The organism is Bradyrhizobium sp. WBAH42 (genome assembly GCF_024585265.1).
Taxonomy (GTDB): domain Bacteria; phylum Pseudomonadota; class Alphaproteobacteria; order Rhizobiales; family Xanthobacteraceae; genus Bradyrhizobium.
This window is the reverse complement of the sequence record NZ_CP036533.1, coordinates 112267-336180: the sequence shown is the minus strand read 5'-3', so window position 1 is coordinate 336180 and position 223914 is coordinate 112267. Positions and strand designations below refer to the sequence as shown.

The 223914-nt window shown below is 64.7% G+C and carries 209 protein-coding genes, 4 tRNA genes and 5 pseudogenes (1 of these 218 only partly in view); 124 read left to right on the top strand and 94 right to left on the bottom strand.

Translation table 11 applies throughout. The features are described from left to right. Positions 1–98: 98 nt before the first annotated feature. From DCG74_RS01650 to DCG74_RS01640, 3 genes and pseudogenes are all read left to right on the top strand, one after another. Positions 99–442: pseudogene (locus DCG74_RS01650) on the top strand (IS701 family transposase); the annotation flags it as partial. A gap of 1327 nt (positions 443–1769) precedes the next feature. Then, positions 1770–2546 carry an acetoacetate decarboxylase family protein gene (locus DCG74_RS01645; RefSeq protein ID WP_172788214.1) on the top strand — a complete coding sequence of 259 codons (777 nt, stop codon included), beginning with the start codon at positions 1770–1772 and terminating at the stop codon, positions 2544–2546. A 541-nt stretch (positions 2547–3087) separates the two neighbouring features. Next, positions 3088–3414 (top strand): hypothetical protein, encoded by a 327-nt coding sequence (locus tag DCG74_RS01640; RefSeq protein WP_175421740.1) that lies wholly within the window; start codon positions 3088–3090, stop codon positions 3412–3414. Positions 3415–3457: 43 nt separating this feature from the next. Here DCG74_RS01640 and DCG74_RS01635 read toward each other — a convergent pair whose 3' ends face one another. Together DCG74_RS01635 and DCG74_RS01630 are read right to left on the bottom strand one after the other, a co-directional pair. Continuing rightward, positions 3458–4162, bottom strand: coding sequence for a cytochrome P450 (locus tag DCG74_RS01635; RefSeq protein WP_246708957.1), 705 nt, complete (start codon positions 4160–4162; stop codon positions 3458–3460). Beyond that, the gene (locus tag DCG74_RS01630) at positions 4143–4448 is read right to left on the bottom strand and encodes a cytochrome P450 (protein ID WP_257187540.1); all 306 of its coding nucleotides are present in this window, start codon (positions 4446–4448) and stop codon (positions 4143–4145) included. The genes DCG74_RS01635 and DCG74_RS01630 overlap by 20 nt, the downstream gene beginning before the upstream one ends. A 681-nt stretch (positions 4449–5129) precedes the next feature. On the opposite strand from DCG74_RS01630, the gene DCG74_RS01625 reads away from it, so the two are divergent. The 3 genes from DCG74_RS01625 (at position 5130) to DCG74_RS01615 (ending at position 7579) form a co-directional block, all read left to right on the top strand. Then, entirely contained in the window at positions 5130–5798 is a 669-nt protein-coding gene (locus DCG74_RS01625) for an AAA family ATPase (protein ID WP_172788212.1), read from the top strand. Beyond that, the gene (locus DCG74_RS01620) at positions 5761–6798 is read left to right on the top strand and encodes a hypothetical protein (protein ID WP_172788211.1); all 1038 of its coding nucleotides are present in this window, start codon (positions 5761–5763) and stop codon (positions 6796–6798) included. Before DCG74_RS01625 ends, DCG74_RS01620 begins: the two co-directional genes overlap by 38 nt. Positions 6799–7141: 343 nt before the next feature. Then, a complete protein-coding gene (locus DCG74_RS01615; protein ID WP_246708955.1) occupies positions 7142–7579 on the top strand; it encodes a hypothetical protein in 438 nt (145 codons plus the stop codon). Positions 7580–8936: 1357 nt separating this feature from the next. Here DCG74_RS01615 and DCG74_RS38950 read toward each other — a convergent pair. Continuing rightward, positions 8937–9164, bottom strand: a pseudogene (locus DCG74_RS38950) (IS701 family transposase); the annotation flags it as partial. A 213-nt stretch (positions 9165–9377) separates the two neighbouring features. On the opposite strand from DCG74_RS38950, the gene DCG74_RS01605 reads away from it, so the two are divergent. The 3 genes from DCG74_RS01605 to ychF are packed head-to-tail and all read left to right on the top strand — an operon-like array spanning position 9378 to position 11864. Continuing rightward, positions 9378–10097: a 50S ribosomal protein L25/general stress protein Ctc gene (locus DCG74_RS01605; RefSeq protein ID WP_172788747.1), complete on the top strand. Its 720-nt coding sequence runs from the start codon at positions 9378–9380 to the stop codon at positions 10095–10097. A gap of 58 nt (positions 10098–10155) precedes the next feature. Further along, positions 10156–10761, top strand: coding sequence for an aminoacyl-tRNA hydrolase (gene pth, locus DCG74_RS01600; protein ID WP_172788746.1), 606 nt, complete (start codon positions 10156–10158; stop codon positions 10759–10761). A 5-nt stretch (positions 10762–10766) separates the two neighbouring features. After that, the gene (gene ychF, locus DCG74_RS01595; RefSeq protein ID WP_172788745.1) at positions 10767–11864 is read left to right on the top strand and encodes a redox-regulated ATPase YchF; all 1098 of its coding nucleotides are present in this window, start codon (positions 10767–10769) and stop codon (positions 11862–11864) included. A 148-nt stretch (positions 11865–12012) separates the two neighbouring features. Here ychF and DCG74_RS01590 read toward each other — a convergent pair whose 3' ends face one another. Beyond that, positions 12013–12309 carry a DUF4282 domain-containing protein gene (locus DCG74_RS01590; RefSeq protein ID WP_018648333.1) on the bottom strand — a complete coding sequence of 99 codons (297 nt, stop codon included), beginning with the start codon at positions 12307–12309 and terminating at the stop codon, positions 12013–12015. A gap of 166 nt (positions 12310–12475) precedes the next feature. Here DCG74_RS01590 and DCG74_RS01585 point away from each other — a divergent pair, with 166 nt between their 5' ends. The 3 genes from DCG74_RS01585 to DCG74_RS01575 all read left to right on the top strand — a co-directional run bounded on the left by DCG74_RS01585 (position 12476) and on the right by DCG74_RS01575 (position 13832). Beyond that, on the top strand, positions 12476–12928 hold the full coding sequence (locus DCG74_RS01585; RefSeq protein WP_172788744.1) for a MaoC family dehydratase: 453 nt from the start codon (positions 12476–12478) through the stop codon (positions 12926–12928). After that, positions 12928–13407 (top strand): MaoC family dehydratase, encoded by a 480-nt coding sequence (locus tag DCG74_RS01580; protein WP_172788743.1) that lies wholly within the window; start codon positions 12928–12930, stop codon positions 13405–13407. The genes DCG74_RS01585 and DCG74_RS01580 overlap by 1 nt, the downstream gene beginning before the upstream one ends. Before the next feature lie 278 nt (positions 13408–13685). Continuing rightward, positions 13686–13832 (top strand): hypothetical protein, encoded by a 147-nt coding sequence (locus DCG74_RS01575; RefSeq protein ID WP_027545961.1) that lies wholly within the window; start codon positions 13686–13688, stop codon positions 13830–13832. Positions 13833–13870: 38 nt separating this feature from the next. Here the strand turns inward: DCG74_RS01575 and DCG74_RS01570 are convergent, their stop codons facing one another. The 5 genes from DCG74_RS01570 to DCG74_RS01550 all read right to left on the bottom strand — a co-directional run bounded on the left by DCG74_RS01570 (position 13871) and on the right by DCG74_RS01550 (position 17329). Then, positions 13871–14008 carry a hypothetical protein gene (locus DCG74_RS01570; RefSeq protein ID WP_007614812.1) on the bottom strand — a complete coding sequence of 46 codons (138 nt, stop codon included), beginning with the start codon at positions 14006–14008 and terminating at the stop codon, positions 13871–13873. 356 nt (positions 14009–14364) lie between these two features. Continuing rightward, positions 14365–14787, bottom strand: a complete 423-nt coding sequence (locus DCG74_RS01565) for a hypothetical protein (RefSeq protein ID WP_172788742.1) — start codon at positions 14785–14787, stop codon at positions 14365–14367. 247 nt (positions 14788–15034) lie between these two features. After that, positions 15035–15943 (bottom strand): hypothetical protein, encoded by a 909-nt coding sequence (locus DCG74_RS01560; RefSeq protein ID WP_172788741.1) that lies wholly within the window; start codon positions 15941–15943, stop codon positions 15035–15037. Positions 15944–16252: 309 nt separating this feature from the next. After that, positions 16253–16693, bottom strand: coding sequence for a nuclear transport factor 2 family protein (locus tag DCG74_RS01555; RefSeq protein WP_172788740.1), 441 nt, complete (start codon positions 16691–16693; stop codon positions 16253–16255). 198 nt (positions 16694–16891) lie between these two features. Further along, positions 16892–17329, bottom strand: a complete 438-nt coding sequence (locus DCG74_RS01550; protein WP_172788739.1) for a nuclear transport factor 2 family protein — start codon at positions 17327–17329, stop codon at positions 16892–16894. A gap of 650 nt (positions 17330–17979) precedes the next feature. Here DCG74_RS01550 and DCG74_RS01545 point away from each other — a divergent pair. Continuing rightward, a complete protein-coding gene (locus DCG74_RS01545; protein ID WP_172788738.1) occupies positions 17980–18366 on the top strand; it encodes a hypothetical protein in 387 nt (128 codons plus the stop codon). A gap of 105 nt (positions 18367–18471) precedes the next feature. Here the strand turns inward: DCG74_RS01545 and uvrB are convergent, their stop codons facing one another. The 4 genes from uvrB to DCG74_RS01525 form a co-directional block, all read right to left on the bottom strand. Continuing rightward, positions 18472–21432, bottom strand: a complete 2961-nt coding sequence (gene uvrB / locus DCG74_RS01540) for an excinuclease ABC subunit UvrB (RefSeq protein ID WP_172788737.1) — start codon at positions 21430–21432, stop codon at positions 18472–18474. Positions 21433–21524: 92 nt separating this feature from the next. Beyond that, entirely contained in the window at positions 21525–21752 is a 228-nt protein-coding gene (locus DCG74_RS01535; RefSeq protein WP_172788736.1) for a hypothetical protein, read from the bottom strand. A 48-nt stretch (positions 21753–21800) separates the two neighbouring features. Next, positions 21801–22025 carry a hypothetical protein gene (locus DCG74_RS01530; protein ID WP_172788735.1) on the bottom strand — a complete coding sequence of 75 codons (225 nt, stop codon included), beginning with the start codon at positions 22023–22025 and terminating at the stop codon, positions 21801–21803. A 100-nt stretch (positions 22026–22125) separates the two neighbouring features. Next, a complete protein-coding gene (locus DCG74_RS01525; protein ID WP_172788734.1) occupies positions 22126–23040 on the bottom strand; it encodes a LysR substrate-binding domain-containing protein in 915 nt (304 codons plus the stop codon). A gap of 262 nt (positions 23041–23302) precedes the next feature. Here DCG74_RS01525 and DCG74_RS01520 point away from each other — a divergent pair, with 262 nt between their 5' ends. The 3 genes from DCG74_RS01520 (at position 23303) to DCG74_RS01510 (ending at position 25120) form a co-directional block, all read left to right on the top strand. After that, positions 23303–24082 carry a sulfite exporter TauE/SafE family protein gene (locus DCG74_RS01520; RefSeq protein ID WP_172788733.1) on the top strand — a complete coding sequence of 260 codons (780 nt, stop codon included), beginning with the start codon at positions 23303–23305 and terminating at the stop codon, positions 24080–24082. Next, on the top strand, positions 24079–24309 hold the full coding sequence (locus DCG74_RS01515) for a hypothetical protein (protein WP_172788732.1): 231 nt from the start codon (positions 24079–24081) through the stop codon (positions 24307–24309). The genes DCG74_RS01520 and DCG74_RS01515 overlap by 4 nt, the downstream gene beginning before the upstream one ends. 115 nt (positions 24310–24424) lie before the next feature. Next, positions 24425–25120, top strand: a complete 696-nt coding sequence (locus DCG74_RS01510) for a glutathione S-transferase family protein (protein WP_172788731.1) — start codon at positions 24425–24427, stop codon at positions 25118–25120. Between the two features lie 105 nt (positions 25121–25225). Here the strand turns inward: DCG74_RS01510 and DCG74_RS01505 are convergent, their stop codons facing one another. Then, positions 25226–25429 carry a cysteine-rich CWC family protein gene (locus tag DCG74_RS01505; RefSeq protein WP_172788730.1) on the bottom strand — a complete coding sequence of 68 codons (204 nt, stop codon included), beginning with the start codon at positions 25427–25429 and terminating at the stop codon, positions 25226–25228. A 116-nt stretch (positions 25430–25545) separates the two neighbouring features. Here DCG74_RS01505 and DCG74_RS01500 point away from each other — a divergent pair, with 116 nt between their 5' ends. The 3 genes and pseudogenes from DCG74_RS01500 (at position 25546) to DCG74_RS01490 (ending at position 28817) form a co-directional block, all read left to right on the top strand. After that, positions 25546–27102 (top strand): DUF1800 domain-containing protein, encoded by a 1557-nt coding sequence (locus tag DCG74_RS01500; protein ID WP_172788729.1) that lies wholly within the window; start codon positions 25546–25548, stop codon positions 27100–27102. Between the two features lie 2 nt (positions 27103–27104). Next, positions 27105–28320: pseudogene (locus DCG74_RS01495) on the top strand (DUF1501 domain-containing protein). Positions 28321–28493: 173 nt separating this feature from the next. Next, positions 28494–28817, top strand: a complete 324-nt coding sequence (locus DCG74_RS01490; protein WP_172788728.1) for an antibiotic biosynthesis monooxygenase — start codon at positions 28494–28496, stop codon at positions 28815–28817. Between the two features lie 31 nt (positions 28818–28848). On the opposite strand, the gene DCG74_RS01485 is transcribed toward DCG74_RS01490, so the two are convergent. The 6 genes from DCG74_RS01485 to DCG74_RS01460 all read right to left on the bottom strand — a co-directional run bounded on the left by DCG74_RS01485 (position 28849) and on the right by DCG74_RS01460 (position 32732). Continuing rightward, the gene (locus DCG74_RS01485; protein WP_172788727.1) at positions 28849–29790 is read right to left on the bottom strand and encodes an aldo/keto reductase; all 942 of its coding nucleotides are present in this window, start codon (positions 29788–29790) and stop codon (positions 28849–28851) included. Between the two features lie 245 nt (positions 29791–30035). Further along, positions 30036–30491: a GNAT family N-acetyltransferase gene (locus tag DCG74_RS01480; protein WP_172788726.1), complete on the bottom strand. Its 456-nt coding sequence runs from the start codon at positions 30489–30491 to the stop codon at positions 30036–30038. Between the two features lie 86 nt (positions 30492–30577). Continuing rightward, a complete protein-coding gene (locus DCG74_RS01475; protein ID WP_172788725.1) occupies positions 30578–31390 on the bottom strand; it encodes a PAS-domain containing protein in 813 nt (270 codons plus the stop codon). A gap of 128 nt (positions 31391–31518) precedes the next feature. Next, the gene (locus tag DCG74_RS01470) at positions 31519–31665 is read right to left on the bottom strand and encodes a hypothetical protein (RefSeq protein ID WP_172788706.1); all 147 of its coding nucleotides are present in this window, start codon (positions 31663–31665) and stop codon (positions 31519–31521) included. Positions 31666–31750: 85 nt separating this feature from the next. After that, positions 31751–31927: a hypothetical protein gene (locus DCG74_RS01465; RefSeq protein ID WP_172788724.1), complete on the bottom strand. Its 177-nt coding sequence runs from the start codon at positions 31925–31927 to the stop codon at positions 31751–31753. A 154-nt stretch (positions 31928–32081) separates the two neighbouring features. Continuing rightward, positions 32082–32732 carry a glutathione S-transferase family protein gene (locus tag DCG74_RS01460; RefSeq protein ID WP_172788723.1) on the bottom strand — a complete coding sequence of 217 codons (651 nt, stop codon included), beginning with the start codon at positions 32730–32732 and terminating at the stop codon, positions 32082–32084. A 577-nt stretch (positions 32733–33309) separates the two neighbouring features. Between DCG74_RS01460 and DCG74_RS01455 the strand changes: the two genes are divergently transcribed. From DCG74_RS01455 to DCG74_RS01425, 7 genes are all read left to right on the top strand, one after another. Further along, a complete protein-coding gene (locus tag DCG74_RS01455; RefSeq protein ID WP_172788722.1) occupies positions 33310–34512 on the top strand; it encodes a pyridoxal phosphate-dependent aminotransferase in 1203 nt (400 codons plus the stop codon). A 314-nt stretch (positions 34513–34826) separates the two neighbouring features. Then, entirely contained in the window at positions 34827–35306 is a 480-nt protein-coding gene (locus DCG74_RS01450) for a DUF992 domain-containing protein (RefSeq protein WP_172788721.1), read from the top strand. A 154-nt stretch (positions 35307–35460) separates the two neighbouring features. Continuing rightward, a complete protein-coding gene (locus DCG74_RS01445; protein WP_172788720.1) occupies positions 35461–37509 on the top strand; it encodes an elongation factor G in 2049 nt (682 codons plus the stop codon). Positions 37510–37773: 264 nt separating this feature from the next. Continuing rightward, positions 37774–38046 (top strand): helix-turn-helix domain-containing protein, encoded by a 273-nt coding sequence (locus DCG74_RS01440; protein ID WP_008566993.1) that lies wholly within the window; start codon positions 37774–37776, stop codon positions 38044–38046. 105 nt (positions 38047–38151) lie between these two features. After that, on the top strand, positions 38152–39894 hold the full coding sequence (locus tag DCG74_RS01435) for a SulP family inorganic anion transporter (RefSeq protein ID WP_172788719.1): 1743 nt from the start codon (positions 38152–38154) through the stop codon (positions 39892–39894). Between the two features lie 64 nt (positions 39895–39958). Beyond that, on the top strand, positions 39959–40798 hold the full coding sequence (locus tag DCG74_RS01430; RefSeq protein ID WP_172788718.1) for a shikimate dehydrogenase: 840 nt from the start codon (positions 39959–39961) through the stop codon (positions 40796–40798). Between the two features lie 57 nt (positions 40799–40855). Beyond that, positions 40856–41482: a hypothetical protein gene (locus tag DCG74_RS01425; protein ID WP_172788717.1), complete on the top strand. Its 627-nt coding sequence runs from the start codon at positions 40856–40858 to the stop codon at positions 41480–41482. A gap of 129 nt (positions 41483–41611) precedes the next feature. On the opposite strand, the gene DCG74_RS01420 is transcribed toward DCG74_RS01425, so the two are convergent. Continuing rightward, complete coding sequence (locus DCG74_RS01420; protein WP_172788716.1) at positions 41612–42748, bottom strand: alpha-hydroxy acid oxidase; 1137 nt, start codon at positions 42746–42748, stop codon at positions 41612–41614. 128 nt (positions 42749–42876) lie between these two features. On the opposite strand from DCG74_RS01420, the gene DCG74_RS01415 reads away from it, so the two are divergent. The 11 genes and pseudogenes from DCG74_RS01415 to DCG74_RS01365 all read left to right on the top strand — a co-directional run bounded on the left by DCG74_RS01415 (position 42877) and on the right by DCG74_RS01365 (position 54218). After that, positions 42877–43044 (top strand): hypothetical protein, encoded by a 168-nt coding sequence (locus tag DCG74_RS01415; RefSeq protein ID WP_172788715.1) that lies wholly within the window; start codon positions 42877–42879, stop codon positions 43042–43044. Positions 43045–43263: 219 nt separating this feature from the next. Next, on the top strand, positions 43264–44607 hold the full coding sequence (glmM, locus tag DCG74_RS01410; RefSeq protein ID WP_172788714.1) for a phosphoglucosamine mutase: 1344 nt from the start codon (positions 43264–43266) through the stop codon (positions 44605–44607). Positions 44608–44856: 249 nt separating this feature from the next. Continuing rightward, positions 44857–46107, top strand: coding sequence for an MFS transporter (locus DCG74_RS01405; protein ID WP_172788713.1), 1251 nt, complete (start codon positions 44857–44859; stop codon positions 46105–46107). 238 nt (positions 46108–46345) lie between these two features. Next, entirely contained in the window at positions 46346–47179 is an 834-nt protein-coding gene (locus tag DCG74_RS01400) for an outer membrane protein (RefSeq protein ID WP_172788712.1), read from the top strand. Positions 47180–47346: 167 nt separating this feature from the next. Beyond that, on the top strand, positions 47347–48234 hold the full coding sequence (locus DCG74_RS01395) for an outer membrane protein (RefSeq protein ID WP_172788711.1): 888 nt from the start codon (positions 47347–47349) through the stop codon (positions 48232–48234). Positions 48235–48304: 70 nt separating this feature from the next. Beyond that, complete coding sequence (locus DCG74_RS01390; protein ID WP_172788710.1) at positions 48305–48895, top strand: glutathione S-transferase family protein; 591 nt, start codon at positions 48305–48307, stop codon at positions 48893–48895. A gap of 17 nt (positions 48896–48912) precedes the next feature. Continuing rightward, positions 48913–49377 (top strand): GNAT family N-acetyltransferase, encoded by a 465-nt coding sequence (locus DCG74_RS01385; RefSeq protein WP_172788709.1) that lies wholly within the window; start codon positions 48913–48915, stop codon positions 49375–49377. Positions 49378–49534: 157 nt separating this feature from the next. Beyond that, complete coding sequence (locus tag DCG74_RS01380) at positions 49535–49741, top strand: hypothetical protein (protein ID WP_172788708.1); 207 nt, start codon at positions 49535–49537, stop codon at positions 49739–49741. Between the two features lie 79 nt (positions 49742–49820). After that, positions 49821–50987: pseudogene (locus tag DCG74_RS01375) on the top strand (phosphoserine transaminase); the annotation flags it as partial. A 142-nt stretch (positions 50988–51129) separates the two neighbouring features. Continuing rightward, positions 51130–52719: a phosphoglycerate dehydrogenase gene (gene serA, locus DCG74_RS01370; protein WP_172788975.1), complete on the top strand. Its 1590-nt coding sequence runs from the start codon at positions 51130–51132 to the stop codon at positions 52717–52719. Positions 52720–53045: 326 nt separating this feature from the next. Next, entirely contained in the window at positions 53046–54218 is a 1173-nt protein-coding gene (locus DCG74_RS01365; RefSeq protein WP_172788976.1) for a thiolase family protein, read from the top strand. Positions 54219–54355: 137 nt separating this feature from the next. On the opposite strand, the gene DCG74_RS01360 is transcribed toward DCG74_RS01365, so the two are convergent. Then, on the bottom strand, positions 54356–57706 hold the full coding sequence (locus DCG74_RS01360; protein WP_172788977.1) for a PAS domain S-box protein: 3351 nt from the start codon (positions 57704–57706) through the stop codon (positions 54356–54358). A 682-nt stretch (positions 57707–58388) separates the two neighbouring features. Here DCG74_RS01360 and DCG74_RS01355 point away from each other — a divergent pair. From DCG74_RS01355 to DCG74_RS01340, 4 genes are all read left to right on the top strand, one after another. After that, entirely contained in the window at positions 58389–58823 is a 435-nt protein-coding gene (locus DCG74_RS01355; protein ID WP_172788978.1) for a phasin, read from the top strand. A gap of 279 nt (positions 58824–59102) precedes the next feature. After that, positions 59103–59179 (top strand) — tRNA-His (locus DCG74_RS01350). 161 nt (positions 59180–59340) lie between these two features. Further along, positions 59341–60534 (top strand): ImmA/IrrE family metallo-endopeptidase, encoded by a 1194-nt coding sequence (locus DCG74_RS01345; protein ID WP_172788979.1) that lies wholly within the window; start codon positions 59341–59343, stop codon positions 60532–60534. Next, positions 60534–61043 carry a DUF4411 family protein gene (locus DCG74_RS01340; protein WP_257187539.1) on the top strand — a complete coding sequence of 170 codons (510 nt, stop codon included), beginning with the start codon at positions 60534–60536 and terminating at the stop codon, positions 61041–61043. The genes DCG74_RS01345 and DCG74_RS01340 overlap by 1 nt, the downstream gene beginning before the upstream one ends. Positions 61044–61149: 106 nt before the next feature. Here the strand turns inward: DCG74_RS01340 and DCG74_RS01335 are convergent, their stop codons facing one another. Further along, entirely contained in the window at positions 61150–62706 is a 1557-nt protein-coding gene (locus DCG74_RS01335; protein ID WP_172788981.1) for an IS630 family transposase, read from the bottom strand. A gap of 143 nt (positions 62707–62849) precedes the next feature. After that, positions 62850–63254: a nuclear transport factor 2 family protein gene (locus DCG74_RS01330; RefSeq protein WP_172788982.1), complete on the bottom strand. Its 405-nt coding sequence runs from the start codon at positions 63252–63254 to the stop codon at positions 62850–62852. A gap of 636 nt (positions 63255–63890) precedes the next feature. Here DCG74_RS01330 and DCG74_RS01325 point away from each other — a divergent pair. Beyond that, positions 63891–65141, top strand: coding sequence for a vanadium-dependent haloperoxidase (locus DCG74_RS01325; RefSeq protein ID WP_246709013.1), 1251 nt, complete (start codon positions 63891–63893; stop codon positions 65139–65141). 141 nt (positions 65142–65282) lie between these two features. Here the strand turns inward: DCG74_RS01325 and DCG74_RS01320 are convergent, their stop codons facing one another. Both DCG74_RS01320 and DCG74_RS01315 read right to left on the bottom strand, forming a co-directional pair. Next, a complete protein-coding gene (locus DCG74_RS01320) occupies positions 65283–66206 on the bottom strand; it encodes a CoA ester lyase (protein ID WP_172788984.1) in 924 nt (307 codons plus the stop codon). A gap of 2 nt (positions 66207–66208) precedes the next feature. Then, entirely contained in the window at positions 66209–67375 is a 1167-nt protein-coding gene (locus DCG74_RS01315; RefSeq protein ID WP_172788985.1) for a CaiB/BaiF CoA-transferase family protein, read from the bottom strand. A 365-nt stretch (positions 67376–67740) separates the two neighbouring features. On the opposite strand from DCG74_RS01315, the gene DCG74_RS01310 reads away from it, so the two are divergent. After that, the gene (locus DCG74_RS01310) at positions 67741–68091 is read left to right on the top strand and encodes a hypothetical protein (protein WP_172788986.1); all 351 of its coding nucleotides are present in this window, start codon (positions 67741–67743) and stop codon (positions 68089–68091) included. A 345-nt stretch (positions 68092–68436) separates the two neighbouring features. Next, a complete protein-coding gene (locus tag DCG74_RS01305) occupies positions 68437–69114 on the top strand; it encodes a ParA family protein (protein WP_025032179.1) in 678 nt (225 codons plus the stop codon). A gap of 73 nt (positions 69115–69187) precedes the next feature. Here the strand turns inward: DCG74_RS01305 and DCG74_RS01300 are convergent, their stop codons facing one another. The 5 genes from DCG74_RS01300 to trxB form a co-directional block, all read right to left on the bottom strand. Beyond that, a complete protein-coding gene (locus tag DCG74_RS01300; RefSeq protein ID WP_210268521.1) occupies positions 69188–69367 on the bottom strand; it encodes a hypothetical protein in 180 nt (59 codons plus the stop codon). 95 nt (positions 69368–69462) lie between these two features. Then, the gene (locus tag DCG74_RS01295; protein WP_172788974.1) at positions 69463–69618 is read right to left on the bottom strand and encodes a hypothetical protein; all 156 of its coding nucleotides are present in this window, start codon (positions 69616–69618) and stop codon (positions 69463–69465) included. 290 nt (positions 69619–69908) lie between these two features. Further along, positions 69909–70817 carry a 4-hydroxy-tetrahydrodipicolinate synthase gene (locus DCG74_RS01290; protein ID WP_172788987.1) on the bottom strand — a complete coding sequence of 303 codons (909 nt, stop codon included), beginning with the start codon at positions 70815–70817 and terminating at the stop codon, positions 69909–69911. A 460-nt stretch (positions 70818–71277) separates the two neighbouring features. Next, positions 71278–72201, bottom strand: a complete 924-nt coding sequence (locus DCG74_RS01285) for a LysR family transcriptional regulator (protein WP_025032176.1) — start codon at positions 72199–72201, stop codon at positions 71278–71280. A gap of 4 nt (positions 72202–72205) precedes the next feature. After that, on the bottom strand, positions 72206–73171 hold the full coding sequence (gene trxB / locus DCG74_RS01280) for a thioredoxin-disulfide reductase (RefSeq protein ID WP_172788988.1): 966 nt from the start codon (positions 73169–73171) through the stop codon (positions 72206–72208). Positions 73172–73437: 266 nt separating this feature from the next. Here trxB and DCG74_RS01275 point away from each other — a divergent pair, with 266 nt between their 5' ends. Further along, complete coding sequence (locus DCG74_RS01275) at positions 73438–73917, top strand: Lrp/AsnC family transcriptional regulator (protein ID WP_172788989.1); 480 nt, start codon at positions 73438–73440, stop codon at positions 73915–73917. Between the two features lie 100 nt (positions 73918–74017). Here DCG74_RS01275 and greA (DCG74_RS01270) read toward each other — a convergent pair whose 3' ends face one another. The 3 genes from greA (DCG74_RS01270) to DCG74_RS01260 form a co-directional block, all read right to left on the bottom strand. Continuing rightward, on the bottom strand, positions 74018–74491 hold the full coding sequence (gene greA / locus DCG74_RS01270; protein WP_036009537.1) for a transcription elongation factor GreA: 474 nt from the start codon (positions 74489–74491) through the stop codon (positions 74018–74020). Positions 74492–74703: 212 nt separating this feature from the next. Then, complete coding sequence (carB, locus tag DCG74_RS01265; protein ID WP_172788990.1) at positions 74704–78168, bottom strand: carbamoyl-phosphate synthase large subunit; 3465 nt, start codon at positions 78166–78168, stop codon at positions 74704–74706. Between the two features lie 142 nt (positions 78169–78310). Then, complete coding sequence (locus tag DCG74_RS01260; RefSeq protein WP_172788991.1) at positions 78311–79480, bottom strand: MFS transporter; 1170 nt, start codon at positions 79478–79480, stop codon at positions 78311–78313. A gap of 113 nt (positions 79481–79593) precedes the next feature. On the opposite strand from DCG74_RS01260, the gene DCG74_RS01255 reads away from it, so the two are divergent. Beyond that, the gene (locus DCG74_RS01255) at positions 79594–79971 is read left to right on the top strand and encodes a helix-turn-helix transcriptional regulator (RefSeq protein ID WP_172788992.1); all 378 of its coding nucleotides are present in this window, start codon (positions 79594–79596) and stop codon (positions 79969–79971) included. A gap of 82 nt (positions 79972–80053) precedes the next feature. Here DCG74_RS01255 and DCG74_RS01250 read toward each other — a convergent pair. Continuing rightward, positions 80054–80129, bottom strand: a tRNA-OTHER gene (locus tag DCG74_RS01250). A 54-nt stretch (positions 80130–80183) separates the two neighbouring features. After that, entirely contained in the window at positions 80184–80885 is a 702-nt protein-coding gene (locus DCG74_RS01245) for a class I SAM-dependent methyltransferase (RefSeq protein ID WP_172788993.1), read from the bottom strand. Between the two features lie 114 nt (positions 80886–80999). Between DCG74_RS01245 and DCG74_RS01240 the strand changes: the two genes are divergently transcribed. After that, positions 81000–81524: a Dps family protein gene (locus DCG74_RS01240; RefSeq protein WP_172788994.1), complete on the top strand. Its 525-nt coding sequence runs from the start codon at positions 81000–81002 to the stop codon at positions 81522–81524. Between the two features lie 128 nt (positions 81525–81652). On the opposite strand, the gene DCG74_RS01235 is transcribed toward DCG74_RS01240, so the two are convergent. Next, entirely contained in the window at positions 81653–82174 is a 522-nt protein-coding gene (locus DCG74_RS01235; RefSeq protein WP_172788995.1) for a cupin domain-containing protein, read from the bottom strand. A gap of 212 nt (positions 82175–82386) precedes the next feature. Further along, the gene (gene carA / locus DCG74_RS01230) at positions 82387–83577 is read right to left on the bottom strand and encodes a glutamine-hydrolyzing carbamoyl-phosphate synthase small subunit (protein ID WP_172788996.1); all 1191 of its coding nucleotides are present in this window, start codon (positions 83575–83577) and stop codon (positions 82387–82389) included. Positions 83578–83723: 146 nt separating this feature from the next. Here carA and DCG74_RS01225 point away from each other — a divergent pair, with 146 nt between their 5' ends. Beyond that, a complete protein-coding gene (locus tag DCG74_RS01225) occupies positions 83724–84425 on the top strand; it encodes an alpha/beta fold hydrolase (RefSeq protein ID WP_172788997.1) in 702 nt (233 codons plus the stop codon). Positions 84426–84429: 4 nt separating this feature from the next. On the opposite strand, the gene DCG74_RS01220 is transcribed toward DCG74_RS01225, so the two are convergent. Then, positions 84430–84798, bottom strand: coding sequence for a hypothetical protein (locus DCG74_RS01220; protein ID WP_172788998.1), 369 nt, complete (start codon positions 84796–84798; stop codon positions 84430–84432). Between the two features lie 75 nt (positions 84799–84873). Between DCG74_RS01220 and DCG74_RS01215 the strand changes: the two genes are divergently transcribed. The 6 genes from DCG74_RS01215 to DCG74_RS01190 all read left to right on the top strand — a co-directional run bounded on the left by DCG74_RS01215 (position 84874) and on the right by DCG74_RS01190 (position 89783). After that, positions 84874–85329: a GatB/YqeY domain-containing protein gene (locus tag DCG74_RS01215; RefSeq protein ID WP_172788999.1), complete on the top strand. Its 456-nt coding sequence runs from the start codon at positions 84874–84876 to the stop codon at positions 85327–85329. Between the two features lie 131 nt (positions 85330–85460). Beyond that, complete coding sequence (locus DCG74_RS01210) at positions 85461–86597, top strand: epoxide hydrolase family protein (protein ID WP_172789000.1); 1137 nt, start codon at positions 85461–85463, stop codon at positions 86595–86597. Positions 86598–86780: 183 nt separating this feature from the next. After that, on the top strand, positions 86781–88391 hold the full coding sequence (locus DCG74_RS01205) for an acyl-CoA synthetase (protein ID WP_172789001.1): 1611 nt from the start codon (positions 86781–86783) through the stop codon (positions 88389–88391). 26 nt (positions 88392–88417) lie between these two features. Beyond that, on the top strand, positions 88418–88885 hold the full coding sequence (locus DCG74_RS01200) for a MarR family winged helix-turn-helix transcriptional regulator (RefSeq protein WP_172789002.1): 468 nt from the start codon (positions 88418–88420) through the stop codon (positions 88883–88885). Positions 88886–88983: 98 nt separating this feature from the next. After that, a complete protein-coding gene (locus DCG74_RS01195) occupies positions 88984–89337 on the top strand; it encodes a nuclear transport factor 2 family protein (RefSeq protein WP_172789031.1) in 354 nt (117 codons plus the stop codon). A gap of 2 nt (positions 89338–89339) precedes the next feature. Then, the gene (locus DCG74_RS01190) at positions 89340–89783 is read left to right on the top strand and encodes a hypothetical protein (protein ID WP_036030342.1); all 444 of its coding nucleotides are present in this window, start codon (positions 89340–89342) and stop codon (positions 89781–89783) included. Between the two features lies 1 nt (position 89784). Here the strand turns inward: DCG74_RS01190 and DCG74_RS01185 are convergent, their stop codons facing one another. Next, positions 89785–92013 (bottom strand): ATP-binding protein, encoded by a 2229-nt coding sequence (locus tag DCG74_RS01185; RefSeq protein WP_172789003.1) that lies wholly within the window; start codon positions 92011–92013, stop codon positions 89785–89787. 242 nt (positions 92014–92255) lie between these two features. Here DCG74_RS01185 and DCG74_RS01180 point away from each other — a divergent pair, with 242 nt between their 5' ends. Further along, the gene (locus tag DCG74_RS01180; RefSeq protein ID WP_172789004.1) at positions 92256–93029 is read left to right on the top strand and encodes a DUF2189 domain-containing protein; all 774 of its coding nucleotides are present in this window, start codon (positions 92256–92258) and stop codon (positions 93027–93029) included. Positions 93030–93212: 183 nt separating this feature from the next. Here the strand turns inward: DCG74_RS01180 and DCG74_RS01175 are convergent, their stop codons facing one another. Genes DCG74_RS01175 through DCG74_RS01165 form a run of 3 tightly spaced genes read right to left on the bottom strand, consistent with a single transcriptional unit; the run spans position 93213 to position 94499 of the window. Beyond that, positions 93213–93725, bottom strand: a complete 513-nt coding sequence (locus tag DCG74_RS01175) for an SRPBCC family protein (RefSeq protein ID WP_172789005.1) — start codon at positions 93723–93725, stop codon at positions 93213–93215. Continuing rightward, positions 93722–94192, bottom strand: a complete 471-nt coding sequence (locus DCG74_RS01170; RefSeq protein ID WP_172789006.1) for an SRPBCC family protein — start codon at positions 94190–94192, stop codon at positions 93722–93724. Before DCG74_RS01170 ends, DCG74_RS01175 begins: the two co-directional genes overlap by 4 nt. Then, complete coding sequence (locus DCG74_RS01165) at positions 94185–94499, bottom strand: helix-turn-helix transcriptional regulator (protein WP_172789007.1); 315 nt, start codon at positions 94497–94499, stop codon at positions 94185–94187. Before DCG74_RS01165 ends, DCG74_RS01170 begins: the two co-directional genes overlap by 8 nt. Positions 94500–94622: 123 nt before the next feature. Between DCG74_RS01165 and DCG74_RS01160 the strand changes: the two genes are divergently transcribed. Next, on the top strand, positions 94623–95243 hold the full coding sequence (locus tag DCG74_RS01160) for a LysE family translocator (RefSeq protein ID WP_246709014.1): 621 nt from the start codon (positions 94623–94625) through the stop codon (positions 95241–95243). Between the two features lie 4 nt (positions 95244–95247). On the opposite strand, the gene DCG74_RS01155 is transcribed toward DCG74_RS01160, so the two are convergent. Beyond that, the gene (locus DCG74_RS01155) at positions 95248–96051 is read right to left on the bottom strand and encodes an N-formylglutamate amidohydrolase (protein ID WP_172789008.1); all 804 of its coding nucleotides are present in this window, start codon (positions 96049–96051) and stop codon (positions 95248–95250) included. A 76-nt stretch (positions 96052–96127) separates the two neighbouring features. Between DCG74_RS01155 and DCG74_RS01150 the strand changes: the two genes are divergently transcribed. Beyond that, positions 96128–96526 (top strand): gamma-glutamylcyclotransferase, encoded by a 399-nt coding sequence (locus tag DCG74_RS01150; RefSeq protein WP_172789009.1) that lies wholly within the window; start codon positions 96128–96130, stop codon positions 96524–96526. Positions 96527–96579: 53 nt separating this feature from the next. Here the strand turns inward: DCG74_RS01150 and DCG74_RS01145 are convergent, their stop codons facing one another. Then, a complete protein-coding gene (locus DCG74_RS01145; protein WP_172789010.1) occupies positions 96580–97143 on the bottom strand; it encodes a chlorite dismutase family protein in 564 nt (187 codons plus the stop codon). A gap of 196 nt (positions 97144–97339) precedes the next feature. On the opposite strand from DCG74_RS01145, the gene dnaG reads away from it, so the two are divergent. The 6 genes and pseudogenes from dnaG (at position 97340) to DCG74_RS01115 (ending at position 105404) form a co-directional block, all read left to right on the top strand. Next, positions 97340–99340, top strand: coding sequence for a DNA primase (gene dnaG, locus DCG74_RS01140; RefSeq protein WP_172789011.1), 2001 nt, complete (start codon positions 97340–97342; stop codon positions 99338–99340). Between the two features lie 377 nt (positions 99341–99717). Beyond that, positions 99718–101859 carry an RNA polymerase sigma factor RpoD gene (gene rpoD, locus DCG74_RS01135; protein WP_172789012.1) on the top strand — a complete coding sequence of 714 codons (2142 nt, stop codon included), beginning with the start codon at positions 99718–99720 and terminating at the stop codon, positions 101857–101859. Between the two features lie 245 nt (positions 101860–102104). After that, positions 102105–102917 (top strand): ABC-three component system protein, encoded by an 813-nt coding sequence (locus tag DCG74_RS01130; protein WP_172789013.1) that lies wholly within the window; start codon positions 102105–102107, stop codon positions 102915–102917. A gap of 4 nt (positions 102918–102921) precedes the next feature. After that, positions 102922–103155: an ABC-three component system middle component 6 gene (locus DCG74_RS01125; RefSeq protein ID WP_172789014.1), complete on the top strand. Its 234-nt coding sequence runs from the start codon at positions 102922–102924 to the stop codon at positions 103153–103155. A gap of 62 nt (positions 103156–103217) precedes the next feature. After that, the gene (locus tag DCG74_RS01120) at positions 103218–104927 is read left to right on the top strand and encodes a DUF2326 domain-containing protein (RefSeq protein ID WP_172789015.1); all 1710 of its coding nucleotides are present in this window, start codon (positions 103218–103220) and stop codon (positions 104925–104927) included. A 109-nt stretch (positions 104928–105036) separates the two neighbouring features. Beyond that, a pseudogene (locus DCG74_RS01115) lies at positions 105037–105404 on the top strand (DUF393 domain-containing protein). A gap of 18 nt (positions 105405–105422) precedes the next feature. Here the strand turns inward: DCG74_RS01115 and DCG74_RS01110 are convergent. Continuing rightward, the gene (locus DCG74_RS01110; RefSeq protein ID WP_157285020.1) at positions 105423–105659 is read right to left on the bottom strand and encodes a hypothetical protein; all 237 of its coding nucleotides are present in this window, start codon (positions 105657–105659) and stop codon (positions 105423–105425) included. Between the two features lie 665 nt (positions 105660–106324). On the opposite strand from DCG74_RS01110, the gene DCG74_RS01105 reads away from it, so the two are divergent. Further along, a complete protein-coding gene (locus tag DCG74_RS01105; RefSeq protein ID WP_172789016.1) occupies positions 106325–107131 on the top strand; it encodes a lytic transglycosylase domain-containing protein in 807 nt (268 codons plus the stop codon). A 129-nt stretch (positions 107132–107260) separates the two neighbouring features. Here the strand turns inward: DCG74_RS01105 and DCG74_RS01100 are convergent, their stop codons facing one another. Continuing rightward, positions 107261–108091, bottom strand: a complete 831-nt coding sequence (locus DCG74_RS01100) for an SDR family oxidoreductase (protein ID WP_172789017.1) — start codon at positions 108089–108091, stop codon at positions 107261–107263. Between the two features lie 123 nt (positions 108092–108214). Here DCG74_RS01100 and DCG74_RS01095 point away from each other — a divergent pair, with 123 nt between their 5' ends. From DCG74_RS01095 to DCG74_RS01080, 4 genes are all read left to right on the top strand, one after another. Next, positions 108215–108589 carry a response regulator gene (locus DCG74_RS01095; protein ID WP_172789018.1) on the top strand — a complete coding sequence of 125 codons (375 nt, stop codon included), beginning with the start codon at positions 108215–108217 and terminating at the stop codon, positions 108587–108589. 44 nt (positions 108590–108633) lie between these two features. Then, positions 108634–109245: a LysE family translocator gene (locus DCG74_RS01090; RefSeq protein ID WP_172789019.1), complete on the top strand. Its 612-nt coding sequence runs from the start codon at positions 108634–108636 to the stop codon at positions 109243–109245. Positions 109246–109983: 738 nt separating this feature from the next. Then, positions 109984–111183 (top strand): GGDEF domain-containing protein, encoded by a 1200-nt coding sequence (locus DCG74_RS01085; protein ID WP_172789020.1) that lies wholly within the window; start codon positions 109984–109986, stop codon positions 111181–111183. A 34-nt stretch (positions 111184–111217) separates the two neighbouring features. Then, the gene (locus DCG74_RS01080; protein WP_172789021.1) at positions 111218–111844 is read left to right on the top strand and encodes an N-acetylmuramoyl-L-alanine amidase; all 627 of its coding nucleotides are present in this window, start codon (positions 111218–111220) and stop codon (positions 111842–111844) included. Between the two features lie 121 nt (positions 111845–111965). Here the strand turns inward: DCG74_RS01080 and rpoH are convergent, their stop codons facing one another. After that, a complete protein-coding gene (gene rpoH, locus DCG74_RS01075; RefSeq protein ID WP_172789022.1) occupies positions 111966–112865 on the bottom strand; it encodes an RNA polymerase sigma factor RpoH in 900 nt (299 codons plus the stop codon). 218 nt (positions 112866–113083) lie between these two features. After that, positions 113084–114091, bottom strand: coding sequence for an RluA family pseudouridine synthase (locus DCG74_RS01070; protein WP_172789023.1), 1008 nt, complete (start codon positions 114089–114091; stop codon positions 113084–113086). Between DCG74_RS01070 and DCG74_RS01065 the strand changes: the two genes are divergently transcribed. Together DCG74_RS01065 and DCG74_RS01060 are read left to right on the top strand one after the other, a co-directional pair. Beyond that, positions 114090–114434 carry a hypothetical protein gene (locus DCG74_RS01065; RefSeq protein WP_172789024.1) on the top strand — a complete coding sequence of 115 codons (345 nt, stop codon included), beginning with the start codon at positions 114090–114092 and terminating at the stop codon, positions 114432–114434. The two genes, DCG74_RS01070 and DCG74_RS01065, sit on opposite strands and share 2 nt — an antisense overlap. A 57-nt stretch (positions 114435–114491) precedes the next feature. Beyond that, a tRNA-Glu gene (locus DCG74_RS01060) sits at positions 114492–114566 on the top strand. A gap of 160 nt (positions 114567–114726) precedes the next feature. On the opposite strand, the gene DCG74_RS01055 is transcribed toward DCG74_RS01060, so the two are convergent. Both DCG74_RS01055 and DCG74_RS01050 read right to left on the bottom strand, forming a co-directional pair. After that, positions 114727–115146: a CBS domain-containing protein gene (locus DCG74_RS01055; protein ID WP_025032135.1), complete on the bottom strand. Its 420-nt coding sequence runs from the start codon at positions 115144–115146 to the stop codon at positions 114727–114729. 187 nt (positions 115147–115333) lie between these two features. Continuing rightward, positions 115334–115804, bottom strand: a complete 471-nt coding sequence (locus DCG74_RS01050; RefSeq protein WP_172789025.1) for an aminoacyl-tRNA deacylase — start codon at positions 115802–115804, stop codon at positions 115334–115336. Positions 115805–116245: 441 nt separating this feature from the next. Between DCG74_RS01050 and DCG74_RS01045 the strand changes: the two genes are divergently transcribed. After that, positions 116246–118063, top strand: a complete 1818-nt coding sequence (locus tag DCG74_RS01045; RefSeq protein WP_172789026.1) for a DEAD/DEAH box helicase — start codon at positions 116246–116248, stop codon at positions 118061–118063. A gap of 22 nt (positions 118064–118085) precedes the next feature. On the opposite strand, the gene DCG74_RS01040 is transcribed toward DCG74_RS01045, so the two are convergent. Further along, positions 118086–119039, bottom strand: coding sequence for an alpha/beta hydrolase (locus DCG74_RS01040; RefSeq protein WP_246709015.1), 954 nt, complete (start codon positions 119037–119039; stop codon positions 118086–118088). Positions 119040–119225: 186 nt separating this feature from the next. Next, positions 119226–119660 carry a hypothetical protein gene (locus DCG74_RS01035; RefSeq protein ID WP_172789028.1) on the bottom strand — a complete coding sequence of 145 codons (435 nt, stop codon included), beginning with the start codon at positions 119658–119660 and terminating at the stop codon, positions 119226–119228. Positions 119661–119993: 333 nt separating this feature from the next. Here DCG74_RS01035 and DCG74_RS01030 point away from each other — a divergent pair, with 333 nt between their 5' ends. The 3 genes from DCG74_RS01030 to DCG74_RS01020 all read left to right on the top strand — a co-directional run bounded on the left by DCG74_RS01030 (position 119994) and on the right by DCG74_RS01020 (position 123318). Continuing rightward, positions 119994–121484: an amidohydrolase family protein gene (locus tag DCG74_RS01030; protein ID WP_246709016.1), complete on the top strand. Its 1491-nt coding sequence runs from the start codon at positions 119994–119996 to the stop codon at positions 121482–121484. Positions 121485–121487: 3 nt separating this feature from the next. Then, positions 121488–122423 (top strand): GTP-binding protein, encoded by a 936-nt coding sequence (locus tag DCG74_RS01025; RefSeq protein WP_172789030.1) that lies wholly within the window; start codon positions 121488–121490, stop codon positions 122421–122423. Between the two features lie 124 nt (positions 122424–122547). Further along, entirely contained in the window at positions 122548–123318 is a 771-nt protein-coding gene (locus tag DCG74_RS01020) for an urea carboxylase-associated family protein (RefSeq protein ID WP_373569510.1), read from the top strand. A 37-nt stretch (positions 123319–123355) separates the two neighbouring features. On the opposite strand, the gene DCG74_RS01015 is transcribed toward DCG74_RS01020, so the two are convergent. After that, positions 123356–123733 carry a tautomerase family protein gene (locus DCG74_RS01015; protein WP_172788463.1) on the bottom strand — a complete coding sequence of 126 codons (378 nt, stop codon included), beginning with the start codon at positions 123731–123733 and terminating at the stop codon, positions 123356–123358. A 155-nt stretch (positions 123734–123888) separates the two neighbouring features. Here DCG74_RS01015 and DCG74_RS01010 point away from each other — a divergent pair, with 155 nt between their 5' ends. Beyond that, a complete protein-coding gene (locus DCG74_RS01010; protein ID WP_172788462.1) occupies positions 123889–124485 on the top strand; it encodes a TetR/AcrR family transcriptional regulator in 597 nt (198 codons plus the stop codon). 3 nt (positions 124486–124488) lie between these two features. Here the strand turns inward: DCG74_RS01010 and DCG74_RS01005 are convergent, their stop codons facing one another. Both DCG74_RS01005 and DCG74_RS01000 read right to left on the bottom strand, forming a co-directional pair. Then, positions 124489–124965: a hypothetical protein gene (locus DCG74_RS01005; protein WP_172788461.1), complete on the bottom strand. Its 477-nt coding sequence runs from the start codon at positions 124963–124965 to the stop codon at positions 124489–124491. 14 nt (positions 124966–124979) lie between these two features. Continuing rightward, positions 124980–125480: a hypothetical protein gene (locus DCG74_RS01000; protein WP_172788460.1), complete on the bottom strand. Its 501-nt coding sequence runs from the start codon at positions 125478–125480 to the stop codon at positions 124980–124982. A gap of 287 nt (positions 125481–125767) precedes the next feature. Between DCG74_RS01000 and DCG74_RS00995 the strand changes: the two genes are divergently transcribed. From DCG74_RS00995 to DCG74_RS00980, 4 genes are all read left to right on the top strand, one after another. Next, positions 125768–127450, top strand: coding sequence for a methyl-accepting chemotaxis protein (locus tag DCG74_RS00995; protein ID WP_172788459.1), 1683 nt, complete (start codon positions 125768–125770; stop codon positions 127448–127450). Between the two features lie 159 nt (positions 127451–127609). Next, positions 127610–129331: an AMP-binding protein gene (locus DCG74_RS00990; protein WP_172788458.1), complete on the top strand. Its 1722-nt coding sequence runs from the start codon at positions 127610–127612 to the stop codon at positions 129329–129331. Positions 129332–129339: 8 nt separating this feature from the next. After that, positions 129340–132645, top strand: a complete 3306-nt coding sequence (locus DCG74_RS00985) for a carboxyl transferase domain-containing protein (RefSeq protein WP_172788457.1) — start codon at positions 129340–129342, stop codon at positions 132643–132645. 267 nt (positions 132646–132912) lie between these two features. Next, positions 132913–134766: a sigma-54-dependent Fis family transcriptional regulator gene (locus tag DCG74_RS00980; protein WP_172788456.1), complete on the top strand. Its 1854-nt coding sequence runs from the start codon at positions 132913–132915 to the stop codon at positions 134764–134766. Between the two features lie 147 nt (positions 134767–134913). Here DCG74_RS00980 and DCG74_RS00975 read toward each other — a convergent pair whose 3' ends face one another. After that, positions 134914–135435 (bottom strand): flavin reductase family protein, encoded by a 522-nt coding sequence (locus DCG74_RS00975; protein WP_210268486.1) that lies wholly within the window; start codon positions 135433–135435, stop codon positions 134914–134916. A 121-nt stretch (positions 135436–135556) separates the two neighbouring features. Beyond that, positions 135557–136654 (bottom strand): LLM class flavin-dependent oxidoreductase, encoded by a 1098-nt coding sequence (locus DCG74_RS00970; protein ID WP_172788468.1) that lies wholly within the window; start codon positions 136652–136654, stop codon positions 135557–135559. 234 nt (positions 136655–136888) lie between these two features. Between DCG74_RS00970 and DCG74_RS00965 the strand changes: the two genes are divergently transcribed. The 3 genes from DCG74_RS00965 (at position 136889) to poxB (ending at position 140296) form a co-directional block, all read left to right on the top strand. Continuing rightward, positions 136889–137803, top strand: coding sequence for a 2-dehydro-3-deoxygalactonokinase (locus DCG74_RS00965; RefSeq protein ID WP_172788454.1), 915 nt, complete (start codon positions 136889–136891; stop codon positions 137801–137803). A gap of 14 nt (positions 137804–137817) precedes the next feature. Next, positions 137818–138450: a 2-dehydro-3-deoxy-6-phosphogalactonate aldolase gene (locus DCG74_RS00960; RefSeq protein ID WP_172788453.1), complete on the top strand. Its 633-nt coding sequence runs from the start codon at positions 137818–137820 to the stop codon at positions 138448–138450. 109 nt (positions 138451–138559) lie between these two features. Next, positions 138560–140296, top strand: a complete 1737-nt coding sequence (poxB, locus tag DCG74_RS00955) for a ubiquinone-dependent pyruvate dehydrogenase (RefSeq protein WP_172788452.1) — start codon at positions 138560–138562, stop codon at positions 140294–140296. A gap of 76 nt (positions 140297–140372) precedes the next feature. Here the strand turns inward: poxB and DCG74_RS00950 are convergent, their stop codons facing one another. Together DCG74_RS00950 and DCG74_RS00945 are read right to left on the bottom strand one after the other, a co-directional pair. Beyond that, on the bottom strand, positions 140373–140765 hold the full coding sequence (locus DCG74_RS00950) for a hypothetical protein (protein WP_246571973.1): 393 nt from the start codon (positions 140763–140765) through the stop codon (positions 140373–140375). Positions 140766–140832: 67 nt separating this feature from the next. Further along, positions 140833–141741: a PaaI family thioesterase gene (locus DCG74_RS00945; protein ID WP_172788451.1), complete on the bottom strand. Its 909-nt coding sequence runs from the start codon at positions 141739–141741 to the stop codon at positions 140833–140835. 134 nt (positions 141742–141875) lie between these two features. On the opposite strand from DCG74_RS00945, the gene DCG74_RS00940 reads away from it, so the two are divergent. Next, positions 141876–142196: a hypothetical protein gene (locus DCG74_RS00940; protein ID WP_172788450.1), complete on the top strand. Its 321-nt coding sequence runs from the start codon at positions 141876–141878 to the stop codon at positions 142194–142196. A gap of 182 nt (positions 142197–142378) precedes the next feature. After that, on the top strand, positions 142379–143605 hold the full coding sequence (locus DCG74_RS00935) for an LON peptidase substrate-binding domain-containing protein (protein WP_172788449.1): 1227 nt from the start codon (positions 142379–142381) through the stop codon (positions 143603–143605). 1 nt (position 143606) lies between these two features. Here DCG74_RS00935 and DCG74_RS00930 read toward each other — a convergent pair whose 3' ends face one another. Both DCG74_RS00930 and DCG74_RS00925 read right to left on the bottom strand, forming a co-directional pair. Beyond that, positions 143607–145082: an amidase gene (locus DCG74_RS00930; protein WP_172788448.1), complete on the bottom strand. Its 1476-nt coding sequence runs from the start codon at positions 145080–145082 to the stop codon at positions 143607–143609. A 119-nt stretch (positions 145083–145201) separates the two neighbouring features. Next, positions 145202–146305 (bottom strand): ring-opening amidohydrolase, encoded by a 1104-nt coding sequence (locus tag DCG74_RS00925; RefSeq protein ID WP_172788447.1) that lies wholly within the window; start codon positions 146303–146305, stop codon positions 145202–145204. A 1279-nt stretch (positions 146306–147584) separates the two neighbouring features. Here DCG74_RS00925 and DCG74_RS00920 point away from each other — a divergent pair. From DCG74_RS00920 to DCG74_RS00905, 4 genes are all read left to right on the top strand, one after another. After that, complete coding sequence (locus tag DCG74_RS00920) at positions 147585–149921, top strand: Tex family protein (RefSeq protein WP_172788446.1); 2337 nt, start codon at positions 147585–147587, stop codon at positions 149919–149921. A 301-nt stretch (positions 149922–150222) separates the two neighbouring features. Next, complete coding sequence (locus tag DCG74_RS00915) at positions 150223–150660, top strand: hypothetical protein (protein ID WP_172788445.1); 438 nt, start codon at positions 150223–150225, stop codon at positions 150658–150660. A gap of 97 nt (positions 150661–150757) precedes the next feature. Then, a complete protein-coding gene (locus DCG74_RS00910) occupies positions 150758–151450 on the top strand; it encodes a response regulator transcription factor (protein ID WP_172788444.1) in 693 nt (230 codons plus the stop codon). Beyond that, on the top strand, positions 151437–152513 hold the full coding sequence (locus DCG74_RS00905; RefSeq protein WP_172788443.1) for a HAMP domain-containing sensor histidine kinase: 1077 nt from the start codon (positions 151437–151439) through the stop codon (positions 152511–152513). The genes DCG74_RS00910 and DCG74_RS00905 overlap by 14 nt, the downstream gene beginning before the upstream one ends. A gap of 11 nt (positions 152514–152524) precedes the next feature. On the opposite strand, the gene DCG74_RS00900 is transcribed toward DCG74_RS00905, so the two are convergent. Together DCG74_RS00900 and DCG74_RS00895 are read right to left on the bottom strand one after the other, a co-directional pair. Next, positions 152525–152896 carry a response regulator transcription factor gene (locus tag DCG74_RS00900; protein WP_172788442.1) on the bottom strand — a complete coding sequence of 124 codons (372 nt, stop codon included), beginning with the start codon at positions 152894–152896 and terminating at the stop codon, positions 152525–152527. Next, entirely contained in the window at positions 152893–153759 is an 867-nt protein-coding gene (locus tag DCG74_RS00895; protein WP_172788441.1) for a S1C family serine protease, read from the bottom strand. The genes DCG74_RS00900 and DCG74_RS00895 overlap by 4 nt, the downstream gene beginning before the upstream one ends. A gap of 210 nt (positions 153760–153969) precedes the next feature. On the opposite strand from DCG74_RS00895, the gene DCG74_RS00890 reads away from it, so the two are divergent. From DCG74_RS00890 to DCG74_RS00875, 4 genes are all read left to right on the top strand, one after another. Further along, positions 153970–154935: a VOC family protein gene (locus DCG74_RS00890; RefSeq protein WP_172788440.1), complete on the top strand. Its 966-nt coding sequence runs from the start codon at positions 153970–153972 to the stop codon at positions 154933–154935. A gap of 65 nt (positions 154936–155000) precedes the next feature. After that, positions 155001–155876, top strand: coding sequence for a dihydrodipicolinate synthase family protein (locus DCG74_RS00885; protein WP_172788439.1), 876 nt, complete (start codon positions 155001–155003; stop codon positions 155874–155876). Positions 155877–156047: 171 nt separating this feature from the next. Further along, positions 156048–157154, top strand: coding sequence for a S1C family serine protease (locus DCG74_RS00880; RefSeq protein ID WP_172788438.1), 1107 nt, complete (start codon positions 156048–156050; stop codon positions 157152–157154). A 222-nt stretch (positions 157155–157376) separates the two neighbouring features. After that, complete coding sequence (locus tag DCG74_RS00875) at positions 157377–159698, top strand: xanthine dehydrogenase family protein molybdopterin-binding subunit (protein ID WP_172788437.1); 2322 nt, start codon at positions 157377–157379, stop codon at positions 159696–159698. A 120-nt stretch (positions 159699–159818) separates the two neighbouring features. On the opposite strand, the gene DCG74_RS00870 is transcribed toward DCG74_RS00875, so the two are convergent. From DCG74_RS00870 to DCG74_RS00860, 3 genes are read right to left on the bottom strand one after another with little or no spacing between them, the layout of a single operon-like run. Next, entirely contained in the window at positions 159819–161015 is a 1197-nt protein-coding gene (locus tag DCG74_RS00870; RefSeq protein WP_172788436.1) for an acyl-CoA dehydrogenase family protein, read from the bottom strand. A 13-nt stretch (positions 161016–161028) separates the two neighbouring features. After that, on the bottom strand, positions 161029–162177 hold the full coding sequence (locus DCG74_RS00865; RefSeq protein WP_172788435.1) for an acyl-CoA dehydrogenase family protein: 1149 nt from the start codon (positions 162175–162177) through the stop codon (positions 161029–161031). A 5-nt stretch (positions 162178–162182) separates the two neighbouring features. Next, positions 162183–163037, bottom strand: coding sequence for an enoyl-CoA hydratase (locus DCG74_RS00860; RefSeq protein ID WP_172788434.1), 855 nt, complete (start codon positions 163035–163037; stop codon positions 162183–162185). A gap of 142 nt (positions 163038–163179) precedes the next feature. Here DCG74_RS00860 and DCG74_RS00855 point away from each other — a divergent pair, with 142 nt between their 5' ends. The 6 genes from DCG74_RS00855 (at position 163180) to DCG74_RS00830 (ending at position 168612) form a co-directional block, all read left to right on the top strand. Then, positions 163180–163788 (top strand): LemA family protein, encoded by a 609-nt coding sequence (locus DCG74_RS00855; RefSeq protein WP_172788433.1) that lies wholly within the window; start codon positions 163180–163182, stop codon positions 163786–163788. 132 nt (positions 163789–163920) lie between these two features. Continuing rightward, positions 163921–164820: a YgcG family protein gene (locus tag DCG74_RS00850; RefSeq protein ID WP_172788432.1), complete on the top strand. Its 900-nt coding sequence runs from the start codon at positions 163921–163923 to the stop codon at positions 164818–164820. Between the two features lie 3 nt (positions 164821–164823). Further along, positions 164824–165321, top strand: coding sequence for a TPM domain-containing protein (locus tag DCG74_RS00845; RefSeq protein WP_172788431.1), 498 nt, complete (start codon positions 164824–164826; stop codon positions 165319–165321). A 397-nt stretch (positions 165322–165718) separates the two neighbouring features. After that, entirely contained in the window at positions 165719–166720 is a 1002-nt protein-coding gene (locus DCG74_RS00840) for a hypothetical protein (protein ID WP_172788467.1), read from the top strand. Between the two features lie 93 nt (positions 166721–166813). Continuing rightward, the gene (locus tag DCG74_RS00835; RefSeq protein ID WP_172788430.1) at positions 166814–168352 is read left to right on the top strand and encodes a hypothetical protein; all 1539 of its coding nucleotides are present in this window, start codon (positions 166814–166816) and stop codon (positions 168350–168352) included. Positions 168353–168447: 95 nt separating this feature from the next. Beyond that, positions 168448–168612, top strand: coding sequence for a hypothetical protein (locus DCG74_RS00830; protein WP_172788429.1), 165 nt, complete (start codon positions 168448–168450; stop codon positions 168610–168612). A 9-nt stretch (positions 168613–168621) separates the two neighbouring features. Here the strand turns inward: DCG74_RS00830 and DCG74_RS00825 are convergent, their stop codons facing one another. The 3 genes from DCG74_RS00825 to putA all read right to left on the bottom strand — a co-directional run bounded on the left by DCG74_RS00825 (position 168622) and on the right by putA (position 173744). Further along, entirely contained in the window at positions 168622–169269 is a 648-nt protein-coding gene (locus DCG74_RS00825) for a glutathione S-transferase family protein (RefSeq protein WP_172788428.1), read from the bottom strand. A 154-nt stretch (positions 169270–169423) separates the two neighbouring features. Next, positions 169424–170629 carry a CaiB/BaiF CoA-transferase family protein gene (locus DCG74_RS00820; protein ID WP_172788427.1) on the bottom strand — a complete coding sequence of 402 codons (1206 nt, stop codon included), beginning with the start codon at positions 170627–170629 and terminating at the stop codon, positions 169424–169426. Between the two features lie 115 nt (positions 170630–170744). Further along, positions 170745–173744, bottom strand: coding sequence for a bifunctional proline dehydrogenase/L-glutamate gamma-semialdehyde dehydrogenase PutA (gene putA, locus DCG74_RS00815; protein WP_172788426.1), 3000 nt, complete (start codon positions 173742–173744; stop codon positions 170745–170747). A gap of 114 nt (positions 173745–173858) precedes the next feature. Here putA and DCG74_RS00810 point away from each other — a divergent pair, with 114 nt between their 5' ends. After that, a complete protein-coding gene (locus DCG74_RS00810) occupies positions 173859–174320 on the top strand; it encodes an Lrp/AsnC ligand binding domain-containing protein (protein ID WP_036009699.1) in 462 nt (153 codons plus the stop codon). Positions 174321–174490: 170 nt separating this feature from the next. Here DCG74_RS00810 and DCG74_RS00805 read toward each other — a convergent pair whose 3' ends face one another. From DCG74_RS00805 to DCG74_RS00790, 4 genes are all read right to left on the bottom strand, one after another. After that, entirely contained in the window at positions 174491–174691 is a 201-nt protein-coding gene (locus DCG74_RS00805) for a cold-shock protein (RefSeq protein ID WP_008563500.1), read from the bottom strand. Positions 174692–174899: 208 nt separating this feature from the next. After that, entirely contained in the window at positions 174900–175208 is a 309-nt protein-coding gene (locus DCG74_RS00800) for a cytochrome c (protein WP_172788425.1), read from the bottom strand. Positions 175209–175220: 12 nt separating this feature from the next. Then, positions 175221–176420: a molybdopterin-dependent oxidoreductase gene (locus DCG74_RS00795; protein ID WP_172788424.1), complete on the bottom strand. Its 1200-nt coding sequence runs from the start codon at positions 176418–176420 to the stop codon at positions 175221–175223. Between the two features lie 213 nt (positions 176421–176633). After that, entirely contained in the window at positions 176634–178364 is a 1731-nt protein-coding gene (locus DCG74_RS00790) for an adenylate/guanylate cyclase domain-containing protein (protein WP_172788423.1), read from the bottom strand. Positions 178365–178753: 389 nt separating this feature from the next. Between DCG74_RS00790 and DCG74_RS00785 the strand changes: the two genes are divergently transcribed. After that, complete coding sequence (locus DCG74_RS00785; RefSeq protein ID WP_172788466.1) at positions 178754–180259, top strand: glycosyltransferase family 39 protein; 1506 nt, start codon at positions 178754–178756, stop codon at positions 180257–180259. A 184-nt stretch (positions 180260–180443) separates the two neighbouring features. Here DCG74_RS00785 and DCG74_RS00780 read toward each other — a convergent pair whose 3' ends face one another. Together DCG74_RS00780 and DCG74_RS00775 are read right to left on the bottom strand one after the other, a co-directional pair. Continuing rightward, positions 180444–181472: a YcjF family protein gene (locus DCG74_RS00780; protein ID WP_172788422.1), complete on the bottom strand. Its 1029-nt coding sequence runs from the start codon at positions 181470–181472 to the stop codon at positions 180444–180446. After that, on the bottom strand, positions 181469–182938 hold the full coding sequence (locus DCG74_RS00775; RefSeq protein ID WP_172788421.1) for a YcjX family protein: 1470 nt from the start codon (positions 182936–182938) through the stop codon (positions 181469–181471). The genes DCG74_RS00780 and DCG74_RS00775 overlap by 4 nt, the downstream gene beginning before the upstream one ends. Positions 182939–183120: 182 nt before the next feature. Here DCG74_RS00775 and DCG74_RS00770 point away from each other — a divergent pair, with 182 nt between their 5' ends. After that, the gene (locus tag DCG74_RS00770; protein WP_172788420.1) at positions 183121–183816 is read left to right on the top strand and encodes a hemolysin III family protein; all 696 of its coding nucleotides are present in this window, start codon (positions 183121–183123) and stop codon (positions 183814–183816) included. Positions 183817–183875: 59 nt separating this feature from the next. Next, a complete protein-coding gene (locus DCG74_RS00765; protein ID WP_172788419.1) occupies positions 183876–184670 on the top strand; it encodes an SDR family oxidoreductase in 795 nt (264 codons plus the stop codon). 150 nt (positions 184671–184820) lie between these two features. Here the strand turns inward: DCG74_RS00765 and DCG74_RS00760 are convergent, their stop codons facing one another. After that, on the bottom strand, positions 184821–185273 hold the full coding sequence (locus DCG74_RS00760) for a MarR family winged helix-turn-helix transcriptional regulator (RefSeq protein ID WP_172788418.1): 453 nt from the start codon (positions 185271–185273) through the stop codon (positions 184821–184823). Positions 185274–185350: 77 nt separating this feature from the next. Between DCG74_RS00760 and DCG74_RS00755 the strand changes: the two genes are divergently transcribed. Further along, positions 185351–186127, top strand: coding sequence for an SDR family NAD(P)-dependent oxidoreductase (locus DCG74_RS00755; protein ID WP_172788417.1), 777 nt, complete (start codon positions 185351–185353; stop codon positions 186125–186127). 24 nt (positions 186128–186151) lie between these two features. Here DCG74_RS00755 and mdlC read toward each other — a convergent pair whose 3' ends face one another. The 4 genes from mdlC to DCG74_RS00735 all read right to left on the bottom strand — a co-directional run bounded on the left by mdlC (position 186152) and on the right by DCG74_RS00735 (position 191058). Beyond that, positions 186152–187774, bottom strand: a complete 1623-nt coding sequence (mdlC, locus tag DCG74_RS00750; protein WP_172788416.1) for a benzoylformate decarboxylase — start codon at positions 187772–187774, stop codon at positions 186152–186154. Positions 187775–187911: 137 nt separating this feature from the next. After that, positions 187912–188763: a MaoC family dehydratase N-terminal domain-containing protein gene (locus tag DCG74_RS00745; RefSeq protein WP_172788415.1), complete on the bottom strand. Its 852-nt coding sequence runs from the start codon at positions 188761–188763 to the stop codon at positions 187912–187914. Positions 188764–188778: 15 nt separating this feature from the next. Then, positions 188779–189879, bottom strand: a complete 1101-nt coding sequence (locus tag DCG74_RS00740) for a CaiB/BaiF CoA-transferase family protein (RefSeq protein WP_172788414.1) — start codon at positions 189877–189879, stop codon at positions 188779–188781. A 9-nt stretch (positions 189880–189888) separates the two neighbouring features. Next, on the bottom strand, positions 189889–191058 hold the full coding sequence (locus DCG74_RS00735) for an acyl-CoA dehydrogenase family protein (RefSeq protein WP_057027777.1): 1170 nt from the start codon (positions 191056–191058) through the stop codon (positions 189889–189891). 125 nt (positions 191059–191183) lie between these two features. Between DCG74_RS00735 and DCG74_RS00730 the strand changes: the two genes are divergently transcribed. Further along, on the top strand, positions 191184–192104 hold the full coding sequence (locus DCG74_RS00730) for a LysR substrate-binding domain-containing protein (RefSeq protein WP_172788413.1): 921 nt from the start codon (positions 191184–191186) through the stop codon (positions 192102–192104). Between the two features lie 281 nt (positions 192105–192385). On the opposite strand, the gene DCG74_RS00725 is transcribed toward DCG74_RS00730, so the two are convergent. Continuing rightward, the gene (locus DCG74_RS00725) at positions 192386–193660 is read right to left on the bottom strand and encodes a cytochrome P450 (RefSeq protein WP_172788412.1); all 1275 of its coding nucleotides are present in this window, start codon (positions 193658–193660) and stop codon (positions 192386–192388) included. A gap of 25 nt (positions 193661–193685) precedes the next feature. Further along, positions 193686–194951 carry a cytochrome P450 gene (locus tag DCG74_RS00720; RefSeq protein ID WP_172788411.1) on the bottom strand — a complete coding sequence of 422 codons (1266 nt, stop codon included), beginning with the start codon at positions 194949–194951 and terminating at the stop codon, positions 193686–193688. A 393-nt stretch (positions 194952–195344) separates the two neighbouring features. Here DCG74_RS00720 and DCG74_RS00715 point away from each other — a divergent pair, with 393 nt between their 5' ends. Together DCG74_RS00715 and DCG74_RS00710 are read left to right on the top strand one after the other, a co-directional pair. Next, positions 195345–196490: a YjgN family protein gene (locus DCG74_RS00715; protein WP_172788465.1), complete on the top strand. Its 1146-nt coding sequence runs from the start codon at positions 195345–195347 to the stop codon at positions 196488–196490. Positions 196491–196493: 3 nt separating this feature from the next. After that, the gene (locus DCG74_RS00710; protein ID WP_172788410.1) at positions 196494–197603 is read left to right on the top strand and encodes a M48 family metallopeptidase; all 1110 of its coding nucleotides are present in this window, start codon (positions 196494–196496) and stop codon (positions 197601–197603) included. A gap of 18 nt (positions 197604–197621) precedes the next feature. Here the strand turns inward: DCG74_RS00710 and DCG74_RS00705 are convergent, their stop codons facing one another. The 4 genes from DCG74_RS00705 to DCG74_RS00690 all read right to left on the bottom strand — a co-directional run bounded on the left by DCG74_RS00705 (position 197622) and on the right by DCG74_RS00690 (position 201169). Next, positions 197622–197834 carry a hypothetical protein gene (locus tag DCG74_RS00705; RefSeq protein ID WP_172788409.1) on the bottom strand — a complete coding sequence of 71 codons (213 nt, stop codon included), beginning with the start codon at positions 197832–197834 and terminating at the stop codon, positions 197622–197624. 67 nt (positions 197835–197901) lie between these two features. After that, positions 197902–198531: a uracil phosphoribosyltransferase gene (upp, locus tag DCG74_RS00700; protein ID WP_172788408.1), complete on the bottom strand. Its 630-nt coding sequence runs from the start codon at positions 198529–198531 to the stop codon at positions 197902–197904. A 137-nt stretch (positions 198532–198668) separates the two neighbouring features. After that, entirely contained in the window at positions 198669–199907 is a 1239-nt protein-coding gene (locus tag DCG74_RS00695) for a URC4/urg3 family protein (protein WP_172788407.1), read from the bottom strand. 5 nt (positions 199908–199912) lie between these two features. Further along, a complete protein-coding gene (locus DCG74_RS00690; RefSeq protein ID WP_172788406.1) occupies positions 199913–201169 on the bottom strand; it encodes a GTP cyclohydrolase II in 1257 nt (418 codons plus the stop codon). 347 nt (positions 201170–201516) lie between these two features. Here DCG74_RS00690 and DCG74_RS00685 point away from each other — a divergent pair, with 347 nt between their 5' ends. Beyond that, the gene (locus DCG74_RS00685) at positions 201517–202644 is read left to right on the top strand and encodes a threonine synthase (RefSeq protein ID WP_172788405.1); all 1128 of its coding nucleotides are present in this window, start codon (positions 201517–201519) and stop codon (positions 202642–202644) included. Between the two features lie 93 nt (positions 202645–202737). After that, a complete protein-coding gene (locus DCG74_RS00680) occupies positions 202738–203544 on the top strand; it encodes a class I SAM-dependent methyltransferase (RefSeq protein ID WP_172788404.1) in 807 nt (268 codons plus the stop codon). A 190-nt stretch (positions 203545–203734) separates the two neighbouring features. On the opposite strand, the gene DCG74_RS00675 is transcribed toward DCG74_RS00680, so the two are convergent. Beyond that, on the bottom strand, positions 203735–204550 hold the full coding sequence (locus tag DCG74_RS00675) for a DUF2927 domain-containing protein (RefSeq protein ID WP_172788403.1): 816 nt from the start codon (positions 204548–204550) through the stop codon (positions 203735–203737). Positions 204551–204771: 221 nt separating this feature from the next. After that, entirely contained in the window at positions 204772–205347 is a 576-nt protein-coding gene (locus tag DCG74_RS00670) for a L,D-transpeptidase (RefSeq protein WP_172788402.1), read from the bottom strand. Here DCG74_RS00670 and DCG74_RS00665 point away from each other — a divergent pair. The 7 genes from DCG74_RS00665 (at position 205256) to DCG74_RS00635 (ending at position 210211) form a co-directional block, all read left to right on the top strand. Further along, on the top strand, positions 205256–205564 hold the full coding sequence (locus tag DCG74_RS00665) for a hypothetical protein (protein WP_175421735.1): 309 nt from the start codon (positions 205256–205258) through the stop codon (positions 205562–205564). The two genes, DCG74_RS00670 and DCG74_RS00665, sit on opposite strands and share 92 nt — an antisense overlap. 46 nt (positions 205565–205610) lie before the next feature. Then, positions 205611–207158, top strand: coding sequence for an acetolactate synthase large subunit (locus DCG74_RS00660; protein ID WP_172788401.1), 1548 nt, complete (start codon positions 205611–205613; stop codon positions 207156–207158). Positions 207159–207196: 38 nt separating this feature from the next. Next, positions 207197–207715 carry a hypothetical protein gene (locus tag DCG74_RS00655; RefSeq protein ID WP_172788464.1) on the top strand — a complete coding sequence of 173 codons (519 nt, stop codon included), beginning with the start codon at positions 207197–207199 and terminating at the stop codon, positions 207713–207715. Positions 207716–207889: 174 nt separating this feature from the next. Next, on the top strand, positions 207890–208228 hold the full coding sequence (locus DCG74_RS00650; RefSeq protein ID WP_172788400.1) for a hypothetical protein: 339 nt from the start codon (positions 207890–207892) through the stop codon (positions 208226–208228). A 65-nt stretch (positions 208229–208293) separates the two neighbouring features. Continuing rightward, positions 208294–208770, top strand: a complete 477-nt coding sequence (locus DCG74_RS00645; RefSeq protein WP_172788399.1) for a hypothetical protein — start codon at positions 208294–208296, stop codon at positions 208768–208770. Between the two features lie 58 nt (positions 208771–208828). After that, complete coding sequence (greA, locus tag DCG74_RS00640) at positions 208829–209311, top strand: transcription elongation factor GreA (RefSeq protein WP_172788398.1); 483 nt, start codon at positions 208829–208831, stop codon at positions 209309–209311. 222 nt (positions 209312–209533) lie between these two features. Then, positions 209534–210211, top strand: a complete 678-nt coding sequence (locus tag DCG74_RS00635; RefSeq protein WP_172788397.1) for a hypothetical protein — start codon at positions 209534–209536, stop codon at positions 210209–210211. 118 nt (positions 210212–210329) lie between these two features. Here DCG74_RS00635 and DCG74_RS00630 read toward each other — a convergent pair whose 3' ends face one another. Then, a complete protein-coding gene (locus DCG74_RS00630) occupies positions 210330–211103 on the bottom strand; it encodes an SDR family NAD(P)-dependent oxidoreductase (RefSeq protein ID WP_172788396.1) in 774 nt (257 codons plus the stop codon). 280 nt (positions 211104–211383) lie between these two features. On the opposite strand from DCG74_RS00630, the gene DCG74_RS00625 reads away from it, so the two are divergent. From DCG74_RS00625 to DCG74_RS00610, 4 genes are all read left to right on the top strand, one after another. After that, positions 211384–214962 (top strand): GAF domain-containing protein, encoded by a 3579-nt coding sequence (locus tag DCG74_RS00625; RefSeq protein ID WP_246708988.1) that lies wholly within the window; start codon positions 211384–211386, stop codon positions 214960–214962. Then, positions 214959–215348: a response regulator gene (locus DCG74_RS00620; protein WP_172788394.1), complete on the top strand. Its 390-nt coding sequence runs from the start codon at positions 214959–214961 to the stop codon at positions 215346–215348. The genes DCG74_RS00625 and DCG74_RS00620 overlap by 4 nt, the downstream gene beginning before the upstream one ends. Positions 215349–215461: 113 nt before the next feature. Further along, positions 215462–216301: a universal stress protein gene (locus tag DCG74_RS00615; protein WP_172788393.1), complete on the top strand. Its 840-nt coding sequence runs from the start codon at positions 215462–215464 to the stop codon at positions 216299–216301. A gap of 65 nt (positions 216302–216366) precedes the next feature. Further along, positions 216367–216909 (top strand): 2'-5' RNA ligase family protein, encoded by a 543-nt coding sequence (locus tag DCG74_RS00610; RefSeq protein WP_172788392.1) that lies wholly within the window; start codon positions 216367–216369, stop codon positions 216907–216909. 290 nt (positions 216910–217199) lie between these two features. Here the strand turns inward: DCG74_RS00610 and DCG74_RS00605 are convergent. From DCG74_RS00605 to DCG74_RS00595, 3 genes are all read right to left on the bottom strand, one after another. Further along, positions 217200–217274: transfer RNA gene (locus tag DCG74_RS00605), tRNA-Val, on the bottom strand. 159 nt (positions 217275–217433) lie between these two features. Continuing rightward, a complete protein-coding gene (locus tag DCG74_RS00600; RefSeq protein ID WP_172788391.1) occupies positions 217434–218732 on the bottom strand; it encodes a hypothetical protein in 1299 nt (432 codons plus the stop codon). A 120-nt stretch (positions 218733–218852) separates the two neighbouring features. Then, entirely contained in the window at positions 218853–219458 is a 606-nt protein-coding gene (locus tag DCG74_RS00595; protein ID WP_172788390.1) for a DUF1134 domain-containing protein, read from the bottom strand. Between the two features lie 139 nt (positions 219459–219597). Here DCG74_RS00595 and DCG74_RS00590 point away from each other — a divergent pair, with 139 nt between their 5' ends. Beyond that, positions 219598–220083, top strand: a complete 486-nt coding sequence (locus tag DCG74_RS00590; RefSeq protein WP_172788389.1) for a YHS domain-containing (seleno)protein — start codon at positions 219598–219600, stop codon at positions 220081–220083. 10 nt (positions 220084–220093) lie between these two features. Here the strand turns inward: DCG74_RS00590 and DCG74_RS00585 are convergent, their stop codons facing one another. After that, positions 220094–220924, bottom strand: a complete 831-nt coding sequence (locus DCG74_RS00585; RefSeq protein ID WP_172788388.1) for a 3'(2'),5'-bisphosphate nucleotidase CysQ — start codon at positions 220922–220924, stop codon at positions 220094–220096. Positions 220925–221122: 198 nt separating this feature from the next. Here DCG74_RS00585 and chpT point away from each other — a divergent pair, with 198 nt between their 5' ends. The 4 genes from chpT to DCG74_RS00565 form a co-directional block, all read left to right on the top strand. After that, positions 221123–221776 carry a histidine phosphotransferase ChpT gene (gene chpT, locus DCG74_RS00580; protein ID WP_172788387.1) on the top strand — a complete coding sequence of 218 codons (654 nt, stop codon included), beginning with the start codon at positions 221123–221125 and terminating at the stop codon, positions 221774–221776. 337 nt (positions 221777–222113) lie between these two features. After that, the gene (locus DCG74_RS00575; RefSeq protein WP_175424013.1) at positions 222114–222530 is read left to right on the top strand and encodes a chemotaxis protein CheW; all 417 of its coding nucleotides are present in this window, start codon (positions 222114–222116) and stop codon (positions 222528–222530) included. Positions 222531–222601: 71 nt separating this feature from the next. Further along, complete coding sequence (locus DCG74_RS00570; protein WP_007600538.1) at positions 222602–222967, top strand: PleD family two-component system response regulator; 366 nt, start codon at positions 222602–222604, stop codon at positions 222965–222967. 75 nt (positions 222968–223042) lie between these two features. Beyond that, positions 223043–223914 carry the 5' portion of a chemotaxis response regulator protein-glutamate methylesterase gene (locus tag DCG74_RS00565; RefSeq protein WP_172789632.1) on the top strand. 325 nt of this gene lie beyond the right edge of the window, so the window shows 872 of its 1197 coding nt (coding positions 1–872); the start codon lies at positions 223043–223045; its stop codon lies beyond the right edge, outside the window.

Sequence of the window (223914 nt, the reverse complement as noted above, 5' to 3'; positions counted from 1 at the left end):
ACGCTTGAATCCTAAAGTAGCTCCAGCAGAGCGGCAAGGCTCACACGGTCAAACGGTCGCGTGACCGCGGGAGAGATGCCCGTTTCGCCCGCACACGAGAATACTATCTCGCCAATCTTCCGGCGGCGACGGATCTGCGCACGCTGGCCGCAACTATCAAGGGCACGGTGGATTTGTGAGCAGGCGCATCAGCAGAAGGAGGCGCTTGGACTTGATCACTTTGAAGGGCGATCATGGTAGGGGACTTCATCGCCACGCCCCTGAAGACAATGATCGCCTACGCCTCCTGCAACTCGTCGCCTCGCACACGCGGGGCGGAAACAACAGAATCACCCGGCCTCCGCCTCAACCAACCATGCCCACCGCACGTCACGCCATCATCGATCTCTCCCTTTCGGCCACCCTCTTAGCAGTGTCCATATTGCCGAAAGTAAACCCTTGAAAAACAGTGGCGAAAACAGTTTCTGCCAACGTAGCGCTAGACCGAGTTGATGAACGACGGCATCTAGCTCGCCGCGCGCCGCGCAACAGTGCCCCTTCGGCGACGCGCTGACGCTTTGACGTTCGCAAAGAACAGGGTCGCAGCGGAAGCGGCCCGCGAACCCCAGGATCTCTATGATCCGCCGCGCGTCTCGGATGCCGGCGCACTGCTGTCGCTGATGCTTAGCTTTCTGGATTTCCACTTCTGTAGTATCGCGACTCATACTCTCGTTTTGATGAGACGGTCCCTCAGCTGATAGTCAGAAGATGTTTTCAGGGGCCTGACACGTGCGGGACGCCGATCGTCAGACCGCCCATCGACAACGAATTTTCAGAGCCGGCAAGGTAAGAGGACTCGTGCGCTGACAGGACCAAGAAATGCTTGTGACACTTCCGGCGCGGTTCCTCGGTCACTGGCGGGCAAGGTCTTCCCGCATCACGCATGAGACTCATGCTGACGATCCTGAGGTCGCGGACATGCGCTCGCCGCTCAGGCACGACTAATCGTCGGCTGGGTTGCCTCCAATAATGTCGTATCCCAATGGGCAGATGGTTAGCGAGCTCTTTGTGAGCGGTAGCGCGAGGAGCTGGAATATAACGATGCATGTTCTCCGAATGTGCGAACTGGAGTATCCATTCTGTGCAAGCGCCGCGCCAGACACTGACAAGAACGCAAACTCACCAGAATTTATACGGTTCTGGAGCTCTACCGACGTGCCTCGCGGGACGTCGGTATCCGCGAGGATGTATTTCGGCCATGCACCGAGATAGCTGTCGCGGCCGATCTAGTTTAGTCAAGCTAGCCACGAATTCGACCGCTTTGCGAACCTCCTCATCGTTGCCTCCGCGTTTAGTCATGTCGGACTTTTAACATTCTGTGCCATCAAACAAACAAGCGCGGAAGGCAACAAGACAAGAAGCGAAGTTGTCGGTGGGCTCTCGTACTCCAGTTCGTCATCTGCAGCCGAGCAATCCGTCTAGCCCCCCATAACGAGACGATGGCATTGACGTTGCATAACCATAAATTGCGAGTCGCATTGACTCAATGTCATCCCCAGTACGCTTCTCCGGAATGTATGCACAACGTCAAGCCCATTCAGCAATACAAAACTAAGGTGCAAGGCGGCCTCGTAAGGACAATTCCGATCTTCACTATAAGCCGACGGACGCGTAAGCCGCATACGAGGGCGCACATTACACTCTCTTCATCATGCTTCCACAACCAGAAAGTCTTGACATGAGTCAGTTGGCTCTCCGATTGTAAACCCTCAAGAGCGAGGAGGGATGCCATGCCCGACGTTAAAGGTATTCCGTTTGATGCGCCCCTCTACCATGGGAGCAAAGACCTTGGCAGCACATTCCTCCGCTGCCGAGCCTTAAACCATATATTCAGCGTGGGGAACGAGGTTCGCCATCTATTGCCGAAGGGGTTAGTACCGTCTGCAAACCCAGCAATCGCCATTGTTGGCGTCGCGAGCTATCCCTCAAGCACAGTGGGGTCATACTTGGAGTGCTATTCAGGAATTCAAGTTCGTGATTCGGGCGGTGAGATTGGCTTTTACATTCCTTACATTTACGTGACAACAAACGATGCCGCGCTCGCCTCGGGACGAGAGGTTCTTGGTGCTCCAAAAAAGCTGGCGCACATTACTCTGATTAGAGAGGGCGGTCTATTTCAGGGAACGCTCGAGCGTCCGGCCGGCAAGCGCCTACTGACCCTCACCGCGCAACCAGACCAGCGCAAGAGTTCGGACTCCCAGCAGACGCACTCTGCGCGAACGTATTTCTATTCGGTTCGACATCTTCCGCCCATCAATGAGAGCGGAAAAGGAGCAGTAACGCAACTCATCAAGTGGTGCACCGCCAGAACGTTGCGACGCGACGAGTTTGGTGAGGAAGTTCACTTTACCGGACCCACCTCCCTAACCTACGACTCCCCCTCAATAGTGGACCCCGTGCACAATTTGTCAGTTGGACAAGCCGTGCTCGGCTCATACGAGGAGTATGACGCCAGGCTCAAGGTGATTGACATCCTATCGGAAGACACAAATCCAGGTAAACAGTGAGCGATGGGCTTGTGGTCTCGTTCAATTCTGAGGTATGCTCAGATAAGCTGCTACCAGCTTTGCTGGATACTGAGATTGGGTGTTCAAGAAGACGGAATTGAGCGACCAAGAGACGGAAGTTCAGTCAGGAGTTCGTTTAGGGCGCGCCTGAACCGGCATATTGATCGTCTTGGCCGCTTCAATAGGGAAAGACCGGGAGCGAGCGACTCTTGAGGCTCCACTGCAGACATCGTGGCGGCCGAGACATCGCGCGACCGTGGACCGAGCAGCATCTGCTTGTCGAGACAGAACAGAGGCCCCGACAGTACCGGACCAAATGCTGCTGCCGTGAGAGGTCCCCCGTGAGAGGTCCCCGAAGCAAGCTCCTGTATCAATGTTGACGCGATTGGCTTGAACGTCCGGGGTACGCGTTGCTTGTCGGCGTATAGCCGTGCACCACGAGTGCACCGTGCCACAGCCTTGAGGATAGGAACGGTTCACGTATCCACAACATATCACCCTTGGATTGAGCCTCCAAGTCAACGCCTGGTCTTACTTCGGCATGAACAAACAACCTGTGCTCGTCGCGAAATTGAAGTGGCAGCGCCCTCATCCACGCGAGGTGCTCCGCCGGAAGATCGGAGGGGCCATCTATGCCGTAAGCATCCAGCGTTTCTTCGCCGCCGTTCGCCCACCGGCGAGGCGGCGATCTCCCCGCGACGTCGACCTCATGCTGATGGACGGGTCGACCCTCGGCCGTCTTGCCGACGACGCGACGTTTCCGTCCGAGGAGGACCTCGAGGAGACATTCGCCAAGCGCTTCGAGCAGACCGAAGGCTTCGCCTGGTCGCCTGCGCGCCCAGAACATCGCGCCAGCGATCTAGGTTAGTGGGGCACTGGGCGACTATGCTCGTTGTTGGGAAGTCTGCCCTTCAGGCGGCTGTGTCGTAGGTGATCGGATAACGCTCTGGAAACGGCCCTCCTGCGTAGTCAATCTCCGCGGCGGGACGCACCCCGCGGATTTGCAGGATCCGGCGAACGATTTCCGGAACCTGGATGCGGCTGATCTCGTCGCCGAGGCAGGTGTGCATCCCGTAGCCCAAATGCATATAGACCGACTGCTGCCGGTCGATGGCGAAGCTGGACGGCGCCGGCAATTTCAAGCCGTCCCGCATCGCCGACCGGGTCGAGATCAGCAGCGTGCTGCCGGCCTTCATTGTTGCCGCGCGCAACGAGCCCTTGGCTATCCGGTAATCGGTCCGGGACTGGCGCACCACGAACGGATTGATTGAGTTGAAGCGCAGCGCTTCCCAGCAATAGCGATACATCAGATGATCGTCGTTGCTGTAGGCGGCGTCGATCGGCTCCTTCAGGATCTTCGGACGTTTGAACAACTGCTCGTGGAGCTGTACGATTGCCGCCGAAGTCGTCTCGATTCCGCCGACCAGCGTGCCCATCATGTTGGTAATAATGCGTTCGTCAGCGAAGCCGATCGAATCGTCAAAATGACTTTTCAGCAAACGGCTGAACACGTCGTCGAGCGGCGCGCCGGTGTTCAGCTGCTCGCGCCGTTGTGCTAGCAGCTGTGTCAGGTAGGCGCGCATCTCCTGCCCAGCGTCAGTGTTGTCCTGGTGCAACTGGCGCGCGACCAGCGGAACACGACGCCAGATCTGGGCCGGGAAAGCCGAAATATTCTCCGGTCAGCTGAATGGGCACCAGGCGCGACAACGTGCTGACCACGTCGATCTGGTTCTGGGTATTAGAGCTGCTTTCGACGGACGCGTTGGCGAGGCTGCGCACTTTCTGGCGAATTGCCGGCAGATCCTCCATGCGCATGAAGGCGCGCATGAAACCCTTGTCGCGCTGGTAAATTTCGGTGCAGTCGCGGCCGAGCATGAAGGGGCCGACGAAAGGGTCCATCATCGGCGCATAGGTTGCGTTGAAGATGTCAGCGCTTCCTGCACGTCGGGGAAGCGGGTGATGAACACCGGCCCGCGACGCCGAACGCCAAGTTGGGCCTGACGCGCTGGATTAGTGCGAACAACGCATCCGGATGTTTGGCGATCATCCATTTCAGGAACTTCGCCGCCAGCCAGGCGGCTCGAGAGCTTCGATTGTCGCACCAAGCTGGGGGCTGGTCAGGACCGCGATCAAAGCAGTGACCGCGATGATCACCAGAAGAGCAAGAAAGCTTCGGCACCAAAGGCGCCGAATTGCGCTGGCAACTGTCGACATGGCTTCCCCGGTGTCAGCGACAGGCTTCAGGAGAGAGCCTTGTAAACAGCAGTACTACAACTACATGATCTTGTAGGCTTACTCCGGCTGTTGAGCCGCGATTACTATCCTCTGCGTCTTTGAAGTGGGCGAACTTGGTCGCAGAATAAGGATATCTCGACAGCGTCGGAGGCCGATCGATTTTATGAGGTACGAGCGGACGTTGCACCATCTCGCGGTATACCGTTGGTGGTGGGCTTGATTTGGCTGTGAGTTCCACGCTCGCTCTTGATGCGATTCACGATGGGGAATGGTAGGTCACCGATCCGTAGGCTAAGTGTTTTCGACGACTCGTGCGTTTCATGTCGTTGTTGTCTGGAGGCGCAGGCAATGTATGTCCTTGCTCTGGTCACCCAAAAAGGCGGAAGCGGCAAGAGCACGCTGGCGGTCGGAATTGCAGTCGCAGCGGCGGGGAACGGGGAGCGCGTCGCAATTGTCGACGCGGATCTACAAGGCACGATTTCAAAATGGGTAGAGCGGCGCGGCCATCCTCATCCGCGGGTCGTTCGGGTCGCCGATCCCGCCGAAATAGAAGGGGCGCTCGTCAGCCTTGAAGCTGAGGGGATCTGGCTTACGGTCATCGATACCGCCGCCACAAACAATGCACTGGCCATGCGCGCCATCGCGAAGACCGATCTTTGCCTGATCCCGGTGCGTCCGAGTCCAGCCGACATCGAAGCTGCGATACCGACGGTGAGTGCTATTCTTAGGCTCAACCGCCGATTTGCTTTCGTCCTCAATCAGACGCCACCGCGGGGCTGTCGCCTGAGCGAAGCTGCAACGTCGCTCAATTCGCTCGGGGTGCTTGCGCTTCCCTATGTCGGACAGCGCAATGACCACCAGGACGCACTTGGGGCAGGATTAGGCGTGACCGAGTTTGCACAACAGGGAAGAGCCTCGGAGGAAGTTCGTGAGCTGTGGCGCTGGGTCTTAAAAAAGCTTGTCGAGGGGTCGTCAGATCATGAGCCATATGCAAGAAACGAAAAAGCGGCGCGCTAGGCAGACGCGATGCGTGCGGCGCTCGCTGGTGGATCTTACCGCGGCGGCGAGCCGAGCCGTTGACGATGGCCTGTTTGTATTGTCCGGCGAGATTGCTGCTTCCAATCCGCGATCGGAGCACACAGGCGCGAATACGTCTGATCAAACGATCCTAGCAAAGCAAGCGACGGCTCCGAGCCCCTTTGCGGAGCTTGAATCTCGGAATGCGGCGGCGCCACTTAAGGACGAACTCATAGAATCCGACAGTACCGCGGAGATGATGGTAAAGGCTGTCGAGGACTCTCAAGAAAGAGCTTCTGAAAACCTCAAAGCCAGCCTGAACGTTGCGTTGGACCACGCAAAGAATCTTGTGGAGACACGGGTGGGAGGCGACGCGGCGTCGAAAGACGTCGGCGATTCCTGCGTTGAAAGCGATTTTTTGCCCGTTCTCAAAGATGCCGCAACGGAGTTCCGCGCGGATGCGGTCGAATTGATTGTACAGGAGGAACCAAACGACGACGCAAAGCAGCCCCAACCGCGATACATGCGGCGGCTCACTGACGAGGCGGTCAGATTACTGGACGATCTTCGGAGCGGAAAGCTGGAGAATGAGGCGAACTTCATCCTGAGCGAATGCTTCAGAGAAGCCGCCAGCGCGTTCTCTATCATCAATCAGCAGCTCAAGCGCGACGGCTATGCCGCGAGCATTGATCCATCAATTTTCATCTGGCTTGCCAATATCACCGAACCGCAGACGCGTGACGCTGGGACCATGCGACTTGAGATCGTACCCAACCACCAAGGTCGTCCGAGCACATACGCACGCCAGGTCGCTCAATTCATCTGGCACCTTGTGGAGGGGCAGGGCTGCCGGCGACAGGCCGCATATCGGGGCGCGCTCACGAAGTTCACCGTAACCGAGAGTTTCGTCGAGGACGCCTATGCCTTTTGGGAGCCGATCTTCAAACGGGCGGGACCGCACGTGAGAATGCTGACCCGCATTTCAGATCCAGAAGTGTAAAGCTAAGCAGCGCGGGCATGCGTCCGATTTGAGTGAGGCCGAGGCCCGCCCGGCAACTTCGTCCGCGTTTTGGAGGAAGAGGAGGCTGACGTCGGGGCCGCTCCTGCATGGCTTAAGATGGTCCTGCTAAGGGTGCCGGTGCGAAGCCGGCTGATCTGCCCGTGCAGACGCCGACCAAGTACGAGCTGAGGGCCAATTTTGAGTGGGCGCGGGGGTCCGACGCCGATCGGCGGCCCAGGGAGACCAGCGCCTTGTGAGCGTGGACCCATGACACCGCGCCAGCTAAGTATTGCTGGCAGGGCAGTGGCTGCGCGGCTGTCGGTATTGACACAATGTCAGCAACTTGACGCCGCACGCCGCGACGAAGTGCCTGCAGAGCCCGCGAATTCCCTACGGCACGCGACTTGCTCTCTTTGCGGCGGCGGCGGCTAACGGCCGCACCTCCCTCAGCAATCCTACGGTTCGTCAATCCATGGCGATGTCGTCGATACCCCAGTGTTCCTCGCCGGTGGCCAGATCGGCTACAATTGGCGGAAGAACGGCTGAGTGGTGTGTCGAACTCGAGGCCAGCGGTGCCGTCTCCGACGGCACCAATACCTGCCTCGCGGCGTGCGGCTTTGTCGTGAGCGCAAAGTGCAAGGCAGGCCGCAACGTCTTTGCCACCGGGACCGGCCGCATCGGCTACGCGTTTGGCGCGCTGGGCCACACGCCGGCCTATCTCGAGGGAGGCGCGTCGCTTGGCAAAACAATCGAGGCGACGTCTTCAATAACCACAACTTGATTGGCCACAGGAGAAAACCCATGTTGACTATGGTCGCTTCAGTGCCCCCATGGGGCTGGGCGTCGAGCAAGCGCTTACGCCTGCATGGTCGGTGAAAGCTGAGCATAACTATCTGCATTCGGGGCACCGAGCGTCGCAACGCCTCCCACGGTGCAGAATCCAGCCGTTCGCAGTTCTTCCGGCGAACACAACCAGGCTGTCCAGCAACTATCACATCGGAAAGATCGGGTTGAACTACCATTTTGGCGCCGACCCGCGGATGGCGCAATGGTCCGATGCGCCGCTGTACGCGAAAGCACCCGCCGGCGCACCGATTGCTTACACGGCTGGTTGGTCGTTCGGAGGCGGATCACCGCTCTGGCTCAGCGGGTCGATTCCAATTGAACAATAGCGCAGTGCCGGATGGCAGCATCCGCCGAGCGATGCCCTTCCACCGGTGCTGTGCATTGAGCCATGTGACGCCTCTGTGTTGAACCAAGAAATTGATCGTCGAGACGACCTCGTCCGATGCCCGCGACTCGCTAGATGCGAATATATAACATGAAAAGCGTGTGATGATCGTCGTCAGAGGTGCCTGCGTTGTGGATGGCTGGGGAAACGCAGCGTGCCAAGAACTGCGCATTTACCCGGCCGCTCCTACGAGCTTCGAAGGTTAGGTGGAAGGTTTTGGTCGCTTGGGAATGTGAAGCCGCAAACGCGATTGCGGAGATACTTCAAGCTCCGACCTGATCGCGGCGATGTGAACGCGACGATTCGCTTACAAGCACCCTCTCACGTTGGAAAAACCTGGGAGGCTTCAAAAAAGCCCGTAAAATGGTGAGCGCACAAGGGATCGAACCTTGGACCTCTCCTGTGTGAAGGCCAGCCGTCATTCTTGAATTTAGCGGCAGGGTGAAATTCCCCGTTTTCCCCGGATCAATTGGCCGCGATGATGCCCCTCCGTATCTGCCACATCTTCTTGGGAGGGAGCTCTGGGCGAGGGGGTTCTGTGCAGTCGGGCGGCGCTGGCGGTTAGCCCGCGAGCCGCCGCGCGGTGCCTTCGGCAGCTGGAAAAGGAGCCTGCAACGGCAAGGCGAGCGGAAGGGAAGCGCGCTGCTCCGGAGCGGCCAGCTGAATAACCGCGAAAAGGCCGCCTTTGGGGTGAGCATCCGGTGAGGCTTTCAATTACCCATAACTTTGACCACTCGGCCTGGTTTGCTGATCGGCGAAATCTTGAGTCGAAAGAATCACTTGTGATTCCTTGCTGAGCACCTGATTCGCGAGGGGTGCTCTATGGGCTGACATTAAGGGCTCGATCGGCAAGAGGCCGGTTGCGATCCTTGGAGGGTGAATGTTGGAGTTGATCGAGAGACTAGCATTACAGTTGCCTTTTTTTCTTGAGATGCGCTTTGCGCGCGTTGGCCTGATGAGCCCTGCGCCAGGACGACCACGCGAGGATGTGAGCGTGCGGGATACGTCGCCAGGAGCGAGTTTCGTTGTGGTCAAGACCGAGCTCGTTCTTGGCGGTTTCGAAGCTGTCCTCGATGGCCCAGCGATGGCCTTCCACCGACACCAGCTTCTGGATGGACGTGCCTTTGGGGCACCACGCTTCGCGCGATCGACCCTCCCCCTCCAGGGGAGCGTAAGAAGCAAGGGTGCAACCCCCCGGGCTGCCAGCCCATTCTCCTTGTCATTTCCGCGTCTTCCGGGTAAAAGCCCGCCACGTCCGCGGCCCCCGCACCCCTGGAGGCTTGCTGTGGACCATGCCATGGGCCGCCTTGCGGCCCATTAACTTTTGCAAAAACAAGGACTTAACGACATGGCGACGACCGTCAAGGAATTGAAGGCGACCGCACGTCCGAAGAGCGGCAAGGGGGCCGCCCGGGCTGAGCGTCGCGCCGGGCGAGTGCCCGGAGTGATCTACGGCAACAACCAGCCCCCGCTGACGATATCGATCGAAGATCGTGAACTGCGCCAGCGCATCCTCGCCGGCCGGTTCCTGACCACGCTGGTCGACATCGACCTCGAGGGCAAGAAGCACCGCGTCATTCCGCGCGACTACCACCTCGATCCGGTCAAGGACTTCCCGATCCATGTCGACTTCATGCGGCTGGGCGAAGGCGCCACCATCCGCATCAGCGTTCCCCTGCACGTCGTGAAGGCGGAAGGCTCCCCGGGCGTGAAGCGCGGCGGCACCGTCAACATCGTCGCCCACGCGATCGAGCTCGAATGCGGCGTCGAGAGCATCCCGCAATACATCGAAGCCGATGTCGGCGCGCTCGAGATCGGTCACTCCCTGCATCTGGCCGACATCAAGCTGCCGGCCGGCGTGAAGGCGCTGACCCGCGAGGACGCGACCCTCGTCACCATCGTGCCGCCGTCCGGTTACGCCGAAGAGCAGAAGGCCGCTGCTGCGGCTGCCGCTGCTGGTGCTGCCCCGGGCGCTGCGGCCGCTCCGGCCGCTGGTGCCGCGGCTCCGGCCGCTGCTGCTCCTGCCGCTGCCGCCAAGGCTCCCGCCGGCGGCGACAAGAAGAAGTAATCTCTCGAAGCTGGCGCGCGGTCCTTGACCGCGCGCCGAGCGGGGGGCGCGCCGCGTCATGCGACTCTTTGTTGGGCTCGGCAATCCCGGCGCGAAATACGCACGTAACCGGCACAATATCGGCTTCATGGCCGTCGACGAGATCGCGCGGCGTCATGGCTTTGCGCCATGGCGCCGCCGCTTTCAGGGCGAGACCTCGGAAGGTGCGCTCGGCACTGAGCGCGTGATCCTGCTCAAGCCCACGACCTACATGAACGAGTCCGGCCGCAGCGTTCAGGAAGCGGCGAGCTTCTTCAAGATCGCGCCAGGGGACACCACCGTGTTCCACGACGAGCTCGAGCTGCCGCCGGGCAAGGTGCGGGTGAAGATCGGCGGCGGCATCGCCGGCCATAATGGCCTGCGCTCGATCTCGGCGCATATCGGCAACGATTATCGCCGCGTGCGGCTCGGCATCGGTCATCCCGGCGTCAAGGAGATGGTGCACGGCCATGTGCTGTCGGACTTCGTCAAGGCCGACAACGAATGGGTGGCGACGCTCTGCGACGCGGTCGCCGAGCACGCCGCACTGCTCGCCAAGGGCACGGACGCGACCTTTGCCAACAGGGTGCATCTTGCGATGCAGGCGAAGGGATTTTTGACCAAGGACGTGAACGGCAAGGAATAACGCTCGTGGGATTTAAATGCGGGATCGTCGGATTGCCCAATGTCGGCAAGTCGACCTTGTTCAATGCGCTGACCGAGACGGCCGCGGCGCAGGCCGCGAACTATCCGTTCTGCACCATCGAGCCGAATGTCGGCGAGGTCGCCGTGCCTGATCCCAGGCTCGACAAGCTCGCGGCGATCGCCAAGTCGGGCCAGATCATCCCGACCCGGCTGACCTTCGTCGACATCGCCGGCCTCGTGCGCGGCGCCTCCAAGGGCGAAGGGCTCGGCAACCAGTTCCTGGCCAATATCCGCGAGGTCGACGCCATCGCGCATGTGGTGCGCTGCTTCGAAGACTCCGACATCACCCATGTCGAAGGCAAGATCGCCCCGCTGGCCGACATCGAGACCATCGAGACCGAGCTGATGCTCGCCGATCTCGATAGCCTCGAAAAGCGCGTCGACAACCTCACCAAGAAGGCCAAGGGCAACGACAAGGACGCCAAGGAGCAGCTCGATCTCGTCAACCGCACCCTGGTGCTGCTGCGCGACGGCAAGCCCGCGCGCCTCGTCGAGCGCAAGGCGGAGGAGGAGCGGGCGTTCTCCATGCTCGGCCTGTTGTCGTCAAAGCCCGTGCTCTATGTCTGCAACGTCGAGGAAGGCTCGGCCGCCACCGGCAATGCCTTCTCCAAGGCGGTCGAGGAGCAGGCGGCGAAGGAGGGCGCGGTTGCCGTCGTCATCTCCGCTAAGATCGAATCCGAGATCGCGACCATCTCGCGTGACGAGCGCGCGGACTTCCTGGAGACCTTGGGCCTCGAAGAAGCCGGCCTCGATCGCCTGATCCGCGCCGGCTACTCGCTGCTTCATCTCATCACCTACTTCACCGTGGGTCCGAAGGAAGCGCGCGCCTGGACCATCCATCGCGGCACCAAGGCGCCCGGCGCGGCCGGCGTGATCCACACCGATTTCGAGAAGGGTTTTATCCGCGCCGAGACCATCGCGTACGAGGATTACGTCGCGCTCGGCGGCGAAGCCGGTGCCCGCGATGCCGGCAAGCTTCGCCTCGAAGGCAAGGACTACGTCGTCGCCGACGGCGACGTGATGCATTTCAGGTTTAATACGTAGGCACCATCATCGGTGCCGTAGGGTGGGTTAGACGAGCATATGCGCGAAGCGCATCTGCTCGGCGTAACCCACCACTGTCTCGGTCCGCAGAGACAGAAGAGGTGGGTTACGGCTTCGCCTAACCCACCCTACGGCACTTGCGCCGACCTCACCGCATCCCGCCGCCCTGGTCCCGGATCGCGCCGAGATGCTCGTTGATGCGGAAGACGATCAGGATCAGCTCGGCGACGATGCGCGAGAACACGATGCCGACCACGACGCTGGCGATCGATGACAGCAGCACCAGGAAGCCGCCGAACGGGCTGATCGCCATCGCAGCCAGCCCTGAGAAGATGCCGGAGAGGCCGAACAGACAGATCAGCGCGATCACCAGCCAGTAGAAGGTCTTGATGATCGTCGGCGTGATGAAGCGGTCCCATTGGAACAGGTCGCTGAATGAAAACATTGCTCTCCCCAAGGCAAATCGGGACTTCAAACGGGCTTCTGTCGTCGATCGATCCGACTCAAATCAACGGCGATCCCAAGTATGTAGCACGAGCCATGCGGGCTGGCGGGTTGAGATTGCCGCAAAGTGCGGCCACAATCTGTCATTCCCGCAAAGCTTTCCCGAGATGACCCTGACCTTCGAAGATTTCCCGCCCGGCCGGTTCGGAACGTTCGGCCCGCGCCATGTCACCCGCGACGAGATCCTGGCCTTTGCCGCCGAGTTCGATCCGCAGCCGATGCACCTTGACGAGGCGGCCGCGGCCAAAAGCATGCTCCGCGGCCTGTCCGGTTCGGGCTGGCATCTGTGCTCGCTGATGATGCGGATGATGGCCGACGGCTTCATCACCCGCGCCGCGTCACTGGGATCTCCCGGCGTCGACGAGGTGCGCTGGCTCTCGCCGCTGCGGCCCGGCGACGATCTCACGCTCGATGTCGACGTCCTGGAGGCGCGGGTCTCGAAGAGCCGTCCTGAGCTCGGCATCGTCAAGTTCAAATGCACCGCGCGCAATGCGGCGGGGCAGGCGCTCGCCGAGATGACCTCGCCGATCCTGATCAAGCGGCGCGAGGGAGCGGCCTGATGCGGTACTTCGAAGACATCGCGATCGGACAGCGCCGCGAGATCGGCGCGTACACGTTCACGGCGGAATCCATCAAGACATTCGCCGCCAAGTTCGATCCGCAGCGCTTTCACCTCGACGAGGAGGAGGGCAAGAATTCGCTGTTCGGCGGGCTCGCGGCCTCGGGTTGGCATGTCGGCTCGGCCTGCATGAGCCTGCTTGTCGCCGACGGCCAGCGTCTGGCGCGCGAGGCCGCCTCGCGCGGCGAAGAGGTTGCGGTATGGGGCCCGTCGCCGGGCTTTCGCGATCTGCGCTGGATCAGGCCGGTGCTCGCCGGCGACATAGTTTCTTACGTCAATGAAGTCATCGACAAGCGCACCTCCGCCTCGCGTCCCGGCTGGGGCATTTTGACGGCCCGCACCACCGGCACCAACCAGCGCGGCGAGGAGGTCTATTCCATCACCGCCTCCGCCTTCGTGCCGCTGCGCAAGGGCGCGTGATTTAGAATTGATCGAGCGGTCGCGGTTCCTTCACCTCTCCCCGCTTGCGGGGAGAGGTCGAATTCTCACCCCAACCCTCTCCCCGTAAGAACGGGGAGAGGGGGAGAGAAACCGAGCGAGTGTTGCTCGCGCGCTATGGACGCGATTCCGGGTGGCTGCCATAAGCCTGCGCAACATGGTGACCGCGAAGCTTTTGGCGGAACCAGTGAGTTGCTAACTAATTATGAACCTGTCGCTGTCTATTTGAAACGAATTGGCAGAGACAGGGGACGAGGACCATGGCTGACCGCGGCGCACTCAAATTTGTTGGATTCATCTTCGCGACTGCGACGCTGGCCGTGATGCTGGTCGCCGGCATGGTGGTGAAGGGCTATGCCGATGGCGCCTACACGCTGGAAGCCTCGACCGTCGAAGCGGCCCGGTAAGAATTCGTTAATGATCGCGGCCGGCATCCGGCCGCAGCTCAGCGGCTGTAGACGAACGCCAGGATGGCGATCGCAACCGCCAGCAACCCGACAAAGCGCAGCATGATCGTGCCGAACTGATTCGGCGCGGGCCGCAACGGGATCGGGTCCGTGGTGTCGGGCCGAATGCTTTCCATGACATGTCCCCCGAGCCCGGCCGCGACGGCACGGGCGCTTGGCGTTTGTCGCCGGGAAGGGGCGGTGGGTTCAAAAGGCAGGTTCGTGTCCCGGACGCGCTGCAGCGTGCAACGCTGCTGCGCAGCGCCGGACCCAGAAGGCCACTCTGTCTACCCTCCGCTGTCATGCCCCGCGAAGGCGGGGCATCCAGTACGCCGCGGCTGCTCGGCTCCAGCCTCGCTGTCTCGGAGTACTGGATCACCCGCCTTCGCGGGTGATGACACCTGCGTCGGAGAAACGGCAGCGTGACCCAACCCAAATCAAAACCGCCGCGTCCCTTCCGGAACGCGGCGGCCAATGATGCGGTGCTGACCGATCAGCTGTTGCGCAGGCCGTCGGCGGCGCGCTTCCACTGCGCGACGTTGTCGGCGATCATGCGGGTCGACTTCATCGCGGCTTGGCTGAGCTGGGCGTAGCCGGAGATCTCGCGCTGGACGCGCTGGCCTTCGGCGTGGAGCAGGTCGCGCAGGCTCTCGAGCTCGGAGATCAAATTCTCGATCTCGGCGAGCGAGGTGCCAGCGACGCGCTGGATCAGCGAGTTGACGTTGTTGACGGTGGCTTCCGCGCTCGGATCGAGCGGCGGGGCGTCGGTGGTGGTCGCGGCCGGACGGCGCAGATAGGCGATGTCGTTGCGGACGAAATCGCGGATGCCGGCTTCGACCTCGGTCACGGCGGCAAGGTTGGTGTCGACCGTCTCGGTCTCGGTGGCTTCGACCTTTTCAGGACGCATGGCGTTCATCGTTGTTCCCCTGTTCGCGTTGAGCGCAGCGCGAGTGTCCCCCGCACGACGACGTCTGTGAGGCAGGCCGCATCAGGGCGTCCGATTTTGACCGCAAATGGGCCGAGATGCGGCAAGGACGGACCATTCGGGGGTTTTGCCGTGGCGTATGGTTAGGGAAGTGTGAATCGGCGGCTGCGGCGAGGTTAGGGCGCAACTCGGCCGGTGCTTCACTCCCTCTCCCCGCAGGCGGGGAGCGGCGAAGGGCTCACCAGCTCTTCTTGAAGCCCGCGGTCACGCTCTTGTTCAGCGTGCCTTGCGAGGTTTCACCGACCGAGCCGGAAACGGTGACGTTGTCGAACAGCTTCTGCTCCGCGCCGACCTTGCGCAGCCATTTGTCCTCGGTGGTCGACAGCGTCTGGCCGGCAATGACGCTGGTGCCGGTGTCGGTCACGGTGACCTTGGCGCTCTGGTCGGTCTCGTAATTGCGCGTGACGTGGCCGCCGATGCCGGGGACCGCACTGCTGCCCTGCTGGTTGACGCTGTACCCGTTCTGCAGCGTCAGCGAGGTGTCGCCCGACAGCGGCACCGATTTGGTCAGTGACGCCCCGATCTTGCTGTGCTCGGCGCCGGGATCGACCCTGGCTTCCACCGCGGTCTTGTCCCAGATCGCGCCCGCGCCCGGCGCGGTTGCCGTCGCCCAGGCGCTGCCCGAGGATTGCGGCAGGTTGCCGCCGTTGCTGGCCTTCTGCGCCAGCAGCTCGGACATCGTCTTGGGCTCGCTCGCCACCGTCATGTCGGCGCCGATCCGCGTATCCCAGAACGAGAACACCGATTGCTTGACGGTCACCGCGGAGGAGCCGTTGGCATTGGGGTTCGACGACCAGTCGAGGCCTTCCCTGGCGGCGGCCTGGGCGCGCTTCTTGGCGGCCATCGGGTCGATGCCGGTCCCCGCATCGACCGCGAGCTGGCTCCAGTCGAGCTTGTCGACGTCGATGCCCTTCATGATGTCGGGATCATTGACCTCGGGAGCTTCGGCCGCCTCGGCCTGGTCGTCGGATGGCGGCGGAGAGAAGGGCGGAATGATCTGCGCCTGTAACGTCAGCGCCGAGCCCAAAATGAATGCGGCTGCCAGCAACGGCAGCCTGGTCCAGCCAAACCCTGTCGAGAATTCCATCGTCCTGCCCACGAACCCCAGCGCATGCTGTCCGCCGCACTATAGCGGCCGCAATGACCATGCGCCATTCCGGCGCTGAAGGTGCCGATTTATCGTTGCGGAATTGTGGCGGTTCGCAAGGGGACGCGAACCAACGGGCCGCGCGAAAGGCGCGCGCCCGATGACGAGCTCGTGATGCGACGGCATCCGGCGGGGCTGGAGGCCAGGACGTCGCGATCGCCTGTCATCGGTCCCGAACAGCGGGGCCCGTTGGCGTCCCCCCTAAAGCGCGATGATCTTCATCGTGCTTCAGGTTGTTGTTTCGCTACGTTAGCCGACGCTGGTCATCTTCGGCAGATGAATGGCGCGGCCGAGTGCCTGCTCGACCAGATCGAAGGTGTCGATCAGCACCCGCATGCTGATCAGCTTGCCGGCCTTGAACTGGGCGAACTGCGCCACGCGCAAGCTGATCGGCTTGTTGGAATCCAGGGCCGTCAGCGAATAGCGCAGCATCGAGGCGGCGGAATCGACGCCCAGCATGATGCTCTCGCGGTCGAAGCGGCGGACCTGGAAATTGTCGGCGAGCTGGCGGATGACGTCGAGCACGGCATTCTTGCCCTGGCGCGCGCCGAGAAACGGAAACATGTCGATCGGGCCGTAGAGCGCCCATTCGACGTCCTCGTCGATCAAGCTCTCGATATCCTCGAAATGCCGGTCGTTGATCGCGCGGTGCAACGCGCGCGAGAAACGCCAGAGGCTGTGCTCTGTCATTTGGGGCAGTCCTGAAGCTGGCTTTACGGAAAAACGGAAAACAACCCCACGCGCAGTCAGGCGCCGGGGCTCAACTCATTTGTATACGAATGAAATAGCAGATTTCGGCCAAAACGCAATTCACGTTTTTGCAATGCACACTTGATCGCTCTTTGTGAGATTTACAATAGGATCCCGTAATTGTCCGGGTCTCGACGCTCACCGCCCCGTGATCAGCGGCCCGATCTCCCGTTCCAGCACCTGCTGCACCAGGTCGTAGGAATCGATGATCTCGCGGATCTGCGCCACTAGCCCGCCGCGGAACGTGTAGAACACCGCGATGTCGAACTGCACGATGCGGTCGTTGCTGCGCTTCTTGAAAAATGCGTGCATGTAGGTCGCGACCGCCTCGCCCTCAGCGACGATGTGCGGCATCTTGTAGCGAATCTCCGAATAGCGCGACCAGACCGTCTGCCAGAGGTCGCGCAGCTCCTGCTTGCCATGGCGAGGCACCATGTGCGGCAGCACGTCGATCGGCGCGTGGGTGAGGAAATAGACGTCGTCGGTGCAACAGGCCAGCGCCGTCTCGATATCGCCGCGCGCGAAGGCATCGAGCAGATGCACGACGCGTTGGCGATTCAGCTGCTCCACCGTCATTCCTGCCCGTCCTCGTTTGGCCCCGTGACGTCGCGCAACGCTAACGCGCGGTGTCGCGCACCGGCAATCCGCGAAATCACAGGGATGTTGCAGACGTTTTGACGCATGAGCGCAATGCCCGGTTCATGGTGTGCAACTGTGAGTTGAGTTGTGGGATGGGCTGCACGAATTCGCGCCGAGTTCGGTTGCCTGGCGCGCAACGCGCATGGAGCCGTGCGCAACGTCATCACGACGCACACGTACGGAACCGCGAGGTCTCCGCCACGCCCGCGGGCTACTCCCTCGCCGCTCTGATCCGCCGAAGCCTTGGCGAATGCGGATGCTGCCGCGACGAGCTTCGCTCGCGCTGGAAGGGTTGGGGAGGCTTCGCGAGTCCGATGAGATCGGGAGCAGCGCTCCTTCAACACGTCATTGCGAGCGCAGCGAAGCAATCCAGAATCCCGTCCACGGATAGACTCTGGATTGCTTCGCTGCGCTCGCAATGACGACGTTGAGAGCAGCTGCGGGCTCAACCCGGACTTTGGCTTCCGGCCTGTCCCCCGCATGCCGGGAAGAGGCGAAGCCCCGTACCGCTCCCCGCGTGACCCATCTCACATCGCCCCACCGGCGCGGCGACTACCGTCATCGGCATGTCATCAGGGAGACGTGCCATGGCCGCCATCGCCACCGCCAGAAAGTCCCGCCTGCACAACGCGCTCGAAGGCCTCGCGCTGACCGCGACCCTGCAGAGCTTCCCGACCTTCGCCACCGCGGCCTTCCTGCTCAAGCTCGTGGGCAACCACGACCTCGTCGGCGACCCCGGCGTCGCCATCTTCGTCGCCTTCGCCTCGCTCGCCCACGCGATGCTGGCCGTGACCTTGGGTCCGAGCTTCCCGCACCTCTTCAAGACCGTCTACGAGCCGAAATTCTTCGAGGCCCATCTGTCGCTCTCCGACAAGATCACGGCCTGGCGCACCCAGCCCGTCGCCTCGTTGCAACTGGTGACGATCATGCTGCTGCTGTCGGTGATGGCCGTGGTGACGGCGAGCGTGGGGTGAGGGGGAATCTCTCCGCGTGTCATTCCGCAGAGCGGCGAGCTATGATGCGCGATTGCGCATCTGAGAATCCATAACCACGAACGTCGCCGATAAACCTGCGCCGCCCTACCTCTTCTTCCACCCCCCACGTCGTCCCGGCGCCCCACCCGTCGACTTCGGCGCGGGCCCGAATTCCGGTCCCGACTGCCTTGAATCCGTCGGCTGGATGATCCGGCTGGTGCTGCCGAACGGCTTTGAGGGCAGCGCGCGGCTCTCGCGGTAGGGCAGCGATTCCGGGCCGTGCATCTCGTCGAGATGCGGCTTGTGCACGCGGGAGCCCTTGCCGCCGCCGGCCTTGAGCGCGGTTGCGGCGCTCTTGTTCTTCATGGCGCTGACGGGCAGGTTGGCGGCGTCGCCATATTTCCTGGTGCCGGCATAAGCGCCGGCCTTGCCCGCGACCACGCGCTGTTTCGCGGTGGGGTCGTCGACCACGGCGAGCTCGGTCGCGCGCAGGCGCTTGACCTCGTCGCGCAGGCGCGCGGCTTCCTCGAAGTTCAGATCGGCGGCGGCCTCGCGCATCCGCGTTTCGAGATCGGCGAGCACGGCCTCGAAATTGTGGCCGATCGAGATGACGTCGTCGGTCATGTCGTGGCCGCCGACCTCGACCAGCACGTGGTCGCGCTCGTAGACCGAGTTGAGGATGTCGCCGATCTGCTTCTTCACGCTCTCCGGCGTGATGCCGTTGGCGTTGTTGTACTCGACCTGCTTCTCGCGGCGGCGGTTGGTCTCGGCGATGGCGCGCTCCATCGAGCCGGTCATCTGGTCGGCATAGAGGATCACCTTGCCGTCGACGTTGCGCGCGGCGCGGCCGATGGTCTGGATCAACGAGGTCTCGCTGCGCAAAAAGCCTTCCTTGTCGGCATCGAGGATCGCGACCAGCGCGCATTCGGGAATGTCGAGGCCTTCGCGCAAGAGGTTGATGCCGACCAGCGCATCGAACGCACCCAAGCGCAGATCGCGGATGATCTCGATGCGCTCGATCGTGTCGATGTCGCTGTGCATGTAGCGGACGCGGATGCCCTGCTCATGCAGATATTCGGTGAGGTCCTCCGCCATGCGTTTTGTGAGGACCGTGATCAGCGAGCGATAGCCCGCTTGCGCGGTGGCGCGCACTTCCCCGACGAGATCGTCCACTTGCGTGCGCGCCGGGCGGATGTCGACCGGCGGATCGATCAGTCCGGTCGGGCGAATGACCTGCTCGACGAACACGCCGCCGCTCTCGTTCAGCTCCCAGCTGCCCGGGGTCGCGGACACCGCGACGGTCTGCGGCCGCATCATGTCCCATTCCTCGAAGCGGAGCGGGCGGTTGTCCATGCAGGAAGGCAGGCGGAAGCCGTATTCCGCCAGCGTCGCCTTGCGGCGGAAGTCGCCGCGGAACATGGCGCCGATCTGCGGGATGGTGACGTGGCTTTCGTCAGCGAAGATCAGCGCGTTGTCGGGCACGTATTCGAACAGCGTCGGCGGCGGCTCGCCGGGGCGACGCCCGGTGAGATAGCGCGAATAGTTCTCGATGCCGGCGCAGCTGCCCGTCGCCTCCATCATCTCGAGGTCGAAGGTGGTGCGCTGCTCCAGCCGCTGCGCTTCCAGGAGACGCCCTTGGTTGTTGAGCTGGTCGAGCCGCTGCTTCAATTCGAACTTGATCGACTTGATCGCCTGCACCAGCGTCGGGCGCGGCGTCACGTAGTGCGAGTTGGCGTACATCTTGATGAATTCGAGCTCGTCCTGCTTGTGGCCGGTGAGCGGATCGAACTCCTCGATATTCTCGATGGTGTCGCCGAACAGGTTCACGCGCCAGGCGCGGTCTTCATAGTGCGCCGGGAAGATGTCGATGACGTCGCCGCGCACGCGAAACGTGCCGCGGGTGAAATCGGCCTGGGTGCGCTTGTACTGCAGCGCGACGAGGTCGGCGATCAGCTGGCGCTGGTCGATGCGCTCGCCCTTCTTCAGCGCGAAGGTCATCGCGGTGTAGGTCTCGACCGAGCCGATACCATAGATGCAGGACACCGAGGCGACGATGATGACGTCGTCGCGCTCGAGCAGCGCGCGCGTCGCCGAGTGGCGCATGCGGTCGATCTGCTCGTTGATCGACGAATCCTTTTCGATGTACGTGTCCGTGCGGGGCACATACGCTTCCGGCTGGTAGTAGTCGTAATAGCTGACGAAATACTCGACCGCGTTGTCGGGAAAAAAGTTCTTGAACTCGCCATAGAGCTGCGCGGCGAGCGTCTTGTTCGGCGCCAGGATCAGGGCCGGGCGCTGCGTCGCCTCGATCACCTTGGCCATGGTGTAGGTCTTGCCCGAGCCGGTGACCCCGAGCAGCACCTGCGAACGGTCGTTGCGGTCGATGCCCTCGACCAGTTCGGCGATCGCCGTCGGCTGGTCGCCCTTGGGCTCGTAGGACGACTTGATCTCGAAGCGCACGCCGCCTTCGGACTTTTCCGGCCGCGGCGGCCGGTGCGGCGTCCACACCTTCATGGAGCCGTCGTTCTTGCGGAACTCCGGCCGGCCCTCGCGGATCAGCGATTCCAGCGCATCCGCGGTGGCCTTGACGCCCAGTGCCTCCATCTTGGAACGCGGCGGACGCGCCAGCGCTTCGGCATCGTCCTCCTCGGTGGGCAGGCCGAGCTGTCGCGCCAGTTCCGGATCGAGCGTCGGAATCGTGGCCGCGGTTCCGTAATTGGCTTGCGGCGCCTCCTCCAGCCCAGCAAGCTCACTGGACTGACGAGCGCCCGGCGGCTGCGGATTGGGCCGCAGTGGCATCGGCCGCGCCGCATCTTGCGGAAATTCCTTCGGCGTCGAAGCCCGCGCGCGATGCGCGGCGGCTTCGCCCCCGGCGCGGCGGTCGCGCGAATTGTCCGGCGGCGGCTGCAGGCCTGTGCCTGATCCCAAGCCCGCATCGCCGCGATTGATCGCGGGATTGAGCAATTCGGCGAGCGCCGGCCCGATCGGCTGCACATCGGGGCGATGCGCCTTCGAGTTCGGAGCCTTGGTTTTGGGGGATTTGGGGGGAGCAGGTTTCTTCGCCATGAGGCGAATATGGGACGAGTCCGCCCCGCAATAAAGGGTGAAGGCCCGTGGCCATGCAGGCCGCTGACAGCAGGTTGGCAGCAGCCTTCCGTTCACGCCGCCGGCAGCGGCCCGTCGTCGTTCCCGGCGGCGACATTCGGCTCGAGGATGTCGAGATGAATGCCGCCGCAATCGGTGCAGCGCATGGTCCAGTACTCGCATCCGGCGCGGCCGCCGATCACGCGGAGCACTGTGAGATCGCCGTCGCATTCCGGGCAATTGGACAGCACTGAGCGGGCGTAGATTCGCGGCCGAGCTGCATCGGTTTCGATGATGGACATGACCGGTTTGCCCCCTTTTTTCGCCGCCCTGGTCCGCCTGCGGACCGCCTATTCGTCGTCGCTGTCGGCCCGCAGGCGGAAACGATCGATGTGGTGCTTGGCATCGGCAATCGCGGCATCGCGATCGGGCCAGGCGAAGCCGACTTCCATGGCCGGAAACAGCACGCCGTCGATGGCCACCGGGCTGAGATCGGCACGGCGGATCCGCGCGTGCCACAGCCCCTTGCCAGCTTCGAAGGATTCGATGTCAAAGCCGTCGTAGAGGGTCGTCATGAGTGTAGGTCCCACGTTTCTTTTCGGAGGGTCAGGGGACCACATTTGCGGATTTTGGGATGTGAAGCCGTTCACAAGCAGGCGGCTTTTTTGCCCGCCTTCAGTTCCGCGCTGCAGCGCGGCCGATCTTGCGCGGGCGGGCAGCGGGTTCCGATGCCGCCCGCATGATCCAGCGGCGGAACGCGGCAAAGTCGCGCTGCTCGGTCTGGAAGCTGCGATAGAGCAGGTACCAGCGCATGCCCTTGGGCACCGAGAGGTCGAATGGCGCCACCAGCCGGCCGGCCGCGAGATCGTCGTCGATATAGGGGCGGATGCCCATGGCGATGCCGAGCCCGTCGGCCGCGGCCTGCAGCGCCTGGCCGTAGAACTGGAACTCGGGCCCGCGCGCGTTGATCCTCGCCGTGCCCGCCGCCTTCAGCCAGATCGGCCAGTCCTCGGGTGAGTGCGCGACGCGGATCAGGCTCGGTCCCTTCAGGTCGGCCGGACGCTTCAATCCGCCGGCGAGGCGCGGCACGCAGACGGGGGTGAGGTCGCCCGCGAACAGCGGCTCGGCGACGAGGCCGGGCCAGTCGCCGGTGCCGAGCTTGATGCCGCAGCTCCAGTCCTCGCCGAACGGCACCGCGGCGCCGCCGGTGGTGAAGCGCACCTCGATGTCGGGCTCCTCGCTGCGAAACTCCGACAGGCGCGGGATCAGCCAGCGCATCGCAAAGGTGTGGCCGACGCCGATGGTGAGCACGCGCACGCTGGCGGGCGCCGTCACCTGTGCCGTGAGGCTCGCCAGCGCATCGAAGATCGGGGTCAGCCCGCCTTGATAGGCGCGGCCCGCCTGCGTCAGCACCAGGCGATTGGCCTTGCGCTCGAACAGGGCGACGCCGAGCCGTTCTTCGAGCAGGTGCACCATGCGGCTGACGGCGGCCGCCGATACGCTCAGCTCCAGCCCGGCCGCAGCAAAGCTGCCGGTCCGCGCCGCCGCCTCGAACGCCTTGATGCCGTTGAGAAACAGCAGCCGCCGCAAATGACCCACCCTCAGGAAAGCTGATGCCAGGGCAAGATAACTCAGTTTGCGCGAGAGCGGCAAGCAAGGCACGTTCCTCTTCGCCTCTCCCCGCTTGCGGGGAGAGGCCGACGCGCGAAGCGCGGCGGGTGAGGGGGACTCTCCGCGAATCCGACTGTTACGGTGATCGCGGATATAGCCCCTCACCCCACCCTCTCCCCGTAAGAACGGGGAGAGGGAGCAGACAGCCTTGCGTCCCTTGCTCGCTACCCCGGAGACCCTCGTGACGCCCATCATGATCGCTGCCCTCGGATTGCTGATGGTGGCCACCGCGTTCCTGTCGGGGCTGTTCGGCATGGCGGGCGGGCTGATCTTGATCGGCGTGCTGCTGGCCTTGATGCCGCTGCCGACCGCGATGGTGCTGCATGCGATCACGCAGATGGCCTCGAACGGCTGGCGGGCGTTCCTGTGGCGGGCGCATATCCGCTGGCGGCCGGTTGCGAACTACATGGTCGGCGCGACAGTGGCGCTCGCCGCCTGGTCGCTGACCCGCTACGTGCCGGACAAGCCGACGGCGCTGCTGCTGCTCGGCGCCACGCCGTTCATGGCGCGGCTCCTGCCCGCGAACATCAAGCCGGATCCTGACAGGCTCTGGCAGGGCACGGTCTACGGCACGATCTGCATGGGCCTGATGCTGATGACCGGCGTCTCCGGCCCGCTGCTCGACACCTTCTTCCTCGGCGGCGATTTCGGCCGGCGCGAGAAGGTGGCGACGAAAGCGATGTGCCAGCTCATCAGCCATTTCACCAAGCTGATTTATTTCGGCGGCATCATCGACCAGGCCGCGAGCCTCGATCCCGTGCTCGCTGCGGTCGCGATCGCAGCCTCGATGCTCGGCACCACGCTGGCGCGGCGCATCCTCGAAGCCATGACTGACCAGCAGTTCATCGCCTGGTCCAACAAGCTGATCACCACCATCGCCTGCTACTACATCGCCTATGGCGGCTGGCTGTTGCTGCGTGCGCCGGTGCTGGCCGCCTTCGACAAGGGAGGTTTGCAATGAGCGAGACGGCCGATCCGCTGGTGCTGGACTTCGTCGAATGGGTGGCGCGCGAGCCGCGCGCCTACGCCGAGGTGCTCGCGACCTGGAAGACCTCGTGCCCGCGCCTTACCATCTGGGAAGACGCCGCCGAGCGCGGCTACGTCGCGCGCGAGACGATTGCCGGAATCGGGCTGGTGATCGCGGTGACGGAAGGCGGCGAGAGGCTGCTGCGCGCCAACGGGCGGTGAGACCCACTTCTGCCTCCACAAACGTCATTGCGAGCGCCAGCGAAGCAATCCAGAATGTTTCTGCGGCGGCAGTCTGGATTGCTTCGCTGCGCTCGCAATGACGGAGCACCAGCCAATGTCACTCAAGCTCTACGAACTCGTCGGCACCGATCCCACGCGCCCCTTCAGCCCGTATTGCTGGCGCACGCGGATGGCGCTGGCGCACAAGGGCCTTGCGGCGGAGACGCTGCCCTGGCGCTTCACCGAGAAGAGCGCCATCGCGCCGCACGGCTCGGAGAGGGTCCCGGTGCTGCTGCATCTCGACAAGCCGGTGGTCGATTCCTGGACCATCGCGAACTATCTCGAGGATAAATTTCCGGATCGCCCGTCGCTGTTCGGCGGCGAGGGCGGCCGCGCCATGGCGCGCATGATCAATGCGTGGGGCGACATCGCGATCGTCGGCGGTCTCTCTCCGCTTGTTATCGCCGACATCCCGAAGAATCTGAATGAGGTCGATGCCGCCTATTTCCGCAAGTCGCGCGAGGCGCGGTTCGGCAAGAGCCTGGAAGAGGTCCAGGCGAGCCGCGATGCCGGCGTCATCGCGTTCCGCAAATCGCTTGAGATCATGCGTCAGACCTTCAAGATGCAGCCTTTTCTCGGCGGGCAGGCACCGAACTACGCCGACTACATCGTGTTCGGCGGATTCCAATGGGCGCGCGTGGTCAGCCCGTTCAAGCTGCTCGAAGCGGATGATCCGGTCTATGCCTGGCGCGAAAAGCTGCTGGATGCGTTCGACGGCATGGCGCGCAAGTCGCCGGGATTTGCGGTGTAACGCACGTAGTTTCGTAGGGTGGGCAAAGGCGCAAAGCGCCGTGCCCACCATCTCTCTCGATCGCCAAGAATGGTGGGCACGCTTCGCTTTGCCCACCCTACGATACTACGAGACTGCCTCCGCCGCCGCTTTCCTTAAACACTCCCGGCACAGGCAGTCCTCGCCCTCGAGCGGCATCGGCAGCCGTGCCGTCTCCTCCGCGCACCAGCAATTGCCGGAGAGATCGCAGCCGAATTCGCTGCCGCAGCGGGAACAGGTGAGACGGCGCGCAAGTGCCGGCGCTGACGGCATTTCTTTCGGATTTGTCATGATTTACGTCGAAGCTTCGCCGTCATTTTCATGTCGGGTTCATCTGTCGCTGCGGTATATTACGCGCCGCCCGCGTCGCAGGAAAGCACCTCCCAACGCGCGAAGGACAATCATCGATGGCCCGCGATTCGCAAGCCGCCCTCGTCGCGCTCAACCGCTTCGGCTTCGGCGCCCGCGGCGGTGCATCGGGCGATCTCATCAATGCAAGCTCCGACCCGCGCGGCTTCGTGAAGGCGGAGCTTTCGCGTCCCAATGGCGTGCTGCTGGAAGCGCCGGGTCTGCAGTCGACGCCGCAACTCGGTCAGGCCGTGTTTGCCTATCAGGACGAGGTCAAGCAGGCGCGTGAGGCGGCGAAGGCCGCCGCGCCCGTCGAGACGCCGGCCCAAGCGCCTGCCGATCAGAAGCCGCCCTTGCGCCGCAATCTCTCGCTGAATGCCGCGGCGGAGATCACCGGCCAAATGGCCGATGCGCAGCCCGCCGACGGCGCACCGAAGCCTGAGACCATGCAGCCGAGCGCACCCGCGCCGCAGCCCGCCGCCAAGCCCGCGCCCCAGCCGCTCAATGTGATCCAGAAAACCTTTCGCGCCGAGGCGCTGGCGCGGTTGCAGCGCGCAACGCTCGTCGAGTGCGGCTTCACCGAGCGCCTCGTCGCGTTCTGGTCCAATCATTTCTGCATCTCCGCCAGCAAGGGCGAGCTGGCGCGGATCTGGGCCGGCGCGTTCGAGCGCGAGGCGATCAGGCCGCACGTGCTCGGGCGCTTCGCCGACATGCTGAGGGCGGTCGAGCAGCATCCGGCCATGCTGTTCTTCCTCGACAACCAGCAATCGCTCGGCCCTGACTCGCGCGCTGGCCAAAACCGCAAGCGTGGGCTGAACGAAAATCTCGCGCGCGAGATCATGGAGCTGCATACGCTCGGCGTCGGCGGCGGCTACGCGCAAGGCGACGTCACCTCGCTCGCGCGCATCATCACCGGCTGGACCTTTGCCGGCAGGCAAGGGCAGCTCGGGGTTCCCGGCTCCTTCGTCTTCAACGTCAATGCCCATCAGCCCGGGCCGCAAGTCCTGCTCGGCAAGACCTACGATCAGGCCGGCCTCGCACAGGGCGAAACCGCGCTCGCCGATCTCGCGCGGCATCCCTCGACCGCGAGCTTCATCGCCGCCAAGTTCGTCCGTCACTTCGTCGCGGACGATCCGCCGCCGGCGCTCGTTGCGCGCCTGCGCGACGTCTTCGTCAAGACCGACGGTGATCTCAAGGCGCTGGCGACGGCGCTGGTCGATTCCGATGAAGCCTGGAAGGCGCCGCTCACCAAGATGCGCTCGCCATACGATTTCCTGGTTGCGAGCGGCCGGCTGCTGGCACGCGTGCCCGAGGATCCCGGCGCCTATCTGAACAACCTCAATCTGCTCGGCCAGCCGCTGTGGTCGCCGCCGGGCCCCAACGGCTTTCCTGATACCAATGCCGCCTGGGCCGCGCCTGAAGGCATCAAGCTCAGGCTCGACATCGCGGCGCAGATCGGCGCGCGGCTCGGCAACAACATCGATCCGCTCGATCTCCTGGAGTTTGCCGCCGCCGATGCCGCCTCGGCCGAGACGCGGCGGACCATCGAGCGCGCGGAGTCGCGGCAGCAGGCGCTGGCGCTGCTGTTGATGTCGCCGGAAATGCAGAGGAGATGATGATGACCGACTGCGTCGAGAACCGGCTCCTCACGTCCCGCCGTGGTCTGCTGCTCGGCGGCGCCTCGTTTGCAGCCTGGGCCTACCTGCCGAAATTCGCCCGCGCGGCCGACGGGCGCGATCCGCGGTTGGTCGTGGTGATCTTGCGCGGCGCGCTGGACGGGCTCTCGACCGTCGCGCCGATCGGCGACCCCGATTATGCCGGCCTGCACGGATCGATTGCGCTTGCGGCCGATGGTGCGCATCCCGCGATCATGCTGGACTCGTTCTTCGGCCTGCATCCGGCGATGCCGGAATTCGCGCGCATGTATCGCGACAAGCACGGCGGTGATCCATGCGATCGCGACGCCCTATCGCGACCGCTCGCATTTCGACGGCCAGGACGTGCTCGAAAGCGGCTATGCCGGCCCGGGCCGCGTGCAGTCCGGCTGGCTCAATCGCGCGCTCGAAGCGCTGCCGCGCGGCGAGCGCGTGTCGAGCGGGCTTGCGGTCGGTCCCACTACGCCGCTGGTGCTGCGCGGCAGCGCGCCGACCGTGGGCTGGGCGCCGGTCGCGCTGCCGCAGGCCGATGACGACACCGCGATGCGCCTCGTCGAGCTCTACCGTCACCGCGATCCCGCCTTGGCCTCCGCGTTGTCGCAAGGCCTCCAGCTCGACAAGGCGGCGAGCGGCGACGATATGAAAGCGACACGCGGCAACGCCGTCACGCAGATGCGGCAGGTCGCGCGCGGCGCTGCAAAGCTGATGGCGGCCGATGATGGCCCGCGCATCGCCGCGCTCGCCTTCGACGGCTGGGACACGCATGCCAATGAAGGCGGCCCTGTGGGGCGTCTCGCCTTCCTGCTCGGCGGTCTCGACGGCGCGCTCGCCGAGTTCGAGAGCGGCCTCGGGAATCGCTGGCGCGACACTGTCGTGGTCGTCGCCACCGAGTTCGGCCGCACCGCGCGCATCAACGGCACCGAGGGCACCGATCACGGCACCGGCACGATCGCCTTGCTCGCCGGCGGCGCGGTGAAAGGCGGCCGCGTCATTTCGGACTGGCCAGGCCTCAAGCTCGCAAGCCTGTATGAGGGCCGCGACCTCAAGCCGACGACGGATCTGCGCTCGGTGATCAAAGGCGTGCTGCAGGACCAGTTCGGCCTGTCGGACCGTGTGCTGGCAGAGACGGTGTTCCCCGACAGCCCAAGCGCAAGGCCGATGAAGGGGCTAGTTACCTAACCCACAGCCGCTGTCATTCCGGGGCGGGCCTCTTGGCGCGAGCTATGATGCGCAATTGCGCATCTGAGAATCCATTTATCCAGATTTCGCCGCAAAATGGATTCCGGGCCCGCGCCTTGCGGCGCGTCCCGGAATGACGACATGATGAGCCGAACATCAGGAGACACCACCCCATGTACATCGCCATGAACCGCTTCCGCGTCGCCAAAGGCTCCGAATCCGCTTTCGAGCAGGTCTGGCTCACCCGCGACACCCATCTCGACAAGGTGCCGGGCTTCGTCGAGTTTCATCTGCTGCGCGGGCCGGAAGCCGAGGACCACACGCTGTACGCCTCGCACACCGTATGGGCGAATTATGCGGCGTTCGAGGCCTGGACCAAGTCGGAGACGTTTCGCGCCGCGCATCATAGGGCGGGCGACAACAAGCCGCTTTATCTCGGCCATCCCCAGTTCGAAGGTTTCGAGGTGATGCAGACGGTGGGGCGCGGCGCGAAATAGCGCCGCGCCGCAAAGGTCGGTCGTCGCAAAATCAATCCAGCGTGATCCTGTCGATCTCCGCCGTCTCCTCCGCGCTGAGCTTCCAGGCGATCGCCTTGACGTTCTCCTCGATCTGCTCGACGCGGGTCGCGCCCGCGATCACGCTTGAGACCTGCGGGCGCGCAGCGAGCCAGGAGAAGGCGAGCTCCAGCATCGAATGGCCGCGTGCCTTGGCGAAGGCGGCGAGCTTCTCGACGATGTCCTCGTTGCGCGGTGTGACGTAGCGATCGCGCAGCCGCGGCACCTTGCCGAAACGGGTGTCCGCAGGCGCGGCCTCGCCCTTCCGGTATTTGCCGGTCAACAGGCCGCTCGCGAGCGGGAAGAACGGCAACAGGCCGAGCTTGTATTCCGTCGCGGCCGGCAGCAGGTCCTTCTCAATGTCGCGCACCAGCAGGGAATATTCGTCCTGACAGGAGACGAAGCGGCTGACATTCATCGCACGCGCGACGTATTCGGCTTCCGCGATCCGCCAGGCCGGAAAGTTCGAGTTGCCGATGTAGCGGACCTTGCCTTGGCGCACGAGATCGTCGAGCGCGCGCAGGCTCTCCTCGATCGGCGTCAGCGGGTCGTAATCGTGCTGCTGATAGAGGTCGATGTAATCGGTCTTCAGCCTTTTCAGGCTCGCCTCCACGGCCTCCATGATGTAGCGGCGCGAGGCGCCCTGCTTGGTGCCGTCCTCGGCCATTGGCTTGGCGTATTTCGTCGCCAGCACGATGTCCTTGCGGCTATCGCCGAGCACGGTGCCGAGCACGGTCTCCGAGCCGCCCATGTTCGAATAGATGTCGGCGGTGTCGAATAGCGTGATGCCGAGGTCGAGCGCGCGATGGATCACCTTGCGCGAGGTCTCGAGGTCGGTGCGTTGGCCGAAATTGTTGCAGCCGAGCCCGACCGCGGACACGCGAAGGCCGGAGGCGCCGAGATTGCGAATTTCCATGCAAGATCCTGTCGGAGATGAGCGGCGGATATTCTGACCACCACGCGCCGCAGCAGCAAGCGGGCGGCCGCGCTGCTGCCATGCCGGCAGCGCGGACAAAAAAATGCGGCCCCTGTCAGACGCGGCGACTGACGGGGACCGCTTGGGGCGCATGATCGGTGACGGGGGCCTGACCAGACGCAGGGGCAGCCTAGTCTTGCTATGTTACGCGCGGGTGACAGGCGGAGTTATCCACAGGCCGGGGCTCAGAAGATCTTGCGATAGACGATGAAGCCGGAGCGCTCGGCGACCTTGTCGTACAGGCGCTGCGCCGTGAGATTGGTCTCGTGCGTCTGCCAGTAGACACGCGGCGATCCCGCCAGCTTCGCGCGCTCGTAGACGCCATGGATCAGCGCCGAGCCGACGCCCTTGCCGCGCGCGGCCTCGGACGTGAACAGGTCCTGCAAATAGCAGGACGGCTCGATCGCGGTGGTGCTGCGATGGAACAGATAATGCGTCAGGCCGAGCAGGCGGCCGTTGTCCTCGGCGACCAGCCCATGCATCGGCTCATAGGCATCAAAGAAGCGCTGCCACGTCATCCCAGTGATCTCGGGCGCGAGCGCGGTCGGACCGGAGCGGCCGTAAAAGGCGTTGTAGCCGTCCCACAGCGGCAGCCATTGATCGTAGTCCTGCCTGGTGACGGCGCGAATGATGAGCGACATGTGAATTTCCGCGATCTCGGGGGTGCGCGACGAAGGGATGTCCTTCATACGTGATGATCGTATTGCCGATCAATCGCACACTCGCCTCATTCCGCAGCGCGCAAGTACCGGATCAGCTTGCGGCCGGTCGGATCGCGCAGCGAGCGGTGGTAGTCGGCACTTGCCGGCGCATCGGTGTGGCGCACGAGGTCGGTCACGGGCGTGTAGCTCAGCATCCGCCCGCCGTCGGGCAGTGCGGTGCAGACGAAGCGCAGCACCTCGCCGTTGCGCAGCTTGATGTTGATCGGCGGCGCATCGCCGACCCGCACCATCTCCATGCGCTGCGCGATGAAGGTGCCGAGCTCGTCCTCGGGCAGCTCGAACGCGCCGGTGTCGCGGCCGTGATACATCAGCGCGATGAAGGGCGGCTTGGCGTCGGCGATCTCGTCCGGCACCGCAAAATAATCGCGGAATGCGCGGTTGATGAATTCGGCCCGGGTCTCGGCATCGAGCAGCACGATGCCGATATCGACCTTGTCGAGCGCGGCCGACAGCCGCGCGGCAGTGGCGTGGCTGCGGCGCTCGGCGGCGAAGCTGCCGAGCAGCCGCTCGCGCATCAGCCCGGTGATGCCGGCGGTGCCGAAAGCCGTGACGGCCAGGAGGCCGAGCGGCACCAGATCGGCGGCACCATGGCCGGAAACGCCGTGGCGATGGAGGAAGAACAGTGCCGCGCCGATCACCGCGACAATCGCGGTCGTCGCGGCGGAGGCGAGTCCTGCGAGCGCGCCGGCGAGGGCCACGATGCCGACGAACAGCGGGGCGGGCGAGGGCGCGGGGACGAGGCGATCGAGCAGCATCGCCGGCAGCAGGGCCGCTGCCGTCAGCGCCGGACCGGAGATCGCACGCCATCCGAACCGCATGGACCTGTCTCGCTCCTCCCGAACGAGGTAAGGCCGCAACACTGGCTGATCGTTGCGTGACCGCGCTGCGATTTCATGCGGCGTGCTTAAGACGCGCTTGTCTGCAAGCGTAAGGCTTTCGGAAGATTTTAGACCATCTGCGCGTGCTTGACGCGGTGCTGCAGCGTCGGCGCGTTCAGCGTCGACGTGCCTGCGCCCTTGCGCGTGCCGACGATGATCAGCAGCGAGGCCGCGACCAGGATGGCCGCAGTCAGGGTGATTGCAACGACTACCACAGGTGATTTCATCGACGTCCTGTCGCGATGCCGGTCGGCGCGGGCCGCACGGCGCCCTGAAGGCTGGTCCAGGATGAAACGGGAATCAGACCGGCAGGCCCATCGCCATGGTCGCCTTGGTCGACAGCACCGTGAGGGTGACGATCAGGCACAGCGAGAGCGCGGCGACGGCGAGAGAGGCCACGACCGCATGGGTGAGCCGGGAAGACGCGACGGTAGCGGATGGGCTCTGAAAGCCCGCCGTGCCGGACGCCCGCATCATGGTCTAAATCCTTCAACACGCGAGCGAATCACCCGCGACTTTCCAGAATTTCCCAGTTTCAACCGGCAATATTGCGGCGGCGCCCGCGCCGAAAGTGGCGGGATTGCGGCAAAGACGGCCGTTATGCCCGCTATTCGCCGCAGCGGGCGCGCCGTCAGGCGCTCGCGGCGATGCTGGCGGGGTCGTCGATGTCGGCCGGGCGCCAGTCCATCGTCACGAAGCCGGGCGTGGCTTCGACGCGTTTCAGCCAGTCCCGGATCGCCGGGAAGGCCTGGAGGTCGAAGTCGCAGCGTTCGGCGAGGTGGGTGTAGCCGTACAACGCGATGTCCGCGACCGTGAGCTGGCGCGCGGCGAAATAGGGGGTGGTCTTGAGGTGGTTCTCCATCACCTGGAGCGCGCCGTAGCCGCGCTCCATCCAGTCCTCCAGCGAATGGGTCTGCAGGTCGCGACCACCCTTGACCAGCGACAGCCAGAAATAGGCCGCGCCGATATTCGGCTCGAGCGCGTGCTGCTCGAAGAACATCCATTGCAGCGCCTCGGCGCGGTCGATGCGGTTCTCCGGCGCGAGCGGCGTGCCGACGGCAACGTACCAGAGGATGGCATTGGATTCGGCGAGATAGCGGTCCTCGCCGACCTCGAGCAGCGGCACCTGGCCCGACGGGTTCTTGGACAGGAAATCCGGCGTGCGGCTCTCGCCGCGCAGAATGTCCACCTCCACCGCTTCGTAAGGCAGGTTGAGCAGCGCCAGCGCAAGGCGGACCTTGTAGCTGTTGCCCGAGCGTTGCATCGAATAGAGCTTGTACATTCTGGCGTTCGAATCCGAGGACGAGAAGACGCGGCGCTCGTTGCCCCGCGAGGCGGCTAAACAATGATGCCGATGCGAATCCGCCGCAAGAGCCGGCCGATAGAAAAACTCGAAAACCCTACCGCATTGCGATGCCTGGGAAGATCATTTCCGCGACGATGCAATTTAGTTCACGCTTGCGTCAACGCGGAGCGGGGCGCGTCGGATAGTCGTCAAGTCGGGGGACGATCGCGCACGCTCCCGCGTCGTCATGCCCGGGCTTGTCCCGGGCATCCACGTTCTTCGTGCTGCGCGGCCAGACGTGGATGGCCGGGACAAGCCCGGCCATGACGGAGAAGAACCTGACTCGCAACACGCAAAATTGCTCCGAGGACACGCTTTGCCGGATATGAGCAATTCCGGAGGCAAAGTTGCGCAAAATTGCGGGAAATCGCGGCTTGAACCGCTCCAAATCGTAAACTTTTCCGGGATCGGGCCGAAGTTTCTTGCGGCGCAGCGGCACACGTTTTAGGGTGGCCCATTCCCACAATCAGAGTCGTGAGGCGAAGGGCTTCACGACGCTCGCCAGGAGATGATGATGTCCTTCCTTGCCGCTGCGCTCGACCGTGTGAAGCCGTCCGCGACCATCGCGGTCACGGATAAAGCACGTGCGCTGAAAGCGGCGGGCCGCAACGTCATCGGCCTCGGAGCCGGCGAGCCCGACTTCGACACGCCCGCCAACATCAAGCTGGCGGCGATCCGCGCCATCGAGGCCGGCAAGACCAAGTACACCGCGGTCGACGGCATCCCCGAGCTGAAGGAAGCCATCATCGCGAAGTTTCAGCGCGAGAACGGCGTCGCCTACAAGCCGAACCAGATCATCGTCGGCACCGGCGGCAAGCAGGTGCTCTACAACGCGTTGATGGCGACCATCAATCCGGGCGACGAGGTGATCATTCCCGCGCCCTATTGGGTCAGCTATCCCGAGATGGTTGCGCTCGCGGGCGGTGAGCCGGTGCCGGTGGTCTGCACCGCCGCGACCGGCTTCAAGCTCCAGGCCGAGGCGCTCGAGCGCGCGATCACGCCGAAGACCAAATGGGTCATCCTGTGCTCGCCGTCGAACCCGACCGGAGCTGCCTACACGCGCTCGGAACTGAAAGCGCTCACCGACGTGCTGATGAAGCATCCCCACGTCTGGGTGATGACCGACGACATGTACGAGCATCTCGTCTATGACGACTTCCAATTCACCACCGTCGCGCAGGTCGAGCCCGGTCTCTACGACCGCACGCTCACGGTGAATGGCGTCTCCAAGGCCTATTGCATGACCGGCTGGCGTATCGGCTATGCCGGCGGCCCGGCGCAGCTCATCAAGGCGATGTCGACGATCCAGTCGCAATCGACCTCGAACCCGTCGTCGATCGCGCAATGGGCTGCGGTGGAAGCGCTGAACGGGCCGCAGGACTTTATCCCCGCCAACAACAAGGTGTTCAAGGAGCGCCGTGACCTCGTCGTCTCCATGCTCAATCAGGCCAAGGGCATCGAGTGTCCGCGCCCCGAGGGCGCCTTCTATGTCTACCCGTCCTGCGCCGGCACGATCGGCAAGACCGCGCCGTCGGGCAAGGTGATCGACAATGACGAGACGTTCGTCACCGAGCTCCTGGAGACCGAAGGCGTCGCCGTGGTGCAAGGGTCGGCCTTCGGCCTTGGACCGGCGTTCCGCATCTCTTACGCGACCAAGACCTCGGACCTCGAAGACGCCTGCAAGCGCATCCAGCGCTTCTGTGGCAATCTTCGGTAAGACTGTCGCGGCATGCGATGTCCTCTTCCCGCTCTTGTGGGATGGGATTTCTCTCCGCGAGTCTGGAATCGTAGGGTGGGCAAAGGCGCACTCGCGCCGTGCCCACCATCTCTCTCGATCGCAAAGATGCGTGGGCACGCTTCGCTTTGCCCACCCTACGAAATCTGCGAAATGGCCCGCCGCCGGCGGGCCTTTTATTGTTTGCGTGTTCATCCCCGTGCATGATCTGGCACGGCTGCGGCACTTGTGGCATAGACGCGCAACACGGGTGGGGCGCTCTCTCTGCTCGCATCACATCATCGCCGGAGATATTCATGCGCCGTTCGTTCCTCTTCGCCGGACTCACCGCTGCCGGCCTCATTGCTTCCGTCGTGAGCACTGGTGCGCAGCAGCGGATGGCGCGGGTCGGCGTGCTCGAATGCCGCGGCGGCGCCAGCGTCGGCTTCATCGTGGGGTCGGTGACCCATCTCGGCTGCGTGCTGCGCGCCGACGGCTTGCCCGACGATCGCTACGTCGCGACCATCCGCAAGGTCGGTCTCGACATCGGCATCACCCAGGAGACGGCTTTGGCCTGGGGCGTGTTCGCACCGGTCGACCGGCTCGGCCCCGGCGACCTCGCCGGCAATTACGCCGGCGCGCAGGGCAGCGCCTCGATCGGCGTCGGCCTCGGCGGCAACGTGCTGGTCGGCGGCTCCAACAATTCGATCGCGCTCCAGCCGCTCAGCGTGCAGGGCCAGGTCGGCCTCAATATCGCTGCGGGCCTCGAGAGCCTGGAACTCCGTCCGGGCCGGTAACACTTTTGCGTGTGATCGCGCCGCGCGAAGCGGCGCGATTTTACGGACGACGCACCGCAGCGACGTTTGTTGCTTGCCAAATCTCGGGGAGGGGCAGAGCATCGGCGTTTGCCGACCCAATCATGGGCCGAGCTCCACAAGAAGGAGGCGGCGAATGGGACAAGACGTCAGAAGTCCCCGAGGTCCACGGTGCATCGCGCTGGTGGGCCCTTTCCAAAGCGGTAAAACCACACTTCTGGAAGCAATATTGGCGCGAACGGGCGCAATCCCGCGCGCCGGCAGCGTGGACGCCGGAACGTCCGTCGGCGATGCCACGCCGGAGGCCCGTCATCACAAGATGACCGTCGGCCTCACTGCCGCCACCACGAGTTTCATGGGCGACAGCTACACCTTCCTCGATTGTCCCGGTTCCGTCGAGTTTGCCCACGACATGCGCGCCGCGTTGCCTGCGGTCGACGCCGCAATCGTGGTCTGCGAGGCCGACGAGAAGAAGCTGCCGCAGCTTCAGATCATCCTGCGCGAGCTGGAACAGCTGAAGATCCCGCGTTTCCTGTTCCTCAACAAGATCGACCGCGCCAGCGAGCGCATCCGCGAAACCCTCGCGATGCTGCAGCCCGCCTCGTGCGTGCCGCTGGTGCTGCGCCAGATCCCGATCTGGAAGGGCGAGCTGATCGAGGGCTTCGTCGATCTCGCGCTGGAGCGCGCCTTCATCTATCGCGAGCACAAGGCCTCCGAGGTGATCGCGCTCGAAGGCGGCGATCTCGATCGCGAGAAGGAAGCCCGCTTCTCGATGCTGGAGAAGCTCGCCGATCACGACGATGCGCTGATGGAGCAGCTGCTCGAGGACATCCAGCCGCCGCGCGATGCCGTCTTCGACGATCTCGCCCGCGAATTGCGGGAAGGGCTGATCTGCCCGGTGCTGCTTGGCGCCGCCGCGCGCGAGAACGGCGTGTTGCGCCTGATGAAGGCGTTGCGTCACGAGGCGCCCGGTGTTGCGGAGACCGCAAAACGTCTCGGCGTTCCCGAGACCAAGGACGCGCTCGGCTACGTCTTCAAGACGCTGCATTCGCAGCACGGCGGAAAGCTGTCGCTGACGCGGCTGCTTGCCGGCCATCTCGACGACGGCGCCACGCTGCAATCCTCCTCCGGCGGCGCAGGGCGCATCTCCGGCATCCTCGCCGTCAACGGCGCCTACGACACCAAGCGGGCCTCGGCCGAAGCCGGCGACACCGTGGCGCTCGCCAAGCTCGATCCGGTCAAGACCGGTGACACGGTTTCGAACGGCAAGACGGCGCCCGCGGCATTGATCACGATCGAGCCGACGCCGCCGGTGCTCGCGATCTCGGTCGCGGCCACCGACCGCAAGGACGACGTCAAGCTCGGCCAGGCGCTGACGCGCCTGCACGAGGAGGATCCCTCGCTCATGATCGTGCAGAACGCCCAGACCCACGACACCGTGCTGTGGGGCCAGGGCGAGATGCACCTGCGTGTCGCCAGCGAGCGCTTGCGCGACCGCTTCGGCGTCAAGGTCACCTCGCATCCGCCCGCGATCGGCTATCAGGAGACCATCCGCAAGCCGATCACCCAGCGCGGCCGCCACAAGAAGCAGTCCGGCGGCCACGGCCAGTTCGGCGATGTCGTGCTCGACATCAAGCCGCTGCCGCGCGGCGACGGCTTCAAGTTCGCCGAGAAGGTGGTGGGCGGCGCGGTGCCGCGCAATTACATCCCGGCGGTGGAGGAGGGCGTCGTCGATGGCTTGACGCGCGGCCCGCTCGGCTTCCCCGTCACCGACGTGCAGGTGACGCTGACCGACGGCTCCTATCACAGCGTCGATAGCTCCGATCTCGCCTTCCGCACGGCGGCGCGGGTCGGGCTCAACGAAGGCCTGCCGCAATGCCAGCCGGTGCTGCTGGAGCCGATCCACATGGTCGAGATCGTCTGCCCGACCGACGCCACCGCCAAGATCAACGCGATCCTGTCGGCGCGGCGCGGCCAGATCCTCGGCTTCGACACCCGCGATGGCTGGACCGGCTGGGACTGTGTCCGCGCCATGATGCCGGAAGCGGAGATCGGCGAGCTGATCGTGGAGCTGCGCTCGGCCACCGCCGGCGCCGGCAGCTTCACGCGCCAGTTCGACCACATGGCCGAAGTCACCGGCCGCGCCGCCGACCAGATCATCGCCGCACATCAGCACGCGGCGTGAGTCCGTCTCTCGCGCAGTGAGGGACGCACGCTCTCTCACGCCCTCTCCCCGTTCTTACGGGGAGAGGGATGTGCGGCGCTGTCTCTCCACGCGTCATTGCGAGCGCAGCGAAACAATCCAGAGTCTTTCCGCGGAGGGATTCTGGATTGCTTCGCTTCGCTCGCAATGACGGAGGAGACGCTTGCACCAGCCTCATGATGATGTATTTTACATCATTGTATATGTACAGAATATCACATATAAACTCTGATACGTGAGGCCAAGGTGATCACCTCGTTCCAGATGCGGGCAGCCCGCGCGTTGCTCGGCATCGACCAGAAAACCCTGGCCGAGCTCGCCGGCGTGTCGCTGCCGACCATCCAGCGGATGGAGGCTTCGACCGGCAATGTTCGTGGCGTGGTCGAGACCCTGATCAAGGTGGTCGAGGCGTTCGACCGGGCCGGCGTCGAGCTGATCGGCGAGCAGGCCCGAAGCGACAGCGGCGGACGTGGCGTTCGCTTGAAGGAGCCCGGGCCGCCGCGCCGCGTCGGAGCATGATCGCGCGTTGATCGTGCCCGGCATCAAGTTGGGCTAGCGCATCGTCGCACCTTGGGACGCACGATGCTTCGGAGCATCGTGGGGCCAGCGGAGCACTTTGCTGACATGAGCATCACAGGCGATCAGGCAGGCCGGCTGCACCAGCTGCGTCAGCCGACCTTTGCCGAATTGTATCTGCCGAAGCTCGTCACCGTATTTCGTGAAGGCTACGGCCTCGCGGATTTCCGCGCCGACGTCTTCGCCGGCCTGACGGTTGCGATCGTCGCGCTGCCGCTGTCGATGGCGATCGCGATCGCCTCGGGCGTGACGCCGGACCGCGGCCTCTACACCGCCGTCGCCGGCGGCTTCATCGCCTCCATGCTCGGCGGCAGCCGGTTCCAGATCGGCGGCCCGGCAGGTGCGTTCATCGTTCTGGTCGCGGCGACCGCGGAGCGCCACGGCGTCGACGGAGTCATCCTCGCCACCATGATGGCGGGCCTGTTCCTGATCGGCGCGGGGCTGCTCAGGGTCGGCACCTACATCAAGTTCATTCCCTATCCCGTCACGGTCGGCTTCACCGCCGGCATCGCCGTCATCATCCTTGCGAGCCAGCTCCGCGATCTCTTCGGCATCACGCTCGCGGGGAAGGAGCCCAGCGAGTTCGTGCCGAAGCTCGCCGCGCTCGCCGGCGGCCTCAGCACGATCAATCCATCCGCAGTGCTGGTCGCGATCGTCAGCATCGCCATCATCGCATCCTTGCGGGTCTGGCGTCCCTCCTGGCCCGGCATCCTGATCGCGGTCGTCTTCGCCGCATTCGTTTGTGCAATATTCGCGCTGCCGGTGGAAACGATCGGCTCGCGCTTCGGCGGCATCCCGCGCGAATTGCCATCGCCGGCGCTGCCCGCGTTCTCGCTGGAGAAGGCACGGGCCGTGCTGCCGGATGCGATCGCGTTTGCGCTGCTGGCGGCGATCGAATCGCTGCTGTCGGCGGTTGTGGCCGACGGCATGACCGGCCGCCGTCACCGCTCCAATTGCGAGCTGGTGGCGCAGGGCGCGGCCAATATCGGCTCGGCGCTGTTCGGCGGCATCTGCGTCACCGGGCTGATCGCGCGCACGGCGACCAACATCCGCGCCGGCGCGCGCGGGCCGCTCGCGGGCATGCTGCATTCGGTGTTCCTGCTGCTGTTCATGCTGATCGCGGCCCCGCTCGCGAGCTACATTCCGCTGGCCGCGCTCGCCGCGGTGCTGGTCGTGGTGGCCTGGACCATGGCGGAGAAGCACGAATTCGCCACGCTCGTGCGCTCGTCATGGGGCGATGCCGTGGTGCTGCTCGCGACCTTCCTGCTCACGATCTTCCGCGATCTCACCGAGGGCATCCTGGTCGGCTTCGCGCTGGGTGCGGTGCTGTTCATCCATCGCATGGCGGAGATGACGGGCATCGAGGAGCGCTCGCCGCTGGTTGCGGATGATCGTCCCGACGACGGCAACGGCGACCGCGTGCGTTACGATCCCGCGCTTGCGGTCGACCGCGACGTGCTGGTCTATCGCATCACCGGCGCGTTCTTCTTCGGCGCGGCCTCGGCGATCGGCGGCGTGCTCGACGGCATCGCCGACAAGCGCAAGGCCTTCGTGGTCGATTTCGCGGCGGTGCCGTTCCTGGATTCGACCGCGGCCAACGTGCTCGGCCGCGTCGCCGCCAAGGCGCACCGCCAGGGCATCCGGCTGTTCATCACGGGGGCCTCGCCCGCGGTCCGGCGCGCGCTGCTCACCCATGGCGTCACGCCGCCGCGGGCGCGCTACCGCACGAGCCTCGAGCGGGCCATCGCCGACATCAAGGGCCGGGCCGCCGACGAGTCCGCTGCGAGCTGACCGCGCGCTTGACAGAGCGGGCGCGACGCGAAATGGATCGCCTCGGAAACGACCCGAGGGAAAGATGACCGCGTCCAGGATCCCCGCAGCCTGTCTGATCGGATGGCCGGCCGCGCATTCGCGCTCGCCGCTGATCCACCGTCACTGGCTGCGCACGCTCGGCATTGAGGGCGGCTATGTCATCGAGGCGGTGCCGCCGGAGGATCTGCGCGATTTCGTGCTGCGGCTGTCGCTGCGCGGCTTCGTCGGTGCCAACGTCACCATCCCGCACAAGGAAGCCGTGCTGGCGCTGTCGACCCCCGACGCGCGCGCCCGGGCCGTCGGCGCTGCGAACACGCTGTGGTTCGCCGAGGGCGAGCTGCGCTCGACCAACACCGATGTCGAAGGCTTCATCAACAATCTCGACGCCAGCGCGCCCGGCTGGGACATGGCCAAGGAGGCGCTGGTGTTGGGCGCTGGCGGCGCCGCGCGTGCGGTCGTGTTCGGCCTGCTGGAGCGCGGCATCAGCTGCGTTCATGTCGCCAATCGCACCCTTGCACGAGCCGGGACGCTGGCAAGGCAGTTCGGATCGAATGTGCATCCGCTGCCGTGGGATGCGATCGGGGACGTGCTGCCGGGCGCAAGACTTCTCGTGAACACGACCTCGCTCGGCATGCATGGCCAGCCTTCGCTCGATATCGACGTCGCGCGCCTGCCGCAAGACGCCGTCGTCGCCGACCTCGTCTATGTTCCCCTGGTGACCCCCCTGCTCGCCGCGGCCATGGCGCGCGGCCTGAAGACCGCCGACGGGCTCGGCATGCTGCTGCATCAGGCGGTGCGCGGTTTCGAGCTGTGGTTCGGGCGGCGGCCCGAGGTCACGGCCGAGCTGCGCGCGTTAATCGAGGCCGATCTCACGAAGTCTTGAGAGAATAGTGCGGGGTCTTTCGGAGTTCTCTCTTCCTGGGGACAATCGGAGACCGTCATGTCTGTTCAACGTGCAACTTTCACACGTCCGCTGATCGCCGTCGCGATGGTGGCCGTCTCGACCTATTGCGCCTTCGCCCAGAAGGCGCCGGTGCCGACGCGCGTGCGCGGCACCATCGAAAGCGTCAATGGCGACACCATGCAGGTCAAGTCGCGCAGCGGTGAAGAGGTCAAGCTTCGCCTCGCCTCCGACGTGAACGTGTCGGGCGTTACCAAGATCTCGCTCGCCGACATCAAGCCGGGCTCGTTCATCGGCGCGACCACCGTGCCGGGGCCGGACGGCAGCCAGAACGCCGTCGAGGTGCACGTGTTTCCGGAAGCCATGCGCGGCACCGGCGAAGGCTCGCGGCCCTGGGACCTCAAGCCCAATTCCAGCATGACCAATGCGACGGTGGCCGAGAGCGTCGTCGGCAATGACGGTCACACGCTGCTGGTCAAGTACAAGGACGGCGAGAAGAAGGTGTTCGTCGCCGACGACACGCCGGTCGTGACCTTCGTGCCCGGCGACAAATCCGAGCTGAAGGCCGGCGCCAAGGTGATCGCCTTCCTGAAGCAATTGCCGGACGGCTCCTTCGAGACCAGCCGTGTCAGCGTCGGCCGCGACGGCCTGACGCCGCCGATGTGAATGATCGAGCGTTGAATTCGTAGGGTGGGCAAAGGCGCGCTTGCGCCGTGCCCACGCTCTCTCTCGCTCATTCGCGCACCAATGGTGGGCACGCTTCCGCTTTGCCCACCCTACGGCACCGCCGCGCACTCACACTGCAATGACGTGATCGTCGATCTCGTCGATCCGGTTGACGCCGCACAGGCCCATCGTGGTGAGCAGCTCCTTCTGGATGATGTCGATCGCCTTGGCGACGCCGGCCTGGCCGCCGGCACCGAGACCGTAGGCATAGGCGCGGCCGATCATGCAGGACTTCGCGCCGAGCGCGAGCGCGCGCATCACGTCCTGGCCGGAGCGGATGCCGCCGTCGAACATGATCTCCATCCTGTCGCCGACCGCGTCCGCAATCTCCGGTAGGACCTCGATCGAGGACGGCGCGCCGTCGAGCTGGCGGCCACCATGGTTGGAGACGACGAGCGCCTGCGCGCCGGTCTTGGCGGCTTCCTCGGCGTCCTCGACGTCGAGGATGCCCTTGATGATGAGCTTGCCCGGCCAGATGCTGCGGACCCACTCGACGTCCTTCCAGTTCAACGAGGTGTCGAACTGCGAGGCGGTCCACTCGGCGAGGCGGTTGAGATCCTCGGTGTTCTTCACGTGTCCCGCGATGTTGCCGAAGGTACGGCGCTTGCCCTGCAGCACGCCGGAAACCCAGGCCGGCTTGCTGGCGAAGTCGAGCAGCTTCGACAGCGACCATTCGGGCGGCACCGTCATGCCGTTCTTGATGTCGGCGTGGCGCTGGCCGATCACCTGCAGGTCGACCGTGAGCACCAGCGCGCTGCACTTGGCAGCCATCGCGCGCTGGATCAATTCCTTGATGAAGCCGCGGTCCTTCATCACGTAGAGCTGGAACCAGAACGGCTTCTCGACACTGGCGGCGATGTCCTCGATCGAGCAGATCGACATGGTCGATTGCGTGAACGGGATGCCGGCGGCCTGCGCGGCGCGGCAGGCGTGGATCTCGCCGTCGCCGTGCTGCATGCCGAGCAGGCCGACCGGCGCGAGGATCAGCGGCATGGTCGAGGGCTCGCCGAGGATCGTGGTCGAGGTATCGCGCTTGGAGACGTCGACCAGGATGCGCTGGCGGAACTTGATCGCCTGCATGTCCTCGCGGTTGGCGCGCAGCGTCTCCTCGGCATAGGAGCCGCGGTCGCAATAGTCGAAGAACGCCTTCGGCACGCGGCGCTGATGCAGCGTGCGAAGATCGTCGATACAGGTAATATGCTTCATGTCGTTTCCCCGGCCCGTCATGTCCCAACAGTCTTGCATCGGAAGATTTCGGGGTCATCTAGCATGGTTGGATGCACAGCCAAATCGTTTGCAGAACGTTTTGGAAGGAGAGCGCCAAGGAGAGCGTCATGACGAAGCCGCACGCGCCACCTTCGCCGGAAGAGATCAAGGAGAAGCACGATCTCGAGGAGGCGCTGGAAGAGGGACTGGAGGAGACCTTCCCGGGCTCAGATCCAGTCAATGTCACCCAGCCGGCCCCTAGCCGCGCCGACAGCCATGTGAAGCGCTCGGATTAGGCGAGTTCCGCCGCTTTTCGCTGGTCACGCAGGAATTACAATGTTAACAATATGTTATCGGGGCGGTCGCGGCGCCGGTTCCGTAACGATTCATCATATTTTTTGAAGCCAAGTTAGCCGCGATAGCTTTATAAGACCTCGGCAAATCAGGGATGCGGGTCCCGTTGGGGCAGCCCGTGGTTGTAGAGGGGACTCCCTGGTTGTTGCTTGGGGGACGATATGAGCCGCAAATATTTCGGGACGGACGGGATTAGGGGCCGCGCCAACGGACTGATCACGCCGGAGCTCGCGCTCAAGGTCGGCCAGGCCGCGGGCCTTGCGTTTCAGCGCGGCGACCACCGCCACCGGGTCGTGATCGGCAAGGACACCCGCCTGTCCGGCTACATGATCGAATACGCCATGGTCGCAGGCTTCACCTCGGTCGGCATGGACGTGCTGCTGGTCGGCCCGATGCCGACGCCGGCGGTCGCGATGCTGACCAAGTCGATGCGCGCCGATCTCGGCGTCATGATCTCCGCCTCGCACAATCTGTTCGAGGACAACGGCATCAAGCTGTTCGGCCCGCAGGGCTTCAAGCTCTCCGACGATGTCGAGCGGCAGATCGAGCAGCTGCTCGACGAATCCCTCGACAAGCGGCTCGCGCAGAGCGCGAGCTTGGGCCGCGCCCGCCGTATCGACGGCGTGCATGACCGCTACATCGAGTTCGCCAAGCGCACGCTGCCGCGCGACCTTTCGCTCGAGGGCCTGCGCGTCGTGATCGATTGCGCCAACGGGGCCGCCTACAAGGTGGTGCCCGAAGCGCTGTGGGAATTGGGCGCCGACGTGGTGCCGATCGGCGTCGAACCCGACGGTTTCAACATCAACAAGGATTGCGGCTCGACCTCGCCGGAGGCGCTGTCGAAGAAGGTACGCGAGATGCGCGCCGACATCGGCATCGCGCTGGACGGCGACGCCGATCGCGTCATCCTGGTCGACGAGCGCGGCCATGTCGTCGACGGCGACCAGCTGCTCGCGGTGATCGCGCAGAGCTGGAAGGAGGACGGGCGGCTGTCGCGTCCCGGCATCGTCGCCACCGTGATGTCCAATCTCGGCCTCGAGCGCTTCCTCAAAGGGCAGGGGCTCGATCTCGTGCGCACGCCGGTCGGCGACCGCTACGTGCTCGAGCAGATGCTGAACGGCGGCTACAATCTCGGCGGCGAGCAGTCCGGCCACATCATCCTGTCCGATTACGCCACGACGGGCGACGGTTTTGTCGCGGCGTTGCAGGTGCTCGCCGTGGTGCAGAAGCTGCGTCGTCCGGTGTCGGAAGTCTGCCACCGCTTCGATCCGCTGCCGCAGATCCTCAAGAATGTCCGCCACAAGGGCGGCAAGCCGCTCGACGATTCCGACGTCAAGTCGGCGATCTCCGACGGCGAGAAGCGCCTCAACGGCCACGGCCGTCTCTTGATCCGCTCCTCCGGCACCGAGCCCGTGATCCGCGTCATGGGCGAAGGCGAGGACCGTCACCTCGTCGAGGACGTCGTCGACACCATCGTTTCGGCGCTGGGGCAGGCGGCGGCGTAAGGCGCGATCGTAGACCGGATGGAGCGCAGAGCATCGTAGGGTGGGCAAAGCGAAGCGTGCCCACGCGTCTGTCGCCGTATCGGAAAGATCGTGGGCACGGCGCAAGGGCGCCTTTGCCCACCCTACTATATCCGACTCGCGGAGAGGGCCTCGCGCATCCCAGCCATTTGCGATTGACGGTGGTTTCACCGCGGCTTGCATCGTAATGAGCGGTTGCTGCGGTTCGCCGCGCCTGCCGGGATTGCCGCCTTGAACAAGCCTGTCGTCGTCTCAGAGGAAACGCTGACCGAGCCCGTCGTCGTCGCCGACGTGGCGCCGGCTGCCGTCAAGGCGGCGGGGCCGGCTTACCTCGTGCTCGCCGGCATCAGCGTCTCGCACTTCCTCAACGACACCATGCAGTCGCTGATCGCCTCGGTGTATCCGATCCTGAAGGACACCTACGCGCTCGACTTCGCGCAGATCGGCATGATCACGCTGGCGTTCCAGTTCACGGCCTCGCTGCTGCAGCCGGTGGTCGGGCACTACACCGACAAGAAGGCGCAGCCCTATTCGCTGGCGGTCGGCATGGCCTCGACCTTCTTCGGCCTGCTGCTGCTCAGCGTCGCGCACCAATATCTCGTCATTCTCGTTGCCGCCGCGCTGGTCGGACTCGGCTCGGCGGTGTTTCACCCGGAATCGGCGCGCATCGCGCGGCTCGCTTCCGGCGGCCGCTATGGTTTTGCGCAATCGGTGTTTCAGCTCGGCGGCAGTTTCGGTACCTCGATGGGGCCGGTGCTCGCTGCGTTGATCGTGGTGCCGTTCGGGCAGGGCAGCATCGCCTGGTTCTCATCGATCGCGTTTCTCGCGATCCTCATTCTCTGGCGCATCGGGCGCTGGTACGCGCCGCAGATCACGACGAAGCAGGCGGCGGCCGCCGACACCCATCCCGGCGCGCCGAGCTCGCGTCGCGTCGCGCTCGCGCTTCTCGTGCTGGTCGCGCTGTTGTTCTCCAAGCAGCTCTACGTCTCGAGCCTGTCGAGCTATTACATTTTCTACCTGATCGACCGTTTCGGCGTGTCGACGCAGGCGGCCCAGATCTATCTCTTCGTCTTCCTCGCGGCGAACGCGGTCGGTGCGTTTCTCGGCGGTCCCCTGGGCGACCGCTTCGGCCGCAAGATCGTGATCTGGATCTCGATCCTCGGCGCGCTGCCGTTCACCCTGGCGCTGCCCTATGCCGGGCTCGCTGCCAGCGCCGTGCTCAGCGTCGCGATCGGCCTGATCATCTCCTCGACGACGTCGTCGATCATCGTGTTCGCGCAGGAGCTGGTGCCGCATCGCTTCGGCATGATCTCCGGCGTGTTCTTCGGCGTCGCCTTCGGCATCGGGGGCCTGGGTGCGGCCGTGCTCGGCAAGCTCGCCGACCACACCTCGATCGAGTTCGTCTACCAGGTCTGCGCCTGGCTGCCGGCGATCGGGTTGCTCGCGGTATTCCTGCCCAAGCTGCCGCGGCACGTGCGTTAACGCATCCTCTCTTGCCGCGTTGCGACTTCACACATCGCTAGGGAATGCGGCGCCGATGTCGCATTTTGCGCGGCAATTTTGCAACGCTCGCGCGGCGCGCGCGTGTAGGGTCAGAAAAAATCAACCTTAAAAATTAGGGTTAAGTGGCGCTTAAGCATTTGCTGGCATCGTCCTCCCCGTGAGTTTCCAGAACGTGAGGCGCCCGTATTTTGCCTCACCGGCCATAAGGACGAAGCCAATGCGTAGCGTTAAGTCTCTCCTTGCCGCGGGTGCGGCGACCCTGATCTCGTCGATGGCGTTCGCCGCCGACATGCCGATCGCCGCTCCCCCTCCCATGTACGCGCCGCCGGCTCCGCCCGCCGACTTCGGCGGCTGGTATCTGCGCGGCGACATCGGCATGACCAACCAGAGCGCCAAGCGCATCGAGAGCACCCTGCCGGCAGGGTTCACGAAGACGACAGAGGGCCTCGGCTTCGACTCATCCCCGCTGTTCGATCTCGGCGTCGGCTATCGCTTCAACAACTGGTTCCGCGCCGACGTGATCGGCCAGTACCGCGGCAAAGCCAATCTGCACGGCAGCGATAACGTCGTTGGGCCCGGCTTCGTGGGCGTCAACAACTACACCGGCAGCAAGTCCGAGTGGGTCGTGATGGCCAACGCCTATGTCGATCTCGGCACCTGGTGGTGCGTCACGCCGTTCATCGGCGCGGGCGTCGGCGGCTCCTACAACAAGATCAGCGGCTTCCGGGACGACGGCGTGTCCTTCAACCCGTTGCTCAGCAACAGCGTCGCCTACTTCGCCGATAACGGAAAGTGGAACTTCGCCTGGGCCGCTCATGCCGGTCTCGCCTACAAGGTCAATCCCGGGTTCACCGTCGAACTGGCCTACAGCTACATGAATCTCGGCGATGCGGCGCCCGGCAACTTCCGCTTGTTCGACAACAGCGCCTCCGGCCCGACCTCGATCAAGATCAAGGAGCTCACCTCGCACGACGTCAAGCTCGGCGTGCGCTGGGATCTCAACAGCCCGCCGGCCTACGTGCCGCCGCCGCCGCTGGTCACCAAGGGCTGATCGGAAGGCGGATCGGTTAGGACTTCTTAACGGCGCGGGATTATCCCGCGCCGTTTTGCTTTGCGTATTTTTCATGGCGAGCATCGACCAAAGCGCCCGCCGCAACCATTGGTTAAGGTTAACGGGCGATGATCATCGCAACAGTTCGAGTCCGATGGAGCGTGGTGATGCGTAGGCTGGTGTTGGCAGCGGCGATGTTGGGGACGGTATCGGCCGCGCAAGCGGCTGACATGCCGGACCTGCCCGTGCTGCGCGGCGGCTTCACCGACGGTCTGTCGAAGACGACCCGTAATTGGGATGGCCCCTACGCTGGCGGTCACTTCGGTTACACGACCGACTCGACCGATTTCGGCCAGAGCGTGGTCGGCCTGACCAACTACATCTTTCGTGACAGCGTGCTTCAGCAGCCGACCGCGTCATGGTCGCTCCTCAGCAAGAACACGGCACAGAGCACGAATTTCGGTGGGTTCGTTGGCCGCAACTGGCAATGGTACGACGCGGTGCTTGGTCTCGAAGGTACCTACACCTACTTCAACAACCTCAAGACCGCGTCGACCGGCTCCAACGCTCTCGACATCATCAACCCGCCTGGCGACACGGTGCCGCCAGGTGCCTTCAATCATTGGAACGTGACTCTGACCGGGGCCGCCACGGCTCAAGTCAAAGATATGGTCACGTTGCGTGGGCGCATGGGCTGGGATGGTGGTGACTTCATGCCGTATGTCTTCGGCGGCGCTGCCGTCGGCCGTATGGATGTTTCCCGCACGGTATCCAGCAACGTAACCCTGCGTACCGATACGACCACGACAGACCTATTAGGTAACACCATAATCGTGCCAGGAACGACTAATCCCGTTCCAGCTCAGTCGCAAACGCAGGGTCAGCACAAGACCAACGCCTTCGTGGTCGGCTGGACCGCCGGCATCGGACTCGAATATTGCCTGTGGGGTGGCTTGTTCGCGCGAATTGAATATGAGTACGTGCAGTTCTCGCCCGTCATGAACACGTCGGTGACGCTGAACAACGCGCATGTCGGCCTCGGCTACAAGTTTTGAGCCCTTCCTGCCTGGTTGACAAGTTTCTCGCCCCCTGATGCTCTGTCGTTCCGAAAGCGGGGCGGCAGCGATGAAGATCTATGGCGACAGCAATTCCGGAAACTGTCTCAAGGTGAAGTGGGTCTGCGACAAGCTCGCATTGCCCTACCAGTGGATCGAGATCGACACGCGCAAGGGCGAGACGCGCACGCCGCAATTCCTGAAGATGAACGGCGCCGGCCAGGTGCCGACCGTTGCATTCGGCGACGGCCGCACGCTGGCGCAGTCCAACGCCATCATCCGCTATCTCGCCCGCGACAGCGCGCTCGTTCCGCGCGACGCCTTCACGGCGGCCAAGATGGACGAATGGCTGTTCTGGGAGCAGTACAGCCACGAGCCCTACATCGCGGTGTGCCGCTTCCTCATGGTCTATCTCGGCAAGGACGCCTCCGAGCTCGATCCTGAAAAGGTCAAGCGCGGCTATGCGGCGCTCGATCGCATGGAGCAACATCTCTCATCCAGCCGCTTCTTCGCCGGTGACGAGGTGTCGCTCGCCGACGTGTCGCTGCTCGCCTATACCCGCCTCGCGCATGAAGGCGCCTTCGACCTCGGCCGCTATGCGTCCGTCCGCCGCTGGATCGGCGAAGTCGAAGCGTTTCTCGGCCTACCGCCGGCGCGTTGAATCCGGAGCTATCTGACATGAGTGCCGAAACGGTCTCCATCCGTCCCGCGCGCCGCGAGGACGTCGCCGCGATCGTTGCGATGCTCGCCGACGATCATCTCGGCCGCGCGCGCGAGCGCGTGGAGGATCCGTTGCCCGCCGTCTATTACGACGCATTCGCGCGGGTCGAGCGCGATCCGAATCTCACGCTGGTGGTTGCCGAGAGCGAGGGCAGGGTGGTCGGCTGCCTGCAGCTCGCGATCCTGCCGGGCCTGAGCTCGCAAGGCGGATCGCGCGGCCTGCTCGAGGACGTTCGCGTTGCCGCTGATTGTCGCAGCCGCGGCATCGGCGAGCGATTGGTGCAATGGGCCGTGACGGAAGCAAAGGCGCGGGGCTGCAATCTCGTCGAGCTTCTGACGCATCAGACGCGCGTCGATGCGCAGCGCTTCTACGAGCGGCTCGGTTTTGCGGCGAGTCACGTCGGCATGACTGTCCGCTTTTGACGCAGCACCACGCGGCCGTTGCGCAATCAGCGAAATCGGATCGCGCGTTCGTTCATGTTAAGAGCCGGTAAACTACCCAGCCGTCGTTCACGTTGATGAAGGAACGAACGGTGCTACGCAGCGTCAGGCACCGAGCTCGGTCGGTTCGGGGATTTCGATGACAAGCTATTCCATCATCAAGGTCGGCAACGATTACGTCGTGCAGGCCAATGACAAATGCATTTTGAAGGTCGGCAGCCGCCGCAAGGCCGCGCAATTGATCAGCGATGCCACGGACTTGCTGAACGCACTCGCCGTTGTCCAGTCCCCTGATATTGCACCGGAAGCGCCATCAATGGCGCGTGAGGCCCCCGAACTTCCTTGACGGACCTTCCCGATTCCCGTATCAGCCGCGGCGGGACACCTCCCCCCAACGGGAGGCTTACTATCTGGAAGGGTAGATCATGACTGTAGCGAAGCCCGCTTCGCGGCCGAACGTGCCGCATTTCTCCTCCGGCCCCTGCGCCAAGCGCCCCGGCTGGAACGCCCAAAATCTCAAGGACGCAGCCCTCGGCCGCTCGCATCGCGCGAAGATCGGCAAGACCAAGCTCAAGCTCGCCATCGACCTCACCCGCGAAGTGCTCGAGGTCCCCGCCGATTACCGCATCGGCATCGTGCCGGCCTCCGATACCGGCGCGGTCGAGATGGCGCTGTGGTCGCTGCTCGGCGCACGGCCCGTCACCACGCTCGCCTGGGAATCCTTCGGCGAGGGCTGGGTCAGCGATATCGTCAAGGAATTGAAGCTCAAGGACGTCACCAAGCTCAATGCGGCTTACGGTGAGATCCCCGATCTGTCGAAGGTCGATCCCAAGACCGACGTCGTCTTCACCTGGAACGGCACCACCTCCGGCGTGCGCGTGCCTGATGCCAACTGGATCAGCGCGAGCCGCGAAGGCCTGACCATCTGCGATGCGACGTCCGCCGCGTTTGCGCAAGCTCTCGACTGGGCCAAGCTCGACGTCGTCACCTTCTCCTGGCAGAAGGCGCTCGGCGGCGAGGCCGCGCACGGGATGCTGATCCTCTCGCCCCGTGCGGTGGAGCGGCTCGAGACCTACAAGCCGGCCTGGCCGCTGCCGAAGATCTTCCGCATGACCAAGGGCGGCAAGCTCAATGAAGGCATCTTCGTCGGCGAGACCATCAACACGCCGTCGATGCTCTGCGTCGAGGATTATCTCGATGCGCTGAACTGGGCCAAGTCGATCGGCGGTCTCAAGGCGCTGATCGCGCGCGCCGACGCCAACACCAAGGTGCTCGCCGACTGGAAGGCGAAGACGCCCTGGATCGACTTCCTGGCCAAGGACGCCTCGATCCGCTCCAACACCTCGGTGTGCCTGAAGTTCACCGATCCCGCGATCACCTCGCTCTCCGAGGACGCGCAGGCGGAGTTCAGCAAGAAGCTGGTGGCCCTCGTCGAGAAGGAAGGCGCAGGCTACGACTTCGCTTATTACCGCGATGCGCCGGCGGGCCTGCGCATCTGGTGCGGCGCCACGGTGGAAGCAAAGGACGTCGAGCTGCTGACGCAGTGGATCGACTGGGCCTTCGCCGAGACCAAGGCCACGCTAGCCAAGGCGGTCGACGCACCGTCAGGTGCGGCGGGGTGGGGTGATCTCTCCACACGGCGCACCGGCAATTTTCTTTGTTGCAGCTTCACCCCACCCCGGCGCTTCGCGCCGACCCTCCCCCTCCAGGGGAGGGTGTGAAGGACACATCCCCATGACCAAACCCAAAGTTCTCATTTCCGACGCCCTCTCGCCCGCTGCCGTGCAGATCTTCAAGGACCGCGGCGTCGAGGTCGACTTCCAGCCCAATCTCGGCAAGGACAAGGACAAGCTCGCCGAGATCATCGGCAATTACGACGGCCTTGCGATCCGCTCCGCGACCAAGGCGACCGCCAAGATCCTCGAGAAGGCGACGAAGCTGAAGGTGATCGGCCGCGCCGGCATCGGCGTCGACAATGTCGAGATCCCGGCCGCCACGGCCAAGGGCATCATCGTGATGAACACGCCGTTCGGCAATTCGATCACGACCGCCGAGCACGCCATCACGCTGATGCTGGCGCTCGCCCGCGAGATCCCGCAGGCCGACGCCTCGACCCAAGCCGGCAAGTGGGAGAAGAACCGCTTCATGGGCGTCGAGATCACCGGCAAGGTGCTGGGCGTCGTCGGCTGCGGCAATATCGGCTCGATCGTCGCCGACCGCGCGCTTGGCCTGCGCATGAAGGTGATCGCGTTCGACCCGTTCCTGTCGCCGGAGCGCGCCAAGGACATCGGGGTCGAGAAGGTCGAGCTCGACGATCTGCTCAAGCGCGCCGACTTCATCACGCTGCACACGCCGCTGACCGAGAAGACCAGGAACATCATCGATGCGGCCGCGATCGCCAAGATGAAGAAGGGCGTCCGCCTGATCAACTGCGCCCGCGGCGGTCTCGTCGACGAGCAGGCGGTGGTCGAAGCGCTCAACGCCAAGCACATTGCGGGCGCCGCCTTCGACGTCTTCGTCGAGGAGCCCGCGACCAAGAACGTGCTGTTCGGCCATCCCAACGTGATCTGCACGCCGCATCTCGGCGCTTCCACCACGGAAGCCCAGGAGAACGTCGCGCTGCAAGTCGCCGAGCAGATGTCGGATTACCTGCTCACCGGCGCGATCTCGAACGCGGTCAACTTCCCCTCGATCACGGCGGAAGAGGCGCCGAAGCTGAAGCCGTTCATCGCGCTTGCCGAGAAGCTCGGCTCGTTCGCCGGCCAGCTCACCGAGAGCGGCATCCTCAAGGTCGAGATCACCTATGAGGGCCACGTCGCCGAGATGAAGATCAAGGCGATCACCTCCGCCGTGCTGTCGGGTCTGCTGCGCCCGATGCTCGGCGAGGTCAACGTCGTGTCGGCGCCGGTCGTCGCCAAGGAGCGCGGCATGGTGGTGGACGAGATCGTCCGCGCCGCCCAAAGCGACTATGAGAGCCTGATCACCGTCACCGTCGCGACCGAACGCCAGGAGCGCTCGGTCTCCGGTACCGTCTATCACGACGGCAAGCCGCGCCTCGTCGACGTTAAGGGCATCCGGGTCGACGCCGAGTTCGGCAAGTCGATGATCTACGTCACCAACGAGGACAAGCCCGGCTTCATCGGCAAGTTCGCGGGGCTTCTGGGCGACGCCAAGATCAACATCGCGACCTTCCATCTCGGCCGCGTCGCCCCCGGCAGCGATGCCATTGCGCTGGTCGAGGTCGACGGTGTGGTACCGGCCGACGTGCTCGCCAAGGTGCAGGCCCTGCCGCAGGTCAAGCAGGCCAAGGCGCTGACGTTTTGATCTTCACCTCTCCCGAAGGGAGAGGTCGGATCGCATCGCGAGATGCGATCCGGGTGAGGGGTTAGGCTCTCACCGATTGCTGCGGCCCCTCACCCGGATTGCTGGCGCAATCCGACCTCTCCCCGCTGGGGAGAGGTGACACAGCAGGCCAACAGAGTCGAATTCCTTCGCCTTCTACAGACATATTCCGACCCGCGGAACAACGCCGCTTCCTTCGCCGGGAGGCGGCGTTTTATTTTCCCCGCGCCTGCCAAACTGTGTACCAATGGCGCCAGAACGCCTCGTAAATACGCTCCGTTCAAAATCGTTCGACAAGGGAGAAAACAATGCGTGAAGCCGTCATCGTTTCCTATGCGCGCACGGGCCTCGCAAAATCCGGCCGCGGCGGGTTCAACATCACGCCGCCGATGTCGCTTGCGGCGCACGCCATTCACCACGCGGTGGACCGCGCCGGCGTCGAGAAGGACTATGTCGAGGATTGCTATCTCGGCAATTGCGCCCATGGCGCGCCGAACATCGGCCGTCAGGCCGCGCTGCTCGCCGGCCTGCCGAAGACCACCGCCGGCGTGTCGGTGAACCGCTTCTGCTCCTCGGGCCTGCAGACCATCGCGATGGCCGCGAACTCGATCCGCTCCGACGGCGCCGATTGCATCGTCGCCGGCGGCGTCGAGAGCATCTCGATTCCGGGCGGCGGCTCGCCGAAGGAATCGATCGATCCGGAGCTGCTCAAGGTCGCCCCCGACATTTTCATGGCGATGATCGACACCGCCGACATCGTCGCCGAGCGCTACAAGCTCAGCCGTGAATATCAGGACGAGTTCTCGCTGGAATCGCAGCGCCGCATGGCCGCGGCGCAGCAGGCGAACAAGTTCAAGGACGAGATCGTCCCGATGAAGACCAAGATGAAGGTCGTCGACAAGCAGACCAAGGCCGAATCGATCGTCGACTACGTCGTCGATCGCGACGAATGCAATCGCCCCGACACCACGATGGAAGGTCTGGCAAAGCTCGAGCCGGTGAAGGGCCCGGGCAAGTTCGTCACCGCCGGCAATGCCAGCCAGCTCTCCGACGGCGCCGCCGCCGTGGTGCTGATGGAAGCCAAGGACGCCGAGAAGCGCGGCCTCAAGCCGCTCGGCCGCTTCGTCGCCTGGGCGACCGCCGGCTGCGAGCCGGACGAGATGGGCATCGGCCCTGTCTTCGCGATTCCGAAGCTCTTGAAGCGCACCGGGCTCAAGATCGACGACATCGACCTGTGGGAGCTCAACGAGGCCTTTGCCAGCCAGTGCCTGTATTGCCGCGACCAGCTCGGCATCGATCCCGCCAAGTACAACGTCAACGGCGGCTCGATCGCGATCGGCCATCCCTTCGGCATGACCGGCGCCCGTCTCACCGGCCATCTGCTGCAGGAAGGCGCCCGCCGCAAGGCCAAGTGGGGCGTGGTGACGATGTGCATCGGCGGCGGCCAGGGCGGCGCCGGCCTGTTCGAGATCTACAGCTGATCCGAAGCATCGCCTGAATTGCGAAGGGCACGGCGCAAGCCGTGCCCTTCGTCATTGCGAGCGCAGCGAAGCAATCCAGAGTCTTTCCGCGGCGGCAGTCTGGATTGCTTCGCTCCGCTCGCAATGACGGCGGAGCCCTACGCCCCCGCCAGCGCCGGTGCGAGCACCACCTCGATCAGCGTGCCGTGGCCGGCGCTCTTGATGTTGAACCGCGCGCGGTTGGCTTCGACCAGCGCTTTCGTCAGCGACAGGCTCAGTGCCGAGCTGTCGGCGGCGTCGCCCGGCGGCGGGGTGCGGAACGGCTCCATGGCGGCGGCGACCTCGCGCTCGGAAAGGCCATGGCCGGTGTCGCGGATGCGAAGCGCGATCTCGCCGCGGTCGGTCAGCGCGGTCGAGACGATGACCTGGCCGCCGGCGCTGGCAAGCCGGATCGAGTTCGAGATCAGGTTCATGGTGATCTGCCGCATCGCGCGCGCATCCACGCTCACCTGCGGCAGCGCATGGGCGAGCGAGGTGCGGATGATGATGCGCTCGCGGTTGGCCTGCGGCTGCATCACCGTCACGCAGGCTTCGACCAGGTCGTTGAGGTTCAGATTCGAAAAATTCAGGTCGAGCTTGCCGGTCTCGATCCGCGACAGCTCCAGCAAATCGTCGATGATGGCGATGACGCGCTCGCCGGACGCGCGGATGTCCTTCATGTATTCGCCGTAGCGCTCGTTGCCGAGCGTGCCGAAGCGCTCGGAGATCATCACCTCGGCAAAGCCGATGATGGCGTTGAGCGGCGTGCGGATCTCGTGGCTGATCCGCGCCAGCATGTCGGCCTTGGCATTCGCCGCACCGTCGACGAGGCGGCGGGCCTGGGTCAATTCGCTCTCGCCCTTCTTGGCGTGCGAGAGATCGCGGAACACGGCGAAGAAGTTCGGCCCTTCGGGGCGCGTGCGGCCCATGATCATCGCGAGCGGAAGCACGCCGCCCTTCTTCTCGCGGCCCAGCACCTCGCGGCCGTGATCGAGCAGGCTGGAGATGTCCTGGCTCTTCAGGCTTTGCAGATAATCGGCGACGATTTGCTGGCTCTCGGGCGCGAACAGCGTCAGCAGATTCTGCTGCAGCAGCGCCTCGCCGTCATAGCCGAACAGCGCCTCCGCGCTACGATTGCAGGCGTGGATGTTGCCTTCGGCATCGAACATCACGATGCCCTCGGCCGTGGTGTCGAGGATGGCGGCGAGATCCTCGGCCTCGGCTTCGCCGGCCGCTGGCTCCGCGTCAGCTGCGTCAGATTCTGCTGCCACCACGGTGTCCGCAACGGCAGGCGCGGCGATCGGTGCCGCCTCCGGCAGCGCGCAGATCAGCGCATGCGCGCCGTCACCGTCCCAGTCGATGGTGTGCAGATGCGCTTCCGTCGTCGGAAGCGGTGCGTCGCCATTCGCAACCGCCGCGCTGATCGTCACAGGCGTGCCGCCTTGCGAGGTGCTGCTGGCCGCCGACACGCCCGGCTCGACATAGAGCGCATCCAGCCCGCCGGCATGCTCCAGCGCGGTCAGGCTGTCATAGCCCATGCGCGCGAGGAAGGCGGGATTGGCGTAGAGCAGGCGGTCGAGCCGGTAGATCAGGATGCCCGTCGGCAACAGGTCGAGCAGCGTGCGGTCGCGCGCGCTCATCCCGCGGGCTGGCGGTGCGGGCTCGGTCAGCCATTCGGCTGCGGCCTGCGGCGCCTCCGGCTCGGGCGCTTCGGCTGTGATCTCCGCAACCGGCTCGGCCGCGTCGGTGGCGATGCTCTCGCGCTCGCGTTCGAGCCGCTCGGACAATTGCCGCGCGAGCTCGTTGAACGCGCTGTTCTCGACCGGCGTCAGCGTCGGAGACCGCGCATCGCCGTGCGGGCGGAACGGCACGACATTGGGAGGCGTTTCCACGGGCGTGTCCAGTTCGGTTGGGTGTGAAGTCGTCTCGCTTGTGGGCTCTGGCAGGTCGGGCTCGGCTTGAGGCTCGGGCTCGGATGGCGCGATCGGCGGCGGCGCCGCCACTGCTTCGCCCTCAACCTCTGCTTCCGCCGCCGCTTCAGGCTTGGCTTGCGGCTCGGCCTCCGCATCGAGCGCGACGGCCTCAGTGGAGCGATCCTGCGCCGGCGGGTCGACGAGCAGCTCGAAGCGCCTGAGCGCCTCGAGCCGGTTGAGCGCGTCGAGATCGCGGCAGACGCCAAAGCCGCGGAAGCCGGCGAAGTTGCGGTTGCGGTCGTAGACCGGCAGGCCCGCGAGCTCAACCGGAATGTGCTCGTCGCCGTCGGCCGGCCAGTTCACTGTGATGCCGGCCCAGGTGTCCTGGCTGTCGAGCGCCTTGGCCACGCGCCCTTCGGGATCGAGCGAAAACGCCTCGGCGATCTCGCGCCAGGGGCGGCCGAAGCCGGCGGCCGTGTGCGTGCCCATCAGGCGGATGAAGTCATCGGAGCCGAGCGCAAAGCGGCCCTCTTCATCCATCTGCCAGAGGAAGCGCAGCGGATGCTGACGCGGTGCGGCCGGCTCTTGCTGGCCCGAAGAATCATGGCCTGAAGAGTGCTGGCCCGAAGAGTGCTGGCCCGAAGTCGGCTCGACCATGCCCGCATTGATCGGCGCGGGCTGCGGCGACACAATGGCTTGCGGCTGGTTTTCAACCGGAGTTTTGGGCGCCTCGGGGACATCAGGCGCGTTCGTCTCGACCGGTGCCTCGGCCGGCTCGGCGAAAGCATCGAACAGCGCGATCGCAGACGGCGCCTCGTCCGGCAGCGCAGGCTGCGCGTGATCCGGCACTGGGGCCGGCTGTTCGACGGGCGTGACCTCCGGCGCGGCATCGCGCGCCGCTGTGGTGGCGCCCGGCTCGATCAGCGCGACCAGGCCGACATCGGCGCCTTGGCCGACCCGTTGCAGCACCATCTGGCCGATGCCGATCGGCGTCGCGGCCCGACCGGTTGCCAGCGCATCGCTGCGCGCCCGGTCGAGCCCGGCCTCGAACAGATCGCGGAAGCCGAGCAGGGCGTGCGCAGCCTCGCTCGCACCGACGAACAGCCCGTCCGGCGCGAACGCCGCCATCGGCACCTTGGCGCCGGCGACCAGCCGATGCAGCCGCTCGACCAACGGCATCGTGCGCAGCGTCGGGTCCATCGCGATGACGAGCACGGCATGGCCGCCATCGGCAAAGTCGAGCCGCGCGCAAGCACAGGTCATCAGCGCCCCTAACCGGGCGCCGAAGCCGCGCAGCCGCTCGAGCCGCACCGCGCCGTTCGCCGGCAGCTGTCGGGCGAGCCGGACCACCTGGCGGCGATGGCTGTCGGCGGGGCCGAACACCTTGTCCGCAAGGCCGGCGCTGTTGGCCGCGCCGAACAGTTTTGCGCCGACCGGATTGGCCCACAGCACGCGCGCGCCGTCGGTCGACCACAGCCAGGCCGGCAGGGCAGAGGTCGCATGCACGGCCAGCCGCGGATCGCCCACCCCTCGCAACTGGAAATCCGAACGCGTCATCAGGCCGGCTGCATCTCACGCTTCACGTGTGGCGGCTGCCGGGAATGACAGCCTTAAGAAAGGGTTAGTATCGCCCGGAAGGCGCGACCAGGTCCACGGCCCAAAGCCCGCAAGCGCCCCCCAAGCGGCGATAACCTTAATCCCGCCACCCCCGCAAGCCGAGCCGATGTTGCATCCAAGGGATTCGTGGGTTGGGGAGGGGCGCGCGGCATGCGCGCTGCCATCCTCCCCTGGAGGGGGAGGATCGGTTCGCACGCAGCGAAGCGGAGAGCGAACCGAGGTGGGGTGACAGTCTCTCCCCACGGGCGGTCCCCGAGTGGAGAGATCACCCCACCCCGCCCGCGCTTTGCGCGAGCGACCCACGGGCGAGCTACGCTCGTCCCGGACCCTCCAGGGGAGGGTAAGAAAGCCGCTCGCCTCCGTGCCTCTTCACTTCAACCCCCGGTTCCCCACCCCCGGAACCTCATCCTCCCCGAGATTAAATTTCGCACCGCACGTCTCTGCCGCGTTGCGATGCACAATGTTGACATGATAGGCAGTCATAGTGCTTGGCGCTGGGCGAGCCATCTCGATTGTTTCGCGTTTCCAGTCTTCGTTCCCGCTCAATGCGAGGCCCATGATGGGGGCCGGCGGGCGCGCCAGAAGGCTCACTCCATTTTTTCAATTAGCGTGAGGGACCAACATGACAGGTGCGACTGATCCGTTTTCTGCCTCGATCATCCCGTTCGAGGTTCCCGAGCAGATGCGTGCGTTCGCCGAGAAGGGCGCGGCGCAGGCCCGCGAGAACTACGCCAAGTTCAAGGACGCCGCCGAGACCCACAACGGCACCGTCGAGGCCGTCTTCACCTCCGCCTCCAAGGGCGCGAGCGAGTACACCGCCAAGCTGGTCGAGTTCATGAAGGCCAATTCGAGCGCCCAGCTCGACTTCGCCCAGCAGCTGTTCGGCGCCAAGTCGCCGACGGAAGCGATGGAGCTGTGGACCGGCCACGCCCGCAAGCAGCTCGAGACCTACCAGGCCCAGGCCAAGGAGCTGGTCGAGCTCACCCAGCGCGTCGCCGCCGAGACCGCCGAGCCGATCAAGGCCAGCGCCTCGAAGTACTATCCGTCCGCCGCCTGAGCGGTCGGATTGGTGTGAGATAGGAAGCCCGGGCCCGAAAGGCCCGGGTTTTTCTTTTGCAATGGGTTTGCTCCGCTCGCGCCCAGCACTCCGTCCACCTCTCCCGGAGGGAGAGGTGATCCCGCCCGGCCGATCGACCTGGTTTCCTGGTGTTTAAGAGGGGAAATATCGGGTTTTGCGGCCTTGCCAAACCGGGCCGTTGCACCTAGTTTCCGCCCCGTCCAGCCCCCCTCAGGCGTCAGGCCTTTTCAGGCAGCCCAAGGCGCGGCTCGCAAGGATGCAGTTGTAGCTCAGTTGGTTAGAGCGCCTGTCTGTGGAACAGGAGGTCGGTGGTTCGAGCCCACCCAACTGTACCAGCGGGATCAAATCCCTAGCAGAAGTGACCCCAATATCGGGCTAGGGTGAAGAACGCCGCCCTTTGGTTGCGTTCGCGCTGCGGGCGCTTTCTCCGCAACCATGGCGCGAAGCGTTGAAACTCACATCATTCAGTTTACATTTTGCGCTAAGGTGACGCGCAATGGCTATCGCCCAGAAAAAAGAAAGAGCGCCGTTCAATCGCGACGTCCTTCAATGGGCGCGGAAGCGCGTGCGTCTGTCCGTGGAGAGCGCTGCGAAAGGAGCCGGGGTAACGCCCGATCACATACAGCGATGGGAGGCAGGCGCAGACCTCCCAACCGTGAAGCAAGCCCGTAAGCTAGCGAATGTCTACGACGTGCCGTTTATGGAGCTTCTGTCCAAGGAGCAGCCGCAGATAAAGGAGCTGCAACTGGTTCCGGATTTTCGGCTCCATTCAGAAGCCGAGGCTCCAAATGAGCAATACGAACTTCTACTAATCCAGGCAGAGGCCGAACAGACACGCCTCAATGCGCTCGACCTCTACGAAATTCTGGGAATCAAACCGCTCGTCCTTGACAGCTCATTCTACTGGCCCCTTGGGAAAAACCATGAAGCGGCGGCGGCGACTGTTCGCGAAGCGCTGAAGCTACCGATGGATGAGCAGTATTCGCGCAAGGGTAACGATAAGGCCAAGTTCGTCAGCGCATTCCGGGACTACCTAGAACGCGCGGGCATCATAACTATGAAGAATTCGGGTCTAGCGGCCTTCGGCGCGAGAGGCATGTGTCTCTTTGCAAGTCCTCTGCCCGTACTCGTCTTCAGCAAGGAAGCTCCAACCGCACAGGCTTTCACGCTTGCACATGAGCTCGGACACGTGGTCCTTAAGGAGAGTGGGATCAGTGGTCCAATAGGATCAGCGCCAAGCAAGACGCGGGCGCGGTCGGTAGAGGATTGGTGCGACGGCTTTGCGGGCGCATTCCTAATGCCCAAAACCGAAGTCGTTCGGCTACTCCAGCCAGTGCCGCGTCGACCAGAGCGCAGCATAGACGACGGAAAGATTGCAGCCGTGGCTAACGCATTCTGTGTGAGTCGACACGCTGCACTAGTTCGGCTCGTTGAGCTCGGTTACGTCGATCAAGATTTCTACTGGCGCGTAAAGAGACCTCAATTCCTTCAGCAAGAGAAGGAATTCAAGGGCGGCGGTCGTCCCGAATACTATGGTTCAAGATTTCGGTCATCCCGTGGTGATCTTTACACTGGACTTGTCCTTGAGGCGTGGTCCAACGGAATGATCACGAACCACAATGCGGCAGAATTTATGGGCATCAAAAATCTTGCCCACCTCGATGACATCCGAAATCATTTTAGAACCTGATGAAGAGATATTGCCTCGACACATCGGGGTTGAGCAACCCTCTGGAGTTCATGCCAGAGGACATCCATCCAACTATATGGGCGAAAATCGCTGGATTAGTTGTAGACGGGACGTTTGCTGTGACCGTCGAGATATTCGAAGAGCTCGAACACCTTCCCGGTCCGATTGGAGAGTGCATCAAGAATAACGCAATCGCACTTCAGATGGAAATAGAGGAAGAGAGCTGGGACTGGAAGACGTATGTGGCTCACTACGAGGAGATGAAGGTCCGACACGCGGCCGCCATCTCTGAGTACAATGGCAATCGGAAGGGTACTATCGGATTGAACGATCTAACGATCATTGCCCTGGCGAAGACTCTTGGACTTCCTGTTATCAGCAGTGAAAAGAAAACGAACGTAGATCAGGATAGCAGCAAACGACAAAAGATCCCTGATATTTGCGACAAGGAAGGTGTGATCCACCTCAGTTTCAACGACCTACTTCGCGCGGAAGGGATCAAGAACTAGGTGATCGGGTGGCAGTACATAAACCCCGATGCTGCAGAGCGCGTGCTTGGGGCGTTGGTCAAGATCAATTTGGTAGACCGTCATCCTAATTGCGCTTCCGTGCGTATCAACCGAGCTGCGGGTCCTTGCAGTTGTGCGACTGGAAGAATTCTGCAGGGACTCGCTCTTTCCCCCAGATTTTGTTGCCAGCCCTTCGCGGATTCGCGCGGAAATGCTCATTCCTTTCCTCAAAATATCGGTCGATCGCCGCTCTTGCCTCGTCAGGCGAATGGTAGTTGCTATTGTGAATGATGGCGCGTGCCATGCCGCTAAAGACCGATTCAATGACGTTGAGAAACTGCGCCCGAGCGGGCAACGGTGCGATCACTACTGTAGGCCCGACGATCCGGCTGTTGTGATCCTCTACCGCTTGGCTCAGCTCCTTCGAGATGTGCCAAGAGGCGGCGTCCCAAGACAGATAGATGCATCTGCAATTCTCGTATTGATCGAGCAGAATCTTCATCATCCGGATCATTTCGGCCGTGTTCTTCTTCTCGCTATAGAAGTGCGTTACCTGATTGGACGAAAGCTCGATTGCCGCCGTCAGCGTGACCTTTCCCCGAGATTTTTGCCATTGCTGAACGAGCGGCCGTTCGCCGGGACCCGTAAGCGATTTCCCGGGCTGGTGCTTGATGGCAAAGGGCCCAAACTCGTCGATTGAGAAGAATGCTTCGTCGGGGGCAAGGTTGCTTAAGATCGACTTGATGCGATCGAGCTTCTGAGAAAATTCCGGGTCGTTCGAGGTCAGCACGACGCGGGCTTTGCGCCACTTGTAACCCGAAGAGTTTATGATCTTGCGGACCGTATCCTCGCTCACTGGCTGTCCTTGCAGCGTGAGGACACCAGCAAGATCGACAACCCTCCATGTGGTGCGGTTGATCCCGAATCCGCTTGGCGGCCGGTGCAGGGTGTCAAAAAGGGCGTTCTTGAGTTCTTCTCTATCAAATTTTCGCGCAGGACTTCGGCGCCGCGCGAACAATGCATCCGCACCTCCTTCCGTGTAGATGCGAAGACACCGCCGCCAAGTGACAGGACTTAGCCCGATCAGTCCACACAACTTGCTTTGTCGAACACCGAGCCAATGTGTTATTAGCACTATGGCTCGCCTGCGGTCGAGTATCCGTCCGCTCAGCAAATGCTCGCCGACAATGCGGAGATCGAATCTGTCGATAGTGGGAGGCATCTTCGCCTTCCAGCACGCGGGCAGCTCGCCGGCTGGGTCGCCCGCGAGACGGGCGATCGCGGCCATAGCGTCCGCAGAGCTCAGTGCACCTCTTCGTGAGAGGATAGTTGAGATTGTCGATGGAGCCGGGATTCTTGCTCGACCGCTTTTGCGAAGTTCGCCCGCGATCCGCCGGGCGCCCCAGAGCGGATGAAACGCCCGGACCGACAAGACTTCGTCCTCGATTTCTGCTGGCGTTCTCGAAGGATGGTGCCGAGGCCGCCGGGAGCGATCCTGATACCCATCAGACCCCATTGTACGAACACGCGCGAGCAGCTTGTAAGCCGTTTTGGGGCTGACGTTGAACTTGCGACAGAGGGCTCGGATGTTTGCGTGAGGCGAATTGGCTAAAGCGACAAACTCCTGCTTCGCCTCAATGAGCGTTCTGGATGTCCACGGCATGCTCTCCTCCATCGCTTGATGTTAAGAGCCGCAGCTGTTCTGAGTCAGCACAAGCGAGGGTCGCGTACCGATTTACACTGTACGCGGTCGCGCCGGCCACCGCGATCGTCGGCAGACGAGCCTCAATTCAGTCTCATCCCGCCTCACGCAATCACCGCCTTGATCTGCGCCGTATCCGCAAACTCGATCAACTCGGCGATCTTGCCGTCCTGAAATCTGAACAGGTCCAGGATCTCGGTGCTGAAAGTCTTTCCGCCTGGATTATACCGAACGAGAACCCGGGAATGGACTGCGACGCGATCCCCGTCGACGAGTTCAGCCAGGATTTCGTGGCTTTCGAAGCCGAAGGTGTCGGTGAACTGAGTGAAAGCGGCGCGCAGGGTCGGGTGCCCCTCCATGCGCCCCGTCAGTTCGAGCGCGCCCTTGTCGCCCATCAAGGTGAAGTGGCCCTCGGGATGAAAAGCCGTCACCAGGCCTTCGATGTCGCCCTTGCCGCGCGCGGCGTAGGCGGTCCTGATCAATGCGAGGATCTCTTCGCGCTGTGCCATGGGCCCCCTCCCTGCAATGTGTATCGGGGCAGCCTAGCGACCTTTGCGTGCAAAGGCAAAATGATTGGAACCGTGCTGCGCTACCTCACCTCGCCACCACCCACACCACCACCGGCAACGTCACCGCGGCCAGCAGCGTCCCCAGCGTCACTGCGCCCGACACCGGGTTCACCAGCCGCTGATACGGCAAAAATGTACGCATTCGCGCCGGTCGGCATCGCCGCGAACAGCACGATGACGCCGACAGGGTCGAGCAATCTTGCCAGACGAACGCAGCGACTGGCATTGCCGAAAGCTGGAGCGGCATCACCAAAATGCTCAGCCGCTCGCTCTTCACCTCGCGCGAAACGAATAGATGCCGAGCTTGATCAGCGCCGGCGGCGAGTCTGAGTGCGCAAACGGTGTGATGATTGCTCGGAAGACTGCCGAGATTGCAGGTCGTGCATCACGTAAGGCAGTCGATCTTACTCTTTGGGGCGCGGCCTCAAACTCTTTTCGACGAAAGCGAGGACAGGTGTAAACTGTTTCACAGCAGCGGGCTTGCTGCAATCTTAAGATCGTTCTGCACTTCTACGTTCTTGCGCGGCTCATCCGTACAAGATGTCGCTCTCTGTTGAAACAACGAGGAGCATGAAGATGAAGACGTTTCTTGCAACGAGATCTCCATTCCTGATCGTCGCCACTCTCGCAGTCTGCATCGGCACTGCGCGTGCCGATGTCATCATGGACTGGAACGCGAAAGCAGATGCGATTGCCGCCGAAAAGAAGGTGCTGCCTGTGCCACAGGCCCGCACGATGTCGATGCTTCACGTTGCCATGTTCGAGGCCGTCAACGCGATCGACAGGCGATACACTCCATACAAGCTGGATCTCGTAGCAGACCGCTCCACGTCCAAGGAAGCCGCAGCATCGACTGCGGCTTACAACATTCTTCTGACGATCTATCCGGACCAGAAATCTGCCCTTGATGCGGCATTGATTGCATCGCTTTCCGGCATTCCGGACACGGAGGGAAAGGCGAATGGAATCGAGCTTGGAAAGATTGCCGCTTCCGGCGTGATAGCGTTGCGCAGGGATGACGGCAGTGACGTCCAGGAGACTTATCGTCCCTATACAGCCCCGGGGGCCTATGTGCCGACGGTGGTGCCGATCGGCACGACGGCTGGAAGAATGTCCCCTTGGGTCATGACATCGGTCTCACAATTCCGTCCAGCGCCACCACCGGCGCTTGATTCCGAGACCTGGACCAGAGACGTCAATGAAATTCGGGAGCTCGGCGCTCGCAACAGCACCACCCGAACGGCAGAGCAGACCGCGATCGGACGAGTCTGGTTCCTGGTCGGGCCTCCCAGCTTCAATCCAATCGTCCGGCAGGTCGCCTCGGCCAAGCACATGGACGTCGTTGACTGCTCGCGCCTCTTCGCCCTCACCGAGATCGCTGCGAACGACGCAATCGTTGCCGTCCTTGATGCGAAGTATCATTACAACTTCTGGCGGCCTGTAACGGCCATACGCAACGCGGACATCACGCACAACCCGATGACGCCACGCGAACCGTCCTGGTTGCCGCTGGGTGAAACGCCGTTGCATCCCGAATACCCCTGCGCCCACTGCATCGTATCGGCGGCGGTTTCCACAGTTCTCCGGTCCATCGCCGGCGACGAGGTCGGAGAGCTAACGATGACCAGCCCTACTGCGCCAGGGGTGACTCGCAAATGGACCAAGCTCCAGGATTATAGCGATGAGGTCGCAAATGCCCGCATCTATGCCGGTTTCCATTACCGTTTCTCGACGGAGGTCGGAAAGGACATGGGCCGTAAGATCGGTGACTTGACTGTCGGGACACAGCTTCGCGGGCTGGAAGCGCGAGCTGAGCCGAAGCAGTAAGCTGCTTCGCAGCCTCTCAGGATGAGGCTCACCTGCATGGCTGCGCATCGAAACTGTTGCCGCGCATGCCGTCCTCATCCTGAGGGCCCGCGAAGCGGGCGTCTCGAAGGATGCGCCGCAGGGGACTCAGCCTCAACGCCGCTACGACCCCAGCTCGATGATCCGCCGCGCCATCCGCACGTTGGCATAGTCGATCATCTTGCCGTCCAGCGTCACCGCACCCTGTCCCAGCGCTTCGGCCTGCTCCATGGCCTCGACCACCCGCCGCGCCTGGGCCAGCTCCTCGGCCGAGGGCGTGAACGCGCGCAGCGTCGGCTCGATCTGGTCGGGATGGATCACCTGCTTGCCGTCAAAACCCATCGCCGCGGCCTTTTGCGCGCTGGCCTCGGTCAGCCTGGCATCGCGGAACGCGCCGCAGGGGCCGTCGATCGCGCGCAGGCCCCGCGCGCGAGCCGCGACGAGGAGGCGCATCATCGGATAGGCGAACAGGTCGAGCGGCGCGGCGGCGTAGCCGCTCTGCGCGGAGCCGACGTGGCGGTAGCCATCCGGCGAGATGCCGATGTCGGAGGTGCGGGCGCCGAGCGAGGCCGCGAGGTCGCCGACGCCGAGATGCAGCGCCGCGACGCTGTCGTGGCACGCGGCGAGGGCGTCGACATTGACGAGACCGAGCGCGGTCTCGATCAGCAGCTCGAGCGCGAGCGGCGCGGCGCGATCCGGCGCGGCCGCGTGCAACTGGTCGGCAATGGCGACGATGTCGCTCACGCGCTCCGCCTTCGGCACGATCACCGCATCCAGCCGGGGCAGGGCCGCCAGGGTGCGGATCTCCTCGGCGATGAACGAGCTGTCGACCGCGTTGAGCCTGACCGCAACGTGCTTGTTGCCCCAATGAAGCGAGGACAGCGCGCGGGCGGCTTCCTCCAGCGCGAGCGCCTTCTCGTTGGGCGGCACGGCGTCTTCGAGGTCCATGAACACCGCATCCGCCAATGATGCCGCCGCCTTGGCGACGAGACGGGCGCGATGCGCGGGAACGGCGAGATAGGCCCGCGTCGGCCGAAGCGACACCATGCTCACGTTCCCTTGCTGAGGCCGAGTTCGCCGAGGATCGACGCGTTGTGCTCGCCGACATCAGGCACCGGATCCATCCGCGGCGTCACGCCGGGAAGGGTGAGCGCGGGCAGGAAGCTCATCACCGGGCCGCACGGTGATCCCACGCTTCTCACCCGCGCGCGGGCGTGAAGCTGCTCATGCTGCAGGAAAGCCTCGACCGAGTTCAGATGCGCATTGGCAATCGCGGCTTGGTCCAGCAGCCGCAGCACCTCCTCGCTGGTCATGGATGCAAAGCGCCGCTCGATATGGGATTGCAGATCGTCGCGGTTCTGCATGCGCAGCGGATTGGTGCGGAAGCGCAGGTCGTCGGCAAGTGCGGCATCGCCGAGCACGACGCGGCACAGCGACCGCCATTCCCGGTCGTTCTGGATGCCGAAGAAGACGGTCGTTCCGTCGCCGACCCGGAACGGGCCGTAAGGCGCGATCGTCGCGTGCCTGGCGCCGGTGCGCGGCAGCGGCTTGCCGGTACTCTCAGTGTAGAACGCGGGATAGCTCATCCAGTCCGTGATGGAATCGAACAGCGAGGCCTGGAACGCCGTGCCCTTGCCGGTCCGCTCGCGGGCGTACAGCGCCATCAGCACGCCGTTCAGGATGTACATGCCGGTGGCGATATCGACCACCGAAAGCCCGACCTTGGCGGGCTCCGCTTCGGTGCCGTTGATGGCGAGCACGCCGGCCTCGCACTGCACCAGCAGATCATAGGCCTTCTTGTCGCTGTAGGGGCCCCCTAGGCCATAGCCGGAGACGTCGCAGGCGATCAGGCGCGGATATTTGCGCAGCAGCGATGCGGCATCGAGGCCGAGCCGCTCCGCTGCGCCAGGCGCGAGATTCTGGATGAACACGTCCGCCCGCGGCAGCAGGGCGTCGAGCACCTTGCGCCCCTCGGGGCTCTTGATGTCGATGGCGAGGCTTTCCTTGGAACGGTTGGTCCAGACGAACTGGCTCGACATGCCGTTCATCACGTGGTCGTAGTCGCGGCAGAAATCCCCGGTCCCTGGCCGCTCGATCTTGATCACCCGCGCGCCCCAATCGGCGAGGTGCCGGCTCGCCAGCGGCGCGGCGATCGCCTGCTCCAGCGAAACCACCGTCACACCCGACAGCGGCAGCTCCGCCTCATTCCCCGTCATGTGACCGCCTCCACTCCCGCTCGCTTCTGATCAGCGCGGGAGAACGAGCACCATCCACGCGCATTTTGATGGTGACATCTTGCCCCTGTTTTGCCCGACGAGTCAAACCGGTCTTCGAAAAATCCTAAAATTTGGCGACGTGAGTGTTTGCAATGACTTGGCTACTGTGCATGGGGTTGTTTTCGCAGTTTTTTGTTTGAGGCCCCGACGGCGGGGTCGTCGTCGCGTTCCCCCGGAACTGCCGAGGCTCCTGACCCCGCCCTGTTGCCGAGACCGCACACGTGTCGGCTTTCGCAACCCCCTCGGTTGCCAACGAACCGCCGTTCACCCACTATTCGCAACCGACTCGTCATGTGGGGGGATCGATGCCGGCGTTTCGCTTGAAGTCCTTTGCTAAGCCCTCGGCCGTTGCAAGCCTCGCGCTTGCCCTGGCCGTCCTGGCGCTGCCGCGCGCCGGTTTCGCCTACACCCAGGAGGAGCAGCAGGCCTGCACGCCGGATGCGATGCGGCTGTGCGGCGAGTTCGTCCCGAACGTCGATGCCATCACCGCCTGCATGATCAAGAAGAAGGCGCAGCTCTCGCCGCAATGCGCGGTGTTCTTCCGCCGTGGACCGGAGCCTGGCCAGGCCCGTGCCGGCAAGCCGACCAGCATCGCGCCGAAGACCGCCAAGAAGAACAGCAAGCCGGCGACGAAGAAGAAATCCAGCCAAGGCTAAGCGCCTAGCGGCCAAGGCTGAGCGACAGCCGGACTCGTTTTGTTCGCACGACGCCGGCAGGCCTCAGCCGATTGACGCGCGTGGGCGCTTGAAAAGAATCGCTGGCGGGTTTGCGCGGCAAGGTTGCATTTCACTTTCCGCCTCGTTGCTCAAAAAACACACAGACGCCCCCCACGAGCGGCCTTTCGTTGCGGCCCGTGTCTTTATGCTGCGAAGCAGTGTGACTCAAAAGCCAACACGTCTTGTTATTTCGTGGCTGTCGCGCAGCCCCCGACAAATTTTTCTTTCCCGAATCAGCGGCGTGATTCATTTTCGCGGCCTGGGGTCAATCTGGAGGCCGAAGGTATGAACGTCATTGTTTTTGCATCGCGTAAAGGCGGCTCGGGCAAGAGTACCCTAGCTGCACATCTTGCTGCGCAGATCAAGGCAAGCAAGCAGGTCATGCTCGTGGACGCCGATCCGCAGGGCTCGCTCACGCTGTGGCACAAGCTGCGCGGCACCAACGAGCCGCCGATCAAGGCGGCCGTCAACTCCGTCAGCGGCATCGTCTCCGCTGCCAAGCGCGACGGTTATGAATGGGTGTTGATCGACACGCCGCCGAACCTGTCGGCCGTCGTCGACGACGCGATCAAGAACGCCACCATGGTGGTCATCCCGGCGCGTCCCGGCGTGTTCGACGTCAACGCCGTGCAGGAAACCATCCAGATGTGCCGCGCGGCGCGCAAGCCCTACGCGGTCGTCCTCAACGGTGCTCCGGCCAAGCGCGACGAAGCCGAAAGCCCGATCGTCACCATCGCCCGCGAAGCGCTGGCGAAATTCCGCGCTCCGGTGTGGGGCGGCCAGATCACCAATCGTTCGGATTTGCTGATGGCGCTGAGCCACGGCGAAGGCGCGCGCGAGTATCAGGCCGAGAGCCGTGCGGCTCAGGAAATCGCAAGGCTCTGGGCGGCGATCGAGCGTTCGGTGAAGGCTATTCGCGGCACGGCGTCGGCATCCGGCGCGATGCACAAGCAGGCTGCTTGATTTTTCATTGTTTCATTTCGAGCGGCGAAAAACGCGCGGGAAGTCCGCGCGTTTTTCGTTTCCGGGCTTTCCCTCACGCCACCATCAGCATGTAGAACACGATGACCGGCGACAGGGTCAGGATCACCGACCAGATGCCGACGGCCCAGAGAATGTCCTCGGTGGTAAAGCCCTGCTGTTCTGCGTCGAAATGCGACGCCATTTCATTCTGACTATTCACAAACGCCCCCGCGATTTCTTCGCTTATGGGCATCAGTGATAGCAGCGATGTTTTAAGATCCGGATCGCATCGGTCCGTGGATTTTGAACACAGGTGCTACCACGGATTAACCATCCCGCGCGCCGGCCTCAGCCGACCAGCCAGACGCGAAACAGCAATACCGGCATCAGGCCGAGCATCACGGCCCAGAACCCGAACGACGAGACGACGAGAATTCCCCGCAAGAGATCGGCGGGCGCGAACTGGCTCGCGGCCGTAGGCCGGTTGCGATACCCCATGGTCATTCCCCCTTCGGTGACTTTGAAGGGAACGATAGGCGCGGTCACGTAAACGAGACGTGGATGCGGATTGCGGCAGCTGCGAACGTCGTTGGGGCGCGGTTAACCACGCGGGCCTCAACCCTCTCCCCTTGCGGGAGAGGGTGGCTCGCCGCGTAGCGGCGAGACGGGTGAGGGGTCTCTCTCCTCACGAACAGTGTTGCGCGTCGAGAGAACCCCTCATCCGGCGCTTCGCGCCACCTTCTCCCGCAAGGGGAGAAGGAAGAACTCGCGCGTAGAGAGAGAGAGAGAGAGCACTACGCCGCGACCTTCATCCGTCGCTCGATCTCGCGATCGATCGTCGCCGCGAGCTCGCTGCTCACTTCCACCATCGGCAGGCGCACCTCCGGGCTGTCGATCAGGCCTGATCGCCACAGCCAGTACTTCGCCGGCGCGGGGCTCGGCTCGGCGAACAACAGCCGCGTCAGCTCGGCGACCTCGTGCCAGCGCGCCTGCGCCGCATCGTGGTTGCCGCGCTTCGCCTCCGTGTACACGGCTGCGAACGTCGCGGTCTCGACATGGGCCGAGAGCACGATGCCGCCGTCGGCGCCGTCACCGAGCGCCTCGAGATAATTGGCGTCCTCGCCGGTGAGCACGCGAAAACCCTTCGGCCGGTCGCGCAAGAGCGCGATCGATTGCTCGCGGCTCGCGCCGCAATCCTTCAGGCCGATGATGTTCTTGTGCTCGGCAAGCCGCAGCATGGTCTGGTTGGTGATGTTGACCGCGCAGCGATAGGGAATGTTGTAGAGCGCGATCGGCCATGCCGCGTGGTCGGCGAGCGTCTCGAAATGCGCCAGCAGGCCGCGCTGCGACGGCCGCACATAGTAGGGGCTGGCGATCAGGTAACCGTCGATCGGCCAGTCCGCGGTCTTGTCGAGGCGCTCCTGCAGGCGCGAGGTGTCGGCGCCGGACAGACCGAGGCAGATCGGCAGGTTGCCGCCGCCGGCCGCCATCTCCTCGCGCACCACGGCGACGAGGCGTTCGAGCTCGGCCGCGCGCAGCGTCATGCCTTCACCGGAGGTCGCGCCCAGGATGAAGCCGTCGATGCCGTGCGCGCCGTAGTGCCGGGTCAGCCGCCGCAGCGACCTCTCGTCCAGCGCGCCGTCCTGGAGCGGCGTCACCAGCGGCAGCCACAGCCCGTGCAAATGATCTCGAAGTCCGGTCATGTTTCCATCTCCTTCTCGGGAAAAAGCCTGAGACGGAGGGCACATGAAAAAACCCCGTCCAGGCGGCGGGGTTTTCGAAGATTTGCAGCGATGACGAAGTCAGCTAGCGAGCGCAAAGATCCGAGGCCCCGGGATGGGGGCCTTTTTTCGAGACGATGGCCTCGAACGAGATTGCGCACGACTTCGTGATCATTCGGAAATGATGCGGGGGATAGGTGGAACTGTCAATACACGCGGAGCGCGAAGCCACATTTTGACGAAAAAAAGCCGGACCCGAGGGCCCGGCTTAGGTATTGGCCACGTGAGGCCGACACAATCACCTTCCAAGAGGGATTACTGAACTCCCGCGCCACTGGAGGAGGGGGACAAATGCGCAACGCGAAGGCTCAGCGTGCAAACATTATGAGCTTGCCGAGTGCCTTGCAGCAACAGCCGAGGCCGCATGTCAGACATGCGGAAATCAGGACGGCCAGCGTTGCGCCTTGCTCACCACGAAGTCGCGGAACACCTGCACGCGCGCGACCGTCTTCAACTCCTCGGGATAGACGAAGTAGGTGTCGAGCTGGATCGAATCCGACTCGCCGAACAGCTGCACGAGCTTGCTCTGCTCCTCGACCAGGTAATCGGGCAGGGCGGCGATGCCGAGGCCCTGCGCGCAGGCGCGCACGAGACCGAGGATGTTGTTGACCTTGAAATAGGCTTCGCGCGGACCCGAGCCGTTGCGCCCGGCTTCGATCAGCCAGTTGCGGTTCTGCAGGTGCGGCGCGAAGTTGCCGTCCGACAGCGTGATGATGCGGTGGGAGTCGAGCTCCTCCAGCGTGCGCGGCGTGCCGAAGCGCTTGATGTATTCCGGCGAGCAATAGGCGTGGAAGCCCATCGCGAACAGCTTGCGCTGGATCAGATCCGGCTGCGTCGGCTTGCGGGTGCGGATCGCAACGTCCGCCTCGCGCATCGACAGATCGAGCTCCTCGTCGGTGACGATCAACGAGATGCGGATCTCGGGATAGAGCGCGGTGAATTCGCCGAGCCGCGGGATCAGCCAGTTGATGCCGACGCCGGGCGTGGTGGTGATCTTGAGATCGCCGCTCGGCCGCTCGCGGCTGTCGGTCAGCTTGGCGCGCGCCGCCTGCAGCTGCATGAACACGTCATGCGCGGTGCGGAACAACAGGTCGCCCTGCTCGGTGAGGATCAGGCCGCGGGCGTGGCGGTGGAACAGCGAGACCGAGAGCTCCTGCTCCAGCGCCGAGACCTGGCGCGATACCGCCGATTGCGACAGGCCGAGCTGCTCGCCCGCATGCGTGAAGCTGCCCGCTTCCGCCGCGGCGTGAAACACCTTCAGCTTGTCCCAGTCCATATCCGTAAATCCGTCGCGTGTTCGGGGCATGATTCTATTCCGCTGCCGCGCGCTCGCTGGCGCGAAGGGCCAAGAAACGTTCGGCTTCGAGTGCGGCCATGCAGCCGAGGCCGGCGGCCGTCACGGCCTGGCGATAGGTTTCGTCGGCGACGTCGCCGGCGGCGAACAGGCCGGGCACCGAGGTCGCGGTCGAGTTCGGGGCGACCTCGATATAGCCCGAGGGTTTCAGCTTGACCTGATCCTTGACGAGCTCGGTCGCCGGCGCATGGCCGATGGCGATGAAGATGCCGTCGGCCTTCACGTCCGTGAGCGCGCCGGTCTTGACGTTCTTGAGCCGGACATGGGTGACCTTGTTGGGGTTCTCGGTGCCGCAGATCTCGTCGACGGCGGCGTCCCAGATCACCTTGATCTTCGGATGCTTGAACAGACGCTCCTGCAGGATGCGCTCGGCCCGGAAGTGATCGCGACGATGAACGATCGTGACCTGCGAGGCATGGTTGGTGAGGTACAGGGCTTCCTCGACCGCGGTGTTGCCGCCGCCGACCACGATCACCTCCTTGCCGCGGTAGAAGAAGCCGTCGCAGGTGGCGCAGGCCGACACGCCGCCGCCCTGGAACTTGGCTTCCGACGGCAGCCCGAGCCAGCGCGCTTGCGCGCCGGTGGCCAGGATCACGGTCTCGGCGAGATAGACGTCGCCGCTGTCGCAGGTGAGGCGGAACGGCCGCCGCGCCGTCTCCAGCTTGGTGACCAGGTCGGTGACGATCTTGGTGCCGACATGGACCGCCTGCTTCTCCATTTGCTCCATCAGCCAGGGGCCCTGGATCACGTCGGCGAAGCCGGGATAGTTCTCGACGTCGGTGGTGATGGTGAGCTGTCCGCCGGGCTGGATGCCCTGGATCAGGATCGGCTCCAGCATCGCGCGCGCGGCGTAGATCGCGGCGGTATAGCCGGCCGGGCCGGAGCCGATGATGACGACCTTTGCATGAACAGGAGCGGACATTTCGATGGACGCCTTTCACGGGGGATTTGCAGCGCGGGCGCGGAATGTGCCGGGAGGCCTCGCGGAGGCGCTGAAATATCAGAGCTAATCTAAGCCTTCTGGCGAGCCATGCAAGAATTGCATTCCCTCTCGGCGGATTTTTCCAACAGGGAACAAAAGTCGATTGCGCTGCACGCGCAATAAAATTGCGCTAGCTGTGCTGGTTAGGCTATGAGGATTTCGACAAATCACCCAATACCGCCGCAAAGGCCAGGAGTTCCAATCACGTGTCGCGGAACCTAGACGAGATCGACCTCAAAATTCTCGCCGAGATTCAGGCCGACGGTCGAATCACCAATGTCGAGTTGGCCAAGCGCGTCGGCATCTCGCCGCCCCCCTGTCTGCGCCGCGTCCGGGCGCTGGAGGAGGAGGGCTATGTCCACGGCTATCGCGGCCTCCTGGACGCACGCAAGCTGGGCTTCGACGTCACCGTTTTCGCCGCCGTGCACCTGTCCAGTCAGGCCGAGGCGGATTTGCGCGCGTTCGAGGAGTTCGTCCGCGCCGAGCCTTTGGTGCGGGAATGCTGGATGCTGTCCGGCGAGGTCGATTTCATCCTGAAATGCGTCGCCCCCGACATGGCGACCTTCCAGGATTTCGTCACGCACCTAACCGCCGCACCGCATGTGCGCAACGTGCGTACGTCATTGGTGCTGCACAATTCGAAATACGAGGCGGCGGTGCCGCTGGAGGTGAAGGGGCGGCGGTGAGGGTCTTCTCCCTCTCCCGTTCTTACGGGGAGAGGTGAAGAGAAGCAAAAAGGCCGCGCGTCGCGCGGCCTTTTCGAAACGTCAGCGCAGCGGCAAATCCTTACCGCCACTCAACCTTGGTGATCTCGTACGCCTTGGCGCCGCCAGGCGTGTTGACCTCGACCGTGGCGCCCTTCTTCTTGCCGATCAAGGCGCGTGCGAGCGGCGAGGTGATCGAGATGCGGCCCTTCTTGGCGTCCGCCTCGACCTCGCCGACGATCTGCCACACCGTCTTCTTCTCGGTGTCCTCATCGACCAGCGTCACGGTGGCGCCGAACTTGATGGTGTCGCCGGAGAGCTTGGAGATGTCGATGATGTCGGCGCGCGCGAGCTTGTCCTCGAGCTCGGCAATGCGGCCCTCATTGTGCGACTGCTCTTCCTTCGCGGCATGATATTCCGCGTTCTCCGACAGGTCTCCGTGCGAGCGCGCCTCGGCGATATGCTCGATGATCCGCGGACGGTCCACGGACTGGCGCTGCTTCAATTCTTCCCCGAGCGCGACAAAGCCGGCCTGGGTCATCGGAACCTTTTCCATCGTCTCTCTCGTCCTTCGATCGTGCGCCCCAGAATGCGGATGGGCGCCGCAACCTTGATTCGTCAGTCCTCCAGAGCCCAAAGAGGGGCTTCCGGACCTTGACAGATATGGGCTTTAGCGCCGGAACAGAACTGCCACCTGGCCGGACAGTTCCTCCGGCCATTGTGGCTTCATTGCCAATCACTTAGCGGAAGCTTCGCTGCCGCTAGCGATCAGGTTTCCGAAAAGTAGCTCTGCAGGGTACGAACCTCAAGGTCCCCGCCCAGATAGGCGCGGATGCCCTGCGCGGCCGCCACGGCCCCGGAAAGAGTGGTGTAATATGGCACTTTATGCAAGAGGGCCGCGCGCCGCAGCGAGCGGCTGTCGGCCAGTGCCTGCGGGCCTTCGGTGGTGTTGAAGACGAGCTGGACGTCGCCATTGGTGATGGCATCGACGATGTGCGGCCGCCCCTCCAGCACCTTGTTCACCTTCTCGGTCGGGATGCCCTGGTCGGTCAGGAAGCGTGCGGTGCCCGAGGTCGCCAGCACCTTGAAGCCGAGCGAATGCAATTCGCGGACGGCATCCGCAATGCGCGTCTTGTCGCTTTCGCGCACCGAGACGAACACCGTGCCCTTGCGCGGCACCCGCGTTCCGCCGCCGAGCTGACTCTTGGCGAAGGCCACCGCAAACGAGCGGTCGATGCCCATGACCTCGCCGGTCGAGCGCATCTCCGGACCGAGCACGGTGTCGACGCCGGGGAAGCGTGCGAACGGGAAGACCGATTCCTTGACGCCGACGTGCTTGAGCGTCGCCTTCTTCAGCTTGAAATCGGCGAGCTTCTCGCCGGCCATGATGCGCGCGGCGATCTTGGCGACCGGCGTGCCGACCACCTTGGCGACGAACGGCACGGTGCGCGAGGCGCGCGGATTGACCTCGAGCACGTAGATCTCGCCGTCCTTGATGGCGTATTGCACGTTCATCAGGCCGATGACGTCGAGGCCGAGCGCGAGCTCGCGCGTCTGCCGCTCCAGTTCCTCGATCATCTTCGCATCGAGCGAGTGCGGCGGAAGCGAGCAGGCGCTGTCGCCGGAATGGATGCCGGCTTCCTCGATGTGCTCCATGATGCCGACGATGAAGGTGTCCTTGCCGTCGCAGAGGCAGTCGACGTCGATTTCCGTGGCGTCAGACAGATAGCGGTCGAACAGCAGTGGGTTCTTGCCGAGCACGGTGTTGATCTGCCCGGTCTTGTCGTTCGGATAGCGCGCCTTGACGTCGGCCGGCACCAGCTCCGGCAGCGTGCCGAGCAGATAATCGTTGAGCTGGTTCTCCTCGCGGATGATCTGCATCGCGCGGCCGCCGAGCACGTAGGACGGGCGCACCACCAGCGGCAGGCCGAGATCGGCAGAGACGAGGCGAGCCTGCTCGACCGAATAGGCGATGCCGTTCTTCGGCTGCTTGAGGCGAAGCTTGTCGAGCACGCGCTTGAAGCGGTCGCGGTCCTCGGCGAGGTCGATGGCGTCGGGCGAGGTGCCGAGGATCGGCACTTCGGCGGCTTCCAGCGCGCGCGCCAGCTTCAGCGGCGTCTGGCCGCCAAACTGCACGATGACGCCGTGCAGCGTGCCCTTGCTGCGTTCCTTGGCAATGATCTCCAGCACATCCTCGGCGGTGAGCGGCTCGAAATAGAGCCGGTCGGCGGTGTCGTAGTCGGTCGACACCGTCTCGGGATTGCAGTTGACCATGATGGATTCGTAGCCGGCGTCATGCAGCGCGAAGCAGGCGTGACAGCAGCAATAGTCGAACTCGATGCCCTGGCCGATGCGGTTGGGACCGCCGCCGAGAATGATGACCTTCTTCTTGTCGGACGGCGTGCTCTCGTCCGCGGGTAGGCCCGCGAACGGCGCCTCGTAGGTCGAGTACATGTAGGCGGTCGGCGAGGCGAACTCGGCCGCGCAGGTGTCGATGCGCTTGTACACCGGGTGAACGCCGAGCGCGTGGCGCTTCGCCTTGACCTCGGCCTCCGTCGTCTCGGCCAGCACGGCGAGCCGCGCGTCGGAGAAGCCCATGGCCTTCAGGGTGCGCATGCCGAAGGCGTTGCCAGGCAGGCCATTCTTCCTGACCTTCTCCTCCATCTCGACGATGCCGCGCATCTCGGCAAGGAACCACGGATCGATCTTGCAGGAGTTGAAGATGTCTTCGTTCGACCAGCCGAGCCGCATGGCCTGGGCGACCTGGAGAATGCGGTTCGGCGTCGGCGTGCCGAGCGCGGCACGGATCGCGTTCTTGTCGTCGTCGCGGCCGAGGCCCTCGATCTCAATCTCGTCGAGGCCGGTCAATCCGGTCTCGAGCCCGCGCAGGGCCTTTTGCAGGCTTTCCTGGAAGGTGCGGCCGATCGCCATGACTTCGCCGACCGACTTCATCGAGGTGGTCAGCGTGGTCGAGGCGCCCGGGAACTTCTCGAAGGCAAAACGCGGCACCTTGGTGACCACGTAGTCGATGGTCGGCTCGAACGAGGCCGGTGTTGCGCCGCCGGTGATGTCGTTGGCGATCTCGTCGAGCGTGTAGCCGACCGCGAGCTTGGCGGCGACCTTGGCGATCGGAAAGCCGGTGGCTTTCGAGGCCAGCGCGGAGGAGCGCGACACGCGCGGATTCATCTCGATGACGACCATGCGGCCGTCCTCGGGATTGACGCCGAACTGCACGTTGGAGCCGCCGGTCTCGACCCCGATCTCGCGCAGCACCGCCAGCGAGGCGTCGCGCATGATCTGGTATTCCTTGTCCGTCAGCGTCAGCGCCGGCGCCACCGTGATGGAATCGCCGGTGTGCACGCCCATCGGATCGAGGTTCTCGATCGAGCAGACGATGATGCAATTGTCCTTCTTGTCGCGCACCACCTCCATCTCGTACTCTTTCCAGCCGAGCACGGATTCTTCGATCAGCACTTCGTTGGTGGGAGACGCATCGAGGCCGCGCTCGATGATGTCGAGGAACTCTTCCTTGTTGTAGGCGATGCCGCCGCCGGTGCCGCCCATGGTGAAGGAGGGACGGATGATCGCGGGCAGGCCGATCTCGGACAGCGCCATCATCGCTTGGCCCAGCGCATATTCCTGATAGCGCTTGCGGCGGTCGCCTTCGCCGAGGGTCCATTGCCGGTCGAGCTCTTCGAGCGCCGCGCCCGACAGCTTCTCGCGTTCGGCGTGATACTTGTCGCGGAACGACTTCTTCAGCTCCGAGGCGTTGGCAAGCCGCGACTTCGGCGTCTGCAGCCCGATCTTGGTCATGGCGTTGCGGAACAGCTGGCGGTCTTCGGCCTTGTCGATGGCATCGGCGGTGGCGCCGATCATCTCGACGCCGAACTTCTCCAGCGTGCCCTGCCGGCGCAGCGACAGCGCGCAGTTCAGCGCGGTCTGGCCGCCCATGGTCGGCAGCAGCGCGAAACCGCCGGGAATGACGTGACGTTCCTTCTCGATGATCTTGGCGACGATCTCGGGCGTGATCGGCTCGATATAGGTCGCATCCGCCAATTCCGGGTCGGTCATGATGGTGGCCGGGTTGGAATTGACGAGGACGATGCGATAGCCCTCTTCCTTCAGCGTCTTCACCGCCTGCGTGCCCGAATAGTCGAACTCGCAGGCTTGGCCGATCACGATGGGGCCGGCGCCGATGATCAGGATGGTGGTGATGTCTGTACGTTTGGGCATCAACTCTCGCCGAAGTGGAATTTGGGCACAAAAAAAGGGCGCGCTTGCCGCGCGTCCCTTTTGCGAGAGCGCGGGGTCTTCCCTCGCGCGCGGGTGGGTCTTAGACCAGTTTTCGGAGCGGCGAAACCCCGAAAAACGCCCATCAACCGGCAATTTTGACCGGTTTTGGCCGTGCCTGCCAGCCGCGGGCGAGGTGCACCAGAAGCGAGGCCGCAACGCTCGTTCCGCCGATCCAGCCGAGGTCATCAGGCGAGAGGGTGGCCAGCACCGCGCCGCCCAGCGCTCCACCAATGGCGAAGCCGAGATACATCGACGAGGCGTTGAGCGAGAGCGCGATCATCGAGGCCTGCGGCTCGATCCGGATGATGCTGGCGATCTGGGCCGGATAGAACGCCCAGCCCGAGAGTCCCCAGAGGAAGATCGTGCCGAGCACCGCATAATGCGCCTGTGCGGGCATCAGCTTCAGGACCAGCGAATGCAGGATCAGGGCGCCCGCCATGCCGGCGAGCCCGAGGCCTGCGGTCGCGAGCGTGCCGAGCCGGTCGGCCAGGACGCCGCCGAACATGTTCCCGATCGCCGCCGCGCCGCCGAACACCAGCAGAGCAAGGCTGATCTGCGAGGCGTCGAAGCCGAGGCCGCGCAGCGGGACTGCGAAATAAGTGAACACCGTGAAGCCGCCCAGGGCCCACAACATCGTGATCAGCAGCGCGACCACGACGTTGCGATGGCGCGCCACCGCCAGCCTCTCGCCGAGAGAGGCCGTATTGCGCGGCAGGCCGCGCGGCAGCCCGAGCAGCAGGCCGGCGAGCGCAACAGCGCCGATCAGGGCGACCATGGCGAAGGTTGCACGCCAGCCGAACAGGCTGCCGACGAGATTGCCGAAGGGAACGCCGATCACGGTCGCAACCGTGAGGCCGGCGGTGACGAGCGCCACCGCACGGCCGCGCCTTTCGGGCGCGGCGACCGCCACGGACACGGCAAGCGCCGTCGGCATGCACAGCCCCGAGCCCAGCGCCATCAGCATTCGGGAGGCCAGCAGCAGGGCGTAGTTGGATGCGACCATCGCGGCGAGGTTGCCGGCGATGAAGGTCGATAGCGCCAGAGCCAGCACGGTCCGGCGATCGATATTGTTCAGCACGACTGCGAGGATGGGCGACCCCACCGCATAGGTGAGGGCGTAGGCCGTGACCAATTGGCCTGCGGCCGAGACGGAAATCGACAGGTCGGAAGCGATCGCCGGCAAAAGCCCTGCAATGACAAAACCTTCAGTGCCGATCGCAAAGGCCGCCAGGGCCAGCCAGAGCACGCTCATCGGAAACGCTCCTTATGTTCAAGATTCATTGAACTATCGAACGAGGCGATTTCGCTGTCAATTGGTTCAAGAACTATTGAACATTGCCGGCGCATCGTTATGATTCCCGCACCATGAGCCGCACGCCGCACCATCCCACCCGCGAGCAGATCGAACTGCCGATGGTCCTGGATTGCCTGAGCGATCCGATCCGTCTGGCGATCGTCTACCAGCTCGCCCAGCAGGAACGTGTCAGCAGCGAACTCCGCTGCAGCGACTTCAGCGCGCTGAGCGGCAAGTCCAACCTCGCCTATCACTTCGCCAAGCTGCGCGAATGCGGCCTGATGCAGACGCGCATCGCCGGCACCAACCGCTTCATGCGGCTGCGACGAGAGGATCTGGAGGCGCGCTTCCCGGGCCTGCTCGATGCGGTGCTCAGCTCCGCAGCCAAGGATGCCGACCGGCTTCCGCTCGTGTCCGGCTGCGACTTGATCGAGGTCGACCGAAAATGAGACGGTTGCCCCGCCGCCGCTCTGCGAGCTATGGCGCGGCAAGGCTGGCTTGCCGAGCCGAAGCTGCGATGGCAGCGAAGGCTGGAGACCCGGCCTGGATTTGAACCAGGATGTAGAGCGTTGCACCGCCCTCGCGTAGACGCTTCCGCCACCGGGCCGCGGCGATCATTACCGATTGCAGTGCGACAAGCCACAACGGCTAATTGTTATGCTTAACGGATCAGAGGCGGCCTGGCGATGAAGGTCATGCGCCAGCGGTTGTGGCCGATATTGCTGTGGGCGCGCTGGGCCGCGAAGCCCGCCACCTTCAGCTTGGCCGTGACCTCGTCCTCGCTGTAGCGCTGCAGCCCGATCTTCGAGCGCAGCTGGCGATAATCCGACAGCGCGGTGCTTATCAGCCCGATCAGCGCGTCCTTCAGAAAGCCATGGCGCAGGCCGAAGCCGAGCAGCGCCATCACGTCCCTGGCCATGCCGACCTGCGGCTGGAGAATATCGCCGAGCACCAGCTTGCCGGAGGGTTTCAGGATCCGGCGGATGTTCAAGAGCGCCGCATCGAGCTCGTCCGGCGTCATGTATTGCGCGACCGAGTTCATCACGACGAGGTCGATCGATTGGTCCTGCATCTTGCGGACGTCGTCGAGCGAGCGGACGCGGATCTTGGTGTTCGGGGCAAAGCGCGCGATCAGCCGGCCGCGCACGCCGGGCGCGGGCTCGGCCAGGATCAGCTTGCCGCAGGCGGCTGCCACCTGGTTCGCCGACAGCGCTTCCCCGCAGGCATAGTCCAGCACTGTCGCATCGGGCGAGGGGATGTAGCCGATGATGTCCCGCGCAATGATCTGGAAGTGCAAGTCGCGATGCAGCTTGCTGACATAGATCGTATGCGTCGAGTCGTAATAATCGATCCAATCGTCCATGGTATTCGAAGGTCCCGGCCTAACGGTTCCGCTAGCGGAACCGGCGCTGTCCGCCTTGCGTTAGGGGTGCGACGGCGTGCCGTCAATGTCCGCGTCCTAACAGGAAGGTCTCCCGTGAGCAAAACCAACAACAAGGTCTCGCCCGAACTCGATACCCCCACCGATCTGTCGCCCGACGGGGTCAAGAAGGTCTCGGAGGCGCTCAACGTGCTTCTGGCCGACGCCTTCGCGCTTTATCTCAAGACCAAGAATTTCCACTGGCACATCAGCGGGCGCCACTTCCGGGATTACCACCTGCTGCTCGACGAGCAGTCCGACCAGATCTTCGCCACCACCGACCAGCTCGCCGAGCGTGTCCGCAAGATCGGCGGCACCACGCTGAAGTCGATCGGCCAGGTCGCAAAGCTCCAGACCATCAAGGACAACAACGAGGACTACGTCCCGCCGCGCGAGATGCTGCGCGAGCTGATGCAGGACAACAAGCTCGTCGCGGCCGCGATGCGCAAGGCGCACGATGTCTGCGACGAGGCCGGCGACGTCGCCAGCGCCAGCATTTTGGAAAACTTCATCGACGAGACCGAGCGGCGGACCTGGTTCCTGTTCGAAGCGACCCGGCAGGAAGGTGGCAACGAGGCGTAGGACACAGGGCGGTAGGGTGGGCAAAGCGAAGCGTGCCCACCAACTGGATTGTACGGATGGAGTGGTGGGCACGGCGCGCAACGGCGCGCCTTTGCCCACCCTACCGCACCGCTGCGCCGCGCTCGCAGCTACCGCCACAACCGCATCAATGCCCCATCCTTCCCCGTCACGGGATCAGCCGGCGCCAGCGCGACGCGTGGAATCGTCTTCAGCGCTTTGACATGATTCTCCGGCGTTGCCCGCGTGATCTCCATCTTCGCGCCCGGTGGATAGGCGCCGATCACGCAGAAATCATCGCTCGCCTTGATGCATTGATGCCCGGTGCCGGCGGGCAGGATCGCAACGTCGCCGGCCTGGATCTGAAGCTCCTGGCCATGGTCGCCGCCGAAGCGGACGCGGGCGCTGCCGCGCGCGACGCCGAGCACCTCATGCACCGTCGCATGATAATGCAGATAATCGTAGACGCCGTTGCGCCACGTCCCGCCCCAGCCGTTCGCTTCGAACAGAAGTTCGATCGTCTCTTCCGGGCGCTTCGGATCGAGCTTCACCGCGCCCTGGTAGACCAGGAACGGAAGGATGTTGTTCGGCACGAGCCCGTCATCCTCGAACACGATGGCGAGCGGCTCGGCCTTGTCGCGGACGACGGACATGGCTGGGCTCCTGCGTCAGGGTAGCAGGAATCAACGAGAACAGTGAGGCGGCGTTCCTGGTTCTGTCATTCCGGGGCGACGCGCAGCGTCGAGCCCGGAATCCATCGTGCTGCAGAGTCTGTTGGCCGATGGATTCCGGGCTCGCGCTACGCGCGCCCCGGAATGACGAAAAAGCCCAGGCTTTGTCGTGAAGTATCCGAGGAGAACGCGTCTTACGCGCTCTTCTTCTGCCGCATCAGATCGGCGAAACGCTGGAACAGATAGTGCGAGTCGCGCGGGCCGGGTGAGGCCTCGGGGTGGTACTGCACCGAGAACACCGGCTTGCCGTCGAGCTGGATGCCGCAATTGGAGCCGTCGAACAGCGAGATGTGGGTTTGCGTCGCGCCCTTCGGCAGCGTCGTCTCGTCCACCGCAAAGCCGTGGTTCATCGAGGTGATCTCGACCTTGCCGGTGGTCTCGTCCTTGACCGGGTGATTGGCGCCGTGATGACCCTGATGCATCTTCTTGGTTCGAGCGCCGACGGCGAGCCCCAGCATCTGGTGGCCGAGGCAGATGCCGAAGGTCGGCGTGCCCGACTTGATCACGTCGCGGATCACGGGCACCGCATATTTGCCGGTCGCAGCCGGATCGCCGGGCCCGTTCGACAGGAACACCCCATCCGGCTTCAGCGCCAGGATGTCTTCGGACGAGGTCGTTGCCGGCACCACCGTCACCTTGCAGCCGACGCCGGCGAGCAGGCGCAGGATGTTGCGCTTGATGCCGTAATCGATGGCGACGACGTTGAACTCGGGCTTGTCCTGCCGGCCGAAGCCCTTGTCCCAGGCCCAAGGCGTCTCGTCCCAGGTGAAGCGCTGGCCGCTCGTCACCATCGGCACGAGGTCCATGCCTTCGAGGCCCGGCCACTCGCGCGCCTCTTCCTTGAGGCCATGCAGATCGAACTCGCCGGTCTTCGAGTGCGCGATCACGGCGTTGGGCATGCCCTTGGAGCGGATCAGCGCGGTCAGCGCGCGGGTGTCGATGCCGGAGAGGCCGATGATGCCGCGGGCCTTGAGCCAGGCGTCGAGATGCTTGGTGGCGCGATAGTTCGAGGGATCGGTGATCGCGGTGCGCAGGATCACGCCGCGCGCGCCCGGCGTCGCCGCCATATTCACCGTCTCGATGTCGTCCTCGTTGGTGCCGACATTGCCGATATGCGGGAAAGTGAAGGTGATGAGCTGGCCGGCATAGGAGGGATCGGTCAGGATCTCCTCATAGCCGGTCATCGCCGTGTTGAAGCAGACCTCACCGACGGCGTGGCCTTCGGCGCCGAGGCCAAAGCCCTCGAGTACCGTGCCGTCGGCAAGCACGAGGAGCGCGGTCGGTTTATGGTCCGGCCAGGCGGGATCGTTGTCATGTTGTGTCATGAGCGCGTTTCATAGTCCCCCCGCGCGCGCCCGTCAAAGCGGGAGAGGCCGGATTCACATGCGTTTTTGCATATTTGACAGGCCTCCTCCCGCCCTTAAGCTCGGCCGGCTAATTTCCGGCAAATCTTGGGGCTTGCGAGGCAATAATGGACCGGACGACCCCGATTGTGCTGGTTCCGGGGCTGGCGTCCTCGGCCCGCATCTATGCGCCCGTGATCCCCGCGCTCTGGCGTTTCGGACCGGTGACGGTTGCCAACCACATCCGCGACGACAGCATGGCGGCGATCGCCCGCCGCATCCTCGCCGAGGCGCCGCCGCGCTTCGCCCTCGCCGGCCATTCCATGGGTGGCTACATCGCGTTCGAGATCATGCGCCAGGCCAGCGAGCGCGTGACGAAGCTCGCGCTGATCAACACGCAGGCGCGGCCCGACACGCCGGAGGCAACCGCGCGCCGCCGTGCCCAGATGGAGCGCGCCAGGCGCGGCGAGCTCCGCGCCGTCCGCGAGGAGAGCTTTCCGGAGCTCGTGCATCCGTCGCGGCGCGATGACGCTGAGATTCTCGAGCTCGTGCATGCGCAAGACGAGGACGTTGGCGTCGAAGCCTATCTGCGGCAGCAGACCGCGATCATCGCCCGGGTGGATTCGTGCCCCTTGCTGGCGACGATCAAGTGCCCGACGCTGGTGCTGACGGGCGATACCGACAACACCATCCCCAACGCGTTCTCCAAGGAGATGGCCGAGGGCATCGCCGGCGCGAGGCTCGTGATCCTCGATCGCTGCGGACACCTGCCGCAAGCCGAACAGCCGGAGGCGACGGTGCGGGCGCTCACCGAATGGCTCGCGAGCTAAGCACTCACCCGCAATAGGCGGCCTTGGTCCATAGCGGCACGAGGAAGAAGCCAACCACGGCGATATCCACCGCGTAAAGCACGCGCCGGGTCTTCGTGGAGACCGGATTCGTCGAGAATTCGCCCTCGTAGACCACGAGCGGATCGAACTTTAGCTCCCAGCCGAGCTTGTAGGTCAGCAGGGCTATGAAGTCGTAGACCGGCAGGTACATCAGAAGGACCAGAAAGAGGCCGTTCGCCGCGATCGCAAGCCAGGACGATCCGGTTTCTCCGGTGAAGGCCGGAAGCGAGCCGCAGGTGTAGGGGCCGAAACGGCTTGCCCAGAGCACCACGAGGCAGACTGCCAACATGGCGAGATGCTTTCCGGTCTTCATCCAAGCACCTATATTGACGCGACATCTTGTTGTAGACCACGAGTCTTTCCGGACTGTTTCCAAACGAGGCCGATCATGCTGCGCGACGACATCAACAATGCGGTCAAGGAGGCCATGAAGGCCAAGGACGAGCGCAAGCTGTCCACGCTGCGCATGGTCAACTCGACCATCAAGAATGCCGACATCGACGCGCGCGGTAGCGGCAAGCCGCCGCTGTCGGATGGCGACATTCTCGCGGTGCTACAGAAGATGATCAAGCAGCGCCAGGAGGCGGTCGAGCTCTACGACAAGGGCGGCCGCGCCGAGCTTGCCGCGCAGGAGCGCGAGGAGATCGCGGTGATCTCGGCGTATCTGCCGAAGCAGATGTCCGAGGACGACGTGAAGAAGGCGATTGCGGACGCGATCGCCGAGACCGGCGCAGCCGGCATGAAGGACATGGGCAAGGTGATCGCCGTGCTGCGTGCGAAATACGCAGGGCAGATGGATTTCGGCAAGGCCAGCGGTTTGGTGAAGGCCGCGCTGTCGGGTTAGCCGTCATTCCGGGGCGACGCGAAGCGTCGAGCCCGGAATCCATCGTGCTGCCGGCTCTGTTGCGAAATGGATTCCGGGCTCGCGCCAAGAGACGCGCCCCGGAATGACAACAAGAAAAATGGGGAGGCACGATGACCGCCATCAATCCATTTCGCATCGCCATCGGTGACGACATCCTCGCCGACCTGAAGTCGCGCCTCGCCCGCACGCGCTGGCCGGAGGCGGAGCTGGTCGACGACTGGAGCCAGGGCGCGCCGCTGAAATGGATCCAGGAGATCTGCACCTACTGGGCCGACGATTACGACTGGCGGGCCCGCGAGGCAAAGCTCAATCGCTTCGCGCAGTTCACCACCGGGATCGACGGGCTCGACATCCACTTCATCCATGCGCGCTCGAAGGAGCCGTCGGCGCTGCCGTTGATCATCACCCATGGCTGGCCCGGCTCGATCGTCGAGTTCCAGAAGGTGATCGCGCCGCTCACCGATCCCGCCGCGCATGGCGGCAATCCCGCCGATGCCTTCCACGTGATCTGCCCCTCGCTGCCGGGCTTCGGCTTCTCGGGCAAGCCAAGGACTACCGGCTGGGGCGTCGATCGCATCGCCGCGACCTGGGCCAAGCTGATGGAGCGGCTGGGCTACGCGCGCTATGCCGCGCAAGGCGGCGACTGGGGCTCGGCGGTGACGACCTCGCTCGGCGCGCATGACCCCGCTCATTGCGCCGGCATCCATATCACGCTCGCCTTCAACGCGGCGCCGAAGGTCGAGGGTGAGCCGACGGCAGAGGAGAAGCGCGCGCTTGCCGGCCTCAAGCATTATGTCGATCTCGATTCCGGCTACTCCAAGCAGCAATCGACGCGGCCGCAGACGCTCGGCTATGGCCTGACGGATTCGCCGAGCGGCCAGGCGGCCTGGATCCTGGAAAAGTTCTGGGCCTGGACCGATTGCAATGGCCATCCCGAGAACATCTTCAGCAAGGACGAGCTGCTCGACAACGTCATGCTCTATTGGGCGACGCAGACGGCGACGTCGTCGGCGCGGCTCTATTGGGAGAGCTTCGGCAAGCGCCGCACCACGCCGGTGGTGAAGGTGCCGACGGGCGTCGCGGTGTTTCCGAAGGAGATCATCACGCCGGTGCGGTGCTGGATGGAACCGAACTTCCCCAACATCACGCATTGGAGCGAGATGGAGAAGGGCGGTCACTTCGCCGCCTTCGAGCAGCCGGAGCTGTTCGTGCGCGATGTCAGGAAGTTCTTTGCGACGGTGCGGTGACCCCTGTCATTCCGGGGCGCCCGCAGGGCGAACCCGGAATCCATTGGGCCGCGGCAAACGCTACGCAATGGATTCCGGGCTCGACGCTGACGCGTCGCCCCGGAATGACGTCCCGAGCTCTTGTTCCGAGCATTCACAGCTCTAGACTGGGCCATAACAACACACCGGGAAACGACCAAGCCCATGCTCACCGAAGCTGCAACCTACGACGAGCTCGTCCGCAACTTCCGTTGGGACATCCCCGCGCGCTTCAACATGGCGGAGGCGTGCTGCGATCGCCATGCCGACGGCAGCGGCCGGCTTGCGCTGATCTATGTCGACGAGAACGGCGCCACCAGCCGCACCTCGTTCGACGAGGTCGCGGAGATGTCGCGCCGTTTCGCCAATGTGCTTAAGGCCGACGGACTTGTCCGCGGCGACCGCGTCGCGGTCTTCCTGTCGCAGTCGCTGGAATTGCCGATCGTGCACATGGCGGCGTTTCGCTCCGCCATGATCTCGATCCCGCTGTTCGCCCTGTTCGGCGAGGACGCGCTGGAGTTCCGCCTGTCGAACTCCGAGGCCAAGGCGATCGTCACCGACGAGGGCGGCTGGGAAAAGCTGTCGAAGATCCGCGACCGCCTGCCGGAGCTGAGGAACGTCTACATCGTTGGCGCGCGCGCCCCCGCCGGCACGAAATCGTTCTGGGCTTCGGTGAAAGCCGCTTCGCCCGACTTCGCGCGCGCGGATACCTCGGCCGACGATCCCGCGCTGATCATCTACACCTCGGGCACGACGGGTAATCCCAAGGGCGCTCTGCATGCGCATCGCGTCGTGCTCGGCCATCTGCCGAATGTGGAGATGTGCCACAACTTCTTACCCAAGCCCGGCGATCTCATGTGGACGCCGGCGGACTGGGCCTGGATCGGCGGGCTCATCAACGGCCTGCTCGCGTTCTGGTACCACGGCATTCCGCTGGTCGGCCATCGCGCGCGAAAATTCGAGCCGCAGGCAGCGATGCAGATGATGGCCGATCTTTCCGTCCGCAACGTCTTTCTGCCGCCGACGGCCCTGAAGCTGATGCGGCAGGCCGGCGTCAGGCATTCCGGCGTGAAGCTGCGCAGCATCTTCACCGGCGGGGAGTCGCTCGGCGGTGAATTGCTCGGCTGGGTGCGCGAGACGTTTGGTATCGATGCGCATGAGGTGTTCGGCCAGACCGAGTGCAACCTCGTGATCGGCAGCAATCCCAACCTGTTTCCGATCCGCCCGGGTTCGATGGGCAAGGCGACGCCCGGCTTCGACGTCCGCATCGTCAACGACAAGGGCGAGGAATTGCCGCGCGGTCAGCGCGGCATCATCGGCGTGCGCCAGCCATGTCCCGTCACCATGCTGGAATATTGGCGTAATCCGGAGGCGACGGCGAAGAAATATGCCGGCGACTTCCTGCTCACCGGCGATCTCGGCGTGCAGGACGAGGACGGCTATTTCTGGTACGTCAGTCGCGAGGACGACGTCATCACCACGGCCGGCTACCGCGTCGGCCCTTCCGAGATCGAGCACACGCTGATGAAACATCCGTCGGTGGCAATGGCTGCGGTGGTCGGCATTCCCGATCCGATCCGCACCGAATCGATCAAGGCCTGGATCGTGCTGCGTCCGGGCTTTGCCGGCAGCGACGCGCTGGCGCGCGAGATCCAGGACTTCGTCAAGGTGCAGCTCGCCGCGCACGAATATCCGCGCTTCGTCGAGTTCGCCGAGACGCTGCCGATGACAGCGACCGGCAAGGTACTGCGCCGCGAGCTGCGGGCCAAAGGCTGACTTCTTACAAGGGCTGGCTTCCGACCATGGCAAAGACGTCTCAAGCCGCGGGGCTTCACCGCGCCTCGCTTGCAAAGCTGCACGAGCTCGATGCGGCGCTGGAGCTCATGTACTACGGCTGGCGCGGCATGACGCTGGAGGCCGACGCATATCTTGCCAAGCAGGGCCTGTCGCGTCCGCACCATCGCATCCTCTACGTGGTGGCGCGCCGGCCCGACATCGCCATCGGCGCGCTCATCGAGATCCTCGGCATTTCCAAGCAGGCCCTCAACCGGCCGCTCAATCTGCTCGTGGAGCGCAAGCTCCTGACCTCGAAGCGCGCGCCGGAGCAGCACCGCTCGAAACTGCTGCGCCTGACCGAAGCGGGGCGGCGCATCGAGCAACGGGCCTCGGACCACGAGCGCCAGGTCCTGCGCGAGGCGTTCGAGCGCGTCGGGGCGAGCGGTGCGGCGGGATGGATCGGCGTGATGGAGGCGATCGCCGACAACAATTGATGGAAATCTCAAGTCAACATAGTTGACATGAGGCGTGCGCTTTGCCACCTTCCCGGCCACGAGCCAAGGGGAGGATCCGTGTCGTGAGCGGACAGGCAATGAACCGCGCGACCGCCGCAAGCTTCGTCGCGGCATGGTGCGCGAATTGGTGCAGGGTCGATATCGACGCGGTCGTCGCCCATTTCGCCGACGATGCGCAGATGCGCAGCCCTCTCGCTCTCACCCTGACGGGGTCTCCGACCGTCACCGGCGCCGAGAACATCCGCGCCTACTGGCGCAAAGCCTATGGCCACATCGAAACTGCCGACCTGAAGATCCTGGGCTGGAGCTGGGACGAGGCGATCGCGCGGCTGACGGTGTGGTGGCAATTGGGCGATACGCGCGCCAGCGAATTCATGGACTTCGACGATGCGGGCCGTGTGGTGCGCAGTGAAGCTTTTTACGGAAAATAGCCATGCGGTTTTCGGACATCGTCCTGCTCCTCAATACGCTCTGGTTCGTCGGGGCGTTCATCCAGTTCAGCATCGCGCAAACCAACACGTTGAAGATCCTGCTGCCGCGAGAGGAGCGCAGCAATCCGATCGCGCCGACCCTTGCGGCGAGCGTCGCGTTCCTCGGCGGTATGAATCTGCCGATCGGGCTCTTGTCGCTCTATCTGCTGGCGGCCCGTCCGTCCTTCTTCCAGCCGGTCGAAGCGCAGCTCGCGCTGTTTCTGTTCTTTGCCGCCTGCCATTTCAGCCAGTTCGCCTACAATGTCCCGGTGCTGATGCGCGGCGGCCGCGTCGGGGTGGCCTATTGGCCGGTGTTGAAGGGCCCGATGCTCCGGATCTTCGTCATCGATGCGGCTCTGTTCGCGGCCAATCTCGCAGTGGCGCTGCAGCTCACGATCGCGTCCTGATCTACCGCGGCGGCTCCGACAGGGCCGTACGCAGCATCGCGGCGAGATCCTTGCGCCGGAACGGCTTGGTCAGAATGCGGGCGTCGATCCCGTCGGGCGTCTTGACCGGATCCTGGCTGTAGCCGGACGTGAAGAGCACCTTGAGTCCAGGCCGCAGTTGAACGGCCTGTCTCGCCAGCTCCGGCCCGAACATGCCGCCGGGCATCACGACGTCGGTGAACAAAAGCTGGATGTCCCCGGACTGGCGCAGCGCGTCCAGCGCCGCAGGTCCGTTCGCCGTCGAGATGACGCGGTAGCCGAGCGCCTTCAGCTCGTTCTCGACATAGGCGCGCACCATGTCGTCGTCCTCGACGACGAGGATCGTCTCGTGTCCCTCGGGTGCGGCGACACGCTCTGCCGGTGACGGCTCCTCGTTCGGCGACGTCGCGAGGCGGGGAAAGAACAGCCGGACCACGCTGCCTTGACCCGGTTCGGACTGCATCTGCACGAGCCCGCCGGATTGTTGCGCAAAGCCGTAGACCATGCTGAGGCCGAGGCCGGTCCCCTTGCCGACCTCCTTGGTGGTGAAGAACGGCTCGAATGCGCGCCCCAACACCTCGCTGCTCATGCCGGACCCGGTATCCTTCACGGCCAGCATGACGTAGTCGCCGGGGCGCGGCTCGCCGTTGACGTCGAGGTCGGATTCGCCGAGCGATGTATTGCGCACCTCGACCGTCAGCTTGCCGCCGTCAGGCATCGCGTCGCGCGCGTTGAGCACGAGATTGAGCACGGCTGTCGCCAATTGGCCGGGATCGACGCTGGCGAGCCAGAGATCCGGCGCGAACGCGAAGCTGGATTCGATGTGCTCGCCCAGGGTCCGCTGCAGAAGCTGCGTCATGCCGGTCACCTGCTCGGCGATGTCGATCTCTCGCGGCCGCAGCGGCTGCTTGCGCGCGAAGGCGAGCAGGCTCCGTGTCAGGTCGGAGCCGCGCTCGGCGGCGGTGGCAATGTCGTCGGCGATCCGGTGCAATTCCTTGTTGCCCGCAAGCCTGTCGGCGAGGTGCTCGGAATTGCCGAGAATGACGGTCAGGAGATTGTTGAAATCGTGCGCCACGCCGCCCGTGAGCTGTCCCATGGCTTCCATCTTCTGGGACTGGCTGAGCTTGTGGCTGAGATCGGCGATGGCGGCGCGCTGCTGCTCGAGCGATTCGGCCGTGCTGTTGAGCAGGGTCATCAATCCGCCGAGCTCGCCGCCCGGGTGAGGCTCCGGAATGCGCGCGCTGAGATCGCCCCGCCCGAGGTTCTTCGCCATGGCGGCGAGCCGCCCGACCTGCCGTCCGATGCTCACGGTCGTGAGAATCCAGAGGCCGGCGAGGAGCAGCAGCGAGGCCACTGCCAGAATCGCCATGTCCTCGTAGAGCCGGCGGTTCGCTGCCGCGACCAGTCCGTCCTTGGACCGCCCAACCAAAATGTAGAGTCCGGCCTTGCGGATCGCCGGCGAGCGGGCAACGCCCCAGATCTGCGTGCGGCCCCCGCGATCGGTGATCTCCCGGAATGGCTCGCCATCGGGCGCTGCCGCGAAGCGGAATAGGTCGGAGCCCGCAATGGATCCGCCGACGGGTACGCTCCAGCCGCCACCCTTGCGCGCGGCCAGGACCGTGCCTTTGGCGTCGACGAACAGGATGTCCTTCTCGGCGAGCAGCCGCTTGTGGTGAAACTCCGCGAATTTGTTCAGGTTAAACGATGCGAGCAGCACGAATTTCAGCGCGCCCGTATCCGATCGCACCGGATAGGCGATCTGCAGCACCGACAGTCCGGTGAGGCGGCCGAACACCGGCTCCACCGCGACGACGCCTTGGAGATTCTTGACCTCCTTGAAATAGCTGCGGTCGTTCAGGTCGAGCGTGCGGTTGGTCCGCAGCGAGTCACAGAACAGCCTGCCGTCGGGATCGATGGTCAGGATACCCGTGAACTGCGGATATTCCTCGCGGACATCCGACAGAAACGCCGAGCATGCCGCCTTGTCGCGCGTGTCGAGGTCGCGGGCGCGGGCGAGCCCGTAATGAAGTTGCGCAGTGCCCTGGATCTTCTCGCCGAGATCGCTGGCGATGTCGTCGGCCGATGCGGCGAGATTGGCCAGCGCCGCGTCGATCTCGCTGGCCCGGTTCTGCACGAAGCGCAGCCCGACCAGAATCGCGGGCACGAGCATGGCCGCGATGACGAGGATCAGTAACCGGGTACGCAGGCTCATCGGTGGGTGATCTGCTCTCTCGGGCGAGGGTGCTCGGAGGTACAATTTGCGGCACGAGCATCCGCCCCGTCCATAGCCGTCGGCGCGAAAATCGCGCGAAAGGTTTAAGATTTCCGAGTGCGAGCGGTGTTGCGTCGCTGCTCCCGATCGCGCCGGCCGGCCTCGAGTTGCGCCGCCGCGCGGCGGCGCTAATATCGCGGCATGCGCGCGACGAAGATCGCGCCGATGTGCGGAGGGAGCTGATGTCCATCTCGGGCAAGGTCGATCCGGTGGTGCGTCCGGTGGCGGCGGCCGACATCGCCGAGGCGCTGGTCGAGGGCCTGCGCGATTTCCAGGCGCTGCCGCTCTATGGTCTCTGCTTCGGCGCGCTCTACGCCGCCGGCGGCATCGTCATCATGCTCTGTCTCACCGCCTTCGGTATGGTCTATCTGGTCTATCCCCTCGCTGCCGGTTTTGCGCTGATCGGTCCGTTCGTTGCGATCGGCCTTTACGAAGTCAGCCGGCGCCGCGAGCGCGGCGAGCCGGTCTCGTTCTCTGCGATCTGGTTCGCAATCCGCGCGCGCAGCGAGATCGGCTGGATGGCCTTCGTGACGTTGTTCATGTTCGTGATCTGGATGTACCAGGTGCGGCTCCTGATCGCGCTGCTGCTCGGCCTCAACGCCTCGTTCTCGAGCTTGCAGGAGTTCATGACGGTGGTGCTGACGACCAGCGAGGGCCTGCTGTTCCTGGCCATCGGCAATGCGGTCGGGGCCGTGCTGTCGCTGATCCTGTTCTCGCTGACCGTGGTGTCGTTCCCGCTGCTGCTCGATCGCGAGGTTGATTTCGTCACGGCGATGGTGACGAGCGTGCGCGCGGTGGTGACGAGCCCGCTGCCGATGATCGGTTGGGCCGCCGTGATCGTGATGCTGCTGATCGTCTCGGCGCTGCCCTATTTTCTCGGGCTGATCGTGACGTTGCCGGTGCTGGGGCATGCGACGTGGCATCTGTACCGGCGGCTGGTGGCGCCGGTGCCTTAGTGTCGGCGCTCTTCCTTCTCCCCTTGTGGGAGAAGGTGGCGCGAAGCGCCGGATGAGGGGTCTCTCTCCCCGGACTCATTGAGAGAAGTGCGCGCGGAGAGAAACCCCTCACCCGTCTCGCCGCTACGCGGCGAGCCACCCTCTCCCACAAGGGGAGAGGGGAAGATGCTTGTCCTTCTTCAATCACGGCGTCTTGATGCCCATCGCCTTCAGCGCTTCCAGCAACCTCACCGGCGGGGACATCTCGATCTTCGGCGCCTTGCCCGTCTCCAGCAGGCTCTTTAATCCGGAGAGGATCGCGGGCCAGCCGGTGCGGCCACCGGAGAGGATGTCGTCGCTGAGCTCGCGGTCGTGACGTTCGCTCATGGTGAGGCGGACGGCTTCGCCGGCCTGCTCGATCTCATAGGTGACAATGGTGGTGCCGAGCTTTTCCACGAGGCCCGGCCAATTGACGTTCCAGCTCACCGTGAGCCTCCTCGGCGGATCGTACTCGAACACTTCGCCGCGGATGTGCTCGGAGCCGTCGGGCGCGTGCACAATGAAACTGCCGCCGAGCTTCGGCTCCATCTCCACCGCAAAGCCGGAGAAATATTTTCGGCTGAACTCGGCGGACGTCAGCGCCTCCCACACCTTCTCCGGCGTCGAGGCGATGTAGATGGTGTAGACGGTCAGCGGCTTGAATTGATCGAGGTTCATTTTGCGTAGAATCCCTTGTTGAGCGCCGTGCGCGGGATGGCGAGGACCTGGCCTCTCTCCAGCAGGCTCTTGAGCCCGGACAGGATCGCCGGCCAGCCGTTGGAGACGGCGCCGAGATATTTGCCGCCCTCGACGAAGCCGTCATGCAGCACGGTCAAACGCACGAGCGGGCCGAACGGTTCGAGCGTGAAGACGACGCGCGAGGCCGGCTCGTTGCGCAGCTCCTCGAACTTGTGGTGCTTGAAGCTGTAGGACAGGCGCCGCGGCGGATCGGATTCCAGGATCTCGCCGGAATCGGTGACCGCGCCATCGAGCAGAAGCGCGAAGGGCGAGCCGACCTTCCAGTCCGAGCGAACCTCGGCGCCGAACCAATATTGCCTGGTGAACTCGCTCGACGTCAGCGCCTGCCACAGCTTCTCGGGCGTGGTCTCGATGTAGGTCACGTAGACGAACTCCGGCTTACTCATCGCGCTTCTCCAACTGGCGTTTCAGTTCGCTGAGCGCGGCTAACTTGCTGCGCTCGAACTTCTTGATCCAGCGTTCGCCGATCTGATGGATCGGCACCGGGTTGAGATAATGCAGCTTCTCGCGGCCCTGCCTGATGGTCGTGACCAGGTTGGCCTCTTCGAGAATGACAAGGTGCTTTGTGACGGCCTGCCGCGTCATGGCGAGGCCCTCGCAAAGCTCGTTCAATGTCTGGCCGTTCTTGGCGTGAAGCCTGTCGAGCAGCGACCGTCGTGACGCATCGGCGAGCGCTTTGAAGACTTCATCCATGGTCGAGATAATAGGCAACCAAAAGGTTGCATGTCAAGAAGGCGAAGAGAGATAGGGAACGTCTTCCGTTCCAACGCTCGCCATGCATTAATGCGGCGAAACCGCCGTCAGCGAGTCCCTTCCATGATGTCCATGCAAGCCTATTTCGCCTTCGTCGCCGCCTGCATTGCGCTGGCGCTGCTGCCGGGGCCGATCGTCACCCTCGTGATCGCCAATGGCTTGCGCCACGGCACGCGTGCGGCGCTCATCAACGTGGCCGGCGCGCAGGCCGGGCTTGCCATCGTCATCGGCATCGTCGCGATCGGCCTGACCTCGCTGATGGCGACCATGGGCTATTGGTTCGACTGGGTGCGCTTTGCCGGCGCCGCATATCTCGTCTGGCTCGGCATCAAGCTGATCTGGGCGCCGGTCGAGGGCGTCGATATCGACGCGCCGCCACCGCCGCCGCGCGGCGGCTTCTTCCTGCAGGGATTCCTGGTGCTGCTGTCGAATCCGAAGGTGCTGGTGTTCTTCGGCGCCTTCATCCCGCAGTTCATGGACATGAGCCAGCCGCACTTCCCGCAGGTCGCGCTGCTGGGTGTCACCTTCATGGTAACGGCCGTGCTGACCGATGCGCTCTATGCGATTGCCGCCGGCCGCGCGCGAAAATTCTTCTCGGCGCGGCGCACGCGGCTGATGTCGCGCATCTCCGGCGGCTTCATGATCGGCGGCGGCATCTGGCTGGCGCTGACGCGGGCGAAGTGACCGCTCACGCCGCTCCCTGCTTGCGCAGCGTTGCCTCGATCTCGCGCAGGATCCGCGCCAGCCGCTCGGCCCATTGCTGTTGGCCGCTCGCCTCGGCGATCAGGTCCTGGCGGATCTCGATGCCGGTGTTGACGAGGCCGCGCGCCTCGCCGTGGACGGGAATGGTGTAGTCGGTGATGTCGCTCACCGCGTAAGGTTGGTTGTCGCCGACGACGAGCGCGCTCTCGTCCCGCAAATGCTGCAGCATCAGCCGCGGCAGCACGGTGTCGCGCCGATAGAGCGTGCCGATGTGCCAGGGCCGCGGCTCGCCGTAATAGACCGGCGTGAAGCTGTGCAGCGCCACCAGCACCGTCGGTTTGCCAGCGTTGACGCGCGCATCGATCGCCGCGCCAATCCGGCGGTGATAGGGATCGAAGATCTCGCGCCGGCGCATCTCCTTGGCCGCGGCCGATAGATCCTCATTGCCGGGGATGGCGGTTGCCTCGGAGATCACGGGAATCGAGCTTGCGACACCGGGCGGGCGGTTGCAGTCGATCACCAGGCGCGAATAGCGCTGCGCGATCAGATGCGCATCGAGCATCGCGGCGAGCCGCTCGGCGACGCCGGCGATGCCGATGTCCCAGCCGATGTGCCTGACGAGATCGCTCTCCGCGACCCCGAGATCGCCGAGCGCGCGCGGCAGCACCCGTCCGTAATGGTCCGCGGTAAGCAGGAACGGCGATGTCCCTGCCGCATTCACCTCATGTACGGGCGGAATGTCGCCCTCTCCGAGCAATTGATCTGCTACGTCGGCAATATCCAAAGCCATCCTGATTTGCCTATGGAATGACAAAGTGTGTAAACGGAGTAGCGGTATCGCACCGACGCCGCAACGTTGGAACAGCATGAGCTCGGATCGACTCTTCGTTTACGGCACCCTGATGCGCGGCTTCGACCACCCGATGGCGCGGCTGCTCGCGGGCCATGCCGAATTCCTCGGCAAAGCCACCTGCCGCGGCCGGCTCGTTCTGGTGAAGCACTATCCGGGATTGCTGCTCTCCGAGGCGCCGGCGGACATCGTTCATGGCGAGCTCTTTCACCTGCGCGTGCCGGACGAGCTCTTGCGCGAGCTCGACATGTACGAGGCCTGCGGCGAGGGCTTTCCCGAGCCGACGGAATATCTGCGGCAGATGATCGAGGTGACGTTGCCCGGCGGCACCACCGAGAAGGCCTGGACCTATGTCTACAACTGGCCGGTTACCGATCTGCCGCGCATCGAATCCGGGCGATTCCTGGAGCACTGACAGCGAATGCGGTTTTCACCTCTCCCCGCTTGCGGGGAGAGGGAGCAGACCTTTTATGCCGACAGCACTTCCTTGACCACGCGCACGTCGACCTCGCGCTCGACATAGCTCCACTCCTCGGTCCGCCGCAGCATCGCCACCAGCTCCTCGAACAGCGAGGCGTGCGCGGGGGCGAATTCGAACCAGGTCAGGAAATCGAAGGGGCCGCCGAGGTCGCGGCAATGATAGAGCTGGCGTGCGATCGCGGGCAGAAAACGAAGACTGCTGGCGATGTGGTGCGACTTGTCCTCAAAAATCCTGCGGCGCTCTTCCTGGGTCAGGTCCCACCAGGCCTGCGACTTGCGGATCGGGATCAGCGCCGCGCTGGTTGCTTCCAGCCGGCCGAGGCCGGCCTGCACGGCGACGAGCTGCTGCTTCTCGGCCCGCTCGGTGTAGCGCAGGCTGCTCGCAACGCCGACCAGCCGCCAGGCATTGCGCGAGGGCACCAGCGGCAACGAGACGGCGTCGCTGTCGGTCACCGACAGCGCCGGCACGAAGGGCAGGGGCTCGCCCGTCACTGGCGAAATCGAGGTCACCCGCCAGCCCCCGCTGTGGCCGCCTCGAAAGGTCCTGAACATGGCGGTATGGAAGCGTGGAACTGGGCGCGGTTCAAGGCCCCTCTCGAGCGTCATTCCGGGTTCGCGCTCCGCGCCCCCGGAATGACGCGGGCTGTGAACAGCGCGGATAAGCCCGACAAACCTGGCCTTTGGCCGCGCCGCACCTATATCCCTGATCCTTCGCCCGACTCACCCCGGTTCGCGCTACACAGAGCCCATGCGCTTCACGCCCCAGTTCCTCGACGAGCTTCGTGCCCGGCTTTCGGTCTCCGAGGTCGTGGGCAAGCGCGTCAAGCTGAAGAAGGCGGGGCGGGAGTGGAAGGGGCTGTCGCCGTTCCAGCAGGAGAAGACGCCGTCCTTCTACGTCAACGACCAGAAGGGTTTTTACCACGACTTCTCCTCGGGCAAGCACGGCGACATCATCAGCTTCGTGATGGAGACCGACGGCCTGCCGTTCGCCGAGGCCGTGGAGCGTCTCGCCAACATGGCGGGTCTGCCGCTGCCGGCGGTGACGCCCAACGCGGCGCGCGAAGAGCAGCGGCGGCGCTCGCTGCATGACGTGATGGATCTCGCGGCGAAATTCTTCGCCGAGACGCTGGCCTCGCGCGTGGGCGCGAAGGCGCGCGGCTATCTCGCCGATCGCGCCATCTCGCCGGCGACGCAATTGCAGTTCCGCCTCGGCTATGCGCCGGGCGAGAAATTCGCGCTGAAGGAGCATCTCGGCAAGCTCGGCGTCTCCGTCGACGACATGGTCGAGACCGGGCTGCTCATCGGCGGCGAGGACATTCCCGTGCCTTACGACCGCTTCCGCGATCGCGTGATGTTTCCGATCACGGATCTGCGCGGCCGCGTCATCGCCTTCGGCGGGCGCGCGCTGGAGAAGGACGTTCCGGCAAAGTACCTGAATTCGCCGGAGACGCCGCTCTTCCACAAGGGCGACAATCTCTACAACCACCAGACCGCGCGCAAAGCCACCCATGACGGCAGCCAGCTGATCGTGGTCGAAGGCTATGTCGACGTCATCGCCATGGTCACCGCCGGCTTTGCCGGCAGCGTCGCGCCGCTCGGCACCGCGCTGACCGAGAGCCAGCTCGCGCTGCTCTGGAAGATGGCGGACGAGCCGATCCTCTGCTTCGACGGCGACCGCGCCGGACAGAAGGCGGCGTATCGTGCTGCGGACCTTGCCTTGCCATTCCTCGCACCCGGCAAGAGTCTTCGCTTTGCGCTGCTGCCGGAAGGGCAGGACCCTGACGATCTCGTGCGCTCGGGCGGACGCGGCGCGATCGAGGAGGTGATCGCCGCCGCCCGTCCGCTCGCCGACATGATCTGGTCGCGCGAGCTCGAAGGCGGCAATTTCGCCACGCCCGAGCGGCGCGCCGCGCTCGAGGCCCGCATCAAGGATCTCACCAACGGCATCCGCGACGAGGTGGTGCGGCGCTATTATCGCGACGACTTCGTCGAGCGGCTGCAGCGCACCTTCGCGCCCGAAGGCGGGCGCGGCTTTGGCGGCCGGGGCAATTTCCGCCCCGGTGGCGGCCGGCCGTTCCAGCCGCGGAGCGGGCCGAATCGATTCGGCGGACAAGGGTTCGGCGGCGGCCGTCGCGGCGCCCCGGGTCCGACCCTGCTCCCCTCCGGCCCCTACCAGGCGGCGAGCCCCCAGTTGGCGGCAAGCCCGATCATGCGGGGCCAGCGCAGCGCCATCTCCCGTCGCGAAGCCCTGATTCTGCAAAGCCTGATCAACCACCCCTGGCTGCTGCACGAGCATTTGGAGGAGGTCGCCGCCCTGGAGCTGGCCCATCCCGAGGCCCACAAGCTCCGGGCCGGCATCATCGCCGCCTTCGCCAACGACCATCACCACTCGCCGGACCCCGGCGAGCAGGCCGAAAGGATGCGCGGCGACCTCGAAAAGGGCGGATTTACTCAAACTCTTCAAAGGGTTGAGAATGTCATCACGACCCACGCGGTGTGGGCCGCCCGCGAGGGCGCGGCCCGGGATGACGTTCTTGCCACCTGGCACCAGCTGGTTGCCTTGCATCGGCAATACCATTCACTACTTAGAGAGCTGAAAGACGCCGAGCTGGCCTTGGGGGAGGATCCCAGCGAGGCCAATCTGGCGTGGCTGCGAGACGTCAAGGCTCGGATAGGCGAAGTCGACGGTACCGAGGCCCTGATCGAGGGTTTTGGCGAGCTGTCGGGCCGGCTCCAGAAGAGCATGTGATGAAAGAATCATGCGGACGGCCGCGGCCGGAACCGCTAAAAGACTCGCCAAATCCTAGGTTTGGCGGCAAAAACAGGGTTAATCGAGGCTTAACGGTCTTGTAGCACTTTGGCCCGGAGGCGGCCGCAGGCATAACAGACGCGTCAGGAATGAATCCGCGCAATCGCTGTTGGCACTACACCTGCATCCGCCGCGACAAAGAGGCTGACGAAGCGTTAGGCAATTCCGGCGAGAGAAAGTTGGGGGTGGCGAGAGGTTTGTGCGCCGCCCTTTCCGTGTCGAGAGCTGCCGAAGCGAGAGCGTCGAGCAACAGGTTCATGTGAATTCACGCGAAGGCGCGGCGGGCGTCTCGCATGAAGCGCGTTTAGGAGCAATGGATGGCCACCAAGGCAAAGACGCTGCAGGCGAAGGACAAGGAAAAAGACGACAAGGCAGCGGATGCGCCGGAGAAGGATTCCCAGGACGCGCCCTCGCCCTTGCTCGACCTGTCCGACGCGGCCGTGAAGAAGATGATCAAGCAGGCCAAGAAGCGCGGCTTCGTGACCTTCGATCAGCTCAACGAAGTCTTGCCGTCCGACCAGACCTCGCCCGAACAGATCGAGGACATCATGTCGATGCTCTCGGACATGGGCATCAACGTCACCGAAGCCGACGATAGCGAAGGCGAGGAGGAGAAGGACGAGGGCGAGGACGAGACCGACAACGAGCTCGTCGAGGTCACCCAGAAGGCGGTCACCGAGGTCAAGAAGAGCGAGCCGGGCGAGCGCACCGACGATCCCGTGCGCATGTATCTGCGCGAGATGGGCACGGTCGAGCTGCTCTCCCGCGAAGGCGAAATCGCGATCGCCAAGCGCATCGAGGCCGGCCGCGAGGCGATGATCGCGGGCCTCTGCGAAAGCCCGCTGACCTTCCAGGCCATCATCATCTGGCGCGACGAGCTCAACGAGGGCAAGATCTTCCTCCGCGACATCATCGATCTCGAAGCGACCTATGCCGGCCCGGACGCCAAGGGCGGCATGAACACCGCGATGATCGCAGGTCCCAATGGCGAGGGCGGCGAAGCCTCTGCCGAGGGCGGCGAAGCCACCGCGTCCGCAGCCGCGCCCGCCCATGTCGCGCCGCCCGCGGCGCCGCCGTCACCGACCCCGTTCCGCGCCGCGCCTGCCGGCGGCGGTGCTGATGCCGGCGAGGAGAAGGATCCCGGCGAGGCTGCGGCCGAAGCCGACATGGACGACGACGAGTTCGAGAACCAGATGTCGCTCGCAGCGATCGAGGCCGAGCTCAAGCCGAAGGTGGTCGAGATCTTCGATCGCATCGCCGACAGCTACAAGAAGCTGCGCAAGCTTCAGGAGCAGGACATCCAGAACCAGCTCCAGAACGAGTCGCTCTCGCCGCACCAGGAGCGCAAGTACAAGAAGCTGAAGGACGAGATCATCGTCGAGGTGAAGTCGCTGCGCCTCAACCAGGCCCGCATCGACTCGCTGGTTGAGCAGCTCTACGACATCAACAAGCGCCTCGTCTCGCATGAGGGCCGCCTGATGCGCCTTGCCGACAGCCACGGCGTCGCGCGCGAGGATTTCCTGCGCAACTACACCGGCTCGGAGCTCGACCCGCGCTGGCTCAACCGCGTCTCGAAACTCTCGGCCAAGGGCTGGAAGAACTTCGTCCACCACGAGAAGGACCGCATCAAGGACCTCCGCCACGAGGTGCATCAGCTCGCCGCGCTGACCGGCCTCGAGATCGTCGAGTTCCGCAAGATCGTGCACTCCGTGCAGAAGGGCGAGCGCGAGGCCCGCCAGGCCAAGAAGGAGATGGTGGAAGCCAACCTCCGTCTCGTGATCTCGATCGCCAAGAAGTACACCAACCGCGGCCTGCAGTTCCTCGACCTGATCCAGGAAGGCAACATCGGCCTGATGAAGGCGGTCGACAAGTTCGAGTACCGCCGCGGCTACAAGTTCTCGACCTACGCCACCTGGTGGATCCGGCAGGCGATCACCCGCTCGATTGCCGACCAGGCCCGCACCATCCGCATCCCCGTGCACATGATCGAGACGATCAACAAGATCGTGCGCACGAGCCGGCAGATGCTCAACGAGATCGGCCGCGAGCCGACCCCGGAAGAGCTCGCCGAAAAGCTCGGTATGCCCTTGGAGAAGGTGCGCAAGGTCCTCAAGATCGCCAAGGAGCCGCTGTCGCTGGAGACGCCGGTCGGTGACGAAGAGGATTCACACCTCGGCGATTTCATCGAGGACAAGAACGCGATCCTGCCCATCGACGCCGCGATCCAGTCCAACCTGCGCGAGACCACCACGCGCGTGCTCGCCTCGCTGACCCCGCGCGAAGAACGCGTGCTGCGCATGCGCTTCGGCATCGGCATGAACACGGATCATACGCTGGAAGAAGTGGGGCAGCAGTTCAGCGTGACGCGCGAGCGTATCCGCCAGATCGAGGCGAAGGCGCTGCGGAAGCTGAAGCATCCGTCGAGGAGCAGGAAGCTGCGGAGCTTCTTGGATAACTAGGACGTGTCACCCTCGAATCCCGTCCGAGGGTGATACGCACGTCTCCTCCTCCTCCTCGAAATGCTGCTAAGGGGCAGCGTGCGCCCATTGCTGTCCAATTGAGGCTCATCCGATCGAATGAGCAGCTCATTCTTTGGATAGCTACAGTTATTTGCCTCTCGATAAGTAGCGGAACCCTCGCTATTGTGCATCCATGCAACGACAGCGTGTGTCTATTGATTCGTTCTTTCGATTAGGTCTGTACTGTGGCCACCAAGCAAAGGGTATCCAAGACGGTTAAGGGCAAGTCTCCGGCCAAAAAATCGCCCAAACGGTCGTACTCATCGAAGACCCTCAAGATCCTTTTTGGACTGTCGGGCAACAAATGTGCTGTGCCAGGATGCGATAATCCCATTATCAAAGCCGGTACTGCTCTTTCCGATGAGCTCGTAGTTGGTCAGATTTGCCACATCTACGCCGCCAGCGATGACGGTCCGCGTGGCAAGAAAGGTCTAACTGCGGCACAGAAGAACGCGCCAGACAATCTGATCCTGTGTTGTCCAACCCATCACGTAGTCGTGGACGGCCAGTATGCAGACTATCCCGCTTCCAACTTGCTAGAATGGAAGAGGACGCAGGAGCGAGCTTATAGAACCCGACTTTCGTACAGCATCAATGCGATTGGATATTCGGAGCTGGAGGTCGTAGCAAAGGCTCTAATGTCAAGTGAAGCGTCATTTGCTTCCGACACAAAGATCATATCCCCCAGGGACAAGATCAAGAAAAACAAGTTGAGTACTTCCGTGGAGTTCCTTCTCAATTTGGGCGCGGCGAAATCCCATGAGGTGGAGATGCTTCTCCTGCAGGCTGCTCAACTTAACGCTAGTTTTCCCGAACGATTGCGGGAGGGCTTTGTTGCACGTTACAAGCAACTAAAGAGCGAAGGGTACAATGGAGATGATCTATTCTACTCCTTATATGACTGGGCGGGCGGCGGCGGAGCCGACCAATCGAGAGAGGCCGCAGGACTATGTATCCTCTCACACCTCTTTGTGATCTGTGACGTGTTTGAGAAGTAGGGAAATGACAGCTCTTCCCAACAGATACGTTCCCATCGACTACTCGATTGTCGGCTTGTCATCGACCCTGCTTGAGTTGGTGTCGCAGAATGAGACCGTCTCATCCCTGTGGGAGAAAGTTTCAGCAGACGAGAAGATTCGTACCTTTGATAGGTTTGCGGATGCGTTGAGTCTTTTATTTGCCGCAGGACTTATAGATTTGGAGGGCGGAGTGATCGTTCGTCCTCGATCGAGTTGACCATGCTAACGCGAGTTCGGTCCGACATCAGCACCTTCAACGAGGTTCCTCTGCTAGATGGCATGAACATAATTCTTGCTGACCGCGCGGAAGACTCAGAAGAGACTGAGAGCACCAATGGTCTTGGGAAGTCTACCTTTGTAAGGATCGTTCATTTCTGCTTGGGATCAGATTTTGCACGAGAGAAAGTTCTCAATCATCCTGAGCTAAAGGGTGCCACCTTCTTTCTGGATTTTGTTTGGAATGCTCTAAATTGTACGGTTTCGCGCAGCACCGTCCGCGAAAAGCACGTGCGCGTTACGAGCAACTTTCTCGTGGGACTAGATATCGAGACTGTTGACGTAGGATCAGGCGTCTCAGAAATTTCCCTAGATGCATGGAAGGTCGCTCTGGCTGAGCGCTACTATCCAGAAGCGGCTGTGGGTGAGATGAAATTCTCTCCTTCTTTTCGTGACCTTGCAGTCTATTTGCTTCGACTTGGAAAATCAGCATTTGTTGATCCGCAAAATGCGTTCCAAAATCAATCGGGGGCATCGAAGCGCCTGTGCACGAGCTTTTTGCTGCGTCTTAATTGGGGAAAGCAGCGGGAAATCGAGTCGCAGATACAGGCACGCGATCGCAACAAGGCCGCCATTGAGGCGTTTAAGACTGCAGAGGAATCTCAAGCCACGCTATCTATTGGCGATTTAGAAGCTCGGCGAGTGGCATCCGAATTGCTACTTCGAAAGAAGAAGGAAGAAGTTGAGAGCTTCAATGTTCGGTCTGACTACAAGGACCTCGAAGAGGCCCTCCATGCTCTCGATCGGCGGTTACATGATCAAGTCAATCAGAATTTTTCCGATCGTCGATTGTTAGACTATTATCGTGAGAGCGCGCGGGCTTTGCCTGAGATTGATCCCGAGAGGCCTCTCGCGATTCTGCGCGACGCGGGCGCAGTCTTTAAGGAGGAGGCTCTCAGGACGATTGATGCCGTCTCGAAATTTCACCGCGACGTTTATCGCAATCGAGAGGAATTTCTCAGCGGGGAAATCAAACGACTATCGGCTGAGATAGAAAGGCGCACGGCCGAGATAGATCGTATTTCGGTGGAGAAGACGCGACTTCTCAGGATACTGAATTCCAGCGGGGCAATTGAGACCCTCATAGAACTCCAACGTTCGTACGCTGATCTAAATGCTCAGCACGAGGTGCTGGTTTCGAAGATTGATGAGCGAAAGAAGTTTGACCGGTTGGACGATGAGCTAGCCGTATCAATTTCTAGGCTGAAGGCGCTTCTTAAGACAGATCTGGATGACCGAAGGCAAGCTGTCGACGAGGTTCGCGCCCTTTTCGCAGAATATACGTCTGCTCTATATGGCGTGCCTGGGCGTTTGAGTGTCGACGTTGGAAAGGCTGGTTATCGATTTTCGTTTGTTATCGATCGTGAGGGCAGTGATGGCGTTGGGCAGATGGTGGTGTTCTGCTTTGATCTTGCCGTCGCGACGATTTGGGCGAAGCTAAAGAAGGGCCTGGGCACGCTTGTTCATGATAGTACGCTTTTCGCTGACGTAGATCCTCGACAAGTTGCCTCGGCTTTGAATTTGGCCAGTCAAAAATCAAGGGAGTTTGGCTTTCAATATATCTGTTGCTTGAACTCGGGCTTGGTTAGTGGGAAAGACTTCAATTTCAAGGTCGATCCCTTCGTGAGGATACGTCTCACTGACGACAGCCCTAAGGGCCGATTGTTAGGAATGCGGCTCCGGCCGCGGGAACAGGAGGATTTTCAAAGCTAGCGAGTCAATCGAGAGCTCGGTGGGATCCATCCCTCAAAAGGCGGCGGGCTGAAAGCCCACGGTTTTTGTGCCTACTAGCTGCAGCGCTCAGCCACCGAAGTCGATCTCTATTGCCTGCTTCGGAAATGACACCCGCTGCCCCGTCTGCGACGCCGGCATCGACTGGCAGCGCAACAAGCTGCTGGCGCTGGTGCGTGCGGGCACGGTCGAATTCAGGGACATCAACGAGCAGCCCGATGCGCTCGCGCATTCGGTGCGTCGCTCGACGAAATCAGGCGGCGCCTGCATGCGACCGATGAGGCCGGGCGGCTCATCGTCGGTGCGGATGTCGCGATTGCGCTCTGGCGGTTGACGCCGGGGGAGGGGTGGCTTGCGGCGCTATCAGGCAATCGCGCGGCGCTGCCGGTCACGCGGTTTGTCTATGACCGGTTTGCCGATCTGCTGTTTGCCTGGAATAGATGGAGCGGGCGCTGGTGAGCGCCTGCCTTAGCCCGCCTACTTCTTCTTCGCCCCGACCCGCTCGATCCGCTTGATCTCCAGCGCCGGCTTGCCGCTCTTTTCCGCGATCTCGCGGTCCTGCTCCATGATGAAGGCGCGGGCGGGTTCGTCGCCGTCGAGGCCGCCCAGGAGCTCGGCTGGCACGCGGCGGTTGGAGCGTTGGGAATCGTCGGCATAGACGACGTTGAAGAAGGCGAATTCGCCTTTGGGGTTGGTTCCGGGTTTCTTGGCCATGGCGGCTTGTCCTCGATCAGGACGCCGCAGTCAAATGACTTTCGGGATCGCCGCCATGCAGCAGCAATGGCGCTGAGGTCTGCGCGATCGGCCGGCAAAATCTGTTGCTGATGAAAGCGCGATGCGCTTCGGACGAGGTCGATGCGAAGCCTTCAATAAACGGCGGGCCGAAGCCCGCCGTTTATCTCTTCAGCGTCGCCCGGGGCTGGCGGGGCGACAACCTAAAATAGAAGGTTATCGCTTGTGCGCTGCCATGGCAAGGCCAATCGTCGCGTGAGGATGTCGCAGCAGGCGCATCAGATATGCAGCTGATGGTCATCGCGAGTTCCCCAAATTTCGAAAAGCAGATGCTTTGGATCATCGAAGTATTTTGTTCATCTTGCCGCGCGCTCGCAACGCAGCGAGAGCGCGCGGGCGTCAACGTCTGGAGCTTGCGATGTTGGCACAATACCACTGTTTTGCCCGACAGTCAACGTTGATTCGGAAAAACCGTAAGTGTCATCGCGGGACTTCTACCGTGCATGGGGTTGTTTTGCAGTTTTTGTTTCGGCGCCGTCGGTCGGGGGCACCGATATCATTGATCTGGTCGCTTTGACGCTCGCGGCGTTCCCGGGCATGATCCTTAGCACTGCTTCGCACTGGGATTCTCTGGGGGTTTGCTCCACATGCCGAGACTGCTTCTCGCCGTTGCCTTCGTCGTGTCTCTGGCCGGCGGATCGGCGCAGGCCGCCCGCTGCGGCGGCGACTTCAACGGCTTCATCGCCAGCATGGCGCAGGAGGCGCAGGCTGGCGGCGTCTCGGCAGGCGTGACCAATGCGGCGCTCAGCGGCGTGGCGCCCGACCCTGCGGTTCTCGCCTTCGACCGGCGCCAGCGTTACACCTTCAACAAGACCTTCGAGCAGTACGTCTCGACCCGCGTCGGCCCCGGCCGCATCAATGGCGGGCGCGCGCTGCTGCAGCGCCATGCCGCGCTGCTGTCGCGCATCGAGCAGCAGTTCGGCGTGCCGCGCTATATCCTCGTCGCGATCTGGGGCCTCGAGAGCGATTTCGGCAAGGGCGACACCGGCAAGCTGCCGGTGATCCGCACGCTGGCGACGCTCGCGCATGATTGCCGCCGCACCGATCTGTTCCAGGGCGAGCTGCTGGCCGCGCTCAAGATCGTGCAGCGCGGCGACCTGCCGCTGCGCGACCTCATCGGCGCCTATGCCGGCGAGATCGGCCAGACCCAGTTCCTGCCGTCGTCCTACATCAAGTACGGCGTCGATTTCGACGGCGACGGCCATGTCGACCTCCGCCACAGCATCCCCGACGTGCTTGCCTCGACCGCGAACCTCCTGAAAACGAGCGGCTTCAAGATGGGCCAGCCCTATGGCGAGGGAACGCCGAACTTCGAGGCGATGCGCGAGTGGAACCGCGCGGTGGTCTATCGCAAGACGATCGGTTATTTCGCCGACCGGCTGATGGGGCAGTGAGGGAGACACCCCGCCGGCCACACTCGTTATTGCGAGCGCAGCGAAGCAATCCAGAGTCTTTCCGCGGAGACAGTCTGGATTGCTTCGCTGCGCTCGCAATGACGGTGGAGAGACATTGCCTCCCCCAACTCACGTCCCCTTCGCCATCTTTTCCAGCTTCCGCTGCAACGGCGCCCAATACGTCCCAGGGCGGAAGCGCTGCAGCAGGTCCATGAAGCGGGCGTCGTTGCCGATCAGGATGCGCGGCTCGTTCCGCTCGATGCCCCGGATGATGCGCAGTGCGGCGTCCTTCGGCGAGGTCTTCGCCGCGTTCTCGAACCGCTCGATCGATTGCGCGCGGCGGGCATTGTCGGTGACGCCGACGCCGGTGCGGGCGTTGCGCGCGATCGCGGTGGCGACGCCGCCGGGATGCACGACCGACAGCTTCACCGGGCTGCCCGCGACGCTGAGCTCGTGCCGCAGGCTCTCCGAGAAGCCGCGCACCGCGAACTTCGCCGCGGCGTAGGCCGATTGGCCCGGCGGGGCGATGATGCCGAAGATCGAGGAGAGGTTGACGATGTGCGCCTCGCCCATCGTCTTCAGATGCGGCAGGAAAGCGCGCGTGCCGTGCACCACGCCCCAGAAATTGATGTCGAACAACCAATCCATCTGGGACTGGTCGATCTCCTCGAACGAGCCCATCAGCGCAACGCCGGCATTGTTGACGACGATGCCGAGGGCGGGATGCGCGGCGATGGCCTCGCTTGCGAATTGCGCGATGTCATCAGGCTCGCCGACGTCGACGCGATGCAGGCTGACCTTGCGCGTTGTTCCGATCTCTGCTCCGAGCGCCTTCAATCCGCCCTCGTCGCGATCGGCCAGCGCGAGGTCGCAGCCGCGTTGCGCGAGCTCGATCGCCAGTGCCCGGCCGATGCCGCTCGCGGCTCCCGTGATGGCGGCAGCGCCCCGAATCGTCGTCATGAATTTCCCCCGTCAAGCCCCTGATGATGGAACTATGCTTTACATTTTTTCAGAATGGAACCGAACCGTAGCGGGTCTCGGTTTTTAACATTCGTTATGGAGGCAATGCATTGGGAGCCGCCGATGGGACAAGCGACGCCATTTCGCGCGACAGCGCTGATCGTTGAAGACGACGCCATGCAGCGGGAGATGCTTTGCGTCCTGCTGGAGGAGAGCGGCTACCAGGTCATCCAGTGCGAGAGCGCCGAAGCCGCCGAGCGCGTCCTCGACAACAACGCCGGCGCGCTCTGCCTGATGCTGACCGACGTCCAGTTGGCCGGCCGCATGAACGGCGTCGAGCTCGCGCATGTCGCCAAGGACCGCAATCCGAAGCTCGACGTCGTGGTCACCTCGGGCCGCCCCCTGAAGCAGCCCTTGCCCGACGGCGCCAAATTCTGGGCCAAGCCCTGGGCGCCGCTCGACGTGCTGCGCGAGGCCGAGATCGCTCAGCTGTCCTGACGCGCTCGCTTTCTCGGAGCGCGCTGCGGTGATAAGGTCGGGCCATGACCTGGTCCTTCCTGCTCACCTCGCTCATCGTCGTCGCTTCGCCCGGCACCGGCGTGCTCTACACGCTGGCCGCGGCGCTGACCCGCGGCTCGCGCGCCAGCGTGGCGGCCGCCTTCGGCTGCACGCTCGGCATCGTGCCGCACATGGCGGCGGCGATGCTCGGCCTTGCCGCCGTGCTCCACACCAGCGCGCTCGCGTTCGCCGCACTGAAATGGTGCGGCGTCGCCTATCTGCTCTACATGTCCTGGCAGGCGCTGCGCGAGACCGGGGCGCTGGCGGTTGGCGGCGAGATCACGGAGCGATCGAGCAGCCGCGTCATCGTCACCGGCTTCCTGATCAACATCCTCAATCCAAAGCTGTCGATCTTCTTCCTCGCCTTCCTGCCGCAATTCATCGCGGCGGAGGAGGCCCATGTGCTGGCGCGCATGCTGGAATTGAGCGGCGCCTTCATGGCGATGACCTTCGCGGTGTTCGTCCTCTACGGCTTCTGCGCTGCCGCGGTGCGCGAGCGCGTCATCTCCCGCCCGGCCGTCATGGCCTGGCTGCGCCGCAGCTTTGCCGCCGGCTTCGCCGCACTCGGCGCCAAGCTGGCGTTGTCGGAGCGGTAGGTGTCTCGTCACCTCTCCCCGCTTGCGGGGAGAGGTCGGATTGCATCGAAGATGCAATCCGGGTGAGGGGGTACAGATATCTCGACCGCCGCGCGTGTGGATAGAAGCCCCTCACCCCACCCTCTCCCCGTAAGAACGGGGAGAGGGAGCGAGAGAGTGGAGCGGGTCCAATCCAATAAAAAAGCGGGCCTTGCGCCCGCCAATTTCGATCGACCCGACGCCCGGGCGGAGCTGAGTCCACCCGGGCAAAGAAACAGAAGCCTCGTTACTTCTTCTTCGCCTTCTTGGCCTTTTTCGCCTTCTTCTTCGCCGCCTTCTTCGCTTTCTTAGCCATAGTATCCTCTCAAGGGTTAATGGTGGAACGCGACACGAGGGATGCTCGGCGGAGGGCCAGCCTCGCAACATCCTCGACGACAAACTCAGCAGATTCGCAGCCGGCTGCCCCGCGTCGTCACATCCGTGTCATCCTGTTATCCACAGCTCAGATGCATTTTCGGGTGATTTTTGGTCGCGAATCCGCCTCACGCGCCAGCACGGCCATCGGCGGCGACAGACTTAACGATCCGACAATGGCGCGTGTCGTTCATGAATCCAAAACCAAGGGCGCGTTTTCAGAGGTCGCAGTGAGACTCCATTAAGCGCAACCGTCGCATTGTCTTCCGCAAGAAAACGGGGATGGGTCATGGATGGACGGCTGCCGGCAACGGGGGGCGGGACGCGGCGCGTGCTGTACGCGCCATGCTGAACGTACCGACATTGTGGACGGTCTTCGTCGTCAACTTCCTGGCGCTCGGCGTGATCTGGGCCTACGTGACGCGTTCCTATCCGAATTTCGCGGCTGCGCGGTTCTGGATGGCATCGGCCTTCGTCGGTGCGGCCGGCGCGATGACGGCCTTGATCCGTCTGTTCGTCGCCTCTCCCCTGCCGCTGCTGCTCGGCGCTGGCGGCGTCATCGCTGCGAGCTGCCTCGCCGCCATGGGCATTCAGCGCTTCTACGATCGGCCGGTGTCGTGGCGCCTGATGACCGCGACGGGGTGCTTGAGCCTCGTCGGCGTCGTGGTCTTCATGGTCGGCTTCGAGCACATGCAGCTGCGCATGCTGAGCTACACGTTCGGACAGGCCCTGCCGCTGGTGCTGGCGCTGCGTCTGTTGTTGTCGCCGGAAGGCCGCGTCAGTCCGGGCGCCAAGCTGTCCGGCATCGTCATCCTCAGCATCATCGCGATTCTGCTCGTGCGCACCGTGGGCAATCTGCTCGGCTACGATCTCTCGGCGCGCGCCGGAGGCCAGGCCCATGCCATCATGGTGCTCGGGCTGCTGTTCCTGTCGATGACCCTCAATTTCGGCTTCCTGCTGATGGCGATGGACAGCTTGCGGGGCGAGGTCGCCGACCTCGCGCTGCTCGACGATCTCACCGGCGTCGCCAACCGGCGGCATCTGCTGCAGCGTCTGTCCGAGGAATGCGCACGGTCGGAGCGCAGCGGCGAGCCGTTCTCGCTGCTGGTGATCGATCTCGACGGCTTCAAGACCATCAACGACACCCATGGCCATGCCGCCGGCGATGCCTGCCTCAAGCACTTCACCCTGATGGCGCAGACCCGCCTGCGGCCCGGCGACATGCTCGCCCGCACCGGCGGCGACGAGTTCTGCGTCGTGCTGCCGTCCTCGTCCCTGCGCGAGGCTGCCGCGATCGCCCGCCGCGTGCTCGAGGTCTGCCGTCAGGACGCCGCCAGCTGCAGCGGCCGCGACATTCCGATCGCGATCTCGATCGGGGTTGCGGAGTGGGATCGCGGCATCGGCGCATTTCCCGACCGGCTGATGGCCAATGCCGACCACGCCCTCTATGCCGCCAAGAAGAACGGCAAGAACGATTTTGCGGTCTATGACCCCGCCCCGCCGCTGGCGCCCGAGGCTGTCGGGACGGTGCGGACATTCGCGTAAAGCCTGTTAGGCTCGGCGTCGCATGGGGCCCTGCATGATGATGTTTCGCCTGCTCGCGGCTGTCCTCGCCGCTCTCGTTCCGATCGTCTCCGCCGCTGCTGCGGATGCCGAGCTCGCCAGGCTCGCGCGCGCCTCCGGCACGCCCGACATCCCCGGCCTGAAGATCGTCTGGCTGGCGCCGTGGGGCGAGGTCGGCAACGCAAGACCCTGGCGCAACATCATCGTGCACCAGACCGAGGGACCGGCCGGCTCCGCCCGCGGCGGCGCGCAGGCGCAGGCGAGGAACCCGACGCGGCGCGGCGTTACGGTCTGGGTCGAGACCGACGGCACGGTCTATTGGGCGGTCGCCGAGAACCTCGTGCCGACCCACGGCGACGGTGCCAACCGCAATGACAACAAGTACATCGACAACCGGCCGACCTACCGCCAGGTGGTGCGCGACAATTCGATCGGCGTCGAGTTCGCCGGCAATTATCCTGATGTGACGGCGGGGCCGACCGAGGCGCAGGTCGCGGCGTGGAAGATCCTCGTTCGGGTGCTGCGCGCGCGCTACGACATCCCGCCCGAGCGCGTCTATGCGCACAACTGGATCGACTACAAGGACGCCCGCTATTGCGAAGGCTGCATCCTCGCGACGATGGCACGGGAATGGGGCGAGTAGGCGGTGTGCCCGCACACCCCGCTATCGGGTGCAGCTCCCATCACAGCAACAAAAAAGCCGGCGTTGCCGCCGGCTTTCTGTCTCTTTCGATCCGCCAATCTCTGGCGCTGAACCGCCGCGCTTAATGCGCGGCTTCCAGCGCGGCCTGTTCGGCCTTTGCGATCGTGCCCTTGACCGCGGACTGCACCTTCTCGAAGGCGCGAACCTCGATCTGGCGGACGCGCTCGCGCGACACGCCGAACTCGGCAGCAAGGTCTTCCAGCGTCATCGGCTCATCGGCGAGGCGGCGGGCCTCGAAGATGCGGCGTTCGCGCGGGTTGAGCACGCCCATGGCGCCGTTCAGCGCGTCACGGCGGTGATCATATTCCTCGTGCTCCGCCATCATGGCTTCCTGGTTGGGCGTGTTGTCGACCAGCCAGTCCTGCCATTCGCCGGCTTCGCCGTCGTCGCGGATCGGTGCGTTGAGCGACGCGTCGCCGCCGAGGCGGCGGTTCATGTCGATCACGTCCTGATCGGTGACGCCGAGGCGCTTGGCGATCACCTTGACCTGGTCGGGGCGGAGATCGCCTTCGTCCAGTGCGTTGATCTTGCTCTTCGCCTTGCGCAGGTTGAAGAACAGTTTCTTCTGGTTCGCGGTGGTGCCCATCTTCACGAGCGACCACGAACGCAGGATGTACTCTTGAATCGACGCCTTGATCCACCACATGGCGTAGGTGGCGAGACGGAATCCCTTCTCGGGTTCGAAACGCTTCACCGCCTGCATCAGGCCGACATTGCCTTCCGAGACGACCTCGGAGATCGGCAGGCCGTAGCCGCGATAGCCCATGGCGATCTTGGCCACGAGGCGGAGATGGCTGGTGACGAGTTGGTGCGCCGCGTCGCGATCGTCATGCTCGCGCCAACGCTTGGCGAGCATGTACTCCTCCTGCGGTTCCAGCATCGGGAACTTGCGGATCTCGGCGAGGTAGCGGGAAAGGCCGGATTCTCCATTGAGGACCGGCAAAGCAGCGGTACGGGCCATAGTGCGCCCTCCAAAAGGTTCAGGCCCCCGATAGCGGCGGGCCAGGCAGACGACCGCTGTGTTAAAGCCGGCCGTAGCTGCGATGTTCCGCGTTGGTGATTTCAACGCAGGCGCAATATACCCCATCGGGGGTCAAAAAGGGAAGGATTGCTGACGTCACGTCCCCGTGTGGCAGCTATAACTTTTTGTAATGTAAAGGCTTTCTGAAGCGGCCTGCGTCATAGCGCCGCTTTGAGGGTGCGTTCGAGGAGAAGCAAATCCTCCGGCAAAGGCGCCTCCCAGTGCAGTAATTCTCCCGTCCTCGGGTGCTCCAATACCAGCAGGTAAGCGTGTAAGGCCTGCCGCCCCAGCGCCGCCAAAGCTGCCCGCGACTCGGGGCCGAGCTGGTTGGCCTTGGTCTTGAAATGCGGGCCATAGACGGCATCGCCCATCAGCGGGTGGCCGATATGGGCGAGATGGACGCGGATCTGGTGGGTGCGGCCGGTCTCGAGCTCGCAGGCGAGCAGGGCGGCGACACCCTTGCCGTCGCGCCCATGAAAGCTCTCCAGGATTTCCCAATGCGTCACCGCCTCGCGGCCGCCCTGGCGCACAGCCATCTTCTCCCGCGCATGCGGATGGCGGTCGATCGGCGCATCGACGGTGCCGCGGTGGCGGTTCGGGACCCCCCAGGCAAACGCCATGTAGCCGCGCCGCATCGCGCCGGTTCGGCCGTGGTCGGCGAACTGGGCCGACAGCGAGGCATGGGCGAGGTCGTTCTTGGCGACGACCATCAGCCCCGTCGTGTCCTTGTCCAGCCGGTGCACGATGCCGGGCCGGCGCACCCCGCCGATGCCCGACAGCGAGGCGCCGCAATGGGCGATCAGCGCGTTCACCAAGGTGCCGGTCTCGTGGCCGGCCGCGGGGTGGACCACCAGGCCCTTGGGCTTGTTGATGACGATGATGTCGTCGTCCTCGAACACGATATCGAGGGCGATATCCTCCCCCTTGGGCTCGGCGGGCGCGGCCTCCGGCACGTCGATTATGATCGTATCGCCGGATGCGACGTGATAAGCGGGGTCGCGGACCGCGGAGGCCTTCAGGTGCACTGCGCCCGCCAGGATCAGGGCTTTCAGCCTCGATCGCGACAGCTCCGGCAGGCGCGCCGCCAGCACGCGGTCGAGCCGGGGCGAGCCCTCGGAGCCGGCGACGACAACCTCCAACCTTTGCGCTGACCCAGAGCTTTCCATGACGACGTCTGATACCGCTGTTCCCGAACCGACCCCCGAGCAGGCCGTGCTGTTCGCGCGGGTGCGGCGGATGATGCTGATCGCGGGGTTGACCACGGCGCTGGCGATCTGCGCCGTGCTGATCGCGGTGGGCTACCGCCTTTTCAAGTCCGAGGGAAGGGCGGCCGAGCCGGCGGGCGATGTCACCGCAACCCTGCCCAAGGGCGCCAAAATCGTCTCGACCGGGGTCGCCGGCGACCGCCTCGTGGTCACGCTGGATCTCGGCGGAATCATCGAGATCCGCACCTTCGACGCCCGCACATTGAAGCCGGCCGGACGGCTGAAATTCGCCAATGAGCCGTAAAAGGCCCGTCGGGGTCCTTGCGGCGGACAAATTTCGAGGCTATTGGCTAGCCCTCACGCTCCCTTCGTCTAGCGGTTAGGACGCGGCCCTCTCAAGGCTGAAACAGGGGTTCGATTCCCCTAGGGAGCGCCAAATTCGCGATATCCCAGCGCAAAACGCAAAATAGGCCATATCGCGACGTTGCTTCTGCGTCGCGCGTTGTTGCATGAGCGCATGAGTCCGGCTCCCCTTGCCGCCTGCGCGGGCGGGGGATCGCGACAGGAGCCCTGGCCATACGTCCTGGCCGGCAAGCTCAGTGATGCGCCGAAACGCTCCTGACGGTCTCGGTCAGCATATCACCCGATGAGGAATGGCTGACGTCACCCAGGCTGATGATGCCGACCATCCGCTTGCTCTTGTTGATCACCGGCAGCCTGCGGACCTGCAGCTTCTCCATGTGATGCATCGCCTTGGCGAGGTCATCGTCCTCGCGGCAGCAATGGATGCCTTCGGTCATCACGTCACGTGCCTTCGCGCGGCCGGCATCGAAGCTGTGGCTCGCGAGTCCTTTGCAGACGATGTCGCGGTCGGTCACCATTCCGACCAGCTTGTCGTCCTCGCCGATCGGAATGCAGCCGATGTCATGCGCCCGCATCAGTTTGGCTATCTCGGTGATTGGCGTATCGGGGCTGACCCAGTCGACACCCTTGTGCATCACGTCTTTGACTTTCATGGCGAGCCTCCGTTCGTGGGTTTCAAGTGCGTTGATGCAATCAATGCAGCGGCACCCCCAATCTTCCGAACTCCGACCAGACAAGCGCAGACACTCTCGCCGCCACCTGCTGATCAGTATGACGGCGACCTCGCGGCCAGAGTTCCGCCCAGGATCGCAACGGCAATGGGCGGTCTCCAAAAAATCCTCAGTCATGCGCGCTGAAGCGCCCATGCGGTGCGTTGGCCATCAGGCGCGCAAACTGCGCGTGACCCATATGGAGCAGCGTCTCATGATCGCCGGCTTCCATATAGATGTCCGGCTGTGCCTCGATGCTGTCGTCGACGATCGTTTCCAATCCGTAGCATTTGCCGACGGCGGGAACCGCACCGTGTGCACAGTCGCTGAACAGCCGATTGACCTCGGTTTCATTGGCCATGTGGACATTGTCGCCGAGGCTTGTCCTCAGGTCCGCCAGACGGAGATGATGCGATGCGGGCAAGATCGCCAGCATGTATCCGCCGTCGCGCCGCAACACGATGCCCTTGGCGAGGCGGTCGCCCGGGATATGGCATGCCTCGGCCGTTCGAGCGGACGTCATGCTGAGTTCGTGCGGGATCACCTCGTACTGGATGTTCTCAGCGGCGAGGTATTTCTGGAGCGTGGGAGCAATGGCCATGGCATCACCTCCGATGCGGAATGCAAACCATCCACCGTGAGGTCGATCCTGCAGTCTCTCGCCATACGATGGGCGGCTGCTGACTAGAGACCCAACATAGGTCTTCCATCCGCAAGCTGCAATTCATCATGGTTGACCAACTTCATGGCGAGATGGTCAGCCAATCGTACTGTCCAGCGGTGGAGAGTATGGTGATGCCGCACTGCGCTTCCTCCTTCGAACCGGCGCCGGCTGCGCTCCGTTTGGTGACATCAGGCATCGTCGAAGTTATATAGCAATTTCAGGGACATAAGCGTTTGCGATGTTGTTCTGAAAAGCGCGCCATCCAAATCCTAAGCCATTGAAAACCCCCACACTCTAGGCAACCATGTGAGCCTGGAGAGACCGCCTTGTTGCACGTAGCTCACAAGGTGGTCCGCTAATGGTGCTCGCGGTCGTGACATGGCAATCCTGATCCCGAGTCTCGGCTTCGCGCGCTTCGACAGCCGTGGGGAGCTACGACTGGCGGAACGACTGAAGGACTTTCTCGAAGAGAACGCCGTCGTTTGGCACAACCTACCTGTCGGGCCTCGCAACCGGCATCCGGATTTCATCATCATTCATCCCGCGAACGGCCTGCTCGTGCTCGAGGTGAAGGACTGGCGCCTGGAGACGATCGTCTCAGCGGACAAGACGAAGGTCGAGCTGCTGACAAGTCGTGGTGAGGTGCGGGAAAGCAATCCGCTGGAGCAGGCTCGCAAATATACGTTCGAGGTCATGCGCACGCTGGAGCGCGACGGGCAATTGTTGTTTCCGCGGGGGCATCGCCTCGCGGGCCGGTCCATCGTTCCGTTCGGCTTCGGGGCCGTGTTCACCAACATCACGCGCAAGCAGTTCGACCAGACCGATCTCAAGGAGGTGTTCTCCGAGCATCTCTGCCTGTTCAAGGACGAGATGACGGAGGGCGCCGACGCCGAGGAATTCCGGTCGAGATTATGGCGCATGGTTCATCCGCGTCTCGAAGAGCCGCTATCCATGCCGCAATTCGACCGCCTGCGCGCGCTGCTGTTTCCGGAGATTCGCATACGGCAGATTGCCCTGCCTTTGGACGATGCGCCTCGCGCCGATTCTTCGGATCGCACGCTTGCGGTCATGGACCTGCATCAGGAGCAGTTCGCGCGCAGCCTGGGCGAGGGGCATCGCATCATTCGCGGCGTCGCCGGATCGGGCAAGACCCTGATCCTCGCCTTTCGCGCCGAGTATCTGGCGCGAGCGGCGGCAAAGCCGGTGCTCATCCTGTGCTACGCCAACGGCATTGCCGGCCGGCTCGAGGATGCCATGCAGAGCAGGGGCGTCGAGGACCGCGTTCAGGTTTTCACCTTCCACTCGTGGTGCTACCGGATGCTGCGGACTTACGGGATTCCGGCCCCGTCCGAGCGAGACTATCCAGACTACGCAGAGCGCCTGGCTGCGAGCGTTTCAGAGGTCGTGAAGGCGGTCGATCAAGGCCATATCCCGGCGGAGCAGTACGACGCCGTCCTGATCGACGAGGCACACGACTTCGAGCCGCAATGGCTCGCGCTTGCGGCCAAGATGGTGAACCCGCGCACCAAGGCGCTGATGGTCGTCTACGACGATATCCAGGCCATCTATAAGGGGCGTGAGCGCCCGGTGTGGAGCCAGCTCGGCATTGAAGCCAAGGGCAGAACGACCGTGCTGAAGGTCAACTATCGCAACACCGCCCAAATCGTTGCCTTCGCAAGACGGTTCGCCGCGGACGTCATCGGCGCTCCCGGCATCACGGCCGACGACGAGCACGCCATCCTGCTGCCGGAAGATGCGGGCCGGCAGGGATTGGAGCCGGACGTGCGGCGGTGCGTGAGCATCGACGCAGAAGCTCACTGCGTCGCCGAGTGGTTTCTCGACCGCAAAAAAGCCGGCTACGAGTGGTCGCAGATGGCGTGTCTCTACCCGGAGCACTGGATCGGCGGGCGGGTCGCGCAGATTCTCGCCAAGCATGGCGTGCCGATCGACATGGCCAAGGACAATCGCAACAGGGTTTCGGTCAAGCGGGTGGCCGTGCGGTTCTTGAGCATGCACAGCGCGAAAGGGCTGGAGTTTCCCTGCGTCGCCATTGCCGGCTTGGGCCTGCTCGGCCGCCACGGCGAGACCGTCGAGGAATGTGTCCGCCTGACCTATGTCGGGGTCACCCGGGCAACTCACGAGGCGCTCCTGACGTATTCGAGCGAGTCGGCATTGGTGCAGCGCCTGATCGCTTAGACGAATGCGTGCAGGCGCTGTTTCACGCCGTCGTGCCGTCGATCGAGCGGCGGATCACCTTCTGCACTTCCGTATTCGACAGGAACAGATCGTGGTTGATGATGCCCCAGCCTTCCTGGGAGGCATCGACCACGCGCACACCGAGCCCCGCGATGGCGGCCTTCTCGGCCGCGCCGACGCGGGTCATGCCGCCTGCGAGCTGCCCCGACAGTGCCAGTGCACGATCGTTGGTCGAGGCGATCACCGTGATCTTGCCGGCGAGCGGACCGATGCGCTGGATCGCCGACGAGAACACGTCCATGTCGATGTCGGGCGCGGCAAACACCACCGCGCCGATCTTGCTCGTCACCGTGTCGCCGTATCGCCCATGGAGCTGGCGCAGGCTTTCGAGCGTGAGCATGGTTCCCATGCTGTGCGCGACGATGTGCACGCGGCCGCCGCCTGGCGCCGACACCAGCGCCGAGAGCACGCGCTCGAAATTGTCGCGCGACCACATCGCGCTGTCGCGGTCATAGGCATAGTCGAACAGTCCTGCCTTGGAAGGCCAGGAGAACGCCATGGTCCGGCCGCGGAACTTGATCCCATCGGAAAGATGGGCCGCATCCAGCACCGCCGTCTCGAATGTCTGCTTGAAGCCGTGCACATAGATCAGCACGTCTCCTCCGCCGGCCTGCGCAGCGAGATCGCCGGCGTCAGTCGGCACCGGCTCGATCCGGTCAAGACGCCAATCCTCGAGTCCAACCGAGGCGAGGGAAAGTCGGCTCTCGTCCGGCGCCGCCAGCTTCGCCCGCGCGATCGTCATGCTCGTCGCACGCTCCGGCCCGAACCAGGGTTTCGCTCGGCCGCCGTTTACGGGCTTGCGCGTGGTGACGACGAGCAACGTGGGGTCAACGGACAGCGACGAGGCGTCAAAGCGCGCGCCGGTGGCACCGAGGCCAGCGCATCCGCCGAGCGCGAGCGCGCTCCCTGCAGACATAAGCCCACCGAGCACGGCGCGGCGCGACATGGAATGATTTGTGTGTAGAAGACGTCGGCCTATCACAAGGAACCCATCGGAACTTGCCCCCGACAGCATCGCCCCATCTGCTCTCTGAATGACAATGGAGGCGAGATCGCGGCGGAGCCGCCTCGCGCATGTCATGGCGTTCAAGTGAATGCCGGGTCAGTCGACGATCTCGATGGAATGGATCTGGCACCAGTCGCGTAATGCCCGTTCCGTCGCCTTGTTGCGGTAGTGATGCCAGGCATCGATCGCTCCTCGTCGGGAGAGCAGGCCCTTGAACTTCTGATAGGCGCCGCGTTTGCTGAAGATGTAGCGAACGTCGTCGAGATCGTTCGGCAGGAACTCGCGGACGAAGGCAATCACGAGAGGCTTGCCCAGGTCGAGGTCTCGTGTGTTCGGGATCTTCAAGTATTTGGTCTGGTCCTCAATATCGTCAGGCAGGTCGTCATCCTCGATCTCCTCCAGGTCGTCCTGATCGAACTGGTAGTAGATCTTTCCTGTCTGCCTGCAGACGAAGGTGTGGCATTGCCCCATGCCGCCGTCGATGTCGGCAAATTCAAAAGCCTGGACGATGTCTCCGAATTTTACGGGCATGGGACACCTTGCCAACGGAACGACGGCGCAATGTCTGCGATCGACCCGAAGAGTATAAGCGGATCGTCCTTCGAGGCAATGAACCCTCCCAGTGTCCAGAAGGCAACAGCCCCGGCGTCGACGGGCAAAACACCCCGATCCGCTGTCAATCCCTCCCGCCAAAGATATTCCACTTTGCCGAAATTCTCCCAGCACGGACCTGCCTCCAGCAAGCATGCCGCCTCGGCGTCCGTGGTGGTGGCCGTTCTCCCCAGAATCTGCACTATGCGTTCCGCCTCCGAAGCTGCTGCCGGGCCTTTGGAGATTTGGCAATTTGCTTTTCGGAGTGACGAGATGAGTGGTTTGGTGATCTCTGGCGGCCGGGTGGTGGATCCCGCGAGCGGGATGGACGCCGTCGGTGATGTGGCGGTGGTGGACGGCAAGGTCGCCGCCATGGGCACGGGTCTCGGCGACGCCGAGCGGGTGATCGACGCCACAGGCCTCGTGGTGGCGCCCGGCTTCATCGACCTGCACGCCCATGGCCAGTCGATCCCGGCCGACCGCATGCAGGCCTTCGACGGTGTCACGACGACGCTCGATCTCGAGGCCGGCGTGCTGCCGGTCGCGTCCTGGTATGAGCGCCAGGCGCGGAAGGGCCGCGTGCTGAACTACGGCGCGGCCACCAACTGGGCCTTTGCCCGCATCGGCGCGATGACGGGCTCCAACGCGGAGAGCTCGCTGGAGGCGTTCGGCAACGCCATGCGTGATCGCCGCTGGATGGACAACGTCGCGACCGATGCGGAGGTCGCAGGCATTCTCGAACGTCTCGCGCGCGGCCTCAACGAGGGCGGCATCGGCATCGGCATTCTCAACGCCTATGCGCCCGGCGCCGGCGTGCAGGAGCTGACCGCGGTGTGTCAGCTCGCGGCCGCCAATGACGTGCCGACCTTCACCCATGTCGCCTTCATGTCGCGCATCGATCCCGAGAGCGCGGTGGAAGCCTATATCCGCCTGATCGGCTATGCCGGCGCCACCGGCGCGCACATGCACATCTGCCATTTCAACTCGTCGAGCAAGACCGACATCGAGCGCTGCCGCGTGCTGATCGAAAAGGCGCAGGCGCAAGGACTGCCGATTACGGTCGAGGCCTATCCTTACGGCACCGGCTCGACCGTGCTGGCCGCCGCCTTCTTCAGCGATCCCAAATTCGTCGAGCGCAACGGCACTGGCTACGATTCCGTGCAGCGCGTCACCGACGGCTACCGCTTCCACGACCGCGAGGAGCTCCTGAAGGCGCAGGCCGAAGAGCCGTCCTCGCTGGTGCTCTGGCACATCCTCGACACCGAGAACAATGCGCATCACCGCGACCTGCTCGACATGTCGGTGCTGTATCCCGGCGGTGCCATCGCCTCCGACGCGATGCCGTGGACGCTGTCCGACGGCTCGACATATACCGGCGACGCCTGGCCGCTTCCGGATGACGCCACCTCGCATCCGCGCTCGGCGGGCTGCTTCACGAAGTTCATCCGCGAATGGGTGCGCGAGCGCAAGGCGGTGTCGCTGCTAGAAGGCGTGCGCAAATGCGCGCTGATCCCGGCCGAGATCCTGTCGCAGAGCACGCCGGCGATGCGCGCCAAGGGCCGGCTTACGAAGGACGCGGATGCCGACATCGTCGTGTTCGACTATGAGAAGCTCTCTGACCGCGCTACCTTCACGGCGATGAACCGCCCGTCGGAAGGCGTGCGGCACCTGATCGTCAGCGGTCAGCCGTTGATCAGCGACGGCATTCTCGATGTGACGGCGCGGCCGGGAAGACCGGTGCGCCGCCCCGTCGTGGAGAGCTGAGCCATGCCGGTCCCGGTTCTCCTGGTGACGGGTTTCCTCGGGGCCGGCAAGACCACCTTCGTCAACCATCTGCTGGCGCATGCGGACGGGCGGCGCATCGCCGCCGTCGTCAATGATTTCGGCGCCATCAACATCGATGCGGAGCTGATCGCGGGCGCGAGCGACGGCGTGGTCAGCCTCGCCAATGGCTGCATCTGCTGCTCGCTCGAGGGCGATCTGCTGCGCACGCTCGCGACGCTGCTGCGCCGTGATCCCAAGCCCGACTATATCGTCATCGAGACCAGCGGCGTCGCCGATCCCGCCGACATCGTGCGCAACCTGATGGACCCGGTGATCCTGCGCGAGGCACCGCTGGAGACGGTGCTCTGCGTGATCGACGCGGGGACACCGCCATCCGCCCTGGACGACGCGCTGCTGCGGTCGCAATTGCGCGTCGCCGATATCGTGGCGCTCAGCAAGCTCGATCTTGCGGACGCGGACGCGGGCGCGGGAACGCGGATGCGCGAAGCCATCCGCGCCCAGCGGGTCCCCGCCGTAGTGGTCGAGGCGAACCACGGCGAGATTCCGTCTGCGCTGCTGTTTCCGGCGAACGACGGCCGCGCGTCCACCCCGCGCGAGGTGGGACCGAAACGACCTGCGGAAGAGCGATTCGAGACGCTGAGCTGGACCTCGGACAAGCCGGTCTCTCTGCCCGGCCTGCAGCAGGCCATCAGCCGCCTTGCGCCGAAGCTGGCGCGCGCCAAAGGCCTGTTCGAGACGGTCGAGCAGCCCGGCCGCATGATGGTGTTTCAGTTCGCCGCCGGCCGCGCCACGCTCGCGCCAGGCGAGGCGCCGCCGCAAGGCGTGCCGCGGACACGGATCGTCTTCATCGCCGAGCTTGGCGTGCTCTCGAAAGCCGAGCTTGACGGGATCATGGAGGGGTGTGTTGCGGGGGGCTGAGGCAAGGCGGTAGGGTCAACCGCTACCCCCTGGAGGCACCGCCCCCTTCTCTTGCTGCGTCGATCCGAGACCGAACAATGCCCCCAAATACGTCTATCCCGCCGGGACGATGCCCGGGCCGGATATGGCCACGCTGGAAGCTGCCCGCCGTGCGATGATCAAGACGCACGAGCTCATCGTGCCGCCACGCGATGCCCGTGCCTTTCGCGTGGCGCGCGGCCAGTTCTTCCGCATCGTCAGCATCGAAGGCCCTCAGGTCGGCGACCTCAATCTCTGGAACGCGGACAATCTCTCCGAGCGCTTCTTCAGCGGCAAGACGCGGGCGCTCCATGGCGCGCATGTCGGCATCGGTGACCGGCTCTGGAGCAATATGCCCTATCTTCGGCCGATGGCGACCATCAGTCACGATACGCTCGGCTGGTACGGCTTCGACGCGGACGGCGCCGGCATTCACGATGTGATCGGCACGCGCTGCGATCCCTATACGAATCTCCTCTTGAACGGCACGGCTTACGATTTTTGCTGCCACTCCAACCTGTCGCGTGCGCTGGCGACCGAACTGAAGATGGAGCCGCATGCGGTGGAGCATCATGTCCACGACGTGCTCAACGTCTTCATGTGCACCGGCTTCACTAAGGACACGCACCAGTATTTCATGAAGGCAAGTCCGGTCCGCCCCGGCGACTTCATCGAGTTTTTCGCGGAGATCGACCTGCTCGGCGCGTTGTCGGCCTGTCCGGGTGGCGACTGCAGCGCAACCCATTCCAGCGATGCCGCGGCATGCCATCCGCTCAAGATCGAAATCTTCGAGCCGGATCGGACGACCCTGAAGGGCTGGACCTGGCCCTCGCCGAGTGCTTATCACCGTCACCACGGGACGCATGCGGGAAGCTGAATCTCAGTCCTCGACCGGTAGTCCGTCGCCGTGCACATCAGGCGAATTGCGCGATGCCGTGCCCCACCGACCAGTTCTCCTTGGGGGCGTCGAGCACGTTCACGAACACGTCCTCGGACCGGATGCCCGGGTTCTCGCCGAGCAACTCGGCGATCCGCCGGTACAGCGCCTTTTTTTGCTCGGGGGTGCGCGAGGCGAACACAGTGATCTGGATCAGCACGGCGTCCTCGCTGCGCGTGACGCCGTAAGCATTGCCGCAGCGGAAGTTCGCAGGCGAAAGCTCGCTGATGGTCATGAACTCGTCGCCCTCGGGCACGTTCAGCGCCTCGCGCATGGCGCGGTAGAGACTGTCGAGGATGGCCTGGCGGTAAGCGTCCGGCTTTCCGGCACGCATCGAGATGTGGAGGAGAGGCATCGTGCGTCCCTTTGCATGCGGGCCTGATCGGCCGGGCACATGGTCCGCGCCGGCCGTCGGCTTGACGAAACGGGATATCAATCCCAATTTGTTTTTGACACGATGTCGAGAAAGCATGTTCTTGACGGAGTGTCAAATATTTTGAGGAGCAACCTTTGAGGCCGCGCGAGTTCGACCATGACGACGTGCTGCGCATCGCGTTCGACCAGTTCTGGCGCAAGGGCGTGCGCGGCACCTCGCTATCGGACATCGCGCGCGACGCCGGTGTGCAGCGCGGCAGCCTCTACAATGCGTTCGGCAGCAAGGAAGCGCTGTTCCTGCAGGCCTATGAGCGCTACGCCGGGGACTATCTGCTCGCCCTGCAAAAAGCGCTCGGGACGGGGTCTTTGCGCAAACGCCTCACCGCGTTCTTCGACCTCACCATCACCAATTTCCGTTCCGGCTCGCCGCCGCGGGGATGCCCGACCACGCGCGGCCTGATGGAGCTCGGCGCGGCGGAAGGCGATGGGTTGGATGAAGAGGCGCGTCAGGCCTTTGCGAGCCTCGTTTCCCGCATCACCGCGCTGGTTCAGGACACCTTGTCGGCGGGCGCCAAGCGTGGCGAGTTCAAGGGCAATCCGGCGGCCGCAGCGCTGCACATCATCACGGTGACGCGCGGCCTTGCCGTGCTCGAACGCGCCTATGGCGACGAAGCCCAGCTGCGCAAGATCGCCGCGCACGCGATCGATCTCGTGCTCGAGAAGGGAGGTTAGGTGTCAGCAGCAGGCCAGCGCCAGCGCGTTGATCGCCTGCGTTGTCGCATCCTCTTTCCCGGAGCCGACGAATTGGCAGACCACCGACCCGAGCTCGCCCGGCTGCTTGCGGCGCGCGACTGCCAGCAGGCGCATCAATTCCGCCTCGTCCTTGGAAAGCCGTCTGCAGGACGGCGGCATGAAGCACAGCTCGCAGGGCCGGTCGCCGCGCAGGATCCTGACGAGCGCTGCCGCGCGCGCAACCAGCAGCGGGCTGTCGGCAATGCCGGGAGCGTCCTCGGCAAAGCGATAGGCCGCTTCCCAGCAATCCGATGCGCCGGTCGCATAGGCCGCTCCGATGAAGCGGAACAGTGCCAGCGCGACGCGGGAAAAATCATCGTAGCTGTCGATGCTCGGCCGGGTCGCCAGCGCGGCTTGAAGCGGACAGAGCAGCGGCTCGCCCGCGTCCGGCTTCGGCGCAGAATCGCAAATGGCCCGCATCGTGAGTGATCTCGTCAATGCAACGTCGCGCTGCCCACGAACCAGCTCTTCATCGCCATCATCCGGTCATGCTCGAAAGACTGCACGTGACGGTCGGGCAGGATGAGGCCGGCCATGCAGAAGATCGTCGCAAGCCCCTGGACCGGCGCGAGCGCCCAATCGGCACCGATCGGCGGCAGCCAGCGCTCGAACTGCTCGCGCGCGACATCGACGCGGTCCTGCTGGGCCGCGGCAATCGCGCTCAAGATTCCGTGCTCGCTGTCGGACATGCGCGGACAGGTGGGGCAGTGCACTTCGATCGCCGTATGCGCGGTACAGGCAAAGATCTCGATGATGGATTCCAGCGACAGCACGGCATCGCCGACGCGGAAATGGTCGTACACCTGCTTGATATCGGCCGCCGTGGGGACGGCGCTTCCGCTGCGGGCCTTCGCGCGAAATCCCCAGATGAAGAGCCGCTCCGCCGCGCACAGCGCAGGAAGGTCGAGGGGCCTTGTGTCTGTCGATCGATGCATTGTGCCTCTTGGCTCTGGCTGCGCTCACGCCAGCGCTGGCGCGGATGATCTGCGCCGATCGTTCTGCCAGAGAGCTCTCCAAGTCAACGCGCGGAGAGGCGATGTCGAGGTGTTCTAGTTTGGAAGAATTCGTATCTCGGACGCGGTCGGTCGCTCGCCCGCAGCGATGAGCAGCGGGGCCGCCCGCCCCCGCACAATTGCGGATGCCGGAACCCGAATGCTTAAGGCTTTGCTAAGGCGCCCGGGATAAACTGGCATATCAGCCCTTCCAATTCCTGTGAGCACCGATGATTTTCTCCCGCATCAGTTTCAAGCTGGTCCTGATTGTCGGCATCAGCCTCCTCGGCATGATCGCGCTGGCGCCGGTCGCGCTCTCGACCCTGCGCACGCAGATGGTCGCCGACCGCCAGGCCAAGACGCAGCACATGGTCGACGTCGGCTACGGCATCCTGGCGCACTACCAGAAGCTCGAGAGCGAAGGAAAACTCTCGCGCGAGCAGGCGCAGGCCGGCGCCATGACCGAGATCAAGAGCCTGCGCTACGACAAGGTCGAGTATTTCTGGATCAACGACATGACCCCCAGGATGGTCATGCACCCGATCAAGCCCGAGCTCGACGGCAAGGATCTCTCCGCGATGAAGGATCCCGCCGGCAATGCGCTGTTCATGGGCTTCGTTGACGTCGTCACCAAGCAGGGTGCGGGCTTCTACGGCTATCTCTGGCCGAAGCCCGGCTTCGACCAGCCGGTCGGGAAAATCTCCTATGTGAAGGGCTTTGCGCCCTGGGGCTGGATCATCGGCACCGGCATCTATCTCGACGACGTCGACGCCGCCTTCCGCCAGAACGCGATGACCTTCGCCTATATTTGTCTCGCGGTGCTGGTCGTGGTGCTCGGCGCCTCGTTCCTGATCGGCCGCAGCGTCACCCGGCCGCTGGCCCGGATCACCGCGCTGACCGAGCGCCTTGCCGGCGGCGACAGCGCCTTCGACGTGCCCTACACCGACCGCCGCGACGAGGTCGGTGGCCTCGCCAAGGCGCTCGCCGTGTTCAAGGACAACGCATCGGCGGTGAGCCGGATGCATGCCGAGCAGCACGAGCTGAAGCAGAAGGCCGACGACGAGAAGCGCAAGACGATGGCCGATCTCGCCGGCAAGTTCGAGGCGAGCGTCCAGGCCGTCGTCCGCGACGTCTTCGACGAGGCGCGCGCGATGCAACAGGCCGCGCAGGGCATGTCGGAAACCGCCAACAAGGCGAGCGATCGTGCGAGCTTCGTCGCCACCGCATGCCAGCAGGCCTCGAGCAACGTGCAGACGGTGGCCTCCGCCGCCGGCGAATTGTCGGCCTCGATCGCCGAGATCAGCCAGCGCGTGGCACAGGCCGCGACAGTGGCCGACAAGGCCGCCGCCGACGGCCAGCGCACCAACGACACCGTGCAGGGCCTTGCCGCCGCCGCGCACAAGATCGGGGAGGTCATCGACCTCATCAACCAGATCGCCTCGCAGACCAATCTGCTCGCGCTCAACGCCACCATCGAGGCGGCTCGCGCGGGCGAAGCCGGTAAGGGCTTTGCGGTGGTCGCGAGCGAGGTGAAGTCGCTGGCGAGCCAGACCGCGAAGGCGACCGACGAGATCGGCGCGCAGATCACCGCGATCCAGGCCGAGACCAATCAGGTCGTCGGCAACATCGAGAGCATCCGCGCCACCATCATAGAGGTCAACGAGATCTCCTCGTCGATCGCCGCGGCGGTCGAGGAGCAGGGCGCCGCCACGAAGGCGATCGCGCACAGCGTGCAGGAGGCGGCCTCCGGCACCGACCAGGTCTCGCACAACATCTCCGGCGTCACCGATGCGACCGCCGAGACCGGCCAGGCCGCCGGCCTCGTGCTGCAATCGAGCGGCCGGCTGACGCACAAGCTGCAATCGCTGCAGGACGAGGTCAGCGCCTTCGTTGCGGGCGTGCGGGCAGCGTAACTGAAGCGCTGCAGGTGATCTTTTTCCGCGTCACGGCATCGGCCGTGATGCGGAGACTGTTTTCCTTGACATGAAGTCTGCCGTGCTCGACGTGTAACGACGTCGACTGGCGGCACGTGCGTGCCGTCCCGAAAAGAAAAGCAACACGGGAAGGACGTCATGAACACGGGCCTCGACGAGAAGGACTACCTCGCCAATTTGCGCGGCCTGTGGGACAAGGCCTGGCCGAAGGACCTGCCGCGCTCGCCGAATTATCTGCATGGCGAAGTTCCCCTGACGGAATATCTGCGCGCCTGGGCGAAGCGGAGTCCGGAGCGGCCCGCCGTGATCTTCTATGGCCATGTGACCACGTATGCCGATCTCGATCGGCAGAGCGATCGGTTTGCGGCGCTGTTGCAGGCGAAGGGCGTGCGCAAAGGCGATCGCGTCGCCGTCTTCCTGCCGAACTGCCCGCAATTCCACGTCGTGTTCTTCGGTATTCTGAAGCTTGGCGCGGTCCACGTTCCCATCAGCCCGCTCTCGCGCGCGTTCGAGCTGTCCTACCAGCTCAACGATACCCAGGCCGATGTGATCGTGGCGCTCGACCAGCTCATCCCCATCGTCGAGCAGGTGAAGAGCGAGGTGCGGTTGCGCGAGATCATCGTCACCAGCTTTGCCGATGTCGTGCCGGCGGCGCCTGCGTTTCCCGCGCCGGACTCGATCCGCACGTCGCGCGTTGCGATCGCTGGCGCGACTGATCTCCTGCCGGCGCTTGCGGCAATGCCCGCACCGACGCCGCTGCCGCCGCCTCACCTCGATGATGTCGCCGCGCTCAATTACACCGGCGGCACCACCGGCATGCCGAAGGGCTGCGTGCATACCCATCGCGACATGGTCTACACGGCCGCCGCCAATTACGGCATCTCGCTTCCCTCGGGCGAGAGCAGCGTGTTCCTGTCGTTCTTTCCGGAGTTCTGGATTGCGGGCGAGAATTCCGGCCTGATCTTTCCGCTGTTCGCGGGCGGCACGCTGGTTCTGCTCGCGCGCTGGGACGCCGTTGGTGCGATGGCGGCGATCGACAAGTACAAGGTCACGATCACGGCGATGCCGGTCGACAGCGCGGTCGAGATGATGGACCATCCGCGCTGGAGCGAGTTCGACCTGTCGTCGCTGCAACAGGTGCGCGTGGTCTCCTTCGTCAAGAAGCTCAATGCCGGCTATCGCAGGCGCTGGAAGGATCTGACCGGCACGATCCTGATGGAGGCAGCCTGGGGCATGACCGAGACGCACACGTCCAACACTTTCACCGCTGGCTTTCAGGACGGGGATTTCGACCTCAACAGCCAGCCGATCTTCGTCGGCCTGCCGGTGCCCGGCGCCGAGTTCAAGATCACCGATTTCGAGACCGGCGCGCTGCTGCCTCTCGGGGCAGAAGGCGAGATCCGCGTGCGCACGCCGTCGCTGCTCAAGAGCTACTGGAACAAGCCGGAGGCGACGGCGGAATCGCTCGTCGACGGCTGGTTGCGCACCGGCGATATCGGCACGATCGACAAGGACGGCTTTCTGCACTTCCTCGGGCGACGCAAGGAGATGCTGAAGGTCAAGGGCATGAGCGTGTTTCCGCCGGAGATTGAGGCGCTGCTGGGCCAGCATCCGAAGGTGCTGGGCTCGGGCGTGGTCGGCCGCGACGATCCGGACAAGGGCCAGGTGCCGGTCGCCTATATCCAGCTCAAGCCCGAAGCGATCGGCACGGTCTCGGAACAGGAACTGCGTGCCTGGTGCGCCGAGCGCATGGCCGTCTACAAGGTTCCGGAAGTCCGCATCATCGATGCGCTGCCCCTGACGGCGACGGGCAAGGTCAGGAAGCAGGACCTCAATCCAAATCCTCCTGCCGTCCAGTGAGAGAGACGATGTCGTTCAAGAAGCTCCTGATCGCCAATCGCGGCGAGATCGCCATCCGCATCGCACGCGCGGCGGCCGATGCCGGCATCGCGACGGTCGCGATCCATCCCGCCGATGATGCGCTGTCGCTGCACGTGCGCGTCGCGGACGAGGCGATCGAGATCCCCGGCCGCGGCGCGCGGGCCTATCTCGACATCGAGGCCGTGGTGAAGGCGGCGAAGAGCACGGCGTGCGATGCCGTGCATCCCGGCTATGGCTTCCTCAGCGAGAACGCGGCATTCGCGAAGGCCTGCGCCGATGCCGGCATCACCTTCGTCGGGCCGAAACCGGCCGCGCTCGAACTGTTCGGCGACAAGGTCGCGGCACGTCAGCTGGCGAAACGCTGCGGCGTGCCGATCATTGCCGGCACCAGCGGGCCGTCGAGCCTCGAGGAGATCACGGCATTCTTTACCTCGCTCGGCAGCAGCGCTGCGATCGTGATCAAGGCGATGGCCGGCGGCGGCGGCCGCGGCATGCGCGTGGTGGAGAACGCGTCCGATCTTGCGGAAGCCTATGCGCGCTGTCAGTCCGAAGCCAAGGCGGCGTTCGGCTTCGACGGCGTCTATGCCGAGCGGCTGATCCGGCAGGCGCGCCACATCGAGGTCCAGATCATCGGCGATCGCCATGGTGCGATCTCCCATCTCTGGGAGCGCGAATGCACCATCCAGCGCCGGCACCAGAAGCTGATCGAGGTGGCGCCGAGCCCATCATTGAGCGATGCCCTGCGCGGCCGCATCATCGAGGCGGCGAAGCAGCTGGCGGGTGCGGCGTCTTACGACAATCTCGGCACGTTCGAGTTTCTGGTCGACGGCACCGCGGAGGACAGCTTCGCCTTCATCGAGGCCAATCCGCGGCTCCAGGTCGAGCACACCGTCACGGAAGAGGTGCTCGGCGTCGATCTCGTCCGCGCCCAGCTTGCGGTCGCCGCAGGCAGCACGCTGGCTTCGCTGGGTCTTGCGCAAGCATCCATTCCGAAGCCGCGCGGCTATGCCATGCAGCTTCGCGTCAACATGGAAACGCTGGACGAAACGGGCGCCACGCATCCGACCGGCGGCGTGCTCGCCGTGTTCGAGCCGCCATCGGGCCCCGGTGTTCGCGTCGATAGCTTCGGCTATGCCGGCTACAAGACCAGCGCCGCTTTCGACTCGCTGCTGGCCAAGGTGATCGTGCACACGCCAAGCGAGGGCTGGCATGACGTGGTCGCGAAAGCCTCGCGTGCGCTACGCGAGTTCCGGATCGACGGTGTCGTCACCAACATTTCGTTCCTTCAGGCGGTGCTCGCGCATCCCGATTTCAGGACCAACCGCATCGCGACCGATTTCATCGACCGCAACATTGCCAAGCTCGTGGAAGCATCGGACGGCGCCGCCAAGCCGCTCTATTTCGCAGCAGCCGAGCGTAGTGGTGGCCACAGCGCGGAGGTGCACGTCGCGCAAGCCGTGCCCGAAGGCGCGGTGATGGTCGCGGCGCCCCTGCAAGGAACCATCGTCACCATCCAGGTGAAAGAAGGCGAAATCGTACGCCCCGGCCAGCAGCTTGCCGTGATCGAGTCCATGAAGATGGAGCATCTGGTGATGGCCGAGCAGGGCGGCCGGGTCATGAAGCTCGTCGCCGGCGACGGGGTCACGCTGATGCATGGCGAGCCGATCCTCTATCTCGAGCCCCTCGACGTCGCCGCCGACAGCACGACGGCGGAAGCCGATGTCGATCTCGATCACATCCGCCCCGACCTCGCCGAGCTGATCGCCCGCCAGGCCAACTCGCTCGACGAAAACCGCCCCGCTGCGGTCGAGCGCCGCCGCAACACCAACCAGCGCACCGCGCGCGAGAACGTCGCCCAGCTCGTCGATGACGGCTCGTTCATGGAGTACGGCAGTCTCGCGATTGCGGCGCAGCGCCGCCGGCGCAAGCTCGACGACCTCATCAAGAACACGCCGGCCGATGGCCTCGTCATGGGCGTCGCCACGGTGAATGCAGAGAAGTTCGGGCCTGAAGGCGCGCGTTGCATCGTCGTCGCCTATGACTACACCGTGCTTGCGGGCACGCAGGGCCACATGAACCACAAGAAGATCGACCGAATGCTGAGCCTCGCGGAAGACTGGCGCGTGCCGCTGGTGTTCTATGCCGAAGGCGGCGGTGGCCGGCCTGGCGATACCGACCGCCTCGGCATGACAGGCCTCGACGGTCCGTCCTTCGTGCAATTCGCCCGGCTTTCGGGCCTCGTCCCAGTGGTCGGTGTCGTTTCCGGCTATTGCTTTGCCGGCAATGCCGCGATGCTCGGCTGCTGCGACGTCATCATTGCGACCAAGAACGCCTCGATCGGCATGGGCGGCCCGGCGATGATCGAGGGCGGCGGCCTCGGTGTCTATCATCCGGCCGAAGTCGGCCCTGTCACGTTCCAGTCGCCAAACGGCGTCATCGACATCCTGGTCGAGGATGAGGAGGAGGCGACATCTGTCGCGCAGAAATACCTGTCCTATTTCCAGGGCGCGGTGACGCAGTGGGAGGCCGCCGACCAGCGCCTGCTCCGCCGCGCCATTCCCGAGAACCGCTTGCGCGTCTATGACATCCGCAGCGTCATCGATCTCGTCGCGGACAAGGACAGCGTGCTGGAGCTGCGCCGCGACTACGGCGTCGGCATGATCACCGCGCTGATCCGCATCGAAGGCAAGCCGTTCGGCCTGATCGCCAACAACCCGCGCCATCTCGGCGGCGCTATCGATGCCGACGCCGGCGACAAGGCTGCGCGTTTCCTCCAGCTCTGCGACGCCTTCGATCTGCCTGTTGTCTCGCTGTGCGACACGCCCGGCTTCATGGTCGGCCCGGAAGCGGAGAAGACCGCGATCGTGCGCCACGTCTCCCGCATGTTCGTGACCGGCGCCAGCCTCACCGTGCCGCTGTTCGGCATTGTGCTGCGCAAGGGCTACGGTCTCGGCGCGCAATCGATGATCGGCGGCGGCTTCCACGCCTCGTTCTTCACGGCGGCCTGGCCGACCGGCGAGTTCGGCGGCATGGGCTTGGAGGGCTATGTCCGCCTCGGCTTCCGCAAGGAGATGGAGGCGATCGCCGATCCCGAGGAGCGCGAGACCTATTACCGCAACAAGGTCGCCGAGCTCTACGCCAACGGCAAAGCGGTCTCGATCGCCTCCGTGTTCGAGATCGACAACGTCATCGATCCCGCCGCGACGCGGCGCTGGATCATGGCCGGTCTGCGCACGGTGCCGAAGCCCGCGCCGAGGACGGCGAAGAAGCGGCCGTGCATCGACACGTGGTGAGCGCGGTGCAGCACTAGTTGCATGATGATAGAGACGATCTATTTCCACGTCGTCATGCCCGGGCAGAAGCGCGAAGCGCGTCTTCGCGCTAGATGTCCCGGGCATCCACGTTCTTTCGCATTCGCGGTAACACGTGGATGGCCGGGACGAAGCCCGGCCATGACGGCGCTGGGCCATCGCGCCATACAACTGCGTCCCGGTTCCCGATTGACATCCCCGCCTGCGGTGCCAGACTTTGCACAATAATACAGGGTGGAGACGTCCGCGATGGCCAGCCTCTCGGCCTCGAACCATGTCGCCCGTGTCTTGTCCGTCGCCAATCATGTGGCCGACGTCGATGCCTCCTCGCGGATTGCCAATTCCTGGCGGCGCTGCCTGGTCAATCACAAGCTCGATCCCGCCCGCCAGGGCCCGCCACAGACGCTCACCGAAGCCGAGATCCGTCATGTCGCCGGGCCGATGGAGGAGACGATCCGGCTCGTCACGCCCGAGCTCGACGATCTCGCCCGCGTGCTGCGCGACGCCGGCTATTGCGTCAATCTCGCGGATGTGAACGCGACCATGCTGTTCAGCCGTCTGCCGGGCGAAGCCGACGCAAGGATGTTTCTGGACTGGAAGATCTACACCGGCTCGAACTTCGCAGAGGCTTGCGAGGGCACCAATGGGCTCGGCACCGCGCTGGCCGAGGAGAAGCCGATTCTGGTGCATCGCGACGAGCATTTTCGCGCGCAATGGCACATGTTCTCCTGCGCCGTGGCACCGCTGTTCGACCAGGCCGGCCGGCTCGCCGGTGCCATCAACATCACCTCCTGCCGCGAAGACCTGGAGCGCGCCGCGCATCAGCTTGCACTCGCGGTGACGATGGAGGCGACGCGGCGGATGGAGGGTGCGATCTTCCGCGGTCATTTCCGCAATGCCTGGATCGCAACCGTGCCCGGTGACGGCGGCAGCGGCCTCGTCGCTTACGACGCCGACCGCCGCATCGTCGGCGCCTGCCGCTCGGCGCGTGCGCTGCTCGGCCTCACCGACGGCATGATCGGCTCCGGCATCGACCTGTCGCGCTACGTCAAGTTCGATCATCACGCCGCGCGTGGCACGGGCGAGATCGTCGAGCTGCACCATGGCGATGGTCGTCCGTTGGGACAGGGCCATGTTGCTCCGCCCCTGCGTGCGCGATCGCAGGCGCCGCGCCGCGATGCGCCGGTCGATCGTTTCGACGCGTTGCGTCGGCTCGCCGGCCGCGACCCCGGCCTGATCCGAAGTGTCAAGCGGCTGCGAAGCATCGGCGATCACAATCTGCCGGTGCTGCTGCATGGCGAGACCGGCGTCGGCAAGGACGTGTTCGCGCGGGCCATTCACGGTGCGAGCAACCGCGCGCGCAACAATTATGTCGCGCTCAACTGCGCGGCGATGCCGGAAAGCCTGATCGACGCCGAGCTGTTCGGCTACGAGGCCGGCGCCTTCACCGGCGCGCGGCGCGAGGGCTCGAAGGGCCTGATCGTGCAGGCCGACGGCGGCACGCTGTTCCTCGACGAGATCGGCGACATGCCGATCGGCTTGCAGACGCGCCTGTTGCGCGTTCTGGAAAACCGCGAGGTCTGGCCGCTCGGTGCGCTCAAGCCTGTCGCTGTCGATATCCGCCTGATCAGCGCCACGCATCGCGATCTCGGCCGCATGGCGGAAGCGGGAGCCTTCCGCGCCGACCTCTATTTCCGCCTGCGCGGCATCGAGGTGCGCCTGCCCGCCTTGCGCGAGCGTACCGACCGCGCCGACATCATTCTCCAGATCGCGGGCGAGGAGGCGCCGAACTGCCGGCTCTCGGACGAGGCATGGTCGCAGCTCGCGGCCTATCCGTTTCCCGGCAACATGCGCCAGCTCCGCCACGTGCTGCGGCTTGCCGGCTGCACGGCGGAAGATGGCGTCGTCACCGATGCCGATCTCGATCTGCCGCCGTTCGGCGGACGGACGGAGCCCGACCTTGAAGCGGCCGAGCGTGCGACGATTGTCGCGGCGCTTCGCAAGCACGGCGGCCGCGTCACCGAGGCGGCCCGCGCGCTGAAGCTCAGCCGCGCCACGCTGTACCGCAAGATCAAGGCGATGAAGATCGAGACGGCGCAGTAGCGCCTGGCGCGACGGGTGAGAGGTCTCTCCGCAAAACCGGAATCGTAGGGTGGGCAAAGGCGCACTTGCGCCGTGCCCACGTCGTCTCACGAGTAGGCAGGACGTGGGCACGCTTCGCTTTGCCCACCCTACAAGTTCGACGCATCCTTACGAAAAATCCGTCCAGCTCAGATGCCGTGCGTCGAGATCGCCGATCGCAACCGTCTCGCGGATTTCTCGCGGCGTGTGGAAATTGCTGCGCAGGTACACCAGCGGCGTGGCCGCAGCGGAATGCGAGGCGCTGCGGACCTCGCCGACGAAGATCGAATGCGTTGTCGTTTCGAACTCCTGCGCCAGCACGCAGTCGAACGCAGCCACCGCATCCGCCAGCACCGGTGCGCCGGTCACGCCACGCGTCCATTGCCCGAAGGCAAAGCGATCGTCGCCGTTGACGCCCTTCTGGCCGCTGAAGGTGAGGGCGAGCAGCGCGTGATCCTCGTGCAGGAAGTTGATGGCGAAAGCACCTTCCTCTCGGATGCGGGCATGTGCGCTGGCGTTGCGGTTGACGCAGACGATCAGCGAGGGCGGCTTGTCCGACAACGAGCAGGCCGAGGTCACCGTCAGCCCCGTGCGCTTGCCGTGATCGGCGCCCACCGTGACCAGCGCCACGGCACCGGCACATTGGCGCATCGCCTGCTTGAAATGCGTAGCGTCGAAAGAATTGGCGTCGAAAGAACTGGCGTCCACCGTCACGCGGAAATCTCCGACAATAGAAGCGGGTGCGGCACGATCGCGCCGCACCCGTTGGCGGTCAAGCCGCCTTCTTCGCGGAGCCGAGATGCGCAAGTCGCGGCATCACCTCGTTCTTCAGCAGCGAGAGCGAGTGATGCCAGGCTTCCGCCTTGTGCTTGTAGTCGAAGCCGAACACCAGGAGCACACCGAAGCCGCCGACCTCGTCGTAGATCTTTTCGATCTTCTCGGCGACGGTTGCGGGCGAGCCGACGATCCAGTTCCGCTTGGCGCAATATTCGACCGTGACGTCGCTATCGGGCACGTCAGGGGCGTGCTTCAGATAATCCTTGAAGCCGAAATGCCCGAGCAGCGGCAGGAAGTACTCGCTCATCATCCGGCCCATCATGTCGCCGGTCGAGAGCTTCCAGGCCTCTTCGTCGGTGTCGGCGACGAACACCTCGCGCACCAGCCGCCAATCCTGCCGGTTCGGCTTGCGTCCGGTCTTGGCCGCGCCGATCTCGACCGAGTCCCAGTGGCTGCCGACATAGGCCGGATTGAGGTTGAGGCTCATCGGGATGAAGCCGCGCTCGCCGGCGAGCTTCAGCGTGTCCGAGTTCTTGGACAGGCCCGCAACGCCGATCGGCGGATGCGGCGCCTGCAGCGGCTTGATGTGGGGCTTGAGGAAATCGAACATGGTGTCCGGCTTGGTCACCGTCCAGTACTTGCCCTTGTGGGTGAAGGGCGCCGGCTCGGTCCACAGCTTCAGGATGATCTCCAGCGCCTCGCGCGTCATGTCGCGGTTCTGTCCGCTCATGCCGTCGACGTTGAACATCGCCCAGTCGCTCGGAAGGCCGCTCGCCGCGACGCCGAAATTGAGCCGGCCCTCGGAGAGATGGTCGAGCATGGCAACGCGGTTGGCGAGCTCGGCGGGGTGGTGATAGGGCAAGAGGAAGCCGCCCGGCCCGATGCGCAAGCGCTTGGTCTGCATCAAGGCCTGCGCGATCAGAAGGTCCGGCGTGGGATTGGGTTCCCAGGGCGCGGTGTGGTGCTCGCCGACCCAGGCCTCCTGGTAGCCGAGTTCGTCGAGCCAGCGCATGACCTGCAGGTCCCAGTCGTTCCCTTCCTTCAGGCCGCACTCCGGCGGATGCGAGGGCATCGTGAAATAGCCGATCTCCATGGGTTTCCTCATCTGATGTTGACGCGTCTTGTCGCGCGTTGACGGAGTTGAGTGATGAACCTTGTTGAGTGATGAACCTTGAGCAAGCGGTGTGCCAGCGCGGCGGAGCCTCGAATTGAAGAGAAAGGACTGGTTTGCCCGCGCAATAGCCGGTATCTCGACGGGACCCTGCTGGACATCGTCTCATCTGTCGCGAGACGGCGTCTTGGCGATGAGACGAGGACGAGACCTGATATGACCGAACCCGCTTATGTCGCGGTGGATTGGGGCACCAGCAGCTTCCGGCTCTGGCTGGTCGATCGCGCCGGGCAGGTGATTGCCGAGCGCCGCAGCGGCGAGGGCATGCTGGCGGCGGCGAAGACCGGCTTTCCCGCCGTGCTGCAAGCGCATCTGGCCGCGGTCGAAGCGCCGGATCATCTGCCGGTTCTGGTCTGCGGCATGGCCGGCGCCAAGACCGGCTGGGTCGAGGCCGGCTACGTCGACACGCCGGCACAGCTCTTGGCCGTCCTGAAACAGGCCGTCCGCGTGCCGGGCGAGGCGCGCGACATCCGCATCCTGCCGGGCATCGCCCAGCGAGACGCTAAGGCGCCGGACGTCATGCGCGGCGAGGAGACGCAATTGCTCGGCGCGCTCGGCCTCGATGCCGCGGGCGAGGCGCTGGTCTGCATGCCCGGCACGCATTCGAAATGGGTTCGCGTGAAGGACGGCGCGGTCGAACGGTTTTCCACCTTCATGACCGGCGAGCTGTTCAGCGTCGTCTCGCGCGAGACCATCCTGTCGCTCGCAGTCGCCGGCGCTGATGACGCCGAAGATATTGCGAGCTTCAAGGCGGCCGTGAAGGCCGCGTTCGACGCCCCGGCCTTTGCGGCCAACCTGCTGTTCACGGCGCGCTCGCGCCAGCTGCTGTTCGGCGGCACGCCCGCCGCGGCGCGCGAGACGCTGTCGGGCACGTTGATCGGTGCCGAGCTGGCGGCAGGGCTTTCCGGTGCAGTACCGAAAGAAGGTGTCACGCTGATTGCCTCGGGCCGGCTTGCAATGCTGTATCGGCTCGCTTTCGAGGCGTTGTCGATGACCGCCAAGCCGGTCGATGCGGATGAAGCCGTCCGTCGCGGTCTGTCGATGGCGGCTGCCGCGATCTGGACGAAGTAGAAGGACTGCGAGAGATGAGCGTTCCCTTTCCGTCGATGCAGCGGCCGCTGGTCGCGATCCTGCGCGGCATCAAGCCCGAGGAGACCGAGGCGATCGTCGGCGTGCTGATCCAGGCCGGCATGACCGCGATCGAGATCCCCCTGAACTCGCCCGATCCGTTCCGCTCGATCGGGCTTGCCGTGAAGCTCGCGCCATCAGGCGTGCTGATCGGCGCTGGCACGGTGCTGACCACGTCAGACGTCGATCGCCTCAACGACGTCGGCGGCAGGCTGATGGTCTCGCCCAATGTCGACACCGAGGTGCTGGCGCGCGCGCATCAGCACGGCATGGTGACCATGCCCGGCGTCTTCTCTCCGACCGAAGCGCTGCTGGCGGCGCGCTCGGGCGCGTCGAGCTTGAAATTCTTTCCGGCGAGCGTGCTCGGCGCTGCCGGCATCGCCGCGATCCGCGCCGTGCTGCCGGCAGGCGTGATGATCGCCGCCGTCGGCGGCGTCTCCGACCAGAACTTTGCCGAATACATCAAGGGCGGCGTGACCGCATTCGGGCTCGGCTCCAGCCTCTACAAGCCCGGCATGAGTGCGGCGGATGTCGCAGCCCGCGCAGAGGTGACAATTGCCGCTTACGATCGGGCAATTCAGAGCGATTGAACCGACAATAAACTAGCCGTGATCCTGACCTGGCTTATTCTGCCATATGGTGGCGCGATGCCGACATGCGCGCATCATCTTATGCGACTGGATGAATCAGGAGACCGACATGGCGATCAACAACGTGGCCGACCTGTTCGTGGCAACGCTCGAGCAGGCCGGCGTCAAGCGCATCTACGGCATCGTCGGCGACAGCCTGAACGCGCTGACCGAGGCGCTGCGCCGCCGCGGCACGATCGAATGGATCCATGTCCGGCACGAAGAGGTCGCGGCCTTCGCAGCGGCCGGCGAAGCCGAGATGACCGGGAGCCTCGCGGTCTGCGCGGGCTCCTGCGGCCCCGGCAATCTGCATCTGATCAACGGCCTGTTCGATGCGCATCGCAGCCGCGTTCCCGTGCTGGCGATCGCGGCGCAGATCCCCACCGCCGAGATCGGCGGCGGCTATTTCCAGGAGACGCATCCGCAAAATCTGTTCCGCGAATGCAGCCATTATTGCGAGCTGGTCTCGGACCCGAGCCAGCTGCCTTACGTGCTGGAGAATGCGATTCGCGCGGCGGTGGGCTTGCGCGGCGTTGCCGTCGTCGCGATGCCCGGCGATGTCGCGTTCCGTAGTCCTCCGAAGCGCGCACTGTCGACGACGCGCGGCCTTGCGCTGGCTTCGCCACAGGTCGTGCCGCAGGCGGACGAGCTGAAGGCCCTCGCCGATCTTCTCAACGGCGCCGAGCGCATCACCCTGTTCTGCGGCCGCGGCTGCGCCGGCGCGCATGCGCCTTTGATGCAGCTCGCCGAGACCCTGAAGAGCCCGATCGTGCACGCGCTCGGCGGCAAGGAGCATGTCGAATACGATAACCCCTATGACGTCGGCATGACCGGCTTCATCGGCTTCTCCTCCGGCTACGCCGCGATGCACGCCTGCGACGCGCTGGTGATGCTCGGCACCGATTTTCCGTACAAGCAGTTCTTCCCTGATGATGCCAAGGTCGCGCAGATCGACATCCGCCCGGAAAATCTGGGACGGCGCTGCAGGATCGATCTCGGGCTCGTCGGCGACGTCAAGCTCACCATCGAGGCGCTGCTGCCGCTGCTCAAGACGAAGACGCAGCGCAAGCATCTCGACGAGGCCGTCGCGCATTACAAGAGAGCCCGCGAGGGTCTGGACTCGCTCGCCAAGGGCACGCCGGGAGCCAAGCCGATCCACCCGCAATATCTCGCCAAGGTGATCAGCGACCATGCCTCCGACGATGCCGTCTTCACCGCCGATGTCGGCACGCCGACGGTGTGGGCGGCGCGCTATCTCGACATGAACGGCCGCCGCCGCCTGATCGGCTCTTTCGTGCACGGCTCGATGGCCAACGCCATGCCGCAGGCGATCGGCGCGCAGGCCGCCCAGCCCGGGCGCCAGGTCATCTCGCTCTCCGGCGACGGCGGCTTCACCATGCTGATGGGCGACCTGATCACGCTGACGCAAGAAAAGCTGCCGGTGAAGGTGGTCGTCTTCAACAACGGCGTGCTCGGCTTCGTCGCGCTGGAGATGAAGGCCGCGGGCTTCGTCGACACCAATGTCGACCTGGAGAACCCGGACTTCGCCGCGATGGCGCGCGCGATGGGCATCTTTGCCAAGCGCGTCGAGGATCCCGGCGAGCTTCCGGGCGCGATGAAGGAGATGCTGGCGCACAATGGGCCGGCGCTGCTCGACGTCGTCACCGCCAAGCAGGAGCTGTCGATGCCGCCGACCATCACGGCCGAGCAGGTCAAGGGCTTCAGCCTCTGGGTGCTGCGCGCAGTGATGAACGGGCGCGGCGACGAGGTGCTGGACCTCGCGAAGACGAATCTGTTGCCGCGGTGATATCAGCTGGCGCGGTGGTTCACCTCTCCCGAAGGGAGAGGTCGGATCGCATTGAAAATGCGATCCGGGTGAGGGGTTAAGGTTTCGCCGGGTGCTGCGGCCCCTCACCCGGATTGCTGCGCAATCCGACCTCTCCCCGCCGGGGAGAGGTGAAGGTCTGCCAGTGCAGCACGATGCCGATCAGCAGCGCCGGCACGAAGCCGAGCGCGATCAGGAAATGCGGCAGCTCCTTCGGCGAGATGAAGGCGATGGCGATATCGGAGATCAGCCACAGCGCTGCGAACATCACCGCAAAATCCGTTCGCGGGCAGCGCAGGTAGTAGAACACGGCGGTGACGACGATGGCGGGTCCGATCGCGATGCCGATCATGATCGCCGTCAGCTCCTTCGGCGTCAGCGCGTCGAGCACCATCGACGCCAGCAGCCAGAGTGCGGCGAACATGGCGACGATGTCGAGCGGATGCCGCAATCCAATTCCTCTCGCGAAGGCGCGCTATCGTTGTGGCCGGACCTGCGGCCGTCAAGTCAAAATGATCCTATTCCTCGTCGCTTCCAGGCGTCGGACGCAGCATGAAGTGACCGAAAGCGGTGGCGATCGGCCTCTCCGGATCGTCCTGCCAGGCCCGCGCCTCGAAAGCGACGATGCGTCGGCCCTGCTTCACGATCGAGACGTCGGCAAACGTGTCGAGCGCGCGACCGGAGCGCAAATAGTTGACGGTGAGGCCGATCGGCTTGGGCGGTGCGGCAGCGCCGAGCTCGCGCGCCACCCCGATGATGGCGGTGGTCTCGAGGAAGGCGCCGGTCATGCCGCCGTGGATCGCCGGCAGGATCGGATTGCCGATGATCTGCGGCGAGAACGGCATCGTCAGCGTGCCGTCATCGTTGATGCGGATGCCGAGCGCCCGCGCGAACGGGCTGCGCGCAAAGGGCCCGTCCGGATCCTCCGGCGCCTCCAGCGTCGGGATGCTGCGCGCATCCATCCGGCGGTCGGCGAGCATGTTGGTGCGGTTGGCGCCGATCATGAAGCAGGCGGTTGCGGTCGCGACCGGATCGTCTTCGGACTCCTGATAGGCCGTGGAGCGCACGAAGGCGATCGAGCGCGTGGTGCGGTAGCAGACCGAATGCGCCTTGATGTCGAGACCGGGCGTCGCCGGCTTCTGGTAGTCGATACGCAGATCGAGGGTTGCGATGGCGCGCGTGCCGTCGAGCGCAAGTTGCACCGCCATGCCGCAGCTCTCGTCCAGCATCGCAGTGACGACGCCGCCGTGCAGCACGCCGGTCTCGGTGTCGCCGACGAAGACCGCACGGTAGGGCAGGCTGGACCAGGCCTCGGCTGGCGCGAAGCGGTCGAGCTGGAGCCCGCTGATGTGGCCATAATCGGAGCGGCGGTCCTTGATGGCCTCGGCGAGTTCCTCGAAGGCAAGCGTGGTCGGTAAGGTGTTCATGGGGACGTTCTAGACCAGTGCCGGGCCGCGCAAAACCCCGAATGGGCCCCGCACGGGGCGGTTTGGTCTCGACAGGGCGGGCCGAAGCGCCGATGGTGGGCGCTTCGTTCGTCGATGAATTGCAAGGAGCGCCCATGGCCGACCCCGAAACGCCCGCCACCAATCAGGGGCCCGTCACCATTTCGAGCTCCAGCTCGGAGCGGGCGCCGATCATCTATTTCGACGGCGCATCCTGCTTCGGCCACCACAACGGCGCGATCCAGATCGAGCTCGCCGCGAACCTGTTGATGCCGGTCGGCGCCGCCGTCAGGGTCGACGTGGTCCAGACCGCGCACTTACGTTGCAGTGTGGCTGCGGCGCTGGCACTGCGCGAAGCCCTCGACAAGGCGCTGGCGATGTATCAGCAGGGTCAGAAGCAGCCGGTGGCGGAGGAGATACCGGCGGTGAAGAACTGAGATCGCAATTGACAGCAAACTTTCTTTGCGCCACCTTTCGCGCAGGTTGATACGACCCGCCGGTTGCACCCTCCGTGGAATGGTGAACGTATCGAGCCCTGATCGGCCCCCTTTGCCCGAGCGACCGGGTCAGCAACGCAACCACCTGACACACCTGGATCGCTCATGCAGAGGACGAACCGATGCGCGATTTTCGCGATGCCAAGGCTATGGCGCACACCCTGCGCGAATCCCTGACCACCAAGGCCGTCACCATCAGCCACAGCGAGAGTCTCGAGCTCGTATCGAGGATGCTGGGTGTTGCTGACTGGAATACGCTCTCAGCGCTGCTTCACGCCGAACGGCGTGACACGGCGGCGCCGGTCGCACAGCCGAAGACCACAACGGCGCTCTATCCCGCTGTTCCGCTCCGCGATCTCGTTCCGTTTCCAAATGCGACATATCCGATGTTTGTGGGCCGAGAGAGCTCCTTCCAGGCCCTGAACCAGGCGTTTGAAGGCGGACGCGAGGTCGTGCTGGCGGTTCAGAGGGAAGCGGGCGTCGATGATCCCCGATTTTCCGACGTCTACGACATCGGTATCGTGGCCCAGCTGCTCGAACTCGAACCGCTCGCAGATGGCACTTTCAGGGTGCTGACGCGGGGACTGCGGCGAGTCGAGCTACGCGGCTTCGCTACCGAGTCGGCCGCCTATTGGGCTGAGGTGGTCGACGTCAGCGAGGGAGTTGCCCGCAATGCAAGGGATCTCATCCAAAGGATCTATCAGCGCTTCCAGGATTACACGGCGGTTCACGGGATTATTGTGCCGGATATCTGGCTGTTCTTTGATCAAACCCGTGATCCCGGACAGATCGCCGATATCGTTGCGACGCGGATGAAGTTGCCGATCAAGGACAAGTATGAGTTGTTGGCAATGCTCGATCCCATGACACGGCTCGAGCGGATCGAAGCATTGCTCGACCTGCCGCAGCGCCCGGTTTCGGCAAATTACGTGGCCACGAAACGACGGGCGCTCGATCATGCTGACCGGCGTCGCCATCAATACGCGACGCTCGAGCATCTGCTGCTCGCCCTGACCGATGATGCGGACGCCTCCGCCGTGATGAGCGCCTGCGACGCCGATCTTGGCAAGCTGAGACAAAGCCTTACGCAGTATCTCGACAATGAGCTCAAGCACATCGTGATCGAAGGCGGAAGCGCCGTGCCTACGCCGGCGTTCGAGCGAGTCGACCAGCGCGCCGTGCTTCACGCGCAGGAGGTGGGCAATCCCGCAGTGACCGGGGTCAATGCGCTCGTTGCTCTCTTTCCGGAGATGCGAAGCCCTGCAGCCCGCATGCTCGCCGATCAGGGCGTGTCGCGCTTTCGCGTAGACAAGGCCATTGTGCGATTGGCGGGCAAAGAGAAAGGCTAACTCACGCCTTCGTCACATGCACCTTCGCGGTCTTCCCGCCGTTCCACTTGCCGTCGAGCGCGCGCTCGATCTGGGCGGCGAGCTGCAGCAGCAGGCCGTCATTGGCCTGCTTGGCGATGGCCTGGATGCCGAGCGGCAGGCCGTGGTCTTGCGCCGCCATCGGCATCGAGATCGCGGGCATGCCGCAGAGATTGGCGAGCGGCGTGAAGGCGAAGAAGCGCCAGAGATTGTCGAACCAGTCGCGCACATCGGGGTTGTCGGAGATGGTGAGATATTCCCTGGTGCCGACCTTCGGCGTCGGCAGCGCCGTGATCGGCGTCAGGATCACGTCCCATTGCTCGAAGAAGCTGCCGAAGCCGCGCGAGGTCGTGTTGAACACGGCTTGCATCTTCGCCCGCTCGGCGAAGCTGGTATGGCGCCCGGCTTCCCAGATGCGGATGTTCATCGGCTCGATCAAGTCCTCCGGCGGCTTTTCCAGCCCGCGCGCGGCGAGCATGTTGGAGATCACCACCGCGAAGTTCGAGATGTAGCAGGTGGTCTGCGCCTCGAAGGCGGCGGGGAGGTCGATCTCCGGCAGCGCGTAGTCGACGTGATGGCCGAGGCCTTCGAGGAAGCGTCCGGTCTTCTCCAGTTCAGTGGCGATCTCGGGCGTCGCGGTGTAGTTGCCCCATGTGTGAGACAGCGCGATGCGAAGCTTTGCCGGGTCGCGCTTGATCATCTCGCAATAAGGCTGCGCCGTGGTCCAGAACGGCATGAACTCGCCGGGCGCAGGCCCGCGCGCATGATCGACGAAGGCGGCAGTGTCGCGCACGCTGCGCGACTGGCAGCCCTGGATCGAGACGAGGCCGGTGAGATCGGACATGTGCGGCGCCAGCGAGAACACGCCGCGCGAGACCTTCAGGCCGATATTGCCGTTGACGCCGGCGGGAATGCGGATCGAGCCGCCGCCATCGGTCGCATGCGCAATCGGCACCACGCCCGCGGCGACCATCGCGGCGCTGCCTGCCGACGAGCCGCAGGTGGTGTAATCGGTATTCCAGGGATTGCGGGTGACATAGACGGCGGGGTTGTCGGCCGACGAGCACACGCCGAATTCCGGTGTCGTGGTGCGTCCGATCAGGTTGAGCCCCGCCTGGCGGAATTTACCGGTGAGGAACGTATCGGCGCTCGCGCGATTGCCGCGCATCAGCAGCGAGCCCATTTCCTGCAGCCGGCCCTTCATGGTCGGCCCGAGGTCCTTCATCAGGAAGGGCAGGCCGGCGAAGGGACCTGCGAGATTGGCGCCGTCCTTGGCGGGATCGGCGATCACGTCCTCGAACAGCTCGACCACGCCCGACAGCGCCGGATTGACCTTGGCAACGCCGGCGGCGGCCTGGCGCGCCAGCTCCTTCGCCGTCAGCTCGCCCTTGCGGACGCGTCCCGCCAGCGCGACGCCATCGTGCTGCGCCCATTCATTCCAGCTCATCGGCAAAGTCATGAAGTCAAAGTCCCCTTAAGGTGCGGCGTCACCTTTTTCGCAAGGGACCGCGTGAATCAACCGAGCCGCCGCGAGGGGCAGGGTTGCATGGGACGGAGGGGTCGCAGAGGAAGGCCGTATCAATCCGACAGTCGTGCGATCACTGCAACCGGTCCGCCACCGGCGGGCCCCTGATGCTCGGCGCCGCCGGAGACATAGACCGCGCCGGTGCCGGCGAGACCTGCAATCAGGCCGCCGACCGCGGCGCGCGCGTGGCGGGTCGAGCTGATGTCGGTGTCCTCCAGCATGGTGTGGCGAAAGCCGCGCACGCTGCCGTCAGGCGAGGCCTCGGCCTTGGCGAAGATGTTGACGAGCGCGCGGCCCGGCTGCGGATTTGCACCAAGCCCGACGCTCTCCAATGCCGCGTTCACCGCCGCCGCATCGATGGCATCCCCCATCACGGCATGCCCGATCTCGAACTTACTCGCTGAAGATACCGAGTTGCCGAGCACGATGACGACGTTGTGCATCAGCTCGATCCCGGACGAGGTCGAGGCGACCTTCGAGAACAGGTCGTAGCGCCGCAGCACATCCTCGTCCCTGATGTTGGAGGCGATCTCGCCGAGCGCGACCGCAACGCCGAGCGCGGAGGCGCCGCGCGAATAGGCCATCGAGCTGTAAGAGCTCGTCGTCGCCGTCGTGTTGCCGCGCGCATGTGCCGCCGCGACGCGGTCGCTGGTCAGCAGCGGGCATTTGATCTGCACGAAATGGACGTCCGCGGGATCGCTGATGCCGGCATCTGCCATCGCAGCCTTCACGGCCCTGGCCGTCTCGGTGATCTGCGCGGAGCGCCCGAGCTCTTCCGGCAGAAAATCCCGCGTGTGCGCCATGCCGATGCTCAGGCGCTTGCCCGAGACGCCTGCCTGGCGCTCGACCTCGCTGCGCGTGAACACCGTAAGATGCGGGCTCAGCACGCCCTCGGTGCCGCCGGACATCACGAAGGCGATGCGCTGCTCGACTGCCTCCGGCGACAGGCCGAGCTTGGGCGCCAGCGCCGTGCATAGCGCGGCCACCGCGTATTCCCGGGTAAAATCATTGACGCCGCCATTGCCTTCGGTCTTGCCGAGAACGGCGAGGATCGCGTGGGGTTCGATCGCGCCGGACCCGATCAAGTCCATCAGGCCGGAGACGTCGCCGGGGCCCGTGGTGGCGATCCTGAAGACGCCGACCGATGTCGTACGCATGATTGGTCCTTGGAATTCGGTGGTCCGGCGAGCCCACCAGCCGTGGAACGGGGGTGATGTCAAGACCGTAGCCCCGACGGAAGTGCGTAGGGCGGATTAGCGAAGCGTAATCCGCCTCTTCTGTCTCCGCGGGGATCAAAGCGGCGGATTACGCCTTCGGCTAATCCGCCCTACAAGATCTTGCGTTGCCCGACGGGCAAAACACCCGATCGACGGGTCAATCCGCATGCGCGAAAATATTCGCCTTTACAGAATTTCCGATTTGTCGCATTCTCCCGCCACCTCATCCCGGTCAGAGGGGCGTATCGCGATCGTCACGAACGTGGGGTGAGCCGTGGTGGACGCTAGTTACACCGGCGCGAAGGGTTTTGCAGGGCGGGCAACCGTGAGCGAAATACCTCGCGCACACGACCGGTGTGATCGGCGTACGGCAAAACCGTGTCGTCCTGACGCCCGGGGTCTGTGCGTCAAGTCTTGCGGTGATGTGGCGGTCCAACCGGACGCGCGCGTCAGCTATCGGCAAGGCGACGGGGGCAATAGTGCAACGCTCCCCGGGGAGAGCTCGGCATAAGCCGTAAAACCACTGCGCAGGGAAGGCCGGTTGTTGGGCTTCACCTGTATGCCGCTGTGCAGCCTCTTGTAGCGCAACCTTCGCACAGTGGACCGTGGGTGCCCGGCCGGCACCCGGTCTTCCCTGCGCCCTCTGACAGAGGGTGTCGTGACCAGGCAAAGCTCGGGCCTATTCCGCCGCGAGGATGCAAAGGCATGTCTGCGCGTTGAATGTGGATTGGAAGCTGGCGATGCGGCCCCTTGTTCCCGTCATTGCGAGGAGCGAAGCGACGAAGCAATCCAGAATCCCTCCGCGGAAAGACTCTGGATTGCTTCGCTTCGCTCGCGATGACGAGGAGGAGAGTGTGCGCGACATATTCCGCTCTCGTGCCCCGAACGCCATCAGCGCGTTTACGCGCGTCTTCGACGCGCTATGGCAGCGTCCCTTCGACGGTGCGCTGCAGAGCCGGGGCCCATCTCGCCGTATTCCCGTGCCGCCTCTGGGTCCCGGCTCTGCACCGCATCGCTGGCGCGCTGCGCTGCGTCCGGGACACGAGAGCGCGGCCTCAAATCGACGAATGTGGCGAGATCGCATCGGTCGGGCAAAAAAATCCTCTGTCGACGATTGCGCGCCGCACCTTGATGAATCAACCTTGGTTGGTCCATAAGCGGCGTCCCGCGGCCGGTGGTTCGCCCCTGCGCCCGCGTGCTAGGATAGAGGGAATCTCGCGTGGCCAACATCAACCAGAAGATTGCGCAGGAGCTTGGGGTTCGCGCCGAGCAGGTCGAGGCGGCGGTGACGCTGCTCGACGGCGGCGCCACGGTTCCCTTCATCGCCCGCTACCGCAAGGAAGCGACCGGTGCGCTCGACGACGCGCAATTGCGCACCCTGGAGGAGCGCCTGGTTTACCTGCGCGAGCTCGAGGACCGTCGCAAGGCCATCCTCGAATCGGTCCGCGAGCAGGGCAAGCTCGATGCCGCGCTCGAGGCCTCGATCATGGCGGCCGACAGCAAGGCCCGCCTCGAGGACATCTATCTGCCGTTCAAGCCGAAGCGCCGCACCAAGGCGGAAATCGCCAAGGAAGCCGGCCTCGAGCCGCTCGCCAATCAGCTCATGGCCGAGCCCGGCAATGATCCGAAGGTCGTGGCGGAAGGCTTCATCAACGCGGAGAAGGGCGTCGCGGACGCGGCTGCTGCACTCGATGGTGCGCGCGCCATCCTGGTCGAGCGTTTCGACGAGGACGCCGACCTGATCGGGAGCTTGCGCGAGGAGATGTGGACCAATGCGCGCATGGCCTCCAAAGTGCGCGACGGCAAGAAGACCGAGGGCGAGAAATTCGCCGACTATTTCGATTTCTCCGAGCCGCTGACGAAACTGCCCTCGCACCGCATCCTCGCGATGTTCCGCGGCGAGAAGGAAGAGATCCTCGATCTCCAGATCCAGGCCGAGGCGGAAGCGCCGCCGCCGGGCGTGCCGAGCGCCTATGAATTGAAGATCATGAAGCGGTTCGGCATTGCCGACCTCAAGCGCGCCGGCGACCGCTGGCTGATCGACACCGTGCGCTGGGCCTGGCGCACCAAGATCCAGGTGCATCTCAATATCGATCTACGCATGCGGCTGTGGAACTCGGCCGAGACCGAGGCCGTGCGCGTGTTCGCCTCGAACCTGCGCGACCTGCTGCTGGCCGCGCCCGCCGGCACCCGCGTCACCATGGGGCTCGATCCCGGCTACCGCACCGGCGTCAAGGTCGCCGTCACCGACGCGACCGGAAAGGTCGTCGATACCGCCGTGATCTATCCGCACGAGCCGCAGCGGCAGTGGAACGAGTCGCTGGCGACCCTCGGCCGGCTCGCGATCAAGCACCGCGTCGAGCTGATCGCGATCGGCAACGGCACCGCCTCGCGCGAGACCGACAAGCTCGCGACCGAGCTGGTCAAGGGGCTGCCCGAGCTGAAGATGAACAAGATCGTGGTGTCGGAAGCCGGCGCATCGGTCTATTCGGCCTCTGCCTTCGCCTCGGAGGAGCTGCCTGGCCTCGACGTCACCCTGCGCGGCGCGGTCTCGATCGCGCGGCGCCTGCAGGACCCGCTCGCCGAGCTCGTCAAGATCGAGCCGAAGGCGATCGGCGTCGGCCAATATCAGCACGACCTCGGCCAGGCCAAGCTCGCCAAATCGCTCGATGCCGTGGTCGAGGATTGCGTGAACGCGGTCGGTGTCGACGTCAACACCGCCTCCGCGCCGCTGCTGGCGCGCGTCTCGGGCGTCGGCTCCGGCCTCGCCCAGAGCATCGTGGCGCATCGCGACGCCAACGGTCCGTTCAAGTCGCGCAAGGCGCTCAAGGACGTGCCGCGGCTCGGGCCGAAGGCGTTCGAGCAGTGCGCGGGCTTCTTGCGCATCCTCGGCGGCGAGGATCCGCTCGATGCCTCCGGCGTGCATCCGGAAGCCTATCCCGTGGTGCGGCGGATTCTCGAAGCGACCAAGAGCGACATCAAGGCGCTGATCGGCAACGGCGACGTCGTGCGCACGCTGAAGCCGAAGGATTTCGTCGACGAGACCTTCGGTCTGCCGACCGTGACCGACATCCTGCGCGAGTTGGAAAAGCCGGGCCGCGATCCGCGCCCGGCGTTCAAGGCGGCGGTGTTCAAGGAGGGCGTCGAGGAGATCAAGGATCTCAAGAAGGGCATGATCCTCGAGGGGACCGTGACCAACGTCGCCGCCTTCGGCGCCTTCGTCGACATCGGCGTGCACCAGGACGGCCTCGTGCACATCTCGGCGATGTCCAAGACCTACATCAAGGACCCGCGCGAGGTGGTGAAGCCCGGCGACATCGTCAAGGTGAAGGTGCTGGACTTCGAGGTCGCCCGCAAGCGCATCTCGCTGACGCTGCGCCTCGACGACGAGGTCGGGCCTAAGAAGGACGCACCGGGCATGCAGCGCGACAACAATCAGCGCAACGCCAACCGCATGACCTCGTCCGCGCCGCGCAAGCAGGAGCCCTCGGGCGGCGGCGCGCTCGCGGAAGCGCTGCGCCGCGCGGCGGAGAAGAACAACGGCAAGCGGGCGTGACCTCTTAACCTCTCCCCGCTCTCTGCGGGGAGAGGTCGGACCTCGCTCCATCCACGTCGTCATTGCGAGCGTAGCGACTTGTCCGCCGAAGCCTTCGGCGAAGGCGGAAGCATTCCAGACTCCCGCCGCGGAAAGACTCTGGATTGCTTCGCTGCGCTCGCAATGACGAGGTGAGAGTAGCGCCCCCTAACACCCGCGTCAGAATCTGGCGCGTTTGTAAGTTGAAGATGCCGGTCCCTTGCTCTCATCTGATCGTCCTCGGGCGGCGCCAAGGCGGCCGCACGGCAAGGAGGACGCTTCGATGAACAACAGGCTTCTCAAAGGCCTCACGGCGAGCGTGATCGCGGCCATGATGGCGGTCGCGTCACCGGCGCTCGCGCGCGGCGGCTTTGGCGGCGGCCATGGCGGTGGCGGCCATTTCGGCGGCGCTGGGCATTTCGGCGGTGGCATGCACGCCGGCGGCTTTGGCGGTATGCGGGCCGGCGGCATGGGCGGTGCACGCTTTGCTCACGTCGGCGGCTTCGGCGGGGCGCGGTTCGCGCATGCGGCGATCGGGCCGCGCTTCGCCGGCGCGGGCTGGCATGGCCATCACGGCTTCCGCCATCACCACCATTTCCGTCGGTTCGCCGTCTTCGGCGCCCCCTATGTCTACGCCGGCTACAACGACGGCTGCTGGCGCAGGAGCTGGACGCCCTATGGATGGCAATGGGTCAATGTGTGCGGAGACTATTGGTACTAGCATCGCCGTGCCGCACCATTGTCGCGATCGCCACCGGGCGGTTCCGTCCAGCCCCGGAACGGGATAGTCTGGTGGCGATTGTCGCGCGGAGTTTTGCATGACCGGAGGTCACCGTCGCATCCTGGTCGTCGAGGACGATCCGGAGACCGCAGGCCAGCTCGTCGAGGAGCTGACGGTTTCGGGCTACGACGTCGACCTCGCCGCCACCGGGCGCGAAGCCCTCAGCCATGGCGCCGCGCGCGACTATGCGGTGATCACCATCGACCGCATGCTGCCCGATATCGACGGCATCAGCGTGATGCGCCAGCTGCGCGACGACGGCGTTGCCGCCCCCTTCCTGATTATCTCCGCGCTCGGCGAAGTCGACGACCGCGTGCGCGGCCTGCGCGCCGGCGGCGACGACTACCTCGTCAAGCCGTTTTCCTTCACCGAATTGCTGGCGCGGCTCGAGGCGCTCGGCCGCCGCAGCGAGACCATCGCCAAGGAGACGCTGCTGCGCGTCGGCGACCTCGCCGTCGACCTGATCGCGCGCAGCGCCTCTCGCCGCGGCCGCAAGATCCCGCTGCTGCCGCGGGAATTCCAGCTGCTCGAATATCTCGTCCGCAACGAGGGCCGCGTCGTCTCCCGCGCGATGCTGCTGCAGCACGTCTGGGACCTGCATTTCGATCCCTCCACCAACATCATCGATGTCTATGTCGGCCGCGTCCGCCGCAAGGTCGACGATGCCCAGGCCTATCCGCTGATCCACACCATCCGCGGCATCGGATATTGCCTCCGTGCTCCTGGTTAAGACGCTTCGCTCCTCGACCTTCCGCCTGGCGCTGATCGCGATCGCAGCGTTCGGAATGATCGTCGCGGCGATCATGGCGTACGTCTATTTCGGCACCTTGGCCTATGTGGAGAGCCGGCTCGGCACGGTCGGCGATCATGACGGCTTCACCGGCATGATCGAGCTCGCGATGGCTGCAGTCGCCGCGCTCCTGCTGGTGCTCGCCGGGCTTGCGGCCGTGCTGGTGACGCGGCGCACCGTGGGGCGGATCGAGCAGATCAATGCCACCAGCCGCGCCATCATGCTCGCAGGCCTCGACCAGCGCATCCCCTTGCGCGGCAGCAACGACGAGTGGGATCGCGTCGCCGAAAACCTCAATCAGATGCTCGACCGCATCGAGACGCTGATGGGCGAGGTCAAGCAGGTCAGCGACAATGTCGCGCACGATTTGCGCACGCCGCTGACGCGGATGCGCGGCCGGCTGGAGAAGGCCTATCACGCCCCGCGCAACAGCGAGACGGACGCCGCGCTGATCGGCGACACCATCGCCGATCTCGATGCCGTGCTCGGCATGTTCGCCTCGATCACGCGGATCTCGGAGATCGAGACCCGCGCCCGCACCGGCGCCTTCCGCGTGCTTGATCTTGCCGAGATCGCCGCCGAGGTGGTCGAGCTCTACGATGCCGCCGCCGAGCAAGTTGCCACGCGCCTCAGTTTCGATGGCGACCGCGAGGTCGCGATCACCGGCGACCGCGACCTCTTGTTCGACGCCATCGCCAATCTCGTCGACAACGCGATCAAGCACGGCCACAAGGGTGGGCAGGTGATCGTGAGCTGCCGCACGACCGATGGCGGTGCGGTGATCTCGATTGCCGACGACGGTCCTGGCATTCCCGCCGAGCAGCGCGATCATGTCTTCAAGCGCTTTTACCGGCTCGAGCAGAGCCGCTACACGCCGGGCAATGGTCTCGGCCTCAGCCTCGTCGCCGCGGTCGCGCGGCTTCATGACGCCGAGATTGCGCTGCATGACAATGCGCCGGGCCTGAAGGTCGAGCTCAGCTTCCCGCCGATTTCGGCGAAGTGAGGCTCGGTGACTCAGAGCTCGATCACGCCGCGGCGTGCCGCATGCGCGACTGCATCGGTGCGACCGGTGGCATCGAGCTTGTCGAGCAACGAGCCGACATGGAATTTCACGGTGTGCACGGAGATGCCGAGCTGCCGCGCGATCATCTTGTTGGAGGCACCCTCGGCCATCAGCGCCAGCACGTCGAGCTCGCGCTGCGTCAGCGCGATGTCCGCAGGGCTGATGCGCGGATCGCGGGCGACAATCGTCGCCGCGGCGGCTTCGCCGGGCGCAGCGAGGCGAAGCCCGACGACATTGCCGAGCAGGGCCGACAGGCGATCGGCGAGGGCGGGATCGTCGATCTCCAGGGCGAGTACGATCTCGGCCGTCTTGTCCTCGCTCACGCCTCCGGCCTCTCGCCGACCGTGACCTTGAAGCTGACCGGCTCGCCGCCGCGGCGCGCGGCGACCTCGACCACCGCGCCGACGCTCGCAGGTCCCAGCGCCTGCGACAGCGCGCGCACGCCCGACAGCTTTTGATCGTTGACCGCCACGATCACGTCGCCCTGTCGGATACCGGCCGCGGCGGAAGGCCCGGCCTTGTCGACATTCATCACCATCGCGCCGATGCCGTCGTCGAGGCGCACCGGCTGCAGCCCGAGGCCGAGATAGCCGCGCGCGATGCGGCCGCGGCTTTCCAACTGCGGCGCGACGCGCTCGATCGTTGCCGTCGGTATGACGAGCACCCGCCGCGGCCCCAGCACGGCCATGCCGAAGGCGTCGCCCGATGCGTCGAGCGCGAGGCCACCCTGCTGACCGCCGCTGAGGCGAACGTCGAGCTCGATCCGCGCATCGATGTCGCCGCCGCGCAAGGAGCGCCAGCTCTTGCCGGACGCCGATACCATTCCGAGCGCGGCGCTCGGCGCCTCGCGGTGCGTGGCGACCACGATCGACAACGTGCCAAACGGTGGGACCGTGGTGGCAAGCTTGGCCGGCGTGACCGCAGCCTCGGTGCGCAGCAGCGCAATGTCGGTCGTGTGGTCGCGCCCGGCGATCGTGGCGGCGGCCCGGCTGCCGTCGGCGAGGCCGATCTCGACCTCGCCCTCGTCGGCCAGTGCCTCGTCGGCGGTGACGATCAGGCCGCTCTTCCAGGCAAAGCCGGTGGCGCGGGAACGATGCGAATGCACGGCAACGACGGACGGCGCGGTGCGCGCCACCAATTCCGCGAGCGCGGACGACAGTGAGGACAGGGGACTAAGATCGGTCATGGCGGGCTCCTGTAAGTTGCCCTCAATCTGGGATGCCGCAGGCGATTGCGAAACTGGCCGGGTGGCCAGGAGCAGAACGAGGACCAGAACAGGGGAGAGCGGCGGACCTCCGTAGGACCACGGCCGACGAACATGTGATTGGGAGCGCCTCACGGGAACGTGTAGCAATCCCGAAATTGCGCCCCGTGGCCTCTAGGATTTCGAGCCCTCATGACAATCGACCTCACCCGCCGCACCCTGCTGCAACTCGCCGGCGCCACCTCGCTCGCGATGGCCGCCGCAGCCGCGGCCCGTGCCGAGGGCACACCGCAGGGCGGCGGCCCAACGTTTGCCAGCCGCACGCCGATGCGGGTCGGCATGGTAACGCTGCGGGTGAAGAACCTCGACAAGGTTGCCGATTACTACCGCGACGTGATCGGCCTCACCGTGATGGAGCGCTCGGCGGCCACAGCCAGGCTCGGCACGTCAGGCCTCACGCTGCTGGTGCTGGAGGCCCGGCCCGATGCGGCGATCGAGCCGCGCAGCGCCGCCGGCCTCTACCACACCGCCTTCCTGATGCCGACGCGCAAGGATCTGGCGCGCTGGCTGGTTCACGCCGCCTCGCACCGCGTGCCGTTGTCGGGCTTTGCCGATCATCTCGTCAGCGAATCCGTCTATCTCGACGATCCCGAAGGCAACGGCATCGAGGTCTATGCCGACCGCGATCCCTCGCAATGGCAGTGGAGCGAGGGCAGCGTGAAGATGGCGACCGACGAGCTCAACATTCCCGACCTGCTGTCGCTGACCAACACGCGCATCCCTGATTACGCCAAGGCGCCGGACGGGATGCGCATCGGCCACATGCATCTGCGCGTCGGCGATCTCGCGCAGGCCGAGAGCTTCTACCACGGCACGGTCGGCCTCGACCCGACCCGCAAGCGCAACGGCGCCGCGTTCCTGTCGTCGGGCCGCTATCACCATCACCTCGGAATGAACGTCTGGCAGAGCCAGGGCGCCGGCCAGCGCGACGAGTCCGCGACCGGCCTTGCCTGGTTCTCGCTGGTGATGGCGAAGCCGGAGCTGCTCGCCGCGCAGGAAGAACGGCTGCGCAAGGGCGGCGCGAAAGTCACGCCGCTCGCGGACGGGGTGGAGGCGGTCGATCCCTGGGGCACGCGGGTGCGTCTGCTCAGGGTTTGATCGCCGGCGCCGGCATTGGTAAGAGCAGTCAGACGCAAACCAATCGACCGGGATCCGCGCCGACAATGTCCGAATTCCACGGTGTCTTTCCGTACCTCGTCTCGCCCGTCGATGCCGATGGCACGGTGCGGACCAACGTGCTGGCAAAACTCTGCGACGACCTGATCGGCGCCGGCGTGCACGGGCTGACGCCGCTCGGCTCGACCGGCGAATTCGCCTATCTCAACGCCGCGCAACGCACGGCGGTCGTGCAGACCACGATTGAGGCCGCGCAAGGCCGCGTGCCTGTTGTCGCCGGCGTCGCCTCCACTTCGACGGCGGATGCGGTGGCGCAAGCGAAAGCCTACCAGAAGTGTGGGGCCGACGGCATCCTGGCGATCCTGGAGGCGTATTTCCCGCTGGCCGATGCGCAGGTCGAATCCTACTTCCGCGCTATCGCCGATGCCGTGGACATTCCCGTCGTCATCTACACCAATCCGCAATTCCAGCGCTCCGATCTCACCCTCGACGTCATCGCGCGCCTCGCCGAGCATCCGCGCATCGGCTACATCAAGGATGCCTCGACCAACACCGGCCGGCTGCTCTCGATCATGAACCGCTGCGGCGACGCCTTGCGCGTGTTCTCCGCGTCCGCCCACATTCCGGCGGCGGTGATGCTGATCGGCGGCCGCGGCTGGATGGCGGGACCTGCCTGCATCATCCCGCGCCAGAGCGTGATGCTCTACGAACTCAGCAAGGCCGGCCGCTGGGACGAGGCGATGGCGCTGCAGCGCCGGCTCTGGCGGATCAACAAAGCCTTCGCCCGCTTCAATCTCGCGGCCTGCATCAAGGCCGGTCTTTCGATCCAGGGCTATGACGTTGGCGAGCCCATCCCGCCGCAGGCACCGCTGACGGCCGAGGCGCGCAAGGTGGTGGAAACGGCGTTGCGCGAGCTGACATAGCTGTTTGCCACGCGGCAATATGCCCCGGCACCCCTGCGGGAGCCAAAAAGGCCCTTACCTGCCCAACCGAGAAACTTCCGTCCGTTTGCGACGTTGCTGCGTCAGCGACCTCTGTCGCCTACGCATGCGCATGTCAGAGCCCGCGTTCAGCACAAGACACGGTGGTCACCAATGAATCGTCGCTACGCGATTGCCGCGGCCGCCTTCGCCGCCCTGCTGCTCGCCGTCACTGCCGCGAAAATCCTGCATGTCCCGATCTCATATGTCCCATGGGCGGCGCCCTCCGCACGTGCCGTCGAGCAGCGCGGCCCGCTGTCGGATGGCGAAAAGGCAACCATCGACATCTTCGAACGCGTATCGCCGTCGGTCGTTCAGGTCGCGGCCAGGTCGGCGGCAAGTCCCCTCATGGGCGAGGAAGGCCAGGGCGGTGGCGGCGCCTCCGGCACGGGATTCGTCTGGGACGGCGAGGGTCACCTGGTGACGAACAATCATGTCATCGCCAATGGCGGCGAGATCGCCGTGCGCTTTGCGTCGGGTGAAGTGGCCCAGGTCGACCTGGTCGGCACGGCGCCCAATTACGATCTCGCGGTGCTGCGCATCCGCAGCGTGCGCCAGCTTCCAGCGCCGATCGCTCTCGGCAGCTCGAGCGACCTGAAGGTCGGGCAATCCGCCTTCGCAATCGGCAATCCCTTCGGGCTGGATCAGTCGATGACCTCCGGTATCATCAGCGCGCTCAAGCGCCGGCTCCCGACCCATGGCGGCCGGGAGATCGCCAATGTCATCCAGACCGATGCCGCGATCAACCCGGGCAATTCAGGCGGCCCGTTGCTGGATTCCGCCGGCCGGCTGATCGGCGTCACCACCGCCATCATATCGCCGTCCGGCTCGAACGCCGGCATCGGCTTTGCGGTGCCGGTCGATGTCGTGAACCGGATCGTGCCCGAGCTGATCCGCAATGGTCGCGTGCCGACGCCCGGCATCGGCATCGTGGCCGCCGGCGAGGATGTCGCGACGCGGCTTGGCGTCGAGGGGTTGATCGTGGTGCGCACGGCCCCCGGCAGTCCTGCCGAGCGGGCAGGCATTCGCGGCGTCAACTTTTCGACGGGCGCGGTCGGAGACATCATCACCGCGGCCGAAGGCAAGCCGGTGCGCCGCCTCTCCGATCTGACCGATGCGCTGGAGCAGGCCGGGGCCGGGACGACCGTTCGGCTCACGGTCAAGCGCGGCTCCGACAGCCGTGATGTCAATGTGGGCATCGTCGATATCGACCGGTCCTAGAGCATGATCCGGAAAAGTGTGAAGCGGTTTTCCGAAAAGACCATGCTCAAACAAAGACCTTAAGCGCGATGACGATTCGTCCAAATCTCATCGCGCTTTAGCCAATCCGCGCCTGCAAGGGGCCTTGATGCGCATTGCAGATGTGCCGGGGCTCGGTTGTCTGGCGCGCAAAATCGGTTAAAACCGCCGCGGTCGTTTTCCGGATCTCGAGGATACAGCGGAATGAACATTCTTCCCGGCAATTTGCGTTTCGGAGCGGGGCAGCCCGTCAAGCGTTTGGAAGATCAGAGGCTACTCACCGGGAAGGGACAGTTCATCGACGACAAGCCTGCGGACGGCGCCTTGTGGTTGCACCTGCTGCGCTCGCCGCACGCCCACGCGAAGATCGTCGCGATCGACACCAGTGCCGCGGCCTCGATGCCCGGCGTCGCCGCGATCTACACCGGCGCGGACCTCATCAAGGACGACATCGGCACCATCCCGACTCTGAACATCTTCAAGCGCCCGGACGGCAAGCCGATGACGGTGCCGCCGCGCCGGCTGCTCGCCCACGAGGTCGTGCGCTATGCCGGCGAGGCCGTGGCCGCGGTGGTGGCATCATCGCGCGTGGAGGCGCAGAGCGCGGCTGAAGCGATCGCGGTCGAATATGACGTGCAGCCCGCGGTGGTCGATCCCGTCGAGGCGGTGAAATCAGGCGCGCCCGTGGTGTGGCCGGAGGCGCCCGACAACATCGTCGGCGCGATGGCTTACGGCGATGCCGCCAAGGTCGACGAGGCTTTTGCCAAGGCGGCGCATACGGTCGAGCTCGATATCGTCAGCCAGCGCCTGGTGCCATCGGCGATGGAGCCGCGCTCGACCATTGCCGAGATCGACAAGAAGTCCGGCCGTCTCTTGCTGCACGTGCAGTCGCAGACGCCGGCCTCGACCCGCGACGTGCTGGCGGAGGCTGTGCTCAAGCGTCCGAAGGACAGCGTCCGCGTGCTGGTCGGCGACATCGGCGGCGGCTTCGGCCAGAAGACCAATCTCTATCCCGAAGACGGCATCGTCGCCTATGCCGCGACCAAGCTGAACAAGAAGATTCGCTGGCGCGGCGATCGCACCGACGAATTCGTCGGCGGCACCCACGGCCGCGATCTGACCTCGACGGCGTCCTTCGCGCTGGACGAGAAGGGCAAGGTGCTGGCCTATCGCGTCAAGTCGATCGGCTGCACCGGGGCCTATTCCTCAGGCGCGGCCAACATCATCCCGCTGGTGCTCGGGCCGTTCGTTCAGACCGGTGTCTATGACCTGCCCCTGGTGCACTTTGAGGTGAAGACGGTGATGACCCACACCGCGCCTGTCGGCGCCTATCGCGGCGCGGGCCGGCCTGAGGCCGTCTTCATCGTCGAGCGCCTGTTCGACGCTGCTGCGCGAAAAATCGGCATGGATCCACGTGCGATCCGCAAAGCCAACTACATCAAGCCGGCGCAGCTGCCCTATACCAATGCGGCCGGCCAGGTCTACGATTCCGGCGCCTTCGCGCACATGCTCGACCGCGCCGTGAAGCTTGCCGACTGGGACGGCTTTGCCGCGCGCAAGAAGGCGGCGAAGAAGAAGGGCCTGCTCTACGGCCGCGGCCTCACCTCCTACATCGAGTGGACCGGCGGCCGCGCCCACACCGAGAAGGTCAGCCTGCACGCGACCTCGCAAGGGCGCGTCGTGCTGCATTCCGGCACCATGGCGATGGGGCAGGGCTTGCAGACCACCTACACCCAGATGATCTCCGACTCGCTCGGTATCCCCCTCGACAAGATCGACGTCGTGCAGGGCGACACTGATCTCGCCATGGGCTTCGGTAGCGTCGGCTCGCGCTCGCTGTTCGTCGGCGGCACCGCGGTCGCGGTATCCTCCAACGATCTGATCCAGAAGGCGCGCGAGAAGGCGGCGAACGTGCTGGAGACCTCGGTCGAGGACATCGAATATCAGGGCGGCTTGCTCACCGTGGTTGGCACCGACCGCCGCATCAGCCTGTTCGATCTCGCCGAGAAGGAGAACGGCGCCAAGCTCAGCGTCGATTCCGAAGGCGAGGTGGATGGACCGAGCTGGCCGAACGGCACGCATATCTGCGAGGTCGAGATCGATCCCGAGACCGGCGTCTCCAAGGTCGTGCGCTACACCACCGTCGACGACGTCGGCGTCGCCGTGAACCCGATGCTGGTCACGGGGCAGATCCATGGCGGCGTAGCGCAGGGCATTGGCCAGGCGCTGTATGAGGGCGTCTCCTACGATGCCGACGGCCAGCTGCTGACCGCGAGCTACCAGGATTATTGCATCCCGCGCGCCGACGACGTGCCGCCGATCGTGGTGACGCTCGACGACACCGCGCGCTGCCGCACCAATCCGCTCGGCGCCAAAGGCTGCGGCGAGTCCGGCGCCATCGGTGGCCCGCCCTGCGTCACCAACGGCGTGATGGACGCGCTCGCCGAGCTCGGAATCACCCAGCTCAACACGCCCCTGACGCCGCAGAAGATCTGGCAGGCGATCCGGGACGCGAAGGCGGGCTAACGGCCACAAGTGCACCGTCATTGCGAGTGTAGCGAAGCAATCCAGTTTATCTCCGCGGAAAGATTCTGGATTGCTTCGTCGCAAGAGCTCCTCGCAATGACAAGGGAGAGATCGTAGCCCTCAAATCCCCAGCATCATCTTCGCGATGATGTCGCGCTGGATCTCCGAGGTGCCGCCGAAGATGGTGTAGGCGCGGCCGTTGAGATATTCCGGCATCACCGTCAGCATCTCCTCAGGCGTCGCCGGCTCGTGGTTGAGCTTGTAGAGCGGGCGCATCGGCTCGACGGCGAGGGCGTCGTGGCCGATCACGTCGGCCCCGAGCCGCGTGACGGCCTGGCGGATCTCGCTGTTGCGCAGCTTCAGGATCGACGACACCGCACCGGGATTCTGGCCGGTCTGGAGTGCCGAGAGCACGCGCAGCTCCGTCATCTCCAGCGCGTCGATATCGACCTCCACCTCCGAGATCCGCGTTGCGATGTCGGGGCTGTCGATCGCCCGCCCCGTGAGGTCGGACTCGGCGAGATCCGCGATCGCCTTCAAGCCTTCGCGCAGCTTGGCCGAGGCGATGCCCGCGCCGCGCTCGAACTCGAGCAGGTATTTGCCATAGGTCCAGCCCTTGCCTTCCTCGCCGACCCGGTTGGCGACCGGCACGCGGACGTCGTCGAAGAACACCTGGTTGACCTCGTGGTCGCCGCCGATGGTCAGGATCGGGCGCGTGGTGATGCCCGGCGTCTTCATGTCGATCAGGATGAAGCTGATGCCGTCCTGCTGCCGCGGCCCGTCGCTGGTGCGCACCAGCGCGAACATGCGGTTGGCGTGATGGGCGTGCGTGGTCCAGATCTTGGTGCCGTTGATGATGTAATCGTCGCCGTCGCGCACCGCGCGGGTCTTGAGCGACGAGAGATCGGAGCCGGACCCCGGCTCGGAATAGCCCTGACACCAATAATCCTCGCCGGAGAGAATCCGCGGCAGGTAGAAATTCTTCTGCTCCGGCGAGCCGAAGCCGATGATGACGGGCCCGACCATCTTGACGCCCATCACGTTGACATTGGGCACGCCGGCGCGGGCGCATTCGGTCTCGAAGATCCAGCGCTGCGCCGGCGTCCAATCGGGGCCGCCATATTCGACCGGCCAGCCCGGCGCGCCCCAGCCTTGGGCGTGCAGCGCGCGCTGCCAGGCCATGCCGATATCAGGATCGGAGAACACCGATGGCGTCAGCGCGGTCGCGCGCTTCATCTCCTCGGTGAGGTTCTTGGCGATGAATCCGCGTACCTCGTCCTGGAAGGCGCGCTCCTCGGCATTGAACGACAGGTCCATGATGCGCTCCTTGTTAAGCCGAGATGGCTCTGCGGCCCAGCGCGGCGTGGCGGGCATAGTGATGCGCGGTGCCGCCGAACAGCGTGTCGAAGGCGACGAGCCGCTTGAAATAGGCGCCGACCTCGAGCTCCTCGGTGACGCCCATGCCGCCATGGAGCTGGATCGACTGCTCGCCGACGAAGCGCGCGCATTTGCCGATCTTCGCCTTCGCGCCCGACGCGGCCCGCGCGCGTTCAACCGGCGCGCTATCGGCCTTCAACGCCGCCCGCAGCGCCATCGAGCGCGCCTCGTCGATCTGCATCGCCATGTCGGCGAGGCGGTGGCGGATCACCTGGTTGGCGGAGAGCGGCCGGCCGAATTGTTTTCGGATCTTGGTGTAGTCGAGCGTGGTGTCGAGCAGCGTCTGCATGATGCCGACAGCTTCGGCGCCGAGCGCGGCCATGGCGCGATCGATCGCCCATTCGATCGCGGGCAGGGCGTCGCTGCCGTCGCCGAGCAGGGCGTCTTCCGGCAGATGCGCCTCGAGCAGCTCGATGTTGCAGGCTCGTCCGCCGCCGAGGCGCGGATAATCGCTGATGACGAGACCTGACGTCGTCGCCTGCACGAGGAACAGGCCGATCCGCCCCTGGGGTCCCCAATGATCGTGGATATGGGCGGAGACGATGATCTCGTCGGCGGCATGTCCGTCGAGCACGGCGATCTTGCTGCCGGACAGGCGCCAGCCTTGCGCCGTCTTGTTCGCGCTGGTCGAGACCCTGGCAAGATCGAACCGGGCCGCGCGCTCCGAATGCGCCAAGGCAAGCTTCAGCGATCCGTCCGCCACCTTGGGCAGGCTCGCCTGCTTCTGCTCGCTGGTGCCGCATCTGGCGATCAGCGCGGCCCCGAGCACGACCGTTGCGACATAGGGCTCCGACACCAGACCGCGGCCGAAAGCCTCCATCAGGATGCCGATATCGACCGCGTTGCCGCCGAGCCCGCCATACTCTTCGGGAAGTGGCAGTGCCAGCCAGCCGAGCTCGGCGAATTGCTTCCAAACGGCCGGGCTGAAGCCGAGCGGATCATTCGCCATCTTGCGGCGATGATCGGCGTCATAGCTTTCGACTACAAAGCGTTCCGCGCTTTCGCGCAGCAACTTTTGCTCGTCACTGAGATTGAGATCCATCGCGTCTACTCCGCGGCGGCCGGCGGCTTGCGCACGGAGGGATGCAGGCCGGATGGATCGACGATCATGCCGAACTCCTGGAGATTGTGCGCGTGACAGAGCTGATGCAACGCAAAAGCCTGGTCGATCGCGGCCGGTTGGCCCATGACGTCGACCGAGCGGTTGACCGCCTCCTTGGTCAGCTTCAGCGCGAAGGACGGCTTTGTCGCGATCCTTCGTGCCAGCTCCAGCACGCGCGACGACAGCTCGGCGCGCGGCACGATTTGGTTGACCATGCCGAGCTGGTGCGCCTCCTCGGCGCTCCAGCTGTCGGCGGTGAACAGGAACTCCTTGGCCTTGCGCGCACCCAGCTCCCAGGGATGCACGAACCATTCGACGCCGCAGACGCCCATGGTGACGACGGGATCGCAGAACTGCGCATCGTCGCTGGCGACGATGAGATCGCAGGCCCAGGCCAGCATCAGACCGCCGGCGATGCACTTGCCGTGCACCTCGGCAATGGTGGGCTTCGCAAGGTTGCGCCAGCGCCGCGTGATCTGGAGATAAATTTCCTGCTCGCGGGCGAAGCGGCCATGGGCGTTCGGCTCGGCAAAGCCACCCCAATTTCCAATCGGCGGAAAATCGACCCCTGCGGTATTCTTGTCTCCGGGACGCAGGTCGTGGCCGGAGGAGAAGTGCGGCCCGTTGCCGGCGAGAATGATCACCTTGACTGCGTCGTCCTGCACCGCCGCATCGAACGCGGCGTTGAGGTCGTAGGTCATTTGCAGGTTCTGCGCGTTGCGCGCCTCGGGCCGGTTCATCACGACACGGACGATCGCCGGCTCCGGCCGTTCCACGAGGATGGTCTCGAACGAGGACATCGCGTTCCCCCTGGCGTTTCCGCTTTTGTTTTGCGGAGTTGACTATGTCGGCCCGTGCGAGGCAAGAGGCTTGCGTCAGCCGGCTGCTTTTCTCGGGCGCGCAATCTGGTAGTTTGCGATGGATTCCACCGGGAGAAATTTAATGCGCAAGATCCTGACCGTGCTGGCCGCCCTGGCCTCGCTGAGCTTGACCAATTGCGGCTACAACGCGATCCAGAGCGAGGATGAGCAGATCAAGGCCAATTGGTCCGAGGTCGTGAACCAGTATCAGCGCCGCGCCGATCTCGTGCCCAACCTCGTCAACTCGGTGAAGGGCTTTGCCCAGCAGGAGAAGGACGTGCTGCTCGGCGTCACCAATGCCCGCGCCAAGGTCGGCAGCATCCAGGCGACGCCCGAGGTGCTGAACGATCCCGCCGCGTTCCAGAAATTCCAGGCCGCCCAGGGCGAGCTCTCCAACGCGCTGTCGCGCCTCCTGGTCGTCACCGAGAACTATCCGCAGCTGAAGTCCGATGCCTTGTTCAAGGATTTGATGTCGCAGCTCGAGGGCACCGAGAACCGTATCACGGTCGCGCGCAACCGCTACATCAAGGCGGTGCAGGACTATAACGTCACCATCCGCTCGTTCCCGACCAACCTCACCGCGATGGCGTTCGGCTACAAGGAAAAGCCGAACTTCACGGTCGAGAACGAGAAGGCGATCTCGACCGCGCCCAAGGTGGACTTCAATCCGGCACCGGCGCCGTCGAAATAAGCGCGTTCGGTCCCGATGCGCGTCCCACCCACCACTGTCATTCCCCGCGAAGGCGGGGAATCCAGTACGCCGCGGCCTCTCCGCATCCCGCCGGCGTCTCTGGAATACTGGATCGCCCGGTCCAGCCGCGCGATGACAGCGAGGGTGTGGTGCGCGGTCCTCGCCATCGCACTCCTCCTCACCTTTGCCTTCCCCACCCACGCCGACGTCGCCGTCCCCCAGCTCACCGGCCGCGTCGTCGATCAGACCGGCACGCTCTCAAGCAGCGACATCGCCACGCTCACGCAAAAGCTGCGCGATTTCGAGAACCGCAAGGGCAGCCAGATCGCCGTCCTGATCGTCCCGACCACGCAGCCGGAGACGATCGAGCAATTCTCGATCCGGGTCGCGGAGGCCTGGAAGATCGGTCGCAAGAAGGTCGACGACGGCGCGATCCTCGTCGTCGCCAAGAACGACCGGCATTTGCGCATCGAGGTCGGCTACGGTCTCGAAGGCGTGCTCACCGACGTCACCTCGCGGCGCATCATCGACGAGGATATCACCCCCAAGTTCAGGAGCGGCGATTTCGCCGCGGGCATCAGCGCAGGCGTCGACCGCATGATGCGGGTGATCGACGGCGAGCCGCTGCCGTCACCCTCGCGCAGCGTCAACTTCGCCCACAATCTGGACGACCTCGCGCCGGTGTTCGCGGTGGCGCTGTTCGCCTCGATCGGCGTCGGCGGGTTTTTCCGCGCGATCCTGGGGCGGCTGCTCGGATCATTGGTGACCGGGGGCATCATTGCAGCGGTGACCTGGGTCATCCTCGGCTCCGCTGCTCTCGCCGCGGCCGTCGGCGTGCTCGGCTTCATCATCGGATTTATCGCCGATCTGTTTTCGGCGATCACGCCGGGTACAGGTCGCTCGCGCGGCGGCTCGTGGTCGAGCGGTTCCTCGGGTGGCTGGAGCAGCGGATCTTCCAGCAGCAGCGACAGCGGCGGCTTCAGCGGCGGTGGCGGCAGTTTTGGCGGCGGCGGTGCCTCGGGGAGCTGGTAGGACATGAGCATCAAGCGCATTGCCCGACATCTCGTCCAGCATCATTGGCGGGCGAAGCAGATTTTCCCGCAAGCCGTGCTCGACCGCATCGAGCAGGCGATCCAGCGCGGCGAAGCCACCCATTCCGGCCAGGTCCGCTTCGTCGTCGAAGGGGCGCTCGACGGCCGTCCGCTGTTCCGCAACCAGCCGGCCCGCGCGCGCGCGCTCGACGTGTTCTCGCATCTGCGCATCTGGGACACCGCGCACAACAGCGGCGTCCTGATCTATCTCCTGCTCGCCGACCGCGACGTCGAGATCATCGCCGATCGCGGCATCGATGCGAAGGTTGGCGCGGAAGGTTGGGAGACGATCTGCCGCGCGATGGAGGCCGAGTTCAGGTCGGGCCGGTTCGAACATGGCGTCATCAATGGCATCGAGGCAGTGTCGCGCGAGCTGGCAAGGCATTTCCCGCCGCAAGGGCCGCATGCGAACGAACTGCCGGATGCTCCGGTCGTGATGTGACGGAGTGTGATGTGAGAGGCGGGAGTCACTCCACATCCGTCATTGCGAGCGTAGCGAAGCAATCCAGGCTGCCGCCGCGGAGGAATTCTGGATTGCTTCGCTGCGCTCGCAATGACGCTGGAGGAGCAGCGCGCTCAACGCTCTCCGTCATCCTGAGGGCGCGAGCGTAGCGAGCCTCGAAGGATGAGCGACCCAGCGCCCATTCCGCCTCCGTTCATCTTCCCCCGATTACGAATTGTTTCACGCCCGCCACACCGGTTCCACTTTCCCGGCCCAATTCAGCCCCGGATAACTTCCTAAAATTTCCGTAAGCGGGTCCCGAGGTAAGGATTTCGCAAGCAATGAAAGTTACCAAAAGGTCAACCGAGACTGGAGTATTTGAGCCGTGAGCGAACCCATGCCCGAGCAGGCTGCCCAGGATTCCGGTGCTGTCGACGCCACAGCGCCGGTGGTCCTTGAGGCTGCCGCCGGTATCGACGCCCCCTCGATCGCCCCCGACCACGAAGCACCGCCCAAGCCGGATCCCATCAAGCCGGATCCGGTCAAGGCGGACGCCCCGAAGATTGAGCCGCCGCGGATCGAAGTGCCGAAGGTCGAAGCCAAGACTGAAGTCAAGACTGAGGCCAAGCCCGAGCCGAAGCCCGGCAAGCTGATTGTCATGGCGCCCTCGGATCGTTCGTGGGACCGTGAGGACTTCGCCCCCCATGTGAAGGCGGACGAGCCGCGCGAGGCCGGCAGCAAGCGTCGCCTGTCGGCCATGGCCGCGGTGGTGGCGATTGCCGCCAGCGTCGGCGCGATCAGCGGCGCGCTTGCGACCGCCGGCATGATGCATTTCGCTGCTCCAGCCCAGGCGCCGGTCCAGGTCGCCGACACCAATGCGCTGGATGCCTCCGTCGCGCGGATCGATGCCGACCTCGTCGCACTGAAGGCCAATGTCGAGCAGAGCTCGAAGTCCGGCCTGAGCCAGTTCAACCGCGCCAACGACCGGCTGGACAAGCTCGAAAAGGCGCAGGCCGAGCCGCTGGCCAGGATCGCAAAGCTGTCCGAGACCGTCGACAAGCTCCGCGCCACGCCGCCTGCCGCGCCCGCGCAGGCCGCAGCAGCGATGCCCAAGGAGACCACCGGCTCGATCGCGCCGACCCAGCCCCAGACCCAGGTCGCGACCGCGGCGGCCCCGGCGCCCGCAGCTCCCAAGACCGAAGTCGGACGTCTGCCGACGATCGAAGGTTGGCGGCTGCGCAACGCCAGCAATGGCGGCGCGCTGATCGAGGGCCGCGACGGCCTCTACGAGGTCTATCCCGGCGATCCCATTCCCGGCGTCGGCCGTGTCGATGCGATCCGCCGCCAGGATGGCCGCTGGGTGGTCGTCACCAGCAGGGGGCTGATCACCGGACGCTGAGCGTCCGGTATCCGACTTTCGAAGAGGCGCTTCACCGCGATGTGAGGCGCCTTTTTGCTTGAATAGGCATCCCTGCGCGGTGTTACCTCAGGCATGGGTCGCTTCTTGCGAATTCTCGTTGCTGCCGCCGCATTGCTGGGCGGTGTCGTTCCGCTCTTCGCAGCGGACAGCACTGCGCTGACCCGCGGCACCGCGATCGCCGACCCCGCTCTCCTGCGCAAGCTCGACCAGAGCAATGCGCTGACGATCTCGCGTCTTTTGTCGCCGGAGCGGAATTCCGACGTTCCGCTCACGACCGAGCTGATGTTCGCCTCGCTGCCGCAGCTGAAAGCGATTCTGCCTGCGATCGATGCGGAATTCGACCGCTACATCGCCTGGTACAAGTCGGCCTATCCGGGCGAGACCATCGGCGTCGGCGAGGGGTTCGACGCGCAATTGTTCGATCGGGCCAATCTGAAATCGCGCGAGGCGCGGTTCGTGCTCGCCGGCATCGTCAATCGCATGGACCGTGCCTATGTCTCGCAAGAGTCCTGCGGCGAGATCCGGCTGATCTTTCGTCTCGCGCGGTTCGACGGCGGGCCGGATGGCAGCAAGACCACAACGCGCCTGCCGATGACGTTCAATCTCGTGATGAAGGCGCGCGACGCGCGCCGGACGGATGCGAACGGCAAGCCGGTCAGCTGCGCCGAGATCGCGCGGCGCTGGCTCGACAATGGCGACTGGCAGGGCTTGATCGGCAGCCGCTTCCCGCCTGACGACGCCATGCTCGACCAGATCGAGACCAATATCCAGGTCTCGGTCGCGCCGAAATCGGCGCTGCACGATTTCCGCTCCGACTATCTTCTCAAGGTGTTCAAGTACGACGCCGCCACCAGGACGTTCGAGGAATCGACGCTGGAGAACCAGATCGACCGCGACCGCATTCTCGCCGACGACGCGCTGCGGCGCGACTTCAAGGCCTGGCTGCTCGCGCCCGAGAACTTGCGCGAGTTCGATCGCGGCACGGTGCTGATCCCGGAGAGATTCCTGGCCAAGGCCGCAATGGTGCCGACCCCAGCCGGCCTCGACGCTTCGGCCTTGCAGCCGGAGTTCGGCTTGATGCAGGGGGAGGGCAAAGGCGATCCCGTCTTCACTGACAATGACGTGGTTGGCGCGCTGAAGCAGGCGGCCGCCCGCGGCCTCGACCTGCAGAACGTCCGTTCGGTCGCAGGCTTCCAGCGCCGCCTCAACGACATCACCTGTGCCGGCTGCCACCAGACCCGAGGCATCGGCGGCTTCCATTTCCCGGGCGTCGATTGGCTTGCGGACAAGCCGTCCAATTCCACCATCGTGCCGGCCTCGCCGCATTTCTTCGGCGACCAGCTCCGCCGCCGCGACATCCTGACCGCGTTCGCGGCCGGCAAAACCCCTGATTTCTCACGCGGATTTGCCGATAGGCCGCAGACCCGCGGCAGAAGCGAGCTGGCCGGCAGCGAATATCAGGACGGCTGGGGCGCGCATTGTTCCCTGCAAGATCCGGGATCGGGAACGCCGGACAAGAGTTTTACGTCATGGAACTGTGCTAACGGTCTGACCTGCCAGGCCGCCGCGGCCTCGCGCCGCATCGGCATGTGCTTCATCAAGACGCGTTAGCGCGTGATCCGGACCCGGAGGGCCGCGCCAGCGCAAGTGTGTAGCCGTTTTCGGAAAAGATCACGCGCAAGCTAACAGATCGATTTGGATGACCCATGACGGACACGAGCGAAGCCAACAAGATGCGCAATCGCGAGATTGCGCGGAACGAGGAAGCCAAGCAGGTCATCGGCAGCGCGCGCGTCAGCATCTGGGCGGTCGCGGTGGCCGTCATCGTCGGCGGGATTCTGCTTACGCTCGGATGGCTGTCGTTGAGGTGATCGAAGCCCTCACGTCGCGTAGTTCGTCATCCGCTTGCCGGGTAGCAGCTCGTAGGCCGGCTTCCAGCCCGGCAGCGCGGCCATGCGGCCGAGCCAGGCATGGATGGCCGGATGGCTCGCGGCGAAATCGAAGCCGTGCTCGTCGCTCGGATAATGCAGATAGGCCATCATCGAGATGTCGGCGACCGTCGGCCTTGCGCCGATCGCGAAAGCATTGTGCTGGAGATGACCGTCGAGGATACCGAGAAAGTCCTCGAGCCGCCGGCGAAAATGCTTCAGCACCTGCGGGTCGTTTTTCTCGGTGAAGGCGCGCATGAAGCGGTAGGTCGCCATGTAGCCGGTGAGCTTGTGGTTGTCCCAGAACAGCCAGCGCAAGAGCTCGAACTTCTCGTCCTCCGTCTCGGCGCCAAAGCGGCCGTATTGCTCGGCCAGTTTCAGCAGCAGCGGCGCGGTCTGCGTCATCTTCACGCCGTCGACCTCGAGCACGGGAATCTCGCCCATCTCGTTGACGGCCTTGCGCCACTCCGCCGTGCGCGTGACGCCGCCGGCGAAATCGGTCCAGACCGGCTCGAACGTCTCGCCGCAGAGCGTCAGCATCAGCGCCAGCTTGTAGCTGTTGCCGGATTCGGGGAAGTAGTGCAGGCGGTAGCTGGGCATGGGACCTCGCGGCATCGGTGTGTTGCCGATTGTTATAGCGGGATAGTCCAGCATCGTCATTGCGAGCGCAGCGAAGCAATCCAGCAATGCATCCGCGGAGACACTCTGGATTGCTTCGCTGCGCTCGCAATGACGGGGTTAGAGCGGCGCGCTCCTACCCGACCGCCCCCGACGACCTCAGCTGCTTGATCGCCGCCTCGTCATATCCCGCCCCGCGCAAAATCTCGTCACTGTGCTCGCCGACGGCCGGCGGCTTGCGCGGCTGCACCTTCTTGGCGCCGTCGATCCAGATCGGGCTGTTGATGGTCAGCATGGTGTCGTTCTCGAACGGCACCAGCACCTCGTTGTCGATCATCTGCTTGTCGTTCGGGATGTCGTCCAGAATCGCGACGACGCCGAACACGAGGCCATTGCCGTCGAGGATTTTTCGCCATTCGGCGAGATCCCTGGTGGCGAAGGTTTCGTCCAGGATCTTGATCAGCTCGACCGAGCGGGCGTGCCGGTCGGCTTTGGTGACGAAACGGGGATCATTCATCAGGTCTTCGCGTCCCAGGCATTTGGCCAGCGTCGGAAACTGCTTCTCCTCGCTCAGCAGCGACAGAATCAGCCAGCGGCCGTCCCTGCACTGGTAGTGGTTGGCGACCGCGTTGAGCGCGCGCTCGCGCGGCCGTCTCTCAGCGAATTTGGCGCCGCAGAGCTTGGCCTGCGCCAGCGTGCCCCCGGCCCATACCCCGTTCGCCATCAGATTGGAGGCGACATGCGAGCCCTTGCCGGTCTTCTCGCGCTGATAGAGCGCGGTGACGATCGCGCTGTAGAGCGCCATGGCGCAGGGGTGGTCGCCCATGCCGGCGACCGAGCGGGCCGGGGTCGTGTCGATGTCGGCGCGGACCAGGTCCATCAGGCCGGAGCGCGCCCAATAGGCGTTACTGTCGAAGCCGGGCTTGTTGGCCTCCTCGCCCTTTTCGCCATAGCCGGTGAAGGAGGCGTAGATCAGCCGGTCGTTGAGATGAGCGAGATGGTCATAGGTGATGCCGAGCTTGGCGCGCACCGGCGGCGGCATGTTGGTGATGAAGACGTCGGCTTCTTCCACGAGCTTGTAGAGCACGGCCTGCGCTTCCGGCTTGGACAGGTCGAGCGCGATGCTCTTCTTGTTGCGGGCCTCCAGCAGCCAGGCGTAATTGTGCTCGCCGCCCGGATAGCCCGGAATGTTGGGCAGATTGCGGTAGGGGTCGCCGGCGCCGGGCGGCTCGATCTTGACGACGTCAGCACCGAAATCCGACAGCACGGTCGCGGCCGCGGGCGCTGCGATGAAGCTCGCGCAGTCCAGAACCTTCAGGCCGGCAAAAATGCCCTTCTCCATCGCAGCGTCGCTCCCTCGCTTCAGTCGTTTCCCGCGCGCTGGAATTGGCGCGGGCAGGTAGTGGGAGCATTAGACCGATGTTTTGCCGGGATGCAACGGCGCCTGGCGCAGGGCCTCACTCCTCTCCCGCAAGCAATGCGGCATTGCCGCCGGCAGCCGCGGTGTTGATCGTCACGGTCTGCTCGGTGGCGAAGCGCGCGAGGTAGTGCGGGCCGCCGGCCTTGGGGCCGGTTCCGGACAGGCCGCTGCCGCCGAACGGCTGCACGCCCACCACGGCGCCGATCATGTTGCGGTTGACGTAGATGTTGCCGACCTGGACGCGGTCGATGATGGCCTCGATCGTATCGTCGATGCGGGAATGGATGCCGAGCGTGAGCCCGTAGCCGGTGCGCGCGATCGCTTGCAACACACGCTCGAGGTTTTCCGCGCGGTAGCGAACGACATGCAGGATCGGGCCGAACACCTCCTCGGTGAGCTGACCAGCCTCCTTGAGCTCGAAGATATGCGGCGCGACGAAGCAGCCATCCGGCGCGTGGCCTGCAAAGTGCAGCCGCGCCTCGCGCTTCGTCCGCGCGACATGCGCATCGAGGCGTTGCTTGGCCTCGTCATCGATCACTGGACCGACGTGAGTCGCAGCATCTGCGGGATCTCCAATCCTGAGTTCGCGCGCGGCGCCCGCGATCATCTCGATCATGCGGTCGGCGACATCCTCTTGCACGAACAGGAGTCGCAGCGCCGAGCAGCGCTGGCCGGCGGAGCGGAACGCGGAAGTGACGACATCATCGGCCACCTGCTCGGGCAGCGCGGTGGCATCCGCGATCATGGCGTTGATGCCGCCGGTCTCTGCGATCAGCGGCACGATCGGCCCGTCCTTAGCCGCGAGCGTTCGGTTGATGCCGCGGGCAACCTCGGTCGAGCCGGTGAAGACGATTCCGGCGACATCAGGATGCGCGGTGAGGACGGCGCCGATACGGCCATCGCCGGTGACGAGATGCAGCGCGCTTCTGGGGATGCCGGCCTGGTGCAGCAAGGCGACGGCCTCGCGCGCGATGCGCGGCGTCTGCTCGGCGGGTTTTGCAACCACGCTGTTGCCGGCCATCAGCGCCGCGGTCACCTGGCCCAGGAAGATCGCCAGCGGAAAATTCCACGGCGAGATTGCGACGAACACGCCACGGCCGCGAAGGCTAAGCGCGTTGCTCTCGCCGGTCGGGCCCGGCATGGCCGCATCAACGCCGAACAGCTTTCGGCCCTGCGCGGCGTAATAGCGGCAGAAGTCGGCGGCCTCGCGCAGCTCGGACAGCGCGTCGTCGAGCGTTTTGCCGCCCTCGGCTTGCAGCAGCGCGATGAAACGGGCGCGGCGGCTTTCCAGGAGATGCGCGGCCTGCTCCAGCGCCGCCGCGCGTGAGCCCGCCGGCGTCCGGCTCCAGCCGGCAAAGCCGGCGCGCGCAGCCGTCACCGCCGCATTGGCTTGATCCGGTGTTGCGTCAGCGACAGGCTTGAGATCGACCACCTCGGCCCTGACATCGGCCAGCAGCTGGTCCAGTGCGGCGCGCTCACCGAATTCGACGCCGCGCGAATTGCGCCGCTCCGGCGCGAACAGATCTGCCGGCAACGGTATGTTGGCATGAGGTGCCTGTTGCGGCCGGCCAATGGCATCCGCCGGGCGCTGCAGCAGCGCCGAAACCGGCACGCGATAATCGGCCGCCTGCGCCACGAAGGACGAGTTGGCGCCGTTTTCCAACAGCCGTCGCACCAGATAGGCGAGCAGATCGCGATGGCTGCCGACCGGCGCATAGGTGCGGTAGGCGATGTCAGGATGATCCTTGGCGAGTTGCTCGTACAGCGCTTCGCCCATGCCGTGCAGGCGCTGGAACTCGAAACCGCCGCCATCTTGCGCGAGCTCGAGCACGATTGCGACCGTCAGCGCGTTGTGGGTGGCGAATTGCGGGAAGATGCGCGGCCGCAAGGCGAGAAGCTTCGTCGCGCAGGCGATGAAGTTCAGATCGGTCATCGCCTTGCGCGTGAACACGGGATAGCCGTCAAGCCCGCGCTCCTGCGCGCGCTTGATCTCGGTGTCCCAATAGGCGCCCTTGACGAGGCGCACCATCAGCTTGCGGTCATGCGCGCGGGCGAGTTCATCGACATAGTCGATCACGGCGCTGGCGCGCTTCTGATAGGCCTGGATCGCCAGGCCAAATCCGTGCCAGCCGGCAAGTGACGCATCGGCGAGCGTCGCCGCGATCACGTCGAGCGACAGCTCCAGCCGGTCGGCCTCCTCGGCATCGACGGTGAAGTTCAAATCGTAGGTCTTGGCGCGCTGCGCGAGATCCAGCAGTTGCGGCACCAATTCGCGCATCACGCGGTCGCGGCTGATCGCCTCGAAGCGCGGATGCAGCGCCGAGAGCTTGACGGAGATGCCGGGCCGGTCGGGCAGGGCATGGTTGCCCGCCGCCTTGCCGATCGTCTCAATCGCGCTGGCATAGGCGTCGAAATAGCGTTTGGCGTCAGCGGCCGTGCGCGCACCTTCGCCGAGCATGTCGAAGGAATAGCGCGGCTTCTGGCCGGAGCGCGGCCGGCCCCGCGCCAGCGCCTGCTCGATGGTCTCGCCGAGCACGAAATGATTGCCCATCAGCCGCATCGCCTGGCGCGTCGCGGTGCGCACCGCCGGTGCGCCGAGCCGCTTCACCAGCCGGCCAATGGTGCCGTCGGGCGTCTCCCCCGGCTGGATCACCCGGGCGGACAGGCCGAGTGCCCAGGCCGAGGCGTTGACCAGGAACGCCGTGGACTTGGTCTCGTGATGGATGAAATCGCCTTCGCCCAGCTTGTCCTCGATGAACTGGTCGGCGGTGCGCGCATCAGGCACGCGCAGCAGCGCTTCCGCCAGCACCATCAGCGCCAGCCCCTCCTTGGTCGAGAGCGCGAACTCCCGCAGCATGTCCTCGACCCCGCCGAGCCGGTCGTCGCGCTTGCGGATGGCCTCGATCAGCCGCGTCGCGGTGCGGTCGATCCGGGCCTCCTGCGGCGGGGCCAGATGCGAGGCCGGCAGAAGCTTTGCGGCGATCTCGACGTCATCGGGGGCGTAAGGCGCTAAGAAGGGCGGCGGGATGTTCGGCATGGCGTGTCCTGTGGCTGACATCCAGGATAAGGCCCGCGTGACCGCAGTTCGATAGACAATCTAGCTGGTTTGCCTTAGAAAATGAAGATAGGAAACAGATTGGCCTCATAAAGTATGGAATTGGACCGAACCGACCGGAAAATCCTCTCGATTTTGCAGGAGGATGGGCGCATCGCCAATGTCGAGCTCGCCGAGCGCATCGGGCTGTCGCCGACCTCGATCGGCGAGCGGCTGAAGCGCCTGCAGCGCGAGGGCTTTGTCGAAGGCTATGGCGCGCGGCTCAATCCGCACCGGCTCGGCCTTGGGCTCCTGGTGTTCGTCGAGGTGCTGCTCGACAAGACCACGCCCGACAATTTCGAGCGGTTCGCACGGGCCGTGAGGCTCGCCCCTGAAGTGCTGGAGTGTCACATGGTTGCCGGCGGCTTCGACTATCTTGTGAAGGCGCGGCTTGCCGACATGACCGCCTATCGACGCTTTCTCGGCGAGACCCTGCTGTCGATGCCGGGCGTGCGCGAGACGCGGACCTATGCGGTGATGGAGGAGATCAAGCGCGACGCACCGCTGCCGGTGGGTTAGCGAAGTGCAGTCGCGATTGTCATTGCTGTGGTTCGATAAGCGGTCTTCGCAGGAAAAATAGCTATCCTTGTGCAATCGCAACGCCTGTCGTCGAATGCACCGGCCGTCTTCTTAAATTTTTTTGGCCCGCTCCCGGACAAATCCGGGAGGCAGCAAAGGCTGGCGCGGGCTTATACTTTGAGGTTCTCCGCGGAGGTCTTGCCCCGGTTTGCGATCTCTTCGTATTCCACCGTCTGTCCCTCGTTGAGGGTCGACAGACCGGCCTTCTGCACTGCCGAGATATGCACGAACACATCCTTGCCACCCGACGCAGGCTGGATAAATCCATAACCCTTCGTCGGGTTGAACCACTTGACCGTACCTTTAGCCATCACGACTTCTCCGCGGGTCTTCCTCCGAGATCTCGAACCGCCAGTCCCCGCCAACCGGCCGGTTCGGTCCTAACAGGATACGCGGAATGTGGCAGGCTTGGTAGCTCAAACCACATCGCCATTTCGCCGAATTCCGCTCAACTTCGCGGCGTTTTTGCCGCTTTTGCCCGTTTCGCGGTCAAATGGCCGGCACGCGTGCCGGCGTCCGTCAATACGTCGCAGCCAGATAATCGACGATCTTGCCGACATCGGCATCGTCGATCGGTGCGCCATAGACCTTGATCATCTTGGTCACCGCGGCCTGCCAGAAGGCCCTCTTGTCCTTCATCGGCGGCTGCGTGGCGACGTAGTCGGACGAATGGCAGGCGCCGCAATTGCCCTGCACGACCTCGAGATTGGGTCCGGGCTTGAAGGCGGCGACCTCGTCGGGGGTCTTGTAATTGACCGGCGCTGCAAGTGACGAGCCCATCAATGCGGCGGCGGCGAGCGTGATGGCGAGGAGAACGGTGCGCTGCATGATCAGTCTCCTTCAGGCCACGCTGACGCGGACGGTTTCGACGACGTTGCGCAAATAGCCCGCCGGGTTCCAGCGCGGCGTGTCCGGCTGGGTCTCGCCGCCATTGCCGGTGGCGCGGACCTTGAGCTCGTGGCTGCCGGCCGCGAGCTTCACCGGCAGCTTCCATTCGCGGAAGGCGTACTTGCCGAGATCCTTGCCGAGCTTGGCGCTGACCCAGGTCTTGCCGGCGTCGGTGGAGACCTCGACCGCCTTGATGCCCTTGCCGCCATCGAAAGCGATGCCGCGCAGGGTCACCGCTCCCGCCTTCAGCTTGGCACCGTCGGGGATGCTGGTGATGAAGGAGCGGATGGTGAAGCGGTTGATCGGGATGGTCGCCTTCGGCGCAGTGCCCGGCTCGACCGCGTTGTTCGGCGTGTCGGGGATGCGATAGGCCGACTTCATCCAGAAGCCGTCATAGACGTTGTCGATGACGGTGATCTCGTTGAGGTGCTTGACCCAGTAGGTGCCGTAATAGCCGGGCACGATCAGGCGCAGCGGGAAGCCGTTGAGGAACGGCAGGTCCTCGCCGTTCATGCCATAGGCCAGCATCACCTCGCCGTCGCTGGCGTGATCGATGTCGAGTGCCTTGACGAAATCCGGCGTCTTGTCGTTGACCGGCCCGTCCATGCCGTTGAACGTCACCTGCTTGGCGCCGGCCTGCACGCCCGCCGTCTCGAGCACCACCTTCAGCGGCACGCCGCGCCAGCGCGCACAGCCCATCGCGCCGTTGGCGAGCTGGCCGCCGGCCACGCGCGGCTCGAAGAAACCGCGGCTGTTACCGGAGCATTGGTTGACGGCGACGAGCTCTGTCGCCTTCATCTTCCGGATGTCTTTCAGCGACAGTTTCAGCGGCTTGTCGACCTTGCCCTTGACCTCCAGCGTGAACTTGTCGGGGTCGAGATCGTAGGGCAGGTCGGAGAGGTGATAGCGCACGAAGAATGCGTTGTTCGGCGTGATCGGGCCGTCGTTGAACACCGCAAACGGCGTCTCGAGCTGCGGCGGCCGGCTGGTCAGGCCGATCATCGGCCGCTTCTGCGGATACTTCACCAGCGGTCGTTCGCCGTTGGCGAAGGGCAGGGTCACGGTGTCGAGGGCCAGCGCCCTGGTGGCGTCCAATCCTGCCGCCAGCGCGGCGAGGCCCGCACCTTTGAGCAGGTCGCGTCGATCGAACATGTGGTCTCCTCCCGGAGCTTTTCTTCTGACCGCGGTCATCACCGCGAGACCCGCGCTCATCTGTCGCCTCGATTTGGATGATGTCAATTCGTGCTTTCGCAGCAAGCCCATGCCGCTGCGTTGCAGCAGGCCGGTGTTGCGCTTGTAGGAGATTGAGCCGAGCTGCTGTAGCGCAGGCGGGAGAGGGAGCGCACCTCGCGCTTGGCTTGCGCCTTAAGCCGCCACGCGCTCGCTGCGATCGACCAGCCCCGCCAGCTCCCTCGCATTCGCCACCACGCGCACCGCGAGCACCTCGTCGCGGCCGCGGATGGCGACCTCCTGCTGCGGCAGGGCGTCCTCGGCAATATCAGCGGTGCGGCGGATTTCTTCCGAAACGATCGCCTCGCAGGCCAGCGTCTTGGTCATGTCCTGCAGGCGGGCCGCGACGTTGACGGCATCGCCGAGCGCGGTGAAGACGATGTGATCGCGATAGCCGATGTCGCCGATGATGACCTCGCCGCCGTGGATGCCGATGCCGAAGCGGATCGGCTGGCGCAGATCGTGGCTCAGGAGGTCGTTGAGCGCGTCGATATGCGTGGCGATCCCGGCTGCGGCCTTGAGCGCCTGCCGGCACGCGGTTTGCGGGTCGGCCGCGAGGCCGAACAGGGCCAGCATGCCGTCGCCGACGAACTGGTTCGGCTGGCCGCCGTTCTCGATGACCGCCTGCGACACCGCGCCGAGGAAGCGGTTGACGATGAAGACCGTGTCGAACGGCAGCCGCTTCTCGGCCAGCTGCGTCGAGCCGCGCATGTCCACGAACAGGCTGACGAGATAGCGCTCCTGGCCGATGCTGGCGGATGTCGAGGCCTGCCCGTCCGCTCCATGCGTGTGAGGCGTGAAGAGCTGGAAGAAGGAAAGGTCGGAGGTCGGGCGCAGCTGACAGGCCAGCCGGATCGAGGGATCGGCGGTGCCGACGCGGGTGAGCACGAAGGCCTCGCGCTGCGACGGTGTGGGAAGGGTGTCATGATCGCCGATGATGCGGATGCGGCAGGTCGAGCAGCGGGCGCGGCCGCCGCAGACGCTGGCATGCGGCACGTTGTGGCGCAGGCTCGCTTCCAGCACGGACAGGCCCTTGGGGACGCGCACCGTCTTGCCGTTGCCGTAGGACAGCGCGATCATGCCGCCGCGACGTTCGCGCAAGGCGCGCGCGCCGCGCGCCACGAGCACCAGTCCAAGCAGTCCGAAATAGCCGATGGTGAGACCGCCCGCGATGCGGTCGAGCGTGTTGCCTTCCGCAGCCGTTCCGACCTGGCGGCGGGTGAGATTGTGCGTACGCCATTCGCCGTCGTCACTGTCGGCGGCAACGCTGCGGCCGCCCTGGTAGACGCCGAGCAGCGACAGCGTCGGGATCAGCACGGCGGCCGCGAGCAGATAGGGCGCCGCGCGCGTGAAGAACGGCTTCAGCCGAAGCCAGAAATAGATGCCGATGCAGCCGTGCACCCAGGCAATGAGAAGCAGGATCGTCATCTGCCAGAGTCGGCCCGGCGCCGCGACGAAGAATAGATAGAGCTCCTGCGGATAGAGCTTCTCGTGTCCGTACAGCGTCTGTCCGAGCCGCACGCCGATGACGTGGCCCATGACGAGCACGGGGATGCTCAAGCCGAGCACGAGCTGGAGTGGCTCGATCGTCCGCCAGCGGAACTGGCGGCGCTGATATAGTGCGTAGAGGCCGAGCCCCATATGGGTGAGTGCGGCCGTGTAGAACACGATCGCGACCGGGAGGAACTGCCAGAACAGCGTGTGGTAGTAGACCCCGGTCTCCATAGCATCGACCGAGATGTTGCCGAGCGCATGGTTGAGGAAATGACTGACCACATAGGCGAACAGGATGATGCCGCAGACGAGCCGCACCTGCCGCACGCCGGTGGCGCGGACGACGGACATCTGTCTGGGAGCGGTGGCCATGATTCGATTGTATCAGTTCATGGAGGAGAACAGCCAGCGTAGCCTTTAATTCCCGGTGTGGACAGGTTGTAAGGTCACATGCGCGGCAAAGGTTACCAAACCGTAGGGTGGGCAAAGGCGCGCGCCGGCGCGCCGTGCCCACGATCTCTATCCTCAATAACCGTGGGCACGCTTCGCTTTGCCCACCCTACGGCCCCTGTGGTTATGGGTCACGGGTCTGCGCTGACGCTTGCCCGGGCCACAGCGGTATCTGCGGCACGCTCCCCACATTGACTCCCCCTCCCAAGTCGGGGAAAAGCGCGACCGTGACGATCGCTCCCGACATCTCTGCGAAGCCAGACGGCGCCGAACGCCGTCTCATCCTGATTGCTGCAGCGATCATCGCCGCGATGACGCTGCTCCGCATCGTCTACGCCTCCGTCATCGAGCTGCGCACCGACGAAGCCTATTACTGGACCTGGTCCAAGGAGGCTGCGCTCAGCTTTCTCGATCATCCCCCCGGCATCGCCTGGCTGATCCGCTTCGGAACCGCGATCTTCGGCGACACCAATCTCGGCGCTCGCTTCGGTGGCATCGTCGCGATGCTGGTGACGCAGCTGCTGCTCGCCGACATCGTCCGCCGCCTCACCCATGATGCGCGCGCGATCGTGTTCGCGGTGCTGATGCCGGAAGCCGCGCTTTACTACGGCCTTCTGATGGCCAAGGTCGCGCCTGATGTCGCCATGATCCCGTTCGCGGTCGCGATGATGTGGTCGCTGGTGCGGCTGGCGCAAAGCGGCGACGGACGCTGGTGGCTGGCGGCGGGCCTGTTCGCGGGCCTCGCGATGCTCTCGAAATTCACCGTGATCATGTTCGCGCCGGCGGTTGCCGCTTTTCTGCTGGTGCCGGATTGGCGCTGGCGCTGGCTGCGCAGTCCTTACCCTTATCTCGCCGTCCTGGTCGCGATCGCCGTGTTCTCGCCGGTGCTGATCTGGAACGCGCAGCACGACTGGGCCTCGTTCCGCTTCCAGGGCGTGCGCGCGACCGCCAATTACGGCCTCTCGCTGCGTACGATCGGCGATTACATCGGCCTGCAATTCGGCCTGGTCGGCTTCGTCATGCTGCCGGTGGTGTTGACGGGCCTGGTGCTGACGGCATGGCGCGGCTATCGCACGCGCGAGCCGGTCGCGATCCTCTTGTCGACCGCGGTGCTGGTGCCGTTCGCCTACTTCTTCTTCAAGTCGCTGACGCTTCGCGTCGGCGACACCTGGCCGATGTTCATGTGGCCGGTCGGTTTTGCCGCCACCGCGGTCAATCTCGTCACGATGAGGAAAGAGGGATGGTCCGCCCGGATGCTGGAATCCTCGCTGTTCTGGGTCAGGACAGCGATCGTCTCAGGTATCGGCTTCACCATCATCGTGTTCCTCTACTACGTCGCCGCGCCCTGGAATCTGCTCGGCAAGCTCGACCCGATCGGTGCCGAAGCCGGCTACGAGCAGGTGGCCGCGCGCGCGCAAGCTGCGCTCGATGAAACCGGCGCGACCTGGATCGCGACCACGGACTACCGCACCTACGCCATGATGCGCTGGCTGTTCCGTGGCCGCGTGCCCGTGATCGAGATCAACGAGCGCGGCCGCTTCCAGGATTTCCGCGATCCCGGCATGGACAAGATCAAGGGTCACGCCGGAATCTATGTCGGGCGCGAGCCGGATAACCGCGCGCCGGTGTGGGAGTCGATCCCGGCCAGGCGCGAGCAGCTCGGCCAGGTCGAACGCCGTTGGCGCGGCGTCCTGACGGACACCTATGCGATCGAGAAAATCTCAGGCTGGACGCCGGAGCTGTCGCCGCCGAAGGACTCGCCGTTGTTTTGGTGGCGCGTGCTGGCGGGGGAATTCGAAGCCCGTTCGCGCGCATAGGGCGCTTTCTCTTACCCTCCCCTGGAGGGGGAGGGTCGATCGCGCGCAGCGCGAGCGGGGTGGGGTGATCTCTCCACACGGGGTACTGCCGGATGTGGAGGCACCGTCACCCCACCCCGTCTCGCATCGCTGGCGCGCTGCGAGCCGACCCTCCCCCTCCAGGGGAGGGTAAGAAAGAGAGCCGCTACTCCTCGCCGTCCTTCTTCCGCAGCAGATCGGTCGCCAGATCCGACAGCTTCGGCGGCGGCAGGGCCGCGAAGGGCAGCGGCCGCGTGACATCGATCGCGGCCAATCCCAGCCGCGCCGTCAGCAATCCGTTCAGCACGCCTTCGCCGAGCCGCTGCGACAGCTTCGCCGCGATGCCGTGGCCGAGCATCTGCTGCACCAGGCTGTCGCTCGCGGCCATGCCGCCGGTGATGGCGAGATGGGTTATGACGTGGCGGAGCAGGCGGATCATGCCGAGCGCGCCGGGACGGCCGCCATAGAGATAAGCGAGCTGGCGGATCAGGCGCAGCGCCGCCACGAACACGAACAGCACGTCGATTGCGGCGCGCGGCGAGACCGCGGTGACGATCGAGACCTTTTGCGCCGCTGAGGACACCAGCCGCCGCGCTTCCGCGTCCAGCGGCGACATCAGCTCGCGCTCGGCGAGGCGGATCATGTCGGCGCCGTCGATGATCTCGCCGGCATGGCTCTCCAGCGTCGCGCGGGCCCGCGCCAGCTGCGGGTTCTGGTGCGCGATCTTGAGCAGGTCCTGCACGATGACCCGGCTCTCCTTTCGATCGTCGCTGGCCAGCACGGCCGCAGCGCGCTGATGCAGCTTCTCGATGGTCGCAAGCCGCGCCAGCCCGAACGCCTCGCGCCCGATCACCACCGCGAGCGCCAGCGCGGTGACGCAGGCGAAGGCAAGACCGACGAAGCCGAGCGTTTCGTTGCGCGCGAACAGATCCTCGATCAGATGGACTACGCCGAGCCCGGTGCCGAGCAGCGTCAATCCCGCGAGCCCCGACCAGAACAGCGTGCCCCAGGGAAAACCGCGCCGCGCCGGGAGTGCGGCTTGCACCGGCACCGGCAGCATCGCGGGATCCGGCTCCGGCGTGATCTGGATCGTCGCGCGGGCGAGGCGGCTGGTCTCGTCGGCCTCGGTGACGACGACGCCGGGATCGTCCAGACGGAACGTCGCCGGCCGCCGTGGCTTCGATCGGTCGGTCATGACAGCTTGTCTCCGATCAGGAACTGCAAGGCACGGTCGAGGCGGATGTGTGGCAGCGTCGGCTCGTCGGCCCCCTCGCGTTCGAGCCTCGGCGGCCGGAAGCGCAGGAAGCGGAAATCGCTGTTCCCCGCCGCCTCCCTCGCGAGCCCGCGGAACGCATCCGTGCCGTTGAACAGCGGTTCGGGATCGACGGGCAGATCGCCCGGAAAGGTCGCAACCTCGGTGTTGCCGTCGAAGAACTCGCCACCGGCGCTTTCGCCTGCGGCCGGTGTTCCCAGGATCGACGGCAACTTGTCGCGGCCCCGCGCCACCTGCGCTTCGCGCGTGGCGCGCACGGCGGCGAGCGCGACGACGTCGATCGCTGCGCCGGTGTTCTCCGCGCGTGCGACCGCGCGCGAGACGGCGCGGCGCAGCACCGCCTCGAGCCGGTCGTGGCTGGAATGATGCAGATGATCCGCCTTGGTGGCCGCGAACAGGATGCGGTCGATGCGTGGCCGGAACAGGCTGGAGAGGATCGTGCTGCGGCCGATGTTGAAGCAGTCGAGAATGCCTGATAGCGCGGCTTCGAGATCGTGCAGCGCCTCGGGGCCGGAGTTGAACGCGGAGAGCGCATCGGCCAGCACGATCTGGCGGTCGAGCCGCGCGAAATGATCGCGGAAGAACGGCCGCACCACGACGTCCTTGTAGGCCTCGAAGCGCCGCACCATCATCGCCCACAGCGATCCCTCGCCCGCCTCTCCGCCAGCGGGCAAATCCAGCGGCGCAAAGGTCAGCGCCGGCGTATCGGCGAGATTGCCGGGCATCAGGAAGCGGCCGGGCGGCAACAGGCTCATCGCAAAGCGCTCGTCGCGGCAGGCGCGCAAATAATCGGTGAAGAGCTTGGCGGCCGTCAGCGTCGCCTGCTCGTCCTCGCGCGCCTCGGGCTTGAGCGTTGCGAGATGGGTGTGCCACTCGGCCGCGAGATGCGCGCGCGGCGCCTCGCGCGACAGGGCCAGGCTCTCCGCCGACCATTGCTCGTAGCTCTTGTGGAGCAGCGGCAGGTCCAGCAGCCATTCGCCGGGATAGTCGACGATGTCGAGCGTCAGCGTGCGATCGGCGCCGTTCGGGCGCTGGTAGTCGATCACGAGCCTGAGCTCGCTGATGTCCACGGTCGAGTTCGGCCAGCGCCGTTCCTCGATCAGGGCGCGCAGATGGCTTTCATAGGCAAAGCGCGGCACGGCATCATCCGGTTGCGGCGCCAGGTGCGCTCGCGCGATCCGGCCCGAGGCATAGGCCTCGAACACCGGAAACCGGCCGCCGCGCGTCAGCCCGTGGATCAACGCGGTGATGAATACGGTCTTACCGGCGCGCGACAGGCCGGTGACACCAAGCCGCACCGTCGGGTTGAAGAAGTGCTCGCCATAGTCGATCAGCGCCCGGGCCGACAGCCGCGCCTCCTCGACCATATCCTGGAAACTGAATGCCATATGAACGTGGGGGATCTCGGGCGAGGGATACGCAAATTGGACTAGTCACAAAAGTGGCAATTGCCTGAGGAAATTCAAGCTTTCATACTTCCACCGCCTTTGTCGGCAAATCAGCCGTTTGAACGATGCGCCGATCCCGAGAGACCCATCCAAGAGGGCATTGCCACGCTTTGCGGATTGCCATGACCGTCTTCCAAATGAAACAGTTCGCGTCCAATTCCGTCCACGCCGCAGCCGACGCGATCGGCTGGGATTACGATCGCGCCGAGCTGATCGCCGACGGCATCGTCCACGCGATCGGTGTTCTCTCAGGCCTCATCGCCGCAACCGTGCTGGTGGTGCTGACGGCGGTCTATGCCGACTCCACCGACATCGTCGGCGTCTCGATCTATGTCGCCGGCCTGCTCTCGATGCTGGTGCTGTCGGCGACCTATAATCTCTGGCCGGTCTCGCCGGCCAAATGGCTGCTGCGCCGCTTCGACCATTCCGCGATCTATCTCTTGATCGCCGCGACCTACACACCGTTCATCCTGGAGCTGAAGGACAGCGTGTTCGCGCTGGTACTGCTCGCCGGCGTCTGGTGCGTGGCAATTCTTGGCATCGTGCTGAAGCTGCTCTATCCCGGCCGGTTCGACCGCGTCTCGGTCGGCATCTATCTCGCGATGGGCTGGAGCGGCATGATGCTCTACGATTCCGTGGTCAGGGCGTTGCCCACGCTGGCGCTGGGCTTCATCCTTGCCGGCGGCTTGCTCTACAGCTTTGGCGTGATCTTCCACGCCTGGCGGCGGCTGCGCTTCCAGAATGCGATCTGGCACGGCTTTGTCTTGGCCGGCGCGGCATGCCATTATACCGCGGTGCTCGACCTCGTGTTGAGCTGACCCGCGACGCGGAATAAGCGGCGCGTTAAAAAAGCGACACAAGACAGAGGAGACGTCGCATGCAGGTGACCGGCAAGGTCGTGGTCGTCACGGGCGGCGCAAACGGCATCGGCAAGGCGCTGTGCGAGGCCTTTCACAATGCGGGTGCGGCCAAGGTCGTGGTCGCGGACATGGACGCCGCCAATGCGAGAGCGGTCGCCGCCATGGTCGATGGCGCCGCCTTCAAATGCGACGTCGCGCAGGAAAAGGACATCGTCCACGTCATCGAGGAGACCGAGCGGCAGTTCGGGCCGATCGCGCTGTTCTGCTCCAATGCCGGCATCGGCGGCGGCTTCGATCCGATGTCGGAGAATGCCGGTGGCGCGTCCGACGAGCCGTGGCAGCGCAGCTGGGCGATCCACGTCATGGCGCATGTCTATGCGGCGCGGCATCTCGTCCCCCGCATGAGGGCGCGCGGCGGCGGCTATTTCCTCAACACAATCTCGGCCGCGGGCCTGTTGTCGCAGGTGGGCAGTCCGGCCTATTCGACGACGAAGCACGCCGCGGTCGGTTTTGCCGAGAACCTCGCGATCTCGCACAAGGCCCACAACATCAAGGTCTCGATCCTGTGTCCGCAGGGTGTCGACACCAACATGCTGCGCTCGATCCCCAAGGGCCCGCAATCCGGCGACGGCGACCTGACGCCCGAGCAGGTGGCGAAAGACGTGCTCGCCGGCCTCGAGCAGGAAACATTCCTGATCCTGCCGCACCCGCAAGTGCTCGGCTACATGCGCAAGAAGACCGAGAACTACGACCGCTGGATCGGCGGCATGGCCAAGATCCAGGCCAAGATGCGGGACGAGTTCCGGAAGTAGACGCCGCGATTGATGCTGTCATGCCCCGCCTAGTGCGCAATTGCGCACGGGGGGCGGGGCATCCAGTACGCCGCGGCGTGTCGGCTCAACACAACCGTCTCGGCGTACTAGATCGCCCGGTCAAGCCGGGCGATGACACCGATAGTGTGGCTACACCGCCGCTTCCTCCACCCGGCTCTGTCTGAGCGCCTGCGCATAGAGCATCATGCCCTCGCGCACCGTGCGCTGCTCGGCCGGCGTCAGCGCCGCCAGCGCGCCGCGCACCTGCTGGCGGCCGAACGCATGCAGTGCCTCCAGCGTGCGCCGGCCCTTTGCCGTCAGCGACAGCCGCTTGCTGCGCGCATCCGCCTCGTCCGGAATCTCCTTGAGCTCGCCGCTATCGATCAGCTTGCGCACCAGGCGGCTGACGCTGGATTTCTCCAGCCGCAGGAAATCGCCGAGCTCGCCCGACGTCATCGGACCGCGGATGCCGATCTCCAGGATCGTGTGCACAGCGGAGGGCGGATAGCCCGAGGCCGCCACCGTGGCGTCCATGAAGCCGAGCTCGCGCACCATCAGGCGCGAGGCGGCGCGGATGTCGTCGATCAGCGAAAGTTCGGCCATGGCTTGACTCGGCGCATATAGTTGTATCATACAACTATATGCGCGCAACGGCGCGCGCAAGTGTTTTGGAGTGGACCATGAGCGGAGCTTTGCCGGCAGGTCATCGGATGAGCGGCAAGGTCTGCTTGGTCACGGGCGGCGGCAGCGGCATCGGGCGCGCCACGGTGCTGCGGATGGCATCCGAAGGGGCGGAGGCGGTCATCGTCGCCGGCCGGCGCGAGGCCGAGATCGGGGCCACCGCCGCCGCGTGCCGCGAGCTCGGCACCGAGGCGATCGCGCTCAAGACCGACATCACGAAGGACGACGAGGTCGCGCGTCTCGTCCGCACAGCCGTCGAGCGCTGCGGCCGGCTCGACGTCGCCTTCAACAATGCCGGCTTCCAGGAGCGCCGGGCGCCGCTGGAGGAACAGGGCACGGAGATCTACGACAGCGTGTTCGACACCAATGTTCGCGCGCTGTTCCTGTGCCTGCGCCATCAATTGCCGGCGATGCTGGCGAAAGGCCGCGGCAGCATCGTCGTCAACGCCTCCGTCAGCGGCGTGCGCAACCCCAATCCCGGCTTCTCGCTCTATTCGGCCTCCAAGGCTGCCGCGATCTCGCTGACGCGCTCGGCGGCGATGGAGAACGCGCCGCGCGGCATCCGCATCAACGCCGTCGCGCCCGGCCGCGTCGTCACCGACATGATGCTGCGCGCCGGCGTCGGCGATGTTGCGACGGTCAGCGCCGGCCTGCCGTTGCGGCGGATGGGCAGCCCGGAGGAAGTGGCCGAGGCCGTGGTGTGGCTGTCGTCGGATGCGTCGTCCTATGTCGTCGGCCACGTGCTCGCCGCGGATGGAGGATTTCTGGCGTCGTGATGCCGTAGCCGGGATGACCGCGCGTCAGTGTTTCTGCCCGTACAGCACCGGTACCGCGGAATCCACGACGACCTCCACGAGGCACGTCCCCTCGTGCGCCATCCCGCGCTTCAGCGCTTCGCCCAGCTCCGCCGCCTTCGTCACCCGCATCGCATGGCAGCCCATGCCCTCGGCAAGCCGGACGAAATCGATCCCCGGCAGCTCCAGCCCCGGCACGTTCCGCACCTGCATCACCTGGCTGAACGAGCGCATCGCGCCGTAGCCGGAATTGTTGATGACGACGACGGTGAGCGGCAGCTTGCGCTGCGCCGCGGTCCACAGCGCCTGGATCGAATACATCGCCGAGCCGTCGCCGATCAGGCACGCCGTGCGCTGCGTCGGCTTGCCCAGCGCCATGCCGACCGCGGCGGGCAGCGAATAGCCGAGGCCGCCGCTCGACATGGTGTAGAAACTGTCCTGGCCGCGCATCGGCATGAACTTCTGCATCGCCGGCCGGTGCGAGGGCACTTCCTCGACCAGCGATGCGCCGTCGGGCATCGCCTGCGACAGCGAATGCAGCAGGAATTCGACCGGCAGCGGATCGGCGGCCTGCGGCGCCGGCGGCAGCGTGCGGCCTTTTGGCGCCGGGCGCTTGCTCTCGGGCAGCAGGTCGAGCAGCAGGCTCAGCGCTGGCTTCATCGTGGCGATGACGCTGGTGCCGACCGGTGTCACCGCGGCAGCATCCGCATCATCCGTGATCTGGAAGATGCTCGCGCCGCCGTCGAAGATCGCGGCGTGGCCTTCGACATGGAAGGTGAACACCGGCGCGCCGATGACGACGACGAGATCGTGCTCGCGCAGCGCATCGGACAGCTGCGCCGGCGAGGCATGCAGAAAGCCCGCAAATTGCGGATGCCGCTCGGGGAAGGAGCAGCGGGCCGAGAACGGACTGACCCAAACGCTCGCCTTGGCCTTCTCGGCCACGCGCACCATCAACTCGACCGCGCCGGCGCGATCGACGCCCGGGCCGACGACGAGGGCAGGGTGCTTTGCCGAGCCGAGCGCTGCCACCAGCGCCTTCATCGGCTCCAGCTCCGGCCCGATCTCGCGACTGACCTTGCGCGCCTCGATCGGTGCGCAGGCATGGGCCCAGTCGTCGATCGGGATCGACACGAAGGTCGGCCCGCACGGCGGCTGCATTGCGGTGTAATAGGCGCGCGCGATCGCGGCGGGCACGTCCTCGGGCCGCGCCGGCTCGACGCTGTACTTGACGTAAGGCCGCGGAAACTCCGAGGCGCGCTCGGCATAGAGGAACGCCTGCAAGGGAAGAATCGAGCGCGCCTGCTGGCCCGCGGTGATCACCAGTGGCGTCTGGTTGCGGTGGGCGGTGTAGATGTTGCCGAGCGCGTTGCCGACGCCGGCGGCCGAATGCAGGTTGACGAAGCCGGCATTGCGCGTCGCCTGGGCGTAGCCATCGGCCATGCCGACGGCAGAGGCTTCCTGCAGCGCCAGCACGTAGTCGATATCGCCAGGCCAGTCGCTGAGGAACGGCAGCTCGGTCGAACCAGGGTTGCCGAACACCCTGTCGATGCCGAAGGCGCGCAAGAGGTCGAGCGTTGCCTGCTTCACGGTGACGGACTTGCTGCCGGTCTTGCCGTTCTTGCCCATGGTACCCGTCCCCTGTTTATTGCCGCGCTACCAGCCCCGCCCGTCATTGCGAGCGAAGCGAAGCAATCCAGATCTCTCCGCGGAGGCAGTCTGGATTGCTTCGTCGCTTCGCTCCTCGCAATGACGAGGAGAGACTATTACCACACCGCCGTGCCCTTCATCGTCGGCTGCCCCTCCGCGTTCGCGGTCCACAGCTCCATGCTCTCGCCGCTGTCATTGGCGTTGACCGAGAACTCCGTCCCCTCGAACAGCGGCTGCACGCCGCGATACGAGAATTTCTTCGGCGCCTTGCCGCCGCGCAGCTTCGCCGCCATCTCGATGATCAGCGCCGCCTGCAGCGGGCCGTGGAAGATCAGGCCCGGATAGCCCTCGACCTTGGTGACGTAATCGCGGTCGTAATGGATGCGGTGGCCGTTGAAGGTCAGCGCGGAATAGCGGAACAGCAGCACGGGATCGGACACATGGCTCTCGCGGTGCTGTGCCTTGGGCGGCGGAGGCGGCGCCTTGCCGCCGGCCGGCGCGCTGCCCGTCATCTCGCGATAGACGATGTCCTGCCGCTCGCGGATCGCCGTGCCCCTCGGCGAGGAGATGCTGTGCTCGACCGAGACGAAGCACAGCGTGCCGGTCGAGCCGGTCTTGATCTGCACGTCGGCGATGCGCGAGGTCCGCGTCGATTCATCGCCGACCTGCAGCGGCTGCAAGAACTCGATCTCGCCGCCGGCCCACATCCGGCGCGGCAGCGGCACCGGCGGCAGGAAACCGCCGCGGGTCGGGTGGCCGTCGGGGCCGAGCATCGACATCGGAAACACCGGCTGCGCCAGGCACCAGTGCGCCGTGAACGGGGCAGCGTCGCCCGCCTTGGGCTCGCCGACGTCCTGGAACAATGTCGCGCGCAGGCCCTTCACGAGCTGCGCGGTGACGATGTCGGTGGCCTCCTGGCTGCGGCCGATCCATTGCCGCAAATGATCGATGTCGAGCTTCTCGGTCATGACGCCTCGCTCTGTTTATTTGGACTGGGGACGCTCGCCGATGGCGGGCACGGCGCCGTAAGAGCGCGTCTCGCCGACGACGATCGGCGCCGGCGCGGGATAGCTGACACGGCCGTTCGGCGTGTCGACCTCGATGCGCCGCAGATGCGGATGGTTGGTGAGGTCGGCCATGGTGTTGACTTCGGCAAAGGCGATGTCGGCGTCCGACAGCCGCTTCAACAGCTCATCGCGCGTCATCCTGCCGAAGATGTCGGCCACGGACTTGTCGGTGAAATCCCGGTTACGCACGCGCTCGACCATGTTGGCGACGCGGGGATCGGCCGGCAGGTCCGGCTGATCCAGCACTTTTGCGCACAGCGTCTTCCACTCGCGCTCGCTCTGGATCGAGATCAGGATGTCCTTGCCGTCCCTGGAGGTGAACACGCCATAGGGCGCGATCGAGGGATGGCGCAGGCCCATGCGCTTGGGCGGATTGCCGGCTTCCGCGTTGAGCAGCGGCACGGTGCACCAGTCCGCCATCACGTCGAACATGGAGATCCGGATGTCGGCGCCCTTGCCACTGCGCCCGCGCGCGATCAGTGCCTCCAGGATCGCCGCATGCGCGGTCGCGCCGGTCGCGACGTCCACGATCGACATGCCGACGCGCGAGGCGCCGTCGGGATTGCCGGTGATCGAGGCAAGGCCGCTCTCGGCCTGGATCAGGAGATCATAGGCTTTGCGATGGGCGTAGGGGCCCTCGTCGCCATAGCCGGTAATTGTGCACGAGATCAGCTTTGGATAGTCCTTCAGCAGCCGCTCGCGCGAAAAACCGAGCTTGTCCATCGAGCCCGGCTTCAAGTTCTGGATCAGCACGTCGGCACCCGCGATCAGCTTCTCCAGCTCGGCGCGGCCTTCCTTCGTCGTGAGATCGACCACAGCTGATTGCTTGCCGCGGTTGAGCCAGACGAAATAGCTGCTCTGGCCCTTGGCCGCCGCGTCATAGCCGCGGGCGAAATCGCCCTCGGGCCGCTCGATCTTGATCACCTCCGCGCCGGCATCCGCCAGGCGCGAGGAACAGAACGGCGCCGCCACCGCCTGCTCGACCGCAATCACCCTGATCCCGTCAAGTGCTCCCATGGCGGAACCTCAGTACGAGCGCGGCATGCCGAGCACGTGCTCGGCGACGAAGGACAGCACGAGGTTGGTCGAGATCGGCGCCACCTGATAAAGCCGCGTCTCGCGGAACTTGCGCTCGACGTCGTATTCCTCGGCAAAGCCGAAGCCGCCATGGGTCTGGATGCAGGCATTCGCCGCTTCCCAGGACGCATCCGCCGCCAGCATCTTGGCCATGTTGGCCTCCGCGCCGCAATCGAGCCCCGCCTCGTATTTGCGCGTGGCTTCCTTCACCATCAGTTCGGCGGCACGCATCGAAGCATAGGCCTTGGCGATCGGAAACTGGATGCCCTGATTCTGGCCGATCGGCCGGCCGAACACGGCGCGCTCCTTGGCGTAGTTCGTCGCCTTCGCGATGAACCACTTGGCGTCGCCGACGCATTCGGCCGCGATCAGGATGCGCTCGGCATTCATGCCGGACAGGATGTAGCGAAAACCCTTGCCTTCCTCACCGATCAAATTCTCCGCCGGCACCCTCATATCGGTGAAGAACACTTCGGTGGTGGCGTGGTTCATCATGGTGCGGATCGGGCGGATCTCGAGGCCGTTGTTCTTGGCCTCGCGCATGTCGACGATGAAAACCGAAAGGCCATCGGTGCGCTTCTTGACTTGGTCCTTCGGCGTGGTGCGCGCCAGCAGCACCATCAGGTCGGAATGCTCGGCGCGGCTGGTCCAGATCTTCTGGCCGTTGACGATGTAGCTGTCGTTGCCGTCCTTGCGCGCGAACGTCTTCAGCGAGGAGGTGTCGGTGCCGCTGGTCGGCTCGGTGACGCCGAACGCCTGCAGGCGCAATTCGCCGCTCGCGATCTTCGGCAGGTATTTTGCCTTCTGCTCGGCATTGCCGTGCCGCAGCACCGTGCCCATCGTGTACATCTGGGCGTGACAGCCGCCGCCGTTGCAGCCCGCGCGCTGGATCTCCTCCAGGATCGCCGCGGCCGCCGACAGCTTCAGGCCCGCGCCGCCGTATTCCTCGGGGATCAGCACCGAGAGATAGCCGGCCTCGGTCAGCGCATCGACGAACGCCTTGGGGTAGGCCATCTCGCGATCGAGCTTGCGCCAGTATTCGCCGGGGAACTGCGCGCAGAGTTTGGCAACGGCCTCGCGGATGTCGGCGTAATCTTCGGTGTGGTGTTCTTGACTCATGGCGTTTCCAATTCTTAGCGGCAGTTAAGATAACGCCGGCCAACCCACGGGCGTTGTGAAAACAATGCCCGCCCCCTATGCTCATTTGTTATAGCGTATGGAGTAGCCTTCCAGGATTGGCAAGCATGGATTTCCGGCAGCTCAGGACCTTCAGTTGCGTGGCGGAGCTCGGCAGCCTGTCCAAGGCCTCCGACACCTTGCGCGTGGCGCAGCCGGCGCTCTCCCGGCAGATCAAGCTGCTGGAACACGAGCTGCGCACTGAACTCTTCACGCGCAACGGCCGCGGCATGGTGCTGACCGAGGCCGGCCGCCTCCTGCTCGCGCGCACCTCCGGCATCGTGCGGCAGATCGACCAGATCCGCGACGATATCCAGTCGGCCAAGGGGCCGCCCTCGGGTCAGGTCGTGCTCGGCCTCGTTCCGACCGTGAGCTGCGTGCTGTCGGCGCGCTTCGCACGGCGCTGCGTCGAAAAATTTCCCGGCATCTCGCTGCGCATCGTCGAGAGCTACAGCGGCCATCTGGTCGAGTGGCTGCATCGCGGCGAGATGGACCTCGCCATCCTCTATGGCCGCTCGGCCGATCTGCATCTCAACGTGCAGAGCCTGGGGCGCGACAACATCGTCGCGGTCGGCCCGCGCGGATGCGGGCTGGCGCGGAAGAAGAACGTCGACATCGGCTGGCTGCTGCGGCAGCGGCTGGTGCTGCCCTCTCACTCCCACGGCCTCCGTGCGCTGATCGAGCACGCCGCGGCCCAGCGCAAGATCAAGCTCGACGTCCAGCTGGAGGCGGATTCGTTCCGCGTGCTGACCAGCCTGGTCGAGGAGGGCCTCGGCTTCGCGCTGCTGCCGCCGTCCTCGGTCCACGGCGAGGTCGCGGACGGACGGCTGGAAACCGCCCCCGTATCCAAGCCGATGACGCGCGAGCTCATCTTTGCTTCTCCAATCGACCGCCCGGCCTCGACGGCCTCGCTCGCCATCACCGCGCTGTTGCGCGAGGAGGTCGCCGCCTGCCGCAAGGACGGCGTGTGGGACATCAAGTTGAGTTAGATGGCGTGTGGTAGAACAGCCGCGCGCCATCGTGCCTTCGCATCTGGCGCGAGCTGTCATGCCGGAATTTTATAGCTGGGGGAGGTGTGATAGCCGAGCGTTAGGGACGACGTGCTCCTAGCCCCACCCTCGGTGTCATTGCCCGCGAAGGCGGGCAATCCAGTATTCCAGAGACAGCAGTGCTTGAACCGAGAAGCCGCGGCGTACTGGATGCCCCGCCTTCGCGGGGCATGACAGCGGAGTTTGGAGAGGCGGTTTGGGCTCAAGGCGCTCCGACCGGCCTACCCCGGTATCCTCACCGGCAGCGTCTCGTATCCCTTGATGAAGCTCGAATAGATCCGCTTCGGCTCGCCGACCACCTCGATGCGGTCGAACCGCTTCAGCATCTCCTCCCAGATGATCCGCAGCTGCAGCTCGGCAAGGCGCATGCCGACGCAGCGGTGGATGCCGAAGCCGAAGGACAAGTGCGTGCGCGGGCGCGGACGGTCGATGATGAACTCGTTCGGCTTCTCGAACATCTCCTCGTCGCGATTGCCGGAGACATACCACATCACGACGCGGTCGCCCTTCCTGATGTGCTTGCCGCCGATCTCGGTATCGGCAAGCGCCGTGCGCCGCATATGCGCCAGCGGCGTCTGCCAGCGGATCACCTCCGGCACCATGGAATCGATCAGCTCCGGGTTGGCGCGCAGCTTGTCGTATTGCTCGGGATTCTCGTTCAGCGCCAGCACCGAGCCGGTCATGGTGTTGCGCGTGGTGTCGTTGCCGCCGACGATGAGCAGGATGATGTTGCCCATGAGGTTGTCGGGGTCCATGTGCCGCGTGGCCTCGTTGTGGGCCATCAGCGACAGCAGGTCGTTGCGCGGCGCCGAGTTGACGCGCTCGTTCCAGAGCTTGGACATGTAGGCGTAGCACTCGTCCATCTCGCGGCGGCGCTCTTCGGCGCTGGCGACGATGCCGCTCTTGGGCAGCGCGGTGGAGACGTCGGACCAGCGCGTCAGCTTGCGCCGCTCCTCCCAGGGGAAGTCGAACAGGGTCGCCAGCATCTGCGTGGTCAGCTCGATCGAGACGCGCTCGACGAAGTTGAAGGTCTCGTTGCGCGGCAGATTGTCGAGCACGGTCTGCGAGCGCTGGCGGATCAGCTTTGCGAGCTCGTCCAGATGCGTCGGCGTGAACATCGGCGACACCGTCTTGCGCTGCGCCGAATGCCTGGGCTGGTCCATCGCGATGAAGCTCGGATAGTCGTAGCCTTCCGGCACGTCGCGGATCGAGATGCCGCCGAGCTTTGAGTCCGAGGAGAAGATGCCGTGATTGGTGTCGACATGCATGATGTCGTTGTATTTCACCACCGACCAGTACGGCTCGATCGGCGCGTTGGTGCAGTAATGCACCGGCTCTTCGTTGCGCAGCCGCTCGAACCAGGGCCACAGCGTATCGTCCTGGAACAACCGGGGCGCGCCGGGGTGGAACTGCGACAACGGCGTCGCATAGGCCTCCTCGCGGGCCCTGCGCATGCGTTCGGCCTTGTCGGATTTGACCGGCGCTTGGATGTTCATGATCGTGGCTCCAGTTGCGTTCGACTCACGCCGCAATCTTCACCGGCAGCGTCTCGATACCCTTCACGAAACTCGAATAGACCCGCGTGGGTTCGCCGACCACGTCAATATGGTCGAACCGCTTGAGAATTTCCTCCCAAATAATCTTGAGCTGAAGCTCGGCAAGCCGCAGGCCCACGCAACGGTGAATGCCGAAGCCGAAGGACAGGTGGGTGCGTGGGCGCGCGCGATCGATGATGAATTCGTAAGGCTTGTCGATCGCCTCCTCGTCGCGGTTGCCCGAGACGTACCACATCACGACCTTGTCACCCTTCTTGATCTGCTTGCCGCGGAACTCGAAGTCGGAGAGCGCCGTGCGGCGCATATGCGCCAGCGGCGTCTGCCAGCGGATCACCTCCGGCACGAAGCTGTCGAGCAGATCAGGGTTCTCGCGCAGCTTGCGATATTGGTCGGGATGCTGGCTCAGCGCGAGAAGCGAGCCCGACATGGTGTTGCGGGTGGTGTCATTGCCGCCGACGATCAACAGAACGAGATTGCCGAGGAAGTTCTTTGCATCCATGTCCCGCGTAGCAGTGCCATGCGCCATCATCGACAGCAGGTCGCTCTTCGGCGGCTGTTCGATGCGCTCCTTCCAAAGGCGGGAGAAGTAGGCGGCGCATTCGGCGAGTTCGGCCTGCCGCTCGTCCTCGGTCGCGACGAGACCGTCGGGGCCGGGAATCGTGGTGGCGACGTCCGACCAGCGCGTCAGCTTGCGGCGGTCCTCCCAGGGGAAGTCGAACAGCACCGCCAGCATCTGCGTCGTGAGCTCGATCGAGACGCGGTCGACCCAGTCGAACACCTCGCCGCGGGGCAGATTGTCCAGGCACTCGGCCGAGCGCTTGCGGATGTTGATGGCGAGATTGTCCAGGTGCGTCGGCGTGAACATCGGCGCCACGGTCTTGCGCTGGGCTGCATGGCGCGGCGGATCCATCGAAATGAAACTCTCGCGGCGCAGATCCGGATCGATGTCGCGGATGGTGATGCCGCCGAGCGAGGAAGCGGAGGAGAACACCGCATGGTTGGTCTCGATCTCCATGATGTCGTTGTAGCGCGTCACCGACCAGTACGGCCCGAACATCGAGTCCTTGCAATAGTGCACGGGATCTTCCCGGCGCAGCCGATCGAAATAGGGCCAGAACGTATCGGTCCTGAACAACTCAGGGTCGCCCGGATCGAATTGCTCCAGCGGCAGCGACGTTGCGCGCGCGCGCAATGCGTCGAGCTTGGCCGCGCTTTCGATGGTCCCGTGCATGACCGTTCTCCCTGGGTATGAACCGCGCGTCGTTGAATTCTGCGCTGCGGTATTTGATTTGCAATTACAGCCGGTTGTCTGCGCCGGGGCAAGGGAGAGTTTTGCCACATCCAACCCTTGAGCGTAGGCCGAATGGAAGCGCGTAGCCTGGATGGAGCGCAAGCGAAATCCGGGAATCGTGCCGCTGCCGCTGTCCTGGATTGCGCGTCGCTCCATCCAGGCTACGGGACATCGACGAGCGTGATCCCCCGCACACCGTTTTGTCGTGGAAGCATGGCAGAAACCGACCGGAATCGAGCTGAATCGAACCCGCCCATCTTGGGGATCGACTAACCTCTGATCTATGGTTTGACCGGAACAGATCCGCATCCCGAGGTTGCTGCCGTGAACGACATGCAATGGACCCCGATCGGGTCCGAACCCTTACCCCCGCCGCTGCCGCCGACGCGGGTCGATTTCTCCGGCAATCGCTCCGAGTTCCGCAAACTGGTCACCAAGGGTGCCTTGCTGGAGCTGGTCACCTTCGGCTTCTACCGGTTCTGGCTCGTCACCGACATCCGCCGTCATCTGTGGACGCACACCGCGATCGACGGTGATGCGGCCGAATACACCGGGCGGGCCAGGGAGCTCCTGGTCGGCTTCCTGTTCGCGCTCGCGATCCTGGTGCCGATCTATCTCGCCTATTTTCTCGTTGGCATCGAGTTCGAGCGCTGGCAGGGCTTCGCCTCGACGCCGCTGTTCATCGCCTTCTACGCCTTCGGCCAGTTCGCGATTTTTCGCGCGCGGCGCTACCGCCTGACGCGCACGGTCTGGCGCGGCGTCCGCTTCTGGATGGACGGCTCGGGCTGGGCCTACGCGTTTCGCGCCATGCTGTGGGGCTTGCTGGTATTCCTGACGCTCGGCCTGGCGCTGCCCTGGCGCGAGGCTGCGCTCGAACGCTACAAGATGCGGCACACCCATTACGGCGATCTCCGCGGCGACTTCGAAGGCGACGGCTGGACCTTCTTCAAGCGCGGCTGGTGGCTATGGCTGCTCAGCCCGATCGCACTCTTCATCTTCCCGCTCGCACCGTTCTTCTACGCCGAGTTCAAGGCGCGCGAATGGCGCTGGTGGCTCGACGGCATCCGGATCGGCGGTGTCGGCCTGTCCTCGAACCTGCCGCACGACGCCTTCTACGGCCTGTACTGGAAAGTGATCGGCTGGTGGATGCTGCTCACGGTCGCGTTCGCGGCCTATATGGGCGGCAGCGCCTTGCTCGTCGTCACGCTGACCGGCGTTCCGGCCGAGGAGATCTTCGCCGGCGACAATGCGACGAAGAGCATCCCGATGGTGGCGATGATGGTGATCGGCTATTTCGCGCTCGCCCTTGCCATCAACATCGTCATGCGCGTCTATCTTCAGCGCGATCTCTGGGCCAAGGTGCTGGAGACCGTCGAGGTGCACAACATCGGGACCGCGGCGGACGTGCGCGGCAGCGGTCAGCTTGCCAGCGCGCTCGGCGAAGGCTTTGCCGACGGACTCGATGTCGCGGGATTCTGAGCTGTGAGTGACGTGTTTGCCGAGACCCCGGCGCAGTCGGCCAAGCCGACCATCTTCTTCGACGGCGTCTCGAGCCGCAGACGGCAAGTGACGCTGATCCTCGGCGATGCGCTCGAGTTCGCCGAGGACGGCGCGACGCCCGTTCGCTGGGCCTATGCCGACATTCGCCGCTCCGACGGTCCCCCTGGAATCCTGCGCCTGGCTGCGACGTCAGCACCGCCTCTGGCCCGGCTGGAGATCCGCGATGCCGCGCTCGCCGCCGAGGTGGTCGCCCGCTGCACGCGTCTCGACGAGCACCAGACGACGCGCCGCGGTGTCGCCAAGATCGTGGGCTGGTCGGTTGCCGCCGCCGTCTCCATCGTCTGCGTCGTCCTGTTCGGCGTGCCGCTCGCCGCTGACCGGCTCGCGCCGCTGGTGCCCAAGCCCGTGGAACGGCGCATTGGCGATGCCGCCGAGGTCCAGATGAAGACCATTTTCGGCCGCAGCGTCTGCGAAGACCCCGCGGGCAAGGCCGCCTTCACGAAGCTCGTCAACCGCCTGCGCGATGCGGCCGGCCTCGACGATACCATGACGGCCGGCGTGCTGCCGACCGCGGTGCCGAATGCCTTCGCGCTGCCCGGCGGCAAGGTGTTCGTGCTGAAGGGCCTGCTCGACAAGGCCGAGAATCCCGACGAGCTTGCCGGCATCCTCGCCCACGAGCTCGGCCATCTCAAGCATCACGACAACATGCGCGGCCTGATCTATAACGGCGGCACCTCGTTCCTGATCGGCCTGTTGTTCGGCGACATCACCGGCTCATCGGCCGTGATCTTCGCCTCGCGCAGCCTGGTCGAGGCCTCCTATTCGCGCGAAGCCGAGACCGGCGCCGACATCTTCGCGATCGAGACAATGCATGCGCTCGGCCGTTCGCCGAAACCTGCGGCCCAATTGATGTTCCGCATCACCGGCAAGGAAGGCGGCTCCTCGCTCGCCACGATTCTTGCCAGCCATCCGCTGACCGAGGACCGCCTCGCGCGCATGACGACGGAGGATCGGCCCGTCAGCGGCCCACCGCTGCTGACCGACAAGGAGTGGCAGGCGCTGAAGGGCATTTGCGGCAGTGGGAAGGTGTGAGGGCCCGCTCTCAGCGCATCACTTCGCCGGCGCGGCAGGTGGATTCGATCCGGTCGTGACGCTCGGCGCGTTGTTCGGATTGGTCGACGTCGCCTGCGGACCCACCTCGCGTCCGTTGTAGAAGAAGACGGCGGCGACCACGGCGATCACGAAGATCGCGCCGATCGCCCAGGCCACCGGGCTGTTGCGGCGCGCTCTGTCGGCCCTGCGGTCATCATTCTGATAGGTCATCGTGCTCTCCATGCTAGAGCAGGAGAACCTCGCGCGATGGAAGCTGTTCCTAAAGCGCGCGCAGCGCTTACCGCGTTCCGTAGGCGCGGTCGCCGGCATCGCCGAGGCCCGGCAGGATGAACCCGTTGTCGTCGAGCCCTTCATCCACCGCCGCGGTCCAGATCGGCACGTCCGGATGCAATCCGCGCAGCCGCTCGAGCCCTTCAGGAGCTGCGATCAGGCAGGCAAGGCGGATGTCCCTGGCGCCGCGCTCCTTCAGCCGGTCGATGGCGGCGACGGCGGTGTTGGCGGTGGCGACCACCGGCGTCACCACGATGGCGAGGCGCTCGCCGAGGTCAGAGGGCGATTTGAAGAAATACTCCACCGCCGCGAAGCTGTGCGGCTCGCGGTAGAGGCCGATATGGGCGACGCGAGCGGTCGGCACCAGGTCCATCATGCCGTCGACGAAGGTGGTGCCAGCGCGCAGCATCGGCACGAACACCAGCTTCTTGCCGGCGATCTTGGCCGAATGCATCGTCGCCAGCGGCGTCTCGATGACGGTGTCGGCGAGCGGTAGGTCGCGCGTCACCTCGTAGCACAGCAGCATGCCGATCTCCTTGATCAGCTCGCGGAACGACTTGGTCGAGATGGACTTGTCCCGCACCAGCGTCAGCTTGTGCTGCACCAGCGGATGATCGACGATCGTGACGCCTTCCATAATGAGATGCTCCTGAAATTTCACCGAGGCGTCGTTGCGAGCGCAGCGAAGCAATGCAGGATCCCTCCGCGGTCGGACACTGGATTGCTTGGCTGCGCTCGCAATGACGCGCGTGGTCGAAAATCTCTATCCATTCTCTAAAACACCGTGCCGTCGCTGATCACCTTGAGCGGCGGCGATCCATCGCGGCGGCGTGCAAAGGCGATGGCGCGGCCGGCGGCCCAGGTGCCGCCTTCGAGAATGCTGGCGAGCGGCAATGTCTCGGACGTACGGCCGAGCTTGACGCGAACCAGTTCGGCAAGGCGATCCAGCAGAGCAACGGTCAGCGCGCGCCACTCCACGACGAGCAGCGAGTCCACCGCATGCGCGCGCTCGGCATCCGCGGCTTCGCGCAGGCGCAGCACCTCATGGTCGACGAACAGGCCGCCATTGCGATATTCGGCAAGCCCGGTCAGGCCGTCGATGTCGGTCACCTCGAAGCCGGCGCGCTGCAGCGGCTCGATCAGCGAATAGCTCAGCCATTGCGATAGTTTGTGCAGCGGCACGAGGCCCGCAGTGCCGTCGTCCGCCTTGATCGCAGGATGGCGCCAGCAATCGCCGAGCGGGACGCCCGCGAGCTCGAGCCGCGACGGCCAGATCGGCCCGAGCTGGTTCAGCACCGCGGACAGGATCGCGGGCGCAGCAACAGTGCCGCCGATCGCCCGCGCCGCGATATGATCGAACAGCCCGCCCGGCCGCGGCGTATCGTGCAAGCCGAACACGTCCGCACGCTCCGAGACCTGCTTGCCCAGACGACGCAGTAGGTCGGTGCGTCCCTCCAGGCCGAGCAGCGGGTTGACGTCGCTCACCTGAAAGGCGGAGGCGATGGAGGCGAGGGGCAGTCTTGCGAGCACATCCGCATCGGCCCTGAACGGCGCCCTGGCATCGTGCGAAAACAGCCCGCTCGCGAACATGTCGAGGCTCGCGATCGCAAGCCCTTCCGATCGGCCTACTTCTGCTCCCGTCACGGCGTCGCGATAGCGCCACGCCGCGCCGGCGCCGGCGTCGAGCAGCACGCTGACGATGGCGAGGTCGAACTCGGCGCGCGCCCGCGCCGCGCGATCCGGCCAGGACGCAGCATCGGCAAGCCGGGCCCAGCGGTCGACGCCGCCGAGCACGAAGTGCCGCCAGCGCGCATGGAACGGAATGTCGAGCGTCGGATAGGCTTTACGTGTCACCGCGAGCACGGCATCGGCAACGCCATCCATGCGGTCGAGATCAACGGTGAAATGGGTGAGCCCGCCGGCAAGGCCGAGCTCGAGTATCTGCCCGGCGCGCGCGCGAACCGCCTTTGCGGTGAGCAGTGCGCGCGCCTGTGATTCCAAAGCGTCCGCCATCGCGATCAGTATTTTTCCAGCGAACGCCCGACCACGCCGTTGACGTCCTTCTCCGGCGCGATGTCGGTGGAGTAATAGCCGGCAGCTTTCTTCGCGGCGATCTCGACATGAGCATCGGCCGGAATCAGCTCCAGCGGGATCGGCACGCGCTCGACGATGTCGATGCCTTGCGAGGTCAGCGCATCGTATTTCATGTCGCTCATCGACAGGAAACGGTCGATGCGCTTGAGGCCGAGCCAGTGGATCGTATCCGGCATCAATTGCTGGAAGCGCGCGTCCTGGACGCCGGCCACGCACTCGGTGCGCTCGAAATAGGCGGCGGCCGCATCGCCGTCCTCCTGCCGCTTGCGCGCATTGTAGACCAGGAATTTGGTGACCTCGCCGAGCGCGCGGCCCTCTTTCCGGTTGTAGATGACGAGCCCGAGCCCGCCCTCCTGCGCGCCGCGCGCGGATTCCTCAATGCCGTGGATCAGATAGGGCCGGCAGGTGCAGATGTCGGAGCCGAACACGTCGGAGCCGTTGCATTCGTCATGCACGCGGCAGGTGATCCTGGTGCGATGGTCCGGCAGTTTTGTCACGTCGCCGAACAGATAGACCGTAGTGCCGCCGATCGGCGGCAGGAACACCTTCATGTCCGATCGCGTGACGAGTTCGGGGAACATGCCGGCAGTCTGCTCGAACAGCGTGCGCCGCAGCTCGGTCTCGCCGGTGCCAAAGCGCGCCGCAAGGCCCGGCAGGTACCACACCGGATCGATCGCGATCTTCACCACCGAGACGCTGCCATTGGCGTGCACGACCTCGCCGTCGGCGCGGAGCCGCTTTGCGGCGATCGCTTCACGGATCTCGGGCAGGTCGAGCCGCGCCCGCGTCACAGCGATGCTCGGGCGGATGTCCGCGCCCTCGGCGATCTCCTTGCGAAAATTCTCGGCGACCAGGTGCCCCCAGGGATCGAGCGCGACGATTTTCGTGGGATCGCTCCATTGCGGGAACGGGCCGATGGTCGCGGCCGGAAAGGTGTTGGTGAGATCGGGCCTTCGAATCGGATCGAGCGCGCCGGCGGAGACCGCGAGCGCCCGGTACATCGCATAGGAGCCGCCATGGCTACCGATCACGTTGCGGTCTCCGGCGCGCGATACCGTGCCGATGATCGGCCCGCGGGCGCGCGCATCAGTGGCGCCCCAATGGATCGGAAAGGCGGCCTTCCTGCCCGGCTCCGGATGGGAGGTCAGGCGGATGTGGTCGGTACGGTTGGCACGGCTCATGTCCAGGCTCCCAAAAAGCCAACGGCCCGCCGCTCGGACGGGCCTGGCTCGCTTGCGACGCCGAACCGGCGGCGCAAGCTCAATCCAACATATTGTAGCGGCCGGTGACGACAGACAAGTTAATCGTGGCAGGGCGCAGGGGCCGCTCGCGGCCAAATTCCGGGCATCGGGAGGGCCGTCAGGCCTGCCGGCATCCGATGCCGCGCCTCATCGAGCTTGCCGCCGCGCTCGGGAGGCCAGTTTAAGGAATTGAAATAGTTCTGTTTTTCGTGTTTTCAAGGAGGTGTTGCTTCGTGCGGCGGGCTTCAAGTTCGGCGCACAGCGCTTTCCCTGCCTTGGAGACTGCCATGCCTGCCGCCAGCTACATCGATCCCCGCAACGGAAAGCTCTATCCCCTCGACCAGCCGCGCTGGTGCTCGGACGAGCGCACGCCGCTGCTGGTGACGCCGGGGGCGGGCATCTCGCGCGAGGACATCGATGGCTCGACGCGGTCGCTGTGGCGCTATCGGGCGGCGCTGCCGGTCGAGATCAAGACCCCGATCACGCTCGGCGAGGGTTGCACGCCGCTGGTCCAGCAGGAATGGGGCGCTCTGCGCCCGCTGTTCAAGCTCGAATGGTTCAACCCGACCGGCAGCTTCAAGGATCGCGGCTCGGCGGTGATGCTGTCCTTCCTGCGGCAGATCGGCATCGACGCCATTCTGGAGGATTCCTCCGGCAACGGCGGCTCATCGATGGCCGGCTTGGGTGCGGCCGGCGGCATGCGCGTCAAGATTCTGGCGCCCGCCTCGACGTCGCCGGCGAAGATCGCGCAGGTCCGCGCCTACGGCGCGACCGTGCAACTCGTGGAGGGCCCGCGCGAGGAATCCGAAGCCGAGGCCATCCGCCAGTCGAGCCAGACCTTCTACGCCAGCCACAATTGGCAGCCGTTCTTCCTCGAAGGCACCAAGTCGCTGGCCTACGAGATCTGGGAAGATCTCGGCTTCCGCGCGCCCGACAACGTCATCGTTCCCGTCGGCGCCGGCAGCAGTCTCCTCGGTTGCGCCTTCGGCTTCCGCGAGCTGTTGAAGGCCGGGCAGATCTCGAAGCTGCCGCGCCTGTTCGCGGCGCAGCCGCTCAACTGCTCGCCGATCGATGCAAGCTTCAAGGCCGGCGTCGATACGCCGGTCGCGCGCGAGGTGAGCAAGACCGTCGCGGAGGGCACCGCGATCAAGACCCCCCTGCGCCTGCGCGAGATCGTCGCCGCCTTGCGCGAGAGCGGCGGCGGCACCATCGCGCTCACCGAGGACGAGATCGTCGCCGCCCTGCGCCGCCTCGCGCGGCAAGGCCTGTTCGCCGAGCCGACCAGCGCCAGCGCAGCTGCGGCCCTGGACAAGCTCGCGGCTGCCGGGGCCATCAGAGCGAACGAGACCACGGTCGCTGTTCTCACCGGCACGGGCCTGAAAGCCGCGACCACTGTCGCCGATCTCGTGCAATAGAGCCCTTGTGCCGCGGAGCCACGCTAACGCATTGAACCTTCGGTGTGCGTCGCCAGCCTCATGAAGATTGAGCTCACGCAAAGGGAGAGTTCCATGACCGCGCAGGATCCGTTTGCAGGTTTCAAGGCCATCCAGAAGGAAGCTTGGTCGCTGTTCACGCCGATGGAGGTTTTCACGACTCCAACCGCGGCCAAGCTGGTCGGTTTTGCCGGCATTGCCGCCGGCCAAAAGCTGCTCGACGTCGGATGCGGCACCGGCGTTGTAGCGATCACGGCCGCGCGCCGCGGTGCGAAGGTCAGGGGTCTCGACCTCTCGCCGGTTCTGATCGAGCGCGCCCGCGAGCACGCAGGGCTGGCGAATCTCGATGTCGACTTCGTCGACGGCGACGCCGAGAGCCTGCCCTATGGCGACAGCGAGTTCGACGTGGTGCTCAGCCAGTTCGGTCACATGTTCGCGCCGCGTCCGGACGTCGCCATCGGCGAGATGCTGCGCGTGCTGAAGCCCGGCGGCACCATCGCCTTCTCCACTTGGCCGCCGCATCTCTATGTCGGCCGCATGTTCGCGCTGGTCGGCCGCCATCTGCCGCCACCCGAGGGCGTCGCATCACCGGCGTTGTGGGGCGATCCGAAAATCGTCGCCGAGCGTCTCGCGGGCAAGGCGAAGGAAATCTCGTTCGAGATGGACATGATGACGCCGTCCACGCTCAGCCCGCAGCATTTCCGCCGCACCATGGAAGCGACGATCGGGCCGTTGATCAAGCTCGTGGCCCAGTACAAGGACGAGCCGGACAAGCTCAGCAGCTTCCGTGCCGAGTTCGAGGCGTTGATCTCGGAGTATTTCGACGCCGGCAACAATATGATGCGCCAGCAGTTCCTGATGACGAAGGCCAAGAAGGCGTGAGGCGCGATCGAGGGTGACCGCGAGGTCTTCTGAGGATGAGGTTAATCAGCGTCAGTGCTCGTTGACACTGCTGCCGCGCACTCCGCCCTCATCCTGAGGAGCCCGCCCAAAGCGGGCGTCTCGAAGGATGGCCGCAGGGAAAAGCTCTCAAATGCGACTGCCCTCCCTTGCAAGGGGAGGGCAGTGCGCTTCACTCCTTCAGGTCATTCACCCGCTTCACCCAGGCGCGCACGTCCTTGAGCACGGCGGGCAGCACCGCCTTGACCTCCGCCACGGTCATGCCCGCCTTGATGCGGGGATCGTACAGCAGGTTGAGGATGTACTGGTCGTAGACGTCGAAATAGCCCATCGAGACGTTGTCGTTGAACATCGTCCAGGGCACGCTCGTGGTGTCGTTGATCGGCCCGAGCGATTGCAACAGCTCCTCATAGGCGCAGTCGAGGAAGGTGAAATCGCCGTTGTCGACGGTGAGGATGACGTCGGAATGCTCGATCTCGAAATTGTCGTTCTTGCGGAAGCCTGACAGGCATTGCGGATCGAGTGAGGAGCGGATCTCGCGCGCCTTCTCGGCGCCGTAGAAGCTCGAGATGGTGCGGAAGAGATCGCGGTCGCGCACCAGCTTCACGCGCACGTTCGCCGCTTCGTTGGTCTCGATCATGGCGATGTCGAGATGCTGCACGCGCTTGCCGATGTCGGCCACGACTTTGGCGAGCTGCGTCTTGCGATCGGCGCGGTCGCTCTCGGCGTAGACGCGCACCGGCCCGTCGAACTTGCGGATGCGGTCGACGCGGCCGGCAAGATGGTATTCGGCGCCGAACGCCGTCTTCAGGAAGCCGTCGACGATCTCGCCGTCGGTAAAACTCTTCTTCTCGGCGCGCTGGCGCGAGGAGATCGCCGGCAGCTCGCCGGCCCCAGCCATGGTAGCGGTGTCAGGCGCACAGGTGAGCGTCACGAGCACCAGCAGGGCGAAGCGAAGGCCGGGCGAGGGCGGGACAGATGCGCTCATCGTCCTGCGACGCTGCCGCATTCGCGCCCCGCGCACAAGACCGCAAATTCACGCGCCCTGCGGGTTCCGGCCGTCGTCTGTAGCAAGACAGTTACAGTGTCGTAGGGTGGGCAAAGGCGCGCAAGCGCCGTGCCCACCATCTCAAAACCGTGGGCACGCCGGCGGACCGCGCGTTCGCGCGACCCTCCGGCTTTGCCCACCCTACGAGACTTTGCGTCTGGTCAGTTGTTCAGCACCACCACCGTGGTGCCGATCGAGACGCGGCTATAGAGGTCGGTGACGTCGTCGTTGGTCATGCGGAAGCAGCCCGAGGAGACGGCCTGACCGATCGTCTCCGGCTCATTGGAGCCGTGGATGCGGTACAGCGTCGAGCCCAGATACATGGCGCGGGCGCCGAGCGGATTCTCGATGCCGCCCTTCATGTGGCGCGGTAGGTCCGGCCGGCGCGCCAGCATCTGCGACGGCGGCGTCCAGTCCGGCCATTCCTTCTTGGCGGTGATCTTGTGCACCCCGCCCCAGCGGAAGCCGTCGCGGCCGACGCCGATGCCGTAGCGCAGCGCCTGCCCGTTCCCGAGCACCAGGTAGAGCCGCCGCTCGGAGGTGTTCACCACGACCGTGCCGGGCGCGTAATTGCCGTTATACATGACGGTGGTGCGGGGAATCGGGCTCGCACCGTGGCCGAGATAGCCGGTGGAACTGGTGCCCGTGAAGTCTATCATCCCCGCCGCGGATGCGTCGGCTGCGCCAGCCAGCAACAGCGCCATTGCGGTCATCGGTGCGGCAAAAAACCGGATCATCATTTCCCCCAGAAAAAATCGATTCAACCGAAGCCAGAGGCCACATTTGCGCGCGTTCCGCAAGCCACGGGCCCGTGAGGGTCGCATCGTTAACGACTGGCGTTACCAAATCGCAACTGCGCCAATTTGCTGGAAAGCGTTAGCCAAATCCGCGCCTCGTCACGCGGGGCAGGGCCGCAATGCCCGCTATTGCTTTGACGGGCCGCGCGAACAATGATTGACCGAACGGATTACTGGAAACGCCGGTTGCGGGAGCAGACAGAATGAACGGTGCGGAAAGCCTGGTGCGGACGATGGTCAAGGGCGGGGTGGACGTCTGCTTCACCAATCCCGGCACCTCCGAGATGCATTTCGTCGCGGCGCTCGATCGTGTCCCGGGCATGCGCTGCGTGCTCGGCCTGTTCGAAGGCGTGGTGACGGGTGCGGCCGACGGCTATTTCCGCATGAAGGGCACGCCTGCCTCGACCCTGCTGCATCTCGGTCCCGGACTCGCCAACGGCCTTGCCAATCTGCACAACGCCAAGAAGGCCAATTCCGGCATCGTCAACATCGTCGGCCAGCACGCCGTCTACCACATCGGCTACAACGCGCCGCTGACCTCCGACATCGAAGGCCTGGCCCGGCCGATGTCGTCCTGGGTCCGCACCTCCCCGGATTCCAAATCGGTCGCCGCCGACGGCGCGGCCGCGATTGCCGCCGCCAAAAGCGCGCCGCCGCAGATCGCGACCCTGATCCTGCCCGCCGACACCGCCTGGAACGAAGCCGACGGCATTGCCGAGGTTCCGGCCGAGCAGCAGCGCGCGAGCTATTCGCCGCAGGCGGTCGAGCAGGCCGCAAGAATCCTGCACGGCGACGGCGAAGGCACGCTGCTGCTGATGACCGGCAGCGCGCTGAGCGAGCATGGCCTCGCGCTGGCCGAGCGCATCGCCGGCAAGACCGGCTGCACCGTGATGGGCCCGACCTTCCGTCCGAAGATGGCGCGCGGCCGCGGCCGTTTCTCGATCGACCGCATCCACTACGTGATCGAGAACGCGCTGCCGATGCTGGCCAAATTCCGTCATATCGTGCTGGTTGAGTCCGACGATCCCGTGGCGTTCTTCGCCTATCCGAACAAGCCGAGCATGCTCAAGCCGCAGGGCTGCGAGGTGCATCGCATGACCTCCTGGGGCGAGAATTCGGTCGCAGCGCTCGAGGCGCTCGCCGGCGCCGTGAAGGCCAGCACCAGGGACGTCAAGCCGCAGGCTTTGCAGGAGCTGGTCAAGCCGACCGGCGCGCTCACCTTCGCCTCGATCGCGCAGGCCATTGCCTGTGCGATCCCCGAGAACGCCATCATGGTCGACGAATCCCTCACCACCGGCCGCGGCTTCTTCCCGCCGACGGCGGCGGCCGCCCCGCACGACTGGCTGCAGAACATGGGCGGCTCGATCGGCTTCTCGACGCCGCTGTCGATCGGCGCGGCGATCGCCTGCCCGGACCGCAAGGTCATCACCATGGTCGGCGACGGCAGCGCGATGTACACGATCCAGTCGCTGTGGACCCAGGCGCGCGAGAACCTCGACATCGTCACCATCGTGTTCGCCAACCGCATCTACCAGATCCTGCGCGGCGAGTTCGACAATGTCGGCGCCGGCGAGCCCGGCCAGCGCGCCAACGACATGCTCCGCCTCGACCGGCCGACGCTGGATTTCGTGGCGCTGGCCAAGGGCATGGGCGTGCCCGGCCGCGCCGTCACCAACGCCGACGAGTTCAACAAGGCGTTGGCGGAAGCCGTCGCCGAGCCCGGCCCGCGGCTGATCGAAGTTCAGATGTAGGGCGGCAACAGACAGAGCGCCATGAGCCCGGAGGCATGATGCAGACCGAGCTGAACAAGGTGATCGCGGCGCTCCGGGACTTCTACGCCCAAGAGGCTTTCCTGTTCGAGAAGGATGTCGGCGAGCGGGCGGTCACGCACCGCTTCGCCGTGCATCTGGAAAAGCAGTTTTCGGGCTGGTCGGTCGATTGCAATTACGACCGGCTCGGCGAGCGCACGCTGCATCTGCCGCACGGCACCATCATCTCGACCGACGACCATCTCGGCAAGTCGATCTACCCCGATGTCGTCGTGCATCAGCGCGAAATCCCGAACAATCTGCTCGCGGTGGAAATTCGCAAGGCGAGCAATCACACGCCGCTCGATCACGATCAGCACAAGCTGCGGGCGCTGACCGACGTCCATGTCTGGTTTCCCTATTGGATCGGCTTGTTGCTGGTGCTGGACAGGCCCCATGTGACGATGTCGGAGGTCTATGTCTCCGGCGCCGTCGACGAGGCACTGTCGCGCTGGTTCGCGACGCGGCTGGAGGAGACCGGCCTCGGGGCGCGCGCATAGCAGGGCGCGGCGGCGCAGTGACGCGCGCTGCGATGTCATGACGATAGGCCATGCCGGTAATGTGATCCCCACCACAGTTCCGGCATGGGATAGGACCTATTGTCTACGGACTTGCACGCGTCGATGCCGGAGGCCTACGCTGGCCCATTCGGATCAGGCATATTGGAGGTTCTGATGCAGAAATCATATTTGCTGGCTGCGACGGCAGCGCTGGTGCTCATGGTGCAATCGCCGCTCGCGCTGGCGCAGGGCGCTCCAGCCACGGGCGGAACCGCCGCGCCTGCCGCGACAAGCACTGCGCCGGCTGCGACGACGACAGCGCCGAGCGCGACCACCGACACGTCCAGCCAGCCCACTGACGGCAAGAAGAGCGCGTCGAAGAAGCCGGCGAAGAAGAAGATGACCCGGCAGCAGGAGATCGATCATTCGATCGACACCGGCACCGTGCCGGCGCGCTACCGCAGCTCGGTGCCCAAGCAGTACCAGCAGTACATTCCGTTCGACAAACGGTAACGGATCGCACGGCGGCGCGACGTGAGCGAACGTGGTGCCGCCGATCATTCGACCCGGGGGGAATGATGAGTGACGAGGTGAAGGATGCCGGCCTTGTGGCCATGATCAGCAGCATCCTGGGAGGCAACAAGCGCGCAGACAATGTTGCACCGCCGCCGCTCGCCGAGGTTCCGCCGATTGTGCCGGCCGATCCCGTGGAGCCCGTCGAGACGTCCAGGTCCGATGCGGCCGCGGCCAAGGCCGAGAGCGCGCCCGATGCGGTCCCGGCGGCCACAAAGCCGGCCGAGTCAATCGCAACCACGCGGGATGGCAAGCGCCTGCTGCCGGCGGAGGCGATCGCCGATCTGGTGCTCGGCGAGCTGCGCAAGTTGGAAAACTTCCCGAGCTCCGGCGTTTCGGTCACGGTCTATGGTTACCGGCACTGGAACGCAATGCTCACCTTCGCGCCGTTCTCGACCAGTTTCCAGAACGCAACCCGGTTCCGTCAGGCCGTGCCGGATCTCGTCTTCAAGCTCCGCCGTTTTGTCGAACTTGAGATATAGTCTCGGACGTCGGCGCCACACGGCGTCGCCAACGAAACAGTTCGACAGGATCTTCAAATTGAGTGTCGCCTTCACCAAGGAAGAGAGCGCCGAAACTGCGTCCGAGACGCTGTTGCCGGACCGCCCGATCTCGCCGCATCCGAACCTCGTGACGGAAGCAGGCTTCAAGGCCCTGCAGACGCAGCTTGCCGAAGCGCGCGCGGCCTACGAAGCCGCGCAAGCCATCGAGGACGTCAACGAGAAGCGCCGGCAGTCGGCCGTGCCCCTGCGCGATCTCCGCTATCTCACCGAACGCTTGCGCACGGCGCAGGTGATGCCCGATCCTGTCGCGACCGAAATCGTCGCCTTCGGCAGCACGGTCAGCTTCAGTCGCGCCGACGGCCGGGTGCAGACCTACCGCATCGTCGGCGAGGACGAGGCCGATCCCAGGGCCGGCTCGATCTCGTTCGTCTCGCCGGTTGCGCGATCGCTGATGGGAAAAGCGGTCGGCGACGTCGTCGGTTCAGGCGCGCAGGAGATCGAGATTCTGTCGATTGCGTAGGGCATGATCCGGAAAAGTACGTAGCGGTTTTCCGACAAGATCATGCCCAACAATAACCTAAAGCGCGATGACGATTCATCTTGATCGCATTGTGCTTTAGGGCGCGCAAGCCGAGGGTTGCGTGGCAAAGAGCGCCATCGACAGCATCAAGCCCATTGGCCTAAAGCATGATCCGGAACAGCGCGAGGCCGTCGTCTCCGCCAAACAAAGCTTGATGATTGGATGAGACGGTTTTTGTCGGGAGCGCTGCCGTTCTACGCGCTGGCTGCCCTCGCCATGTGCATGTACCTCGTACTTTACAGGACGAGCCTGTTCGACTTGAACGCCATCGTCCATGGCGCGACCGGGTCGGCATGGTTTCCGGCCTTCATGTTCGTCTGCGTGCTGGTGGAAGCGGTCTTTCCGTATTTCGGCTATTTTCCCGGCACCGCCCTCATCCTGATGTCCGTGGCGCTCAGTCCGAAGGCCGTGGATGGCTCCGTCTTTGTCGCGGCGTGGCTCGCCATCATCCTGGGCGCCGTTCTCAGCTACGGACAGGCTCGTTTCTTCCGGCCGTTCCTGCAGCGGGTGGCCTCTAAGGCGGCCCTGCGCCGATGCGAGTCCTTGTTCGACGCCTATGGCCCCTATGCGCGCATTGCCTTGTTCGTTCATCCCAACGCCTGCGCGATGTATTTCACGGCGCTCGGACTGCTCGGCCGCAGCCTGAGGCGCGAGCTCGCTTATCTTGGCGTGGGTGCGGCGGCGGCGGTGGGCATTCTGTTCCTCATCGTGACCAGGCTGGTGTCGTCCATCGGCCCCACCGACGATGGCGAATTGCAGGTGCTGCTGGCAGCCGCGCTGGTCGCCATCGGGACACTGATCGGTCTCTACACGGCCTGGCGGCCACAGCGCGCGGCGTGAAATGCCGCTCTCCGCCGTCATTGCGAGGAGCTCTTGCGACGAAGCAATCCAGAGTCTTTCCGCAGAGGGATTCTGGATTGCTTCGCTGCGCTCGCAATGACGAGGATTACATCGTGCGTTACACCTCCGGCAGCGCAACGCCCGTCAGCTCGCTCAATTGGCCGATGAGCTGGTGCTGAAATCTCGGATCGGTCGCCTCGCGGGCTGGCTCTTGCTGCTCGAGATGATGCCAGTAGCGTCCGCTCACCCGCGCCGCGTGATCCTCGCTGACCGCCAGCCAGGTCTGGGTCCGTTGCCCCGTGTCGATATCGACCGGGGCGCCCGCGCCGCCCATCTTCGTGCGCACCCAACCGGGATCGACGGCGTTGCAGAGGACGTTGGGCCAGCGCCGCGCCAGCGCGTAGGCGAGCGCGACGACGTGCAGCTTGCTCTCGGCATAGGCCTTGGCCGCATTCCAGGCCCGCTTGGTCCAATCGAGGTCGTCGAGCGAGCCCTCTCCGCCGCGGTGCAATCCGCTGCTGAGATAGATCAATCGGGCGGGCCGCGCGATCAGGGCCGTCAGCATGAACGGCGCAAGCGTGTTGATGGCCAGCGTCTCGGCATGGCCTTCAGGGGTCGCGCCGCGGCTCGGCCGCGTGTAGACGCCGGCATTGTGGATGACCGCATCCAGGCGCCCGATCGCGTTGACCTGGTCGGCGATGCTCCGCGTCTCCTCGCCGCTTCTGAGATCGCCGATCACCAATCCCCGGGCGCGCGAAGTGAGCCCGCCGAGGGCCGCAGCACGATCCGCCGAACGCGCGTGCAGCACGACGTGGTGGCCCCGATCGAGGAGCGATTGCGCCGCCGCCCGGCCGAGGCCGTCCGTGCTGCCGGTGATGAATATGGTCGCCATGGGGTTCTCCTAGGGTGTTTCAGGACGCAATCTACGGCGCTCGCGGCACTCGGGTCCCGCGCCCCCGAGGCCTGCGGACCCGAAGCAAAGCGGCCTCCAGCGGCATTTTGCGGAACTCGCCGCTTTCGTCGATCACGAAAGGCGAATTGACGCGTAGTCGATCGAAAATCAACTCACGGTACCTCTGGTCGAAAGCACCTGATGGTGGAATAATTCCCGATACATTCTTGATTAGATTTTGACGTCGGCCGCGAACCGGCTGGCGACGTGGATTTTCATCATGGCCGCGCTTCCTCAGGACGTTGTGGCGGATTTGCAGCAGGAGAACGCGCGGCTCCTGGCCGAATTGCGCGCCGCACAAGATCGCGAGACCGCCACCGCGGACATTCTCAAGATCATTGCCAGTTCGCCATCGGAGGTGAAGCCGGTATTCGATGCGATCGCGAGGCGCGCAAATGCCTTGCTCGGCGGCTTTTCGACGACCGTATTCCGCTTCATCGACGGCAATGCCCACTTGGCGGCGTTCACGCCGACGAATCCTGCCGCCGATGAAGCGTTGAAGAAGATGTTTCCGCGTCCGATCGCCGATTTCGAGAGTTTTGCGAGGGCAGAGGCCGGTAAGGTGGTGCCGACGCCCGATACTGAAGCGCTGACGAACGACATCAAATTCATCGCGCGGGCCCGCGGCTTTCGCAGCATGTTGTTCGTTCCGCTCGCGACCGGCGGCGTGGTGATCGGCATGATCAGCGTCACGCGAGCCGAGCCGGGGGCCTTCGCTCCGCATCATGTGCAGCTTCTGCAGACCTTCGCCGACCAGGCTGTCATCGCCATAGAGAACGCGCGGCTGTTCGACGAGGTGCAGGCGCGTACCGACGACTTGCGGGAATCGCTGCAGCAGCAGACCGCGACCGCCGATGTGTTGAAAGTCATCAGCCGCTCCGCGTTCGATCTGCAAACCGTTCTCGACACGCTGACGGAATCGGCGGCGTGGCTGTGTGGTGCCGACATGGCGGCAATCGTCCGGCACGATGGCGATGGTGGCTACTATCATGCAACTCGCTACAATTTCTCGCCCGAGTGGGCCAAGGCCTCGGCGGGCGTTCGGCTCAATGCGGGACGCGGTAGCCTGGTCGGGCGCGTCCTGCTGTGCGGCAAGGCTGTTCAGATCCCGGACGTCCTGGTCGATCCGGACTATGCCTATCCCGAGCAACAGAGGGCCGGCGGTTACCGCACCCTCCTGGGCGTACCCTTGCTCCGGTCCGGAGAAACGATCGGCGTGCTATTCCTGGGCCGCAAGACCGTGAACTCGTTCACGGATAAGCAGATTGACCTGGTCTCCACTTTCGCCGATCAGGCCGTGATCGCGATCGAGAATGTGCGGCTGTTCGATGAGGTCCAGGCGAAGACGCGCGACCTCGCCGAATCGCTCCAGCAGCAAACCGCGACGGCCGATGTGCTGAAGGTGATCAGCCGCTCGACCTTCGATCTGCAAACCGTGCTCGACACGCTGGTCGAGTCGGCGGCACGGCTGTGCGAAGCGGAGATGGCCTTCATCATGCGCCGCGAGGGCGATGAATATCAGGCCGGAGCAGCGGTCGGGTTTTCCGAGGACTACATCGCTTTTCTGCAGGCTCATCCGATCGCCCCCGGCAGGGGCACGGTCACGGGTCGAGCCGTCCTCGAACGCCGTCCGGTGCAGATCCTCGACGTCGCTGCCGATCCCGAATACGGCCTGCAGGCGTCGATCACGATGGCGGGTCAACGCACGGCGCTCGGTGTTCCACTCCTGCGCGAGAATGAGCCGATCGGCGCGATCGTGATCGCCCGCAAGCGCGTGCAGCCCTTCACCGAAAAACAGATCGAGCTCGTCGCCACGTTTGCCGACCAGGCGGTGATCGCCATCGAGAATGTCCGGCTGTTCGAACAATTGAAAACCAGGACGCGCGATCTGTCCGAGGCGCTGACGTACCAGACCGGCAGCGCCAATATCTTGCGGGTCATCGCTTCCTCCCCGACCGAAGTCGGTCCGGTGCTCAAGGCGATCGTGGAAAGCGCATGCGGGCTTTGCGAGGCATATGATGCACTGGTCATTCTGAGGGATGGCGACGATATCGTCATCCAGGCGCACCATGGCCCGGTTCCCGTGGTGTGGAGCCGACGACCGATCAGTGTCAAATCGCCGACCGGCTGGGCGATTATCGATCGTCGCACCGTTCAGGTGCACGACCTGCTCGGGCCCGAAGGGGAGCAATACCCGACAGGACGCGAATATGCGCTTCGCTCCAACGTTCGGACCGTTTTGAGTGTGCCGCTCTTGCGCGAAGGCGAGAGCATGGGGGCGATCGTGCTGCGTCGTACCGAGGTGCGCCCATTCGACGACAAGCAGATCACGCTGCTGCAGACCTTTGCCGATCAGGCTGTCATCGCCATCGGCAACGTGCGTTTGTTCGAGCAATTGAATGAATCGCTGGAGCGGCAGACGGCAACATCGGAGGTGCTGGAAATCATAAGCGCTTCATCGGGCGCACTTACTCCGGTCTTCCACAAGATGCTGGAGAATGCGACGCGAATTTGCGGCGCCGGTTTTGGCACCATGAATCTCTACGAGGAGGGCGGCTTTCGCACGGTCGCATTGCACAACGCGCCGCAAGCTTATGTCGATACCCGGCTCTACCAGCACATTCGCCCACATCCCGCGAGCGGGCTCGGCACCGTCGAGAAGACGCATCAGACGGTTCATATCGACGACATCAGGACGCAGCCGCCCTATGTCGAAGGCAACCCCAACGTTCGCGCGCTTGCCGACCTTGCCGGCGCAAGGACCCTCGTCATCGTGCCCATGCTCAAGGAAGATGAGCTGATTGGCACGATCACGATCTTCCGCCAGGAAGTCAAACCCTTCACGGACAAGCAGATCGAGCTCGTATCCAATTTCGCGCACCAGGGCGTGATCGCGATCGAAAATGCGCGCCTGCTGAATGAGTTGCGCGAGCGCACCATGGAATTGTCGCAATCGCTCGAGGAGTTGCGAAATGCGCAGGACCGGCTGATCCAGACCGAGAAGCTTGCCTCGCTCGGGCAACTCACGGCCGGCATTGCGCACGAGATCAAGAACCCGCTCAATTTCGTCAACAACTTTGCGGCGCTGTCCTCCGAACTCACCGACGAGCTCGGCGACGCGCTGCGCTCAGCCGGCCTGGGCGAGGCGGAAAGGCAGGACATCGACGCGCTGATACACATGCTGAGAGGTAACCTTAAAAAGATCGTGCAGCACGGAACGCGCGCCGATTCCATTGTCAAGAATATGCTTCTGCATTCCCGCGAAGGGTCTGGCGAACGCCGCGCGGCCGACATCAACGTCATCCTCGAGGAAAGCCTCAACCTCGCCTATCACGGAGCCCGCGCGGAAAGAGCCGGCTTCAACATCACGCTTGAAAGAAAGCTGGATCCGTCTGCGGGCGCGCTCGAGCTGTATCCGCAGGAGATCACGCGGGTGTTCCTCAATCTGGTTTCAAACGGTTTCTACGCGGCAAGCAAGCAAAAGGACGCCGCCGGTGACGGCTTCGAGCCAAGGCTGCGCGCGACGACCACAGACCTCGGCGGCGCCGTCGAAATCCGCATTCGCGACAATGGCACCGGCATCCCGGCCGATGTCAGAGAGAAGATATTCAATCCGTTCTTCACCACCAAGCCGGCCGGCGAAGGAACGGGCCTCGGCCTTTCGATCTGCCACGACATCATCGTGAAGCAGCACGGCGGCAGCATCGAGGTCGATACCGAGCCGGGCGAATATACCGAGTTCATCATTACGCTGCCGCGCATGCGGGCGGCACCGTTGCAGACGGGAGGCAGAAGTTGAGCGTCTATATAATGGTCGTTGACGACGAGCCCGATGTCGAGGCGCTTTTCCGCCAGCAGTTTCGGCGCGATCTGCGCGCCGGTCGTTTTCTGATGGAGTTCGTATCCTCGGCACCCCTGGCATTGCAGCGCGCGGCCGAGATTGCGGATGCCACCCTGATTCTGATCCTGTCCGACATCAACATGCCCGGAATGAGCGGACTGGAGATGCTGCCTATCGTGCGCTCGGCCCGCCCCGATGTGCCTGTCATCATGATCACGGCCTACGGTGATGCCGAGACCAGGCGCAAGGCGCTGGAGAAGGGCGCCGCCGACCTATTGACCAAACCAATCGACTTCGCGGCGCTGCGCCAGGAGATCGATACGAGGCTTGAACGGGCCGCATGACGCAACCATTGTGACAAACTGAATCGCTCGCAAAGTGGAAACTTCGCAGACGCTACCCCAATTGAAAGCAGGCATCCTCCGTCAATCTTCGTCAGAAAAATCGGGGATTCAAAATGAAGACGCTCCTGGTCCCGCTTCAGAATATTCCGATGATGACAGCCACGCTCGCTGTGGCCTTGGATATCGCGCGACGTTCCGGCGCCTATATCGAAGGTTTTCCACTCCGGTTCGGCATCCCTCAATATGCGGCCGCCGAATTGGCCACCGGCATTCTCCTGGATTCGTATCAGGTGAAGAGCGAAGCCGAATTGAACGACATGCGCAACTTCTTCGAAGCATTCATGCTCAAGCATGTTGTTCCTCGGGCCACCGCAGGCTCGAACCCGCCGTGCTTCGGCTGGCTGGAGAACGCGCCTGAGGGCGAAGACTTTATCGGAAGTTATGGGCGCGCTTTCGATCTGATCGTGATGGCGCGGTCTGACGTTGATGCTGCGGGCCCTCACCGCCGCGCGATCGAATCCGCGCTGTTTGAGAGCGGCAGGCCCGTTCTGCTGACGCCGTCGAATGCACCAAGAAGCGTCGCAACAAACATCATGATCCACTGGAACGGGAGTACCGAGCAAGCTCGGGCAAACGCATTTGCCATGCCGTTGCTTCGTCTGGCCGAAAGGGTATCGGTCCTAACGGTTGTCGGCGGCCAAGCGGTGCCGGGACCGTCTGCCGGTCAGATCGCTCGGCAACTCCAATACAATGGCATTGCGCCCAGCTTGATCAGCGTCGAGCTGGAGGGGCGCGAAACGGGTGAGGCGGTCCTCGATGCCGCCAGGGCACACGGTTGCGATCTATTGATCAAAGGAGCCTTCACCCGCACGCGGCTGCGGCAGATGATATTCGGTGGGGCGACCAGCTATATCATGGAGCACGCGGATATCCCCGTTCTTATGGCTCACTAGCGCACAAAAGGCATGGTTCTTTCGTCGCTGGTGAGACAATCTATTGATTCACGGAGCGACAGCGCGTGGCTTTGGCTATCAACATTCGGTCCGACGATCCCTCGGCAAAGCAGATCGAAGCCTTGTGGGATGAAGTTGCCGCGTTTGAGAGCCAGCCTTCGATGAGGGCTCTCGGCTATCGCCCGCATTTTACATTCGCCATCTATGATGCGCCCGAGATTACCGCGGAGATCGCGTGGGAGACCATGCTCCGCGCGGTAGGAGGCGAAGGGCAACTACTCGTCGCGTTCAAGCGAATTCGTTGGTTCGCAGGTCCGCCGCTGGTGCTCTGGGCGGAGCCGGAATTCGATGAAACGCTCGTCAGGTGGCACGCTTCGATCAGCGCTGCGATCGATCCAGCCTTTTGTCGGCTGCACTATCGGCCGGGAAACTGGCGACCTCATTGCACGCTCGGCACACAGATCGCCGACGCAAAGCGTGATGACGCGATCGCTTTCGCGCAGTCATTCAACGGGAGCATCAGCGTGCTGTTCGACGTCGTGGATTGCGTTTCTTTTCCGCCCGTGCGGGTGGTTGCAGAACAGCGCTTGCCGGTTCGGGCTCCGTGAGCCGACGTCCCGCTCATCGATGCATCCGGCCGCTCCAGCCGCGACGATTATCCGTAAGGCCTCTCCCGACGATGCCATCCTGCCCCTGTTTTGCCCGACAAGTCAAACGCGACTTCGGAAAAGGCGTAACCCCTTGATCCCGCTGATGCCGCCTACTGTGCATGGGGTTGTTTTCGAATTTTGACAGAGCGGAAGCAAGACTCCCAGTCCGTCTACGCTCTTCGAGCTACGCCGGATACGCTTCGCTAATATTGGGCGTGGCTGGGCCACGCGAAGCCTTTGGCGAAGCGTGGTGGGCGCACAAGGGATCGAACCTTGGACCTCTCCCGTGTGAAGGGAACGCTCTCCCGCTGAGCTATGCGCCCGGGACCCATCATGCAGGCGGCCGGACCTTTCGGCCGGCCGGCACATTGGAGCCCGCGATTTAGAAGTGCCGGCCGAAGGTGTCAAGTTTTCAGGCGTCGCGGGGGCGGAAAACCTTCGGCAGGTCGGCCCATTTGCTACGGAAGCCGGATTTTGGCTGGTTACGCGCCCTGCTGGCGGGCGCGGGAGGCGTGGGCCTGGAGCGCGCGGATGCGCTCGGCGAGCGTTCCGCCGCCTTCGGGCAGGCGGGCAGCCGGAGCGCCATTGGTCGCGGCGTCGTTGGCCGGGCGCGGCGCCGGCTTCGGCGGCTGGCCGGCCTCGGCCGCGAGCAGCGCCTCGATCGGCGAGTTCGGGCCTTCGAGCTGCATCGCGAGCTTGGCGACTTCGGCCGCGATGTCGTTGATGCGTTCGCGCAGCAGCGCGTTCTCCATCCGCTCCGTCGCCCAGGAACTCTCGGCCTGCTGCTGGATCGCGTTGATGTCGCGCTGGAGTTTCGCGCGCTCGTCGCGCGCGCTGCGCAGCTGCTCCTCCAGCGTGGCCTTTTCCGCACGCAGCTGCTCCATCGCAGCCGACGACTTGCCGCCGCTGAGGCCCGCGATCTCGACGCGGAGCTCCTTGATGGTGCGCTCGTTGGCCTCGTTGGCCTGGCGCAGCTGGTTGTTCTCGTAGTCGCGCTCGGCGAGCAGCTTGCCCTGCGTGGCAAGGCGTCCTTCGAGATCGGCGACGCGGCTCGACAGCATCTCGGCCTCCTTGACCTGCACGATGAGCTGGCGGTCGAGCTCGGTGACGCGCTGGCTCAGATTCTCGACGCGGCCGCGCGCCTCGTTGAGCTCGCGCGAGGCGGTCTCGGATTCGGTGCGCTCCTGTGCGAGACGCGCTTGCGTCGCGGCAAATTCCTTCTCGGCATCGCCGACGCGGTGCTTCAATTCCTCGATCTGCGTTCGCACCGCGACCAGCTCGACCTGGCGGCTCTCCGCCATCATCGAGCGGTCGGACAGTTCGGAGTTGATCTTGGCGAGCTCGGCCTGCTTGTCGGCCAGCGCGATCTCGGCCTGGCGCAAGGCTTCCGTCTTGGCGCTGAACTCCTCCTCGGTGGCGCGGAGCTGCTCCTTCACCGCCTTCTCGCGCGCCTCCAGCGCGAAGATCGTGGCGTTCTTCTCGCCGAGCTCGATCTTCATGCGGTTGATGGCGTCGCTCTTCTTGCCGAGCTCGGCCAGCTGGCTCGTGGTCTTGTTCTTGAGCTGCTCGACGCTCATCTCGAGCCGCCGGGCGGACATGGCGAACTCGGCGCGGAGCTGGTCCTTGTCGGCCTGGATCTCGGCCATCGACAGCGGGGTGGCGGCCTCTAACCGGCGCGTGGTCAGGCGCACCGCGCGGTTATGCACCAGCGGCACGATTGCGAGCCCGCACAGCATGGAGAGCAGGAAACCGATCGCCAGGTACATGATCGGTTCGACCATGGGCCATAACTCCCAAGCTTAAGGAAAAATTCATCAACGACAATGCCATGGCGGGCCGGCAAAAAGCCAGCCCCGCGCTGTCGTTAACCTTGATCGGTGGGCAGTGGGGAGGGCGAGGGCCTAGAACGGGTTCCAGGTCGCGCGCGGGGTGTATTTGAGATAGCCGATATTGGCGCCCAGCCGCAGGCCGAGCCCCGAGCGGATCGGCACCAGCACGATGTTGTTGGCGGTGAGCGCCGTCATGCCGAAGCCGCCGATGATGTAGGCCGAGCCGTCGATGCCGCCGAAGCGCTGGTAGATCGCGTTGGTGGCGGGCAGGTTGTAGACCAGCGTCATGGTGCGGGCGCCGTCGCCGCCCCAGTCGAAGCCGAGCGAGGGGCCCTGCCAATAGACGCGGAGGTCGCCGGCGTTCTTGGTGTAGAGCGTGCCCTCGCCATAGCGCAGGCCGGCGACGAAGGCGCCGGAGCCTTCCTCACCCAGGATGTAGCCGTTCGGCAGGCCCCACTGGCTGACCGCCTTCTCGATGATCGAGGCGAGCCCGCGCGAGACGTTGCCGAAGAAGCGATGGCCGGCGGTGACGAGCTCGTCCGGCCCATAGGTGTTGGGCGTCGGGGTCCGCTGCGGCGGCGGCAGGTCAGGCGGCGGCGCCTGCTGGGCGGAGGCCGGCACGATCCAGCCGATCATCCCGGCAAGCGCGAGCGCAGCAAGGCGTGATGCGAAAGTCATAAAAGAACCCCTGGTACCGAATCCGGTCGCTTCCTTAACCTGACGCCAACAGGCACGGCTCTAGGTTGCGCCGGATGTCCCCTCGACTCGGATGTTATCCGCAGCAACTATGACGGCACAACGGCAGGAAGATAGCCCTTTGCGCCCCGGAATTGCCTTGATCGCCCGCCGCCTCTGCCTGCTTGCGGGCATTTGGATCGTCGGCGCGGGGGGGCCGGCAGGGGCCGCCACCACCGAGCGGATCGTCGTCAACCGCTTCACCGGCGTCGCCATCGAGGGCTTCGACCCCGTCGCCTATTTCGTCGCCGGCGCGGCCGTGCAGGGGACGGCGGAGTTCGAGGCGAACCTCTGGGGCGCTGTCTGGCGCTTCCGGAACGAGGGCAACCGCGCCTCTTTCCAGGCCCATCCCGAGATCTACGGACCGCAGTTCGGCGGCTATGATCCGGCCGATATCGCCCGCGGCGTCATCGTCGCCGGCAATCCGCATTTCTTCGCGATCGTGGCGCAGCGGCTCTATCTGTTCAGCCGGGAGGACAATCGCGACGCCTTCGTCGCCGATCCCGATCGCTTCCTCTATGAGGTGGGCAAGCGCTGGCCGGCCCTGCAGGAGAAGCTCGGGCAGTAAGCGAGCCCGGTCAGTAGCAGTCTACCGCCTGCGGGTCGCCCCAGGCGATGAATTCCGGGATGATGAAGTCGGTATCGCTGCGCTGGCCGAATCGGAGCTCGCCGCCTTTGCCATCGGTTACCTTGCCGCCGGCCGCGGTCACGACCGCGCAGCCGGCCCCGACGTCCCATTCCGAGGTCGGCCCGAAACGGGGATAGATGTCGGCGCTGCCTTCCGCGATCCGGCCGAATTTCACGGCCGAGCCGCACGTCATCCTGACCGCATTGGGCCTGTTGTCGATGAACGCCTCGCTTCTGGCATCGCCGTGCGAACGGCTCACCGCCGCGATCCAGGGCTCCCCTCGCGTCGGCAGCTTGCGGGTACGGATCGGCTCGGCGGCGGTGATCGTCGCGCCGTTGAACCTCACGCGTTCGGCGCCGTGGCCGACGATGCCGCGCCAGAGCAGGCCGAGCGCGGGGGCGGACACGATGCCGAGCAGCGGTACGCCTTCCGTCACCAATGCGAGATTGACCGTGAATTCGTCGCGGCCGGCGACGAATTCCTTGGTGCCGTCGAGCGGATCGATCAGGAAGAAGCTGCTCTGAAACGGCGGGGAGGCGAGCCCGGTCCGCTCCTCCGACAGCGTCGGAACGTCGCCCGCGAGCTGCGCGAGACCGTCCGCGATGATGCGGTCGGCGGCAAGGTCAGCCTCGGTCACCGGCGAGCCATCCTGCTTGCCGTCGATCCGCATGGCAGCGCGGTTGACAGCGAGGATCGCCTCGCCCGCCTTCACCACCAGCGCGGTCGCCGGCTCCATCAGGCCAAAGGCGGCCGCTCCGTCAATGATCCGCTTCACCTGCATGCCTCATCTGTCGGCAAAATCGTTCCTCGTCCACTGATTCGCCCCGATCGATTCGCTTGGGCTTATGGCCGCCTCGAGCCGATCGCAAGCTAGCTGCCGCGGGGTTGCGAATGTTAGAACCCGCAGCATCCGTCAAGCATGCGTGATTCGCGGCGTCCAGCGCCGTGCAATTCCAGGAACCCTCCAGGACCCCATTATATGTCTGACGCTTCGTCGCCCGCGACCGCTACTGCTCCCGATATGCTCGAACTCGCCGCGCTGTTGTGCTCGCGGGTCTGCCACGATCTCATCAGCCCCGTGGGCGCCATCGTCAACGGGCTCGAAGTGCTCGACGACGATCCCAAGCCCGAGGACCGCGAGTTCGCGCTCGACCTGATTCGCAAGAGCGCCAAGACGGCCTCCGCCCGGCTCCAGTTCTGCCGTCTTGCCTTCGGTGCGGCCGGCTCCTCCGGCGCGCAGATCGATCTCGGCGATGCCCAGACCATGGCGAAAGGCCATATCGAGGACGGCAAGTGCTCGATCACCTGGAATCTGCCGCGGCTGCTGCTGCCGAAGAACCGCGTCAAGCTGCTGCTCAACATGCTGGTCGTCGCCCAGCACACGATCCCGCGCGGCGGCATGCTGACGGTCGATCCCGTCGGCGAGGGCGAGGCGATGAGCTTTCGCATCACCGCGACCGGACACAATGCGCGCCTGCCGCAGAACATCTCCGAGCTCCTGAGCGGCGAGCGCGGGCCTGCTGCGGATGCGCATGCGATCCAGCCTTATTATACGCGGCTGCTCGCGCAGGCCTGCGGGCTCACCGTGACGCTCAAGCCGGAAGGCGAAGCAATCATCGTTATCGCTTCGTAAACGCGAAGCGTCGCTCGCGAGCGTTAAATCCAATCTTTACGAGGCGCTTCGGCTTGTCCGGAGCGCCTTATCTCTTTGTTGGTTCCGTTCTTTTGCACATACTCAACCAATATTAAACGCTTTGCGGTGAAGCTGGCCCCATTCCGAAATGGCGCATCACGCCTCGTGCGCGCCCTTCCTGTATGAAGGCCTGTTTTCATGGATGATCTGTTGCGGGAGTTTCTGACGGAGACCAGCGAGAGCCTGGACACCGTGGACAATCAGCTGGTGAAGTTCGAGCAGGAGCCGAACAACGCCAAGATCCTGGATAACATCTTCCGCCTAGTACGTCACCGCGATGATCGGCGGCCAGCTGTTCGGCCTGCCGATCTCCCGCGTCCAGGACGTGTTCATGCCCGAGCGCGTCACCCGCGTGCCCCTGTCCTCGCGCGAGATCGCGGGCGTCCTCAACCTGCGCGGCCGCATCGTCACCGTGGTCGACATGCGTGCCCGCCTCGGCCTGCCCAAGGCCGAAGACGGCAAGGTGCCGATGGCGGTCGGCGTCGACCTGCGCGGCGAATCCTACGGCCTGCTCATCGACCAGATCGGCGAGGTGCTGCGCCTGTCCGAGGACGGCAAGGAGGAGAACCCCGTCAACCTCGACCCCCGCATGGCCAAGCTCGCCGGCGGCGTCCACCGCCTCGACGGCCAGCTCATGGTCGTGCTCGACGTCGATCGCGTCCTCGAGCTCGCGCCCGAGATGATGGCAGCCTGATACGGCGGCACTGCCGCCGGCGAGCTCGCAATTGGAAGTATCCCCGCAAAGGGGAGGAAGCAGAGGTTCACATGCGAACGTGTCTCGTCGTTGATGATTCCAGCGTCATCCGCAAGGTTGCGCGCCGGATCCTGGAGGGGCTCGACTTCCAGATCCTCGAAGCCGAGGACGGTGAGAAGGCGCTGGAGGCCTGCAAGCGCGGCCTGCCCGATGCGGTGCTGCTTGACTGGAACATGCCGGTCATGGATGGCTACGAGTTCCTCGGCCATCTCCGCCGCATGCCCGGCGGCGACCAGCCGAAGGTGGTGTTCTGCACCACCGAGAACGACGTCGCGCATATCGCGCGCGCGCTGCACGCCGGCGCCAACGAGTACATCATGAAGCCGTTCGACAAGGACATCGTGACGGCGAAATTCCAGGAAGTCGGCCTGATCTGAGCGACCGCCCGGAGGCTGAACGGATCCTTCGGCGCTTGTTTTCAACTGAACCGTTTCAGTCTGAGTTGGTGAGTAATGAGTGTTGCGTTCGCAGGTAATTCGACCACGGGCACGTCGCGCGAAGCCGGACCTTTGCGGGTAATGATCGTCGACGATTCCGTCGTCATCCGCGGTCTGATTTCGCGCTGGATCGGTGCCGAGCACGACATGGAGGTCGCGGCGTCGCTGCGCACCGGGCTCGAGGCGGTCAACCAGCTCGATCGCATCAATCCCGATGTTGCCGTGCTCGACATCGAAATGCCCGAGCTCGATGGCCTCTCGGCACTGCCGCAACTGCTCGCCAAGAAGCGCGATCTCGTCATCATCATGGCTTCGACGCTGACCCGCCGCAACGCGGAGATCAGCTTCAAGGCGTTGTCGCTCGGCGCGGCCGATTACATTCCCAAGCCGGAATCGACGCGTGAGGCGTCGGCCGCAGACATTTTCCATCACGACCTGATCCAGAAGATCCGCCATCTCGGCGCGCGGCTGCGTCGCAAGTCTGCGGTTGCGAGCCCGCCGCTGGCGCCCGCGAGCCCGGCTCCCGTTGTCCGCGGTCCTGTTGCGCGGCCTGCCGCGCCTGCGCCCGCTCCGGCCGTGCATGCCCCCTCGTCAGGATCGCTAGCGACACGTCCGTTCTCGACCCAGGCGCCGAAGGTGCTGCTGATCGGCTCCTCGACCGGCGGTCCTCAGGCGCTGATGGCGCTCGTCACCGAGCTCGGCCCCGTGATCGATCGCTTCCCGGTGCTGATCACCCAGCACATGCCACCGACCTTCACCACCATCCTCGCCGAGCATCTGGGGCGTACGAGCCGCCGGCCGGCGGCCGAGGCGGTCGACGGTGAGCCGGTGAAGCCGGGACGGATTTACCTTGCACCGGGCGGCAAGCACATGCGCGTCGCGCGCAG

What these genes read in the sequence shown, in the direction of transcription:
- DCG74_RS00785 (WP_172788466.1), top strand. Translation starts at nt 178,754, where the DNA reads ATGACGCTGCTCCGCATCGTCTACGCCTCCGTCATCGAGCTGCGCACC.
- DCG74_RS01175 (WP_172789005.1), bottom strand. Translation starts at nt 93,725, where the DNA reads ATGAACCTCGATCAATTCAAGCCGCTGACCGTCTACACCATCTACATC.
- DCG74_RS01625 (WP_172788212.1), top strand. Translation starts at nt 5,130, where the DNA reads ATGTATGTCCTTGCTCTGGTCACCCAAAAAGGCGGAAGCGGCAAGAGC.
- DCG74_RS00960 (WP_172788453.1), top strand. Translation starts at nt 137,818, where the DNA reads ATGAGCGTTCCCTTTCCGTCGATGCAGCGGCCGCTGGTCGCGATCCTG.
- upp (WP_172788408.1), bottom strand. Translation starts at nt 198,531, where the DNA reads ATGGAAGGCGTCACGATCGTCGATCATCCGCTGGTGCAGCACAAGCTG.
- DCG74_RS00720 (WP_172788411.1), bottom strand. Translation starts at nt 194,951, where the DNA reads ATGCACGGGACCATCGAAAGCGCGGCCAAGCTCGACGCATTGCGCGCG.
- DCG74_RS00830 (WP_172788429.1), top strand. Translation starts at nt 168,448, where the DNA reads ATGACGGACACGAGCGAAGCCAACAAGATGCGCAATCGCGAGATTGCG.
- DCG74_RS01205 (WP_172789001.1), top strand. Translation starts at nt 86,781, where the DNA reads ATGCTCACCGAAGCTGCAACCTACGACGAGCTCGTCCGCAACTTCCGT.
- DCG74_RS01355 (WP_172788978.1), top strand. Translation starts at nt 58,389, where the DNA reads ATGACAGGTGCGACTGATCCGTTTTCTGCCTCGATCATCCCGTTCGAG.
- DCG74_RS00910 (WP_172788444.1), top strand. Translation starts at nt 150,758, where the DNA reads ATGACCGGAGGTCACCGTCGCATCCTGGTCGTCGAGGACGATCCGGAG.
- DCG74_RS01300 (WP_210268521.1), bottom strand. Translation starts at nt 69,367, where the DNA reads ATGCCCATAAGCGAAGAAATCGCGGGGGCGTTTGTGAATAGTCAGAAT.
- DCG74_RS00675 (WP_172788403.1), bottom strand. Translation starts at nt 204,550, where the DNA reads ATGAGCGCATCTGTCCCGCCCTCGCCCGGCCTTCGCTTCGCCCTGCTG.
- DCG74_RS00995 (WP_172788459.1), top strand. Translation starts at nt 125,768, where the DNA reads ATGATTTTCTCCCGCATCAGTTTCAAGCTGGTCCTGATTGTCGGCATC.
- DCG74_RS00770 (WP_172788420.1), top strand. Translation starts at nt 183,121, where the DNA reads ATGACCGTCTTCCAAATGAAACAGTTCGCGTCCAATTCCGTCCACGCC.
- DCG74_RS01215 (WP_172788999.1), top strand. Translation starts at nt 84,874, where the DNA reads ATGCTGCGCGACGACATCAACAATGCGGTCAAGGAGGCCATGAAGGCC.
- DCG74_RS00760 (WP_172788418.1), bottom strand. Translation starts at nt 185,273, where the DNA reads ATGGCCGAACTTTCGCTGATCGACGACATCCGCGCCGCCTCGCGCCTG.
- DCG74_RS00915 (WP_172788445.1), top strand. Translation starts at nt 150,223, where the DNA reads ATGAACAACAGGCTTCTCAAAGGCCTCACGGCGAGCGTGATCGCGGCC.
- DCG74_RS01015 (WP_172788463.1), bottom strand. Translation starts at nt 123,733, where the DNA reads ATGCCTCTCCTCCACATCTCGATGCGTGCCGGAAAGCCGGACGCTTAC.
- DCG74_RS00890 (WP_172788440.1), top strand. Translation starts at nt 153,970, where the DNA reads ATGACAATCGACCTCACCCGCCGCACCCTGCTGCAACTCGCCGGCGCC.
- DCG74_RS01385 (WP_172788709.1), top strand. Translation starts at nt 48,913, where the DNA reads ATGAGTGCCGAAACGGTCTCCATCCGTCCCGCGCGCCGCGAGGACGTC.
- DCG74_RS01065 (WP_172789024.1), top strand. Translation starts at nt 114,090, where the DNA reads ATGACGACGTCTGATACCGCTGTTCCCGAACCGACCCCCGAGCAGGCC.
- DCG74_RS01295 (WP_172788974.1), bottom strand. Translation starts at nt 69,618, where the DNA reads ATGACCATGGGGTATCGCAACCGGCCTACGGCCGCGAGCCAGTTCGCG.
- DCG74_RS01565 (WP_172788742.1), bottom strand. Translation starts at nt 14,787, where the DNA reads ATGAACGCCATGCGTCCTGAAAAGGTCGAAGCCACCGAGACCGAGACG.
- DCG74_RS00630 (WP_172788396.1), bottom strand. Translation starts at nt 211,103, where the DNA reads ATGGCGACCATATTCATCACCGGCAGCACGGACGGCCTCGGCCGGGCG.
- DCG74_RS00845 (WP_172788431.1), top strand. Translation starts at nt 164,824, where the DNA reads ATGAGCATCAAGCGCATTGCCCGACATCTCGTCCAGCATCATTGGCGG.
- DCG74_RS00795 (WP_172788424.1), bottom strand. Translation starts at nt 176,420, where the DNA reads ATGTTCGATCGACGCGACCTGCTCAAAGGTGCGGGCCTCGCCGCGCTG.
- DCG74_RS00840 (WP_172788467.1), top strand. Translation starts at nt 165,719, where the DNA reads ATGCCCGAGCAGGCTGCCCAGGATTCCGGTGCTGTCGACGCCACAGCG.
- DCG74_RS00805 (WP_008563500.1), bottom strand. Translation starts at nt 174,691, where the DNA reads ATGGCTAAAGGTACGGTCAAGTGGTTCAACCCGACGAAGGGTTATGGA.
- dnaG (WP_172789011.1), top strand. Translation starts at nt 97,340, where the DNA reads ATGCGCTTCACGCCCCAGTTCCTCGACGAGCTTCGTGCCCGGCTTTCG.
- DCG74_RS01360 (WP_172788977.1), bottom strand. Translation starts at nt 57,706, where the DNA reads ATGACGCGTTCGGATTTCCAGTTGCGAGGGGTGGGCGATCCGCGGCTG.
- glmM (WP_172788714.1), top strand. Translation starts at nt 43,264, where the DNA reads ATGAGCCGCAAATATTTCGGGACGGACGGGATTAGGGGCCGCGCCAAC.
- DCG74_RS00865 (WP_172788435.1), bottom strand. Translation starts at nt 162,177, where the DNA reads ATGGATCTCAATCTCAGTGACGAGCAAAAGTTGCTGCGCGAAAGCGCG.
- DCG74_RS01445 (WP_172788720.1), top strand. Translation starts at nt 35,461, where the DNA reads ATGGGACAAGACGTCAGAAGTCCCCGAGGTCCACGGTGCATCGCGCTG.
- DCG74_RS00695 (WP_172788407.1), bottom strand. Translation starts at nt 199,907, where the DNA reads ATGGCGGACGCTTTGGAATCACAGGCGCGCGCACTGCTCACCGCAAAG.
- DCG74_RS01420 (WP_172788716.1), bottom strand. Translation starts at nt 42,748, where the DNA reads ATGAAGCATATTACCTGTATCGACGATCTTCGCACGCTGCATCAGCGC.
- DCG74_RS00570 (WP_007600538.1), top strand. Translation starts at nt 222,602, where the DNA reads ATGCGAACGTGTCTCGTCGTTGATGATTCCAGCGTCATCCGCAAGGTT.
- DCG74_RS00745 (WP_172788415.1), bottom strand. Translation starts at nt 188,763, where the DNA reads ATGACCGAGAAGCTCGACATCGATCATTTGCGGCAATGGATCGGCCGC.
- DCG74_RS00925 (WP_172788447.1), bottom strand. Translation starts at nt 146,305, where the DNA reads ATGCGTACGACATCGGTCGGCGTCTTCAGGATCGCCACCACGGGCCCC.
- mdlC (WP_172788416.1), bottom strand. Translation starts at nt 187,774, where the DNA reads ATGGGCAAGAACGGCAAGACCGGCAGCAAGTCCGTCACCGTGAAGCAG.
- DCG74_RS01345 (WP_172788979.1), top strand. Translation starts at nt 59,341, where the DNA reads ATGGCTATCGCCCAGAAAAAAGAAAGAGCGCCGTTCAATCGCGACGTC.
- DCG74_RS00940 (WP_172788450.1), top strand. Translation starts at nt 141,876, where the DNA reads ATGGCCGACCCCGAAACGCCCGCCACCAATCAGGGGCCCGTCACCATT.
- DCG74_RS01475 (WP_172788725.1), bottom strand. Translation starts at nt 31,390, where the DNA reads ATGCGGTTCGGATGGCGTGCGATCTCCGGTCCGGCGCTGACGGCAGCG.
- DCG74_RS01105 (WP_172789016.1), top strand. Translation starts at nt 106,325, where the DNA reads ATGCCGAGACTGCTTCTCGCCGTTGCCTTCGTCGTGTCTCTGGCCGGC.
- DCG74_RS00705 (WP_172788409.1), bottom strand. Translation starts at nt 197,834, where the DNA reads ATGACCTATCAGAATGATGACCGCAGGGCCGACAGAGCGCGCCGCAAC.
- DCG74_RS01640 (WP_175421740.1), top strand. Translation starts at nt 3,088, where the DNA reads ATGAACAAACAACCTGTGCTCGTCGCGAAATTGAAGTGGCAGCGCCCT.
- DCG74_RS00870 (WP_172788436.1), bottom strand. Translation starts at nt 161,015, where the DNA reads ATGGACCTGTCGTTCAATGCCGAGGAGCGCGCCTTCCAGGACGAGGTA.
- DCG74_RS01195 (WP_172789031.1), top strand. Translation starts at nt 88,984, where the DNA reads ATGAACCGCGCGACCGCCGCAAGCTTCGTCGCGGCATGGTGCGCGAAT.
- DCG74_RS01330 (WP_172788982.1), bottom strand. Translation starts at nt 63,254, where the DNA reads ATGGCACAGCGCGAAGAGATCCTCGCATTGATCAGGACCGCCTACGCC.
- DCG74_RS01305 (WP_025032179.1), top strand. Translation starts at nt 68,437, where the DNA reads ATGAACGTCATTGTTTTTGCATCGCGTAAAGGCGGCTCGGGCAAGAGT.
- DCG74_RS01315 (WP_172788985.1), bottom strand. Translation starts at nt 67,375, where the DNA reads ATGACGGGGAATGAGGCGGAGCTGCCGCTGTCGGGTGTGACGGTGGTT.
- DCG74_RS01245 (WP_172788993.1), bottom strand. Translation starts at nt 80,885, where the DNA reads ATGGACGATTGGATCGATTATTACGACTCGACGCATACGATCTATGTC.
- DCG74_RS00660 (WP_172788401.1), top strand. Translation starts at nt 205,611, where the DNA reads ATGAACGGTGCGGAAAGCCTGGTGCGGACGATGGTCAAGGGCGGGGTG.
- DCG74_RS00810 (WP_036009699.1), top strand. Translation starts at nt 173,859, where the DNA reads ATGGAATTGGACCGAACCGACCGGAAAATCCTCTCGATTTTGCAGGAG.
- DCG74_RS01030 (WP_246709016.1), top strand. Translation starts at nt 119,994, where the DNA reads ATGAGTGGTTTGGTGATCTCTGGCGGCCGGGTGGTGGATCCCGCGAGC.
- DCG74_RS01025 (WP_172789030.1), top strand. Translation starts at nt 121,488, where the DNA reads ATGCCGGTCCCGGTTCTCCTGGTGACGGGTTTCCTCGGGGCCGGCAAG.
- DCG74_RS01320 (WP_172788984.1), bottom strand. Translation starts at nt 66,206, where the DNA reads ATGGTGTCGCTTCGGCCGACGCGGGCCTATCTCGCCGTTCCCGCGCAT.
- DCG74_RS00875 (WP_172788437.1), top strand. Translation starts at nt 157,377, where the DNA reads ATGAACATTCTTCCCGGCAATTTGCGTTTCGGAGCGGGGCAGCCCGTC.
- DCG74_RS01340 (WP_257187539.1), top strand. Translation starts at nt 60,534, where the DNA reads ATGAAGAGATATTGCCTCGACACATCGGGGTTGAGCAACCCTCTGGAG.
- DCG74_RS01150 (WP_172789009.1), top strand. Translation starts at nt 96,128, where the DNA reads ATGAGCTCGGATCGACTCTTCGTTTACGGCACCCTGATGCGCGGCTTC.
- DCG74_RS00835 (WP_172788430.1), top strand. Translation starts at nt 166,814, where the DNA reads ATGGGTCGCTTCTTGCGAATTCTCGTTGCTGCCGCCGCATTGCTGGGC.
- DCG74_RS01110 (WP_157285020.1), bottom strand. Translation starts at nt 105,659, where the DNA reads ATGGCCAAGAAACCCGGAACCAACCCCAAAGGCGAATTCGCCTTCTTC.
- DCG74_RS01580 (WP_172788743.1), top strand. Translation starts at nt 12,928, where the DNA reads ATGCGGTACTTCGAAGACATCGCGATCGGACAGCGCCGCGAGATCGGC.
- DCG74_RS01220 (WP_172788998.1), bottom strand. Translation starts at nt 84,798, where the DNA reads ATGAAGACCGGAAAGCATCTCGCCATGTTGGCAGTCTGCCTCGTGGTG.
- DCG74_RS00735 (WP_057027777.1), bottom strand. Translation starts at nt 191,058, where the DNA reads ATGAGTCAAGAACACCACACCGAAGATTACGCCGACATCCGCGAGGCC.
- DCG74_RS01465 (WP_172788724.1), bottom strand. Translation starts at nt 31,927, where the DNA reads ATGATGCGGGCGTCCGGCACGGCGGGCTTTCAGAGCCCATCCGCTACC.
- DCG74_RS01045 (WP_172789026.1), top strand. Translation starts at nt 116,246, where the DNA reads ATGGCAATCCTGATCCCGAGTCTCGGCTTCGCGCGCTTCGACAGCCGT.
- DCG74_RS01055 (WP_025032135.1), bottom strand. Translation starts at nt 115,146, where the DNA reads ATGAAAGTCAAAGACGTGATGCACAAGGGTGTCGACTGGGTCAGCCCC.
- DCG74_RS01290 (WP_172788987.1), bottom strand. Translation starts at nt 70,817, where the DNA reads ATGACCGGACTTCGAGATCATTTGCACGGGCTGTGGCTGCCGCTGGTG.
- DCG74_RS01020 (WP_373569510.1), top strand. Translation starts at nt 122,548, where the DNA reads ATGGCCACGCTGGAAGCTGCCCGCCGTGCGATGATCAAGACGCACGAG.
- DCG74_RS00965 (WP_172788454.1), top strand. Translation starts at nt 136,889, where the DNA reads ATGACCGAACCCGCTTATGTCGCGGTGGATTGGGGCACCAGCAGCTTC.
- serA (WP_172788975.1), top strand. Translation starts at nt 51,130, where the DNA reads ATGACCAAACCCAAAGTTCTCATTTCCGACGCCCTCTCGCCCGCTGCC.
- DCG74_RS00945 (WP_172788451.1), bottom strand. Translation starts at nt 141,741, where the DNA reads ATGAACACCTTACCGACCACGCTTGCCTTCGAGGAACTCGCCGAGGCC.
- DCG74_RS01570 (WP_007614812.1), bottom strand. Translation starts at nt 14,008, where the DNA reads ATGGAAAGCATTCGGCCCGACACCACGGACCCGATCCCGTTGCGGCCC.
- DCG74_RS00980 (WP_172788456.1), top strand. Translation starts at nt 132,913, where the DNA reads ATGGCCAGCCTCTCGGCCTCGAACCATGTCGCCCGTGTCTTGTCCGTC.
- DCG74_RS00885 (WP_172788439.1), top strand. Translation starts at nt 155,001, where the DNA reads ATGTCCGAATTCCACGGTGTCTTTCCGTACCTCGTCTCGCCCGTCGAT.
- DCG74_RS01645 (WP_172788214.1), top strand. Translation starts at nt 1,770, where the DNA reads ATGCCCGACGTTAAAGGTATTCCGTTTGATGCGCCCCTCTACCATGGG.
- DCG74_RS00985 (WP_172788457.1), top strand. Translation starts at nt 129,340, where the DNA reads ATGTCGTTCAAGAAGCTCCTGATCGCCAATCGCGGCGAGATCGCCATC.
- DCG74_RS00930 (WP_172788448.1), bottom strand. Translation starts at nt 145,082, where the DNA reads ATGACTTTGCCGATGAGCTGGAATGAATGGGCGCAGCACGATGGCGTC.
- DCG74_RS01500 (WP_172788729.1), top strand. Translation starts at nt 25,546, where the DNA reads ATGGCCCGCGATTCGCAAGCCGCCCTCGTCGCGCTCAACCGCTTCGGC.
- DCG74_RS01455 (WP_172788722.1), top strand. Translation starts at nt 33,310, where the DNA reads ATGTCCTTCCTTGCCGCTGCGCTCGACCGTGTGAAGCCGTCCGCGACC.
- DCG74_RS01120 (WP_172789015.1), top strand. Translation starts at nt 103,218, where the DNA reads ATGAACATAATTCTTGCTGACCGCGCGGAAGACTCAGAAGAGACTGAG.
- DCG74_RS01395 (WP_172788711.1), top strand. Translation starts at nt 47,347, where the DNA reads ATGCGTAGGCTGGTGTTGGCAGCGGCGATGTTGGGGACGGTATCGGCC.
- putA (WP_172788426.1), bottom strand. Translation starts at nt 173,744, where the DNA reads ATGCCGAACATCCCGCCGCCCTTCTTAGCGCCTTACGCCCCCGATGAC.
- trxB (WP_172788988.1), bottom strand. Translation starts at nt 73,171, where the DNA reads ATGTCCGCTCCTGTTCATGCAAAGGTCGTCATCATCGGCTCCGGCCCG.
- DCG74_RS00670 (WP_172788402.1), bottom strand. Translation starts at nt 205,347, where the DNA reads ATGATCCGGTTTTTTGCCGCACCGATGACCGCAATGGCGCTGTTGCTG.
- DCG74_RS00895 (WP_172788441.1), bottom strand. Translation starts at nt 153,759, where the DNA reads ATGACCGATCTTAGTCCCCTGTCCTCACTGTCGTCCGCGCTCGCGGAA.
- DCG74_RS00850 (WP_172788432.1), top strand. Translation starts at nt 163,921, where the DNA reads ATGACAGCGAGGGTGTGGTGCGCGGTCCTCGCCATCGCACTCCTCCTC.
- DCG74_RS01560 (WP_172788741.1), bottom strand. Translation starts at nt 15,943, where the DNA reads ATGGAATTCTCGACAGGGTTTGGCTGGACCAGGCTGCCGTTGCTGGCA.
- DCG74_RS00615 (WP_172788393.1), top strand. Translation starts at nt 215,462, where the DNA reads ATGAAGACGCTCCTGGTCCCGCTTCAGAATATTCCGATGATGACAGCC.
- DCG74_RS00600 (WP_172788391.1), bottom strand. Translation starts at nt 218,732, where the DNA reads ATGGTCGAACCGATCATGTACCTGGCGATCGGTTTCCTGCTCTCCATG.
- DCG74_RS01235 (WP_172788995.1), bottom strand. Translation starts at nt 82,174, where the DNA reads ATGTCCGTCGTCCGCGACAAGGCCGAGCCGCTCGCCATCGTGTTCGAG.
- DCG74_RS00625 (WP_246708988.1), top strand. Translation starts at nt 211,384, where the DNA reads ATGGCCGCGCTTCCTCAGGACGTTGTGGCGGATTTGCAGCAGGAGAAC.
- DCG74_RS00860 (WP_172788434.1), bottom strand. Translation starts at nt 163,037, where the DNA reads ATGTCCTCGTTCGAGACCATCCTCGTGGAACGGCCGGAGCCGGCGATC.
- DCG74_RS01070 (WP_172789023.1), bottom strand. Translation starts at nt 114,091, where the DNA reads ATGGAAAGCTCTGGGTCAGCGCAAAGGTTGGAGGTTGTCGTCGCCGGC.
- DCG74_RS00790 (WP_172788423.1), bottom strand. Translation starts at nt 178,364, where the DNA reads ATGGCCACCGCTCCCAGACAGATGTCCGTCGTCCGCGCCACCGGCGTG.
- DCG74_RS01125 (WP_172789014.1), top strand. Translation starts at nt 102,922, where the DNA reads ATGACAGCTCTTCCCAACAGATACGTTCCCATCGACTACTCGATTGTC.
- DCG74_RS01575 (WP_027545961.1), top strand. Translation starts at nt 13,686, where the DNA reads ATGGCTGACCGCGGCGCACTCAAATTTGTTGGATTCATCTTCGCGACT.
- DCG74_RS01620 (WP_172788211.1), top strand. Translation starts at nt 5,761, where the DNA reads ATGAGCCATATGCAAGAAACGAAAAAGCGGCGCGCTAGGCAGACGCGA.
- DCG74_RS00730 (WP_172788413.1), top strand. Translation starts at nt 191,184, where the DNA reads ATGGATTTCCGGCAGCTCAGGACCTTCAGTTGCGTGGCGGAGCTCGGC.
- DCG74_RS00800 (WP_172788425.1), bottom strand. Translation starts at nt 175,208, where the DNA reads ATGCAGCGCACCGTTCTCCTCGCCATCACGCTCGCCGCCGCCGCATTG.
- DCG74_RS01550 (WP_172788739.1), bottom strand. Translation starts at nt 17,329, where the DNA reads ATGACGGTGGAGCAGCTGAATCGCCAACGCGTCGTGCATCTGCTCGAT.
- DCG74_RS00775 (WP_172788421.1), bottom strand. Translation starts at nt 182,938, where the DNA reads ATGGCATTCAGTTTCCAGGATATGGTCGAGGAGGCGCGGCTGTCGGCC.
- DCG74_RS01390 (WP_172788710.1), top strand. Translation starts at nt 48,305, where the DNA reads ATGAAGATCTATGGCGACAGCAATTCCGGAAACTGTCTCAAGGTGAAG.
- DCG74_RS00585 (WP_172788388.1), bottom strand. Translation starts at nt 220,924, where the DNA reads ATGCAGGTGAAGCGGATCATTGACGGAGCGGCCGCCTTTGGCCTGATG.
- DCG74_RS01100 (WP_172789017.1), bottom strand. Translation starts at nt 108,091, where the DNA reads ATGACGACGATTCGGGGCGCTGCCGCCATCACGGGAGCCGCGAGCGGC.
- DCG74_RS00715 (WP_172788465.1), top strand. Translation starts at nt 195,345, where the DNA reads ATGCAATGGACCCCGATCGGGTCCGAACCCTTACCCCCGCCGCTGCCG.
- DCG74_RS01430 (WP_172788718.1), top strand. Translation starts at nt 39,959, where the DNA reads ATGACCGCGTCCAGGATCCCCGCAGCCTGTCTGATCGGATGGCCGGCC.
- DCG74_RS00650 (WP_172788400.1), top strand. Translation starts at nt 207,890, where the DNA reads ATGCAGAAATCATATTTGCTGGCTGCGACGGCAGCGCTGGTGCTCATG.
- DCG74_RS01590 (WP_018648333.1), bottom strand. Translation starts at nt 12,309, where the DNA reads ATGTTTTCATTCAGCGACCTGTTCCAATGGGACCGCTTCATCACGCCG.
- DCG74_RS00595 (WP_172788390.1), bottom strand. Translation starts at nt 219,458, where the DNA reads ATGACTTTCGCATCACGCCTTGCTGCGCTCGCGCTTGCCGGGATGATC.
- DCG74_RS01480 (WP_172788726.1), bottom strand. Translation starts at nt 30,491, where the DNA reads ATGTCGCTCATCATTCGCGCCGTCACCAGGCAGGACTACGATCAATGG.
- DCG74_RS00645 (WP_172788399.1), top strand. Translation starts at nt 208,294, where the DNA reads ATGAGTGACGAGGTGAAGGATGCCGGCCTTGTGGCCATGATCAGCAGC.
- DCG74_RS01335 (WP_172788981.1), bottom strand. Translation starts at nt 62,706, where the DNA reads ATGCCGTGGACATCCAGAACGCTCATTGAGGCGAAGCAGGAGTTTGTC.
- DCG74_RS01225 (WP_172788997.1), top strand. Translation starts at nt 83,724, where the DNA reads ATGGACCGGACGACCCCGATTGTGCTGGTTCCGGGGCTGGCGTCCTCG.
- DCG74_RS00575 (WP_175424013.1), top strand. Translation starts at nt 222,114, where the DNA reads ATGATCGGCGGCCAGCTGTTCGGCCTGCCGATCTCCCGCGTCCAGGAC.
- DCG74_RS01510 (WP_172788731.1), top strand. Translation starts at nt 24,425, where the DNA reads ATGTCACTCAAGCTCTACGAACTCGTCGGCACCGATCCCACGCGCCCC.
- DCG74_RS01485 (WP_172788727.1), bottom strand. Translation starts at nt 29,790, where the DNA reads ATGGAAATTCGCAATCTCGGCGCCTCCGGCCTTCGCGTGTCCGCGGTC.
- DCG74_RS01630 (WP_257187540.1), bottom strand. Translation starts at nt 4,448, where the DNA reads ATGATGGACCCTTTCGTCGGCCCCTTCATGCTCGGCCGCGACTGCACC.
- DCG74_RS01515 (WP_172788732.1), top strand. Translation starts at nt 24,079, where the DNA reads ATGAGCGAGACGGCCGATCCGCTGGTGCTGGACTTCGTCGAATGGGTG.
- DCG74_RS00635 (WP_172788397.1), top strand. Translation starts at nt 209,534, where the DNA reads ATGAGACGGTTTTTGTCGGGAGCGCTGCCGTTCTACGCGCTGGCTGCC.
- DCG74_RS01035 (WP_172789028.1), bottom strand. Translation starts at nt 119,660, where the DNA reads ATGCCCGTAAAATTCGGAGACATCGTCCAGGCTTTTGAATTTGCCGAC.
- DCG74_RS01415 (WP_172788715.1), top strand. Translation starts at nt 42,877, where the DNA reads ATGACGAAGCCGCACGCGCCACCTTCGCCGGAAGAGATCAAGGAGAAG.
- DCG74_RS01190 (WP_036030342.1), top strand. Translation starts at nt 89,340, where the DNA reads ATGCGGTTTTCGGACATCGTCCTGCTCCTCAATACGCTCTGGTTCGTC.
- DCG74_RS01555 (WP_172788740.1), bottom strand. Translation starts at nt 16,693, where the DNA reads ATGACAGAGCACAGCCTCTGGCGTTTCTCGCGCGCGTTGCACCGCGCG.
- DCG74_RS00970 (WP_172788468.1), bottom strand. Translation starts at nt 136,654, where the DNA reads ATGGAGATCGGCTATTTCACGATGCCCTCGCATCCGCCGGAGTGCGGC.
- DCG74_RS00780 (WP_172788422.1), bottom strand. Translation starts at nt 181,472, where the DNA reads ATGACCGACCGATCGAAGCCACGGCGGCCGGCGACGTTCCGTCTGGAC.
- DCG74_RS01155 (WP_172789008.1), bottom strand. Translation starts at nt 96,051, where the DNA reads ATGGCTTTGGATATTGCCGACGTAGCAGATCAATTGCTCGGAGAGGGC.
- DCG74_RS01365 (WP_172788976.1), top strand. Translation starts at nt 53,046, where the DNA reads ATGCGTGAAGCCGTCATCGTTTCCTATGCGCGCACGGGCCTCGCAAAA.
- DCG74_RS01210 (WP_172789000.1), top strand. Translation starts at nt 85,461, where the DNA reads ATGACCGCCATCAATCCATTTCGCATCGCCATCGGTGACGACATCCTC.
- DCG74_RS01180 (WP_172789004.1), top strand. Translation starts at nt 92,256, where the DNA reads ATGTCCATCTCGGGCAAGGTCGATCCGGTGGTGCGTCCGGTGGCGGCG.
- DCG74_RS01095 (WP_172789018.1), top strand. Translation starts at nt 108,215, where the DNA reads ATGGGACAAGCGACGCCATTTCGCGCGACAGCGCTGATCGTTGAAGAC.
- carA (WP_172788996.1), bottom strand. Translation starts at nt 83,577, where the DNA reads ATGACACAACATGACAACGATCCCGCCTGGCCGGACCATAAACCGACC.
- DCG74_RS00725 (WP_172788412.1), bottom strand. Translation starts at nt 193,660, where the DNA reads ATGAACATCCAAGCGCCGGTCAAATCCGACAAGGCCGAACGCATGCGC.
- DCG74_RS00820 (WP_172788427.1), bottom strand. Translation starts at nt 170,629, where the DNA reads ATGGAGAAGGGCATTTTTGCCGGCCTGAAGGTTCTGGACTGCGCGAGC.
- DCG74_RS01435 (WP_172788719.1), top strand. Translation starts at nt 38,152, where the DNA reads ATGAGCATCACAGGCGATCAGGCAGGCCGGCTGCACCAGCTGCGTCAG.
- DCG74_RS01530 (WP_172788735.1), bottom strand. Translation starts at nt 22,025, where the DNA reads ATGACGACCCTCTACGACGGCTTTGACATCGAATCCTTCGAAGCTGGC.
- carB (WP_172788990.1), bottom strand. Translation starts at nt 78,168, where the DNA reads ATGCCCAAACGTACAGACATCACCACCATCCTGATCATCGGCGCCGGC.
- DCG74_RS01310 (WP_172788986.1), top strand. Translation starts at nt 67,741, where the DNA reads ATGCCGGCGTTTCGCTTGAAGTCCTTTGCTAAGCCCTCGGCCGTTGCA.
- DCG74_RS00685 (WP_172788405.1), top strand. Translation starts at nt 201,517, where the DNA reads ATGCCTGCCGCCAGCTACATCGATCCCCGCAACGGAAAGCTCTATCCC.
- DCG74_RS01605 (WP_172788747.1), top strand. Translation starts at nt 9,378, where the DNA reads ATGGCGACGACCGTCAAGGAATTGAAGGCGACCGCACGTCCGAAGAGC.
- DCG74_RS01490 (WP_172788728.1), top strand. Translation starts at nt 28,494, where the DNA reads ATGTACATCGCCATGAACCGCTTCCGCGTCGCCAAAGGCTCCGAATCC.
- DCG74_RS01085 (WP_172789020.1), top strand. Translation starts at nt 109,984, where the DNA reads ATGCTGAACGTACCGACATTGTGGACGGTCTTCGTCGTCAACTTCCTG.
- DCG74_RS00975 (WP_210268486.1), bottom strand. Translation starts at nt 135,435, where the DNA reads ATGCGCCAATGTGCCGGTGCCGTGGCGCTGGTCACGGTGGGCGCCGAT.
- DCG74_RS01005 (WP_172788461.1), bottom strand. Translation starts at nt 124,965, where the DNA reads ATGCGGGCCATTTGCGATTCTGCGCCGAAGCCGGACGCGGGCGAGCCG.
- DCG74_RS01000 (WP_172788460.1), bottom strand. Translation starts at nt 125,480, where the DNA reads ATGCATCGATCGACAGACACAAGGCCCCTCGACCTTCCTGCGCTGTGC.
- rpoH (WP_172789022.1), bottom strand. Translation starts at nt 112,865, where the DNA reads ATGGCCCGTACCGCTGCTTTGCCGGTCCTCAATGGAGAATCCGGCCTT.
- DCG74_RS01040 (WP_246709015.1), bottom strand. Translation starts at nt 119,039, where the DNA reads ATGTCTGCAGGGAGCGCGCTCGCGCTCGGCGGATGCGCTGGCCTCGGT.
- DCG74_RS01585 (WP_172788744.1), top strand. Translation starts at nt 12,476, where the DNA reads ATGACCCTGACCTTCGAAGATTTCCCGCCCGGCCGGTTCGGAACGTTC.
- DCG74_RS01200 (WP_172789002.1), top strand. Translation starts at nt 88,418, where the DNA reads ATGGCAAAGACGTCTCAAGCCGCGGGGCTTCACCGCGCCTCGCTTGCA.
- DCG74_RS01260 (WP_172788991.1), bottom strand. Translation starts at nt 79,480, where the DNA reads ATGAGCGTGCTCTGGCTGGCCCTGGCGGCCTTTGCGATCGGCACTGAA.
- DCG74_RS01535 (WP_172788736.1), bottom strand. Translation starts at nt 21,752, where the DNA reads ATGTCCATCATCGAAACCGATGCAGCTCGGCCGCGAATCTACGCCCGC.
- DCG74_RS00825 (WP_172788428.1), bottom strand. Translation starts at nt 169,269, where the DNA reads ATGCCCAGCTACCGCCTGCACTACTTCCCCGAATCCGGCAACAGCTAC.
- DCG74_RS01450 (WP_172788721.1), top strand. Translation starts at nt 34,827, where the DNA reads ATGCGCCGTTCGTTCCTCTTCGCCGGACTCACCGCTGCCGGCCTCATT.
- DCG74_RS00740 (WP_172788414.1), bottom strand. Translation starts at nt 189,879, where the DNA reads ATGGGAGCACTTGACGGGATCAGGGTGATTGCGGTCGAGCAGGCGGTG.
- DCG74_RS01285 (WP_025032176.1), bottom strand. Translation starts at nt 72,201, where the DNA reads ATGCCCCGAACACGCGACGGATTTACGGATATGGACTGGGACAAGCTG.
- DCG74_RS00880 (WP_172788438.1), top strand. Translation starts at nt 156,048, where the DNA reads ATGAATCGTCGCTACGCGATTGCCGCGGCCGCCTTCGCCGCCCTGCTG.
- DCG74_RS01505 (WP_172788730.1), bottom strand. Translation starts at nt 25,429, where the DNA reads ATGACAAATCCGAAAGAAATGCCGTCAGCGCCGGCACTTGCGCGCCGT.
- poxB (WP_172788452.1), top strand. Translation starts at nt 138,560, where the DNA reads ATGGCGATCAACAACGTGGCCGACCTGTTCGTGGCAACGCTCGAGCAG.
- DCG74_RS01145 (WP_172789010.1), bottom strand. Translation starts at nt 97,143, where the DNA reads ATGTTCAGGACCTTTCGAGGCGGCCACAGCGGGGGCTGGCGGGTGACC.
- DCG74_RS01160 (WP_246709014.1), top strand. Translation starts at nt 94,623, where the DNA reads ATGATGTCCATGCAAGCCTATTTCGCCTTCGTCGCCGCCTGCATTGCG.
- DCG74_RS01185 (WP_172789003.1), bottom strand. Translation starts at nt 92,013, where the DNA reads ATGAGCCTGCGTACCCGGTTACTGATCCTCGTCATCGCGGCCATGCTC.
- DCG74_RS00935 (WP_172788449.1), top strand. Translation starts at nt 142,379, where the DNA reads ATGCGCGATTTTCGCGATGCCAAGGCTATGGCGCACACCCTGCGCGAA.
- DCG74_RS00680 (WP_172788404.1), top strand. Translation starts at nt 202,738, where the DNA reads ATGACCGCGCAGGATCCGTTTGCAGGTTTCAAGGCCATCCAGAAGGAA.
- DCG74_RS01460 (WP_172788723.1), bottom strand. Translation starts at nt 32,732, where the DNA reads ATGTACAAGCTCTATTCGATGCAACGCTCGGGCAACAGCTACAAGGTC.
- pth (WP_172788746.1), top strand. Translation starts at nt 10,156, where the DNA reads ATGCGACTCTTTGTTGGGCTCGGCAATCCCGGCGCGAAATACGCACGT.
- uvrB (WP_172788737.1), bottom strand. Translation starts at nt 21,432, where the DNA reads ATGGCGAAGAAACCTGCTCCCCCCAAATCCCCCAAAACCAAGGCTCCG.
- DCG74_RS00765 (WP_172788419.1), top strand. Translation starts at nt 183,876, where the DNA reads ATGCAGGTGACCGGCAAGGTCGTGGTCGTCACGGGCGGCGCAAACGGC.
- DCG74_RS01090 (WP_172789019.1), top strand. Translation starts at nt 108,634, where the DNA reads ATGACCTGGTCCTTCCTGCTCACCTCGCTCATCGTCGTCGCTTCGCCC.
- DCG74_RS01400 (WP_172788712.1), top strand. Translation starts at nt 46,346, where the DNA reads ATGCGTAGCGTTAAGTCTCTCCTTGCCGCGGGTGCGGCGACCCTGATC.
- DCG74_RS00990 (WP_172788458.1), top strand. Translation starts at nt 127,610, where the DNA reads ATGAACACGGGCCTCGACGAGAAGGACTACCTCGCCAATTTGCGCGGC.
- DCG74_RS01170 (WP_172789006.1), bottom strand. Translation starts at nt 94,192, where the DNA reads ATGAGTAAGCCGGAGTTCGTCTACGTGACCTACATCGAGACCACGCCC.
- DCG74_RS01545 (WP_172788738.1), top strand. Translation starts at nt 17,980, where the DNA reads ATGGCCGCCATCGCCACCGCCAGAAAGTCCCGCCTGCACAACGCGCTC.
- greA (WP_036009537.1), bottom strand. Translation starts at nt 74,491, where the DNA reads ATGGAAAAGGTTCCGATGACCCAGGCCGGCTTTGTCGCGCTCGGGGAA.
- rpoD (WP_172789012.1), top strand. Translation starts at nt 99,718, where the DNA reads ATGGCCACCAAGGCAAAGACGCTGCAGGCGAAGGACAAGGAAAAAGAC.
- DCG74_RS00755 (WP_172788417.1), top strand. Translation starts at nt 185,351, where the DNA reads ATGAGCGGAGCTTTGCCGGCAGGTCATCGGATGAGCGGCAAGGTCTGC.
- DCG74_RS01380 (WP_172788708.1), top strand. Translation starts at nt 49,535, where the DNA reads ATGACAAGCTATTCCATCATCAAGGTCGGCAACGATTACGTCGTGCAG.
- DCG74_RS01425 (WP_172788717.1), top strand. Translation starts at nt 40,856, where the DNA reads ATGTCTGTTCAACGTGCAACTTTCACACGTCCGCTGATCGCCGTCGCG.
- DCG74_RS01080 (WP_172789021.1), top strand. Translation starts at nt 111,218, where the DNA reads ATGATGATGTTTCGCCTGCTCGCGGCTGTCCTCGCCGCTCTCGTTCCG.
- DCG74_RS00690 (WP_172788406.1), bottom strand. Translation starts at nt 201,169, where the DNA reads ATGAGCCGTGCCAACCGTACCGACCACATCCGCCTGACCTCCCATCCG.
- DCG74_RS01255 (WP_172788992.1), top strand. Translation starts at nt 79,594, where the DNA reads ATGAGCCGCACGCCGCACCATCCCACCCGCGAGCAGATCGAACTGCCG.
- DCG74_RS01325 (WP_246709013.1), top strand. Translation starts at nt 63,891, where the DNA reads ATGAAGACGTTTCTTGCAACGAGATCTCCATTCCTGATCGTCGCCACT.
- chpT (WP_172788387.1), top strand. Translation starts at nt 221,123, where the DNA reads ATGTCTGACGCTTCGTCGCCCGCGACCGCTACTGCTCCCGATATGCTC.
- DCG74_RS00655 (WP_172788464.1), top strand. Translation starts at nt 207,197, where the DNA reads ATGCAGACCGAGCTGAACAAGGTGATCGCGGCGCTCCGGGACTTCTAC.
- DCG74_RS01165 (WP_172789007.1), bottom strand. Translation starts at nt 94,499, where the DNA reads ATGGATGAAGTCTTCAAAGCGCTCGCCGATGCGTCACGACGGTCGCTG.
- DCG74_RS01050 (WP_172789025.1), bottom strand. Translation starts at nt 115,804, where the DNA reads ATGGCCATTGCTCCCACGCTCCAGAAATACCTCGCCGCTGAGAACATC.
- DCG74_RS00855 (WP_172788433.1), top strand. Translation starts at nt 163,180, where the DNA reads ATGCGCAAGATCCTGACCGTGCTGGCCGCCCTGGCCTCGCTGAGCTTG.